Origin of the sequence: Streptomyces coeruleofuscus (genome assembly GCF_039532725.1) — a bacterium.
GTDB lineage: Bacteria > Actinomycetota > Actinomycetes > Streptomycetales > Streptomycetaceae > Streptomyces > Streptomyces coeruleofuscus.
Map to the genome: position 1 here is coordinate 57672 of NZ_BAAASE010000010.1, position 230686 is coordinate 288357.

Annotated in this window: 200 protein-coding genes and 5 pseudogenes (1 of these 205 running past the window's edge); 141 read left to right on the plus strand and 64 right to left on the minus strand. The window is 69.9% G+C overall.

From position 1 onward, the window contains the following. The first annotated feature begins 130 nt into the window (after positions 1-130). The 4 genes from ABFX81_RS32585 to ABFX81_RS32600 are packed head-to-tail and all read left to right on the plus strand — an operon-like array spanning position 131 to position 4953. Positions 131-673, plus strand: coding sequence for a 2Fe-2S iron-sulfur cluster-binding protein (locus tag ABFX81_RS32585; protein WP_086855369.1), 543 nt, complete (start codon positions 131-133; stop codon positions 671-673). Continuing rightward, a complete protein-coding gene (locus ABFX81_RS32590; RefSeq protein WP_086855370.1) occupies positions 670-1662 on the plus strand; it encodes an FAD binding domain-containing protein in 993 nt (330 codons plus the stop codon). The genes ABFX81_RS32585 and ABFX81_RS32590 overlap by 4 nt, the downstream gene beginning before the upstream one ends. Then, positions 1659-3773 (plus strand): xanthine dehydrogenase family protein molybdopterin-binding subunit, encoded by a 2115-nt coding sequence (locus ABFX81_RS32595; RefSeq protein ID WP_346139073.1) that lies wholly within the window; start codon positions 1659-1661, stop codon positions 3771-3773. The genes ABFX81_RS32590 and ABFX81_RS32595 overlap by 4 nt, the downstream gene beginning before the upstream one ends. Further along, entirely contained in the window at positions 3766-4953 is a 1188-nt protein-coding gene (locus tag ABFX81_RS32600) for an XdhC family protein (protein ID WP_086854796.1), read from the plus strand. Before ABFX81_RS32595 ends, ABFX81_RS32600 begins: the two co-directional genes overlap by 8 nt. Before the next feature lie 82 nt (positions 4954-5035). Here the strand turns inward: ABFX81_RS32600 and ABFX81_RS32605 are convergent, their stop codons facing one another. Continuing rightward, entirely contained in the window at positions 5036-5599 is a 564-nt protein-coding gene (locus ABFX81_RS32605) for an NAD(P)H-dependent oxidoreductase (RefSeq protein ID WP_086854797.1), read from the minus strand. A gap of 129 nt (positions 5600-5728) precedes the next feature. Here ABFX81_RS32605 and ABFX81_RS32610 point away from each other — a divergent pair, with 129 nt between their 5' ends. The 3 genes from ABFX81_RS32610 to ABFX81_RS32620 all read left to right on the plus strand — a co-directional run bounded on the left by ABFX81_RS32610 (position 5729) and on the right by ABFX81_RS32620 (position 9293). Continuing rightward, on the plus strand, positions 5729-6397 hold the full coding sequence (locus ABFX81_RS32610) for a TetR family transcriptional regulator (RefSeq protein ID WP_086854801.1): 669 nt from the start codon (positions 5729-5731) through the stop codon (positions 6395-6397). Between the two features lie 82 nt (positions 6398-6479). Further along, entirely contained in the window at positions 6480-7529 is a 1050-nt protein-coding gene (locus ABFX81_RS32615) for a LacI family DNA-binding transcriptional regulator (protein ID WP_428837240.1), read from the plus strand. A gap of 327 nt (positions 7530-7856) precedes the next feature. Continuing rightward, entirely contained in the window at positions 7857-9293 is a 1437-nt protein-coding gene (locus tag ABFX81_RS32620) for an aldehyde dehydrogenase family protein (protein WP_086854798.1), read from the plus strand. Here the strand turns inward: ABFX81_RS32620 and trxA are convergent. Continuing rightward, on the minus strand, positions 9290-9676 hold the full coding sequence (trxA, locus tag ABFX81_RS32625; RefSeq protein ID WP_086854799.1) for a thioredoxin: 387 nt from the start codon (positions 9674-9676) through the stop codon (positions 9290-9292). The genes ABFX81_RS32620 and trxA overlap by 4 nt on opposite strands. A 118-nt stretch (positions 9677-9794) precedes the next feature. Between trxA and ABFX81_RS32630 the strand changes: the two genes are divergently transcribed. After that, on the plus strand, positions 9795-11225 hold the full coding sequence (locus tag ABFX81_RS32630; RefSeq protein ID WP_346139074.1) for a dihydrolipoyl dehydrogenase family protein: 1431 nt from the start codon (positions 9795-9797) through the stop codon (positions 11223-11225). 87 nt (positions 11226-11312) lie between these two features. Here the strand turns inward: ABFX81_RS32630 and ABFX81_RS32635 are convergent, their stop codons facing one another. Together ABFX81_RS32635 and ABFX81_RS32640 are read right to left on the minus strand one after the other, a co-directional pair. Further along, positions 11313-12905, minus strand: a complete 1593-nt coding sequence (locus ABFX81_RS32635) for an ABC-F family ATP-binding cassette domain-containing protein (RefSeq protein ID WP_346139075.1) — start codon at positions 12903-12905, stop codon at positions 11313-11315. Positions 12906-13046: 141 nt separating this feature from the next. Then, on the minus strand, positions 13047-13691 hold the full coding sequence (locus tag ABFX81_RS32640) for a peptide deformylase (protein ID WP_346139076.1): 645 nt from the start codon (positions 13689-13691) through the stop codon (positions 13047-13049). Between the two features lie 154 nt (positions 13692-13845). On the opposite strand from ABFX81_RS32640, the gene ABFX81_RS32645 reads away from it, so the two are divergent. Continuing rightward, entirely contained in the window at positions 13846-15255 is a 1410-nt protein-coding gene (locus tag ABFX81_RS32645; protein ID WP_086854557.1) for a PepSY domain-containing protein, read from the plus strand. 72 nt (positions 15256-15327) lie between these two features. On the opposite strand, the gene ABFX81_RS32650 is transcribed toward ABFX81_RS32645, so the two are convergent. Beyond that, entirely contained in the window at positions 15328-15618 is a 291-nt protein-coding gene (locus ABFX81_RS32650) for a tetratricopeptide repeat protein (RefSeq protein WP_086854569.1), read from the minus strand. Between the two features lie 226 nt (positions 15619-15844). Between ABFX81_RS32650 and ABFX81_RS32655 the strand changes: the two genes are divergently transcribed. Next, a complete protein-coding gene (locus ABFX81_RS32655; RefSeq protein WP_086854558.1) occupies positions 15845-16810 on the plus strand; it encodes a pirin family protein in 966 nt (321 codons plus the stop codon). Between the two features lie 714 nt (positions 16811-17524). On the opposite strand, the gene ABFX81_RS32660 is transcribed toward ABFX81_RS32655, so the two are convergent. Continuing rightward, on the minus strand, positions 17525-18124 hold the full coding sequence (locus ABFX81_RS32660) for a TetR/AcrR family transcriptional regulator (protein ID WP_346139077.1): 600 nt from the start codon (positions 18122-18124) through the stop codon (positions 17525-17527). 430 nt (positions 18125-18554) lie between these two features. Here ABFX81_RS32660 and ABFX81_RS32665 point away from each other — a divergent pair, with 430 nt between their 5' ends. From ABFX81_RS32665 to ABFX81_RS32685, 5 genes are all read left to right on the plus strand, one after another. Continuing rightward, positions 18555-19424 (plus strand): ABC transporter substrate-binding protein, encoded by an 870-nt coding sequence (locus ABFX81_RS32665; RefSeq protein ID WP_086854560.1) that lies wholly within the window; start codon positions 18555-18557, stop codon positions 19422-19424. Between the two features lie 281 nt (positions 19425-19705). Further along, the gene (locus ABFX81_RS32670) at positions 19706-21238 is read left to right on the plus strand and encodes a bifunctional 3-(3-hydroxy-phenyl)propionate/3-hydroxycinnamic acid hydroxylase (RefSeq protein WP_346139128.1); all 1533 of its coding nucleotides are present in this window, start codon (positions 19706-19708) and stop codon (positions 21236-21238) included. Between the two features lie 45 nt (positions 21239-21283). Beyond that, complete coding sequence (locus ABFX81_RS32675; RefSeq protein ID WP_086854562.1) at positions 21284-22222, plus strand: VOC family protein; 939 nt, start codon at positions 21284-21286, stop codon at positions 22220-22222. A gap of 281 nt (positions 22223-22503) precedes the next feature. Further along, complete coding sequence (locus ABFX81_RS32680) at positions 22504-23457, plus strand: fumarylacetoacetate hydrolase family protein (RefSeq protein ID WP_086854563.1); 954 nt, start codon at positions 22504-22506, stop codon at positions 23455-23457. A 272-nt stretch (positions 23458-23729) separates the two neighbouring features. After that, on the plus strand, positions 23730-24956 hold the full coding sequence (locus ABFX81_RS32685; protein WP_086854564.1) for an MFS transporter: 1227 nt from the start codon (positions 23730-23732) through the stop codon (positions 24954-24956). Positions 24957-25091: 135 nt separating this feature from the next. On the opposite strand, the gene ABFX81_RS32690 is transcribed toward ABFX81_RS32685, so the two are convergent. Beyond that, on the minus strand, positions 25092-25889 hold the full coding sequence (locus ABFX81_RS32690) for a TetR/AcrR family transcriptional regulator (RefSeq protein WP_346139078.1): 798 nt from the start codon (positions 25887-25889) through the stop codon (positions 25092-25094). A 161-nt stretch (positions 25890-26050) separates the two neighbouring features. Beyond that, on the minus strand, positions 26051-27274 hold the full coding sequence (locus ABFX81_RS32695) for an acetyl-CoA C-acetyltransferase (protein WP_086854566.1): 1224 nt from the start codon (positions 27272-27274) through the stop codon (positions 26051-26053). Between the two features lie 315 nt (positions 27275-27589). On the opposite strand from ABFX81_RS32695, the gene ABFX81_RS32700 reads away from it, so the two are divergent. The 4 genes from ABFX81_RS32700 to ABFX81_RS32715 all read left to right on the plus strand — a co-directional run bounded on the left by ABFX81_RS32700 (position 27590) and on the right by ABFX81_RS32715 (position 31619). After that, positions 27590-28408, plus strand: coding sequence for an ABC transporter substrate-binding protein (locus tag ABFX81_RS32700; protein ID WP_346139079.1), 819 nt, complete (start codon positions 27590-27592; stop codon positions 28406-28408). Beyond that, a complete protein-coding gene (locus ABFX81_RS32705; protein ID WP_086854568.1) occupies positions 28405-29007 on the plus strand; it encodes a hotdog fold thioesterase in 603 nt (200 codons plus the stop codon). Before ABFX81_RS32700 ends, ABFX81_RS32705 begins: the two co-directional genes overlap by 4 nt. A 95-nt stretch (positions 29008-29102) precedes the next feature. Beyond that, positions 29103-30638: a bifunctional 3-(3-hydroxy-phenyl)propionate/3-hydroxycinnamic acid hydroxylase gene (locus tag ABFX81_RS32710; RefSeq protein ID WP_346139080.1), complete on the plus strand. Its 1536-nt coding sequence runs from the start codon at positions 29103-29105 to the stop codon at positions 30636-30638. 42 nt (positions 30639-30680) lie between these two features. Continuing rightward, positions 30681-31619, plus strand: a complete 939-nt coding sequence (locus tag ABFX81_RS32715) for a VOC family protein (protein ID WP_086847035.1) — start codon at positions 30681-30683, stop codon at positions 31617-31619. 49 nt (positions 31620-31668) lie between these two features. Here ABFX81_RS32715 and ABFX81_RS32720 read toward each other — a convergent pair whose 3' ends face one another. Continuing rightward, the gene (locus ABFX81_RS32720; protein WP_326672452.1) at positions 31669-32268 is read right to left on the minus strand and encodes a TetR/AcrR family transcriptional regulator; all 600 of its coding nucleotides are present in this window, start codon (positions 32266-32268) and stop codon (positions 31669-31671) included. A 114-nt stretch (positions 32269-32382) separates the two neighbouring features. Here ABFX81_RS32720 and ABFX81_RS32725 point away from each other — a divergent pair, with 114 nt between their 5' ends. The 4 genes from ABFX81_RS32725 to ABFX81_RS32740 are packed head-to-tail and all read left to right on the plus strand — an operon-like array spanning position 32383 to position 36899. Continuing rightward, positions 32383-33402, plus strand: coding sequence for a fumarylacetoacetate hydrolase family protein (locus ABFX81_RS32725; RefSeq protein WP_086847031.1), 1020 nt, complete (start codon positions 32383-32385; stop codon positions 33400-33402). A gap of 17 nt (positions 33403-33419) precedes the next feature. Beyond that, complete coding sequence (locus ABFX81_RS32730; protein ID WP_346139081.1) at positions 33420-33998, plus strand: cupin domain-containing protein; 579 nt, start codon at positions 33420-33422, stop codon at positions 33996-33998. Beyond that, positions 33995-35938, plus strand: coding sequence for an acetoacetate--CoA ligase (locus ABFX81_RS32735; protein ID WP_086844704.1), 1944 nt, complete (start codon positions 33995-33997; stop codon positions 35936-35938). Before ABFX81_RS32730 ends, ABFX81_RS32735 begins: the two co-directional genes overlap by 4 nt. Positions 35939-35945: 7 nt before the next feature. After that, complete coding sequence (locus tag ABFX81_RS32740; RefSeq protein ID WP_086844706.1) at positions 35946-36899, plus strand: fumarylacetoacetate hydrolase family protein; 954 nt, start codon at positions 35946-35948, stop codon at positions 36897-36899. Positions 36900-36905: 6 nt separating this feature from the next. On the opposite strand, the gene ABFX81_RS32745 is transcribed toward ABFX81_RS32740, so the two are convergent. Then, on the minus strand, positions 36906-37445 hold the full coding sequence (locus ABFX81_RS32745) for a MarR family winged helix-turn-helix transcriptional regulator (RefSeq protein WP_346139082.1): 540 nt from the start codon (positions 37443-37445) through the stop codon (positions 36906-36908). A gap of 120 nt (positions 37446-37565) precedes the next feature. Here ABFX81_RS32745 and ABFX81_RS32750 point away from each other — a divergent pair, with 120 nt between their 5' ends. Next, positions 37566-39050 carry a succinate-semialdehyde dehydrogenase gene (locus ABFX81_RS32750; RefSeq protein ID WP_086844708.1) on the plus strand — a complete coding sequence of 495 codons (1485 nt, stop codon included), beginning with the start codon at positions 37566-37568 and terminating at the stop codon, positions 39048-39050. A 43-nt stretch (positions 39051-39093) separates the two neighbouring features. Next, positions 39094-40113 carry a dihydrodipicolinate synthase family protein gene (locus ABFX81_RS32755; protein WP_086844710.1) on the plus strand — a complete coding sequence of 340 codons (1020 nt, stop codon included), beginning with the start codon at positions 39094-39096 and terminating at the stop codon, positions 40111-40113. Between the two features lie 56 nt (positions 40114-40169). On the opposite strand, the gene ABFX81_RS32760 is transcribed toward ABFX81_RS32755, so the two are convergent. The 4 genes from ABFX81_RS32760 to ABFX81_RS32775 form a co-directional block, all read right to left on the minus strand. Continuing rightward, positions 40170-41396, minus strand: a complete 1227-nt coding sequence (locus ABFX81_RS32760) for an MFS transporter (RefSeq protein ID WP_086844712.1) — start codon at positions 41394-41396, stop codon at positions 40170-40172. Between the two features lie 102 nt (positions 41397-41498). After that, positions 41499-42485, minus strand: coding sequence for an ornithine cyclodeaminase family protein (locus tag ABFX81_RS32765; RefSeq protein ID WP_086844714.1), 987 nt, complete (start codon positions 42483-42485; stop codon positions 41499-41501). Positions 42486-43039: 554 nt separating this feature from the next. Further along, positions 43040-43912: a DoxX family membrane protein gene (locus ABFX81_RS32770; protein WP_086844716.1), complete on the minus strand. Its 873-nt coding sequence runs from the start codon at positions 43910-43912 to the stop codon at positions 43040-43042. A 234-nt stretch (positions 43913-44146) separates the two neighbouring features. Continuing rightward, positions 44147-45076, minus strand: a complete 930-nt coding sequence (locus ABFX81_RS32775) for a LysR substrate-binding domain-containing protein (protein ID WP_086844718.1) — start codon at positions 45074-45076, stop codon at positions 44147-44149. Between the two features lie 148 nt (positions 45077-45224). Here ABFX81_RS32775 and ABFX81_RS32780 point away from each other — a divergent pair, with 148 nt between their 5' ends. The 13 genes and pseudogenes from ABFX81_RS32780 to ABFX81_RS32840 form a co-directional block, all read left to right on the plus strand. After that, positions 45225-46418 (plus strand): cytochrome P450, encoded by a 1194-nt coding sequence (locus ABFX81_RS32780; RefSeq protein ID WP_086844720.1) that lies wholly within the window; start codon positions 45225-45227, stop codon positions 46416-46418. Continuing rightward, positions 46415-46753, plus strand: a complete 339-nt coding sequence (locus tag ABFX81_RS32785; protein WP_086844721.1) for a bifunctional 3-phenylpropionate/cinnamic acid dioxygenase ferredoxin subunit — start codon at positions 46415-46417, stop codon at positions 46751-46753. Before ABFX81_RS32780 ends, ABFX81_RS32785 begins: the two co-directional genes overlap by 4 nt. Then, positions 46750-47931 (plus strand): FAD-dependent oxidoreductase, encoded by a 1182-nt coding sequence (locus ABFX81_RS32790; RefSeq protein ID WP_086844722.1) that lies wholly within the window; start codon positions 46750-46752, stop codon positions 47929-47931. Before ABFX81_RS32785 ends, ABFX81_RS32790 begins: the two co-directional genes overlap by 4 nt. 49 nt (positions 47932-47980) lie before the next feature. Further along, positions 47981-49063, plus strand: coding sequence for an S-(hydroxymethyl)mycothiol dehydrogenase (locus ABFX81_RS32795; RefSeq protein WP_086844723.1), 1083 nt, complete (start codon positions 47981-47983; stop codon positions 49061-49063). Then, complete coding sequence (locus ABFX81_RS32800) at positions 49064-49693, plus strand: MBL fold metallo-hydrolase (RefSeq protein ID WP_086844725.1); 630 nt, start codon at positions 49064-49066, stop codon at positions 49691-49693. Positions 49694-49875: 182 nt separating this feature from the next. Continuing rightward, positions 49876-50379, plus strand: a complete 504-nt coding sequence (locus ABFX81_RS32805; protein ID WP_086844727.1) for a flavin reductase — start codon at positions 49876-49878, stop codon at positions 50377-50379. Positions 50380-50422: 43 nt separating this feature from the next. Further along, positions 50423-51874 carry a 4-hydroxyphenylacetate 3-monooxygenase, oxygenase component gene (gene hpaB, locus ABFX81_RS32810; protein WP_086844729.1) on the plus strand — a complete coding sequence of 484 codons (1452 nt, stop codon included), beginning with the start codon at positions 50423-50425 and terminating at the stop codon, positions 51872-51874. A 15-nt stretch (positions 51875-51889) separates the two neighbouring features. Then, on the plus strand, positions 51890-53347 hold the full coding sequence (locus ABFX81_RS32815) for a fumarylacetoacetate hydrolase family protein (protein ID WP_086844731.1): 1458 nt from the start codon (positions 51890-51892) through the stop codon (positions 53345-53347). Beyond that, a complete protein-coding gene (gene dapA, locus ABFX81_RS32820; RefSeq protein ID WP_086844733.1) occupies positions 53344-54291 on the plus strand; it encodes a 4-hydroxy-tetrahydrodipicolinate synthase in 948 nt (315 codons plus the stop codon). The genes ABFX81_RS32815 and dapA overlap by 4 nt, the downstream gene beginning before the upstream one ends. Beyond that, positions 54288-55772, plus strand: a complete 1485-nt coding sequence (gene hpaE / locus ABFX81_RS32825) for a 5-carboxymethyl-2-hydroxymuconate semialdehyde dehydrogenase (protein ID WP_086844735.1) — start codon at positions 54288-54290, stop codon at positions 55770-55772. Before dapA ends, hpaE begins: the two co-directional genes overlap by 4 nt. Beyond that, positions 55772-56776 carry a 3,4-dihydroxyphenylacetate 2,3-dioxygenase gene (gene hpaD / locus ABFX81_RS32830; protein WP_086844737.1) on the plus strand — a complete coding sequence of 335 codons (1005 nt, stop codon included), beginning with the start codon at positions 55772-55774 and terminating at the stop codon, positions 56774-56776. The genes hpaE and hpaD overlap by 1 nt, the downstream gene beginning before the upstream one ends. Positions 56777-57066: 290 nt before the next feature. Next, on the plus strand, positions 57067-57675 hold the full coding sequence (locus ABFX81_RS32835) for a TetR/AcrR family transcriptional regulator (RefSeq protein WP_346139083.1): 609 nt from the start codon (positions 57067-57069) through the stop codon (positions 57673-57675). A 424-nt stretch (positions 57676-58099) separates the two neighbouring features. Then, positions 58100-58632, plus strand: a pseudogene (locus ABFX81_RS32840) (IS5 family transposase); the annotation flags it as partial. 261 nt (positions 58633-58893) lie between these two features. Here the strand turns inward: ABFX81_RS32840 and ABFX81_RS32845 are convergent. The 7 genes from ABFX81_RS32845 to ABFX81_RS32875 are packed head-to-tail and all read right to left on the minus strand — an operon-like array spanning position 58894 to position 66718. After that, positions 58894-59928, minus strand: a complete 1035-nt coding sequence (locus ABFX81_RS32845) for an NAD(P)-dependent oxidoreductase (RefSeq protein ID WP_086844741.1) — start codon at positions 59926-59928, stop codon at positions 58894-58896. Then, complete coding sequence (locus ABFX81_RS32850; RefSeq protein WP_086844743.1) at positions 59925-60548, minus strand: histidine phosphatase family protein; 624 nt, start codon at positions 60546-60548, stop codon at positions 59925-59927. The genes ABFX81_RS32845 and ABFX81_RS32850 overlap by 4 nt, the downstream gene beginning before the upstream one ends. Continuing rightward, positions 60545-62032, minus strand: a complete 1488-nt coding sequence (locus ABFX81_RS32855; protein WP_086844745.1) for an FGGY family carbohydrate kinase — start codon at positions 62030-62032, stop codon at positions 60545-60547. The genes ABFX81_RS32850 and ABFX81_RS32855 overlap by 4 nt, the downstream gene beginning before the upstream one ends. Beyond that, a complete protein-coding gene (locus tag ABFX81_RS32860) occupies positions 62029-63537 on the minus strand; it encodes an FGGY family carbohydrate kinase (protein WP_086844747.1) in 1509 nt (502 codons plus the stop codon). The genes ABFX81_RS32855 and ABFX81_RS32860 overlap by 4 nt, the downstream gene beginning before the upstream one ends. 5 nt (positions 63538-63542) lie before the next feature. Then, positions 63543-64793, minus strand: coding sequence for a sugar ABC transporter permease (locus tag ABFX81_RS32865; protein WP_086844750.1), 1251 nt, complete (start codon positions 64791-64793; stop codon positions 63543-63545). Then, on the minus strand, positions 64790-65608 hold the full coding sequence (locus ABFX81_RS32870; RefSeq protein WP_086844752.1) for an ATP-binding cassette domain-containing protein: 819 nt from the start codon (positions 65606-65608) through the stop codon (positions 64790-64792). Before ABFX81_RS32870 ends, ABFX81_RS32865 begins: the two co-directional genes overlap by 4 nt. Before the next feature lie 33 nt (positions 65609-65641). After that, positions 65642-66718 (minus strand): substrate-binding domain-containing protein, encoded by a 1077-nt coding sequence (locus tag ABFX81_RS32875; RefSeq protein WP_086844755.1) that lies wholly within the window; start codon positions 66716-66718, stop codon positions 65642-65644. A 307-nt stretch (positions 66719-67025) separates the two neighbouring features. On the opposite strand from ABFX81_RS32875, the gene ABFX81_RS32880 reads away from it, so the two are divergent. Beyond that, positions 67026-67832, plus strand: a complete 807-nt coding sequence (locus tag ABFX81_RS32880) for a DeoR family transcriptional regulator (protein WP_086844757.1) — start codon at positions 67026-67028, stop codon at positions 67830-67832. 500 nt (positions 67833-68332) lie between these two features. Here ABFX81_RS32880 and ABFX81_RS32885 read toward each other — a convergent pair whose 3' ends face one another. Continuing rightward, positions 68333-69760, minus strand: a complete 1428-nt coding sequence (locus ABFX81_RS32885) for a coniferyl aldehyde dehydrogenase (protein WP_346139084.1) — start codon at positions 69758-69760, stop codon at positions 68333-68335. A gap of 85 nt (positions 69761-69845) precedes the next feature. Next, on the minus strand, positions 69846-70634 hold the full coding sequence (locus tag ABFX81_RS32890; protein ID WP_086844759.1) for an SDR family NAD(P)-dependent oxidoreductase: 789 nt from the start codon (positions 70632-70634) through the stop codon (positions 69846-69848). A 72-nt stretch (positions 70635-70706) separates the two neighbouring features. Between ABFX81_RS32890 and ABFX81_RS32895 the strand changes: the two genes are divergently transcribed. Continuing rightward, a complete protein-coding gene (locus ABFX81_RS32895) occupies positions 70707-71321 on the plus strand; it encodes a TetR/AcrR family transcriptional regulator (RefSeq protein WP_346139085.1) in 615 nt (204 codons plus the stop codon). Beyond that, complete coding sequence (locus ABFX81_RS32900; protein WP_086844763.1) at positions 71318-72121, plus strand: maleylpyruvate isomerase family mycothiol-dependent enzyme; 804 nt, start codon at positions 71318-71320, stop codon at positions 72119-72121. The genes ABFX81_RS32895 and ABFX81_RS32900 overlap by 4 nt, the downstream gene beginning before the upstream one ends. Positions 72122-72516: 395 nt before the next feature. Here ABFX81_RS32900 and ABFX81_RS32905 read toward each other — a convergent pair. Together ABFX81_RS32905 and ABFX81_RS32910 are read right to left on the minus strand one after the other, a co-directional pair. Next, positions 72517-72711, minus strand: a pseudogene (locus ABFX81_RS32905) (transposase); the annotation flags it as partial. 431 nt (positions 72712-73142) lie between these two features. Beyond that, positions 73143-73586, minus strand: coding sequence for a hypothetical protein (locus ABFX81_RS32910; protein WP_346139086.1), 444 nt, complete (start codon positions 73584-73586; stop codon positions 73143-73145). Positions 73587-74083: 497 nt separating this feature from the next. On the opposite strand from ABFX81_RS32910, the gene ABFX81_RS32915 reads away from it, so the two are divergent. The 11 genes from ABFX81_RS32915 (at position 74084) to ABFX81_RS32965 (ending at position 89473) form a co-directional block, all read left to right on the plus strand. Next, a complete protein-coding gene (locus ABFX81_RS32915) occupies positions 74084-74647 on the plus strand; it encodes a hypothetical protein (RefSeq protein WP_346139087.1) in 564 nt (187 codons plus the stop codon). Positions 74648-74740: 93 nt separating this feature from the next. Continuing rightward, positions 74741-76258, plus strand: a complete 1518-nt coding sequence (locus tag ABFX81_RS32920; RefSeq protein ID WP_346139088.1) for an ABC1 kinase family protein — start codon at positions 74741-74743, stop codon at positions 76256-76258. A 92-nt stretch (positions 76259-76350) separates the two neighbouring features. Continuing rightward, positions 76351-77424, plus strand: coding sequence for a polyprenyl synthetase family protein (locus ABFX81_RS32925; RefSeq protein WP_086853260.1), 1074 nt, complete (start codon positions 76351-76353; stop codon positions 77422-77424). 52 nt (positions 77425-77476) lie between these two features. Next, the gene (locus ABFX81_RS32930; protein ID WP_346139089.1) at positions 77477-78562 is read left to right on the plus strand and encodes a terpene synthase family protein; all 1086 of its coding nucleotides are present in this window, start codon (positions 77477-77479) and stop codon (positions 78560-78562) included. 189 nt (positions 78563-78751) lie between these two features. After that, positions 78752-85246 carry a type I polyketide synthase gene (locus ABFX81_RS32935; protein WP_346139090.1) on the plus strand — a complete coding sequence of 2165 codons (6495 nt, stop codon included), beginning with the start codon at positions 78752-78754 and terminating at the stop codon, positions 85244-85246. A 48-nt stretch (positions 85247-85294) separates the two neighbouring features. Beyond that, a complete protein-coding gene (locus tag ABFX81_RS32940) occupies positions 85295-86494 on the plus strand; it encodes a geranylgeranyl reductase family protein (RefSeq protein WP_346139091.1) in 1200 nt (399 codons plus the stop codon). 61 nt (positions 86495-86555) lie between these two features. After that, positions 86556-87557, plus strand: coding sequence for a barstar family protein (locus tag ABFX81_RS32945; protein WP_346139092.1), 1002 nt, complete (start codon positions 86556-86558; stop codon positions 87555-87557). Between the two features lie 191 nt (positions 87558-87748). Beyond that, positions 87749-88474 (plus strand): dienelactone hydrolase family protein, encoded by a 726-nt coding sequence (locus ABFX81_RS32950; RefSeq protein WP_086852147.1) that lies wholly within the window; start codon positions 87749-87751, stop codon positions 88472-88474. Positions 88475-88585: 111 nt separating this feature from the next. Next, complete coding sequence (locus tag ABFX81_RS32955; RefSeq protein WP_346139093.1) at positions 88586-89047, plus strand: hypothetical protein; 462 nt, start codon at positions 88586-88588, stop codon at positions 89045-89047. Positions 89048-89055: 8 nt separating this feature from the next. Further along, positions 89056-89340 (plus strand): hypothetical protein, encoded by a 285-nt coding sequence (locus ABFX81_RS32960; protein ID WP_346139134.1) that lies wholly within the window; start codon positions 89056-89058, stop codon positions 89338-89340. Next, a complete protein-coding gene (locus ABFX81_RS32965; protein WP_346139094.1) occupies positions 89270-89473 on the plus strand; it encodes a hypothetical protein in 204 nt (67 codons plus the stop codon). Before ABFX81_RS32960 ends, ABFX81_RS32965 begins: the two co-directional genes overlap by 71 nt. Positions 89474-89755: 282 nt before the next feature. On the opposite strand, the gene ABFX81_RS32970 is transcribed toward ABFX81_RS32965, so the two are convergent. Continuing rightward, positions 89756-90577, minus strand: coding sequence for an SCO6745 family protein (locus ABFX81_RS32970; RefSeq protein WP_086852143.1), 822 nt, complete (start codon positions 90575-90577; stop codon positions 89756-89758). A gap of 5 nt (positions 90578-90582) precedes the next feature. Then, the gene (locus tag ABFX81_RS32975; RefSeq protein WP_428837242.1) at positions 90583-91467 is read right to left on the minus strand and encodes an alpha/beta fold hydrolase; all 885 of its coding nucleotides are present in this window, start codon (positions 91465-91467) and stop codon (positions 90583-90585) included. A gap of 295 nt (positions 91468-91762) precedes the next feature. On the opposite strand from ABFX81_RS32975, the gene ABFX81_RS32980 reads away from it, so the two are divergent. The 9 genes from ABFX81_RS32980 to ABFX81_RS33020 all read left to right on the plus strand — a co-directional run bounded on the left by ABFX81_RS32980 (position 91763) and on the right by ABFX81_RS33020 (position 100329). Beyond that, positions 91763-92962, plus strand: a complete 1200-nt coding sequence (locus ABFX81_RS32980; protein ID WP_086852141.1) for an acetyl-CoA C-acyltransferase — start codon at positions 91763-91765, stop codon at positions 92960-92962. Positions 92963-92964: 2 nt separating this feature from the next. After that, positions 92965-93612, plus strand: a complete 648-nt coding sequence (locus tag ABFX81_RS32985; protein ID WP_086852139.1) for an HAD-IA family hydrolase — start codon at positions 92965-92967, stop codon at positions 93610-93612. A 152-nt stretch (positions 93613-93764) separates the two neighbouring features. Continuing rightward, positions 93765-95288, plus strand: a complete 1524-nt coding sequence (locus ABFX81_RS32990; protein WP_086852136.1) for an AMP-binding protein — start codon at positions 93765-93767, stop codon at positions 95286-95288. 84 nt (positions 95289-95372) lie between these two features. Next, positions 95373-96065: a TetR family transcriptional regulator gene (locus ABFX81_RS32995; protein ID WP_086852134.1), complete on the plus strand. Its 693-nt coding sequence runs from the start codon at positions 95373-95375 to the stop codon at positions 96063-96065. Between the two features lie 140 nt (positions 96066-96205). After that, the gene (locus ABFX81_RS33000) at positions 96206-97024 is read left to right on the plus strand and encodes an SDR family NAD(P)-dependent oxidoreductase (RefSeq protein WP_086852132.1); all 819 of its coding nucleotides are present in this window, start codon (positions 96206-96208) and stop codon (positions 97022-97024) included. Next, the gene (locus tag ABFX81_RS33005; RefSeq protein ID WP_086852130.1) at positions 97021-97833 is read left to right on the plus strand and encodes an enoyl-CoA hydratase-related protein; all 813 of its coding nucleotides are present in this window, start codon (positions 97021-97023) and stop codon (positions 97831-97833) included. The genes ABFX81_RS33000 and ABFX81_RS33005 overlap by 4 nt, the downstream gene beginning before the upstream one ends. Next, positions 97820-99049 (plus strand): acyl-CoA dehydrogenase family protein, encoded by a 1230-nt coding sequence (locus tag ABFX81_RS33010; RefSeq protein ID WP_086852128.1) that lies wholly within the window; start codon positions 97820-97822, stop codon positions 99047-99049. Before ABFX81_RS33005 ends, ABFX81_RS33010 begins: the two co-directional genes overlap by 14 nt. Before the next feature lies 1 nt (position 99050). Next, positions 99051-99833, plus strand: coding sequence for a glucose 1-dehydrogenase (locus ABFX81_RS33015; protein WP_086852125.1), 783 nt, complete (start codon positions 99051-99053; stop codon positions 99831-99833). Next, positions 99826-100329, plus strand: coding sequence for a phosphotransferase (locus tag ABFX81_RS33020; protein ID WP_086852123.1), 504 nt, complete (start codon positions 99826-99828; stop codon positions 100327-100329). Before ABFX81_RS33015 ends, ABFX81_RS33020 begins: the two co-directional genes overlap by 8 nt. 101 nt (positions 100330-100430) lie before the next feature. On the opposite strand, the gene ABFX81_RS33025 is transcribed toward ABFX81_RS33020, so the two are convergent. Further along, positions 100431-101471 carry an LLM class F420-dependent oxidoreductase gene (locus ABFX81_RS33025; RefSeq protein WP_086852121.1) on the minus strand — a complete coding sequence of 347 codons (1041 nt, stop codon included), beginning with the start codon at positions 101469-101471 and terminating at the stop codon, positions 100431-100433. Between the two features lie 194 nt (positions 101472-101665). Here ABFX81_RS33025 and ABFX81_RS33030 point away from each other — a divergent pair, with 194 nt between their 5' ends. The 16 genes and pseudogenes from ABFX81_RS33030 to ABFX81_RS33095 all read left to right on the plus strand — a co-directional run bounded on the left by ABFX81_RS33030 (position 101666) and on the right by ABFX81_RS33095 (position 117044). Next, positions 101666-102523, plus strand: a complete 858-nt coding sequence (locus ABFX81_RS33030; RefSeq protein ID WP_428837241.1) for an ABC transporter ATP-binding protein — start codon at positions 101666-101668, stop codon at positions 102521-102523. Then, positions 102520-103338, plus strand: a complete 819-nt coding sequence (locus ABFX81_RS33035) for an ABC transporter ATP-binding protein (protein ID WP_346139098.1) — start codon at positions 102520-102522, stop codon at positions 103336-103338. Before ABFX81_RS33030 ends, ABFX81_RS33035 begins: the two co-directional genes overlap by 4 nt. After that, positions 103338-104228 (plus strand): branched-chain amino acid ABC transporter permease, encoded by an 891-nt coding sequence (locus ABFX81_RS33040; protein ID WP_346139099.1) that lies wholly within the window; start codon positions 103338-103340, stop codon positions 104226-104228. Before ABFX81_RS33035 ends, ABFX81_RS33040 begins: the two co-directional genes overlap by 1 nt. After that, complete coding sequence (locus ABFX81_RS33045) at positions 104221-105318, plus strand: branched-chain amino acid ABC transporter permease (RefSeq protein ID WP_346139100.1); 1098 nt, start codon at positions 104221-104223, stop codon at positions 105316-105318. Before ABFX81_RS33040 ends, ABFX81_RS33045 begins: the two co-directional genes overlap by 8 nt. A 109-nt stretch (positions 105319-105427) precedes the next feature. After that, the gene (locus tag ABFX81_RS33050; protein WP_086846079.1) at positions 105428-106669 is read left to right on the plus strand and encodes an ABC transporter substrate-binding protein; all 1242 of its coding nucleotides are present in this window, start codon (positions 105428-105430) and stop codon (positions 106667-106669) included. 110 nt (positions 106670-106779) lie between these two features. Then, positions 106780-107478: a TetR-type transcription factor C-terminal domain-containing protein gene (locus ABFX81_RS33055; protein WP_086846081.1), complete on the plus strand. Its 699-nt coding sequence runs from the start codon at positions 106780-106782 to the stop codon at positions 107476-107478. Positions 107479-107689: 211 nt separating this feature from the next. Continuing rightward, positions 107690-108454 carry an SDR family NAD(P)-dependent oxidoreductase gene (locus ABFX81_RS33060; protein WP_086846083.1) on the plus strand — a complete coding sequence of 255 codons (765 nt, stop codon included), beginning with the start codon at positions 107690-107692 and terminating at the stop codon, positions 108452-108454. A gap of 64 nt (positions 108455-108518) precedes the next feature. Beyond that, positions 108519-109283, plus strand: coding sequence for a crotonase/enoyl-CoA hydratase family protein (locus ABFX81_RS33065; protein ID WP_086846085.1), 765 nt, complete (start codon positions 108519-108521; stop codon positions 109281-109283). A 7-nt stretch (positions 109284-109290) separates the two neighbouring features. After that, positions 109291-110481, plus strand: a complete 1191-nt coding sequence (locus ABFX81_RS33070) for a CaiB/BaiF CoA transferase family protein (protein ID WP_346139101.1) — start codon at positions 109291-109293, stop codon at positions 110479-110481. 64 nt (positions 110482-110545) lie between these two features. Continuing rightward, a complete protein-coding gene (locus tag ABFX81_RS33075) occupies positions 110546-112309 on the plus strand; it encodes an AMP-binding protein (RefSeq protein ID WP_086853068.1) in 1764 nt (587 codons plus the stop codon). Between the two features lies 1 nt (position 112310). After that, a complete protein-coding gene (locus ABFX81_RS33080) occupies positions 112311-113480 on the plus strand; it encodes an acetyl-CoA C-acyltransferase (RefSeq protein ID WP_086853066.1) in 1170 nt (389 codons plus the stop codon). A gap of 82 nt (positions 113481-113562) precedes the next feature. Beyond that, positions 113563-114708 (plus strand): acyl-CoA dehydrogenase family protein, encoded by a 1146-nt coding sequence (locus ABFX81_RS33085; RefSeq protein WP_086853064.1) that lies wholly within the window; start codon positions 113563-113565, stop codon positions 114706-114708. A gap of 106 nt (positions 114709-114814) precedes the next feature. Continuing rightward, positions 114815-115027: pseudogene (locus tag ABFX81_RS42275) on the plus strand (enoyl-CoA hydratase-related protein); the annotation flags it as partial. Positions 115028-115116: 89 nt separating this feature from the next. Next, positions 115117-115314 (plus strand): annotated as a pseudogene (locus tag ABFX81_RS42280) (enoyl-CoA hydratase-related protein); the annotation flags it as partial. Between the two features lie 20 nt (positions 115315-115334). Then, positions 115335-115646 (plus strand): hypothetical protein, encoded by a 312-nt coding sequence (locus tag ABFX81_RS33090; protein ID WP_346139102.1) that lies wholly within the window; start codon positions 115335-115337, stop codon positions 115644-115646. Positions 115647-115739: 93 nt separating this feature from the next. Beyond that, positions 115740-117044, plus strand: a complete 1305-nt coding sequence (locus tag ABFX81_RS33095; protein WP_346139130.1) for a CaiB/BaiF CoA transferase family protein — start codon at positions 115740-115742, stop codon at positions 117042-117044. A 283-nt stretch (positions 117045-117327) separates the two neighbouring features. On the opposite strand, the gene ABFX81_RS33100 is transcribed toward ABFX81_RS33095, so the two are convergent. Beyond that, the gene (locus ABFX81_RS33100) at positions 117328-117498 is read right to left on the minus strand and encodes a DUF5670 family protein (protein ID WP_030933194.1); all 171 of its coding nucleotides are present in this window, start codon (positions 117496-117498) and stop codon (positions 117328-117330) included. 294 nt (positions 117499-117792) lie between these two features. Between ABFX81_RS33100 and ABFX81_RS33105 the strand changes: the two genes are divergently transcribed. Further along, positions 117793-118023 carry an ANTAR domain-containing protein gene (locus tag ABFX81_RS33105; RefSeq protein ID WP_086853058.1) on the plus strand — a complete coding sequence of 77 codons (231 nt, stop codon included), beginning with the start codon at positions 117793-117795 and terminating at the stop codon, positions 118021-118023. Between the two features lie 27 nt (positions 118024-118050). Here the strand turns inward: ABFX81_RS33105 and ABFX81_RS33110 are convergent, their stop codons facing one another. Then, entirely contained in the window at positions 118051-118413 is a 363-nt protein-coding gene (locus ABFX81_RS33110) for an STAS domain-containing protein (RefSeq protein WP_346139103.1), read from the minus strand. A 215-nt stretch (positions 118414-118628) separates the two neighbouring features. Between ABFX81_RS33110 and ABFX81_RS33115 the strand changes: the two genes are divergently transcribed. The 4 genes from ABFX81_RS33115 to ABFX81_RS33130 all read left to right on the plus strand — a co-directional run bounded on the left by ABFX81_RS33115 (position 118629) and on the right by ABFX81_RS33130 (position 127558). Then, the gene (locus ABFX81_RS33115) at positions 118629-119075 is read left to right on the plus strand and encodes an ATP-binding protein (protein WP_086853054.1); all 447 of its coding nucleotides are present in this window, start codon (positions 118629-118631) and stop codon (positions 119073-119075) included. A gap of 319 nt (positions 119076-119394) precedes the next feature. Further along, positions 119395-120231 (plus strand): RNA polymerase sigma factor SigF, encoded by an 837-nt coding sequence (locus tag ABFX81_RS33120; RefSeq protein WP_428837243.1) that lies wholly within the window; start codon positions 119395-119397, stop codon positions 120229-120231. A gap of 489 nt (positions 120232-120720) precedes the next feature. After that, positions 120721-124995, plus strand: a complete 4275-nt coding sequence (locus ABFX81_RS33125) for a HAMP domain-containing protein (RefSeq protein WP_086853049.1) — start codon at positions 120721-120723, stop codon at positions 124993-124995. 187 nt (positions 124996-125182) lie between these two features. Continuing rightward, positions 125183-127558, plus strand: a complete 2376-nt coding sequence (locus ABFX81_RS33130) for a SpoIIE family protein phosphatase (RefSeq protein WP_086853073.1) — start codon at positions 125183-125185, stop codon at positions 127556-127558. A gap of 85 nt (positions 127559-127643) precedes the next feature. On the opposite strand, the gene ABFX81_RS33135 is transcribed toward ABFX81_RS33130, so the two are convergent. Beyond that, the gene (locus ABFX81_RS33135) at positions 127644-128336 is read right to left on the minus strand and encodes an FCD domain-containing protein (RefSeq protein WP_086853047.1); all 693 of its coding nucleotides are present in this window, start codon (positions 128334-128336) and stop codon (positions 127644-127646) included. 108 nt (positions 128337-128444) lie between these two features. Here ABFX81_RS33135 and ABFX81_RS33140 point away from each other — a divergent pair, with 108 nt between their 5' ends. From ABFX81_RS33140 to ABFX81_RS33175, 8 genes are all read left to right on the plus strand, one after another. Then, on the plus strand, positions 128445-129611 hold the full coding sequence (locus ABFX81_RS33140; protein WP_086853045.1) for an enolase C-terminal domain-like protein: 1167 nt from the start codon (positions 128445-128447) through the stop codon (positions 129609-129611). A gap of 169 nt (positions 129612-129780) precedes the next feature. Beyond that, entirely contained in the window at positions 129781-131121 is a 1341-nt protein-coding gene (locus tag ABFX81_RS33145) for a cation:dicarboxylate symporter family transporter (RefSeq protein WP_086853043.1), read from the plus strand. Positions 131122-131343: 222 nt separating this feature from the next. After that, positions 131344-132093, plus strand: a complete 750-nt coding sequence (locus tag ABFX81_RS33150; RefSeq protein WP_086853042.1) for an SDR family NAD(P)-dependent oxidoreductase — start codon at positions 131344-131346, stop codon at positions 132091-132093. 156 nt (positions 132094-132249) lie between these two features. Beyond that, positions 132250-133089: an MmyB family transcriptional regulator gene (locus tag ABFX81_RS33155; protein WP_086853040.1), complete on the plus strand. Its 840-nt coding sequence runs from the start codon at positions 132250-132252 to the stop codon at positions 133087-133089. Positions 133090-133331: 242 nt separating this feature from the next. Continuing rightward, entirely contained in the window at positions 133332-133925 is a 594-nt protein-coding gene (locus ABFX81_RS33160) for an SbtR family transcriptional regulator (RefSeq protein ID WP_086853038.1), read from the plus strand. A gap of 111 nt (positions 133926-134036) precedes the next feature. After that, positions 134037-134771, plus strand: coding sequence for an NAD(P)-binding domain-containing protein (locus ABFX81_RS33165; RefSeq protein ID WP_086853036.1), 735 nt, complete (start codon positions 134037-134039; stop codon positions 134769-134771). A 276-nt stretch (positions 134772-135047) separates the two neighbouring features. Further along, complete coding sequence (locus ABFX81_RS33170; protein WP_086853034.1) at positions 135048-135746, plus strand: nitroreductase family protein; 699 nt, start codon at positions 135048-135050, stop codon at positions 135744-135746. Positions 135747-136075: 329 nt separating this feature from the next. Then, positions 136076-137194 (plus strand): ABC transporter substrate-binding protein, encoded by a 1119-nt coding sequence (locus tag ABFX81_RS33175; protein WP_086853032.1) that lies wholly within the window; start codon positions 136076-136078, stop codon positions 137192-137194. Here ABFX81_RS33175 and ABFX81_RS33180 read toward each other — a convergent pair. After that, entirely contained in the window at positions 137151-137627 is a 477-nt protein-coding gene (locus ABFX81_RS33180) for a MarR family transcriptional regulator (protein ID WP_086853030.1), read from the minus strand. The genes ABFX81_RS33175 and ABFX81_RS33180 overlap by 44 nt on opposite strands. 421 nt (positions 137628-138048) lie before the next feature. On the opposite strand from ABFX81_RS33180, the gene urtA reads away from it, so the two are divergent. The 6 genes from urtA (at position 138049) to ABFX81_RS33210 (ending at position 148383) form a co-directional block, all read left to right on the plus strand. Next, positions 138049-139302: an urea ABC transporter substrate-binding protein gene (urtA, locus tag ABFX81_RS33185; protein WP_086853028.1), complete on the plus strand. Its 1254-nt coding sequence runs from the start codon at positions 138049-138051 to the stop codon at positions 139300-139302. A 113-nt stretch (positions 139303-139415) separates the two neighbouring features. Beyond that, positions 139416-140300 (plus strand): urea ABC transporter permease subunit UrtB, encoded by an 885-nt coding sequence (urtB, locus tag ABFX81_RS33190; RefSeq protein ID WP_086853025.1) that lies wholly within the window; start codon positions 139416-139418, stop codon positions 140298-140300. Continuing rightward, on the plus strand, positions 140297-141418 hold the full coding sequence (gene urtC, locus ABFX81_RS33195; RefSeq protein ID WP_086853023.1) for an urea ABC transporter permease subunit UrtC: 1122 nt from the start codon (positions 140297-140299) through the stop codon (positions 141416-141418). The genes urtB and urtC overlap by 4 nt, the downstream gene beginning before the upstream one ends. After that, positions 141415-142188 carry an urea ABC transporter ATP-binding protein UrtD gene (gene urtD / locus ABFX81_RS33200; protein WP_086853021.1) on the plus strand — a complete coding sequence of 258 codons (774 nt, stop codon included), beginning with the start codon at positions 141415-141417 and terminating at the stop codon, positions 142186-142188. The genes urtC and urtD overlap by 4 nt, the downstream gene beginning before the upstream one ends. 5 nt (positions 142189-142193) lie before the next feature. Further along, the gene (gene urtE, locus ABFX81_RS33205) at positions 142194-142886 is read left to right on the plus strand and encodes an urea ABC transporter ATP-binding subunit UrtE (protein ID WP_086853019.1); all 693 of its coding nucleotides are present in this window, start codon (positions 142194-142196) and stop codon (positions 142884-142886) included. 280 nt (positions 142887-143166) lie between these two features. Further along, a complete protein-coding gene (locus ABFX81_RS33210) occupies positions 143167-148383 on the plus strand; it encodes a family 43 glycosylhydrolase (RefSeq protein WP_086853017.1) in 5217 nt (1738 codons plus the stop codon). Between the two features lie 165 nt (positions 148384-148548). Here the strand turns inward: ABFX81_RS33210 and ABFX81_RS33215 are convergent, their stop codons facing one another. The 5 genes and pseudogenes from ABFX81_RS33215 to ABFX81_RS33235 form a co-directional block, all read right to left on the minus strand. After that, complete coding sequence (locus ABFX81_RS33215) at positions 148549-148968, minus strand: hypothetical protein (protein ID WP_086853015.1); 420 nt, start codon at positions 148966-148968, stop codon at positions 148549-148551. A 290-nt stretch (positions 148969-149258) separates the two neighbouring features. Continuing rightward, a complete protein-coding gene (locus ABFX81_RS33220; RefSeq protein WP_086853070.1) occupies positions 149259-150056 on the minus strand; it encodes an SMI1/KNR4 family protein in 798 nt (265 codons plus the stop codon). An 85-nt stretch (positions 150057-150141) separates the two neighbouring features. Continuing rightward, positions 150142-150338: pseudogene (locus ABFX81_RS33225) on the minus strand (transposase); the annotation flags it as partial. A gap of 68 nt (positions 150339-150406) precedes the next feature. Beyond that, a complete protein-coding gene (locus tag ABFX81_RS33230) occupies positions 150407-151024 on the minus strand; it encodes a mycothiol transferase (RefSeq protein ID WP_086853013.1) in 618 nt (205 codons plus the stop codon). A 105-nt stretch (positions 151025-151129) separates the two neighbouring features. Beyond that, on the minus strand, positions 151130-151867 hold the full coding sequence (locus ABFX81_RS33235) for an SDR family NAD(P)-dependent oxidoreductase (RefSeq protein ID WP_086853011.1): 738 nt from the start codon (positions 151865-151867) through the stop codon (positions 151130-151132). Between the two features lie 146 nt (positions 151868-152013). Here ABFX81_RS33235 and ABFX81_RS33240 point away from each other — a divergent pair, with 146 nt between their 5' ends. Beyond that, the gene (locus tag ABFX81_RS33240) at positions 152014-152814 is read left to right on the plus strand and encodes an MmyB family transcriptional regulator (protein WP_086853009.1); all 801 of its coding nucleotides are present in this window, start codon (positions 152014-152016) and stop codon (positions 152812-152814) included. 119 nt (positions 152815-152933) lie between these two features. Continuing rightward, the gene (locus ABFX81_RS33245) at positions 152934-156065 is read left to right on the plus strand and encodes an ATP-binding protein (protein WP_346139105.1); all 3132 of its coding nucleotides are present in this window, start codon (positions 152934-152936) and stop codon (positions 156063-156065) included. On the opposite strand, the gene ABFX81_RS33250 is transcribed toward ABFX81_RS33245, so the two are convergent. Continuing rightward, positions 156046-156837: an ABC transporter permease gene (locus ABFX81_RS33250; RefSeq protein WP_086854823.1), complete on the minus strand. Its 792-nt coding sequence runs from the start codon at positions 156835-156837 to the stop codon at positions 156046-156048. The two genes, ABFX81_RS33245 and ABFX81_RS33250, sit on opposite strands and share 20 nt — an antisense overlap. Next, complete coding sequence (locus ABFX81_RS33255; RefSeq protein ID WP_346139106.1) at positions 156834-157805, minus strand: ATP-binding cassette domain-containing protein; 972 nt, start codon at positions 157803-157805, stop codon at positions 156834-156836. The genes ABFX81_RS33250 and ABFX81_RS33255 overlap by 4 nt, the downstream gene beginning before the upstream one ends. A 190-nt stretch (positions 157806-157995) precedes the next feature. Here ABFX81_RS33255 and ABFX81_RS33260 point away from each other — a divergent pair, with 190 nt between their 5' ends. Further along, positions 157996-158949, plus strand: a complete 954-nt coding sequence (locus tag ABFX81_RS33260; protein WP_346139107.1) for a sugar-binding transcriptional regulator — start codon at positions 157996-157998, stop codon at positions 158947-158949. A gap of 86 nt (positions 158950-159035) precedes the next feature. Here ABFX81_RS33260 and ABFX81_RS33265 read toward each other — a convergent pair whose 3' ends face one another. The 14 genes from ABFX81_RS33265 to ABFX81_RS33330 all read right to left on the minus strand — a co-directional run bounded on the left by ABFX81_RS33265 (position 159036) and on the right by ABFX81_RS33330 (position 173764). Then, entirely contained in the window at positions 159036-159809 is a 774-nt protein-coding gene (locus ABFX81_RS33265; RefSeq protein ID WP_086850775.1) for an SDR family oxidoreductase, read from the minus strand. A gap of 115 nt (positions 159810-159924) precedes the next feature. After that, complete coding sequence (locus ABFX81_RS33270; RefSeq protein ID WP_086850773.1) at positions 159925-161433, minus strand: FGGY family carbohydrate kinase; 1509 nt, start codon at positions 161431-161433, stop codon at positions 159925-159927. Further along, complete coding sequence (locus ABFX81_RS33275) at positions 161430-162425, minus strand: transketolase C-terminal domain-containing protein (RefSeq protein WP_086850771.1); 996 nt, start codon at positions 162423-162425, stop codon at positions 161430-161432. The genes ABFX81_RS33270 and ABFX81_RS33275 overlap by 4 nt, the downstream gene beginning before the upstream one ends. Beyond that, entirely contained in the window at positions 162422-163315 is an 894-nt protein-coding gene (locus ABFX81_RS33280; RefSeq protein ID WP_346139109.1) for a transketolase, read from the minus strand. The genes ABFX81_RS33275 and ABFX81_RS33280 overlap by 4 nt, the downstream gene beginning before the upstream one ends. A gap of 183 nt (positions 163316-163498) precedes the next feature. After that, positions 163499-165004 (minus strand): ATP-binding cassette domain-containing protein, encoded by a 1506-nt coding sequence (locus ABFX81_RS33285; protein ID WP_086849663.1) that lies wholly within the window; start codon positions 165002-165004, stop codon positions 163499-163501. A 20-nt stretch (positions 165005-165024) separates the two neighbouring features. Continuing rightward, positions 165025-165990, minus strand: coding sequence for a substrate-binding domain-containing protein (locus ABFX81_RS33290; protein WP_086849661.1), 966 nt, complete (start codon positions 165988-165990; stop codon positions 165025-165027). Between the two features lie 83 nt (positions 165991-166073). Further along, positions 166074-167087: an ABC transporter permease subunit gene (locus tag ABFX81_RS33295; RefSeq protein WP_086849659.1), complete on the minus strand. Its 1014-nt coding sequence runs from the start codon at positions 167085-167087 to the stop codon at positions 166074-166076. Between the two features lie 93 nt (positions 167088-167180). Next, positions 167181-167990 (minus strand): SDR family oxidoreductase, encoded by an 810-nt coding sequence (locus tag ABFX81_RS33300; protein ID WP_086849671.1) that lies wholly within the window; start codon positions 167988-167990, stop codon positions 167181-167183. Next, the gene (locus ABFX81_RS33305) at positions 167977-168966 is read right to left on the minus strand and encodes a transketolase C-terminal domain-containing protein (protein ID WP_086849658.1); all 990 of its coding nucleotides are present in this window, start codon (positions 168964-168966) and stop codon (positions 167977-167979) included. The genes ABFX81_RS33300 and ABFX81_RS33305 overlap by 14 nt, the downstream gene beginning before the upstream one ends. After that, complete coding sequence (locus ABFX81_RS33310) at positions 168963-169844, minus strand: 1-deoxy-D-xylulose-5-phosphate synthase N-terminal domain-containing protein (protein WP_086849656.1); 882 nt, start codon at positions 169842-169844, stop codon at positions 168963-168965. Before ABFX81_RS33310 ends, ABFX81_RS33305 begins: the two co-directional genes overlap by 4 nt. A gap of 644 nt (positions 169845-170488) precedes the next feature. Next, positions 170489-171418 carry a glycine betaine ABC transporter substrate-binding protein gene (locus ABFX81_RS33315; RefSeq protein ID WP_086849653.1) on the minus strand — a complete coding sequence of 310 codons (930 nt, stop codon included), beginning with the start codon at positions 171416-171418 and terminating at the stop codon, positions 170489-170491. A gap of 9 nt (positions 171419-171427) precedes the next feature. Continuing rightward, positions 171428-172090, minus strand: coding sequence for an ABC transporter permease subunit (locus ABFX81_RS33320; protein WP_086849651.1), 663 nt, complete (start codon positions 172088-172090; stop codon positions 171428-171430). A gap of 1 nt (position 172091) precedes the next feature. Then, complete coding sequence (locus ABFX81_RS33325) at positions 172092-172733, minus strand: ABC transporter permease subunit (protein ID WP_086849649.1); 642 nt, start codon at positions 172731-172733, stop codon at positions 172092-172094. Beyond that, positions 172730-173764 (minus strand): ATP-binding cassette domain-containing protein, encoded by a 1035-nt coding sequence (locus ABFX81_RS33330; protein ID WP_086849647.1) that lies wholly within the window; start codon positions 173762-173764, stop codon positions 172730-172732. Before ABFX81_RS33330 ends, ABFX81_RS33325 begins: the two co-directional genes overlap by 4 nt. A 142-nt stretch (positions 173765-173906) precedes the next feature. Here ABFX81_RS33330 and ABFX81_RS33335 point away from each other — a divergent pair, with 142 nt between their 5' ends. Continuing rightward, entirely contained in the window at positions 173907-175469 is a 1563-nt protein-coding gene (locus tag ABFX81_RS33335) for an aromatic amino acid lyase (RefSeq protein WP_086849644.1), read from the plus strand. A 26-nt stretch (positions 175470-175495) separates the two neighbouring features. On the opposite strand, the gene ABFX81_RS33340 is transcribed toward ABFX81_RS33335, so the two are convergent. Next, the gene (locus ABFX81_RS33340; RefSeq protein WP_086849641.1) at positions 175496-176104 is read right to left on the minus strand and encodes a GPP34 family phosphoprotein; all 609 of its coding nucleotides are present in this window, start codon (positions 176102-176104) and stop codon (positions 175496-175498) included. Positions 176105-176266: 162 nt separating this feature from the next. On the opposite strand from ABFX81_RS33340, the gene ABFX81_RS33345 reads away from it, so the two are divergent. The 10 genes from ABFX81_RS33345 (at position 176267) to ABFX81_RS33390 (ending at position 188932) form a co-directional block, all read left to right on the plus strand. Continuing rightward, positions 176267-176881, plus strand: coding sequence for a dihydrofolate reductase family protein (locus ABFX81_RS33345; RefSeq protein WP_086849639.1), 615 nt, complete (start codon positions 176267-176269; stop codon positions 176879-176881). A 102-nt stretch (positions 176882-176983) separates the two neighbouring features. Continuing rightward, entirely contained in the window at positions 176984-178357 is a 1374-nt protein-coding gene (locus ABFX81_RS33350) for an amidohydrolase family protein (protein ID WP_086849637.1), read from the plus strand. After that, positions 178347-179387 carry a substrate-binding domain-containing protein gene (locus ABFX81_RS33355; RefSeq protein WP_086849635.1) on the plus strand — a complete coding sequence of 347 codons (1041 nt, stop codon included), beginning with the start codon at positions 178347-178349 and terminating at the stop codon, positions 179385-179387. Before ABFX81_RS33350 ends, ABFX81_RS33355 begins: the two co-directional genes overlap by 11 nt. A gap of 83 nt (positions 179388-179470) precedes the next feature. After that, positions 179471-180220 carry a glutamine amidotransferase gene (locus ABFX81_RS33360; RefSeq protein WP_086849633.1) on the plus strand — a complete coding sequence of 250 codons (750 nt, stop codon included), beginning with the start codon at positions 179471-179473 and terminating at the stop codon, positions 180218-180220. Next, positions 180220-180969, plus strand: coding sequence for a purine-nucleoside phosphorylase (deoD, locus tag ABFX81_RS33365; RefSeq protein WP_086849630.1), 750 nt, complete (start codon positions 180220-180222; stop codon positions 180967-180969). Before ABFX81_RS33360 ends, deoD begins: the two co-directional genes overlap by 1 nt. A 111-nt stretch (positions 180970-181080) precedes the next feature. After that, the gene (locus ABFX81_RS33370; RefSeq protein ID WP_086849628.1) at positions 181081-182178 is read left to right on the plus strand and encodes a BMP family ABC transporter substrate-binding protein; all 1098 of its coding nucleotides are present in this window, start codon (positions 181081-181083) and stop codon (positions 182176-182178) included. A 16-nt stretch (positions 182179-182194) separates the two neighbouring features. Beyond that, positions 182195-183781, plus strand: a complete 1587-nt coding sequence (locus tag ABFX81_RS33375; RefSeq protein WP_086849626.1) for an ATP-binding cassette domain-containing protein — start codon at positions 182195-182197, stop codon at positions 183779-183781. After that, positions 183778-184899 carry an ABC transporter permease gene (locus ABFX81_RS33380; RefSeq protein ID WP_346139110.1) on the plus strand — a complete coding sequence of 374 codons (1122 nt, stop codon included), beginning with the start codon at positions 183778-183780 and terminating at the stop codon, positions 184897-184899. Before ABFX81_RS33375 ends, ABFX81_RS33380 begins: the two co-directional genes overlap by 4 nt. Then, positions 184896-185831 (plus strand): ABC transporter permease subunit, encoded by a 936-nt coding sequence (locus ABFX81_RS33385; protein ID WP_086849624.1) that lies wholly within the window; start codon positions 184896-184898, stop codon positions 185829-185831. The genes ABFX81_RS33380 and ABFX81_RS33385 overlap by 4 nt, the downstream gene beginning before the upstream one ends. A 113-nt stretch (positions 185832-185944) precedes the next feature. Next, positions 185945-188932, plus strand: coding sequence for an esterase-like activity of phytase family protein (locus ABFX81_RS33390; protein WP_086849622.1), 2988 nt, complete (start codon positions 185945-185947; stop codon positions 188930-188932). Positions 188933-189039: 107 nt separating this feature from the next. Here the strand turns inward: ABFX81_RS33390 and ABFX81_RS42285 are convergent, their stop codons facing one another. The 4 genes from ABFX81_RS42285 to ABFX81_RS33415 form a co-directional block, all read right to left on the minus strand. Further along, entirely contained in the window at positions 189040-191472 is a 2433-nt protein-coding gene (locus ABFX81_RS42285; RefSeq protein ID WP_086849620.1) for an MFS transporter, read from the minus strand. Between the two features lie 141 nt (positions 191473-191613). Continuing rightward, positions 191614-192069 (minus strand): MarR family winged helix-turn-helix transcriptional regulator, encoded by a 456-nt coding sequence (locus ABFX81_RS33405; protein WP_346139132.1) that lies wholly within the window; start codon positions 192067-192069, stop codon positions 191614-191616. A gap of 166 nt (positions 192070-192235) precedes the next feature. Continuing rightward, the gene (locus ABFX81_RS33410; RefSeq protein WP_086849618.1) at positions 192236-193267 is read right to left on the minus strand and encodes a zinc metalloprotease; all 1032 of its coding nucleotides are present in this window, start codon (positions 193265-193267) and stop codon (positions 192236-192238) included. A 699-nt stretch (positions 193268-193966) separates the two neighbouring features. Then, positions 193967-194677, minus strand: a complete 711-nt coding sequence (locus tag ABFX81_RS33415; RefSeq protein ID WP_086849616.1) for an SDR family NAD(P)-dependent oxidoreductase — start codon at positions 194675-194677, stop codon at positions 193967-193969. A gap of 336 nt (positions 194678-195013) precedes the next feature. Between ABFX81_RS33415 and ABFX81_RS33420 the strand changes: the two genes are divergently transcribed. Both ABFX81_RS33420 and ABFX81_RS33425 read left to right on the plus strand, forming a co-directional pair. Further along, positions 195014-195568: a TetR/AcrR family transcriptional regulator gene (locus ABFX81_RS33420; RefSeq protein ID WP_346139111.1), complete on the plus strand. Its 555-nt coding sequence runs from the start codon at positions 195014-195016 to the stop codon at positions 195566-195568. A 297-nt stretch (positions 195569-195865) separates the two neighbouring features. Next, positions 195866-197182: an MFS transporter gene (locus ABFX81_RS33425; RefSeq protein WP_086849613.1), complete on the plus strand. Its 1317-nt coding sequence runs from the start codon at positions 195866-195868 to the stop codon at positions 197180-197182. Positions 197183-197235: 53 nt separating this feature from the next. Here ABFX81_RS33425 and ABFX81_RS33430 read toward each other — a convergent pair whose 3' ends face one another. Next, positions 197236-197988, minus strand: coding sequence for an SDR family oxidoreductase (locus ABFX81_RS33430; protein WP_086849609.1), 753 nt, complete (start codon positions 197986-197988; stop codon positions 197236-197238). A gap of 103 nt (positions 197989-198091) precedes the next feature. After that, positions 198092-199132, minus strand: a complete 1041-nt coding sequence (locus ABFX81_RS33435; RefSeq protein WP_346139112.1) for an NAD(P)-dependent alcohol dehydrogenase — start codon at positions 199130-199132, stop codon at positions 198092-198094. Positions 199133-199227: 95 nt separating this feature from the next. On the opposite strand from ABFX81_RS33435, the gene ABFX81_RS33440 reads away from it, so the two are divergent. From ABFX81_RS33440 to ABFX81_RS33540, 21 genes are all read left to right on the plus strand, one after another. Further along, positions 199228-200043: an SDR family NAD(P)-dependent oxidoreductase gene (locus tag ABFX81_RS33440; protein WP_346139113.1), complete on the plus strand. Its 816-nt coding sequence runs from the start codon at positions 199228-199230 to the stop codon at positions 200041-200043. A gap of 108 nt (positions 200044-200151) precedes the next feature. Further along, positions 200152-201306 (plus strand): acyl-CoA dehydrogenase family protein, encoded by a 1155-nt coding sequence (locus tag ABFX81_RS33445; protein ID WP_086854775.1) that lies wholly within the window; start codon positions 200152-200154, stop codon positions 201304-201306. An 88-nt stretch (positions 201307-201394) separates the two neighbouring features. Continuing rightward, positions 201395-203356 (plus strand): oxidoreductase, encoded by a 1962-nt coding sequence (locus tag ABFX81_RS33450; RefSeq protein ID WP_346139114.1) that lies wholly within the window; start codon positions 201395-201397, stop codon positions 203354-203356. A gap of 94 nt (positions 203357-203450) precedes the next feature. After that, positions 203451-204905 carry an aldehyde dehydrogenase gene (locus tag ABFX81_RS33455; protein ID WP_346139115.1) on the plus strand — a complete coding sequence of 485 codons (1455 nt, stop codon included), beginning with the start codon at positions 203451-203453 and terminating at the stop codon, positions 204903-204905. A 77-nt stretch (positions 204906-204982) separates the two neighbouring features. Further along, complete coding sequence (locus ABFX81_RS33460; protein WP_086846727.1) at positions 204983-206512, plus strand: GMC family oxidoreductase N-terminal domain-containing protein; 1530 nt, start codon at positions 204983-204985, stop codon at positions 206510-206512. A 260-nt stretch (positions 206513-206772) separates the two neighbouring features. After that, entirely contained in the window at positions 206773-207561 is a 789-nt protein-coding gene (locus ABFX81_RS33465) for an enoyl-CoA hydratase-related protein (protein WP_086846725.1), read from the plus strand. 5 nt (positions 207562-207566) lie between these two features. Continuing rightward, positions 207567-207953, plus strand: a complete 387-nt coding sequence (locus ABFX81_RS33470; protein WP_086846730.1) for an OB-fold domain-containing protein — start codon at positions 207567-207569, stop codon at positions 207951-207953. Continuing rightward, on the plus strand, positions 207950-209095 hold the full coding sequence (locus tag ABFX81_RS33475) for a thiolase C-terminal domain-containing protein (RefSeq protein WP_086846723.1): 1146 nt from the start codon (positions 207950-207952) through the stop codon (positions 209093-209095). The genes ABFX81_RS33470 and ABFX81_RS33475 overlap by 4 nt, the downstream gene beginning before the upstream one ends. An 18-nt stretch (positions 209096-209113) precedes the next feature. Then, on the plus strand, positions 209114-210316 hold the full coding sequence (locus ABFX81_RS33480) for an acyl-CoA dehydrogenase family protein (RefSeq protein ID WP_086846721.1): 1203 nt from the start codon (positions 209114-209116) through the stop codon (positions 210314-210316). After that, complete coding sequence (locus ABFX81_RS33485) at positions 210313-211287, plus strand: phosphotransferase (RefSeq protein WP_086846719.1); 975 nt, start codon at positions 210313-210315, stop codon at positions 211285-211287. The genes ABFX81_RS33480 and ABFX81_RS33485 overlap by 4 nt, the downstream gene beginning before the upstream one ends. A 40-nt stretch (positions 211288-211327) precedes the next feature. Further along, positions 211328-212557 carry an acyl-CoA dehydrogenase family protein gene (locus tag ABFX81_RS33490; RefSeq protein ID WP_346139116.1) on the plus strand — a complete coding sequence of 410 codons (1230 nt, stop codon included), beginning with the start codon at positions 211328-211330 and terminating at the stop codon, positions 212555-212557. Further along, entirely contained in the window at positions 212554-213330 is a 777-nt protein-coding gene (locus tag ABFX81_RS33495; protein ID WP_086855539.1) for a glucose 1-dehydrogenase, read from the plus strand. The genes ABFX81_RS33490 and ABFX81_RS33495 overlap by 4 nt, the downstream gene beginning before the upstream one ends. Then, entirely contained in the window at positions 213327-214100 is a 774-nt protein-coding gene (locus tag ABFX81_RS33500; RefSeq protein WP_346139117.1) for an SDR family NAD(P)-dependent oxidoreductase, read from the plus strand. Before ABFX81_RS33495 ends, ABFX81_RS33500 begins: the two co-directional genes overlap by 4 nt. After that, the gene (locus tag ABFX81_RS33505; RefSeq protein ID WP_346139118.1) at positions 214097-214906 is read left to right on the plus strand and encodes an enoyl-CoA hydratase/isomerase family protein; all 810 of its coding nucleotides are present in this window, start codon (positions 214097-214099) and stop codon (positions 214904-214906) included. The genes ABFX81_RS33500 and ABFX81_RS33505 overlap by 4 nt, the downstream gene beginning before the upstream one ends. 25 nt (positions 214907-214931) lie before the next feature. Then, complete coding sequence (locus tag ABFX81_RS33510) at positions 214932-216080, plus strand: acetyl-CoA C-acetyltransferase (protein WP_086846389.1); 1149 nt, start codon at positions 214932-214934, stop codon at positions 216078-216080. An 85-nt stretch (positions 216081-216165) separates the two neighbouring features. Next, a complete protein-coding gene (locus ABFX81_RS33515; RefSeq protein WP_086846387.1) occupies positions 216166-216789 on the plus strand; it encodes a TetR-type transcription factor C-terminal domain-containing protein in 624 nt (207 codons plus the stop codon). Between the two features lie 156 nt (positions 216790-216945). Then, the gene (locus tag ABFX81_RS33520) at positions 216946-217326 is read left to right on the plus strand and encodes a nuclear transport factor 2 family protein (protein WP_086846385.1); all 381 of its coding nucleotides are present in this window, start codon (positions 216946-216948) and stop codon (positions 217324-217326) included. Beyond that, positions 217323-217700 (plus strand): hypothetical protein, encoded by a 378-nt coding sequence (locus tag ABFX81_RS33525; RefSeq protein WP_086846383.1) that lies wholly within the window; start codon positions 217323-217325, stop codon positions 217698-217700. Before ABFX81_RS33520 ends, ABFX81_RS33525 begins: the two co-directional genes overlap by 4 nt. A 43-nt stretch (positions 217701-217743) precedes the next feature. Beyond that, entirely contained in the window at positions 217744-218064 is a 321-nt protein-coding gene (locus ABFX81_RS33530) for an EthD family reductase (protein WP_086846381.1), read from the plus strand. Between the two features lie 29 nt (positions 218065-218093). Further along, entirely contained in the window at positions 218094-219605 is a 1512-nt protein-coding gene (locus ABFX81_RS33535; protein ID WP_086846379.1) for an AMP-binding protein, read from the plus strand. Positions 219606-219682: 77 nt separating this feature from the next. Then, positions 219683-220723: an MBL fold metallo-hydrolase gene (locus ABFX81_RS33540; protein ID WP_086846377.1), complete on the plus strand. Its 1041-nt coding sequence runs from the start codon at positions 219683-219685 to the stop codon at positions 220721-220723. A gap of 48 nt (positions 220724-220771) precedes the next feature. Here the strand turns inward: ABFX81_RS33540 and ABFX81_RS33545 are convergent, their stop codons facing one another. From ABFX81_RS33545 to ABFX81_RS33555, 3 genes are read right to left on the minus strand one after another with little or no spacing between them, the layout of a single operon-like run. After that, positions 220772-221530 carry a glucose 1-dehydrogenase gene (locus ABFX81_RS33545; RefSeq protein WP_086846375.1) on the minus strand — a complete coding sequence of 253 codons (759 nt, stop codon included), beginning with the start codon at positions 221528-221530 and terminating at the stop codon, positions 220772-220774. Between the two features lie 53 nt (positions 221531-221583). After that, complete coding sequence (locus tag ABFX81_RS33550; RefSeq protein WP_086846373.1) at positions 221584-222603, minus strand: phosphotransferase; 1020 nt, start codon at positions 222601-222603, stop codon at positions 221584-221586. Then, complete coding sequence (locus ABFX81_RS33555; RefSeq protein WP_086846371.1) at positions 222600-223817, minus strand: acyl-CoA dehydrogenase family protein; 1218 nt, start codon at positions 223815-223817, stop codon at positions 222600-222602. The genes ABFX81_RS33550 and ABFX81_RS33555 overlap by 4 nt, the downstream gene beginning before the upstream one ends. A gap of 273 nt (positions 223818-224090) precedes the next feature. Between ABFX81_RS33555 and ABFX81_RS33560 the strand changes: the two genes are divergently transcribed. Together ABFX81_RS33560 and ABFX81_RS33565 are read left to right on the plus strand one after the other, a co-directional pair. Continuing rightward, positions 224091-224363, plus strand: coding sequence for a LapA family protein (locus tag ABFX81_RS33560; protein ID WP_086846392.1), 273 nt, complete (start codon positions 224091-224093; stop codon positions 224361-224363). A gap of 33 nt (positions 224364-224396) precedes the next feature. Next, positions 224397-224750 carry an amphi-Trp domain-containing protein gene (locus tag ABFX81_RS33565; RefSeq protein WP_086846369.1) on the plus strand — a complete coding sequence of 118 codons (354 nt, stop codon included), beginning with the start codon at positions 224397-224399 and terminating at the stop codon, positions 224748-224750. Between the two features lie 25 nt (positions 224751-224775). On the opposite strand, the gene ABFX81_RS33570 is transcribed toward ABFX81_RS33565, so the two are convergent. After that, a complete protein-coding gene (locus ABFX81_RS33570) occupies positions 224776-225612 on the minus strand; it encodes a class II glutamine amidotransferase (RefSeq protein ID WP_086846367.1) in 837 nt (278 codons plus the stop codon). 123 nt (positions 225613-225735) lie between these two features. On the opposite strand from ABFX81_RS33570, the gene ABFX81_RS33575 reads away from it, so the two are divergent. The 6 genes from ABFX81_RS33575 to ABFX81_RS33600 all read left to right on the plus strand — a co-directional run. Next, positions 225736-226575, plus strand: coding sequence for a LysR family transcriptional regulator substrate-binding protein (locus ABFX81_RS33575; RefSeq protein WP_346139120.1), 840 nt, complete (start codon positions 225736-225738; stop codon positions 226573-226575). A gap of 58 nt (positions 226576-226633) precedes the next feature. Next, positions 226634-227719 carry an S-(hydroxymethyl)mycothiol dehydrogenase gene (locus ABFX81_RS33580; RefSeq protein ID WP_086846363.1) on the plus strand — a complete coding sequence of 362 codons (1086 nt, stop codon included), beginning with the start codon at positions 226634-226636 and terminating at the stop codon, positions 227717-227719. After that, complete coding sequence (locus ABFX81_RS33585) at positions 227719-228351, plus strand: MBL fold metallo-hydrolase (RefSeq protein WP_346139121.1); 633 nt, start codon at positions 227719-227721, stop codon at positions 228349-228351. The genes ABFX81_RS33580 and ABFX81_RS33585 overlap by 1 nt, the downstream gene beginning before the upstream one ends. A 306-nt stretch (positions 228352-228657) precedes the next feature. Further along, entirely contained in the window at positions 228658-229020 is a 363-nt protein-coding gene (locus ABFX81_RS33590) for a bifunctional 3-phenylpropionate/cinnamic acid dioxygenase ferredoxin subunit (protein WP_086853443.1), read from the plus strand. Continuing rightward, positions 229017-230180, plus strand: coding sequence for an NAD(P)/FAD-dependent oxidoreductase (locus tag ABFX81_RS33595; RefSeq protein WP_346139122.1), 1164 nt, complete (start codon positions 229017-229019; stop codon positions 230178-230180). The genes ABFX81_RS33590 and ABFX81_RS33595 overlap by 4 nt, the downstream gene beginning before the upstream one ends. Positions 230181-230311: 131 nt before the next feature. Further along, positions 230312-230686, plus strand: partial view of an SRPBCC family protein gene (locus ABFX81_RS33600; protein WP_086853439.1) — the 5' end (the start) only. The gene runs 759 nt beyond the window's last position; 375 of the gene's 1134 nt are visible here — the first part of the coding sequence; the start codon lies at positions 230312-230314; the stop codon falls past the right edge of the window.

Consider the following 230686-nt stretch of genomic DNA (forward strand, 5'->3'; position numbering starts at 1 on the left):
GGGACGCCCCTGCGGACAGCCCGAGACGGCCGTACCGCGGCAGGCCTGCCCGCATCCTGCACCGTTGCGAACCGGCCCCGCCACCACGACTCCCGCCTCCTGACCTTGCGACGTGAGAAAGAAGGCTTCCATGCCCCCATCGACGTCCAGCGACCTCACCCTGTCCGTCAACGGCGAGAAGTACACGCTGACCGTCGACCACCGCACCACCCTGCTCGACGCCCTACGCGAGCGCCTGGATCTGACCGGCACGAAGAAGGGCTGCGACCAGGGCCAGTGCGGTGCCTGCACGGTCCTGGTCGACGGCCGCCGGGCCGTGTCCTGTCTCCAGCTCGCGGTGGCGGCCGAGGGGCGTGAGATCACCACCATCGAGGGCGTGGCCGAAGGTGATCAACTGCATCCGGTGCAGCAGGCGTTCCTCGACCTCGACGGATTCCAGTGCGGTTACTGCACGCCGGGGCAGATCTGCTCGGCCATCGCCCTGATCGAGGAGCACGCGGCGGGCTGGCCCAGCGCCGCCACCGACGACATACGGCCCGACGCGGGACCACCACCGCTGACCCCTGAGGAGATCCGGGAGCGGATGAGCGGCAACCTGTGCCGCTGCGGCGCGTACGTGTCGATCGTCCAGGCCGTGGCCCGCGCCGCCGAGGCCAAGGGGGCGGCGGCATGAGGGAGTTCGGCTACCAGCGCGCCTACGACGTCTCCGGCGCCGTGGCGCTGCTCGACGGCGACGGCGAAGCCCGTTTCCTGGGCGGCGGCACCAACCTCGTCGACCTGATGAAGACCGGCGTCGAGCGGCCCGCCCTGCTGGTCGACGTCCGTGAACTGCCCCTGGACCGCATCGAGCCGACCGGCGACGGCGGCCTGCGCATCGGCGCGACCGTCACCAACAGCGACCTCGCCGCCCACCCCGAAGTCCGGCGCCGCTACCCGGCGTTGGCCCAGGCAGTGCTGGCCGGCGCCTCCGGGCAGCTGCGCAACATGGCCACCGTCGGCGGCAACCTGCTCCAGCGCACCCGCTGCGGCTACTTCGCCGACGTCACCTCCGCCTGCAACAAGCGCAACCCCGGCAGCGGTTGTCCCGCCATCACCGGTGAGCACCACAATCACGCCATCCTGGGTGCCTCCGGCCACTGCGTGGCCACGCACCCCTCCGACATGGGCGTGGCGCTCGCCGCGTTCGACGCCGTCGTGTCCTACGAAACGGCCGACGGGCCGGGGGAGTTGCCGCTCGCCGACTTCTACCTGCCGGTGGGGGAGACCCCGCACCTGGAGACGGCCCTGCCGCCGGGAGCGCTGATCACCGGCCTCACCCTGCCGCCCACCCCGGTCGCGGCCAACTCCCGCTACCGCAAGGTGCGCGAACGCGCCTCGTACGCCTTCGCCATCGGCTCGATCGCCGCCGCGCTCGACGTCGAGGACGGTGTCGTACGTGATGTCCGCCTGGCCTTCGGAGCGGTCGCGTCCCGCCCCTGGCGGGCCCGCACGGCCGAACGCGCCCTGCTCGGCGCAGCGGCCGACGCCGAGAACTTCGCGGCCGCCGCGGACGCCGAACTGGCCCACGCGAAACCGCTGTCCCACAACGGATACAAGGTGACCCTGATGCGAAACCTCGTCGTGGCCGGCTTGAGCGAACTCGCCGAGGAGGCCACCCGATGACCACCGCCGCCAAGGGCTCCGTCGGCACCGCGCACACCCGTGTGGAAGGCCGTGACAAGGTCACCGGAGCGGCCCGCTACGCCGCCGAGATCCCCTTCGCCGAACTCGCCCACGGCTGGCTGGTCCTGTCCACCGTCGCCCGCGGCCGCATCCGCGCCCTGGACACCGAGGCCGTGCTCCGGATGCCCGGCGTGCTCACGGTGCTCCACCATCACAACGCCCCGCGCGTCGACAGCGACTACGTCGGCCTGCTGGGCGTCCCGCCGGACCCGAGCGTCGCCCTCTTCCAGCACGACCGGGTCATGCACATGGGCTGGCCGGTGGCGCTGGTCGTCGCCGAGACGTCCGAACAGGCAAGGGAGGCCGCCGAGGCCCTCGTCGTGACGTACGACGAGGAGCCGCACGACGTCGCGTTCTCCGCAGAGCGGCAGACCGAGGCGTACCCGGTCGACGGCCACGCGCCGGGCGTGACGGAGAAGGGCGACCTGGAGGCCCAACTCGCCTCCTCCGCCGTCGTGGTGGACGCGGAGTACACCACTCCGGAGGAGTACCACAACCCGATGGAGCCGCACGCCGCGACGGCCCTGTGGGAAGGCGGCCGGCTCGAGGTCGTCGACTCCAACCAGGGCACCACTTGGGTCGCCGGCGAACTAGCCAACCTGTTCTCCCTCGACCCCGCCTCCGTGCGGGTACGCTCCGAGCACGTCGGCGGCGGCTTCGGCAGCAAGGGTGTCCGATCGCACCAGGTGGCCGCCGTGATGGCCGCGACCGTCCTGCAACGCCCGGTCAGGGTCGTCATGACCCGCCGGCAGATGTTCTCGCTCGCCGGCTACCGCAGCCCCACGGCCCAGCGGGTCAGGCTCGGCGCCGACGCGGACGGACGGCTGCGCGCCCTGGAGCACCAGTCCCTGAACATGACCTCGTCCGTGCACGAGTTCGTGGAGCCGAGCGCCGCCGCGAGCCGCGCGATGTACGACGCCGACGCGCATCACACGGCCAGCCGGGTCGTACGGCTCGACGTACCGACCCCGACCTGGATGCGCGCCCCCGGGGAGGCGCCCGGCTCGTTCGCGCTGGAGTCGGCGTTCGACGAGCTCGCCGAGAGGTGCGGCATCGACCCGATCGAGCTGCGCCTGCGCAACGAGCCCGCGGTCGGCCCGGTGTCCGGGCTGCCGTTCAGCAGCCGGAACCTGATCGCCTGCTTCCAGGAAGGCGCCCGCAGGTTCGGCTGGGCCGACCGGGACCCGCGGCCCGGCGTGCGCCGCGACGGCCGCTGGCTGCTCGGCACCGGCACCGCCGCCGCCTCCTTCCCCGCGGGAGCCATGCCCTCCACGGCGGCCGTCACCGCGGAGGCGGACGGCACCTTCACGGTGGGGATCAACGCGGCGGACATCGGAACCGGCGCCCGGACCGCGCTCACCCTCGTCGCCGCCGACGCGCTGGGGGTGCCGACGGACCGCGTCCGGGTGCGCATCGGGGACAGCGACCTCGGTCCGGCGATGATCGCCGGCGGTTCGACGGGCACCCGCTCCTGGGCCTGGGCCGTCACGGCCGCCGCCGAGGAGCTGCGGCAGAGCCTCGCGCCGGGCGCCGACATCCCGCCGGAGGGCATCACCGTACGGTCGAACACGGCCGAGGCCATCGGTGCCCTCGCCCAGAAGGAACGGCACTCCTTCGGCGCGCAGTTCGCCGAGGTCGCCGTCGACCCGGCCACCGGCGAGGTCAGGGTGCGCCGCATGATGGGCATCTTCGCGGCCGGCCGGATCGTCAACCCGCTCACCGCCCGCAACCAGCTCGTCGGCGGCATGATCTGGGGCATCTCGATGGCCCTGCACGAGGAAGCAGTCCGGGACCGGGCCACAGGCGGTCTCTACGGCGCCGACCTCGCGGGCTACCACGTCGCCGCACACGCCGACATCCCGCACGTCGAGGCCGACTGGGTCGACGATCCCGACCCGGACGACCCGATCGGCATCAAGGGCATCGGCGAGATCGGCATCGTGGGCGCCGCCGCGGCGGTCGCCAACGCCGTGTGGCACGCCACCGGCGTCCGCCACCGCCACCTGCCCATACGGCCCGACCGTGTCCTGATGGCGGGCGGCGATGCTTGACCTCGCCGGGCACCTGCACGAGTGGATCGAGGAGGGCCGGGACTTCGCCGTCGCCACGGTCGTCGCCGTCGGCGGCAGCGCCCCGCGCCCTCCCGGCGCCGCCCTGGCCGTCTCCGCCGACGGCACGGCCATCGGCTCGGTCTCCGGCGGGTGCGTGGAGGGCGCGGTGTACGACCTGTGCCTCCAGGTCCTCCAGGACGGTCAGACGCGTGTCGAGCGGTTCGGCTACAGCGACGAGGACGCCTTCGCGGTCGGACTGACCTGCGGCGGAACCATCGACATCATGATCGCCCCGTACGGCGCCGACCGGACGGCCCGGGTCGCCGCACTGCCGGCCGCGCTGTCGGCCGCCGCCCACGGCGAAGCGGTGGCGCTCGCCCGAGTGGTCCACGGTCCGGCCGGCCTGCTCGGCCGGGCGGTGCTCGTACGCCCCGACGGTGCGCACGAGGGCGGTCTCGGCGGTCACCCGGACCTGGACCGCACGGCGATCGCCCAGGCCCGCGCGCTGCTGAAAGCCGGCCGCACCGGCACGGTCGAAATCTCCGCGAGCGGAGCGGGATGGGGGTCCCCCCGGACGGAGTCTGGGGGAGGCTCGCACTGCCCGGGCGGACTCACCCTGCTCGTCGAATCGGCCGTCCCGCCGCCCCGCATGATCGTCTTCGGCGCGATCGACTTCGCCGCAGCACTCGTGCGGGCGGGCAAGTTCCTCGGCTACCACGTCACCGTGTGCGACGCCCGCCCGGTCTTCGCCACCCGGGTCCGCTTCCCCGACGCCGACGAGATCGTCGTCGACTGGCCCCACCGCTACCTCGCGAGCACGGACACCGACGGGCGCACGGTGCTGTGCGTGCTCACCCACGACGCCAAGTTCGACATCCCCCTGCTGACCGAAGCCCTGCGGCTGCCGGTCGCCTACGTCGGAGCCATGGGCTCACGCCGCACCCACGAGGACCGCGACCGGCGGCTTCGGGAAGCGGGCGTGAGCGAGCGCGAGCTGGCCCGGCTCAGGTCACCCATCGGCCTCGACCTGGGCGCCCGTACGCCCGAGGAGACCGCCCTGTCGATCGCGGCGGAGATCGTCGCCGCGAGGCACGGCGGCACGGGCCGACCGCTCACCGGATCGGACACCCCGATCCACCGGGACGAGCGGACGGCCGGCCAGCTGCCGCAGCCGGTCTGAGCGGAGGCTTCCCGGACGACATGCCGGAGGGGCCGTGGCCGGTGACGGCCTCGGCCCCTCCGCGGCACCGCGCGTGAGCGGGTCAGGCAGCGGCCGGCTCCGAGGCGTGGCCGTGCAGACGGGCGATGACCTCGGTCAGCTGCGCGGCGACCTCGGCGTCGTCGGCCGGGTGCGTCTCGGCGAAGCGGGTCATCGAGCCGGGGATGGACAGCTTGACGTCCTCCAGCACCTTGCCGCCGGCCACGCCCACGGACTTGCGGGTCTCGTCGTGCGCCCAGACACCGCCGTACTGGCCGAACGCGGTGCCGACCACGGCGACCGGCTTGCCGCTGAGGGCACCGGCACCGAACGGGCGGGACAGCCAGTCGATGGCGTTCTTCAGGACGGCGGGGATGGTGCCGTTGTACTCGGGCGTGAACAGGATCAGGCCGTCGGCGGCGGAGGCGGCCTCACGCAGCCGCGCGGCGGCGGCCGGGACGCTGCCCTCCACGTCGATGTCCTCGTTGTAGAAGGGGATCTCGGCCAGCCCCTCGAACAGGTCCACCTCGGCGCCCTCGGGGGCGAGCTTGACGGTGGCCTCGGCGAGCTGGCGGTTGTGCGAACCGGCGCGAAGGCTGCCGACGAGCGCGAGGATACGAACAGACATGCTGACTCCCACGTAGTGAAGAACGGCCCCGAAACACTGCCGTTACGATCCGGACCGGGGTCCGTTTAATGTTCTAGCACCTAAGCGGACCGCGGTCCAGTTTTGTTCCCGATGCTTTACGCTGGCTTCATGTCCGCCGTCCCGCCACCCTTCCCGACGCCCCAGGAGTCCGTCGACCACCCCGAGCTGCTCCAGGTCGGCACCGCCCTGGAGCCGGATGAGCCGTGCCTGCGGGCCGACGCCGCGCGCAACCGTGCCCGGCTGCTGGAAGCCGCCGCGCGGCTGGTGGCGGAGCGGGGCGCGGACGCCGTCACGATGGAGGCGGTGGCCGCCGAGGCCTGTGTGGGCAAGGGCACGGTCTTCCGCAGGTTCGGCGACCGCACCGGTCTGCTGACGGCGCTGCTCGATCACTCGGAGAAGAAGTTCCAGGCCGCGTTCCTGTCCGGGCCGCCGCCGCTCGGCCCGGGAGCGCCCCCCGTGGAGCGGCTGCGGGCGTTCGGCTGTGCGTCGCTGCGCCGCTCCACGGACGAACTGGAGCTGCAACTGGCGGCCGAGCCGGGCGCCGGCCGCCGCTTCACCGTCCCGCCCCGCCGGGTGCGCCACCACCACGTGGCGATGCTGCTGCGGCAGGTCGTCCCGGAAGCGGACTGCGAACTGATCTCCCACACCCTGATGGGCCAGCTCGACCCTGCCCTGATCCACCACCTGACCAGGCAGTGCGGGATACCCCTGGCCCGCCTGGAGGACGCCTGGGTCGACCTCGTGAACCGGGTGACGGGCACGGCCCCGGCCCGCTGAGGTCCGCCCATGGATCTCCGTGACCGCTCACGGCTTCCTCACAACTCCCCCGCCTGACAAGCGCATTGGGGCTTCTGCCAAGATGCCGTACGTCATGGTGCAGATACCCAGAACGCCCGCGCCCCCGTCCCCCGTGCCGTCGCGCTCCGTGCCCACGAGCGCCGACGTCGCCCGCCTGGCCGGCGTCTCGCGCGCGACCGTCTCCTACGTCCTCAACAACACCAGCGCCGTACGGATCAGCGAGCCCACGCGCCGCCGGGTCCACCAGGCCGCGAAGGAACTCGGGTACGTCCCACACGCGGCGGCCCGCAGCCTGCGCGCCGGGCACAGCCGTATGGTCCTGATCCCCGCGCCGACCTTCCCCGTCGGCCCGCTCTACAGCCAGTTCCTCAGTGACCTCCAGGGTGCGCTCGGCAGCCTGGACTACACGGTCGTGCAGTACGGCACCGGTGGCCCGCACGGCGACGAAGCCGCCCGCGCCTGGGCCGAATTGCGGCCCGTGGCCGTGCTCGTACCCGGTTCCGGGCTCGGCCCGCGCGGAGTGGCGGTGCTCAAGCGCTCGGGAGCGCGGGCCGTGGTCACCCTCGGCCCCGAGACCATCGAGGGCGCACACGCCCTGCTCATGGACCACGACGTGGTCGGCCACAGCGCGGGCTCCCACCTCTACGACCGGGGCAGACGCCGCATCGGCGTCGTCGTCCCGCGGGAACCCGGCCTCGAGGCTTTCTCCGCGCCCCGGCTCGACGGGGTGCGTCAGTCCCTGCGGGGCACCGACGCCACCGTGACCGAACTGCCCCTCCCGTACGAGGAGGAGGCCGCCGCGCGCCTCGCCGCCCGCTGGCGTAGCCTCGGCCTGGATGCCGTGTTCACGTACAACGACGAGTACGCGATGCTGCTGATGCGGGCCCTCCAGGACGAGGGCATCCGCATCCCCGAGGAGACGGCCGTGATCGGCGCCGACGATCTGATGCTCGGACGGCTGCTGCGGCCGCGGCTCAGCACCGTCCGCCTGGAACTGCCCTCCGGCCGCGACCTCGCCGAACTGGTCGACCGCGCTGTGCGCAGGCCCGGGACCGAGCCCGAGACGCACAAGGTGCTGGGTGCCACGGTGCTGCACCGCGAGTCGAGCTGACCCGACTCGCTAGGGCGTGTCCGTAAAGTCCCGCCGGCCTCGCGACGCCCGCCCTCCGGGCGGACGACGGGATTTTACGGACACGCCCTAGCGGTTGATCCGGATGCCGCGGGCCGGAGCGGAGGGCGGTCGGCCGGGTCGTCGCCCCGCGGCATGACTAGGATGTTGCACGCTCAACAAAATGGGGACGCGTACGAACGCGGGCCACCGGCACGCACGGCTGCGTCCCGGTCGGCGCGTCCCGCCATATGACCGCCGAACCGGCCGCGCACTCACGGGAGTTCCGCCCACCCCGTCAGCCGGTGACCGATCGATCGGAGAGCCGTCATGCCGTTGCTCGACACCAGGACCTGGCAGCCCCAGACCCTGACGGGGCCCGGGTACACCGTCACCGAACCCGCCACCGGCCAAGCCCTCGGCACCCTCGCCCTCGCCACCCCCGAGGACGTCGGAACCGCCGCCGGGAGGGCCGCCGCCGCCCAGCCGGAGTGGGCCCGCACCCCGCACTTCGCCCGGGCCGCCGTGCTCCGCAGGGCCGGCGACCTGTTCACGGCACACGCCGCCGAACTGCGCGAATGGCTCGTCCGCGAATCCGGCTCCGTCCCCGGCAAGGCCGACTTCGAACTGCACGTCGCCGCCCAGGAGTGCTACGAGGCCGCCGCGCTCGCCTCCCGCCCGGCCGGCCAGGTCCTGCCCAGCGAGGCGCCGCGCCTGTCGTACACGCGCCGCGTCCCGGCCGGGGTGGTGGGCGTGATCTCCCCGTTCAACGCCCCGCTGATCCTGTCCATCCGCTCCGTCGCACCGGCCCTGGCCCTCGGCAACGCGGTCGTCCTCAAGCCGGATCCGCGCACCGCCGTCTGCGGAGGACTGTCCCTCGCCGCGGTCTTCGCCGCCGCGGGCCTGCCGCAGGACCTGCTGCACGTGCTCCCCGGCGGCCCGGACGCCGGACAGGCCCTGGTCGCCGACCCGCGCGTGCCGGTCATCTCCTTCACCGGCTCCACCCCCGCCGGGCGGGCCGTGGGCGAGGCCGCAGGCCGCCACCTCAAGCGGGCCCACCTGGAACTCGGCGGCAACTCGGCCATGATCGTGCTGCCGGACGCCGACCTCGACGCGGTGATCTCCACCGCCGCCTGGGGCTCGTTCTTCCACCAGGGCCAGATCTGCATGACGACCGGACGCCACCTGGTGCACGCGTCCCTGTACGACGAGTACGTGGAGCGGCTCGCCGCCAAGGCCGAGTCACTCGCCGTCGGCGACCCGTACCGCGAACAGGTCCACCTCGGCCCGATCATCGACTCGGGTCAGCTCGCCAAGATCAACGGCCTGGTCGAGTCCAGCACGGCGTCCGGCGCCAAGATCGCCGCGGGCGGCACCTACGACCGGCTCTACTACCGGCCCACGGTCCTCGCCCAGGTCGGCGACCACACCCCCGCGTACGCGGAGGAGGTCTTCGGCCCCGTCGCGCCCGTACGCTCCTTCGACACCGCCGACGAGGCGGCGGCCCTGGCCGCGCAGAGCCCCTACGGACTCTCCCTGGGCATCGTCACCCGCGACACGGCCCGCGGCCTGGACCTCGCCGAGCGCATCCCGACCGGCATCGTCCACATCAACGACCAGACGGTCAACGACGAGGCCGTGGCGCCCTTCGGCGGAGTGGCCGCCTCCGGCACCGGCGCCCGCTTCGGAGGCGAGGCCAACCTGGAGGCCTTCACCGAACTGCGCTGGACGACGGTACGCGGAGACGTGGCTCCGTACCCCTTCTAGCCCGCCTGCTGCCCCTCCTGGGCCTGCTGCTCGGCGACCGCCTTGCGGACCTCGTCCATGTCGAGGTTCCGGGCCTGCCCGATGACGTCCGTCAGGGCGGCCTCGGGCAGGGCGCCCGGCTGGGCGAACACGGCGACCTGGTCACGGACGATCATCAGCGTGGGAATCGACTGGATACCGAAGGCCGCGGCCAGCTCCGGCTGCGCCTCGGTGTCCACCTTGCCGAACACGAGGTCCGGGTTCTCCTCCGCCGCCTTCTCGTACACCGGGGCGAACTGCTTGCACGGCCCGCACCAGGACGCCCAGAAGTCGATCAGGACGAACTCGTTGTCCGTGACCGTCTGGTCGAAGTTCTCCTTGGTGAGCTCCACGGTGCTGCTCATGGCGTAAATCCCTCTTCCTGGTGTGGGTCAAGCCGTCGGCACAACACGGCCGACCTGGCACGTATTCCGCGCCCCTACCCGTGTGGCCGACGCGCACACCACCCACCAGACTGACCCCATGACGGAAACGGAAACCAACGCGTACGACGTCGTGGTGCTCGGGGCCGGGCCCGTGGGGGAGAACGTCGCCGACCGCACCCGCGCGGCCGGTCTGACCACCGCGGTCGTGGAGAGCGAACTGGTCGGAGGTGAGTGCTCGTACTGGGCGTGCATGCCCAGCAAGGCCCTGCTGCGGCCGGTCATCGCCCGCGCGGACGCCCGCCGCGTGCCGGGCCTGAGCCAGTCGGTGCAGGGCCCCCTCGACGCCTCCGCGGTCCTCGCCCACCGGGACTACTACACCTCCGACTGGAAGGACGACGGACAGGTCGGATGGCTCGACAGCATCGGCGCCGACCTGTACCGCGGCCACGGCCGCCTCACCGGCCCGCGCACAGTGACGGTCACCGGCCCGGACGGCGGTGAACGCGTCCTGACCGCCAGGCACGCCGTCGTCGTCTGCACCGGCAGCCGCGCCGCCCTGCCCGGGCTGCCCGGACTGGACGAGGTCCGGCCGTGGACCAGCCGGGAGGCCACCAGCGCCAAGGACGTGCCCGGCCGCCTGATCGTGGTCGGCGGCGGTGTCGTCGCCACGGAGATGGCCACCGTCTGGCAGGCCCTCGGCTCGAAGGTCACCATGCTGGTGCGCGGCAAGGGCCTGCTGCCCCGGATGGAACCCTTCGCCGGAGAACTCGTCGCCGAGGCCCTCACCGAGGCCGGCGCGGACGTCCGTACCGGCACGTCGGTGGAATCGGTGACCCGCGAGAACGGCAGCGTCGTCGCCGTCACGGACCACGGCGACCGCATCGAGGCCGGCGAGATCCTCTTCGCGACCGGCCGCGCGCCGCGCACCGACGACCTCGGCCTGGAGACGATCGGCCTGGAACCCGGCACCTGGCTCGACGTCGACGACAGCCTCCGCGTCACCGGCCACGACTGGCTCTACGCGGTCGGCGACGTCAACCAGCGCGCCCTCCTCACCCACCAGGGCAAGTACCAGGCCCGCATCGCGGGCGCCGCCATCGCCGCACGGGCCACCGGCGAGAACCTCCTCGCCGAGCCCTGGGGCGCCCATGCCGCGACCGCCGACCACGCCGCCGTCCCGCAGGTCGTCTTCACCGACCCGGAGGCGGCGGCCGTCGGCCTGTCACTCGCCGAGGCCGAACAGGCGGGGCACCGGGTGAAGGCCGTCGACGTGGACCTGTCCACCGTCGCGGGCGCGGGCCTGTACGCCGACGGCTACAAGGGCCGCGCCCGCATGGTCGTGGACCTCGAGGACGAGATCCTGCGCGGGGTGACCCTCGTCGGCCCCGGCGTCGGCGAGCTCATCCACTCCGCCACGATCGCCGTCGCCGGTCAGGTCCCCGTCGGCCGCCTGTGGCACGCCGTCCCCTCGTACCCGACGATCAGCGAGGTGTGGCTGCGGCTGCTGGAGGCCTACCGCGACGCCTGACCTCCGGCTCGTGCGGCCCCCGGGTCCGTCCCCGCTCGGCGCGGGACGGCCCCGGGCTTTCCCGCAGTCGACCCGGATCCGTCAGGATCAGGCGTGCGCGGGCACCACCAGCTCCCGGTAGTCGTCGCTCCACAGGTCCTCCTCCGCCTCCGGCAGCAGCAGCACCCGGTCCGGCCGCAGCGCGTCGACGGCGCCCTCGTCGTGCGTGACCATGACGATCGCGCCCGGGTACGTGCCCACCGCGGCCAGGACCTCGGCACGGGAGGCCGGGTCGAGGTTGTTGGTGGGCTCGTCGAGGAGCAGCACGTTCGCGCCCGAGTGCACCAGGCCCGCAAGGGCGAGCCGGGTCTTCTCGCCGCCGGAGAGGACGCCGACGCGCTTGCCGGTGTCGTCGCCGGAGAACAGGAACGCGCCCAGGACCTGGCGGACTTCGCCGTCGGCGAGGTGCGGGGCGGCACCCGCCAGATGCTCACGCACCGTCAGTTCGGGATCCAGCGTGTCCTGTTCCTGGGCGAAGTAGCCGAGGCGCAGCCCGTGCCCGTGGACCACCCGGCCGCCGTCCGGCTCGTCCTGCCCGGCGAGGATCCGCAACAGGGTCGTCTTTCCGGCGCCGTTGGGCCCGAGCACCACCAGACGGCTGCCCCGGTCGACGGCGAGGTCGACGCCCCGCAGGACGTGCTGACCGCCGTACGACCTGGTCAGGCTGACGGCGCCGAGCGGGATCCGGCCACAGGGTGCCGGCTCGGGCAGTCGGATCCTGGCCGTCTTCTCGGCGCGCCGGGCCGGTTCGAGGTCCGCGAGCATCCGGTCGGCGCGGCGGGCCATGTTCCGCGCGGCCACCGCGGTAGCCACCCGGGCCCGCATCTTGTCGGCCTGGGCGTGCAGCGCCGCCGCCTTGCGCTCGGCGTTCGCCCGCTCGCGGGTCCGACGCCGCTCGTCGGCCTCCCGCTGGGCCAGATACTCGTCCCAGCCGGTGTTGTGGACGTCGAGCGCGGCACGCCCCGGGTCCAGGTGGAAGACCCGGTTCACGGTGCCGGCCAGCAGGGACGTGTCGTGGCTGATCATCACGAGCCCGCCCTGGTGGCTGGTGAGGAACCCGCGCAGCCAGGCGACCGAGTCCGCGTCCAGATGGTTCGTCGGCTCGTCCAGCAGCAGCGTGCCGTGCCCGGCGAACAGGATGCGGGCCAGCTCGACGCGCCGTCGCTGACCACCCGACAGAGCGCTCAGCGGCCGGTCCATCAGCCCCGAAGCCAGTCCCACTCCGGCGGCGACCCGGGCGGCCTCCGCCTCGGCCGCGTATCCGCCGCGCGCCTGGAACTCGGCCTCGGCCCGCACATAGGCGTTCATCGACCGCTCCGTCCCGTCGGCCATCGCGGCCTCGGCGCGACGCAGCGCCCGTACGGCGTGGTCCAGGCCGCGCGCGGACAGGATCCGGTCGATGACGGTGACCGACTGGTCGGCCGCGCGCGAGTCCTGCGGGAGATGGCCGACGTCACCGGTGCGGGCGACGGTCCCGGCGGCGGGCCGCAGGGCGCCCGCCAGGGTGTGCAGCAGGGTCGTCTTTCCCGCGCCGTTGCGGCCGACCAGGCCGATGCGGTCGCCGGGGGAGACGTGGAAGGAGATGCCGGACAGCAGCAGACGCGCGCCCACGCGCACGTCGACGTCACGAACGGTGATCATGAGAAAACGCTCCGAACAAGCAAGAGGACACACGGGTGGCGTGGAAGTGGGTCCTCAGCTAGGAAATTCGGGGCGTAGACATGGACGTCACGGTAACGGAGGCGCCCGCCGGGCGCCTCCGGATTTCCGCGGCGGCCGGCGTTACGGCAGCTCGAAGCCGAGTGCCCGCGCGGCCTCCTCCGGTGTCGGCTGAGCCCAGCGCTCCGTCACCGCCCGGTTGGACGACAGCGAACGCGACTCGGCCCGGTCCAGGTACAGGACCCCGTCGAGATGGTCCGTCTCGTGCTGCACGATCCGCGCGGGCCAGCCCGTGAACACCTCGTCCAGCGCGCGCCCGTGCTCGTCCTGCCCGGTCAGCCGCACCTCGGCGGGCCGCGCCACCACCGCCTGCCAGCCCGGCACGCTCAGACAGCCCTCGAAGAACGCCGCCCGCGCGCCGCCGACGGGCTCGTAGGCGGGATTCACCAGCACCCGGAACGGCTGCGGCACCCGCCCGCGCGCCAGCCGCACCTCCTCCGGCACCGGCGCCGGGTCCTCGATCACCGCGATCCTCAGCGCCACACCGACCTGCGGCGCCGCCAGGCCCACCCCCGGCGCCGCGCGCATGGTGACCCGCAGGGCCTCCACGAACCGGGCCAGCAGCGCGGGCCCCAGCTGACCGTCGTACGGCTCGGCGCCGCGCCGCAGCACCGGATCGCCGGCCGTGACGATGGCCAACGGGCCGCCGCCCGCGAGGAGTTCCTCGACCCGCTCGGCCAGGGGTGCGCGATCGCCAGGAGTTCCCATCGCGTCAGGATGGCACGACACCCCCCACCCTCGTGTGTCGCACGTCACACGTGCTCGCCGGGAACTGGACGCCCCGCCGGACCGACTACTGCACCGCAACGGCCGCCGACCGCACCGCGACGGCCAAGACGACGTCCCCCGGAGAAGCCCGCCGATGACCACCGCTCCCTCGACCACCACGGACGAGGCCCCGCAACCCGCCACCCCCGCACCGTCGAAGAACGGCTGGACCCCACTGCGTCCGCTGATCCTCCGCCTGCACTTCTACGCCGGGGTGCTGGTGGCGCCGTTCCTCCTCGTCGCCGCCGTCACCGGCCTGCTGTACGCCGCCTCCTTCCAGGCCGAGAAAATCGTGTACGACCACGAGATGACCGTCCCCGCGGGCGAGCGGAAGCTGCCGGTCAGCGAGCAGGTGGCCGCCGCCCGCAAGGCCCACCCCGAGGGCACGATCTCGGCCGTACGCCCCTCGCCCGAGGCGGACGCCACGACCAGGGTGCTGCTGTCCGGTGTCCCGGGCGTCGACGAGGGACACACGCTCGCCGTGTTCGTCGACCCGTACACCGCCAAGGTGCGCGGCTCCCTCGAACAGTACGGCTCGACCGGCGCGCTGCCGCTGCGCACCTGGATCGACGAGTTCCACCGGGACCTGCACCTCGGCGAGTCCGGCCGGCTGTACAGCGAACTGGCGGCCAGCTGGCTGTGGGTGATCTCGGCGGGCGGACTCGTGCTGTGGTTCTCCCGCCGCCGCGCGCTGCGCAAGGTGCGCGGGACGAGCGGGCGGCGCCGCACCCTCGGACTGCACGGCAGCATCGGCGCGTGGGCGGCGGCCGGGTTCTTCTTCCTCTCGGCGACCGGTCTGACCTGGTCGGCCTACGCCGGGGCCAACATCGACGAGCTGCGGACCTCGCTGGATCAGGCCACCCCGTCGGTGTCGGCCTCGGCGGGCGGTGACCACGCCGGCCACGGCTCCGCCGCCGGGCAGGCGGGAGACGCCGCGCACGGGGTGGGCCTGGACAAGGTCCTGGCCGCGGCCCGGTCCGAGGGCCTGGGCGACCCGGTGGAGATCGTGCCGCCGGCGGACGCGAAGTCGGCGTACGTCGTCAAGCAGGTGCAGCGCAGCTGGCCCGAGAAGCAGGACTCCGTCGCGATCGACCCGGCCAGTGGCGAGGTCATGGACGTGGTGCGGTTCGCCGACTACCCGGTGCTCGCCAAGCTCACCCGGTGGGGCATCGACCTGCACACCGGCACCCTGTTCGGCCTGGCCAACCAGATCGCCCTGATGCTGCTCGCGCTCTGCCTGATCCTGCTGATCGTGTGGGGCTACCGCATGTGGTGGCAGCGCGGCCGCGGCACCGCCTTCGGCCGCCCGATCCCGCGCGGAGCCTGGCAGCAGGTGCCGCCACAGATCCTGGTCCCGCTGCTGGCGGGGATCGCCGTACTCGGGTATTTCCTGCCCCTGTTCGGCATCCCGCTGGCCGCCTTCCTTGCCGTCGACATCCTGCTGGGCGAGATCGCGTACCGGCGGGGACGGCGGACGTACGGAGCGGGCACGCCGGCGCAGTAGCGGCCCCCCCGCCCCCCTCGCGCGCAGGTGCCCGGCTCCACACGGAGCCGGGCACCGTCAGGTACGGACCGGTCAGCGCTCCTCGAAGTCACCCGCGAGTGCGGAGGCGATCCGCAGGTGCGACTCGGCCTCCTCGTGCCGGTTCTGCCGCTGGAGCGTGCGGCCGAGCATCAGCCGGGCGTAGTGCTCGACGGGGTCCCGCTCGACGATCGTCCGCAACTCGGCTTCCGCGCGCCCCAGTTGGGCCGAGTGGTAGTAGGAGCGCGCCAGCAGCAGCCGCGGCCCGGTCTGCTCGGGCACCTCCTCGACCAGCCCACCCAGGACCCGCGCGGCGGCGGCGTAGTCCTTGGCCTCGAAGAACATCCGCGCGCGCTCCCAGCGCTCCGCCGGTGTCCCGTGGGCGTAGTACGTGGTGTCGTAGGTCGTGTTCACTCGTGCCTCCTTCGAGGCCGACAACCGAACGGATTGGTTTAATATTCCACTACAGAGCGGACCGCTACTCGGCAAGGGCGGCCGGTCGACACGGGCGCCCGGGCGCGGCCCGAACGACGCGCGACGCGGGCCCTTCCACCGGACTAGGTTGTGAGCCATGAGCAATCTTGAGCGCGAGGCGGCTCCCTCCCTGTGCGGCGGCCGCGGCTTCGTCGTTGCCGAGCCGGTTCGCGAACTCCTCAGTCCTCGCCACGTCAAGCTGGGCGAGTCCAGCGAGGTCCGCAGGCTGCTGCCCAACCTCGGCCGCCGTATGGTCGGGGCCTGGTGCTTCGTCGACCACTACGGCCCCGACGACATCGCCGACGAACCCGGCATGCAGGTGCCGCCGCATCCCCACATGGGCCTCCAGACGGTGAGCTGGCTGCACGAGGGGGAGGTACTGCACCGCGACTCCACCGGCAGCCTCCAGACGATCCGGCCGCGTGAACTGGGCCTGATGACCTCCGGCCGGGCGATCAGCCACTCCGAGGAGAGCCCTCGCTCGCACGCCCGTTTCCTGCACGGCGCGCAGCTGTGGGTCGCCCTCCCGGACGGCCACCGCCACACCGACCCGCGCTTCGAACACCACGCCGACCTGCCGGTCGTCACGGCACCCGGCGTCAAGGCGACGCTGATCCTCGGCAACCTCGACGGCGCGACCTCGCCCGGCACGACGTACACCCCGATCGTCGGCGCCGACCTGTCCCTCACCCGAGGCGCGGACGTCCGCCTGCCCCTCGAACCGGACTTCGAGTACGCCGTCCTGTCCATGTCCGGCGAGGCCCATGTCGACGGCGTCCCGGTCCTGCCCGGCACGATGCTCTACCTCGGCTGCGGCCGCACCGAACTGCCGCTGCGGGCCGAGTCGGACGCGGGCCTGATGCTGCTGGGAGGTGAGCCGTTCGAGGAGGAACTGATCATGTTCTGGAACTGGATCGGGCGGACGCAGGAGGAGATCGAACAGGCGCGGCGGGACTGGATGGAAGGGTCGCGGTTCGGTGAGGTGAAGGGGTACGACGGTGATCCGCTAGCTGCTCCGGAGCTGCCGCCGGTGCCGTTGAAGCCGCGGGGAAGGGTGCGCTGACCTGCGGGACGCTTCTGCGTTGGTGGCCGCCGGACGGAAGGCGGTTGGGCAATTCCTGCCGCCTCCCAGCTGCCTGCCGGAAGACGCCGAACAGCCCGGCTGGCCCAGCCGGTGCGTTTGGCGGTTCCATAGTGTGGCTGTCTGTGGGCAGCTGTGGCAGGACTCTTGCTAACCCTTTGCTAACTCTACTGACGCGTCATCAGGCCGTCGGCGGCTCGTGTTCTACCTCTGCGGGGGTGGGGTAGTCATCGCCGGCTGAGTGGTCGCCGGATGGAATCCGACCTGGTGGGCGGCCGAGTCGCACCCTGGTTCAGGACCTGGCGCTCGGCCTGTCGTCTTGTAGCAGTTCGACAAGGCGTGAGTGCCGTAGTAGTGAGCGCTCTCGGTCCGGCTGCCGGTAGGGGGATGCCGTGTCGCATAGTTCCTGGCAGGTTCCTCGTCTGCTGGTGGTACGGCTCCTGCGAGCTCATGAGCTGCTGCGATGATGTCACGGTTAAGAACGAGCCGAAGATCGGCAAGTCGAAGGTGGCAGCTGGTCCGGTCTGCAGAAGGCCGTATGGCACACGCGCACACAGCTCGACTGGCTCGCGAGGGTGCCACCTCTAGAGTCTGCGTCAGCGCTCCGGTGACCCACCCATGTGCGGAAACCTGAGATCAGTCGGGAGCGCACAACGACCGACTGCGCTCGCGGCGTGGGGCGGGCGTGCGGAGAACTCAGGCCCTTCCATCCTGGACCGGGTGGGCTGCCAGGTCTCGGATCCCCAAGTCGACGAGTTGTTCGGCGAGCGCGTTGTCGAGCGGGCTGATCCCGAAGAGCAGATGCAGGTAGACCGGAGCGTAGAACAACTGGGCTGCCGCGCTCGGGTCCAGGTCCGGACGGAAGACGCCTTCCTCGATGCCCCGGCGCATCAGTTTCTCAACAGCTGCGGCACGTTCGTTCCAGAACCTGACGCGGAAGCTGGCCATGGTCTCGGAGTCGTACTGTCCTTCGGCGACAAGCTGGGCGACGAGTCTGCCCTGCGGGCCGGCGTAGTGAGTGATCAGCGACTTGAGGTGCGTCAGGAGGGCGTCGCGCACCGGTACCCCTTCGGGGATGCGGGTGTGCGCCAGGTGGTTCTCCATGAAGGCGTCGATGACGACCGCGGCCTTGCTGGGCCACCACCGGTAGATCGTCGCCTTGCTGACCTTGGCCCGCTTGGCGATCGCCTCCATGGTCAGTTTCTGCACCGTGATGGCACGCCGTCCATCACGGACGAGAAGGTCCATGGTCGCGTCGAGGATTGCACGACGGCTCGATTCGCTTCGTACAGCCACAGTAGAAATTCACCTCAGGCGCGACCGCAATCCCCATGCCAGCGCGACTGGCATGCTTGTACCAAAGGATACGACACGTATCGAATCGTTGGCGCCTATCAGGCGGTTGCTGCCGGGGGCGTCCGTGCCGACCGTCGTGGTTCGAGCGAGCCATGCAGGCGTGACCCTTCGTGCTCCTGAGCATTTCGCGCTCCACTGTTTTTCAGCCCGAACGGTTCGTATCGCCCGAGCGGAGAGTCCTGCGGCTGGTGTCACTCCGTCAGGGGTGAAGGCGTGAGTGATGAGCCGTAAGTCCAGTTCATGGGGTTTTTGTGGGTGGTGCGACTGGATCTTCGTTCCGCGAGGGGGGCCGGGTGAAAGCGCATGAGATGCGAAACGTATCGTTTCGCATGTAGTGTTGCGTTGCCTTTCGTAGGAAGGAGGGCGCCCGATGACGGTGTGCCTTCGACAGGCGGTGTTCGTTCCGCCTTCTGTCTGTGTCGTAGCTGACGAGCTGGGGATCTACGCCGATATGGGTGTGGACGTCGAGACGGTGCTCGTCGAGTCGTCGACGGATCAGAGAGACCGGTTGCTGAGCGGGAACGTCGACGTCGGCGTCACAGCCATGGACAACCTCTTGGTCTGGAACGCCGACGGCGGGGATCTTCGGATCGTCGCCCAGGTGGAGTCGACAACGCCTCTTGAGCTGGTTGCCCGGCCCTCGGTGACCGGGGTGCAGGGGCTGCGGGGTGCGGTGCTGGGCGTCGATGCCGTGAACAACGGGTTCGCTGTGGTGCTGCGTCATCTGCTCGCTCGGCGTGGTCTGTCGGCCGCCGACTACACGTTGCTGCCGGTGGGCGGGGTGCGTGAGCGGTGGGAGGCGCTGCGCGCGGGGTCGATCGATGCGACGTTGCTCGGACCGCCCCTGGATGAGCAGGCGACGGGGGAGGGCTTCGTGTCGCTGGCCTCTGTGCAGGCGGAGGTGCCGGACTTTCCCGGGCAGGGCGTGGTAGCCGGCTCAGAGGTGTTGAACGCGCACGACGACCGGCTTGTGCGGTATTTGGCGGCGTTGGAAGCCGCGCGGCAGTGGCTCCGCGAGGCGTCGCACGAGCAGGTGCTGGACCTGATGGTGCGGGGTGGTCACGGGCCGTCTTCGGCGCGGGCGGCGTTGCGGACGTGCCCGGAGTCGCTGGTTCCCGCGCGTGCGGGTCTGGAGCGGATCCTGTCGATGCGCGACGGGCTCGGCCTGCTGCCGCAACCCGTACCGGGTGCCGGGGATCTGTACGCCGATGGGCCTCTTGGCGCGGAGTTGCGGCCGTGACATCGGCCCGCACTGCCCACCTCCAACGTCTGCTGCCCCGCACAGCACACGACCGCGCGCAGAGCGGAAGGCCGGGCGGTGACGCGGGTTTCGTCACAGAGTTCTGCGGACTCGGCACCCACCACTCAAGCGCGAGATCGGAGCTCCGCTCGCGCCGGGGCGGACTCCGGGCCATCAGGAGGGCACAGCCGGGGCGGCCGGCAGGTCCGCCACAGGCCGGCGGAGTGCACAAGTAAGAGCGGTACTTCGAACAAGTACCAGAGAGAATCAGGGGAAATTTGGTGTCCCAAGACTGCGAAGTCCTGGTCGTCGGCGGTGGCCCCATCGGGGTGAAGATGCTGGCCGAGCTGGGCCATGCCGGCGTGCAGGCCGTGGGTATCGAGATGTGGCCCGAGATGTGGAAGCAGGCCCGGGCCGTGCACTTCGATGCCGAGGCGATGCGCTCCTTCCAGCCCATCGGTCTTGCGTCTCAGGTGTCCGCTGTGACAAGTCCGATGCGCCGTTACCGGATGGAGAACGAAGCCGGGGACACCCTCTTGTCCTTCGTTACCGGACAGTGGGGGCCGCAGGCGTGGCACGGCGAGAACCTGTTCCATCAGCCGGAGATCGACGCGCTGCTGCGCGCCGAGGTCGACCGGCTCCCTGGTGTGGAGCTCCGCCTCGGAACCACGCTCCTGGAGCTCGAGGAGGACGAGGAAGGCGTCCACTGCCATGTCGAGACGACCGAGGGAACGCGGCAGACGATCACGGCACGCTGGGTGGTCGCCTGCGACGGTGCCAACTCCACGGTCAGGGAGGCGCTCGGCATCCCCCTCGAGAACCTCGGCGTCGACGACCCGTGGCTCGTGGCCGATGGACACCTGCACGGGACCGCGGACATCGAGGGCGACATGGTGCTTCTGGGCCGGCACACGCGGCCCGCGCTCTGGCTCAGGTTGCCCGGCGACCGTGCGCGCATCGAGCTCAAAGTACTGCCGGGCGACGATCCGGACGAGATCATCACGCCCGAGGGGATCGCCCGGCTGAGCAAGGGCCTTCTCACACCTGAGAACTTCACCCCGGATCGTCGCTCGATCTACACCTTCCGCGCCCGCGTTGCCGAGAGGTGGCGGGTTGGCAACGTGTTCCTCGCGGGCGATGCCGCCCACCAGGCACCGCCCCTGTTCGGTCAGGGTTTGTGCGCCGGTATGCGGGACGTGACCAATCTGGTGTGGAAACTGCGGCTCGTCTCCAGCGGCAGGGCACCCGAATCCCTGCTCGACACCTACGAGTCCGAGCGCCGGCCCCACGCTTGGTACTGGGTCAACGAGGCGGCGACGATGGCCAACCTCGTGCAGACCACCGACGCTCATGTCGCTGCCAAGCGGGATGCTTATTTCCTCGCCGAGCCCGAGAAGGGCTTCCCGGAAGCCCCAGCGCTGGGGCCCGGGTTGCACACGGGGGACGTCGACGTGCACGCCGGGCGCCTGTCGATTCAGCCGCTGCTGCACGACGGGACACGTCTCGACGACGTAGTGGGGAATCGCTTCCTGCTCGCCGCCGAGCCCGATCTGCTGGCCGGGCTTCCCGTCTCCGTCCGTGCGGCCCTGGAGGACGAGCCCGAAATCACCGTGCTCACTTCGACGGAGCAGATCGGTGAGCTGCTCCATTCCGTGACCTCCCCAGCCGTTGTGGTCCGTCCCGACCGCTACGTGGTCGGGACTGCTCGGACGGCCCCAAGCCTCGAAGAGCTGCTCCGCATGCTGCCTCTCGGACTCGAGCGGGAGGCTCACCGCGAAATCACTCGGACCGAAGAGACGGCGGCCTTGAGCTGATCGTCGCGACCCCGTAATCACCCATCAACATCAATGGAGTTCGTCATGCCTGATCGTCCGATCACTCATCTGCGGCACGTGGACATCGCGGTGCAGGATTACGAGAAGCAGGTCGCTTTCTACGAGGAAAAGTGGGGGCTGACCAAGGTTGGCACCGACGGTGACGTCACGTACTTCGCTGCTGAAGGTTCGCCGGAGCAGTACGTGATCCGTGTCCGCCGCTCCCAGGACAAGCGTCTGGACCTGGTGGCCTACGGCGCCGCCGACCGTGAGACGGTGGACGCTCTGGCCGCGCGACTGGCCAGGGACGGCGTGAAGCTGGTGGGGGAGCCGGACACGCTGCAGACTCCGGGCGGCGGCTACGGCTTCCGGTTCTTCGACGTCGAGGGGCGCACCATCGAGATCTCCACGGAGGTCGCCGCCCGCACCCACCGCAAGGTCGAGGAGCGCGAGGACATTCCCGTGCGGTTGTCACACGTGGTCCTCAACTCGCCTGAACCGGAGCGACTGCAGGCCTTCTACGAGAAGTACCTGGACTTCCGGCTCACCGACACCAATGTGCATCCGAAGCTGGGCGGGATCATGTGGTTCATGCGGTGCAACCCGCAGCACCACAGCATGGCGATCGCCCGGTGTCCCCATGTGTCGCTGCACCACGCGTCGTTCGAGATGCGTGGGCTGGACGAGTACATGCGGGGCAGTGGCCGACTGATGCGCGATGGCGTCCACAAGGTGTGGGGCCCGGGCCGGCACCGCGCGGGGGACAACACGTTCACGTACTTCCACGACCCCAACGGCAACACCATGGAGTACACCACGGAGCTGGAGACGCTGGACGAGGACACCTGGCATCCCCACCTCTACAGCACCGAGGACCCGGAGACCTCGGACCAGTGGGGAACCTCCAACCCCATGAACGACTTCGTGTCCAGGGAGATGTTCAACGACCCCGACCGGGGACTGTTCATCGCACCCCCCGTATGAGACGAGGGCGGGCTGCCCATGCGTCGGCAGCCCGCCCCGCCATGACGAGTCGCCGGTCTTCCACGGCCGGTGACTCTCGACGGGATCCCCGCGCGTGCCTGGTGAGTCGGGCTGACACACGGGATCCCGCACATGAGTACCCAGACATGACCGAGCTCCCGGTCAGGCGCTCGCTCAAGCCAGCCTTCTGAGCGACGCCGCAGGCTTGGGGCCTCGGAGGACACCGAGGCCATTCCCGCCCGGCTGGTCCGCCCGCCATCACCAGAAACATGAGGACACCCATGCGCAGTACGCCCTTCTCCCTGGGAACGTTCGCCGAAGCGTCCGGCAGTCCGTTCCCCGGCATCGTCCTGGATGACAAGGTGTACGACACCCGGGCCGTTCTGCCCGAGGCCGCCACCACACGGGACCTGCTCGCTGATTGGGAGGCGGCCCTCGCAGCGCTCCAGGGTCTCGCCGACGCGCCCGTAGGCCCCGGGCTGCCGCTCGGTGACCTGCGGGTGCTGGCCCCGGTCCAGCGGCCCGGGCAGATCATCGCCGCAGGAGCCAACTATCGCGAGCACGTCATTCAGATCACGGTGGCGCACCGCCTGGGGAAGGCGGACGCCACCGAGGAGGAGCTGCGCGAGCAGGCAGCCCGGGAGATCGCCGAGCGCCGGGCGAACGGTGAGCCGTATGTCTGGATCGGCGTTCCCTCAGCCATCAGCGGCCCTTATGACGACATCGTCCTGCCCTCCATCGGTGAGAACCACGACTGGGAACTCGAGCTGGGCGTGATCATCGGCCGCGAGGCGCGAGAGGTGAGCCCTGCCGAGGCACTGGAATACGTCGCGGGCTACACCATCTGCAACGACCTCACCACGCGCAGTCTGGTGCCCCGCCCGGAGATCCCCATGATGGGCACGGACTGGATGCGGTCGAAGAACCAGCCCGGCTTCTACCCCACGGGGCCGTACGTCGTCCCGGCGCGGTTCGTGGCCGACCCGCACGATCTCGACATCACGCTGCGGCTCAACGGCAAGGTCATGCAGAAGGGCAACACGGGTGACATGGTCTTCGACATCCCCGCCCTCATCTCGTACGTCTCCCACCGGTTGGTCCTGCAGCCGGGCGACATGCTCATCACCGGCTCGCCGGAGGGCAACGGTTCCCACTACGGGCGGTTCCTGCGTGCCGGGGACGTGATGGAGAGTGAGATCTCCGGTCTCGGGTCGCAGCGCAACGTCTGCAGGTAGGCACGTTCGATTCGTCACTGCGGGACCGTCACATGGTTGAGGGGACCGCAGGGACGGTCCTGCCTACGGAGGCCCGTCGCCGGACACCCCGGCGAGGAGGCGGACTGTAGCGATTGCCGTGGGTGCCGCCGCGGTTGTCTGTCGACCGCGGCGGCACCCACGGACCACCTGATTCGGCCGGCGTCGTCCGAAGACCTGCTTCCCCCTTCGCGCCGGAACGGTGGCATGCCGGCCGCCGGGACTGCCCGGCGGTCTCAACTCCAAGGAGAATCATGTCTGTCGGTGTCAAGGCCGACTCGCTTCAACAGCACACGTCGCACAGGAGGAGAGGGGTCACCGGGCTCCTGGCCACGGCCACGGGGCTGTGCGTGGCCAATCTCTACTACGGGCAACCGCTACTCGACGCCATCGCGCGCGGGCTGCATACGTCCTCGTCCACGGCCGCACTCCTCATTACGCTGACGCAGGCGGGCTACGCGGCAGGACTGCTCCTTCTGCTGCCACTGGGTGACCTCGTCGATCGAGCGAAGTTCGTGCCGTTGATGTCGCTGACGACGGCGGTCGCCTTGGCGGTGATGGCGATCGCTCCTTCCGCCCCGCTCTTTCTGGCTGCCGCCGCCGTCGCCGGAACAGGTGCCTCGACCGCGCAGGTGCTGGTCCCGTTCGCCACCGAACTTGCGCCGGCGCATCATCGCGGCCGGGTCGTCGGCACGATGGCGATGGGGCTGCTGCTCGGCTCTGTGCTGGCCCGCACCGTGGCCGGTTACCTTGCCGATCTCGCCGGCTGGCGCACGGTCTACGGCGCTGCCGCTGTGGCCATGGGGGTGCTCGCCCTGGTCCTGCGGCTACGGATGCCGGTGGTGACGTCCTCCACGCGGATCGGCTACGGGGCGCTGCTGGCCTCCACGTTCCGAATCATCAGGCGAGAGCCGGTGCTTCGCGTGCGGATGGCGCTCGGCGGTCTCAGCTTCGCCGGGTTCTCGGTGCTGTGGACTGCCCTGACCATGCTGCTGAGCGGATCGCCTTACCACTACTCCATGGGAACCATCGGATTGTTCGGGCTGCTTGGAGTTGTAGGCAGTCTGGTGGCCCGACCGGTCGGATCACTCACCGACCGGGGACGTGGGGGTTTGCTGACCACCCTCAGTTGCCTGTTGCTCGCCCTGTCCTGGGTGGTCCTGTTCTTCGGGAACCACCACATCGCGCCGGTCATCATCGGAGCCGCGCTGTTCACTCTGGCAGTGCAAGGACTCCAGGTCGCCAACCAGAGCCGCATCTACCAGTTGGACAGCGGTGCGCTGAGCCGTGTCAACTCGGCCTACATGACCGCATACTTCATCGGCGGAGCAATGGGCTCCGGGCTCACGGGCGCGGTATATGGGCGGGGAGCCTGGACGGGGGTGTGTGTGCTCGGTCTGATCCTCGGCGTGCTGACTGTGGTGGCTTGGGCGTTCGGCAGCCGCGCCGACCGGCGGCGTCCTACGCCGGCGCACACCTGAGAGGCTCCGTACTTTCGGAGTCCAGAAACGCTCGTCGCCCGCATGTCGCGTCTCTGACCTCGCACCCGGCGAGCGAAACGCACCGAACGCGGAGCGTCTGCCCGTCGAGGTGCCGGTCTCGGCCGAGGCCGGCACTCACGAGCTCTCGGCGACGGTCACTTCGGCGAGTGCGGAGATGATCCGGCTCATCTGCTTCGCGTAGTGGCCAATGAACTCCGGTGAGCCGGGGTCCTGCTGGATGAGTTCACGGGCGAGCCGCGGGAAGGCAACCGGAGCGATCGAGGCGGCGAAGAAGACGAGGGCCACGGCTCCGACGTCGAGATCACTGCGGAATTCACCGCGCGTCTGTCGTTGACGCATGTCCTCGACGCTCTTGAACAACTCGGCGACCCGCGCGTCCTCGACGGGCGGGCGCCTGCCGGGCTCCTGGCGGGTCAGCGCGTGCACCCGCGCAGGGTTCTCACATGCCCAGTGCACGTAGCCTCGCACGGCCTCCGTGAAGCTGCGGGTCTGACCGACCCGGACGGACTCCTCGAGCCATCGCTCAGTGAGTGCCTCGTACAGCCCGAGTTTGCCTCCGAAGTAGTAGGTGATCAGGCTGTGGCTGACACCGGCCGCCTCGGCGATGCGGACGACCCGGGCCCCGTCGAATCCGTGGGCGCCGAACTCGGCGTCGGCCGCTGCGAGGATGGCGCGTCGGGTTCCTGCGCAATCGCGTTGGCGGTGCTGAGGGCGTCTCCGGCACTGTCGCTTCCCGGAAGATGCTGCGGGCTTCGGTGAACTGTTCTCGTGCGCTGCCTCAGGGGCGACCCCGCCGGCCGTCTCCTCGGCCGAGGCGAATACCCTGCCCTCCACTCCATTCACCTCCTCGTAGCTGCCGCGGCCTTGGGAGTGACCTTGCGACGCAGCAGCCGCGGACTGCACGCGGATCACGCTTCAGTCCGCTTTCGGAGCCCCCTCGGCTGCCCCCGGGGGTCGGGAGTCGACCGGCATCCGGGAGGGAGGCCACTGGGCCTGACCACTGGGCCCCTCTGCGTCGGCGTCTGCCATAGGCCTTCCGGCTGGTAGGTGACCCCAGGTCCGCGACGGGGTATTCAGCTGAGGCGTTCCAGCACCATGGCCATGCCCTGCCCGCCTCCGACGCACATGGTCTCCACGCCCCACTGTGCGTCGCGCGTACGCAGACCGTTGATCAACGTGGTCATGATGCGGGCGCCGGTCGCACCGAACGGATGGCCCAGCGCGATGGCCCCACCGTGCACGTTGAGCCTTTCCAGCGGGATGCGGAGTTCGCGCTGAGAGGCGATGACCTGAACGGCGAACGCCTCGTTCATCTCGAACAGGTCGATGTCCCCGATCGACAGGCCGGCGTGCGCGAGGGCCCGTCGTGTGGCCTCGACCGGTCCCAGGCCCATGATCTCCGGGGACAGGCCGGACACGCCGGTGGCCACGATCCTGGCCAGGGGCGTGATGCCGAGCTCTCGCGCCCTGACGTCGCTCATGATGACCACGGCGGCGGCTCCGTCGTTCAGCGGGCAGGAGTTTCCGGCGGTGACCGAGCCGTCTGGCCGGAAGGCCGGCTGGAGACCTTCCAGGGCCTCGTACGTCGTGCCGGGGCGCGGGCTGTCGTCGGTCGCGATCACCGTGCCGTCGGGCCTTCGGACAGGGATGATCTCCCGGGCGTGGAATCCGGACTCGGCGGCCTTGGCGTACAGCTGCTGGCTGCGCAGGGCGTAGTGATCCTGCTCCTGGCGGCTGATCTTGAAAAGGCCCGCGACGTTCTCCGCGGTCTGCCCCATGCCGATGTAGACGTCGGGCAGCAGGCCGTCGGAGCGGGGATCGGTCCACAGGCCGTTCGTTCGTGCGTCCTCCGCGGTACGGTCCCTGGCCTGATCGAATGCCGGGTTCAAGACGTCGTCGGCATCCGCTCCGGTGGGTCCGAAGTGCTGATACCGGGAGACGCACTCGACACCCGCGCTGACGAAGACGTGGCCTTCTCCTGCCTTGATGGCGTGGAAGGCCATCCGGGCGGTCTGCAAGGAGGACGAGCAGAAACGGTTGACCGTGGTGCCGGGCACCTCGTCCAGCCCCAGCTGTACGGCCACTCGCCGGGCGATGTTGGCACCGTGCTCGCCGCTCGGCTCGGCGCAGCCGAGATGCAGGTCATCGATCTCTGTCGGGTCCAGTCCGGGTAGCTGGTCGAGGGCCGCGCGGACCGCCGTCACCGCGAGGTCGTCGGGGCGGACATCTTTCAAGGAACCCTTGAAGGCGCGCCCGATGGGCGTGCGGGCGGCAGCGACTACGACGGCTTCAGGCATGTCATGCACCTCTCAGAATGGCGAACGGGTGCGTGGGGGCAGGCCGGTATGAAGGCGGCTCTCCAGCGAAGAAGATACTATACGTACCGTTTCGAATAGGAGCGTAGGAGTCTCAATTTCACCAGGTCATCGAAGCTGGTGCCCGCTGTCCTGAGTTCGCTCCCTAGTGCGCTATGCACAAGAAAAGATTACCGGCGGCGATCCTAGACGTTCCGTTTCGATTGACCTAGTGTGAGGCCACCTCGTGCAGAGAGGAGCACTCCAATGACGGCGTGCTTTCGACAGGCGGTGTTCGTTCCGCCACCCGTGTGTGTCGTGGCCCATGAGCTGGGTTTCTTCGCCTACGTCGGCCTTGAGGTCGAGACCGTGCTGATCGAGTCGTCGACGGACCAGCGTGACCGACTCCTGACCGACGACGTCGATGCGGGCGTCACGGCCATCGACAACCTGATCGTGTGGAACTCCGGCGGAGGCGACCTGCGGGTCGTCGCCCAGATCGAGTCGACGACACCGCTCCGTCTGGTCGCGCAGCCCTCGGTGAGAGGGCTGGAAGACCTGCGGGGCGCAACGCTCGGCGTCGATGCGCCGGACAACGGCTTCGCCGTCTTGCTCCGTCATCTTCTCGGTCACCATGGCCTCCCGTCCGACGCGTACGGGTTCGAGCCGGTGGGCGGAGTGCGCGAGCGCTTCGAGGCCCTGCGCTCACGGTCGATCGACGCGGCGTGGCTGGGGCCGCCGCTGGACGAGCTGGCGCAGCAGGAGGGGTTCGTCTCGCTGCTCGCGGTCGAGGACGAGGTGCCGGACTTCCCTGGGCAAGGTGTCGTGGCCGGCCCCACGACGCGGCAGGCGGGGCGGGAAAAGCTCTCGCTCTACCTCACGGCCCTCGATGCGGCGCGGATGTGGCTGCACGCCACTGAGGACGAACAGATCCTGGACGTGCTGACGAGAGGCGGCTACGGACCGGCCTCGGCGCGGGCCGCGCTGCGCACCCGCCCCGTTTCACTGGCTCCTGCTCGTGCCGGTCTGGAGTGTGTCCTGACGATGCGCGACAAGCTCGGCATGATGCCCGACCGGGCGCCTGGTGCCGATGACCTGTACGACGGCCGCCCGCTCGGTCTGGAGCTGCGTCCATGACGCCCGACCCGTTCACGTCCGACGGCCGTCGCGGTGACGCGGAGCGCGTTACGGACGGGCAGGTGGCGAAGAGCGTGCGTCATCTGCTCAGCGAGGACCGTACCTGCGAACTCCTGGGGATACAGGTCGAGTCGGCGGCCGACGGTCGGGCGCGCGCACGGATGCGGGTCCGGCCGGACATGGTCAACGGGCACGCGATCGTGCATGGCGGGCTCGTGTTCGCTTTGGCCGACACCACCTTCGCCTGCGCCGTCAACAGCTTCGGCCCGCCGGTCGTCACGGCGAGCGCGGACATCACCTTTTGGCGCCCAGGCCACCTCGGTGACGACCTGATCGCCGAAGCGGTGACCCGCTCCTGGGAGGGCCGCTCAGTGATCTGTGAGGTCACGGTGCGGCGCGGTGACGAGGTCATCGTCGAGTTCAGCGGGCGGGGGGCGCAGATCGTCCTGGCGGACCGTGTGCCGTCGGCGGGCAGCAATCCGGTCCCGAGCAGCCTGTCCGGACGAGCCGGCCATGAGGAGCACCGCGCCCGTCCGGCGGGCGCGGACACCGACGCGGTGGACGGACCCGCCGTGCCAGGACACACGACGGGCCGCTAGAGCCGCGGACGCCGAGCGCCCAGGTCGTCCGGCGGACGCGCGGGTGCAGAGATCAAACGGTACTTCCAAGTACCCGAGCCGCAAATGGAGTTCACGTGTCACAGGACTGCGAAGTCATCGTTGTGGGTGGTGGACCCGTCGGGGTGATGGCCCTTGCTTTGCTGGGCCATGCCGGTGTACGGGCTGTGGGGATCGAACGCGAGCCCGAGCTGTGGGGACAGGCGCGGGCCGTGCACTTCGACGGTGAGACCGTGCGTTCCTTCCAGTCCATGGGGCTGGGGGAGGAACTCTCCGCCCGGATCAAGCCGATGTGCGACTACCGCATGGAGAACGAGGCCGGCGAGACTCTGGTGGCCCATGCCACGGGGCAGATGGGACCCCAGGCATGGCACTCGGAGGTCCTGTTCCACCAGCCTGAGGTCGACGCGCTGCTGCGCGCCGAAGTCGAGCGGCTCGCCGATGTGGAACTCCGGCTCGGCACCACGCTGCTGGACATCCAGCAAGGTGACGGCTCAGTCCGCTGCACCGTCCGTACACCGGACGGAACGACACAGACGCTCACCGCGCGATGGGTCATCGCCTGTGACGGCGCCACCTCGACCGTCAGGCGCACGCTCGGAATATCCGGCGAGAACCTCGGCACCGACGATCCGTGGCTCGTCGTCGACGGACACCTGCGCGGGACGGCGGGCATCAAGGGTGACATGGTCTTCCTCGGCCGGCACACCCGTCCCGCGCTTTGGATCAGGCTCCCCGGTGACCGGGTGCGCATGGAGTTCAAGGTCCTCCCCGAGGACGACCGGGAGGAGATCGCCACACCGGCGGGCATCGCCCGGTTGAGCCGAGGGGTTCTCACACCGCAGAACTTCGAGCCCGACCGCATCGCCGTGTACACCTTCCGCGCGCGGTTGGCCATGTCGTGGCGGGTCGGCAATGTGTTCCTCGCGGGCGATGCCGCTCACCTGGCACCTCCGCTGTTCGGCCAGGGACTGTGCGCCGGCCTGCGGGATGTGGCCAACCTGGTGTGGAAGATCCGGCTCGTCTCACGTGGCAGAGCCCCCGAGTCCCTGCTCGACACCTACGAGTCCGAACGCAAGGACCACGCCAGATACTGGGTTCAGCAGGCGGCGACGATGGCCGGACTCGTCCAGACCACTGACCCCGTGATGGCCGCCCAGCGGGATGCGCACATCCGTGCCAACCCGGCCGATGGCTACCCGTCGGCACCCGCCCTGGGCCCGGGTGTGCACACAGGCCCGGCCGACCCGCACGCCGGACGTATTTCGATGCAGCCGATGCTGCCCGACGGGACACGGCTCGACGACCTCGTGGGACGCCGGTTCCTGCTCGCGGCCACGCCCGAACTGACGGCCGGGCTGCCCGATCCCGTACGCAAGGCGCTGGAGGAGGAGCCCGAGGTCGCCGTACTGACCTCCCCGCAGCACGTCGGCCAACTGCTCGCCTCGGTCGACGCCCCCGCGGTCCTGGTCCGTCCCGACCGCTATGTGCTCGGGACGGCACACACCCCCGAAGAGCTCGAAGCACTGCTCCGACTCCTGCCTCTCGCAGGCGCCCCGGAACCCCGGCGCGAGATGAGCCCGCCGCAGCAAGAGAACACCCTGCAGGCCTGACCCGCGCGCGTGCAAACACTTTTTCACCCCCAGGAGTTCACCATGCACGACCAACCCATCACCCACCTTCGGCACGTCGACATCGCCGTTCAGGACTACGACAAGCAGGTCGCCTTCTACGAGCAGCAATGGGGGCTGACCAAGGCCGGCACCGACGGCGATGTCACGTACTTCGCCGCCGAGGGCTCGCCCGAGCAGTACGTCGTCCGTGTCCGCCGCTCCCAGGACAAGCGCCTCGACCTGGTCTCCTTCGGCGCCGCCGACCGCGCCGCGGTGGACGGCCTCGCCACCCGCCTCGCCACCGACGGTGTGAAGCTGGTCAGCGAGCCGGACACGCTCCAGACGCCCGGCGGCGGCTACGGCTTCCGGTTCTTCGACGTCGAAGGGCGCACCATCGAGATCTCCACCGAGGTCGCCGCCCGCACCCACCGCAAGGTCGAGGAGCGCGAGGACATCCCGGTGCGGCTGTCCCACGTCGTCCTCAATTCCCCCGAGCCCGAGCGCATGATGGCCTTCTACGAGAAGTACCTGGACTTCCGGCTCACCGACACCAACGTGCACCCCCAGCTCGGCGGGATCATGTGGTTCCTGCGCTGCAACCCGCAGCACCACAGCATCGCGATCGCCCGCTGTCCCCATGTATCGCTGCACCACGCGTCCTTCGAGATGCGCGGCCTGGAGGAGTACATGCGCGGGAGTGGCCGCCTGATGCGCGATGGCGTCCACAAGGTCTGGGGCCCGGGTCGGCACCGCGCCGGCGACAACACCTTCACGTACTTCCACGACCCCAACGGCAACACCATGGAATACACCACAGAGCTGGAGATCCTCGACGAGGACACCTGGCACCCCCACCTGTACAGCACCGATGACCCGGAGACCTCGGACGTGTGGGGGACGTCCAACCCGATGAACGAGTTCGTGTCCAAGGAGATGTTCAACGACCCGGACCGGGGACTGTTCATCGCACCGCCGGTGTGACCCCGCTAGCGCCTGAGGCGCACTCGGGACGCCACCACGGGGGGAGGGCTCAGGATTCCCCGTCCGGTGACGGATGGGCTTCCAGGCCGCGGATCCCCAGCTCCACGAGCTGTTCCGCGAGCGCGTCGTCGAGCGGGCTGACGCCGAAGAGGAGATGGAAGTAGACCGGTGCGTAGAACAACTGGGCTGCCGACTTCGGATCGAGGTCGGACCGGAAGACGCCTTCGTCGATTCCCCTGCGCATCAGCTTCTCGACGGCCGCGGCGCGCTCCTGCCAGAACCGCTCGCGGAAGTTGGCCATCGTCTCGGGGTCGTACTGCCCCTCGGCGATGATCTGTGCGACCAGCTTGCCCTGCGGGCCGGCGTAGCGGGAGATCAGCGACTTGAGGTGTGCCAGGAGGGCGTCGCGCACCGGCACCCCTTCGGGGATGCGGGTGTGCGCCAGGTGGTTCTCCATGAAGGCGTCGATGACGACCGCGGCCTTGTTCGGCCACCACCGGTAGATCGTCGCCTTGCTGACCTTGGCCCGCTTGGCGATCGCCTCCATGGTCAGCTTCTGCACCGTGGTGGCGCGCCGGCCGTCGCGCACAAGGAGGTCCATGGTCGCGTCGAGGATCGCGCGACGACTCAATTCGCTTCGTACAGCCACGGAGCCAAGTTAACCCACGCACGGCCTCATTCCCCAATGTCAGCGCAGGATCGACAAGGGGACGAGCCTGCCATACGATACGAAACGTTTCGAATAGATGAAGGAGTTGTACACATGAAGCTCGGTCGGATCTCAGTACCTTCCCCCGACGGCGACCAGATCAGGATCGTCGCCGTGCGGCCCGACGAGGGCAGGGTCATCGACCTGGCCAGGGCCTACGCCCTGGGCAGGCAGGCGCAATACGCGACGCCGGACGCGGCCCGCCGACTGGCCGCGGCCCACTTCCCGTCGAGCATGGCCGCCGCCATCGCCGCCGGGTCGGCGTTCCTCGACGCCGCCCACTGGGCCGTGGACCAGGCCGCCGACGACGCCTCACTGCCGATCGACGGGCTGTCCTGGGTGGCGGCCGTCGACCCGCCGGTCATCCGCGACGGACTGACCTTCCCGGCACACATGAAGGGATTCCACGACAGGGTGGGCGGCGGACTGCCCAACCCCCAGCTGTTCAAGACGCCCGGCTACTTCAAGGGATCCACCGGAGTGGTCTACGGCCACGACGAGGAGATCCCCTACCCGAGCTACTCCGAATACGTCGACTATGAACTGGAGATGGGCCTCATCGTCGGAGCCGCGGGCAGCAATCTGACTCCCGACGGAGCCCGCGCCCACCTGTTCGGCGTCACGATCTTCAACGACTTCAGCGCGCGCGACGTCCAGGGCTACGAGATGGCCATGAGCATGGGCCCGCAGAAGTGCAAGGACTACGCGTACGGCATCGGTCCGTGGATCACGACCGTCGACGAGCTGCCCTCCACCGACGGGCTCAGGGGCGTTGTCCGCGTCAACGGTGAGGTCTGGAGTGAGACCACCGCCGAGGGAATGATCTACACGCCGGAAGAGATGCTCGCCTACGTCTCCATCAACGACAGGCTTCAGCCCGGCGACCTGATCGGCTCCGGCACCCTGCCCAACGGCTCCGGCCTGGAGCTCGACCGGCGGCTGTCGCTCGGAGACGTCATCGAACTCGAACTGGAAGGCGTCGGTGTCCTGCGCAACCGACTGAGCGCCGAGCCGGACAAGGCCCCCTGGTGGCCCGAGCCCCGCCCGTACCCCTTCGGTACGCCGGCGAACTGACGACGGGATCGACAAAGATGACCAACCCGCACGCCATCAAGCCGATACGGCGCATCGTCACCGGCCACACCGCCGACGGCCGCTCCACCGTCATCAGCGACGGCCCGGCTCCCAACGTCTTCGTGTCCGACTCCGTCAAAGGGTTCGGCGCGATCGTCCCCTGGCAGACCGAACCGGGCGATGTCAGCAACGACGGCAACCAGGACGCGGCATCCGCCGACGTCCAGGTGCCGATGCACCCCAAGCCCGGAGGAACGGTCTTCCGGATCGCCAGCTTCCCGCCCGACAGCGCCTACACCGACGCCGCCGCCGACTCCCTCTTCGACGACATCGACGGCGAACACGCCCGCGACGCCGCCCAACACACCGTCGGCGGCCGCCACTTCTGGTTCCACCGCACCGACAGCCTGGACTACGCCCTTGTCCTCGAGGGCGAGATATGGCTGCTGACGGACGAGGGAGAGACCCTCGCCAGGGCCGGTGACGTGATCATCCAGAGAGGCACCAGCCACGCCTGGTCCAACCGCAGTGACACGACCTGTCGCGTGGCCTTCATCCTCATCGGTGCCCTGCCCGTCGACACCGCTGTCTCATGAGCACCGCGCAGGACATTCTGTGGATGCCCAGCAGTGCCCGGCAGGAGGGCAGCGAACTGGCTCGCTACCGCCGTGGGCTGAAGGACTACGACGGCGGTGCCGACTACCTTGATCTCTGGCGCTGGTCGACGCGAGACCTGGGCCGGTTCTGGGAGTCCGTCGCCGAGTTCGAGGACGTACGACTCGGTGGTACCCCGACCGGTCCGGTGGCTCCGCAGGAGATGCCCGGAGGTACGTGGTTTCCCGGCCGTACCGTGAACTATGCCGAGCATGTGCTGCGCCGCTGCCCGGGCGAGGCGCTCGTCGTCGTGGACGACGACGGCATGTCCCACAAGTTCTCGCGAGCCGAACTCCGCGGCCAGGTCGCCGCCGTCTCCGCCGCGCTGCGCCGGATGGGTGTGGCCCACGGCGACCGAGTGGCCGCCGTCCTGCCCAACCGCGCGGAGGCCGTCGTAGGGCTCCTCGCCTGCGCGGCGGTGGGGGCCGTCTGGTCGGTCTGCTCACCGGAGTTCGGTGCGGACGGGGTGACCTCCCGGTTCGCCCAGCTGGAGCCCAAGGTGCTGCTGCTCACGGACGGCTACCACTATGGCGGACGGACGCACGAGCGCACGGACGAGATGCGCACCCTGCTCGACCGGCTGCCGTCGGTGGAGCACGTGCTCTGGGTCGATCACCTCCACCCCGGAAGCCTGCCCACGGCGGACCGTCCCGTGTCGCTCTGGGGCACGGTCGCCGGAGTAGGAGGCGAGCCGGAGTTCGACGAGCTGCCCTTCGACCACCCGCTGTGGGTGTTGTTCTCATCCGGTACCACCGGGGCACCCAAGGGCATCGTGCACGGCCACGGAGGTGTCCTCCTGGAGCACCTCAAGGTCCTGCGGCTGCACTCGGACCTTCGGGCCGGTGACCGCTATCTCACCGTCGCCAGCACCAGCTGGGTGGTGTGGAACATGCTGGTCTCCGGGCTCGCGGTCGGAGCCACGATCGTTCTGCTGGACGGGAACCCGGTCCGCCCCGACCTGGGGCGCGTCTTCCGCGTCGCGGACGAACACGACGTCGACACGCTCGGTGTCAGCGCCGGCTACCTGCACGCCTGCCTGAAGGCCGGCCTCGCCCCTGGAACCAGGGCGCTGCGGACGGTGCAGGTGACCGGGTCACCGCTTTCCACCGACGGTTTCCGCTGGGTCTACGACCGGCTCGGCGACGTGTGGCTGACGTCCATGAGCGGCGGCACCGACGTGTGCTCGATCTTCGTCGGCGGAGCCCCCACGCTGCCCGTCCGCGTGGGCCGCATACAGGCACCCGCCCTGGGCGTTTCCGTCGAAGCGTGGGACGAGGACGGCAACCCCGTGGTCGGCAAGCGGGGCGAGCTGGTGATCACGCAACCGATGCCCTCGATGCCGCTCCGCTTCTGGAACGACTCAGACGGCCGGCGCTATCGGCAGAGCTACTTCTCGGTGTATGCCGGAGCCTGGCGGCACGGGGACTTCATCGAGTTCGAGTCCGACGGCAGCAGTGTGATCCATGGCCGCTCGGACTCCACCCTGAACCGGCAGGGCGTACGCATGGGGCCCGCGGACATCTACCGGGTCGTCGAGGCGCTGCCCGAGGTGCGCGAAGCCCTCGTCGTGGGCGCCGAACTGGGCGAGGACGCCTACTACATGCCGCTGTTCGTCGCCCTCCAGGAGAACGCCGATCCCGAAGCGGTGGCCCAGCGCATCACCCAGGTGATCCGGGAGGAGCTGTCACCGCGGCACGTGCCCGACGAGGTCGTGCCCATGCGCGGGATCCCGCACACCCGCACGGGAAAGAAGATCGAGGTGCCGGTCAAGCGCTTGCTGCAGGGAGCTTCCCTGAACGACGTCGTGGACCTGGGCGCGGTGGACGACAGCGCACTGCTCCAGGAGTACGCGGAGTTCGCCCACGCCCGCCGGAAAGCATGAGGAAACCATGAGCCAGACCCCCTTCTCGCTGGGAACGTTCGCCGACGGACAGTCCGGTCCGTTCCCCGGCATCGTCGTGAACGACAGGGTGTACGACACCCGGACCGCCCTGCCCGCGGCCACGACCACATCCCTCCTGCTGGCCGACTGGGACGCATCGCTGGATGCGCTCCAGTCCCTGGCCGACGCACCCGAGGGCGAAGGGCGGCCGGTCGGGGAGCTCACGGTGCTCGCCCCCGTCCAGCCACCGGGCCAGATCTTCGGCGCCGGAGCCAACTATCGCGAGCACGTCATCCAGATCACGGTGGCGCACCGCCTGGGAAAGGCAGACGCCACGGAGGAGGAGCTGCGCGAGCAGGCCGCCCGGGAGATGGACGAGCGTGCCGCGCACGGCGAGCCGTACGTGTGGGTGGGCGTCCCGTCCGCGATCAGCGGCCCGTACGACGACGTGATCCTGCCTTCCCTCGGTGAGAACCATGACTGGGAACTCGAGCTGGGCGTGATCATCGGGCGCGAGACACGCGAGGTGAGCCGTGACGAGGCACTGGACCACGTCGCCGGGTACACCATCTGCAACGACCTGACGACGCGCAGCCTGGTGCCCCGCCCGGAGATCCCGATGATGGGCACCGACTGGATGCGGGCGAAGAACCAGCCCACGTTCTACCCCACGGGTCCCTACCTCGTGCCGGCGCGCTTCGTGCCCGACCCGCAGAACCTGGACATCACGCTCCGGCTCAATGGCAAGGTCATGCAGAAGGGCAACACCAACGACATGATCTTCGGAATCGCGGCCCTCATCTCGTACATCTCGCATCGGGTGACGCTGCAGCCGGGCGACATGATCATCACTGGTTCTCCGCAGGGCAACGGCTCGCATTACGGCCGCTTCCTGCAGGCGGGCGACGTGATGGAGAGCGGGATCACCGGACTCGGCGCGCAGCGGAACCTCTGCAGGTAGCAGCCGTCACGTCCGTTGCTTGACCTCGGAGTGCAGCGAGTGGGTGGTCAGCTTCTCCAGCAGTGCGATCAGCGTCCGCCGCTCGTCCGCGCTGAGCGAGCCCGCCCATTCCTGCTCACGTTCGTTGTGCGCCTGGAAAGCCGTGGTGATCGCGTGCAGACCACTCTCGGTGAGGCTGAGGTTGACCGCGCGTCCGTCGTGCGGGGCACGCGCCTTGGTGACGAGACCGTCCCGCTCCAGCGTGTTCACCAGCGCCGACACGGCCGCACGACTCATGCCGGACAGCTCCGCGACCTTCTTCGCCTCGACGGGGCTCGACAGCCAGATCGCGAACAGCACGCGGAAGCCGGGCCACGACCATCCGCGGGGCCGGTGGACGGTTGATTCCAGGTCGTAGACCAGCATGTTCGCGGCCCGGTGGAGGGTGAGCACCAACCGCATCGCCAGCGGATCGACGCCGGGGAGCTCACGGCTCGCGCGGCTGATCGCATGATCGATGAACGACCAGAAATGCAGGTCCTCGTTGTCCGGGTGCTCGTGGTCCACACCAGGAGTGTAGGCCGGACGGCCGCTCGGCCTCCGGCCCGCCTTCACGGCCGGAGTGTGCCGAGTACCGCGCCCCGATTCCGAAACGTATCGAATGTCCAGGGACAAGAGGAAAGCCTTATGAGCACCAAGACCGCACCCGCAGAAGCCCTCAGCGAGAAGTCGCTCTTCCAGGAGTCGGCCTACGTCGACGGACGCTGGGTCAGTCACGGGGAGTCCGGGCGGTTCTCCGTCGACAACCCTTCCACGGGCGCGACGATCGCGGATCTGCCGTCCATGAGCCGGGCCCAGGTGGCCGATGCCATCACGGCGGCCGAGCGCGCGCTCCCGGACTGGCGCGCCCGGTCCGGCAAGCAGCGGGCCCAGGTCCTGCGCCGTTGGTTCGAGCTCGTGACGGAGCACACGGAGGATCTCGCCCGCCTGATCACCCTGGAGGAAGGCAAGCCCCTCGCCGAAGCACGTGGCGAGGTGGCGTACGCGGCCTCGTTCATCGAGTGGTTCGCCGAGGAAGCCAAGCGCGTGCGCGGCGACATCTTCCCGGCCCCCGACCCGTCACGCCGTGTCCTCGTGCTCAAGGAGCCGGTCGGCGTGTGCGTCGCCATCACACCCTGGAACTTCCCGGCGGCCATGATCACTCGCAAGGCCGCGCCGGCCCTCGCCGCCGGATGCACGATGGTCGTCAAGCCGGCCGCCCAGACACCGCTGACCGCGCTCGCGCTCGCTGAGCTCGCCGAACGCGCCGGCGTCCCGGCGGGCGTCCTCAACGTCGTCCTGGGCAAGGCCCGTGAGATCGGCCCGGAGCTGACCGGCAACCCAGCTGTGCGCAAGGTGAGTTTCACCGGCTCGACCGAGGTGGGACGCGTCCTGCTCACGGAGTGCGCGCAGACGGTGAAGAAGGTCTCGATGGAGCTCGGGGGCAACGCGCCGGTCCTGGTCTTCGACGACGCCGACCTTGAGACGGCTGTCGAGGGAGTCCTCGCGAGCAAGTACCGCAACACCGGCCAGGCCTGCATCAGCGCGAACCGGGTCTACGTCCAGTCCCGCATCTACGACCGCTTCGCCGAGGAACTCGCCAAGCGGGTCAGCAAGTTGGCTGTCGGCGACGGTTTCGAACCCGGCGCCGAGCAGGGGCCGCTCATCGATGCCGCCGCCGTCGACAAGGTCCAGGAACACATCACCGATGCCACCGGTCACGGCGCACGCGTCCTGTGCGGCGGGTCGGGCCACGAACGTGGCGGGTTCTTCTTCCAGCCGACCGTGCTCGCCGATGTGGCTCCCGGAATGAAGATCACGCGGGAGGAGACGTTCGGGCCGGTCACCCCGCTCATCCGGTTCGTCGACGAGGCGGAGGCGATCCGCATGGCCAATGACACCGAGTTCGGTCTCGCGGCCTACGTCTACAGCCGCGACGCCGAGCGGATCTGGCGGGTCTCCGCTGCGATCGAGGCGGGCATGGTCGGCATCAACTCGGGGCTGATCTCCAACGAGGTCGCACCGTTCGGCGGCATTAAGCAGTCGGGCCTCGGGCGTGAGGGCTCGGTCCACGGCATCGACGAGTACCTGGAGATGAAGTACCTCTCCTGGGAAGGCGCGGGTGCCCGGTAGACCTCCACGGACTCAACGCACACGACGAACGAAAGGGACAGGCATGTCCGCATACACCCGTGCTGAGGCACGTGACTGGGCCCGCGAGAAGCTTGTCGGCGCGGTCAACTGCACCATCCCCTCGTTCACCGGCGACCTGCGGGCCGTCAATGAGCGAGCCGTCCGCCACGACATCCGCCTCGCCAAAGAACATGGCTTCATCGGTACCCTCGGTGTCTCCGAGATCAGCATCACCCTCGACGAGTACCTGGAGTTCCTCCGCATCTCCAAGGACGAGGCCGGCGACGGCTTCTACGTTGTCCACCACGCGAGCTGGAACGACCTCGAGCAGAACCTCGAAGCGGTCCGTGGTGCCGAAGCGGCGGGAGCGGACCTGGTGCTGCTGGCCTACCCGCCCAACTTCTACCCGGAGTCCGAGCAGGAGATCTACGACTACACCAAGGCGGTCTGTGAGGCCACGAACCTCGGGATCATCCTGTTCCCGATGACCATCTGGAACTTCGGTGCTCGCATCCACCCCTCCGATCTCCCGACCCGGCTGATCCGCCGTCTGATCGACGACATCCCCAACATCGCGGTCATCAAGGCCGAAGGCGGATACCCCAACATCCAGAGCGCCGTCGAGTGCAACCGGCTTTTCGGTGGCGAGGTGGTCATATCAGTGCCGATCGAGGGCGATCTGATCCCCCTGTCGCAGGTGATGCCTATTCAGTTGTCGGCGACCAGCGACCACGAGTACTACGGCCCGATGATCCCGCGCGTCATGCAACTGCTGCGCGACGAGAAGTACGACGAGGCAACGGCGATCTACTGGCAGCTGCACCCGGCCCGTCAGACGAAGGCGGGACTCTTCGGCGCCCTTCACGGCGGTTCCGTCCTCAACCGGCAGGCCTGGAAGTTCCAGGGGTGGCTTCAGGGCTACAACGGCGGCCCGCTCCGCCAGCCGACGATGCGTCTGCAGGACGGTCAGATGACCGCGCTGCGCAAGGGACTCCTGGACGCCGGCCTCGAGCCCAGCATGGATCCCTTCCGTGAGTTCTTCACCGGACGCAATCCGGCCTGAGCCGAGGGAACAACGAGGGGGCGGCCTTGACGGCCGCCCCCGAGGCATGAGCTCACTCAGGCGCGCGTGGGTGAAGATCCTAGCCGCGTCCTCACACCGGAGTCGGAGCTGGTCCGCGGCAGCCCGGCAAGGGTGGCCGCAGCCAGCACGAAGAACCCCGCGCACACCAGAAGCCCCGTACCGAGACCACCGGCGGACGCCAGGGACCCGAGCAGGAAGGGCGCACACGCCGACACACCCCGGCCCACGTTGAAGCAGAACCCGGCCCCGGTGGCCCTGACCTCGGTGGGGAAGAGGCCGGCGAGGAAGCCGCCGAAGAGACCGAAGAAGGAGGTGAAGATCCCGAAGACGGCGCCGGCCAGGAACAGCGGCGCCGTCGAGAACTGCGTCGCGCTCACGGCCAGGAGCACGCCGCTGCCGACGAGGGAGACCACGAGGACGCGACGGTACCCGTGCCGGTCCGCCAGGAAGCCGAAAACGTGGCAGCCGACGAAGTTGCCCAGGTTCAGGACGATCATGAATGTGGAGACGGCGGAGACGCTCAGGCCGCGTTCCTCTCCCAGGAAGGTGGGCAGCCAGGTCGAGGCACCCCACCAGCCGATCAGAGCGCAGGTCGCCAGCAGCGTTCCGACCGCGATGGGGCGGATCAGCCCGCGGGAGAACACCTGGCCGAGCCGGATCCTCTCTTCCCGCCGACCGGCCCCTCGGCGGCCGGCGAGCCACTCCTCGGACTCGCGGAAGAAGACACCGACGACCACGAGCGGCAGCACGGTTCCCAGGCCGCTGACGAGGAACAACAGCCGCCAGTCGGGCAGAAGCGCGGCGGCCAGGGCTGCCGCGGTCAGTCCGCCCACCGGGGAGGAGCTCAGTGCGAAGCACACGGCCCGGCCGCGCGACCCCGATGGCCACGACTCGACGACATAGGTGGACACGGCGCTCCAGACGCCGCCCAGCCCGAGGCCGGACAGGAACCTGAGCAGCAGGAACGTCCAGAGATCCGGAGCGGCTGCCAAGGCGGCCGTGAACACCCCGAATATCGCCAGCGAGAGCAGGAGCGCTCGCTTGCGGCCGTACGCGTCGGCGATCCACCCCAGCGTCACGCTGCTGATTCCGATGCCCACCAGGGTGGCGGTGGCCAGCAGCCCGCCTTGAGCCAGTGACAGACCGAGGTCCTCCCGGATGGAGGGCAGGGCGAGCGCCAGGATCGCCAGTTCGAGTGCGTCGAACATGTAGGCGAGGAAGGAACCGCCGAGCACGGTCCACCTGGTGGTCATGGGCGACATGTCGATCTCCTGAGGCAGGAACGGACAGGCACGTGCACAAACGGTCGAGCGGGCCGCCCCGGCATCACTCCTTGGGGCGGCCGTGGTGATCGGTCCGGCTGATCAGGCTCCGTGGAAGGCGCGGCTGATGTGGGCGTCCAGGGGAACTCCGACGCCACGTTCACCGGCGAGGCGGGCGCACAGCGCCGCGACGGTCAGATCCTGCAGAGCAGAACCAACCGACTTGTAGAGCACGATGTCATCGGTTCCGGTCCGGCCTGGTGTGCGACCGGAGACCACGTCGGCGAGGGGCACGAGCTTGTCGGTGAACTCCAGGCCCTCAGCCCGTGCGGCGATGAAGTCGCCGGTCTCGTGCGCGACTTCCTCGACAAGGTCGCACACCACGACGTCCGCGCGGTCGATGGCGAGAGGGTCGAGTTCACGCTGCTCGGGCAGCGTCGACCCGATGGACACGACTGTCGTACCCGCCTTGAGCCACGTGCCGCGAACGGTGGGCGTCTCGTCCCGGGACCGGGCGGCGCACAGCACGAGATCCGCGCCGTCGACCGCGTTCTCGGGTGTCTCGGCAGGGACCACTTCGGTCGCCAGGTCGCTGAACGACCCGGCGAACCGGACTCGGCTCGCCGGGCTCGGGCTGTAGACCCGTACGGACGTGAGCTCCCGCGTCGCGGCCAAGGCCCGAAGGTGATTCGTCGCCTCGAACCCCGAGCCGATGACGGCGACCGAGAGTGCCCTATGCGGTGCCAGGAACCGGACGGCGAGGGCCGAAGTCGCCGCGGTACGGAAGCCCGTGATCGACCGGCCGTCCAGTAGGGCGACGAGCTCCGTGGTCTCGAGGTCGAACAGCGCTACGAGGTAGGCGCCCCTGCGCTTGCCGTTCGACACGGCGATGAGCTTGGCTCCCATCACACCGCTGCTCGGCAGTATCCCGCTGAGGGTGCGCATCCACTCCTCCTCGCCCCTGGCCATCGTCCGCGGGGGAAAGTGCGCTTCGGACACCGGAGCGGCGTAGGCCCCGTGCAGAGCCTTCAGCGCGGACTCCCAGTCCAGTAGGGAACGGACGTCGTCGTCGGTGAGATACACGGCCATGGGCATGCTCCTTGCGGGTTTTGGGATGGTTCATCGGCGGGCCGCCCGTCTGCACTCTTCGGCCCGGCTCAACTCCGGATCCGCCGCCTGTGTGCCGGTCGACCGGAGGAGGAGGGGTGCCCGCGACAGGCCGGAGGCGCCGACGGCGAAGGTCGCGGCGAGTGCGGGCCGAGAGATGCCGGGGCACGCCAACTCATCGTGCCAATCGGCTCGTTGGCGAAGAGCCGCGCCGATCGCTCAGGATCTGCTGGAGATGAGCCGGACAGCCGACCCTCTCCATTACTATACGGTGCGTATCGTTTCCATTCGTGCCTCACCGTAAGCGGCGTGCGTACCGCCCGCACTTCCGCGCGCACCTTCGGCCTTACGCGATGGCGACCCCTCGCGCACACCGGGCGGGACGCCCTGACCCCACCTGGCGGACGAAGCGATGGTCCTGCGGACTCCTCGCCCGGCAAACACCGCGCCATGAGGCGCGCACAGAGTGCCCCCCTGTCGCAAGCGACTGGGGGAGACCGCTCCGGGTTCGATGGGGCGCGGCGGAGCCGCTCCGCTCAGCTTTGGGGTGCCTCGGGCGCGGTGGTGTTTGCCGGAGGCGCGGACGACTTGCGCTGATGCATCAGGATCCCTATGAAGCCTGCGAGGAATCCGCTGATCAGTCCCGAGGTCGCGTGATGGGCCGCGTTGGTGCCGGCGTCGCTGGGCATGCCGACGACTGCGTAGTTGACGAGAGCGCTCATCGCGGCGCCGACAGCTCCGCCGATGGTGCCGCCGACGGCTGCGGCACGGACGGCAGAGGGCTGGGCGATGGCTGGCCGTGACGTCTCGGTGTCGCCTGTCGGCTCAGGACCGGTGTGGCCATCGCCGTGTTCCAAGCCGATGGCACGGTCGGCCGCGAGCGGCCCCGGACCGGCGAGCACGACCACCAGCAGTGCCGCGATGACCATGAGGGGAAACTCCGCTCCGGAGCCGGAGGCCGGGCCTGACACCGGGGTGAGGAAGCCGACGTCCACGTTCACCATGGCGATGGCGGCACTGAGATGCACGGTGAGCACGGCTGCCGTGAGCCGCGAGACCAGGCCGATCAGGAGGAGGGCTCCCCCCACTGCCTCCAGCAGCGCCACGGCCCAGGCCATCAGCGCGGGAGCGGGCACATCGAGTTGGTACTGCAGGAACGTGGCGAAGCCGTCGGGCCCTTCGATGATCTTCTGCAGACCATGGACGAGCAGAACGAGCCCGCTCAGCGTACGGGCCACGAGCGGGGCTATGCCGTAGTGGCGCTTGATGCGGGCGAGCCCGAGAGTCGAGCGGAGCGGTCGGCCGAGGTGGGACAAGGTGTCTCGATGGTGCGATGCGGTCATGAGCGGCGCCTTCCGGGGCGGGATGGGGTGATGAGAGCGCTCAAAAGGCGCGGATACCGTGCCCATGGCTCAGTGATCGCCCCCGGTCAGTACGTGATGCGTCCGTGATGCGATGCGTCGGGCGTTTCGAGTTCAGGCGTTGTTCGGAGAGAGGGTTCTGCGGATCCCTCGATGCGGCCCGCGGGCAAAGTGACCGCCGAGCGATGTGGGTCACAGCGAGCAGGAAAGCATGACCGAAACGACACGTCTAGTATCGCGGCACGCCGAAAACTGACGATGCCGAGATGTCCCCGAAGCGGATCACGTGCGATCCTCGACCGCCGGCCGTACCGGTCCGTCCGCAAGGGCCCAGCGGCAGAAGTCGGCGAACGCCTTGGCTCGTCTGGTGAGGTTGGCGCGGGCGGGCCAGGCGAGCAGCACGGGCATGTCCGGCACCTCCTCCCGGATCTCGCATTCGGCCAGCGGTACGCCCTCGTGGCTGATGCCGGAGGCTGGCCGCTGGATCAGAAGCGAGTAGCCGAGGCCCCGCGCCACCAATGACCGCACCGTCTCGAAGCTGCTCGTCGTATGCCGGATCGCAGGCCGTATGCCGAGTGAAGCGAGCAGCTCCGTGAAGTAGTGCCGACTCGGCGGGTTGTCGAGCATGACCATCGGTTCGTCCGCGAGGTCGTGCAGGCTCACCGGCGCCTGTCCGGCCAGGGGGTGCGCGCGGGGCAGGAGCAGATGCGGCCGGGTGATGTACAGCGTCTCCTGCTGAATGCCCGGCTGCAGGTCGAGATCGTACAGCAGGGCCATCTCGCAGCTGCCGTCGAGAAGTTTCTCCTGCAGTTCCACCTGAGTGCCCTCCGTGAAACTCAGCCGCACCGTCGGATGCTCGGCGGCGAAACCCTCCAGGACGCCGGGCATCAGGAACGGGGCCAGGGTCGTGTAGCAGCCGACCGTCAGGTTCCCGGAGAGCTCCCCGCCCAGGTTGCGTGCGCTGGAGACCAGTTCGTCCGCGTGGGCGAGCAGTGGGCGCGCGTCGGCGAGCACGGCCAGGCCGGCCTGAGTGATCGTCAGCCCTTTGGCCTGGCGGCGCAGGAACAGCTGGACCCCGAGGGTGCGCTCGAGCTCGCTGACGGCCAGGGCGATCGTCGACTGGGAGATGTGCTCGCGTGCCGCGGCACCCGCGATGGTTCCGGCCTCGGCCGCCGCCACGAAGAACCGGAGCTGGCGCAGTGAGAGCGTCATGGTCCATACCTCAGGATTCCTGTGGTTGTTCTCGGCGCATTACTGGATTCCAGAGTATTCCGTGCTCAGGCGGCGTACCGCACAGTCGTTGCAGCCCGATGCGGCCGACATCCCCTGTCCGGATGTCGCCGACACGTGAGGAGCCGCCATGTCCATCGCACGCAATCTCACCAGCAAGGACCTTTATGCCGACCCGTATCCCGTCTACCGCGAACTCAGGGACGACGAGCCCTGGGCCTGGTCGGACGGACTCGGTCTGTGGCTCGTCAGCCGCTACGAGGACGTCGTCTTCGTCGACGAGCACCCCGAGATCTTCACCGCGCACCAGGAGAACTCCCTCGCCGAACGCACCATGGGTCTGGTCATGATCCGAACCGACGGCGACGCTCACCGCAGGCTGCGCTCGGCGGTGGACGGCCCGCTGAAGCGCCGCAACGTGCGTCAGCAGTGGTCGGCGGGGCTCACCTCGCACGCCACGGAACTCGCCGGGCGGTTGGCCGAGAAGCCGGAGTTCGATCTGGTGACGCACTTCGCGGCGCCGTTCGCCGCTCAGGCGCTGATGCGGACGGCGGGGCTCCCTGACGTGACCACCGAGCAGGTGGTCGAGTGGTCGCGTGCCTTCATCGCGGGTCTGGCCAACCATGACGACGACCCTGCGGTCTGGGAGCGGGCCGGACGCGCCAGGACCGAGGTGGGGGAGCTGGTCCGCGAGGCCGTCGCCCGCGTGACGGCCGCACCGGACCACACCGTGATCTCCGCGATGGTGCACGCCGAACTCGCCGAACCGCTGACGACCGAGGAGATTGCCACTCAGGTGCGTCTGATGATCTCCGGCGGCTTCAACGAGCCCTGGCACGCGCTGGCCACCCTGGTCTGGCAGCTGTGTGAACAGCCTCAGCTGCGCGACCGCGTGCTGGCCGACTCCGAGGCCCTCGACGCGGCCATCGAGGAGACGATGCGCTGGCTCACCCCCGTCGGAGCCTTTCCGCGTCAGCTCGCCGTCGACCACACAGTGGGGGACGTGACCTTGCGGGCCGGGGACAAGCTGCTCGCGCTCGCCGCGTCGGCCAACCGGGACGACCGGAAGTTCCCCGCCCCCGACGCCTTCGACATCGACCGCCCCGGACTGTCGGACCACCTCGCCTTCTCGCTCGGCGCTCACTACTGCCTCGGCACCTATCTGGCGCGGGAGCAACTCCGTACCGCGGTGCCCGCACTGTTCAACTCGCTCACCGGGCTGCGCGTCACCAGCACTCCGAACCTCGTCGGCTGGATGTTCCGCGGACCGGATTCGGTCCTGATGCGTCACGACGCCCAGGGCGTGAAGGGAGCGGCACAGTGATCGAGCTCTGTCCGATCGCGGATCTCACCCCCGGTGTGGTCACCCGGATCGCCAGGCCCGACGTGCCGGTTCCCCTGGCACTCGTCAGGGTCGGCGAGCGTGTCTTCTGCGTCGACGACACCTGCTCCCACGAGACCGCCTCGCTGTCCGACGGCTGGCTCGACGGCCATGAGATCGAATGCCCGCTGCACGAGTCCCGTTTCGACCTGCGCACCGGCAAGCCCGACTGCCCGCCCGCGCGGCGGCCCATCCGTACCCACGTCGTGCAGGTCGTCGACGGCATGGTGTGCGTCGAGGAGGCGTCGTTGGCGTTGACCGCGGAGACCGCGCGATGACCACGATCGCCGTCGTCGGCACCGGACTGGCCGGTGTCAGAGCCGCCGAAGCCCTCCGCGCCGACGGCTACGACGGGCGTCTCGTGCTGGTCGGCGAGGAAGCCGCGCAGCCCTATGACCGGCCTCCGTTGTCCAAGCAGGTGCTGCTGGGCAAGTGCGAGAGCCAGGACATCGCGCTGACGGACGAAGACCTGCGTGCCGTGCTCGACGCCGAATGGCTGCTCGGTAGCCGCGCCACCGCCCTCGATCCGGCCTCACGGGCGCTCACCCTCGCCGACGGGCGAAGCCTGAACGCGGACGGTGTGGTCATCGCTACGGGAGCCCGCGCTCGCACACTCCCCGGAATGCCGCGGCTGCCTGGGGTGCACACCCTCCGCACGCTCGAGGACGCACACCGATTGCGCGAGGACCTGTCCCGTCCCGGTCGGGTCGTCGTGGTGGGAGGCGGGTTCATCGGCGCGGAGGTCGCCTCCTCGGCGCGTGCACTTGGACACGAAGTGACCATCGTCGAGTACGAACAGAAGCCGCTGATGCGTCAGTTGGGGCCCGACGCCGCCGGCATCCTGGGTCGCCTGCACACGGACCACGGGGTCGTTCTGGTGACCGGCGTGGGTGTCACGGGCCTCGTCGGCGAGGACGGGGTGCGAGCGGTGGAGTTGTCCGACGGCCGCTTCCTTCCCGCGGACGTGGTGGTCGTCGGCGTGGGAGCCGTGCCCAACACCGAGTGGCTGACGGGTTCCGGTGTGGCCTGCGACAACGGCGTTCTCACGGACGAGCGGTGCCGGACCACCGTGCTCGGGGTCGTCGCGGCGGGCGACGTGGCCGCGTACCGCTGCCGCGGGGGGCGGCTGCGCATCGAGCACTGGACCAACGCGCGGGACATGCCGGTCATCGCAGCCGGATCGCTGCTGGCCACCTTGCGAGGGCAGGACCCCATGGCACAACCGGTCCACGACCCGCTGCCCTATGTGTGGTCGGACCAGTACGGCGTCCATCTCCAGATCGCCGGCCGACCCGGCGTCGACGACGTGCTCGAACTCGTCTCGGGCTCGTTCGACGACAGCTTCGCAGCCGTGTACCGGCGCGACGGCGAGATCTCCGGCGTCCTCGCGGTCGACAGCCCAAGGGAGTTCGGAAGGCTGCGGCGGGATCTCCGCAGCGCCTGGCGCATCCGGTAGCCCAGTCGACGCATCGCCGACCCACTCAACTTTCCAGAGGAACACAGACATGTCTCATGAAGTCCGCGCTGTCGTGGCCCGCAGCAAAGGTGCCCCTGTCTCGGTGGAGACCATCCTGGTGCCCGATCCCGGACCGGGGGAGGCCCTGGTGCGGGTGCAGGCCTGCGGGGTGTGCCACACCGACCTGCACTACCGGGAGGGCGCCATCGGGGACGACTTCCCCTTCCTGCTCGGCCACGAGGCCGCGGGAGTCGTCGAAGCGGTCGGTGAAGGCGTCACCGACGTCGTCCCCGGTGATTTCGTCATCCTCAACTGGCGGGCGGTGTGCGGGCGGTGCCGCGCCTGCCGGCGTGGGCAGCCCTGGTACTGCTTCGACACGCACAACGCACGGCAGAAGATGACGCTGAAGGACGGCACGGAGCTGGCGCCCGCCCTCGGTATCGGGGCCTTCGCGGAGAAGACCCTCGTGGCCGCCGGCCAGTGCACGAAAGTCCCCCAGGTCCGGCCCGAAGCGGCCGGCCTCCTCGGCTGCGGGCTCATGGCCGGGCTGGGAGCCGCGCTCAACACCGCACCGGTCACCAGGGGGCAGAGCGTCGCGGTGATCGGCTGCGGCGGCGTCGGCGACGCGGCGATCGCCGGTGCGCGCCTCGCCGGAGCGGCCAGGATCATCGCGGTGGACATCGACGACCGGAAGCTGGCCCTGGCCGAGACCTTCGGAGCCACACACACCGTCAACTCCCGCGATACCGACCCCGTGACGGCGATCCGCGAGCTCACCGGCGGGCACGGAGCGGACGTGGTGATCGATGCCGTCGGTCGTCCGGAGACGTACCAGCAGGCCTTCCACGCCCGTGACCTGGCCGGGACCGTCGTGCTGGTGGGGGTCCCGACGCCGGACATGAAGCTGGAGCTGCCGCTGCTGGACGTCTTCGGCCGCGGTGGGGCGCTGAAGTCCTCCTGGTACGGCGACTGCCTGCCCTCGAGGGACTTTCCGCTGCTGGTCGACCTGTACCGGCAAGGGCGACTGGACCTGGACGCCTTCGTCACCGAAACGATCGCCCTCGGCGAGGTGGAGAAGGCTTTCGAGAAGATGCACTCAGGTGAGGTGCTGCGGTCCGTGGTGGTGTTCTGAGTGGCCGCACGAGTCGAACACGTCGTCACCACGGGAGAGTTCACCCTTGACGGCGGTACGTGGGAAGTGGACAACAACGTCTGGATCGTCGGTGACGACGAGGAGGCCCTTGTCATCGACGCCTCCCACGACGCGGACGCGATCGCCGCAGCCGTCGGCGAGCGTCGACTGACCGCGATCGTGTGCACGCATGCGCACAACGACCACATCAACGCCGCCCCGGCGCTCGCCGCCCGCACGGGTGCACCGATCCTTCTCCACCTGGACGACCGCATCCTGTGGCGGAACGTCCACCCGGACCGATCCCCGGACGGTTACCTTTCCGACCGGCGTCGGTTCACAGTCGCCGGTACGGAACTCATCGTGCTGCACACGCCTGGCCATAGCCCCGGGGCCATCTGTCTGTACGCGCCGGACCTTGGCACCGTCTTCACCGGCGACACGCTCTTCGCCGGCGGCCCGGGTGCCACCGGGCGGTCGTTCTCGGACTTCCCCACCATCATCCGTTCGATCCGCAGCGAACTCCTGCCCCTGCCGCCGGACACCCGGGTGCTCACCGGGCACGGAGCGACCACGACCATCGGGGCCGAGGCTCCGCATCTGGAGGAGTGGATCGTCCGCGGGCACTGAATTCTCCGCTCCGGTCTTCCCAGGAGCGGTCGGCACAGGTACCGTCCAAATAATCAAAGATTTGATTACATGGTCTGATCAGGATTTCGTCCGCTTCGCCCCGGCCCTGTTGGGCTGGCGCCGCCCCTCTCCGGCCTCTCGCCAGTGGACACAGCCGACGATCGACTCAAGGAGTCCTCCTCATGTCCCGCTCCCTTGCCCCTCCCAGTCCTGGCGCCCTGCGCGCCTGCATGTCCCGGTTCGCCACCGGCGTCACCGTCGTGACGTACGCGGGCGAGGACGGTCCCCGGGGCGCGACCATGAACTCCTTCACGTCCGTCTCCGCCGATCCCGCGCTGGTCCTCGTCAGCGTCGCCCGACGCGCCCGCTGCCACGACCAGCTGATCGACAGCTCCTTTTGCGTCAACATCCTCGGCGCCGAACAGGAGCCGCTGGCCCGGCTGTTCGCCGGGGCACAGGGCGCCGCCGAGCCCCGCTGGGCGACCGCGGCCCGGGTGCCTCGCCTCACGAACCCCCTGGCCTGGGTGGAGTGCGAGCCGTGGCAGGCGTACGACGGCGGAGACCACACCCTCCTCGTCGGCCGCGTCACCGACCTCGGCCACCGCGACGGCGACGCCCTCACCTACGCCTGGAGCCGCTTCGGTACCGCGGCCGAGTCCACCGACGGCATCGAACACCTCATCTAAACCCGTCCCCCCCCCCGCTGATCACCTCCACAGGAGAACCACCATGGCCGCACGCACCGGCAAGGAATACCTGGAGCGCCTCGCCGCCTCCCGCCCCACCGTCCACATCCAGGGCGAGACCGTCACCGGCGGCATCCAGGACCACCCCGCGTTCCGCAACGTCGTCCAGACCTACGCCGAACTGTTCGACCTCCAGCACTCGGACGAGCACAAGGACGTCCTCACCTACACCTCGCCCACGTCCGGCGAGCCGGTCGGCACGTCCTTCCTCACCCCGCAGACCCAGGACGACCTGGTCAAGCGCCGCAAGGCGTTCAAGGTGTGGGCCGACCACAGCAACGGCATGCTCGGCCGCACCGGCGACTACATGAACAGCTCCCTGATGGCGCTCGCCTCGGCCGCCGACTGGTTCGCCCAGGCCAACCCCGCCTTCGGCGAGAACATCCGCCGCTACTACGAGAAGGTTCGCGAAGAGGACCTGCTGTGCACGCACACGCTGATCCCGCCGCAGGTCAACCGGTCCGTGGCCGGTACCCAGCAGGCCGGCGGCAAGCTGGCCGCGCGGATCGTGGGGGAGGACGACAACGGCGTCGTCATCAGCGGTGCGCGCATGCTCGCCACGATCGCCCCGTTCGCCGACGAGATGCTGGTGTTCCCCTCGACGGTGCTGCGCGGCACCCCCGAGGACAAGCCGTACTCGTACGCCTTCGCCATCCCGAACGACACCCCCGGCCTGCGCTACATCGCCCGCGAACCGCTGGACTACGACCGCCCCCGGCACGACCACCCCCTCGCCTCCCGCTTCGAGGAGTCCGACTGCGTGGTCGTCTTCGACGACGTGCACGTGCCCTACGAGCGCTGCTTCGCCCTCGGCGACGCGGAACTGTGCAACGGCTTCTACTCACAGACGTCGTCCGTGGTGCACATGACCCACCAGGTCGTCACCCGCACCACCGCCAAGACCGAGTACGTCCTCGGCCTGGTGTCCCTGCTCACCGAGGCCATCGGCATCGAGCAGTTCCAGCACGTCCAGGAGGACGTCGCCGAGATCATCACCACGCTGGAGATGCTCCGGGCCTTCCTGCGCGCCGCCGAGGCGGACGCCGAGGTCAACGAGTACGGGGTCCTCACCCCGGCGTTCGCCCCGTTGAACGCCGCCCGCAACCTCTACCCCAAGCTCTACCAGCGCTTCCCGCAGATCCTGCGCAAGCTCGGCGCCTCCGGCCTGATGGCCACCCCGACCGAACTCGACATCCAGGGGCCCGCCGCCGCCGACATCGAGGCGTACCTGCAGTCGGCCACCCTGTCGGGCCCCGAGCGCGTGAAGCTCTTCCGTTTGGTGTGGGACACCTGCATCTCGGCGTTCTCCAGCCGCCAGGCGCTGTACGAGTACTACTTCTTCGGCGACCCGGTGCGGATGGCCGGCGCGTACGTGAAGAGCTACGACCGCGAGCCGTACAAGGCCAGGGTCCAGGCCTTCCTCGACCGCGCCTGATCCCGGACGGACGACATGACGCACCCGCTCGGGAACTCCCCGTCGAAGATCATCGCTCTGCATCTCAACTACCCCAGCCGTGCCAAGGAGCGCGGCCGGATCCCCGCCCATCCGTCGTACTTCCTCAAGCCACCCTCGTCGCTGGCGGGCACCAAGGAGGCACTCGTCCGCCCCGAGGGATGCGAACTCCTCGGCTTCGAAGGCGAGATCGCCCTCGTCATCGGCTCGCGCGCGCAGCGGGTGAGGCCCGAGGACGGCTGGCAGTACGTGCGATGGGTGACCGCAGCCAACGACGCCGGTGTGTACGACCTGCGCTACGCCGATCGCGGCTCCAACCTCCGTTCCAAGGGCGGAGACGGCTTCACGCCGATCGGGCCGCGACTGCTGGACGCACGCCAACTCGACCCGAATGCCCTGCGGTTGCAGACCTGGATCAACGGCGAACTGGTCCAGGACGACACCACGGACACCCTGCTGTTCCCGTTCGGCGAGCTGATCGCGGACCTGTCGAGGCAGATCACCCTGGAGCCGGGGGACGTCATCCTCACCGGCACGCCGGCCGGCGCCTCCGTGGTCGCCCCCGGTGACGTGGTCGAGGTCGAGGTGACCGGAAACGGGCTGTCCACCGGCCGCCTCCGCAATCCCGTCGCCGCCGGGCCCGCCCTCGACCCGTACGGGGCGATGCCCAAGGCCGATCCGGCGGAGCAGGAGGCCGCGTACGGGACGGCGTACACTCCCGCGCCCCTGCTGGACAAGCGGTTGGAGGAGGGACTGCGCTCGGTCGCCGTCGCCACCCTCAGTGCACAGCTCCGTGCCCGCGGTCTGCCGCACATGTCCATCGACGGCGTCCGCCCCACGCTGCCGGACCGGAGCATGGTCGGCGTCGCGCACACCCTGCGCTACCTGCCGCTGCGCGAGGACCTCTTCAAGAAGTACGGCAACGGCATGAACGCCCAGAAGCGGGCGATCGAGGAGCTGAGGCCGGGCCACGTGCTCGTCATGGACGCACGCCGCGACACCTCGGCCGGGACACTCGGCGACATCCTCGCGCTGCGTGCGCAGACGCGTGGTGCGGCCGGGGTCGTCACCGACGGCGGCCTGCGCGACAGCGCCGCGGTCACCGAACTCGGCCTGCCGGTCTATCACGGCGGGGAGCACCCCTCCGTCCTGGGCCGCCGCCATGTCCCGTGGGACTCGGGCGTGCCCATCGCCTGCGGTGGCGCCCTGGTGCAGCCGGGCGACCTGATCGTCGGTGACGCGGACGGTGTCGTGGTCGTACCACCTGACCTGGCCGAGGAGCTGATCGCCGACTGCCGGGAGCAGGAGCTGCGAGAGCGCTACATCACCGAGCAGGTGCGTGCCGGGCACAGCGTCGACGGGCTGTACCCCCTCGGTCCCGACTGGCGCGAACCGTTCGAGCAGTGGCGCCGCAGCCACGTCCCTTCGCAAGATTCGCAAGGAGAAACCGCATGAAGTTCCGCAGTGATCCCTCCGCCATCCGCGGATCCATCGCCCCGGTCGTCACCCCGTTCACCGACGAGGGCGCCGTCGACCACGACAGCCTGCGCTCCCTGATCCGCTTCCAGCTGGAGTCCGGTTCGCACGGCATCTCGCTCGGCGGCTCCACCGGCGAGCCCAGCGCACAAACCGTCGCCGAGCGGATCGCCGCCATGCGTACGGCCGTCGAGGAGACCGGCGACCGGGTGCCCTTCCTGCCCGGAACCGGCTCGCACAAGCTGAACGAGACCCTGGAGCTGACGGCCGCCGCCCAGGACCTGGGAGCGGACGCGGCCCTGGTGATCACCCCCTACTACGCGCGCCCCACCCAGGAGGCGCTGTACCAGTGGTACGCCAGGGTGGCCCGCGAGTTCCCGGACCTGCCGATCGTCGCGTACAACGTGCCCTCCCGCACAGCGGTCGACATCGCTCCCGAGACGGTGAAGCGGCTGTTCACCGACTTCGACAACTTCGTCGGAGTCAAGGAGACGACCAAGGACTTCGAGCACTTCTCCCGCGTGCTGCACGCCTGCGGCCGCTCGCTGCTGGTGTGGTCCGGCATCGAGCTCCTCTGCCTGCCGCTGCTCGCCCTGGGTGGCGCCGGCTTCGTCAGCGCCGTGGCCAACCTGGCGCCGGGCGCCGTGGCAAGGATGTACGAGCTGTGGGAGTCGGGGGACTTCGACGGCGCACGGGACCTGCACTACCGCCTGCACCCGCTGGTGGACCTGCTGTTCGTGGAGACCAACCCGGCCCCGGCGAAGTGGGTCCTCGCCCAGCAGGGACGGATCGCCTCGCCTCACGTACGGCCGCCGCTCATCACGCCCACCGCCCCTGGCCTGGCCCGCATCCGCACACTCCTCGCCGAGGGCGGGGACCTGACACAGCAGCTCGCAACGCAAGCGAACGGAGCCGACAAGTGAGCACCGCCCCCGAGGGCCTGCCCTCGACCATCCGGCACTGGATCGGTGGCGAACTCGTCGACGCGGCCGACGGTCGCACCTTCGACGTCACCGACCCGGTGTCCAACACCGCCTACACACAGGCCGCACGGGGTGCGCGGGACGACGTCCAGCGGGCCGTCGAGGCAGCGCGGGCCGCCTTCCCCGGCTGGTCGTCCATATCCAACCGCGAACGCGCTCGCGTCCTGTACCGCATCGCCGACTCCGTCGAGGCCCGCCACGACCGCCTCGCCCAATTCGAGTCATACGACTCGGGCCTGCCGATCACCCAGGCCAAGGGCCAGGCCCGGCGCGCCGCGGAGAACTTCCGCTACTTCGCCGACGTCATCGTCGCGCTCGGCGAGGAGGCCTTCCGGCAGGGAGGTGAGCAGTTCAGCTACGTGGTCCGCACCGCGGTCGGGGTTGCCGGCCTGATCACCCCGTGGAACACCCCGTTCATGCTGGAGAGCTGGAAGCTCGCGCCGGCCCTCGCCTCCGGCTGCACGCTCATCCTCAAGCCCGCCGAGTGGACGCCCCTGTCGGCTTCGCTCTGGCCGGAGATCTTCGCCGAGGCGGGCGTGCCGGCCGGAGTCGTGAACATCGTCCACGGCATCGGCGAGGAGGCAGGGCAGGCCCTCGTCGACCACCCCGACGTGCCGCTGATCTCCTTCACGGGCTCGACCGACACGGGCCGCCACATCATCCGTTCCTCGGCCGAGCACCTCAAGACCACGTCGATGGAGCTGGGCGGCAAGTCCCCGGTCGTCGTCTTCGCCGACGCCGACATCGAGGCGGCCCTGGACTCCGTGGTCTTCGGCGTTTTCTCGCTCAACGGCGAACGCTGCACGGCGGGTTCCCGGGTGCTCGTCGAGCGCCCGCTGTACGAGGAGTTCACCCGCCGCCTCGCCGAACGAGCCGAGCGGGTCAGGGTCGGCCTGCCCTCCGACCCCGCCACCGAGGTGGGCGCGCTGGTCCACACGGAGCACTACGAGCGCGTCCTGAACTACGTCGAGATCGGCAAGAAGGAGGCCCGGCTGGTGGCGGGCGGCGCCCGCCCGGACCACCTCACCGAGGGCAACTACCTCCAGCCGACCGTGTTCGCCGACGTGCCCCGTGACGCCCGCATCTTCCAGGAGGAGATCTTCGGCCCCGTCGTGGCCGTCGCGCCCTTCGACGAGGAGACCGAGGCGATCGAGTTGGCCAACGCCACCCAGTTCGGCCTGGCCGCGTACATCTGGACCTCGGACCTCAAGCGCGGCCACCGCATCGCACACGCCGTCGAGTCCGGCATGGTCTGGATCAATTCGCACAACGTCCGTGACCTCCGCACCCCCTTCGGTGGTGTGAAGGCTTCCGGCGTCGGCCGGGAGGGCGGCGCCCACAGTATCGACTTCTACACCGAGTCCAAGATCGTCCACGTCGCGCTCGGTGACGTCCACACCCCACGATTCGGAGCCGTTTGATGACTGAAACAGCCGCACCGGACGTCGTGCGCTCCGCCTACGCCCAACTCGCCGTCACCGACCTGGCCAAGGCCCGCTGGTTCTGGGTGGACATGCTCGGATTCCACGTCCAGTACGAGGACGCCGACTCCCTCTACCTGCGCGGGACCGATGAGCTCACCCATCACTCGCTCGTACTGCGCAAGGGCGAGCTCGCCGCTCTCGACCACATCTCCTACCGCGTCCGCACCCCCGACGACGTCGACAAGGCGGAGAAGTTCTTCACCGAACTCGGCGGCCCCGTCAAGCGGTTGAAGAAGGGCGAGGGCACGGTCGGAGTCGGAGACGCCGTACGCGTCGTCGACCCGCTCGGCTTCCCGGTCGAGTTCTTCCACGAGATCGAGCGTGGCGAGCGCCTCATCCAGCGTTACGACCTCCACCGCGGCGCCCAGATCGCCCGCCTGGACCACTTCAACATCTGCACCCCCGACATTCCCGCCGCGTACGCCCACTACAGGTCCCTCGGCTTCGGCTGCTCGGAGACCATCGAGGGCGACGAGCACGAGCTGTACGCGGCCTGGATGTACCGCAAGCAGACCGTCCACGACGTGGCCTTCACCGGTGGCGCGGGCCCCCGCCTGCACCACCTCGGGGTGGCCACCCACGAGTCCCACCAGGTGCTGCGCACCGCCGACATCTTCGGCGCGCTGCACGAGGAGAAGCACATCGAGCGCGGGCCCGGCCGGCACGGTGTCTCCAACGCCTTCTACGTCTACCTGCGCGATCCCGACGGGCACCGGGTGGAGATCTACACCTCCGACTACTACACCGGCGACCCGGACCACGAGACGTACCGGTGGAGCGTCCACGACGACCGCCGCCGCGACTTCTGGGGCAACGCGGTGATCGAGTCCTGGTACAAGGAGGCGACCCCGGTTCTCGACCTCGACGGGCGGCAGCAGCCGGTGAGCAGCTCCCTGCTGGACGAGTCTGCCGTCCAGGTCGGGGCCGACGGACTCGGTTGACCGCGCGGAACAGCTCCGGTGCCGGATGTGGCACCGGAGTGTTCAGCAAGGCGGGGTCACAGCGTAAATCCGGCCCCCGCGGCCGTTAGAACCGGCATCCTCCCTGGTCAGCGCAGGTGACTAGACCTCGGAAACCGTTCGGTGGCTGCGTCGATTGCCGCGTATTCTGAAAAGGATCAAGGAGCCGTCCAAGGCTTCGACTCGTTGAGACAACTGCCCGACTCAACCGTTGCAGGATGAGTGTTCGGGCACGCAGCGAGATTGTCCACGTTGTAGAACGATGGGGTGCCATGTCCGAGCCGGCGGCACGGACCACGGCGGTCGCCCGCCCTGCCAAGAGGCTCTCGGCAAGCCGTGAGCGAACCATCCTACGAGTCGTCTACGAGATACTCGCTGAGTCCGGTTACCAGGGACTGCACTACGAGGCAGTGGCGACCCGCGCCAGGACGAGCAAGGCCACGCTGTACCGGCACTGGCCCACCAAGGCGGAACTGGTGACCACGGCTGTCAGCTTCCGCCCGGCCGAGGACCTGCAGGTGCCGGACACCGGCACGCTGCGCGGCGACCTCCTGGCATACCTCCAGTTGCTCGCCGAGTGGATGAGTGGCGAGCCAGGGGCCGTGATCAGCGGTCTTTTCGTCACCATGCGCAATGATGCTGAGCTCGCGGCGCTGCTGCGCCCCTTGTTGATCCCCGCTGTACCGCCCGTCCGTGCCGTCTGCGAGCGGGCAGAACGGCGCGGAGAAATCGCCCTGGACCAGGACGTGCGACTTATCGATGAGCTCTGTGCGCCTGCCCTGTTCATGCGCCACGCTCTGCTGGGCCTGCCGCTGGATGCGGAGTTCGTCGAGTATCTGGTCGACGGCGTTGTCATGCCGCTGCTGATCCGCGCCACGTGACGCCGACTGTCGTCCCGGTCTGCTCCGGCGGCCCTGAGCCCGGCCTCGTTCGGGTCACGTGATGAGCCTGAGGTTGTGAGAGGGCGGCATGTGTGGACAGCCTGTTCGGAACCGGCCGCGCCGAGGGCGGCCCCATGGTGCGGCTGATCGAGTGCGAGCGCCTACGGCGCCGGCCAGGCTCGGCTCCCTGACGCTCAATGGCATCGATCGATCTCCGTGACCGGCCATTGAGACCTCTCAAGAACATATGAGAGTGAGCGGAATTGATACCAAGGGAGTCGGCCGGACTCCGACATAGCCGTTGCCGGTTGGGTGATCCCTAGCGCGTACGAGAGAGCAGGCCACCCGGACTACGACCCGCTCGCTGAGCCGGGCAACTTCAGAGATCGTCTCAACTGGCTTGATCACTATGCTGGCGGCCGTGATGGCGATGGCGGGGCATCTGGTACCGGACGGATTGTGGGAGTTGTTGCAGAGAGTGGTCCCTGCTGCGCCGGTGCGTCCGCAGGGCGGTGGCCGACGCCGGTACGGTCATCGCGAAGTGCTGGCGGCGATCGTGTTCGTGGCCACGACCGGCTGCACTTGGCGGCAGCTGCCGCCAGGCTTCGGCCCGTCCGGGCCGACCGCGCACCGTCGCTTCACCGAATGGAGCCGGGCCCGGGTATGGGGCAAGCTCCACCGGCCGGTCCTGGACGAACTCGGCGCACGTGGAGAGTTGGACTGGTCCCGGTGCGCGATCGACTCGGTGAACATGCGGGCCCTCACAGGGAAGATCTGACGGGTTCGAATCCCGTAGATCGCGGCAAGAAGGGATCAAAGATCCACTTGATCACCGAACAGTCCGGCCTGCCGCTCTCGATCGGGATCTCCGCCGCGAACACCCACGACAGCCAGGGACTCGAACCCCCCGTGCGCGGCATCCCGCCCATCCGCTCCCGCCGCGGACCGCGTCGACGATACGCGAGCATCGGGTCGTTGGGGTTGCGCCGCCATCGCGGGTGACGGAGCAGCGCCAGCTGTGGTCGGTGTCCGCGGGCGGGTCGATCTGGTAGTGCAGGTCGCGCCAAGAGGCCGGCGTCGCGGTTCAGTTGGTGCAGTGCCGTGGTGAATGTCGAGGGCTCCGGCTACGCGTTGGGTGATGACTTCCTGAGTGTGTCGGAGCTCCTCGGCAGGCCGAGGACTTCAGCACTTCGCTGCCAGCCTCAGGTTCCAGGCAGCTCAGTGAAGTCGGGCGAGAACGTCTGAATTTGCGCAGTGCGCGAGTGGCTGGCCCTGCAGGAATCTTGCTACTTCCGAGGCCACGATGGAGGCGGCGTTGAAGGCGGTCTGTTTGCTGGCGCCGGCCAAATGAGGCGTCATGACGATGTTGGGGGTCGTCAGCAGGCGTGAGCCCGCGGGGATCGGCTCGCGGGGGAAGACGTCGAAGGCCGCGCCGAAGAGTTTTCCGGCGTCCAGGGCGTCGCAGATGGCGTCGTAGTCGACGAGGGACCCGCGGGCACAGTTGACCAGCACGCCGCCGGCGGGCATCAGGTCGATCAGCTGCCGGGAGATCAGGCCCTCGGTCTGCGGAGTCGCGCGGGCGTGGACGGTGACGAACGTGGAGCGCCGCATGAGGTCCGCCAGGTCGGTGACCTCGGCCGGTGACACGTCGTCCGGACGGACAAAGGGGTCGGCGACGAGTACGTGTGCGCCGAATCCGCGGAGGATCCGGGCGACCCGGGAGCCGATGGCGCCATATCCCACGATGCCGACGGTGCTGCCTTCGAGCTCCGGCCCGACCTTGTCGAACATGTAGTAGTCACCTCGCCAGGTGCCTGCGGCGAGGTCCGCGTGGGTGGCGGGGACCCGTCGGGCCGCGGCCATCATGAGGGCGACCGTGTGCTCGGCGGTGGCGGTGGCGTTGCGCCCGGGAGCGAAGGAGACCGCGACGCCGTGCCGGGTGGCTGCTTCGAGGTTGGCGTTGACGGGGCCGCCGCGGCTGACGCAGAACAGACGCAGATCGGGGCTCGCTTTGAGGATCCGTTCGGTGAGCGGTGCCATCTGGGTGACGCAGATGTCGACTCCGCTGAGGGCCTCGATGAGCTGCTCCTCGGTGCCCGATGCCTCCCGTACCTCGGCCACCTCCCCGAAGGGCTCGACCGGCCAGGGCAGGGTGAGTTCGCGGAAGGTCGCGCCGGGTGCGGCCGGCCGGAGCCTTTCGATGAGCAGGGAGTTGAGGACGAAGTGGTCACCGGCGGCGAGGATGGTGGTCACTTGAGTGCTCCTGGGGTCACGGGGCGGTTCAGCGTCAGCAGCGACGGCACGCCGTCGCTCAGGACGAGTTCGTTCAGGGCGCAGTTGGCCAGGAACGGGAAGGTCTGGCGGTACTGGCGCAGAGGCAGGCCGAGTGTGCGGCAGAGCGCGAGCCGGATCGCGGTGGAGTGGCCCACGACGAGGACGCGGCCTTCGCGGTGATCGGCCTGGAGGTCGGTGAGGAACTCCAGATAGCGGTCGCTGGCGGCCAGGGGGTCCTCTCCCTTGGGGAAGTGGTTCGTCACCGGGTCGGTCTTGAAGGCTGCGAGGTGGTCGGGAAACCGCTGTTGCATCTCCGCGCGCGTGAGGCCCTCGGCGATACCGAAGTCGAGTTCGCGCAGCCGTTCGTCCACGCTCACCGGCAGCCCGGTGCTCACCGCGCTCTCGCGTGCGGTTTCTTGCGATCGCGTGAGTGGGGAGGCGAAGATCGCGGTCAGGTCCGCCTGTTCCGCCCAGTCCGCGAGCGCGCGTGATTGTGCGTGGCCGCGCTCGGTGAGCGCGATGTCGGTGCTGCCGGCATACCGGTTCTCGGCGTGCCACAGGGTCTCCCCGTGTCGGACGAAGATGACATGGAGGCTCAATGCGCCGTCCTTTCTCGTGCGTGGGTCGCGACGACGCCGGGGAGCCAGCCGCGTTGGACAAGCAGATCGAGCATCCGGAAGTAACCCTCGTCGTGAGGGTCTTTCTCTGAACGGCGTGGTTCGAGGGTCCGGTCGAGTCGCACCATCGCGGCGGCGACGCTGTCCAGAGCGTCACGGCTCGATGCGGCCAGTACCGCCATGCCGAGCGCGGGTTGCGCGTAGCGCGGAAGGCTCACCGGGCGTTGCAGGACGTCGGCGCGCAACTGGTTCCACAGGGGGTTGCGGGTGGCCCCGCCGGTGAGGACGATCGCGCCGTCGGTCGGGGCGCCGAGCAGGTCCACGTAGTCGAAGCAGAGCCGTTCGACGTAGGCGGCGCCCTGCAGCAGTGCGGCGAAGGACTCGGCCCGGGTGGCCGGCTCGCGGCTGCCGAACGCCCGGGCGTCGGGGGCGACGAAGGGGAACCGTTCTCCCGGGGAGACCAGTGGATAGCGCAACAGGTCGGTGGGCAGCAGTGCCGCGGCCTCGCGGGTGAGCATGTCAAGGTCGGCGTCCGCGAATTCGCGTGCGACCAGGCCGGCTCCGACGCTGGAGGCTCCGCCGGGCAGCCAGTGGCCGGAGGGCGATCGGTGGGAGTAGACGACCCCGTGCGGATCATGGACCAGGTCTTTGGTGACGCCTTTGAGGACCAGGGTGGTGCCCATGACCGAGTTCCAACTGCCGACGGCCGTCGCGCCGGAGCCCAGTTGTGCCGCGCAGCCGTCGGTCATCCCGGCCACGACGGCGGTGCCTTCGCTGAGCCCGGTCTCCGCGGCGGCCGCGGCGCAGACCTGACCGATGACCGTGCCGGGCAGCACCAGGTCGGGCAGCATCGAGCGGGGGATCTCCAACGCGGCGAGAACGGGCTCGGGCCATGTCACCTGTGCGGCGTCGGCGCCGGTCTTGAGCGCATTGCTGGTGTCAGTGGGTACCTCGTGCCCGACGAGCTTGCTGTTGATGACATCGTTCTGATGCGCCAGTCGCCAGCCGTTCTCAGCAGCGTGGGGATAGTGGTTGAGCAGCCATCGGAGCTTGGGCAGAGCCCAGGATCGCTGCATCCGTTGGTAGCCGGCCTTGGCCCACTGCCGCTCCCCGGCGGCGTTGACCTGGTCCGTCTCCGCCGCGGCGCGGCCGTCGTCGTACATCAGGGCTGGTGTCACACAGAGGCCACGGCGGTCCACCATGGTGATGGTGCCGGAGGTCGCGTCGACGGCCACCGCCTGGACCCGGCGCAGGTCGGCACCCGCGGCGCGTGCCAGGTCGATCGCCGTGAGGATCGCGCGCCACCACTGCTCGGGGTGCTGCTCATGGCGATCGCCCTCCCGGCGGCTGGTCAGCGGGCACGAGCCCTCGCCCAGCAGACTGCCGTCGGACGCGACGACGACCACGCGTACGCCCTGAGTTCCCAGGTCTATGCCCAGCCAGGCATCGCTTCCCCCGGCGGTCATGCGCCGACTCCACCGGTCGGGGTCGGACGTGTCTGTCCGCGGTCGCGTGTCCACAGCGGCTGATTCAGCTCCCGCAGCCGCAGGAAGTCGTTGTACCGGTCGCTGAAGTCGTCGAACGCCTTCAGATCGGGCTGGTACGTGGCGGCCACCTCCGCGTACCGGGCTGCGGCGATCGGGAAGTCCGGCTCACGGCCGGTGGCGACCAGGCCGGTCAGCCAGGCGCCGCGGGCCCCGACCTCCGCGGAGGCGGGAATCGTCACAGGAAGGCCGGTCACGTCGGCGATCAGCCGCATCCAGAAGTCGCTTCTGGTGCCGCCGCCGCAGAGCGCCAGTCTGTCCGGGGAGCCCGGGGCCGCGGCCAGGCAGTCGCGGATGGTCATCGTGACTCCCTCCACCAGCGCTCGGGCCACGTCTTCGCGGCCGGCTTCCAGAGACAGGCCGGACAGGGAGCCGCGCGCCGCGGTGTCGAAGAACGGGGCCCGTTCTCCGGCAGGTGAGAGGTAGGGGATGAACCGCACCCCGGCTGTATCGCGTCTGCCCTGCGCTGCCAGAGCCATCAGATCGGCGACAGAGGTCAGTCCGAGCAGCCCTGCACCCCAGTCCAGGACATCGCCGCCGCTCATGGTGGGGAAGGCGCGAAGATAGCGACCGGGCACCCCGAGCGTCACGGTGATGCCCACCGGCTCGTCGGTGACCACCGCGTCCGTGATGACCTCGGTGGCCAAGGTGGTGCCGAGGATGCAGCACGCCTGTCCTGCGGTCACCGCGCCGGCGCCGATGGCGGTGGCGCAGATGTCGTACGGCGCCAGCACCACCGGGATTCCTGCGGGCAGGCCGGTTTCCGCGGCTGCCGAGGTGCTGATCGTGGTGACCCGGTGGTCGTCGTCGCGAAGCTCAGGCAGGAGTCGCCGAACCCACTGAAGGCCGTAGAGCTCGAACAGTCGGTCGGACCAGTCGCGCCGCCTGATGTCCATGAACGGTGCCGATGCGTCCGACTCATCGACGGCGGGCTCACCCGTCAGCTTCAGGTGAAGCCAGCCACCGCAGGTCAGCAGGTGGCTCGATCGGGCCACCCGGTCGGGGTCGTTCTCGCGCAGCCAGGCCAGTACGGCGTTGGGCATGCCGGTGGACACACGCGACCCGCTGATCCGGAATGCCTCCCGCGCCACCCCGTCGCGCTCCCACGCCGTGACCTGGGCGGTGGCCCGTCCGTCGTTCCACAGCACGGCGGGCCCGGTGGGACGACCCTGACCGTCGACCAGCCAGGCGCCGTCGCCCTGTGCGGTGACGGCGACCATGTCGGGTGCGTCGGGGAGCGCGGCGACGACTTCCCGGACGGCGTCGGCAACCGCGACCCAGACCTCGGACATGTCCTGCTCGGCCCACCCGGGACGGGGCCGCATCACCTGGGTCGGCCGGCGGCTCACCGCCAACTCCTTACCGTTGTCGGCGTATCCGACCACCTTGATGGTGGTGGTGCCCGCGTCGATGGCGATCGCAGTCACTCGCTTCACCCCCGACCGTGGGCCTGGCGCGAGCGCCGGGCGACGGAGTCAAGGCCGACAGCGATGAGCAGGACCGCGCCGGTGATGATGAACCGGTAGGAGGAGTCGAGGTTCAGCAGAGTCAGACCACTGGAGATCGACTGGATGACCAGGACCCCGAGCAGGGCGGCAATGGCCGAGCCGCGGCCGCCGAACAGGCTGGTCCCGCCGATCACCGCGGCGGCGATGGCGTTGAGGTTGACGTCTCCGGTACCGGTGCTCTGGTTCGCCGCGGCCAGTCGCGAGGCGGCCAGGATGCCGCCGACCGCGGCCAGGCCTGAACACAGGACGAACGCCGAGGTGTAGACCCGCCGCACGTTGATGCCGGCCCTGCGGGACGCCTCGGCATTGCCGCCGACCGCGTAGATCGATCGTCCGAACTTGGTGTGGGACAGCACGTAGTTCATCACCAGCACCAGCGCGACGAAGAACACGAACATCCAGGCGACACCGCGGGTGCGGTTCAGGTAGAAGACCGCGACAAGCAGCCCGGCCAGCAGCAGAAGCGACTGCATGACAAGCCACTGCGGCGACGAGGAAGACAGCCCGGCGCCGCGTCGGGTTCGGGCACGCACCCACCCGGTGGCAAGGAATCCACCCGCGGCCGCCACCGCCAGTGCGTAAGCCATCCAGTGGGGGACGAACCACAGCTGTGCGAACTTCACCAGGGTGGAGTCGTAGGGCAGATTGATCGCGTTCTGGCCTCGCAGCAGCCACAACTGCACGCCGAGGAAAGCCAGCAGCCCTCCCAGGGTGACCACGAAGCTGGGCACGCCGAAGCGGTTGAGTACCTGGCCGTAGATCCATCCGATCAGGCAGCCGAGGGCCACGGCCGCGAGGATCGCCAGTCCCATCGGCTGCTCGTTCTTGACCATGACGACGGCCGTGACCGCGGCCGACGCGCCGCTCACCGATCCCACGGAGAGGTCGATCTGGCCGACCAGCAGGACGCACACGATCCCCAGCGCGAGGACGCCCACCGGGACCATGTCGAAGGACAGGTTCACCAGGTTGGTGCTGGAGAGGAATGTCGGATTGAGCAGCTGGAAGATCGTCCAGATCACTACGATGCCGGCGACGACCGGCAGCACACCCAGGTCCCCGCCCCTAACGCGGCGGATCGTGGCCCGGATGCTGTCGGTGATGCCTTGCGGCGACACGAGACGCTCATCCTGCAGGTCGGTGGCCGTGGCCTCCGAGGTGTCGAGGATTGTCACAGCTCTTCCTTCTCTTCCTGCGGGGAAGTCACCCGGCCTGCGGCTCGCCGCGAGACCACGTTGTCGGTCGCGCCGGTGATCGCGGCGACGATGTCTTGGGAGGAGACGTCCTTGGCGTTGTACACACCGTTGTTGCGGCCCAGCCTCAGCACCGCGACGCGGTCGGCGACCGCCCGGACGTCCTCCATGTTGTGGCTGATCATCACCACGCCGAGCCCGTTGTCCTTGAGCCGCTCGACCAGGTTGAGGACCTCGGCTGTCTGAGCGACGCCCAGGGCGGCCGTCGGCTCGTCGAGCAGGACGATCTTCGGGTTGCTCAGCAGGGACCGGGCGATCGCGACCGTCTGCCGCTGGCCGCCCGAGAGGGCGGCCACCGGGACGCCGAGTGTGGGGATTTTCGCCGACAGCTGTCGCAGCAACTCCCAGGAGCGCTTCTCCATGGCGACGTCGTCCAGCATCCAGGGCCGAAGTTCCTGGCCCAGGAACAGGTTCGCCTTGACGTCGAGGTTCTCGCACAGGGCGAGGTCCTGGAAAACCGTGGCTATGCCCATCGCATGGGCACGGGACGGTGAGCCGAGAGACACCTCCTTGCCATGAACGAAGATCCTTCCTGCGTCGGGTGTGTACACCCCGGACAGGATCTTCACCAGCGTGGACTTGCCGGCGCCGTTGTCCCCGACGACGGCGACCACCTCACCGGCCGCGACGTCGAGCTCGATATCGGTCAGCGCGGCGACCGCGCCGAAGTTCTTGCAGATTCCGCTCAGCGACAACACGGTGTCCGTGCCCGCACCGGTAACCGCGGTGCCTGTCATCGTGACCCTCTTTTCCTCAAAGGCTTCAGACGGCTACTGGATGCCCAGGCGTCCGCAGTCGGCGGCGTACTGCGCGGTGCACACGTCCTTCGCCTTGAGCACTGCATCGGAGCCGAAGATGACCTTCTTGAGGTTCTTCTGTGTCACGACGGTCGGCTTGAACAGCTGCGACGGGGTGTTGAACAGCTCGGTGCCCGCCTTGGGCTTCTTGCCCTGCAGCAGCTGGTGGGTCACGTCTGCGGCCGCCTCGGCGACGATCTTGATCGGCTTGGAGATGGTGTTGTACTGATCTCCCGCGATGATGCGCTGGATCGCTGCCAGCTCCGCGTCGTTGCCGGTGATCGGCGGGACCTTCACATCCGCGCCCTTGAAGGCCGCGATCGCTCCACCGCCGGTGCCGTCGTTGGCAGCCACCACACCGGCGATCTTGCCGCGGTACTGGGCGATCTGCCCGCTCGACCACTGCTGGGCTTTCTCCGGCGACCATCCCGGTGTGTCGTACTCGGCAAGCAGCTTGAACCCGCTGTCGTCGAGTCCGTTGTGGATGCCCTTCTTGATCAGTGCTGCGGCAGCGTCGGTGGGAGACCCGTTGATCTGGAGCACACCGCCCTGGGCCTTGGTCTCCTTCAGGTGATCGACCAGTGACTGGGCGATGGCCTCGCCGATCGCCTCGTTGTCGAACGACACGTAGAAGTCCGCGGGCTTGTCCGGGATGGGACGGTCGTAGGCGACCACCTTGACGCCCTGGGACTGCGCCGTCTGCACGATCGTGGCCGCCCCGGCCGAGTCCACCGGGTCGATCACGATCACCTTGGCGCCCTGGGCCATCGCGGAATTCGCCTGCTGCTGCTGAAGAGAGGCGTCACCGTTGGCGTTCTGGTAGATGACCCCGCAGTCCGGGCACAGCTTGGCCATACGCTTCTTGAACAGCGGAGCGTCGTACTGCTCGTAGCGGGTGGAGGCCAGGTCGGGCATGAGGAACGCGACCTTGCCCGACCCTCCGTCCGCCTTGGCGGTCCCGGAGTTCCCGCCACTCGGTTCCTGAGCGCATGCGGTGAGGGCGCCCAGGGCGAGGATCCCGGCGAGAGCACCAATGGCCAGTTTTCTCATGTTCGACTCCTTGGTCCAGGACCGTGTAGCTGCCGGTTGGCCGCTATGACGTAACGCACAAGAAACGCGTGACTCCTGCGGGTGTCAACACATCCTGAGAACTGAACACCGATGTCTGATCCTTTGATCAGCTTGGCTGTTCTTTCTCCTGGCATGGATGAACATCGGTGTGCCATGCTCCTTCGGGGAGCGCGCCACAAACCCTGCCGTAACACGCTCGTTGCAGGTGAGAGCGCACGGCGGACGAGATGGAAGCCCGACACAACGCGTATGTGTTCTGTTAACAGAAAAGGAACAGGGGGACTTCATGGAGGAAGGTAAAGATCCGGCCACCGGCGAGGGCGGGCGAGGGCCGCGCGAGAGGCGGGAGCGGATCAAGAGCCGTGTCGTCGACGAAGGCTTCGTCCGCATCGAGCGGCTCGCCGACGAGCTGGGCGTGACACCGATGACCATCCGCCGGGATCTCGACTACCTGCAGGGCAAGGGGTGGCTGAGGAAAGTCCGCGGCGGGGCGACCGCACAACCGTCGACGGCGTTCCATGGCGACATCCGGCACCGCACCCAGTCCATGGCGTCGGCGAAGAGCGCACTCGCCCGTGCGGCACTTGGCCTCGTCAAGCCCGGGCAGTCCCTCATCGTCGACGACAGCACCACCGCCCTCGCCCTCGCCGGACTGCTCTCGCAGCGCGCACCGCTGACGATCATCACCAACTTCGTACCCGTGATCCAGGTTCTCGCCGGCAGTCCGGGAATCGAGCTCATCTCACTTGGCGGCGCGTACTACCCCGCCTACGACGCATTCCTCGGCATACGGACCATCGACGCGGCGAACACCCTGCGTGCCGACACGCTGTTCGCCTCGACGACCGCCATCACCCGCGGCCACTGCTACCACCAGTCCCAGGAGACGGTGGGAGTGAAACGAGCCCTGATGGAAGCCTGCGACCGCAAAATCCTTCTGGTCGACCACACCAAGTTCCAACGCCGCGGCCTCTATCAGCTCGCTCCCGTCACCGCGTTCGACCTCGTCATCGTCGACGCCGGCATCTCGGCGTCAGAGCTCGACACACTGCAGGCCAGCGGCGTGGAAGTCCTCGTTGTCGACACGGGGTGAAACCCGGTTCGCGTGCGGCGGGGAGCGGCCCGCGACCGCCACCGGCGTCGTGCGCGGGGTGCCGTCACGATGCCGTCTGTGCATGGTCATGGCTGCGATCTCGTCAGATCGGCTGGAGAGACCCATCGTGCCTGTGGTCCGGGCATCAGCACGGCGAATGTAAGGCCCGTTCCAACGCCAACCGATCAAGCTCATGGCTCGAGGAACGAAAGCGCCCTTGCGACGAAGTCCTCGTGGTGCTGGAAGATTCCTCCGTGTCCGGCGTCCGGGTAGAGGGGGACCAGTTCGCTCGAGATGTCCTTGTCGCGGTTGTCCGTGAACAACTCACCAACCGCTCCGACGTCGTGGTCCCACTGCCTCTCGCCCGCCGAGAGTGAGCCGATGAAGAGACGGGAAAGGCAGGCCCACGGACGTCCTGGGACGCCGGCACCGCCTGGCTGCGGATTACGTGCGGGCCCGTGCTTCGACGCGGGTGAGGCTTTGGCGGCGGAAGCCGCCGGTTATCGAAGGAAGAAGTTGAGGAGAGCGTCGGTGCGCTTGCTGAAGGGGGCATAGAGGAGGCGGACGGCGTTGAAGCGGCCTTGCACGTAGACGCCCTTGGGGTGGCTGAGCGTCCGGAAGCCCTCGATCCCGTGGTACTGGCCCATGCCGCTCGCGCCGACGCCGCCGAAGGGGAGGTCGTCCTGCCCGACGTGCATGACAGTGCCGTTGACGGTGACGTTGCCGGAGGTTGTGCGGTCGAGGACCCTGCGTCGGTCCGCGTCGTTGCTGCCGAAGTAGTAGAGCGCGAGCGGTCGTGGTCGTGCGTTGACGTAGTCGATGGCGTCGTCGATGTCGCGGTAGGGGAAGATCGGGAGGATGGGGCCGAAGATCTCCTCGTGGGCGATCCGCATCTCGTCGGTGACGCCGAGCACGACGGTCGGTGCGAGGGTGTGCGGGCGGTGGACGGCCTCGCCGGGCCGGTGACCGACCTCCATGATCCGTGCCCCCCGGCTACGGGCGTCTTCGATCAGATCGGTGAGGATCGCGTACTGCTTGTCGTTGATGATCGAGGTGTAGTCCTTGCTGGTCGGACCGTCGGGATAGGCGGCCTTCACCAGTCGGTCGTAGCTGTCGATGAAGGTGTCGATCTCGGATTCGTGCACCAGGGCGTAGTCGGGAGCTATGCAGGTCTGTCCGCCGCTGAGGAGTTTGCCGAAGACGATGTCGGCCACGGTCCGGTCGGTTACGTGTCCCTTGGCGACGATGGTCGGGGACTTGCCGCCCAGTTCCAGCGTGACGGGGACGAGGTTCTCGCTCGCCGCTTTCATCACGGCTCGTCCGACTTCGGTGCTGCCGGTGAAGACGAGATGGTCGAAGGGCAGGGAGGAGAACGCGGCACCGTCGCCGCTGACGATCGTGACCTGTTCTTGCGGGAAGAGCTCGCTCAGTATCGACGCGAGCACGGCGTTCGTCGCCGGGGTGAACTTCGACGGTTTGAGCATCACGCGGTTGCCGGCGGCGATCGCGGTGACGACCGGCATCAGCGACAGGTTGACGGGATAGTTCCAGGGTGAGATGACCCCGACCACTCCGAGCGGCTGGTATTCGATGCGGTTGGTGCCGGAACGCATGTGCCAGGCGGTGTGGCGGCCGGTCGGGCGCATGAATCTTCGGAGATTGCGCTCCAGGTAGTCGATGCCCTGGACGACGCCCCCGAGCTCCATCATCGCGGTCTCGTGTCGCGAGCGATTTCCGAAGTCGGCGTTGATCGCCTCCTCGATGGCGCTGCGCCGGGCGATCAGCGCTGCCTTGAACCTGCGCAGATCGCTGCGCCGCGCCGCCAGCGAGGGCGCTCCGTCGCGGAGATAGGCAGCGCGCTGAACGGCGAGGATGTGACCGAAGCGCTCGGCGTCGGTGGGCTGTGGGGTGACTTCTGTGATGGTCACGATGGTGGTCCTTTGCTGCTGGTGGGGACGACAAAGTCGTGCCGCCTGGGACGTGGAACTGGTCGCCGAGAGCGGCGGCCTCCGGTTAGCGGCGGGCCATGCGGCCCATGAACCGGACGATCAGGCGTCGCGGCAGGAACTTGCCGGCGAGTGCGATCGGGCGGCCGTTGGTGATCACCGACGGGGGCGCGGAGCGGCGGTCGAGCGTGTCGAGGGCGGTCCTGACGACGTGCTCGGGGGTGACTCGCTTCGCCCCGTAGTCGGCCGTCTCGCTGCCGGCGGCGTCGTAGAACTCGGTCTTCGTGGCGCCGGGGCACACGGCGAGGACGCGCAGGCCGGTGTCGTGGGTCTCCTCCCAGAGCGATTCGGTGAAGCTGAGGACGAAGGCCTTGGTGGCGCCGTACACGCTCAGGTACGGGGTCGGCTGGAAGCCCAGGAGGCTGGCGACGTTGATCAGGATGCCGGTGTCGGCGGAAGTCAGCGGGTCGATGTAGGCGCGGCTGAGGTCGACCAGCGCGCTGACGTTCAGCGCGATCATGCTCTGCAGGCGGTCCGGGTCCTCGTCGGCGAGGGCGTTGTGGCTGCCGAAGCCGGCGTTGTTGACCAGTCCGGTGGCGTGGATGCCGCGGGATTCGAGTTCGGCGCGCAGCGTGCGGCCGGCGTCGGGCTGGCCGAGGTCGCGGGCGACGACGTGCACCGTGACGCCGTGGGCGCGGGTGAGTTCGTCGGCCAGGTCCTTGAGCCGGTCCGCCCGGCGGGCGACGAGTACGAGATCCGCGCCGCGGCGGGCCAGCTGGTGGGCGAATTCCGCGCCGAGCCCGGAGCTGGCTCCGGTGACGATGACGGTCTGGCGGCGATAGTCGATTTTGTTCATGCCTTCACTCTACGCACATGCTTGCACTGAGTGCAAGTATTTGCATCTAGCGAAGAGATGTACCATCGGTGCATGGCTCAGAAACCGGCACCCCTCCGGGAACAGACCCGCTCGGTGGTTCGCGCGCTCCTCACCAAAACCGCCCTCGAACTGTTCGCGACCAAGGGGTACGACGACACGACACTCGAGGAGATCGCCGCCGCAGCGGGCGTCTCCAAACGGACCCTGTTCAACTACTTCCGCAACAAGGAAGACCTCGCGCTCAACGGCCTGTCCGAGCAGGGGGAATTGATCGCCGCGCGGCTCGCCGAGCGCCCGGCCGACGAGGACCCGTGGACGTCACTGCGCGCGGCGTTCCAGGTGCTCGAGGAGATGGACCTCACCGCCGAGCGCCGGCTCGAGATGACCACGCTGCTGTTCGGCAATGAAACCCTGCGCGCCGGCCACGCCGAGAAGCAGGCCCGCTGGCAGGACCTGTTCGCACCGCTGATCGAGCCGCGACTGCCCGACTCCGACCGCCGCACCCTGCAGGCACGCGCGATCGCGGCCGCGGCGATCACCTGCCTCCAGGCAGCAACAGAAGAGTGGATGGGCCTGGGCGGGCAGGCCGACATCTTCGACCTCTACGACACGGCCGTACAGGCCATCCGCCGCCCCGCCTCACAACCAGAGAAGACAACGACATGAGCAAGCGCCTGCCCCCCGCCGACCTGCACAACATGGCCGCCGCCCTGCGCGCCGAACGCGCCGAGATGCTGAACTTCACCAGCGGCCTCACCGACGACGAATGGACCGCGCCCAGCGCCGCAGCCGGCTGGCGCATCGCCGACGTCGTCGCCCACATCGGTGCGACGGCGCGGGGCGTCTACACACCCGCCGGCCTGCGCACGAGCTTCGCCGCCAGCCTTGAACAGGCGAACGAAGACCCCGTCGACCGACGGCGAGACTGGAGCCGCGCCAAGGTAATGGCCGAGTATCAGCGCGCCAGCCGGCGAGCCTCCACGCTCCTCGACGTCGTCAGACGCACGCCCGCAGCCCGAGTGCGGGTACGGCTGGCCGATCTCGGCCGCCACCCCATGGGACTGATGATCGGCGGCGCACTCGTCTTCGACCACCACACGCACCTGCGCCACGACATGGCCCCAGCGCTCGGCCGGCCCGTGCCGTCCACCGATGCGGACAGGATGCGCGCGGTCCTGACGTGGATGATCGCCGTACTGAGCAATCAGGTCGCGCAGGCACCGGTCGCCGGGCTCGACGCCCGCGTCGCACTGACTCTCACCGGACCTGGCGGCGGGACCTGGTGGTTCGACGAGGCGGGCGGCCTGGCTCCATCCAACGGCGCGGTCGCCGCGCACGTCACCGCTCCCACGCTGACCTTCCCCGACTGGGGCACGCAGCGGTCGTCCTGGCGCGACAGCGACGTGGCGGTCACCGGCGACACCGAGCTCGCCGACCGCTTCCTCGACGCCGTCAACATCATCTGACCGGGGCACGGAAGCCCGCCTCCCAGGCAGCCCCGGACCCCTTGTCCGCTCCTTCTGGTGGCGGCGAGTTCCGGCCGGGGCGCCACGGTTTCGAGGGCCGCGACGGCTTGTGATCGCCGGCCGACACCTCGCGCCGCCGTCTCACCTGAGCAAAGTGAGTCTCCGTAGGCTTGTCCGATTGCTCTGCTCTGGCGGCTGCCACATTGTCAGCCCAATCACCCCGGCCCTGCGGCAGGTTGGAAGGATCTTATGTGCTTCCCCGCCCCTCCCGACCAACACCCGTTCGCTCCCGGTAAAGGTCAACAACCGGTGAATGCTTCAGACCCGCACGTCGACGCCTTCGCCGAGATCTTCGGCGATCCGCCAGCCGACTACGCCGTACCTGTCGACTGGGGTCGCCAGCACGTCATGCCCGAGCCGAAACCGAGTTGCTTCGGCAGGTACTCCCACTGGATCCCGGTGTGCAGTACGTAGAGGATCCCGCACAGCACATCCCGGTCCGGCAGAGGCTTGCGGCCCGGGTACCCGAAGCGCCGCTCGCGCTGCGGCGGCAGCGGCTCCAAGCAGTCCCACAGCTCATCCGACACCATCCACGGCGAACTCTCCACACCCGACCGAACGCTCAACTCCCGTGTCGGCAGCGGCCGTCACGGTCGATCCGCCTCATTGTGTCAGCCGTTGTAAGGCGTAGATCGCGAGCGTCGTCGACACTGGCCGGGCTTGATCACGGCGAAGACCTCCGGGACTGCGCCGCACGAAGGTCTTCGTGTCCCACCGTGATGCCCGGTTCACCGTTCACTGCGGGCGGCTGCTGGTCGAACGTGTCCACGCGGGCCGCCCCATCGCCCATGCTGCTGTCCCCGACGTGTCGTGGGGACATGGCAGAACTGGTGCGCGCAACCCTGATTCCGGGTCGTGCACTCCCGTGCACAGGAAGAGGGCGGGCAGCTGACTGGCCCCGGGAGAGAGCGGGGCAGCAGGACACGGTTCGCCTGAAGGCGAGCGGCAGGCGCCCTGGTGGTCAGTCGTCGTACCGCTTGAGGTACAGCTGCTTGCCGTATTCCTGGCCCAGCCACAGACGCCGGTCTTCCCCGAAGTCGGCGAGGTTCGGATTGTCGAAGCTGTGTGGATGGTCGGTGTCGGCGTTGACGTTGACGACGACGCGTTCGAGGCACCACGCGGGGTCGGGGCCCACGGGCTCGAACCTCACGTAGACGGGGTAGCGGTCGAGGTCGTCGGTGTCCAGCTGCGGCCTTCTCGGATCGTTGTAGGCGGGGTTCTCGACGTTGGCGTCCTCACCGAGCACGAAGGTCCAGTTGTCACCGGTCCGGGTGCCGCTGGCGGTTCCGGAGGCGTTGAGCACGAACTCGCGGCCGGCGATGCCCAGGTAGACCCACCCCTGGGTTCCCCCGTGCGGTACGTCGGCGGTGCGGACATGCGCCTCGATCCTCGTGATCCTTGCCATTGGAAGTGCCCTCCTTTCTCCCGCCGAATTTCCCCGGCGGCTCTCTGAGTCTTTCTGCATTAATCCCCCCGGGGCGGGCCGCTGAATCCCCTTGGGCTGCAATGACTTTTTGATCGTGTTTGAGTCGAGAGTGAGGGCGGGGCTGCGTCCGCTAAGCCTTTCCGGCGGTATGTAGATAGCAATTACAGAACCAGGATGCCGGGTCTCCAGGTAGCGGGCACAGGTGCATCGGCGGCTCTCCCCGCCCGGCGGTCGTTTGCGCCCCCACCCGTATCCCGGCGCGCGACGGCGCACGGAGCCTGCGGGGAGAGCGCTTCGCTCAATTGAATGAACCGTTGAGGGGGGCATGTTTCCATGTGGCGCCACAGGTCAGAATGAAGAAAGTCGGCAGGAAACAACCTGCGCTTTCGTGCAGGCGAGTGCGGGCCCGAATCAGCGCATTCACTGGGCCTGCGAGGGTAATTCCTCGTCTCTCTTTTCCGGAAAGGGTGCATAACATGTCCCGTCGCCGTTCCCGTACGTCGTTCAGTCATGCGCTGCGAAATATCGTGCGTGCCACGGAGGATCTGGTGGACGACGCCCTGGACAGGGCGGGTGATTTTGAATGCGGTCTGCGGAGATCGGTCAGCCGGGCGTTGGATGACGACGACTACGACGACCATCGCGACCGCCGCGGCCACGACTACTACGACTGCGACTACGACGATGATGACTGGGGCGGACCCCGCGACCGTCAGCACCGCCGCGGTCGCCGCCCAGGTGACGGGCCCCGCCGTCGGCTCGGACCGGACGAGGGTGAGCCCTACGCGTCCGCTCCCCGGCCGGGTTCGCGTCTCCGCTCGGACGACGACCACTCCGACGGGGACCCGGACGAGCTCACGGCGCTCAAGGATCAGCTGGAGCTGCTGCGGGGGCGGATGGGCAGGCGGTTGGGCGAGGGGGACCACCCGGGGGGCAGGGGGAGGGTGCCGCGGGCCCGGGGGGCGGAGGACGCGGAAGCCCTGAAAGACGAGCTGGCGCGATTGGCCGATCGCATCGACCGTTTCCGCGATGCGCGCTGACCCTGTGCCGGGCCGCTGTGTGCCGTCCCAGGCCCGTCCGTCCCCCGGGCGGGCCGGGGGCGGACGGGGCGGCCCGGTCCGGGAGCACGAGCGATGAGCGCGGGCCGGGGGCGTGTGCTGATGCGGGTGCTCACTCACCTGGTCCGCCAGGAGGCGGCGCTCGCGGCCACGCCCGTGCCCGGAGCGGCAGAGGGAGGGGGCGCCCGGGCCGTACGCCGGGCCCGCAACGTCCGCCGTGCGTTGGAGAGTCTCGGGCCCTTCTACGTGAAGGTCGGCCAGATGCTGGCCACCCGGCCCGACATCGTGACCCCCGAGATGATCGGCGAGTTCGAAAAGCTGCAGGACGAGGTATCGCCCGCTCCCTTCGGTGACTTCGAGCCAGTCCTCCGGCAGGAGCTCGGAGCCGGCTGGGCAGCGCGGTTCCGTGACATCGACACCCAGCACCCCCTGGGCACGGCCTCGCTGTCCCAGGTGTACCGGGCGGAACTGCCGGACGGCCGGCCGGTTGCGGTGAAAGTCCAGCGTCCCGGTGTGCGCGAGACGGTCGAGGCGGACATGCAGCTCATGGGCTCCCTGTCCCGCTTTGTCTCCCGGCGGGCATGGCGTTTCAACGAGGTCATCGACGTCGAGGCCATGCTCAACGTGGTCTTCGACGCGATGCGGCCCGAACTCGACTTCGTGATGGAAGCCCGGAACATGACCGAGGCGTCCAAGGCCGCGGAGGACTTCGACTACGTCCAGGTCCCCGAGGTGGTCGAAGCCACCGGGCGGGTCCTGGTGCAGGGACTCGCTCCGGGGACGCCGATCCGGGAGGCGGACAAGGACCGGTTCGACGCCGAGGAACGCAAGGCCATCGGGCAGGACCTGCTGGCCTTCATGTACCGGGGCTACTTCGTGGACCGCATCTTCCACGCGGACCCGCACCCGGGCAACATCTTCGTCGCCCCCGGCCACCCGGCCACCCTGATCGACTGGGGCATGGTCGGACGCATCGACCGGCCCATGAGCACCAGCATCCTGCTGCTGCTTCTCAACCTGGCGATGAACGACGGAGCCGGTACCGCCCGGGCCTGGATCGACATGGGGAGCGCCACCTCGTGGGCGAACACCCCAGCGTTCGCCGGGGACATGGCTTCGCTGGTGCCGCAGATCGCCACGGCCTCCCTGGAGGAGCTCAACTTCGGAGTGACCCTCACTGCCGTGCTGCAGCACTCCACCCGTCGTGGCATCCGCACCAGTCCCATGGTCTCCATCCTGGGCAAGTCCTTCGCCAACATCGAGGGGTCCATCCGGCACTTGTGCCCGGAGCTCTCGCTCATCGACGTCTTCTCCGAGGAACTGGTCGGCATCGTCACCGACCTGGTCAAGGAGTCGCTCTCTCCCCAGCAGGCCGTCAGGACAGCCCTGGAGGTGATCACGGCAGGAGCCGCGGCGCCACAGCAGCTGCGCGGAATCACCAAGGACCTGTCCAACCGGGACCTGACCATGCGCATGAACCTCAACAACTCCCGCTCGGCCCGACGTTCCACCGGCCTGCGCAGAGGAGCGGCGGACGTGTCGTTCGCGCTCGCCACCGCGATGCTCTGGAACCACTACACCAAGGACCGGTAACCGGTGCGTCATCCGCCCCGACCCCACCCCCACACCCGACCTCACCCCCACGCCCGCTCCCGTCCACCGGCCTGCCCGCAGGGAGAAATCCCATGAGCACCGACCTCGCCGCCACGCTCGACCTCGACACCGTCCAGGACCGCATCGAGACCGTCCTGGCCGATTTCCTGCGCCGCTCACCAGCCGGCATTCCCTCCCAGAAGGGCGGAGTCGGCGAACTGACCCATGCCCTGGCCGATTTCGTCCTCGCGCCCGGCAAGCGCATCCGGCCCCTGCTGTGCGTCCTGGGCTGGCACGCGGCCGGCGGTGGCGACGGGGAGGAAAGCCTGTGGCGGGTGGCAGCGAGCCTGGAGGTCTTCCACGCCTTCGCTCTGATCCACGACGACATCATCGACAGCAGTCCCACCCGCCGCGGCCGCCCCAGCATGCACCGGGCCTTCGCGGCCCGGCACCGGACCAGGCCGGACGCCGACGCCTTCGGCGTCCACGCCGCGATCCTCCTCGGTGACCTCGCCCTCGTCTGCTCCGACGCCCTCATGAACTCGGCCGGACTGAGCAAGCGCCAGCGGCGGACGGTGCTGCCGCTGGTCGACGCCATGCGCGGCGAGGTACTGCTGGGCCAGCACCTGGACCTGCTGGCCACCGGACGACCCACCGGCGACGTCGACGAGGCGATGGCCATCACCCGCCTGAAGACTGCCAAGTACACCATTGAACGGCCCCTGCACCTGGGGGCCGCCCTCGCCGGCGCCGACCGAGACCTGCTCGCCATGTGCTCCGCCTACGCGCTTCCCCTGGGAGAGGCCTTCCAGCTGCGAGACGACCTCCTCGGTGTCTTCGGCGACCCGGCCCTGACCGGCAAGCCGGTCCTCGAGGACCTCCGCTCGGGCAAGGCCACCGTCCTCATGGCTCTTGCCATCCGGCGGGTCACGCCCGAACAGCGCAGAACACTCGACGCGCTGGTCGGCCGGGCGGACCTCGGCGAAGAGGACGCCGTGCGCATCCGGCGCATCCTCCAGCACACCGGCGCCCGGGACACCGTCGAGTCCATGATCATCGAGCGGTACGAGAGGGCCCTGGCCGCCCTCGACACCGACCTGCTCGCGCCGCCGATCGCCGCCGCGCTCCGGAAGATCGCGGCCCGCGCCGTCATCCGGACCGCCTGACCACGTCCGCTGCACGCCACTGAACTCCCTGTGCCGCGTGAGAGGAGACCCCGTGGCCGGTATTGCCCTCGACGCCCCGCCTTTCTACTGCCCCATCGAATCCGCCATCCATCCCGAGGCCGAGGAGACCGAGCGACGGGCTCTGGCGTGGATCGACCGCAGCGGTCTGTGCCGCACCGAGACCGATCGCGCCCTGTACGCCGCCACCCGCAGCGCCGACTTCTATGCACGCTTCGCCCCGCACGCCGATCCCGACCGGCTGTGGATCGCGGCCTGCTGGGTCTACTGGGGTTTCGCCTTCGACGACGCCCGCTGCGACGAGGGGCCGCTCGCTGCCGACCCCGCCGCCTTCGCCACTACGGCCTTCTCGGTGCAGCGCGCCCTGGAGGTACCTGGCCACCTGCACTGCGCCGACCCGTACGCGGCCGCCGTGCACGAGATCGGGGAACTCTTCCGCGCGGCAGCCGGCCCCGTACAGAACCGCCGCTTCCAGCAGGCCCACCGTGCCTGGCTCACCGGCGTCCAGTGGCAGATCGGCAACCGGGCCACCGGCCGCATGCCCGACCTCGACGACTACCTCAGTATGCGGCTGCACTCAGCCGGCGGAGGGCCCACCTACGCCATGCTCGAAATCGCCAACGGCTTCGACGTGCCGGACCGGGAGATGGACTCACCCGCGGTCCGCGCCCTGACCGAGATGGCCATGATGGTCGCGTCACTCGACAACGACCATCACTCACGGCTCCGCGAGACCAGCCGCCGGCAGACCGAACAGAACATCTTCAACGTCCTCATGACCCGCCACGGCTACTCCCCGCGCCATGCCGTCGACGAGGCCGTCGCTGTGCGTGACGCCGTGCTGGAGCGATTCCTCAGCCTGCGCGACCGGGTCCATCCACGCGCCAGCGGCCCTCTGCGCCACTACCTCACCGACCTCGGGCACGGCATCCGCGGCAACATCGAATGGGGACTGCGGGTCCCCCGCTACCTCAGCCCGGACGGCGTCGCCCCCGCCCAGCGGGCCCGCATTCCCACCCAATCGGCCACCATTCACTGGACCGACACTCCCCGCACCAGCCGGCAGGACCCGCGGCGACTGCCGTCCATCGCCTGGTGGTGGAACGACCTCGCCTTTTGAGGAATCACCCGGACGGTGACGCGGCCGGTCGCGTCGGCGTGCTCCTGCCCGCAGACCGAGCGCCCTTGGGATACGCCCAGTCGGGTGCCGAAGCAAACCAATGTCTCAAGTTCGATGCGAGGCGCGGCCGAGCGCGTTCCGGAGTCCGGCCGCGTCCCCGACATCTTCGTGGTGAAGGACGGAGAGCCCATGCATGCGCGACCTGGCGTCGAAGAGCCCGCAGCGAGTCAGGACGAACCCATCGCTGTCGTCGGAGCCGCCTGCCGATTCCCTGGTGAGGTCCGCTCCCTCACCTCACTGTGGCGGTTGCTGATGGCACGTCGGGAGACCGTGCGGGAGGTGCCCCCTGAACGGTGGGAGCAGGCGGAGCTGACCGGTCTTCCCGCCCAGGTGGCGGCCCGGCTGCGCTACGGCTGCTTCCTGGACGACGATGTCTACGCCTATGAGCCGGAGTTCTTCGGGATCAACGCACAGGAAGCACCCTGGGTGGATCCGGAGCACCGGCTGCTCGCCGAAGTGGTCTGGGAGGCCATCGAGCACGCCGGAATCCCGGCCCAACGGCTGTCGGGCACGCCGACGGGCATGTTCTTCGGTATCTACCAGAAGGACTACATGCTGCGTGTGCAACGGTCTCTGGAAGAGGTCAACGCCTACGCGATGTACACCGGATTCGACAGCATCGGTCCCGGACGCGTGGGGTTCATGCTGAACCTCAGGGGGCCGCAGGTCGTCGTGGAGAGCGCCTGCGCGTCCGGACTGGTCGCCGTGCACTCTGCCTGCCAGAGTTTGCGGACCGGTGAGTCGGACGTGGCGCTGGCCGGAGCCGCCATGCTGGCTCTCGGGCCGGAGGGAGTCATCGCCCCGGCGCTGTGGGGTGTTTTCTCCCCCACCGGCCGCTGCCACGCCTTCGACGCCGCCGCCGACGGCTACGTACGGGGTGAGGGCTGCGGCGTGGTCGTACTCAAACGGCTGGAGGATGCGGTACGGGCGGGGGACCGGGTTCTGGCAGTTCTCCGTGGCACGGCGGTCAATCAGAACGGCCGGGGCACGCGGCTGAGCGCGCCCTCGGAGCCCGCGCAGATCGATCTCTACCGTCTGGCGCTGGAGCGCGCGGGCGTCGACGCCGGGGACGTCGGCATGGTGGAGGCGCACGGCCCTGGCACGGCGGTGGGCGACCCCATCGAGTTCGCGGCAGTGGCCACCGTGTACGGCAAGGGACGGGACCGGTGCGCGCTGGGTTCGGTGAAGACGAACATCGGCCACACCGAACCGGTGTCGGGCGTGGCGGGCCTGCTGAAGGCCATCGCGTCCCTGCGCCACGGCATGGTGCCGGCCAGCCTGCACTTCCGGGACTGGAACCCGCAGATCGACCCCAGCGGCACCCGGCTGTTCGTGCCCACCGACACGGTGGAGTGGCCGGTGCGGAACGGCACCCGGCTGGCCGCGGTGTCCTCCTTCGGTATCAGCGGCACCAATGTGCACGTCGTGCTGGAGCAGCCTCCCGCTGCCGGCCCCGTACGGCGCGACGTCCGTCCCCTTCCGTCCGGCGAATCCGGCCCGCCCCGGCCCGACGAGGCGCTGCGCGTGTTCCCGCTGTCCGCCGGCACTCCCGTGGCCCTGCGGTCCGCGGCCGGACGACTGGCGCAGTGGCTGCGGGGAGAGGGGGCGCGGGTCCCCCTGGGAGACGTGGCGCACACGCTGGCCGTGCGCCGTTCGCCCGCCCGGGAACGAGCCGCCGTCGTCGCCGCCGACCGGTCGGAGCTGGTGGCACGGCTGGAGGAACTGGCAGCCGGGACCCCGCCCACCGCCGGGATGGCGACCGGCAGTGCGGTGCCGGATGCCGGGCAGCGGGTCGTGTGGGTCTTCTCGGGACACGGCTCGCAGTGGGCGGGAATGTGTCGGCAACTGCTGGATCACGACCCGGAGTTCACCCGGGTCATCGACGAACTCGAACCGCTCGTGGCCGAGGAGTCCGGCTTCTCCCTGCGTCAGACCCTGTGCCGCCCAGAGGTGGTGACCGGGTTCGATCGGGTGCAGCCGGTGGTTTTCGCCATCCAGTTGGGTCTGGCGGCCATGTGGCGGTCCCACGGCGTCGAGCCGGCGGCCGTGATCGGCCACTCCATGGGTGAGGTGGCCGCCGCGGTGGCCGCGGGAGCGTTGAGCGTCCGGGACGGAGTGCGGGTCATCTGCCGGCGGTCGCGCCTGATCCTGCGGACCGCCGGGCAGGGCCTGATGGCCTCGGTCGCGCTGGGTCGTGCCGAGGTCGAACGGCTGCTGGCGGAACAGGCCGTGCGAGGGGTCGGTGTCGCGGTCGTCGCATCGCCGGAGAACACCGTGATCGGTGGGGACGCCGACTGCATCCGCCGGCTCGCCGAGGAGTGGGACGCGCGCGGCGTGGGCATTCGGGTGATCGACGTGGACGTCGCCTCGCACACCGCCCACATGGACCCTGTCCTGCCCGACCTCGCCGATGCGCTCGCCGACATCACCGGCCGCACGCCGGTGACGGCTTTCTACAGCACCGTCACCGACGACCCGCGTGAACACGCCGCCTTCGACGCCGCCTACTGGTCGGACAATCTGCGCCGGGTGGTGCGCTTCGCGGACGCGGTGCACGCCGCGGCCGAGGACGGGCACCGGCTGTTCGTGGAGATCGGCCCCCACCCGGTGCTGGCCCAACCGGTACAGGCCACGCTCGCCGCGCACGGCCACAGTGACAGTGCGGTGGTGCCCTCCCTGCTGCGCGACACCGACGACGCGCTGGCGTTCCACACCCACGTGGCGGCGCTGCACTGCGCCGACCACCCACTGGACTGGGCCGACCGGTACGGCGACGGCGCCCTGGCCGACGTACCGCCGACCACCTGGGAGCGCACGCGGTACGTCGTCGCCCCCTCCCCGCTGAGTCAGTCGGCCGGGGTTCGCTCCCTGCATTCCGCACATCCGCTCACCGGACCGCACACCACGGATCCCGACGGCGAGGGACGGCATCTGTGGCAGACCCGCATCAGCCCCGCGACGCTGGCCTGGCTTGACGCGCACCGCGTCAACGATGTCGTCGTGGTGCCCGGTGCCGCTCTGTGCGAGATGGCCGTCGCCGCCGCCGCCGACCTCTACAGCACGGGGCCGGAGCGCCTGCGCATCACCGACGTCGACCTGGAACGACTGCTGCTGCCGGCCTCCGACGGCACGTCCGTCACCGCCACCGCCGAGGCAACCGGACCGGACACCGCCCGCTGGCGTGTGATCAGCACGGCTGCCGACGGAACGTGCGTCCAGCACGCGCAGGCGGGTCTGCAGGCGGCGCCCCGAGAGGAACCCGTTCCGGAAGGCTGCGATCCACAGCATCTGCTGGCGCGGTTCCCGCACGCCGTGGACGCGTCGGACGTCTACCGGCAGATGCGCGAGGAGCGCGGCGTGCACCACGGCTCGCCGTTCCTCGGTCTTCAGGCCCTGTACACGGACGAGGCACCTGAGCGGTCCTCGGCGTGCTTCGGAAGCACCCGCCTCCTGGCCCGCGTCCACGTTCCCGATGAGGGCCGGGCCGGCGCCCAAGCGCTCCACTGCCACCCCGTCGTCCTGGACACGTGCCTCCAAGCCGTCGCGGGCGCCGTCCTGCGCACCGGCACGGTGCCCGCCGGCGGCATCCTGCCACGGCGCATCGAGGCGCTACGGCTGTACGGACGGGTCCCGCTGAGTGGGTACTGCCTGGTCACGCTCGGGCGGATGGACGGCGACCGGTACACGGCAAACTTCCGGCTGTGGGCCGACGACGGGGCCGTGGTGGCGGACGCCACCGGAGTGGAGTTCCGTCACGTACCCGCCGAGAGCGCGGAAGAGCGCTTCGCCGGCCGTCTGCTCCGGGCGTCCTGGGAGCCCTGCGAGCGCGCCGCGCCGCAACCGGCGACCGGAACGTGGACCCTGTTGGGGGAACCCGGGCGCGAGTCGTTCACGACCGCGCTGGGCGCTGCCTTGCAGGAGCGGGGCGCCGCGGTGGACATCCGGACGCTCACTCCGGAAGACATCTCAGGGGACAACCCCGCACCACTGTTGTCGGCAGAGCCCGGCGGACAGGCGCCGCAGGCGGTGGTGTACCTGCCGGCACCCGGCACCGCGTCTCTGCCCCCCGACCGCCTGGCACGGGAGCAGGTCGCCCGCCTCGTGGGAACCGCCCGTGCGCTGGCGGGCACCGCGAGGGACGGAGCGGCGCCGCGGCTGTGGACCGTCACCGGCACAGCGCAGCACGTCGCGTCCGGCGACCTGCCGGACCTGGGGCAGGCAGGTCTGCGCGGGCTGGTACGGGTCCTGAGCTACGAGCACCCCGAACTGCGCCCCGGCATCCTGGACATCGACCCGCAGACACCGGTCGAGGAAGTGGCCGCCGAACTGCTGTCCTGTCCCGACGAGCAGGACGAGATCGCCTACCGGTGCGGGACGCGGCACGTGGCCCGGCTGCGCAACGCCCCACTGGACGAGCACGAACGCCGCCGGGCCACCGTCGACAGAGCGCACGACCGGGTGGCCCTGTACCTGGCACGCTCCGGTGACCTGGACTCCTTCGAGTTCGTCGCACAATCCCGCTGCCGCCCCGGACCGGGCGAGGTCGAGGTCCGCCTCGACGCCACCAGCGTCAACTTCATCAACGTGCTCCAGGCCATGGGCGTGTACCAGCGCTTCAGCGCGGGCGAGGAGCGCCCGGACGTCTGCGCGTTCGACGGCGCGGGCGTCGTCACCGCCGTCGGCGACGGCGTCCGGGACGTACGGGTGGGGGACCGCGTGGCCGCGATGTTCGTGGACGCGGAGCAGACCGCCGTCATGTCCTCCTTCACGACCGTCCGCGCCGACTGCCTCCTGCCTGTGCCGGACGGGATGAGCGCGCAGGACGCCGCCGGCCTGCCGTGCGCCTATCTGACCGCCTGGTACGCCCTGCGGCACCTGGCCCGGCTCCGGCCCGGCGAGAAGGTGCTCATCCACTCGGCGAGCGGCGGCACGGGTCTCGCCGCGCTGAACCTCGCGCGAGCATGTGGCGCGGAAGTACTGGCCACCGCGGGCAGCGAGGCCAAGCGGGCCTACCTGCGTGGCCTGGGCGTCCCGCACGTCATGGACTCCCGGACCCTGGACTTCGCCGACCAGGTGCGCGACCTCACCATGGGCCGCGGCGTCGACGTCGTACTCAACTCCCTGACCGGCCCAGCGCAGTCCGCCGGCCTGGAGCTACTGGCGCATCGGGGCCGGTTCATCGAACTCGGCAAGCGGGACATCTACGCCAACGCCCGTCTCGGGCTGCTGCCCTTCCGCCGCAACGTCACTTTCGCCGGTGTCGATGTGCTGATGATGATGCAGCAAGACCCGGACCTGCTCGCCGAGGGCTACCGCGAACTGGCCGGCATGCTCGTGGACGGCACCCTGCCGCTGCTGCCCGTCACAGAACACCCCGTCACCGAGGCGCCGTCGGCCTTCCACACCATGGCTTCCGCCCGGCACACCGGCAAACTCGTCCTCACCTGGCCCGCCGAGGGCACGGACACCCTGCCCGTGCGGCCCGAGGACGTCCCCGTCGTACGGCCCGACGCGAGCTATCTGGTCACGGGCGGGCTCGGCGGCCTGGGGCTCCTGGTCGCCCGGTGGCTGGCTGAACGAGGTGCCGCGGCCGTCGTACTCACCTCCCGCAGCGCCCCCGCCGCGGCCACCCGTTCCGCCCTCGACGCCGTCACCGCCGACTTCGGCACCCGCATCGAGGTCGTGTGCGGGGACCTCGCCGAGCCGGGCGTCGCCGACACCCTCGTCCGGGCCTCCCTGGACACGGGCAACCCGCTGCGCGGGGTCGTCCACGCCGCAGCCGCCGTCGAGGACGCCACCGTCGCCAATCTCTCACCCGCCCTCCTGGAGAAGGTCTGGCGTCCCAAGGCGACCGGAGCCTGGCTGCTCCACCACGCCACGGCCGGCCAGGAGCTGGACTGGTGGGTCACCTTCTCCTCCGCCGCCTCCCTGCTGGGCAACCCCGGCCAGGGCGCCTATGCGGCCGCCAACGCCTGGCTGGACGAGTTCACCTCCTGGCGCCGGGCCCAGGGGCTGCCGGCCACCTGCGTCAACTGGGGGCCGTGGGCGGAGGTCGGCCGCGGCGCCGGAATGGCGGAACGCGGCTACGCCATGATCGCGCCCGCGGAGGGCATCGCCGCCCTGGAGCGCATCCTCGCCCACGACCGCGACCGCACCGCCTACACTCCCGTCGACCTGTCGCGGTGGCTGGAGTCCTATCCCGCCACCGCCCGCACCGCCTTCTTCGCCGAACTGGCCGCTCCAGCAGCGGGTGGGGATTCCTCAGACGCCCGCAACGCCCTGCTGCAATCCCTGCGGGAAACGGACAGCCCCCAGCAGCGTCAGCAGCTGCTGCAGTCCCGGGTCGTCGAACACATTGCCGCGGTGCTGCGGCTGGGAACCGACCGGTTCGACGCCAACACATCCCTGGTCACCCTCGGCTTGGACTCGCTCATGGCCATCGCCCTGCGCAACCGCCTGCAACGCGAACTGGCCCTGGACATCCCCACCACGGTGATGTGGACCCACCCGACGGCCTCCGCACTCACCGGCTACCTCCTGGCCCGCCTCCACCCCGAGCAGGGACCGGACGACGCCTCCTGCGCGACGGACCCGGCCGTCACCCCGTCAGCCGTTCCCGGCTGACGGTCCCTACCCGCCCGCCCGTCCGCCCGATCGCTAGGTGGCTACCGCATGCACCCTCCTTCCGCCCCCACTCGCACCCCCCGCACGTGGGACGTGATCGTCGTCGGCGCCGGCCCGGCCGGCGCCACCGCCGCCCGAGTCGCCGCCGAGAACGGTTGTCGGACGCTGCTGCTGGAGCGCGCCGCCATCCCCCGCTACAAGACCTGCGGCGGCGGCCTCATCGGAGCATCCCTCGCCGCCCTGCCCCCCGATCTGCCCCTGAACATCTACGACACGGCCCGGCAGTTCACCTTCAGCCTCAACGGCCGCAGAGAACGCACCCTGGTCTCCGGTTCCCCGACCATCGCCATGGTCTACCGCAGCGAACTCGACGCCGCGCTGACCGAAGCCGCCGCCGCGGCAGGCGCGGAGGTCCGGGACAGCACCGCGCTGGCCACCCTGGAGCAACAGGGCGACACCGTCACCGTGAAGACCAACCGCGGCGACACGCTCCGCGCCCGAACCGTCGTCGGCGCCGACGGCAGCGCCAGCAGAGTCGCCCGGTACGTAGGAGTGCGGTGCGCACAGGTCGACCTCGCCCTGGAGGCCGAAGTACCGGTCGACACGCGGACGGCCGACCGCTGGCGAGGCCGTCTCCTGATGGAATGGGGGCCGCTGCCGGGCTCCTTCGGCTGGGTCTTCCCCAAAGGGGACGTCTGCACCGCCGGAGTGGTGGCCGCCCGCGGCGAGCCCGCCGCACTGCGCGCCTACAAGGACGACTTCCTCGAACGCCACGGACTTCGCGGCCCCCGTCCCCTCCACGACACCGGCCACCTGACGCGGTGCCGCCACCCCGGCTCCCCACTGGCCCGCGGGCGCGTGCTCGTCGCCGGCGACGCCGCGGCTCTGGTCGACCACTGGTCCCGCGAAGGCATCTCCTACGCGCTGCGCTCGGGAGAGCTCGCGGGCAACGCCGCTGCCCGCCTCGTCACCGCCGCCGACGAGGCGGAGGCGCACACCACCGCCGTCCGCTACGGACAGCAGGTCGACGACGTCCTCGGCGTCGAAATGCGCGCCAGTGGCACGCTGATGGACCTCTTCACCCGCAACCCCGGCCTCGTCCACACAGCCCTGACCCGCCTGCCGCCGGCGTGGCGTCGTCTCGATGCCTACGTCGCCGGCCGCACCAGCGTCGCAGGAATCATGACCACACCGTTCGCACGCACCGCCACTGCTCTCGCCATCCGCCTCCCACGCAGGCCTGCCTGAACCCGCCCCCGATTCGCACCCGACATCGCTTGGCCGCAGGTGCGTAGCGGCAGAGCCAGGGTTGGGCGACCGGCGGACCGTCCGGGCAGGACGGACCCATCTCCTCAGCTCCGGAGGCAGGCTGTCGACGCATCTGCGTCCAGGCGAGACCGAGACCGAGACCGAGACCGAGACCGAGGCCGTTGGCTGGCGGGTGGTGACCGTGCGGGCGTCGGTAAGATCAGCGCTCTCATGGGGGGGTGCGATGCGAACGTCGGGGCTGGGCGGCGAGGGGCAGAAGTACGCTCTGACCTCGGATGAGGACGACAGCGATTTCTGGGGCTTCGCTCACGAGGCCGAGGGGCTGTTCACGCCCCTGCCGGATGAGGAAGGAGCGCGCCGAGTGCACCTCGCGGGTTGCCTCCCGCAGGGCGGCCTACTGAGGTGCGTTGACCACGTCGGCAGTCGTCGTGCCGTGGCGGGGAACGCCTGGTTCGAGCTCCTCGACGGTGACGGTGCCACCATGGGGTCCTACTTCGTCAACGAGGTCACCGTCATCGACGTCAAGCCCTCCGCCAGCGGTGCCGGCCTCGTCGACCTGACGGTGACGCTCTGGTGCGAGAACGCCCTGCCCGGAGCGGAACGACCGTGGGAGCTGATTCGCACCGGTCACCTGAACAACACCGGAATGTGGCACGAACTCGCGCCCAAGGACCGACACGCGTGGCTGTCGGTGGCCCTGTGGTCCCGGGAGTACCACCGCCAGGGGAAGCCCGATGCGCCTGCAGGCCAGGTGTTCACCTTGGACGGCCGACATGTCGTTGACCGGGACACCTTCTACTGCGCGATCGGTGAGGCCATCAACGGACCCGGTGGATACTTCGGCTGGAACATGGACGCTCTGGACGACTGTCTGAGAGGCGGCTGGGGCGCGACCACTCCGTTCACCTTGCACTGGGACTCCTCGGCCGAGGCTCGGACGCGGTTGGCAGAGCGCGTGCCCGTCGGCGATCGCGAGCTTGTGCTGTTCGACCTCCTACTGGAGATCTTCGAGGAACGAGGTGTGAGCGTCATCCTTCGGTGAGAGCCTGTGAACCAACCCCGTCTGCGCGCAGCGGCGTCCGGTGCGCCCGCCCTTCGGGCGGACGGCGGTTTGTTCACAGGCTCTGAGCTGAACCGCTGACGGGGTGGTTCCGGAATACGCCAGAGACCTGCCTTCTGCCAGCGGCAGAACACCGGCCCGACCGGGCTCGACGATCACTACAGTCCAGGCTCATGACGACAGTTACCACGCGCACGATCGAATACGCGGCCGACGGCCTGACGATGATCGGGCACCTCGCGCTCCCGGCCGGTGTCGACCGCCGGCCCGCGGTTCTGGTCGGGCCCGAGGGGGTGGGGCTCAGCGACGTCGAGCGCCGCCGGGCCGATGCGCTCGCCGAGCTGGGATACGTGGCGCTGGCCTTCGACCTCCACGGCGGGCGCTATTTGGGCGACCCTGAGGAGATGTTGGCCCGTTGCATGCCGCTGCTCGCCGACCCGGACCGGATGCGAGGCATCGGCCACGCGGCGCTCGACGTGCTCCGCGCCGAGCCGCGGACCGACCCGGACCGGATCGCCGCCGTCGGCTACGGCACCGGGGGCGCAATCGCGCTGGAACTCGGGCGCGACGGCGTCGACCTGCGCGCGATCGCGACAGTCAACGGACTGACCACGGGCCGACCAGGCGAGACTGCGCGCATTCACTGCCCGGTGTGGGCCGGGGTCGGATCAGAAGACCCGATCATGCCGCCCGCGCAACGGGACGCATTCACCGCCGAGATGCAGGCTGCGGGCGTCGACTGGCGCCTCGTGGTCTACGGCGGCGCCTTGCACGCCTTCCATCACCCGCCGGTCGACCACAGCGTGCTTCCCGGGGTCGGTCATCACCCTCAGCACGCGCAGCGAGCTTGGCGGGACGTCGTCGACCTGCTCGCCGAGTGCCTGCCCACAGCGGAGTGATCTGGGCAGACTGGGGTTTGTTCACAGGCTCTGACAGCTCGTTGCTTCGAGGCATCGCTCTGGGGAGCGTCAATCGGACTCCTGCGGACGGCGGCGTGCTGGGATGCCGAGGTGGACGGCTGGTCGCTGAGCTCGGCGTTGGGTCTCGTGCAGGAGGTCGGCTTCGAGCTCGGAGAGCCCGGCGAGCATCCTGGGATTGACGTGGAGCAGCGGGCAGCGGATGCAGGCGTGTTCGTGCTGGCAGGGGATGCCGTAGGGGCGTCCGCAGGATCCGAGTCCGACCTTGCGGCGGTCGAAGTGCTCCTCGAATTCGGTCCACTCGTCAGCGGTGGTGTCTCGGTACTCGTCGGTGGGACGGATCTGGCGCCGGTGCTCCAGGTGCTCCTGGTAGTGGCGGATGACGTCTTCGTCGAACACCGCGACGTAGCCGCGAGTGGTCTGGACATTCAGGTGTCCGAGCAGGGCCGCGCCGAGGTGGATCGGCAGGCCGCTGTTGACGAGTACGACGGCGCCCCGCTGCCTGCTCCTGAGCTGCCGCCGGTGCCGCTGAAACCGCGCGGAAGGGTGCGCTGACCTGCGGAATGCATGAGATTTGGCGGCGGCAGAGTGGGAAGCTGCACCGGGCCGACGCCGAGCTCGCACTCGGCTGCCGGCCCGCCATCGACCGTCCGCTCGCAGTCGACGGGATCGACGAGTTACTCGTCAACCTGCCCTTCGCCACCTCCTTCGCCCCGAAGGTGGCCAACCTGCGCGGCCCCGACAAGACCATCCGCTTCCGCACGATCGACAGAGACGATGCCTGGCTCGTCCGCCTGCGGCCTGACGGCTTCGGACTGGACACGTCCCCGGCCGCGGCACACCGCTGACGCGACGGTCCGGGGAACCGCGGCCGACCTGCTCCTTCTCGTCTACGGCCGCCTGTCCTACGAAGCAGAGGCCCTCGCGCACGAGGGGGACGAGCACCTGCTGGGCCACTGGTTCGCCAACTCCGCCATCTGAGGCCCGGCGGGTGTTCTACGCCTCGACCGCCTCGCAGGTGCGCCGGTGCGGTCGGCAGGTGGACCGAAGGGTGGAAGGAGCGAGTGCGATGAGCCGAGCGAAGCACCGCGCCCGGAGCGACATGGAGAGCCCGCAGGCTGAGGAGCTGTTCGGCGGTGCCGTCGTCCGGCGGCGGCACTGAGCACATGACATCCCCCCTCCGCGGCCGTGCACGCAGCCTCTCTCAGGGCATGGCCGGCAGTTCCAGCAGATGAAGCACGAGGCGGAGGGGCGAGGTGACGGTCAGTCGACCTTGAGAAGGCCGGCTTCGACGACGGCGCGGCCGAAGGGGCTCGCGAGATCGGCGAGCCGCTCACAGTCGGCTTCACCCAGTGCGGCGTAGGCGGGAAGGGCCAGGTGGTCGGTGCGGTCCTCGATGTGTCGGCGCAGGGTCGCGCCTTCCGGGCTGAGGGAGTCGCCGTCCAGGAGACCTCGCTCGCGCAGGCGCTCCTCGGCGGCGGTCCACTCCTCCTCGGGCCATGCGCGGCTGGCTTTGAGGAAGTCGACGGGTACGTCACCGGTGGCGGCGTGCAGGATCAGGGCTTCCAAGCCGCCGACGCCCTCGCTCAGCAGACAGGCCACGTGGCCGTCTCCGCGGAACTCCCGGAGCAGTGTCTGGGCGTGCCACAGCTGCAGCACCGGCTCCTGCGGCCAAGGCAGTGCGGCATGCGCGGCGAACAGCGGGCGGCCCTGCGCGTGTTCGCGGGCCGCCTCGGCCGCCCGGCGGGTCAGCGCCAGTACCTCGCTCAGGGAGGGCAGTTCGTGGACTTTCGCCCGCCGCAGAGCCTCGTCCGCCGCGGCGTACCGCGCGTCCAGCACCTGCTGCGGCGTCGCCGTCTCCCAGACCCCGTCGACCGCCTGCCGTACGACATCGGGGTTGAAGTTGTAGAAGGTGGAGATGACCAGCTCGGCGGAGGCTCGGCCGAAGGCGGCGCTGCGGAAGGCGAAGTAGCCGGCGCGTCCGCTCAGGCCGAGCTCCGCGTACCGTCGCCTTGCCTCGGGGGCGAAGTAGATCATGGCGTGTACGGGCTCGAGGCGGCGCCAGGCCGCACGCGCAGTCTCCATGGGGGTCACCTTTTCTGAGGGTCGACGACAGCGTTCTCGCTGCGGGTTGAGTACTCGCCGTGCGCTCGGAGATGGTCGAGCAGCAGGTGGCTCAGCGGCTCGGGCGCTTCCTCGGGGATCCAGTGGCTGACGCCTTGGAGGGTCTCGAATCGGTACGGCCCGTTGACCCATCGCTCGGTCTCCTGCGCGGCTGCCGGGCCGAACGCGCTGTCGTCCGTGCTCCAGACGTACAGCGTGGGAACGTCGATGACGCCGATCGCGCCGTCGGGGCGACCGGCGCGGTACCAGTTCAGCGCAGCGGTGAGAGCGCCAGGCTGGGACAGGTGACGCACATAGGTGTCCGCACTGTCTTGCGGGACCTTTCCGGCGTAGAAATCGCGAAGCTCTTGGGCGTCGTGGGCCAGCATGCGCTCTTCGGTCGTGGGCGTTTCGCGCCAGTCGATCATGTAGTGCGAGCGACTGCGCTGGTCCTCATCCGTGCGCAGGGTGGTGGCCAGGGCGCCGGGGTGCGGGGTCGAGACGACCGTGAGGGTGCGCACGCGGCCGGGGTGGGCGTCAGCCGTCCACCAGGCCACCGCACCGCCCCAGTCGTGGCCGACCAGGTCGAACGTCGCCCAGCCCAGTTCCTCCGTGATCGCGACGACGTCGTCGACGAGATGGCTGATCCGATAGTCCTCGGGCCGCTGGGGGCGGGCTCCGGGGGAGTACCCACGCTGGTCGGGTGCCACCACCCGGTAGCCGTGCGCGGCCAACGCCTCGATCTGCCGCCGCCACACCACCCCCGTCTGCGGGAATCCGTGCAGCAACAGCACCGGGCGGCCCCCGGCGGGACCGGCCGCGATCGCGTCGAACACGCCCGCATGCGTGGAGATGCTCAGCTGAGTCACGATCCGCCCCTTCGTACCGACTGGTCGGTACCCTTGCGGTAAGGGGATGGGCTGTCAAGAGCTGGCGACGGTTGAACCTGACGTCGAATTCAAATATAACCGGTCGGAAGGCCGATACCTGTCACCCCTGCGGCCATGACATGTCCTCGGATCACCTGAGGAGACGGTCATGAGCCATATCCGCAGGGCAGTTGGCGTTCGGCACCGTCCATCGGCAATCGGGCCCGGCTCACGGAGCTCGGAGTTCCGGCCCCGGAGTCCCCGGGCGAACCGGACCGACAGGAAACAGCGAGGCGACATGAGGGAAGCAGTCATCGTTTCGACGGCGCGGACGCCGATCGGAAAGGCCTACCGCGGCGCGTTCAACGACACCCAGGCGCAGGAACTCGCCGCCCACGCCCTTTCGCACGCGGTGCGGCGCGCCGGGCTCGAGGGAGGCGAGGTCGAGGACGTCATCTTCGGCTGCGCCGTGCAGCAAGGGTCCTCCGGTTTCAACGTGGCGCGTCAGGCCGCTCTGCGTGCCGGACTTCCGGACACCGTGTCGGGGATGTCGATCGACCGGCAGTGCTCGTCGGGCCTGATGGCCATAGCGACGGCCGCCAAGCAGATCGTCACGGACGGCATGCAGGTCGCCGTCGGCGGCGGTGTCGAGTCGATCTCCTTGGTCCAGAACGACCACATGAACACCCACCGGATGACGGATCCCTGGCTGGTCGAGCACAAGCCGGGCATCTACCTGCCGATGCTGCAGACGGCGGAGATCGTCGCTGAACGCTACGGCGTGAGCCGCGAACGTCAGGACGAGTTCGCGCTGGTCTCGCAGCAGCGCACCGCGGCGGCGCAGGAGGCCGGCCGGTTCGACCAGGAGATCGTCGCGCTCGGCAGCGTCAAGAAGGTCCTGGACAAGCAGTCCGGGGAAGTACGGGACGAGGAGGTCACCCTGACCCGGGACGAGGGCAACCGCGCGTCGACCACGCTCGAGGGACTGGCCGGGTTGGCGCCGGTACTGCCCGACGGCCAGGTGAGCGCGCATTCCAGCGTGACGGCGGGCAACTCCTCGCAGCTGTCGGACGGTGCTTCGGCGTCGGTTCTGATGGAGGCGAAGGAGGCCGAGCGCCGCGGACTCGAACCGCTGGGCGTCTACCGGGGTATGACCGTTGCCGGATGCGCGCCGGACGAGATGGGCATCGGCCCGGTGTTCGCCATTCCGAAACTGCTGAAGCAGCACGACCTCACCATCGACGACATCGGCCTGTGGGAACTCAACGAGGCGTTCGCCTCCCAGGCGCTGTACTGCCGGGACGAACTGCACATCGACCCGGACCGGTTCAACGTCAATGGCGGCGCCATCTCGGTCGGTCATCCCTACGGAATGACCGGTGCCCGCCTGGTGGGACATGCCCTCGTCGAGGGCAGGCGCCGGGGGGTCCGGTATGTAGTGATCTCCATGTGCATCGGCGGCGGAATGGGCGCGGCCGGACTGTTCGAGGTCGCCTGAGCATGGACACGTTGTCGAACGCGGTGGAAAAGACCCGAACCGCGATCCTGGTGGACTTCGGCGGTGTCATCACCTCCAGTGTGCTGCGGGCCTTCACCGACTTCGGCGCCTCGCTCGGCGGCGACCCGCGCCTTCCGCTGGACCTCCTGAGCCGGGACCAGCCCTCACGCACCCTGCTGGCCGACCACGAGTGCGGACGCATCGACGCCGCAGCCTTCGAGCGGGGATTCGCCGAACGTCTCCGTGTCCATGGCGCGGAGGTATCGGCCGAGGGACTGGCAGCCCGGATGCAAGCGGGAATGTCGATCGACCAGGACATGCTCGGGCTGCTCGGTGAACTCCGGGCCGCCGGCCATCCCGTTGCGCTCGTCTCCAATTCATTCGGCACCGGAACCTACGACGGCGTCGAACTCGCCGCTGTCGCCGACGTGGTCGTCATCTCCTCCGAGGTCGGGATCCGCAAGCCGTCCCGGCGGATCTACGCGATCGCATGTGAACGCCTCGGCATCGACCCCGAGGAGGCAGTCATGATCGACGATCTGCGGCAGAACCTCGACGGAGCGGCACGGATCGGAATCGGGGGCGTGCTGCACACCAGCGCGACCGACACCCGCCGCCAACTCGCCGAACGCTTCGGGATCACCGCCTGACCGATACCCATCGACTGACCGACCGGACGCACTGAGGTCGGTCATCCGGCCACACCGCCCGAGGACTCGATGTCGAAGCCGGGCCAAGTCAACTCGTCGGCGAGGGTGCGACCCGCACCACTACCTGCTCACATCCCGGAAGGCACCGCCCCATGACCAGCGTTTTCGATCCTGTGTGCCGCCATGCGGCCGCCACTCCCGACAACATCGCACTGCGCGGCGCCACGGACCAGTGGACCTACCTTCAGCTGCGGGACGCGAGCATGCGGTACGCGGGCGCCTTGGCTGCCGCCGGCCTGTCCCCGGGGGACCGGGTGCTGCTCGCGGCGCCGTCGGTGCCCGAGTTCGTGGTGGCCTACCTGGGGATCCAGGCCGCGGGCTGTGTCGTGGTGCCGGTCAACACCATGTCCACCCGGGCCGAGGTCGAGTACGTACTCGGCGACGCCGGATGCTCATTGGCGATCGCATGGCACGCCCTGGGCCCCGCCGTCGCGGAGGCGGCCGCGGCGCTCTCGGTGCCCTCCTGGGCGTTGTCCCCGGGCACGCCGGTCACCGCTGCCCCTGCCGACGTCGTCGACCGTGACCGCGACGAGACCGCAGCCATCCTGTACACCTCGGGAACCACGGGGCGGCCGAAGGGTGCCCAACTCAGCGTCGGAAACCTGCTGTCGGCCGGGGACATCGGCGCCGAGTGCAGCCGGGCATCGAGTGCCGACCGTACCGGCACCGGACTCCCGCTGTTCCACGTGTTCGGCCAGGCCTCGGTCATGATGGCGACCTTGACCGTGGGTGGCTCGATGTCGTTGCTGGCCCGATTCGACCCGGCATCGATGCTGGAGATGCTGCGCCGCGACCGGCTCACCATCATGGCCGGCGTACCGACCATGTGGAACGCGATGCTGCACGCGGCGGGTGATGCGAACCCGGAGGACTTCGCCGGCCTCCGTGTCGCCGTCTCCGGCGGCGCGTCGCTGCCGGGGGAGATCGCCCGGGCCTTCGAGGCCCGCTTCGGCTGCACGATCCTCGAGGGTTATGGGCTCACCGAGACCACCGCGTTCGGTACCTTCAACGACCTCGACCGCGGCGGCAAGACCGGATACACCGGCAGAGCAGTGCCGCGGATGCAGGTTCAGGTGCGTGACGACGACGGCAACGAGTGCCCGCCGGGTACCGTCGGTGAGGTCCACATCAAGGGGCCCACGGTGATGCGCGGCTACTGGAACCGCCCCGCGGACACCGCCGCGGCCATCTCGTCCGATGGCTGGTTCCGCACCGGCGACCTCGGTGAAACCGACACGGACGGCGACCTGCGCATCGTTGACCGTGTCAAGGACCTGATCATCCGCGGTGGCTACAACGTCTACCCCGGCGAGGTCGAGGAAGTTCTCTACGAGCACCCCGACATCGTCGAGGCAGCCGTGATCGGCGTTCCCGACGACCACTACGGCGAGGAGGTCGCCGCGCTCGTCGCCGCCCGGCCCGGTGCGGAGCTCGGTGCCGCCGAGGTGTCGAACTGGGCACGAAAGCGGCTGTCCGCCTACAAGATCCCGCGCATCGTCCGGTTCGTCGACGCGCTGCCCAAGGGGCCGACGGGGAAGATCCTCAAGCGGTCCATCGACCGTAGTGTGCTGACCCGCGACACAGCCCTCGGTGACGTTGGCGCCCGCCGCCCCTGAGCCCCGGAAACCAGGACATCATCCTGCCCCGCCTGCCCTTTGGGATTCATGACTATGGCGTCGGATTCAAGTAAAGTCCCGGGGATGGACACTACTGCGCGCGAGGAGACCGACAGCGAGCAGGTGCCGCCCGTGGCGCCCTTCTCGCAACTGCGCGAGCCACCCACGACCAAGCGCGGAGCGCGGACCCGGGCCGCACTGGTGAAGGCCGCTCGGAAGGTGTTCGAACGGGACGGCTACCTCGACACCCGCCTGACCGACATCACCAAAGAAGCTCAGTGCGCGGCGGGATCCTTCTACACCTACTTCACCAACAAGGAAGAGGTGCTCGCCGCCGTCCTCCTGGAGGCGCAGGAGGACATGATGCACCCCGGCATGGGCCGGGTGCAGGGCACCGACGATCCCTATGCGGTACTCGAGGCGAGCAACCGCGCCTACCTCGCGGCATACAAGCGGAACGCGAAGCTGATGGCGCTGCTGGAGCAGGTCGCCCAAGTGGAACCGGAGTTCCGTGAGTTCCGAAGGCGGCGCGGGGACGCGTTCATCCGCCGCAACGCCCGCGGCATCGCCGACCTGCAGGCGCGGGGCGTCGCAGACCGTGAGGTCGACCCGATGATGGCGTCCCGTGCGCTGTCCGGCATGGTCAGCGTCATGGCCTACAACGCCTTCGTGCGCAGCGAAGAGCAAGAAGAAGAAACGCCGGTGGACTTCGAGGAACTCGTGTCCACGGTCACCCGCCTCTGGGCGAACGCACTGCGGTTCCCCGGCCATCGCTGAACCGCCCGCCTCACAGCCGCTCATCCCCTGGGGTTGGGCGGCTTTCTTCATGTGGTTCCGTGCGGCAGCTATTGAACTTGACGTCGGATTCAATTATACAGGTCGGAGCATCGCACGCCCCGCCAACGGAGAGGGTTGCCGTGAACCTTGCAGAAAGAGTCGCCATCGTCACCGGTGGGGGCGGCGGCATCGGCAGCGCGCTGGTCGCACGGCTCGCCGGCGAGGGTGCCCGGGTCGTCGTCGCCGACCTCGACGCGGAGGCCGCGCGGGCGGTGTCGGAGACAGTCAACGCCGACCATCCGGGCAGCACCGTCAGCGCCGGCGCGGACGTGTCGGACACCGAGCAGATCGAGCAGTTGATCGACCTGGCGGAGAGCGCCTTCGGCCCGGTCGACTTCTACTTCGCGAACGCGGGCATCGGCGGCGCGCTCGGCCTCGACGTGAGCGAGCAGGACTGGGACCGCTCGATCGACGTCAATCTGCGAGCCCACATTCGTGCGGCAAGGCTGCTGGTACCGCGATGGCTCGAGCAGGGTGAGGGCTACTTCGTCAGCACGGCCTCGGCGGCCGGACTGCTCACCCAGATCGGCTCCGCCACGTACGCCGTCACCAAGCACGCCGCCGTCGGTTTCGCCGAATGGCTGAGTGTCACGTACGGCGATCGCGGCATCCGTGTCAGCTGTCTGTGCCCGATGGGCGTGAACACCAGGATGCTGACCGCCGGGGAGGACTCCGGGGACGCGCTGGGAAGAGCCGCGACGCGGGCCGTCACCTCCGCTGGTGACGTCCTGGAGCCGGCCGAAGTCGCCGACGCCGTCCTGGCCGCGATGGAGGACGAGCGCTTCCTGATCCTGCCGCACGAAGACGTTCTCGAGATGTACCGACACAAGGGCTCGGACTACGACCGCTGGGTGCGCGGGATGCGCCGCTACCAGAACTCCCTGCTGGCGCAGGCATGACCGGCGGGCCGGGCGAGCTCGTCCTCGCCGAACACCGAGGGCCGGTGCTGGTGCTCACGTTCAACCGGCCCGCCAAGCTGAACGCCTGGACCGACGAACTCGAGGACCGCTATTTCGCGCTGCTCGACTCCGCCGAGGACGATCCGGACGTGCGTGCCGTCGTGGTCACCGGCGCGGGACGCGGATTCTGCGCCGGAGCCGACCTGCAACAGCTGCAGGCGGTCGGCGAGGTCTCCGAGGCGGACCGGGCACGGCGCCCTCCCCGGGACCTTCCGCGGACCCTGCGCAAGCCGCTGATCGGAGCGGTCAACGGAGTGGCCGCCGGCCTCGGCATGGTGGAGGCGCTCTACTGCGACCTTCGCTTCGGCTCGCCCTCGGCCCGGTTCACCACGGCATTCGCGCAACGTGGGCTGATCGCCGAGTACGGGATCTCCTGGCTGTTGCCCCGGCTGGTGGGGCACAGCCGGGCAGCGGACCTGTTGCTGTCGAGTCGCATGGTGGATGCCGAGGAGGCCTGCCGCATCGGACTCCTCGACCACCTGGTCCCCACCGGCAGCGTGGTGGATGCCGCTGTCGCGTACGCCACCGATCTGGCGTGGCGCTGCTCCCCGGCGTCCATGGCCACCATCAAGAGCCAGCTGAGCAACGACGCGGACGGCACCTACGCCGATTCCGTGACCCGGGCGGAAGACCTCATGCTCCAGGCCTTCCGCGGGTCCGACGTCGTCGAGGGCGTGGCCAGTCACCTGGACAAGCGCCCGCCCGACTTTCCCTCCCTACCCGTAAGGAGTTCGGATGTCCCTGTTTGAGATGTCGGACCGCGCCAAGAAGTACCGGGCGGATCTGCTCGAGTTCATGGATGAGCACATCTACCCCGCCGAGGCGGTGTACGACGAGCAGATGCGCGCGTCCGGCGACCCGCACTTCCACCCGCCGATCCTCGAGGAGCTCAAGGCGGAGGCTCGCAGGCGTGGACTGTGGAACCTCTTCCACCCGCACCCCGAGTGGGGCCCCGGTCTGACGAACCTCGAGTACGCGCCGCTGGCGGAGATCATGGGCCGCAGCCACATCGCCTCCGAGGCGTGCAACTGCAACGCGCCCGACACCGGCAACATGGAGGTGCTCACGCTCTTCGGCACCGACGAGCACAAGGAGAAGTACCTCAAGCCCCTGCTCGACGGGACGATGGCCTCGGCCTTCGCGATGACCGAGCCGCGTGTCGCCAGCTCCGACGCCACCAACATCGAGCTGCGGATGGAGCGCGACGGCGACGAGTACGTGCTCAACGGCCGCAAGTGGTTCGCCTCGAACGCGATGCACAAGAACTGCGAGGTGCTCATCGTGATGGGCAAGACCGACCCTACGGCGGCCCCTCATCGCCAGCAGTCGATGATGGTCGTACCCGTAGACGCCCCCGGGGTCACCGTGGTCCGCAACCTCCCGGTGTTCGGGTACGCGGATCGCGAGGGCCATGCGGAGATCGTCTTCGAGAATGTCCGGGTGCCGGCCAAGGACGTGCTCAAGGGCGAGGGTGAGGGTTTCGCGATCAGCCAGGCCCGGCTCGGGCCCGGTCGTATCCACCACTGCATGCGGGCCATCGGCGCGGCCGAGCGGGCACTGGAACTGATGTGCCGGCGCGCACAGTCGCGGGTGACCTTCGGCAGCCCGGTCGCCGAACGGTCCAACATCCAGGACTGGATCGCGGAAGCGCGGATCGACATCGAGATGATCCGCCTGCTCACGCTCAAGGCCGCGTATCTGATGGACACGGTCGGGAACAAGGAAGCGCGCACCGAGATCGCGGCCATCAAGGTGGCCGCCCCCGAGATCGCGTTGAAGATCGTCGACCGCGCGATCCAGGTGCACGGGGGAGCGGGAGTGACCGACGACTTCCCCTTGGCGCTGATGTACGCCCATCTGCGGACGCTGCGGCTGGCGGACGGTCCCGACGAGGTCCACAAGCGGGCCATCGCCAAGCAGGAACTGCGGCGGTACCGCGACGCGGCGACCGCTGCGGTGAGCTGACATGGCAGGACTTGATCTCACCGGTCGCACCGCCGTCGTCACCGGGGCCTCGCGCGGCATCGGGCTGGCGATCGCCCAGGCCATCGCGGAGGCCGGCGGAAACGTCGTCCTCACCTCCCGCTCCCAGGAGGCGGCGGACGCCGCCGCGGCCCAGGTCAAGGGCACAGCGGTCGGCGTCGGTGCGCACGCGGTCGACGAAGAGGCGGCCCGGCGCTGTGTGGACCTGACGCTCGAACACTTCGGCAGCCTGGACATCCTCGTCAACAACGCGGGGACCAACCCGGCCTTCGGGCCGGTCATCGACCAGGACCACGGCCGGTTCGCGAAGACCTTCGACGTGAACCTGTGGGCGCCCGTCCTGTGGACGGGTCTGGCCACGCGAGCCTGGATGGGGGAGCACGGCGGGGCGGTCGTCAACACCGCGTCGGTGGGCGGCATGGCCTCCGAGGCGAACATCGGGCTGTACAACGCCTCGAAGGCCGCGCTGATCCATCTCACCAAGCAACTGGCCCTGGAACTCTCGCCGAAGGTCCGCGTCAACGCCGTGGCACCGGGGGTGGTGCGCACAAAGCTGGCCGAGGCTCTGTGGAAGGAACACGAGGAGGAGGTGTCCGCCTCGGTGGCGCTGGGCCGCATCGGGGAGCCCGTCGACATCGCCTCGGCGGTCGCCTTCCTCGTCTCGGACGCCGCGAGCTGGATCACCGGCGAGACCATGGTGATCGACGGCGGTCAACTGCTCGGCGACGCGCTCCCGTTCAGGCAAGGAGCCGGCACCGGTGTCTAGCGCGGACATCGTCGGAATCGACGCCGGGGCGGTGGGCCGCTGGTTCGCCTCCCTCGGCGTCGACTTCGCCGGGCCCTTGGCCTTCGGGCGGATCGGACTGGGCCAGTCGAATCTGACGTATCTCGTACAGGATCAGGACGTTCGCAGATGGGTGCTGCGGCGCCCACCGCTGGGTCACCTGCTGGCGTCGGCGCACGACGTGGCCCGCGAGGCGCGGATTCTGACCGCCCTGGACAGCACCGCCGTCCCGACCCCGCGGGTGCTCGGGCTGACCGGCGATCCCGCCGTGACCGACGTCCCGCTGCTGCTCATGGAGTTCGTGGACGGCCAGGTCGTCGACACGATGTCGATCGCGCGGTCGTTGACGCCCGAGCGTCGCCAGGCGATCGCCGAGGACACACCCTCGAGCGGAGGCTGCTCCAGAACTGACCGATCCCGCATCCGAACCACCTGCGCCCACTCCCACGGGTGGGCGTTGGGGGGAGGAGGCTCATGAGACCGGTCACGTCGGCTCGACGGTGAGAAAGCCCCGGAAAGTGAACTACCAGACCCTCCCAGTTGAGGGCTCCCCGCCCGCATCGTGCCACGCGCGTGGCGTCAGCTCAGCATGTCGCGCAGTCGCTCGACGGCGTCGAGGCGTTCCCCGTGCGTGTCGGCCAGCGGCTTCACGCACAGGGTAGTCACACCAGCGGCAGCGAAGGCATCGAGCTGCCCGGCGATCTGTTCCTTCGTGCCCACGAGGGATATGGCCCTCAACAGTCCTTCGGGAACGGCGGCTTCGGCCTCCCGCTTCTTTCCTGCCAGGTACAGGTCCTGGATGTGCGCCGCCTCCCGTTCGTAGCCGTACCGACCGGCGAGCCGAGCGTAGAAGTTCTTGTTCCTCGCGCCCATCCCCCCGATGTAGAGGGCCAGTTGCGGCCGGGCCCGGTCCAGCAGGTGTTCCACGTCGTCGCCGACGGCCAGAGGCGCCGTCACCGTGATGTCGAGCGTGCCCAGTGCCGCATCGCGCCGGGCCAGCCCCGCGGTCAAGGCCGCTCCCCACACCTCCGCGGCCTTTCCGGGATGGAAGAACACGGGCAACCAGCCCTCGGCGAGTTCGGCCGTCAGCTCGACGTTCTTCGGTCCGATCGCCGCCAGGGTGATGGGGATGCGGGAGCGGACCAGCTTGTTGACGAGTTTCAGGGGCTTGCCGAGCCCGGTACCCCGCTCGGCGGGAAGCGGAAGCGGGTACTTCGGGCCCGGGTGCACCACCGGTTCGCCCCGCCACACCTGGCGGCAGATCTCCACCACCTCGCGAGTGCGGCTGAGTGGCGCGTCGTACGGCACCCCGTGGAAGCCCTCGATCACCTGCGGTCCCGACGCTCCGAGGCCCAGCGTGAACCGACCGCCGGAGAGCTCGTCAAGACCAGCGGCGGTCATCGCCAGCAGCGACGGCGTACGGGTGAAGATCGGGAGGATTCCGGAGGCGATCTCCAGGCGTTCGGTACGAGCCGCGAGGTAGCCCAACCGACTGACGGCGTCGAAGGAGTAGGCCTCCGGCACGAAGGCGATCTCGACCCCTGCCGCCTCGAAATCCTTTGCGGCACGGACCGATCCGATGAAGTCGCCGCTGTAGTCCAGTGTCATACCGATACGCATGCGAAGGCCCCTCGTCTTCCGATCGACTCTGATTTATCGAACGATCGTTTAACAGCGTACCGGCCCCGCTGTCCAGGCGGAACCGTGCAATCTCGTAGCGCTTCACTCGGTGCCGCTACAAGGGATCATGTGCAGGGACCTTGACCGAGTGACGTGGCTCACCCTACGTTCGCGCTGGCCTTAACGAACGATCGATGAGTGACGCGGGACGTCGCTTCAGGGTGGCAAGGGAGGCCGAAGTGCTCGAAATCGATGGACTCGTCGTCCGGTACGGCGCTCGCGCACCCGTTCTGCGGGGGGTGTCCCTGGACGTCGGCGGCAGCGGCGTCGTCGCGCTCCTCGGCAGCAACGGCGCCGGCAAGACGACGCTCATGCGCGCCGTCTCCGGCACGCTCGGCCTGTACGGCGGCGGGGTCACCGAAGGCTCCGTCCGGTTCCGTGGCGAACGGATCACCGGCGCGGACACCGCCCGTACCGTGGCGCACGGGCTCGTGCAGGTACCGGAAGGACGGCATATCTTCACCGGCCTGACGGTGGAGGAGAACCTGAACGCCGGTGCGCTCACCGTGCGGTCGTCGGCGGTGCGTGAGCGCACACGCCGTCGGATGTACGAACTCTTCCCGCGGCTCGCCGAGCGGCGACGCGCCCGTGGCGGGACCCTGTCCGGCGGCGAGCAGCAAATGCTCGCCATCGCCCGGGCGTTGATGGCGCAACCAAGACTCCTGCTTCTCGACGAGCCGTCCCTCGGCCTCGCGCCGCGGCTGGTGCATCTCGTGGGCGAGACCATCCGCGAGATCAGCCGGGAAGGGGTCCCCGTCCTGCTGGTGGAGCAGAACGCGGCGATGGCGCTGTCGGTCGCCGACTCGGCCTGTGTGCTCGACCTCGGCCGGGTCGTGCTGAGCGGACCGACGGACGAACTGGCGCAGAGCGACGACGTGCGCCGCCTCTACCTGGGCGCGGACGCGTACGCCGGCCAGAGCGCCGGCGGATCCGCACCGCGGCCCGTGCCCGGAACCGGAAAGACGCCGACGCTGAGCAGGTGGCCCGGATGACGACGACTCAGACGCAAACGGCAGCGGAACTGCGTGTCGAGGACGTGAGCGTGGTGTTCAGCGGACTGCGCGCCCTTGACGGTGTGTCATTCACCGTGCGGCCCGGAACGATCCACGCCGTCATCGGTCCCAACGGTGCCGGGAAGACAACGCTGCTCAATGCCCTGTCGGGGATCTACCGTGTCGCCTCCGGCCGCATCATGGTGGACGGTCGGGAGGTGACGGGCCTGCGTCCGGACCGGGTGGCACGCAGGGGAGTCGCCCGCACCTTCCAGAACATCGTCGTGTCACCGGTCGAGTCCACACTCGACAACCTCATGGTCGGCCGGCATCGGCTGACCCGGTCCGGCATCGCCGCGACCGCTCTGGGACTGGGCCGCGGTGAACAGCGTGTCCACGAAGCGCGGGTGCGCGACATAGCGGAGTTCGCCGGCTTGTCCGGTGTTCTTCACCGCCCGGCGGCGAGCCTCGCCTACGGGGATCTCAAGCGCCTGGAGTTCGCGCGGGCGCTGTGCCTGGAGCCGCGGTTGCTCATCCTTGACGAACCGGTCGCCGGGATGAACACCGCGGAGAGCGCGGAACTCGCCCAGTTGGTCTCCGCGGCACGTGACGCGCTCGGTCTGACCGTGGTGTTCGTCGAGCACGACATGGGAGTGGTCATGTCGATCGCCGACCGCATCACCGTCCTCGACTTCGGCAAGGTCGTCACGGACGGCACGCCGGAACACGTAAGGCAGCATCCGGAAGTGATCAGCGCCTATCTGGGAGCGCCCATGGAATCCGGAAACGACCAGGTGGCGGAGAGGTTGTCGTGATGACCCGCGGAGTCGAAATCCTGCTGAGCGGTGTGTCTTTGGGGTTGTTGTACGCCCTGATCGCGCTGGGCTTCGTCATCGTCTTCAAGGCGACCCGCACGGTGAACTTCGCGCACGCCTCGTTTGTGCTCTTCGGCGTGTGGGTGGTGGCGCAGACCAGCCCGCACATCGGCTTCGCGGCCGCCGTGGCGCTCGGCCTGGTCGCGGCCGGGACGCTGGGGCTGGCGGTGGAGCGACTGCTGCTGTCCCGGGTCGACGGCCGCAAGCATGACGCGCTGGCGATCCTCACCATCGGGGTCAACGTGGTGCTCACCGCGGAACTGAGCTGGCGCATCGGGGAGAGCGTGCTGCCACTCGGCGCCCCCTGGGACGGACACGTGGTCCACTTCGGCTCAGTGGTACTGCCCTTGTCCGTGATCATCACGATCGTCACCGTGCCGCTGCTGATCGCCGGTCTCGCCGCGGTCCTCCGCCACACCGGCTGGGGCCTGGCCATGCGCGCCTCGATCGAGGACCGGGAGGGCGCTGCGCTCGCCGGTGTCCGGCTGAAGCGGGTCTCGGCAGGTGCCTGGATCACGGCCGGCATCCTCGCCGTAGCGGCCGGCATCGGTCTCGCGTCGTTCCCCAGCCCCGGCGTGGCCGTGAGTACCGGGACCGCGGCCGTCAAGGCGCTCCCCGCCGCGATCATCGGCGGCCTCGACTCGCTCGGCGGGGCGATCGTGGGCGGCCTGGTCATCGGCATCGCCGAGGTGACCGTCGCCGAGTACCAGGACGCCCTGTCCTTCCTCGGGCGAGGGCTTGGGGACGTCGTGGCCTACGTGATCATGATCTGCATTCTGCTGTGGCGGCCCTCGGGCCTGTTCGGCGCGAAGGAGGTCAGCCGTGCCTGAGACGTCCCGGCTCCCTGGGGCAGGGCGTGTGCCGGCCCTGTGCGCGCTGATTGCCGCCCTGGTGGTTCTCCTGGCACTGCCCCTGTATGTCTCCGCTTTCTGGCTGAACATGGGCCTTTTCGCGATGGCGGCCGCGGTCGGCGCGATCGGCCTCACCATCCTGCTCGGCGCGGCGGGACAGTTGTCCCTGGGACACGCCTTCTTCGTCGCCGTCGGCACATACGGCTATGCCTTCCTGGCCGGAGAAAGCGGCGGCGGGGTGTCCGGTCTCGGCCTCCCCCCGCTTCTCGCCGCAGTCCTGGCCGTCCTGCTGGCGGGCGTCTGCGGCCTGCTGTTCAGCCCGGTCTCCAGCCGCCTGCGCGGCATCTACCTGGGCATCGCCTCCCTGGGCCTGGTGTTCCTCGGCCACCATCTGTTGCAGAACATGAAGCCGGTGACCGGCGGCTTCGAGGGCCGGACCGTCGTGCCGATGTCGATCGGCGGGTTCTCCTTCTCCGACCAGGCGGACGTCACCGTCCTGGGCGTTCCGTTCGGTGCCGCCGAGAGCCAGTGGTATCTGTTCCTCGTCGTCACCGTCGGGGCGGCGCTACTGGGCCGCAACGTCCTGCGCGGCCGGCCCGGCAGGGCGCTGAGGCTCATGAAAGACAGCGAGATCGGGGCGAGCGCCATGGGCGTCGACATACGACGCACCAAGGCGGCCGTCTTCGTACTGTCGTCGATGTATGCCGGCGCTGCGGGTGTGCTCACGGCACTGGCCTTCCAGCGCACCGTCCCCGACTACTTCAGCCTCCACCTGTCGGTGAGCTATCTGGTGATGGTCATCCTGGGCGGCCTCGGATCCGTGGGTGGCGCGATCGCCGGTGCGGTCTTCGTCGTGACGCTGCCCCTGCTGTTCTCCCGCTACGCGGATTCCCTGCCGTTCGTCACCGGAGCCGGCGGGCAGGGACTGGACGCGTCGACAGCGGCACAGTTCGTGTACGGCGCGGTCGTCATCGTGGCCGTGATCGTCCAGCCGGGCGGTCTGGCGGCGCTGGCCGGCGCCGTTCGACCGCTACGCAGCCGCCGCCCGGCCGCGGCCGCCACTCCCTGAACCCCCGATCCCCAGCCGTCCGTCGCCTCAGACATCCAGACCCGCCCCCCACCTTGCCGGACGTGTGCTGTCAACCACCTCATCCGCTTCTCAGCGAGGAGACACACCGATGCACAAATCGCGCGCACTCGGCCTGGCGGCCACGGCCCTGGCCCTCACGCTGGCGGTTGCCGGCTGCTCCACCAAGGCCGAAACGGCCGGGACCGCCGCCGCACCCGGGGTCAGCGACTCCACCATCAAGCTCGGGGTGCTGATGGACCTGTCGGGCCCGTTCGCGGGCACCGGCAAGACGATCCTCGACGCGAGCAACGTCGCCGTGAAGGAGATCAACGCGGCAGGCGGTGTCTGCGACCGGAAGCTGGCACTCGTCACCCGCGACCACGGCTACGACCCGCAGAAGGCCGTCGCCGCGTACGACGAGATGGATCCGCAGGTCCTCGGCTATCTGAACATCCTCGGCTCACCGGTCGTCACGGCGCTGCGGGACAAGATCGAGGCGAAGGACGAACTCGCCGGCCTGACCACGTTCGCGTCGACCCTGCTCGGGGACGAGCACCTGATCGTCCTGGGCGCCACGTACGACATCCAGACGATCAACGGCCTGGACTGGCTCATGAGGAAGGGCGAACTGCGCGGCGGCGATTCCGTCGGGCACATCTACCTCCAGGGAGAAATCGGCGAGAACAGCCTGCGGGGCAGCAAGTTCGCTGCGGGGAAGCTGGGGTTGAAGATCGTCGGCCAGCAGATCGACCCCACCGCGACCGACCTCACCAGCCAGGTCAACGCGCTCAAGTCGGCGAAGGTCAAGGCGATCGTGGTCGACTCGACGCCCAAGCAGGCGGCCTCGGTGGCGGCAGTGGCGCAGGCGGCCGGCATGGAGGTGCCGATCATGGGCGGGGTGTCGACCTTCGCCACCAGCCTGCTCAGGACGTCTGCGGCGCCCGCGCTCACCGAGCACTACACCAGGCTCTCCGGGCTGGGCGCCCTCGGCGCGGACACCGCCTCCGCTCGCAAGCTGGCCGCTGCCTGGAAGGACCAGTACGGTAAGGCACCGGAGGCCAGCAGCGGAGTCGTCCACGCCTACGCCATGACCAAGCTGTACGCAGAGATCCTCGGCAAGAGCTGCGATGACCTCACCCGCCCGGGCGTGCTCAAGGCCCGCAGCGCTGTCACCGACTTCACGCTGCCCGGCCTGCTCCCGCCTCAGGACTTCTCCGATCCCGCTGAGCCCAGTTCGCGCGAGGCCCAGGTGCTGGGTGTGGACAAGGGTGTCTTCGCCGGAGTCGAACCACTCGGTGACTTCTTCGCATCGGACCTGGCGAAGGAGTACAAGGTCCCGTCGGCCGGATGACACCGTGGACTGTGCCCGGCGGGCCGGCGGCGGCAGTGCGCCGGCCCTCGGCTCCGTATGGCAGGGGGCCGGCTTTGCCGATCGTTCGTTCGTTCTGGGAGGCTGGGGCCATGGATGCGACGAGCGGCAAAGCGGCGGGCAAGAGCGGTAAAGCGGCGGGCAAGAGCGGTAAAGCGGCGGGCAAGAGCGGCAAGGCGACGGACAACGGCCCCTCCGGCCCCCGGGGAAACGGCCGGGACGCCATCATGGACGCCGCACGAGACGTCTTCGCGGAGCGCGGCTACTTCGGCGCCTCCATCCGTGACATCGCCAAGAGAGCCGACATGAGTCTGTCCGCCCTCTATTACTACTACTCCGGCAAGGCGGAGCTCTTCCACGCCCTGATCGAGGACTCGCTCGACGACTACTTCCGTCACTGTGAGAAGGAACTGGCCCAGGCCGGTGACGACCCCGCCGCGCGGCTGGCCGCCCTGGTCAGAGTGACGGTCGCCTACCGGGTACGGCGGCAGGTCGAGAGTCTGCTGACCCTCCAGGAACTCCGTTACCTCGAACCCGAGTACCGCAACCCCATCATCGAAAGACGGCACGCCGTATCGGGGCTCTTCCAGAAGGCCATGGACGACGGCATGGCCGCCGGAGTCTTCCGGACCCCGCACCCGGACGACGCCCGCCGGGCGATCATGGCGATGTGCAACGCCGTCGCCCAGTGGTACGACCCGTCCGGCGACCTCGGGACCGCGGAGCTGTGCGACCGCTACGTGCGGCTGGCGTTCGCCATGGTCGGGCACGGCGAGGCGCCGGCCCGGTAGGTCGCTCACTTTTCGTCGCGGTCATTGACAGTGGGTCAGGTGGCGGCCAAACTTAACGATCGTTCGACAAGTAGCTTCTACCTTCTCTCCATCGGCTGCGGTCCCGACCGCAACGGCCGTGGCCCATGGCCCGGCGCACGACGGCAGTCGCCGAGCCTTCGCGGCGCCGGCGGCGGCAGATCCGACACCGACTCGACCGACTGGAGTGTCCATGCAGACCAGCGGAATATCCGCAGTGGTGACCGGCGGCGCGTCGGGGCTCGGCCTGGCGACGGCACGGCGGCTCCTCAAGGCCGGCGCCCGCGTCACCATCGCGGACCTGCCCTCCTCGGACGGCGAACGCGCCGTCCGCGACCTCGGCCCCGAGGCCGTCTTCGTCCCCGCCGACGTGACGAGCACCGAGGACATGACCGCCGTCCTCGACACCGCCGAGCGGACAGGAGCGCTGCGCGCGGTCGTCCACTGCGCGGGCCGCGGCGGTCCGCTCCGCGTGGTCAACAAGGACGGCACCGCCGGTGATCTCGACCATTTCCGCGCCGTGGTCGACGTCAACCTGATCGGCACCTTCAACGTGCTCCGGCTCGCCGCCGCCCGCATGGCCCGCAACGAACCACTCGACGGCGACCGCGGAGTGGTTGTCATGACGGCGTCGGTCGCGGCATTCGAGGGGCAGATCGGACAGGCCCCGTACGCGGCGTCGAAAGCCGGAGTGGCCGGCCTCACCGTGTGTGTTGCCCGGGATCTGGCGAGCAAGAGCATCCGGGTCGTCACCATCGCGCCCGGCCTGTTCGACACACCGATGCTCGGCAGGAGGCCGAAGGAGAAGCTCGACGCGCTCGCCGCCGCGGTGCCGCACCCCCCGCGCCTCGGCGCGGCGGACGAGTACGCACAACTCGCCCTGCACATCATCGACAACCCGATGCTCAACGGAGAGACCATCCGCCTCGACGGCGCGATCCGCCTGGCCCCACGCTGACGGCCGGCGCCCAACCGCTACTCCCCAACCGCGACCCCCGCTTGGCCACCGTGAAGGAGCTGCCGTGGCAGACGAAGTACTGGTCGAGTACGGCGACGGCATCGCCGTCATCACCATCAACCGGCCCGAATCCCGCAACGCGGTCACCCGAGCCGTCGCGGAGGCGATCGCATCCGCGCTGGACGAGCTCGACGAGCGTGACGACCTCGCGGTCGGCATCATCACCGGCGCAGGCGGCACCTTCTGCGCGGGCATGGACCTCAAGGCGTTCCTGCGGGGCGAGCGCCCCCACGTGCAGGGGCGTGGTTTCGCCGGCCTCACCGAGACCCCGCCGCGCAAGCCGCTGATCGCCGCCGTCGAGGGCTACGCCGTGGCGGGCGGATGCGAGATCGCCCTCGCGAGTGATCTCGTCGTCGCCGCCGAGGATGCCAAGTTCGGGCTGCCCGAGGTCAAGCGCGGTCTGGTGGCGGTGGCCGGGGGACTGCTGCGGCTGCCGGGCCGAGTCCCGTACCAGATCGCGATGGAACTCGCCCTCACCGGCGATGTCCTCACCGCAGAACGGGCTCACCACTTCGGGCTGGTCAACCGGCTCACTCCACCCGGCGGCGCGCTGAAGGAGGCGAGGCTGCTGGCCTCCGCCATCGCCGCCAACGGTCCGCTCGCCGTACGGGTCACCAAACGTATCCTCGTGGAGTCTCCCGACTGGCCACGCGACGAGATGTTCGGCCGTCAGAAGCCGATCACCGAGCTGGTGTTCAACTCGGAAGACGCTCGGGAAGGCGCGTCGGCCTTCACCGAGAAGCGTGCTCCCGTCTGGCGAGGCCGGTGAGCGGCCGGTGAACGGAGAACAAGACCAGAAACGTGCCAACGGCGCCGTACCCGATGAGGCCCCGGGGCCGCTCACCGGAGTGCGGGTCATCGAGCTGGGAGGCATCGGGCCGGGGCCGTTCTGTGCCATGCTCCTCGCCGACGCCGGTGCGGACGTGATCCGTGTCGAGCGCCCGTCGGACGTGGCCGGCAGGCCCGATCCCGTCCTGCACCGGGGCCGGCGCTCGGCCGCCATCGACCTCAAGCACCCGGAGGGCGTCGGCGCTGTCCTCGACCTGGTGGCGGATGCCGATGTCCTTCTGGAGGGCTTCCGGCCGGGGGTGGCCGAACGGCTCGGCGTGGGCCCCGGCCCGTGCCTGGACCGCAACCCGCGCCTGGTCTACGGACGGATGACGGGATTCGGGCAGGACGGGCCGCTCGCGCCGCGGGCCGGGCACGACATCAACTACATCGCCCTGTCGGGGGCCCTGGGGGCCATCGGAGAGGCCGACGGTCCGCCGGTCCTGCCGCTCAACCTGCTCGGCGACTTCGGCGGCGGTGGCGCATTACTCGCCTTCGGTGTGCTGTGCGCGGTCGTGCAGGCACGCGCCACCGGGAAGGGCCAGGTCGTGGACGCCGCCATGGTGGACGGGTCGGCTCAGCTGCTGGCCATGATCTACGGCCGTCTGCACCAGGGGCGGTGGACCGACGGCCGGGGCGTCAACTACCTGGACGGCACCGCGCCGTTCTACGGCGTCTACCGCTGCCGCGACGACGAGTACGTCGCGGTCGGCGCGATCGAGGCGCCCTTCTTCGCCACCCTCCTGGAACGGCTCGAGCTGGTCGCGGATGCCGACTTCGCCCAACAGTGGGACCGTTCCCGCTGGCCGGTCATGCGGCGGCGCTTGGCGGAGGTCTTCGCCGCCCGGACCCGCGACGACTGGGCCGCCGTGTTCGCCGACGCCGACGCGTGTGTCACCCCCGTGCTGTCGCTGGCGGAGGCACCGCGCCATCCTCACAACGCCGCACGCGGCACCTTCCTCACCGACGGCACGGGAGTCCTCCAGCCCGCCCCGGCCCCCCGGTTCGGCTCCTCCACCCCTCGCCGCCACACCCGGCCGGCCCCCCTTCCGGGCGAGCACACAGCGCAGGTCCTCGCCGAGACGGGCCGGAGCCCCGAGCAGATCAAGAAGCTTTTCGACGCGGAGGTCGTGCGATGAACCGGCGTACCGCGCAAAAGCCCTGCATGGCCGGCCGCAGGCCGACGCGTGAAGGGAGTGGCACATGACCGACTACTGGCCCGCGGGACTGCCTCGCCGCCTCGACTACCCCGATGTCCCCCTCGGCGCGGTGCTCGCCGGCTCGGCCCGCCGCTACCGCGACCGGGCGGCCGTACGCGACGGCGACCAGGTTCTCACCTTCACCGGCCTGTACGAACAGGCTGCCGCGTTCGCACGCGGCCTCAGGGCGCGCGGCATACGGCAGGGTGACGTGGTCGCCCTGCACCTGCCGAACACCCTGTGGTTCGCCGTCGCCTACTACGGCATCACACTCGCCGGAGCGACAGTCTGCCCGGCCAACCCCGCCCAGCCGGCCGGGGCCCTGCGCGCTCAGCTCGCCGACTGCTCCGCGGCGGCCGTGGTGACCCATCCGGAGCCGGCACCGGTGCTGGCCGAGGCGATCGACGGGCTGCCGGTCCGGCTGGTCGTCATCGTGCCGCCCAGCGCATCGGCCCCGGCCGACAGGCCGGACGACTGCGCAAAGCTGTTCGGGAAAGCGGGCACCGCCCTGGCGGACCTCGTCGCGGGCCAGAGCACCCACCCGCCAGAGGTGCTGATCCCCACCGACTCCGTCGCCCAGTACGGGTACACCGGCGGAACCACCGGCGCACCCAAGGGAGTGCGCATACTGCACCGCAACATCGTCGCCAACACCATCCAGGTCGCCTGCTGGCGCTCCGGGGCGCTCCCCGGGCTCGACAGCGAAGGCGGTGTGGTGCTGAACCCCTTGGAGACCTCCGGCGACTACGCCCTGGCACCGGGTACCTACGCCACGCTGTGCATCTCGCCGTTGTTCCACGCCCTTGGCCTGATCAGCCTCAACTTCTTCCTCCTGTGCGGCGCCACCACCATCCTGAGCGGCCGCTTCCATGCGGAGTCGTACCTGGAGCAGGTGGAACGGCACCGGGTCGCGTACATCCCGGGCGCCCCGGCGCTCTATCACGCCCTGCTGGCGGCACCGGGCATCCGCACGCGGGACCTCAGCTCGGTCAAGGCCGTGGTGTCGGGTGGCGCCCCCATAGACACGCACTCGTTGGAGCAGCTGACAGAGGTCTTCCCCAACGCCGCCGTCATCGAGGGTTACGGCCTGACGGAGGCGACAGCAACCGTGTCCAGCGGCCCGATCGCGAAGGCCGGGCTGCGCAAGCCGGGCAGCCAGGGGGTTCCCCTGTTCGACACCGAGCTGGAGATCCGGGACCCGTTGGATCCCGGACGGAAGGTGCCGCGGGGCGAGCGCGGCGAGATCTGGATGCGGGGCCCTCAGGTGGCCTCGGGCTACCTCGGCCGCCCGGAGGAGACCGCCGCGCAGTTCGTCGACGGCTGGCTGTGCACCGGCGACACCGGCCACCTCGACGCCGACGGCTTCCTGTACGTCTCCGGCAGATCAAAGGACATGCTCATCTACAAGGGCTACAACGTGTACCCGCGCGAGCTGGAGGACATCCTCGGCGGACACCCGGCAGTGCTCCAGGCGTCGGTCGTGGGGAAGGCGGTGCCTGCCGTCGGCGAGGTCCCCGTCGCCTTCGTGGTCCCCGCCGCTGAGCCGGGCGCGATGGCCGAGGAGCTGATGGAGTACGTCGCGGAGCGCGTGACGCCGTACAAGCGGATCAGAGAGGTCCGTTTCGTCGACGAACTTCCCCTGTCCGCGGCCGGAAAGGTGCTGAAAACCGAGCTCCGCCGCCTGGCCCGGACGACTCGGGGCCCGGGCGAACCCCCCTCGGACACACAGGAAACCGGCGCGCCGGACACGGCGGAAAGGCAGGTCTGACATGCGTGACGCGGTCATCGTGGACGCCGTCCGTACCCCCATGGGCAAGCGGAACGGCTCGCTCAGCGATGTGCACCCGGTAGACCTGTCCGCCGTGGTGCTGCGGGCCCTGGCCGAACGCAACGACCTGGACCCGGCGATGGTCGAGGACGTGATCTGGGGCTGCGTCTCGCAGACCGGTGAGCAGGCCGGCTGCGTCGGCCGTTTCGCCGTCCTGGCCGCCGGATGGCCGGAGGAGGTGCCGGGCGTCACCATCGACCGGCAGTGCGGGTCCTCCCAGCAGGCGGCGCAGTTCGCGGCCGCGGGAGTGATGAGCGGCCAGTACGACATCGTGGTGGCGGGCGGCGTGGAGTCGATGAGCCGCGTTCCGCTGGGCTCCGGCCGCGAGCGGGGCCCCGGCGAACCCTTCGGCCCGGCCGTACGGGCACGGTACGGCGTCTCACGGTTCAACCAGGGGCTGGGCGCGGAGGAACTCGCGCGGCGCTGGCGGCTGAGCCGGGAGCAACTCGACGCGTACAGTCTGCGGTCCCACGCCAACGCGGCGGCCGCGATCGACGAGGGGCGGTTCAAGTCCCAGATCGTGCCGGTGGACGTGACGGACGAGAACGGCTCCGTACGCACCGTCGACACGGACGAGGGAGTACGGCGGGGCGGCACGGCCGCCACGATGGCGGGTCTGAAGCCCGCGTTCACCGAGGACGGCGTGGTCACGGCCGGCAACTCCTCGCAGATATCGGACGGTGCCTCGGCGCTGCTGGTCATGAGCGGCGAGAAGGCGCGTGAACTCGGTCTGCGCCCGATCGCCCGCTTCCACTCCTTCGCCGTTGTCGGAGTCGACCCCGTGACGATGCTGACCGGCCCCATCCCGGCCACCGAGAAGGTCCTCAGGCGCGCCGGTCTGGGCATCGAGGACATCGGAGCCTTCGAGATCAACGAGGCGTTCGCCAGCGTGACCTGCGCCTGGCTGGCCGAGACCGGCGCCGATCCGGACCGGCTCAATCCCGACGGCGGCGCCATCGCCCTCGGCCATCCCCTGGGAGCCTCCGGCGCCCGGCTGACCACGACCCTGCTCCACCACATGCGAGCCGCCGGCGTCCGCTACGGCCTGCAGTCGATGTGCGAGGGCGGCGGCATGGCGAACGCCACCGTCCTGGAACTCCTTCTCCACTGAGCCGGAGCCCGGAGCGGCCAAGCAGCCCGAGCCCTGGGGCCCGCTCGACAAGGCGCCCACAATCGAGGAGTGCGAAAAGCCAATGGAACCAGACGAGTTCGACGCCGTTCTGGCGGCCGTGCGGGCCTTCGTGCGCGAGAAGGTGGTCCCGCGCGAGAACGAGATCGAGGAGAAGGACGAGATCCCGGCGGACCTCCGTGAGAAGGCCGCGGCCATGGGCCTGTTCGGCTACGCGCTGCCCCAGGAGTACGGCGGGCTGGGCTTCTCCATGACGGAGGACGTACGCCTCTCCCTGGAGATCGGCTACACCACGCCCGCGTTCCGTTCGATGTTCAGCATCAACAACGGGGTCGCCGGCCAGCTCCTGGCGAGTACCGGCACCGAGGAGCAGAAGCGGCGCTATCTGCCGCGGATGGCCGCCGGGGAGCTGATCGCGGCGTTCACGCTCACGGAGGCGGAGGCGGGCTCGGACCCCAGCGGTATCAGGACCCGTGCCGTACGCGACGAAGACGGCTACGTCCTGAACGGCAGCAAGCGGTTCATCACCAATGCTCCGCTCGCCGGTGTCTTCATGGTGTTCGCCCGCACCGGGCCGCAGAGCACGGGCGCCGAGGGGATCTCCGTCTTCGCCGTCGATGCGGACATCCCCGGCGTCACCGTGGGACCGAGGGACCACAAGATGGGCCAGTCCGGGGCCTTGAGCGCGGAGGTCTTCTTCGACGACGTACGCCTTCCGGCGAGTGCCCTCGTCGGAGAACGCGAGGAAGAGGGGTTCCGCACCGCCATGCGGTCGCTGGCGAGGGGACGCCTGAGCGTCGCGGCGATGTGTGTGGGGCTGGCCGGGCGCATCCTGGACGAAAGCGTCGCGCACGCCTCGGTCACCCGGCAGGGCGGACGGCCCATCGGCGACTTCCAGCTCGTCCAGGCCATGCTCGCCGAGTCGCACGCCGAGATGTACGCGGCCCGCGCCATGGTGCTGGAGGCGGCCCGCGCGTACGACTCGGGCGAGGACCGCAGGCTGGCGCCGTCCTCCACGAAACTGTTCTGCAGCGAGATGGTGGGCCGGGTGGCCGACCGTGCCGTCCAGATACACGGGGGCACGGGATACATGCGCCACGTTCCCGTCGAGCGCTTCTACCGGGACGTGCGACTGTTCCGCATCTACGAGGGGACGAGCGAGATCCAGAAGCTCATCGTGGGCAGGCAGTTGCTGCGGGAGCACGCGTGACGGGCGGCCCGGGCGGCCCGATGAGCGAGGCGCGCGAGGGCACCGGGCCGCACGGGGAAGGCGACCGGCCGTTGCAGTGCGGTCGTGGGCCAGCAAAGGGGCCGCCATGAGCGACCGGACGCCAGGCGCGGCCGTGCTCGTGGAGGACGACGGGCCGGTACGGGCACTGACGATCCATCAGCCCGGTCGCCACAACGCCCTCGACCCGACCGGCCGCCAGGAACCTCTCACCGCACTGCGGGACGCGTCGCGCGACGAGCGGTGCCGGGCAGTGGTGCCGACCGGCGCGGGAGGCAGCTTCTGCGCGGGCGGCGGCATCCGCTCCATGCCACCGGTCCCGGAGGAGTCGGCCGCGCGGACGGAGGTGGTCGCCGGCATCGTACGGGCGGTCGTCCGGGGCCCGAGCCCGTGCTCGTGGCGGTCGAGGGTGTCGCGTTCGGGCTCGGCATGTCGCTCGCGGCGGCTTGCGACCACCTGGCGGCCACCCGTGACGCCCGGTTCGGCTGCGCCTTCGGCAGGATCGGGATGATCGCGGACGCCGGACCGCTCTGGTCGCTGCCGACGCGGGTCGGGCCGGGCACGACGAAGCGCCTGCTGCTGTTCGGCGACGTGCTGGACTCGGGGGAGTGCGGCCGCGATCGGTCTGGCCGACGTCCTCTGCGAGCCCGGATCCGCATGGCAGGAAGCGGTACGGCTGGGCGCGGCGGCTCGCCGAAGGCGCTCCGTTCTCCATCGCGGCGACCAAGCGGATCCTGGCGTCCCGGCCCGCGGAACTCGGCACCGTACTCGCCGAGGAGGTACGGGCACAGCCGCAACTGCCGGCCGGCGCGGACTTCGCCGAGGGCAGCCGCGCGTTCTCGGCCGGACGCGCTCCGCGGTTCACCGGACCAACCACGACGGAGCGGGCATGCGGCGGGCGGCGCGGGCCCCAGAACTGACACGCCCGGCACAGCAGATACGACAAGGTCGAGGAGAAACCTATGGCGAGGGCCGGCTTTCCTCCCCGGAACCCGAAGGGTGATCGGGTGAACGTGGCAGACACCGAGCGGGCAGAACGCTCCGGCCCGGGACGAACCGCTAGTGACGCGGCCAAGCCGGCCGGGCCACTGGCGGGCATCACGGTGGTGTCCCTGGAACAGGCGGTGGCGGCTCCCATCTGCACCCGCACCCTCGGTGACTTCGGGGCTCGGGTGATCAAGGTGGAGAACCCGGAAGGCGGTGACTTCGCCCGGCACTACGACGACGTGGTGGGCGGCATGGCGGCGCACTTCGTATGGGTCAACCGGGGCAAGGAGTCGGTCACGCTGAACCTGAAGGATCCGTCCGGGATGGCGGTACTCCACCGGTTGCTCGACCGCGCCGATGTGATGGTCTCCAATCTTGCTCCCGGTGCCACGGCGAGGCTCGGTATCGCACCCGCCGACCTGGCCGTCAGCCACCCCGAACTCATCGCCGTGGAGATCGACGGCTACGGGCCGGGAGGCCCGCTGTCCCACAAGCGTGCTTACGATCTGCTGGCCCAGGCGGAGTCGGGCGCATGCGCGACGACGGGCATCCCCGGTGCGCCGGCCAAGCCCGGTCCGCCGATGGCCGACGTGTGCTCCGGCCTGTATGCCGCGTTGTCGGTGCTGGCGCTGCTCTGCGGCAAGGAGCGTGGCCATGGCCGAGACCTCTCCGCGGTCGCGGTGAGCCTGTTCGACACGATGACGGAGTTGATGGGGTATCAGCTCACCTACACGCTGCACACGGGTGTGGACCAGCAGCCGGTCGGCATGGGCTCGCCCGCGGTCGCGCCGTACGGTGCCTACCGCACAGCGGATGGCCAGACCGTCGTCCTGGGCACGACGAACGACCGCGAATGGCAGCGATTCGCGCGTGACCTTCTAGGCCGGCCCGACCTGGCCGACGACGAACGCTTTCGTACCACCTCCGGACGGGCGGAGCACCGTGAGTTCCTGGACGCGGAGATCGCCGACTGGTGCGCGCGCCATGACCTGACGCAGGTGCAGAGCGACGCGGATGCCGCCGGGATCGGGAATGCCCGGTTCAACACACCGAGCGAGGTCATAGCCCATCCGCATCTGATGGCCCGCGACCGGTGGCGCCGGATCGACACACCTCACGGTCAGGTGCCCGCTTTGCTTCCGCCTCCGGTCATCACCGGCTACGAGCCACCGATGGGTGGGATCCCCGCGCTCGGTCAGCACACCGATGCCTTGCTCACCGAACTCGGCGTCACCGAGGGCGACATCGCCGTGCTGCGCGCACAAGGTGCGGTGGGCCCCGACCCCTCGCTGAGGTGCCGGATCCATGACTCGACGGCGGCATCGGCATGACCCTCGGCCGCCACAGCGCGTACGAAGACCGTGGACGATGCTGACGGCGTACGACATGCACGGACGGCGGGCGTTCGCACGACGATCGCTCGGCGGAAATCCGAAGCAACCGCTGGTTCAGATGGGCAATCACAGGCTGCCGGAGGAGACCTACCGGCAGATCCTGGAGCAGCTCGCGGAGCTCTCCCCGGTGGTGCAGATCCTGCGCACAGTTACCGATCCGAGACATGCCTGTGGGCTCCGGATGCATCCGGAGCCCACAGGCATGCTGCTGCTTGGCGGGTTACCAGCGATACCAGCGGCCCTTGCGGCCGCCCGTGTCCGCGGAGCGCATGACGAAGCCCAGCAGCCAGACGACCAGCACGATGACGGCGATCCACCACAGTGCCTTCAGCGCGAAACCCGCGCCGAAGAGGATCAGAGCCAGCAGAAGAACGAGAAGCAGGGGAACCATAGTTATCAACCTCCGTCGCTCCTCGTGCCCGGCGAATGCAAGAACACACGGTCGATTTCCCTGGTTTCTCCACTGCCGTTGCGGGCATTGAACCCAGTTTCTTCACGTGTTCACCTCACCGCCGGGCCCGTGGGGCTGCTGTCGGTTCAGTCGAGTTCCAGGCAGCGAGGCCGCCGGTACCGGCAGTACGTGGAACGACCGACGCCTTCCGCCGGCCCACGATCGCCCCCTCAGGGGCGAGTTCTTCGTGCGGCGCAGCAGTCCTCCGGGCGTGATCTTCACGCCGTAGCAAGGGTGTCTTGCTGTCGCGGTAAGGGGCAGGCGTACAGGGAAGCCTTGCAACGGGAGAACGCACAGCTGCGGCATGCGGTCGACTCCCATGCGACGGTGGACCAGGCCATCGGGGTGCTCACCGCGATCCACCAGCTGGTACCGGTGGCCGGGTTCGGGGTGCTGCGTGAGGTGTCCCAGCACACCAACGGGAGCTGGACGCGGCCGTGCAGCGGCGTCCACGCCAGCAGGTAGGGCGTCGTGGGCCGGACACGGCGTGAGTCAGGGGGTCAAGGCCTGTTCGACGGTGGAATGGCAGTCGATGACCTGGTCCAGGCCGACGAGCTCAAGGACCCGCAGCACCGATGCCTGGGCGCCGGCAATGCGTAGCCATCCCTGGGCGTCACTCATGCTCTGTTGGGCGGCGATGAGGACGTTGATTCCGCTGGAGTCCATGAAGGTCACCCCGCTGAGGTCCACCACGGTCCGCGGCCGCGTCACGCTGCCGTAGGACAGCAGGGCCTCGGTGAGCTCGTTCGCGACGGCGTGGTCGATCTCGCCGTGCAGAGTGACCACCCGGATGTCGTCGGCGGCGGTGTGGTCGACTGACAGGCCGGGCCGGGGTGCTCCGTGGGCGTCTGCCACCGTTTCCTCGCCTGCGCTCGCTGATGGGGGCTTGAGGCCCCGACACGATGTGCGTTGGCAGCCTGCCCTGATATTACGGTGAACAACGCCCGTTCGGTCCTCTGTGTAACAGAGCTCAAGGGGCATGCGAGGCAGAATCCGGGGTAAGCGCACGCGGATGAACGGGGGAAAGGGTGGAGCCGGCGGAATCAGTCCCCGATGGTGAGGGCAGCGTGATGCCTGGTGCCCATCCGATGCGTGACACGGTTGCCCTGGACGGTGACGGATCCTGTATCGCCGAGGCACGTCACCGGGCGGTGAACTTCCTTGCCCGCGTCCAGGCTGAGCACGGCCTGCCAGTGTCCGCACGTGCGATGGACCTGACTCAGCTGGTGGTCAGCGAGCTGGTCACCAACGCCCGCAAGTACGCGCCCGGGCCGGTGCTGATGGAACTGCGCGTTTCCGGCGCTGTGGTGGAAGTGGTCGTGTGGGACAGCGATCCGGTCCTGCCGGTGGCGCGGGCCGCCGATGCGGGCAGGGTCGGGCAGCACGGCCTGGAGATCGTCATGGCCGTCGCCCAGGGTTTCGAGGTCCAGCGGGAGCCGGTCGGCAAACGCATCACCGCCCGCATCGCCCTGCCCGACGACCCGGGCGGTGACATCACCGGACGCCGCCCTCAGTAGCAGCGGCGCGGGCTGGGGGACGACGACGGCAGGCGAGACGGGCGCGGTGCCGGCGTGCAGTGTCGCGGGCGACGTCGATGCCGACGGCGATCGGCAGGGAATCCTCGACGATCTCGGATCTCGGCAACTCGTGGATGAGCAGCTCGCAGTCGGGCTCCGCAAATCCGCAGCTTGCCCCTACGATGACCAAATCCGGCCCTGTCGATTCCTGCTCGAACGGCTTGTCGAGACGGATGAGGGGGTAGACGCTGCGTCGTCGGCCGCTTCGGCCGGCCGCGGCGGTGGGATCGGACTGGGAGAGGGGAACGGCATGGTGCCCATGAGCATGGCGGCAGCACAGGCGCGGACGGTCGAGCTGCCGGAAGTTGCTGACCCGTCCCGGGTGACGCCCAAGGACGCCCGCGAACTTTCGAAGCTGTTCTTCCAGCAGCTGGCCGTGCTGGAGGAAGGCACCCAGGAGTACCAGTACGCGCGGAACACGCTGATCGAGATGAACATGTCCCTGGTCCGCTTCGCGGCCGGCCGGTTCCGCAGCCGCGGGCCGGAGGAGATGGAGGACATCGTCCAGGTCGGCATGATCGGGCTGATCAAGGCGATCGACCGCTTCGAGCTGTCCCGGGAGGCGGAGTTCACCTCCTTCGCCATCCCCTACATCGTCGGCGAGATCAAGCGGTTCTTCCGCGACACCACCTGGGCCGTGCACGTCCCGCGACGGCTGCAGGAAGCCCGCGTCCAGCTGGCCCGCGCCACCGAGGAACTGCGCAGCCGACTGGGCCGCACCCCGACGGTCAAGGAGCTGTCGGAGCTGATGAGCCTGCCCGAGGACGAGGTCCGCGAGGCCCGCCTGGCCGCCAACGGCTACAACTCCGCCTCCCTGGACGCCACGATCAGCGGCAGCGCGGACGGCGAAGCCGCGTTGCAAGACTTCATCGGCACCCTGGACACGGACCTGGAGCTGGTGGAGGACTTCCACGCCCTCGCCCCGCTGATCGCGGAACTCGACGAGCGCGACCGGCAGATCATCCACATGCGGTTCGTCGAGGAACTCACCCAGGCCCAGATCGGCGAACGCCTGGGCGTCTCCCAGATGCACGTCTCCCGGCTCCTGTCCCGCACCCTTGCCCGACTGCGTGAAGGCATGCTCACCACCCGCTGACGCCTGACGCCTGACGCCTGACGCCTAGAAGAAAGACGGGCGGGCGGCGCGGACGCTACCGGGAATCGAGGCGCGTTCGCCGTTTTCGCGCGTCGGCCGGGGCCGCTCTGCGCCGACGGGCACGGTGCAGGCGCGCGTGCTTGCGCCACCGGCCGGAGGCACCGGTGCGAGATCGGCGGCTTCATCACGTCGGTGAGCGCCCGCCACCGCACCACTGCGGGGAGGCGCATCCCCGGCTGCGAAACGGTTTCCAGTACCCCCGTTCCGCACGGGCATGCGCGTTCCGGGCTGTCCGTATTCCCACGGTTCCCGGCTGGGTCCGACGCTTTGTTCCGTGCCTGGAACGTGGGTTAACCTGCGGCGTATTTTTCACCTTGCGTACGTCCGTGAACTGCGGAACTGCACGCACGACGGCCGGGCCGCCGATCGGTTCGGGGGGTTCGGAGTTCTCGGTGACGAGGACTCCTGGGGAGCGGAACGAGGTTGCGCATGACCAGCAACAGCGCCGGGGTCGACGAGGTCTCCCCGGGTGATCAGGAGCTGCGGCGGCTCCTGGCGGGCCTGACGGCCGTCCGTGACGGGGACTTCGGGACCCGCCTGCCGGTCGACGCCGACGGCCTCATGGGCGACATCGCCAAGGTCTTCAACGGCATGGTGGACCAACTGTCCGTGTTCACCTCCGAAGTCACCCGCGTGGCCCGCGAGGTCGGCACCGAGGGGACGCTCGGCGGACAGGCGGAGGTGCCTGGCGTCTCGGGCACCTGGGCCGACCTGACGGACTCGGTCAACGCCATGGCGGGCAACCTGACCACCCAGGTCCGCGACATCGCACAGGTGGCCACGGCGGTGGCCAAGGGCGACCTCTCCCAGAAGATCGACGTGCCCGCCCGCGGCGAGATCCTGCAGCTGAAGGAGACCGTCAACACGATGGTCGACCAGCTCTCCGCGTTCGCCGACGAGGTCACGCGCGTGGCCCGGGAGGTCGGAAGCGAGGGGCGGCTCGGCGGACAGGCCCAGGTGCCGGGTGTGGCCGGTGTCTGGCGCGACCTGACGGACTCCGTCAACCACATGGCGGGCAACCTCACCGGCCAGGTCCGTTCCATCGCCCAGGTGACCACGGCGGTGGCCCAGGGTGACCTCTCCCAGAAGATCACCGTGGACGCGCGTGGTGAGATCCTCGAGCTGAAGAGCACGATCAACACGATGGTCGACCAGCTCTCGGCGTTCGCCGACGAGGTCACCCGTGTCGCCCGCGAGGTCGGCACCGAGGGTCGCCTCGGCGGACAGGCGGACGTCCAGGGCGTCAAGGGCACTTGGCGCGACCTCACCGACTCCGTGAACTTCATGGCGGGCAACCTCACCGGCCAGGTCCGCAACATCGCGCTGGTGGCGACCGCGGTGGCCCAGGGTGACCTCTCACAGAAGATCACCGTCGACGCGCGTGGTGAGATCCTCGAGCTGAAGAGCACGATCAACACGATGGTCGATCAGCTCTCCGCGTTCGCCGACGAGGTCACGCGCGTGGCCCGCGAGGTCGGCACCGAGGGACGCCTCGGCGGGCAGGCGCAGGTGCGGGGCGTGTCGGGCACCTGGAAGGACCTCACCGACAACGTCAACGTCATGGCCTCCAACCTGACCGGCCAGGTCCGCTCCATCGCCCAGGTCGCCACCGCCGTGGCGCGCGGCGACCTGTCGCAGCGGATCACGGTCGAGGTCAAGGGCGAGGTCGCGGCGCTGGCGGACGTCATCAACACGATGGTCGACACGCTGTCGGCCTTCGCCGACGAGGTCACCCGCGTGGCCCGCGAGGTCGGCACCGAGGGACGCCTCGGCGGGCAGGCGCACGTGCCGAACGTCGCGGGCACCTGGAAGGACCTCACCGACAACGTCAACTCGATGGCCAACAACCTCACCGGCCAGGTGCGCAACATCGCGCTCGTGACGACCGCGGTGGCCAGGGGTGACCTGTCGAAGAAGATCGACGTGGACGCCCGCGGCGAGATCCTCGAACTCAAGACGACGATCAACACGATGGTCGACCAGCTCTCCGCGTTCGCCGACGAGGTCACCCGCGTCGCCCGCGAGGTCGGCACCGAGGGACGGCTCGGCGGACAGGCCGAAGTGGAAGGCGTCTCCGGCACCTGGAAGCGCCTGACGGAGAACGTCAACGAGCTGGCGGGCAACCTGACCCGGCAGGTGCGCGCCATCGCGGAGGTCGCGAGCGCCGTCGCCGAGGGCGATCTGACGCGTTCGATCACCGTGGAGGCCTCCGGCGAGGTCGCCGAGCTCAAGGACAACATCAACTCGATGGTGGAGTCCCTGCGCGAGACCACCCGGGCCAATCAGGAGCAGGACTGGCTCAAGACGAACCTCGCCCGGATCTCGGGCCTGATGCAGGGCCACCGCGACCTGCCCGTGGTCGCCGAACTGATCATGGACGAGCTGGTCCCCCTGGTGGCTGCCCAGTACGGGGCCTTCTACCTGGCCGAGGACGGCGACGACGGCCCCCGGCTGCGGCTCGTCGGTTCCTACGGCTACCCGGAGGACGACACCCGGCCCACGCGCATCGCCTTCGGCCGCACCCTGGTCGGTCAGGCCGCCCGCAGCCGGCGCACCATCACGGTGGACGACCTGCCGCCGGACTACGTGACCATCTCCTCGGGGCTCGGCCACGTGGTGCCGACCGCGCTCGTGCTGCTGCCCATCGTGGTCGAGGACCAGGTCCTCGGCGTCATCGAGCTGGCGTCGGTCACCTCCTTCACCCAGATTCAGCACGACTTCCTGGCCCAGCTGATGGAGACCATCGGCGTCAACGTCAACACCATCGTGGCCAACGCCCGTACCGACGAGCTCCTGGCCGAGTCGCAGCGCCTGACTGCCGAACTCCAGGACCGGTCGGCGGAGTTGCAGGTACAGCAGGAGGAACTCCAGCGTTCCAACGCCGACCTGGAGGAGAAGGCCTCGCTGCTGGCGGCACAGAACCGGGACATCGAGGCGAAGAACCTGCAGATCGAACAGGCCCGGCAGGAACTGGAGACACGTGCCCAGCAGCTGTCGCTGGCGTCGAAGTACAAGTCGGAGTTCCTGGCGAACATGAGCCACGAGCTGCGCACCCCGCTCAACAGCCTGCTCATCCTCGCCCAGTTGCTGGCCCAGAACCCGTCCCGCAACCTCACTCCGAAGCAGGTCGAGTACGCGCAGATCATCCACTCCGCCGGCTCGGACCTGCTCCAGCTGATCAGCGACATCCTCGACCTGTCGAAGGTAGAGGCCGGGAAGATGGACGTCACGCCCGAGCGGGTGGCGCTGCGCCAGCTCATCGAGTACGTCGAGGCCACCTTCCGGCCCATGACGACGCAGAAAAGCCTGGACTTCAAGGTGACGACCGCCCCTGGCGCGCCCGCCGACCTGCTCACGGACGACTCGCGGCTGCGCCAAGTGCTGCGCAACCTCCTTTCGAACGCCGTGAAGTTCACCGAGCGGGGCGGCGTGCAGCTGAGCATCGAACCGGCGGTGGACGAGGAGGTGCCCGAGGGAGTGGTCCGGGGCGGTGCCGTGGTGGCCTTCCGCGTGAAGGACACCGGCATCGGCATCCCGGAGCAGCAGCTGGAGACGATCTTCGGCGCCTTTCAGCAGGCGGACGGCACGACGAGCCGCAAGTACGGCGGCACCGGTCTCGGCCTGTCCATCACCCGGGAGATCGCCCATCTGCTCGGGGGTGCCGTCACGGTGGACAGCACGCCCGGCCAGGGCAGTACGTTCACGCTCTTCCTGCCCGTGGCCCGCCCCGACTTCGAGGAGCTGCTCGGCGACGGCAGCACCGCGGAGCGGGTCCCGGCCGAGCCCCTTCCCGAGGGAGTGTCACGCCGGGTGCCGGTGCCCCGGATCGGGCCCGGACCGCGGCCCCGGCGCCTGCTCGTCGTCGAGGAGAGACCGCGCGGCCTGCTGACCCTCGTCGCGGAGAGCGTGATCGCGGATCTCACGCACGGCCGTGAAGACGGTGGACAGCGGCCCGCGGTCGACATCATCACCGCCGTCGGGGCTCAGGAGGCGGCGGGCGCCCTCGCGGCCGAACCGTGCCACTGCGTCGTCCTGGAGCTGGGCACGCGGGAAGGCGAGGCCTCCCGGTTCCTGGAGGCCCTGGAGGGTGACTCGGCGCTGGCGAGTGTTCCCGTCCTGGTGCACAGCGGCCATCGCACCGACCTGCTCCTGGAAGAGACCCTGCGGTCCCGCTCGGCGGGCGGGGCGCTGGAGTTCCTGTCGAGTCTCGACGAACTGCGCGAGCGCATCGCCCTGCACCTGTCCGCCGAGGAGCCCGGGGACGTACTGTCCCTGGTCCGGCCCGAGGAACCGCGGCTTGTGACGCCGCACCCCGTCGACGACTCGCCGGCGGCGGGCCGTACCGTCCTCGTCGTCGACGACGACGCGCGCAACCTCTTCGCGCTCAGCGGGATCCTGGAGCTCCACGGCTTCCGGGTCCTGCACGCCGAGAACGGGCGCCAGGGCATCGAGACGCTGGTGAACAACCCTGACGTCGCGCTCGTGCTCATGGACGTGATGATGCCGGAGATGGACGGCTACACCGCGACGGCCGAGATCCGCAGGATGCCGCAGTACACCGAGCTGCCCATCATCGCCGTCACGGCCAAGGCGATGCCCGGCGACCGGGAGAAGAGCCTCGCCTCGGGCGCCAGCGACTACGTCACCAAGCCCGTCGACACACACGATCTCATCGCCTGCGTCCGGCGCTGGCTGCCCGTATGAGCACGCCGGTGCCCGTCCCGCACCCCGGTGGGCCGGACGCCCCGCAGCGCCTGCCGTTCCGCGCCCCAGGGCGCTTCAGCCGAGGAGCCTTCACACCGTGAGCAAGTCCGAGCATCCGGGCGAACCGGGTCAGGGCGGTGAGCCGAAGCTCGAATCCGGCACTTCCCCGGCATCCTCCTCCCCGTCGGTGACCTCCGCCGACGGACCGCCCGCGGATCCCGTGGGCGTCCCGCCCGCCTCGCCGGTGGGCAGACTGGCGGCCACGGTGGAACGGCTGAGCCGTGAAGTGCGGGCCGCCCAGGCGGATGCCGAGGGGCGCGCCCTGATCGAACTCGCCAAGGGCATCCTGGTCGAACGGCTGACGTGCGGGCCGGCCCAAGCCGCCCGGCAGCTCGCCGAGCTGGCCGAGCAGGCCCAGGTCACGCCCCTCGAACTCGCGGTCGACATCATCAACCAGGCCGCCCGGGACCGGATGTCCGAGGTAACGGACGCGTTCCTCGCCGCCACCAGGGCCGCGGACGAGGCGAAGACCGAGTCGGCCGCCGTACGCCTGCGCGCGGCGGAGAGCGGCGCGCTGGCCGCGGACGACACCCAGGCAGTGGCCGAAGCCCTGCTGGAGCAGGCGCTGCGCCCGCTCGGCGCGGTGGCCGTGGCCGTCTGGGCCGCGGGTTCCGACGGTTCGCTCACCCTGGCGGGCAGCGCCGGGTTCTCCCCGGCCGAGGCCGCTCGCTGGCGGTACGTCCCTCCGGACGTGGTGACGGTGGCGCGGCGCGGCCTCACCGAGCGCATGGGGCAGTGGATCACGTCCCTCGCGGAGACCGGACTGCCCAGCATCGGCCTGCACCATCATCCGCACGGAGGCAGGGCCGCCCTGCCCGCCGGCACCGGGGGCCGCATCCACGGCGTGCTGGAGATCGCCTGGCCGACGCCCCTGGCGCCGCAGCCCCCGCAGATCGTCCGCCAGGTGGAGGCCCTGGCGGAGTTGTGCGGCCACACGCTGGAGACGTACACGCTGCAGCACGGTCCCGCCCAGGAACCGCGCGTCCTGCCGGACGCCGCGGAGTTGATGGACCTGGCCGACGGGCTGCACGACCCCGCGCTGGTCCTGGTGCCGCACCTCGACGACGCCGGGCACCTGGTGGACTTCCGCATCCAGCACGTCAACAACCGCTTCCTGGATCCGGCCGGACGGCCGCGCGCGGTCGTGAACGGCGCACTGCTGCTGGAGGCATACCCGATGGCCGCGGGGGACAGCGAGCTGTTCCAGCGCATCGAGCGCGTGTACGCCACCGGTGAACCCTTCAGGGCCCGCCGGATGAACCTCACCGCCCTCGTCGACCAGGTCCCCCTCTCGGCGATCGCGGACATCAGTATCAGCCGGCACGGCACCACCGTCCTCCTCATCTGGCGCATCGAGGACGAGACGGCGCGACTGGCGAGCCTGCTCCAGCACGCTCAGCGCCTCGGCCGCATCGGCGGCTTCGAGGAGAACCTGCTGACCGGGGAGATCACCTGGAACGGACAGCTGTTCGACCTCTACGGGCGCCCGCAGTCGAGCACCCCGGTGCCCCTGGAGAATCTGCCGGCCCACGCGCATCCGGACGACGGCGTCTCCATCCGCCGCTTCCTGCGCACGCTGCTGCACCACCGACGGCCGGCCGCCGCGGCCTTCCGGCTCCAGCGGCCGGACGGGGTGACCCGCCACATCCGCGTCGTCGCCGAGCCGGTACTCGACACCGACGGCCGGCTGCTCCTGATCCGCGGCGCCTGCCAGGACATCTCCGCCCAGCACTGGACCGAGGTGGCGCTCGCCGCCACCCGCGACCAACTGGCGCACACCGAGCAGCAGGCCAGCGAACGCAACCGGCTCACCCTCCAGTTGCAGCACGCCATCATGCCGCCCGCACAGGCACCGTTGCAGGTCCCCGGCCTCCAGGTGGCCGTCCGCTACCGGCCCGCGGAGACCGAGCAACTGGTGGGCGGTGACTGGTACGACACCGTCGTGCTGCCCTCCCGGCAGGTGCTGCTGTGTGTGGGAGACGTGGCCGGCCACGGCATCGAGGCCGCGACCAGCATGGTCGTCCTGCGCAACGCGCTGCGTGGCCTGGCGGTGACCGGCGCCGGGCCGGGCCAGCTGCTGTCGTGGCTCAACATCGTGGCGCACCATCTGACGGGCGCCGTCACCGCGACGGCGGTGTGCGGTCTGTACGACCCGGCCCTGCGGACGCTGCGCTGGGCCAGGGCGGGCCACCTGCCGCCCGTGCTCGTCCAGGGCAGTGAGGCGGCTGCCCTGCCCCTGGTCAAGGGGATGCTGCTCGGAGCGCTGCCCGAGGTCGTGTACGAGGAGGCCGAGATTCAACTGGCCGAGGGGGACACCCTGTTGATGTTCACGGACGGCCTGATCGAACGCCGCGACCGGTCCGTGGAGGAGTCCCTGATCCACCTGCTGACCACCGCCCGCACCGCGCCCAGCACACTCGACCAGCAGCTCGACCGCCTGCTGACCTACAGCAACTCGGACACCGACGACGACACGTGCATCGTGGGCATCCGGGTGGGGTGACGGGCTTGGACAGGTGTCCCCGGCCCAGCGTGCCGTTCACCTCGAAATGCCCGGTTGAGTCTCCCCTGGGGTTGCCAGGCATGCATCACGACTGCGCCGGTCGCCGAATGCCCTCGCGGTCTTCGAGGGCGCTGATGGCGGTTGCGGTGAGGCTGTGGGTGATGTGGCCTCGCATCAGCTGAGCGGCTTCGGCGGCGCGGCCGTCCACGATCAGGGAGACGAGTTGGTGGTGCTCCTGCAGGTCCCGGGTGCGGGGTTCGTCACCGGGCGGGAGTTCGAGGCCGAGGCGACGGTAGCGGTCGGACTTGTCCCACAGGTCGTCCAGCAGACGGATGAGGACGTCGTTGTGCGAGGCCCGGTACAGCGCCTGATGGAAGGCGCGGTGGGCCGTGAGTGCCTCTTCCCCCCATTGGCGGGTGACGGGGAGGAGCCTGTCGACGGCGGCCTGCATCGTGGCGATGTCGTCGTCGGTCCGTCGCTGGGCGGCGAGTTCGGCGGCGGTCGGGTCCAAGGACAGCCGGACCTCGAAAAGCTGGCGGGCCTCGTTCGAGTTCATGACGGAGACCCGGACATCGCGGTGGGTTTCGACGGTGACGAGTCCCTCGCTGCTGAGGCGGCGGATGGCCTCACGCAGGGGCGTGATGCTCATGTTGAGGGACTCGGCGAGCTCGTACTGGGCGAGCCGTGACCCGGCAGGAAGAGTGCCGAAGAGGATCCGATCGCGCAGTTCCGCGTAGGCGAGGTCACTTTTGCTGAAGAACAGGTTCGGTCCTGCCATGGCCCCCTGACCGTTCCTTTCCGGAGGTTCCGCACCCTTGACATCCCGCATCGGACCGGCCCAGTCTAACAGCCGTCGCATCTTATAAGATATGAGAAAGGCTCCGCAGTGAAGATCACCAACGTCTACGAGGGTGTCGTTCCGATCAGCTCCTCGATCCGCAACGCCTGGATCGACTTCAGCTCCATGGACTGTTCGATCGTGGCGATCGAGAGCGACGTCATCCGGGACGGCAAGCCCGTGGTGGGCTACGGCTTCAACTCCAACGGCCGCTACAGCGCCGGAGAGATCCTGCGCCGCCGGGTCCTGCCCCGCCTCCTCGAGGCCGAGCCCGGCAGCCTGCTCGACGAGCGGGGCGGCCTGGACCACGCCAAGGCGTGGGACGTGATGATGCGTAACGAGAAGCCCGGCGGGCACGGCGAGCGCTCGGTCGCGGTCGGTGTGGTGGACATGGCCCTGTTCGACCTGGCCTCCAAGATCGAGGGCAAGCCGCTGTACCGGTACCTGTCCGAGCGCTACGGCGACGGGCAGCCCGACGACTCCGTCTTCGTCTACGCCGCCGGCGGCTACTACGCCCCGGGCAAGACCCTCACCGACCTTCAGGACGAGATGCGCGGCTTCCTCGACCTGGGCTACGACGTCGTCAAGATGAAGATCGGCGGCGCCGACCTGGCGGAGGACCTGCGCCGTATCGAGGCCGTCATCGACGTCCTGGACGGCGACGGCTCCCGGCTGGCCGTCGACGTCAACGGCCGCTTCGACCTCGACACGGCCCTGGAGTACGGGCGGGCCATCGAGCCCTACGGGCTGTTCTGGTACGAGGAGATCGGCGACCCGCTCGACTACCACCTCAACGCCACCGTCGCCGAGCACTACACCGGCTCGATCGCCACGGGCGAGAACCTCTTCTCCCTCCAGGACGCCCGCAACCTGATCCGCTACGGCGGCCTGCGCCCCGACCGCGACACCATCCAGGTCGACCCCGCGCTCTCCTACGGTCTGGTGGAGTACCTGCGCATCCAGGACATGCTCCGTCAGCACGGCTGGTCATCGAGGCGCTGCATCCCGCACGGCGGGCACCAGTTCTCCCTGCACATCGCAGCCGCCCTCAAGCTCGGCGGCAACGAGTCCTACCCGGGCGAGTTCCAGCCCACCGGCGGCTTCGCCGACGACGCCGTCGTCGAGAAGAGCCGCGTCGGCCTGACCGACACCCCCGGCATCGGTTTCGAGAGCAAGGCCGCCTTCTACAAGGTGCTGCGCGCCCTGCACAACTGACCGCCACTCCACCGCGGACGCGCCCGCCACCGGGCGGGCGCCGTCGGCCGGCGCCGTCGGATACGGGCGCCACATCCGGGATCGGGGACGCGCGAGCCGCGTCGCGTTCCCCGCACCACCCCCCACGGGACAGGGCTACACACGATCGTCGTGCAAGGGAGCACCAACGATGACAAGCACCACCACCGGCGGCCGCCCGCAGCGGTCACGGCTGAGCCGTCTCATACGGGAGCTGTGGTTCCAGGTCGTACTGGCCGCCGTCCTCGGCATCGCCGTCGGCATCCTCGCGCCCGGCCTGGGTGAGGACCTGAAGCCGCTCAACGACTGGTTCATCGCGCTGGTCAAGATGATCGTGATCCCGGTCGTCTTCTGCGTGGTCACCACCGGCATCGCCTCCATGGACAACTTGCGCAAGGCCGGCCGGATCGGTGTGAAGGCGATCGGCTACTTCCTGGTGCTGTCCCTGGCGTCCATGCTGATCGGGCTGGTCGTCGCCAACATCTTCCAGCCCGGCTCCGGCCTGCACGTCGACCCCTCGTCACTGAACGCCGACGACGTGCCCGAGACCGCCACCGAGCACGCCACCTTCACCGGCTTCATCTCCTCCCTCATCCCCGCCTCCCTGCTGGGCGCGATCACCGGGGACGCGATCCTGTCCGCGCTGATGGTCTCGATCGTCTTCGGTGTGGCCCTGAACATGGCCGGCGAGGAAGGGGCACCGCTGACCCGCGGCATCAAAGCGCTGTCGGACGTCGTCTTCCGCATCGTGGGCTGGGTGATGCGGCTCGCGCCCTTGGGCACCTTCGGCGCCCTGGCCACCGTGGTCGCCACCTACGGCGCCGAGAGCCTCAAACAGCTCGGCTACCTCATCATCCTGTTCACCGCGACCTGCGTCGTCTACGTCCTGGTCGTCCTCGGCGCCATCATGCGGGCCTGCCGCCTGAGCCTCTTCGGCCTCATCCGCTTCCTCAAGGCCGAACTGCTCGTCGCCCTCAGCACCTGTTCCAGCGAGGCCGTCCTGCCCCAGCTGGTACGCAAACTGGAGATCCTCGGCATCGGCCGGCCCGTGGTGGGCATCGTCATCCCCTCCGGGTTCTCCTTCAACCTGGACGGCTCCGCGGTCTACCTGACGATGGCCTCCCTCTTCCTGGCCCAGGCCATGGGCATCGACCTGTCCTGGCAGCAGCAGTTGGTCATGGTCGGCGTCATGATGCTCACCAGCAAGGGCACCGCCGGGATCGCGGGCGGCGCGTTCATCGTCCTCGCCAGCACCGTCACCGCGGTCGGCCACATCCCGCTCGCCGCCCTCTCCCTGATCGTCGGCATCGACCGCATCCTCAACGAGGGCCGCGTCTTCATCAACGTCCTCGGCAACGCCGTCGCCACCATCGTGATCGGCAAGTGGGAGAACGACTTCGACACCGAACAGGCCCGCAAGGTCCTGAACTCCCGCACCACCGCGCCGCCGCAGGCCGAGCTGGACACCGCCGAGGTCGGCGCCGACAAGTAGCCGGGCCCGTCGAGTGCGGTCACCCCTCGACGGCATCCCTTGCCGTCGTCAGCCGACGCCGACGTCTCGAAGGTGAATGAAATGGCCGTTGATGCAGCAGGTAGTCAGGCGGAGACCGCCGATCCATGGATAAACCTTCCTCTCCCGCCCTTGGGCGGGCGCCCCTACGGTCGGGGGCTGCGGGCGCTCAACGGCCCGCCGTAACGAAGGAGCGAGACCCCCATGAAGATGACCGGCAACACGGTCCTGATCACCGGCGGAACCTCGGGCATCGGGCTCGGCCTGGCTCTGCGCCTGCACGAATCCGGCAACAAGGTGGTCGTCGCGGGCCGGCGCAAGGAACTCCTCGACGAGATCACGGCCGAGCACCCGGGCATCGACGCGCTCGTCCTCGATGTCGCGGACCCCGGCTCGATCGCCCGGGCCCGTGAGACCGTGGCGGCGAGCCACCCGGGGCTGAACGTCCTGGTCAACAATGCCGGCATCATGCTGCGGGAGAACCTCCTCGACCCTGCCGAACTTTCGGTGGCCGAGGATCATGTCGCGACCAATCTGCTCGGCACGATCCGGATGACGTACGCCTTCCTGCCGCTACTGGTGGGCAAGGACGACGCGGTCGTCATGAACGTCACCTCGGCGCTGGCGTTCGTCCCGTATCAGAGCACCCCGACCTACAGCGCGACCAAGGCCGCGCTGCACTCCTTCTCCGAAAGCCTGCGCATCCAACTCGCCGGTGCTGACGCCGGCGTACAGGTGATCGAGGTGGTCCCGCCGGGCGTGCGTACGACCCTGCTGGGCCAGGAGGACAACGACCAATCCATGCCGTTGGACGACTTCCTCACCGAGACCTTCGATCTGCTGCGCGAGAAGCCTGACGCGAAGGAGTTGGTCGTCGAGCGCGCCAGGTTCATTCGCGACGCGGTGGCCACCGGCTCCTACGACGACGTCCTCGCCATGATCGCCAGCAGCTGACCGACCTGACCGGCGCCGCAGCCCGTCTTCCGGTCGTCTCCCTGCGAGTGGCCCGGCGTCGGCCGTGCGGGGCGGCTTCTCGGGGCGGGAGAGGAGGGCTCAGCCATGGATCGGCGGTCTCTGGATAGCCGGCCGGGATGCGGCGAGGATGGGGGCATGGACAAGAAGGAACTGGCGGAATTCCTGCGCCGCCGGCGTGGGATGTTGCGCCCCCGCGACGTCGGACTGGTCGAGGGGCCGCGCAGGCGTACGCAGGGGCTGCGCCGAGAGGAGGTCGCGCAGCTCGCCGGCATGTCTACCGACTACTACGCCCGGCTGGAACAGCAGCGTGCCCCGCAACCCTCCGTCCAGATCACCACCGCTCTCGCCCGGGCACTGCGGCTGACCCTGGACGAACGCGACCATCTCTTCGTCCTCATCGGCCACAACGCCCCGGCCCGCTTCCACCGCTCCGAACATGTCAGCCCGACGCTGATGCGGGTCCTGGACCGCCTGGACGACTCCCCGGCCCTGGTACAGACCGACCTGGTCGACACCCTCGCGATGAACCCGTTGGCCGTCGCGCTGCTCGGCGACCAGACCCGCCACACCGGTCTGGCCAGCAGCGGCTACTACCGCTGGTTCATGGACCCGGACGAACGTCTGATGGTTCCCGAGGAGGCCCGTGAACGCCACGGCCGCGCCCAGGCAGCACGCCTGCGGGCCGCGCTGACAGCCGGCAGCGACACCCCCCGGGCCGCCCGGATCCTCGCCGAACTCCAGGAACACAGCTCCGAGTTCGTCCGCATGTGGGAACGTCAGGAGGTCGCCCGACGCTACGACGACTGCAAGACCATCCTCCATCCCGAACTCGGCCGCATCGACGTCGACGCCCAGCTCCTGTTCACCGAGAACCGCGCCCAGACCCTGGTGGTGCTGACCACTCGCCCCGGCACGGAGAGCCACAGCAAGCTCGAACTGCTCTCCGTCATAGGGCACCAGCAGCTCAACCCCTGACGTCCTGGACCGGGGGACGGGTCAAGGCTCGGCACGGGAGGGCCCGGACAAGTGCACCCTGGAGGGGTGCAGGCTGAACCGGATGACGCTGCTGACCCTGTTGCACAATCCTGCCCAAGCGCTTCATCTCCGTGATCGGGCCTCCGGTTTGACCGGAGGCCCCCTCCGTTTTACTCTCGAATGCATACGGAGGCAGCATCCGTTTTGATGCGGCCGCAGGATCACGGCAGGCAGGAGGGCGCATGAGCGCCGCTGAACAGCGGGGACGCAAGCCCCGCGCGGACGTCCAGCGCAACCGCGCTGCCCTCCTGGAGACCGCGCAGCGTCACTTCCTGCAGCACGGGGTCGGCACCTCCCTCGAGGCGGTGGCCAAGGAGACAGGCGTCGGGCCCGGCACCCTGTACCGGCACTTCCCCACCCGGGAGGCGCTGCTGGCGGGTGTGCTGCAAACACGCTCCGAAGAGCTGGTGGCCCGCCAGGCGGACATCGATCAGCTCGGCGACCCGGCCGAGGCGCTGGAGCAGTGGCTGCGGGCGATGGAGGAGTACTTCAGCGCCTTCAGCGGACTGCCGGAACCGCTCATGGCCGCGGCCCGGGCTCAGGAGCCGGACAACCCGCTCACGATTCCCTGCGACATCCTCATCTGCGCCACCGATCAGTACGTGCGAGCCGCGCAGCTCGCGGGGCGCGTGCGCGCGTCGGTACGGGGGCAAGACCTGTTCCTCGCGGCCTGTTCCATTGCCTGGATCAAGGGCAACGGCACCGAGGAGGAGTCGCTCGACCGGCTCCGCATGCTCATCGCGAGCGGCTACCGCCAGCGGGACACCCAGGCGTAAAACCTCAGGCGCCCAGCCCCGCCCCGACCTCCACAACGCCAGGTGGCACCACCACCCGGCCATCACATTGCGCTGCCCTCAGGGGTGGCACAACCTCTCAAGGGACAAATCATGAAAATTACTGTCATAGGCGCCGGTGCCATCGGCGGGAACCTCGCTGCCAAGCTCAGCACAGCCGGTCACGACGTCCAGGTGGCCGACGCCCGCGGCCCCGAGGCCGTCCGGGCGGATGTGCTGGAGTCCGGGGCCCGCGCGGCGGAGCTCGCCGACGCCGTCCAGGGCCGGGACGTCATCGTCCTGGCCATCCCCTTCGGGGTGGCGGGGAAGCTGGCCGGCCTGTTCGCCTCGGTCCCTGCCGAGACGGTGGTCATCGACACCTCCAACTACTATCCGCACCTCAGCGGGCAGATCGAGGCCGTGGACAACGGCGAGATCGAGAGCGTGTGGAACGCCGAGCAGCTGGGGCGCCCCGTGGTCAAGGCGTGGAACGCCGCCCTGGCAGAGACCCAGCGGACCAAGGGTGTTCCGGCCGGAACGCCCGGCCGCCTCGCCATCCCCGTCGCCGGCGACTCCGAGGAGGCGCGGCGTGTGGCCATGCGGCTCGTGGACGACACCGGCTTCGACCCCTACGACGCCGGCACGCTGGCCGACTCCTGGCGCCAGCAGCCGAACAGCCCCGCCTACTGCACCGAGTTGACCCTCGAAGAGCTGCCGGCGGCACTGGCCGCGGCCGACCGCGACAAGGACGCCCGCATCCGCGACAGCGTGCCGGAACGCCTCGCCGCCCTCCCGGCCACGGCCACCCTGGAGGACGTCGTCGAGATGAACCGCGCCGCCCACCGCTGAGCCACCCGACGCGGCTCTCGTGCACGCAACGGCACGAAGGCGGCCGCGTCGGCACGCCACGAACACACAAGACGAACACGAAGAGCGCACAGCCCCCGGCGCTGCAGCCAGAAGTCTCGGCGTGCCGCTGCCTGCGAGCAGCCGCGAGCCTGCCGGCACCCGCAAGGCGCATCCTGCACCCGGCCCCTACGCCGGCTGCCTCCTCGCGTGGCCTGCCGTACTGCGCTGAGCTGCTGCCGCCGTGGCGGTGGCTGCGCGCCATGGAGAGGAACCGCCTTGCCCGGCACCGCATCACCCTTCACCGACATCGCACGCTCCCGACGCTCCCCCCGGCAGTTCCTGCCCACCGCCCTGTCCCCTTCGGACATCCGCGGCGTGCTGGAAGACGCACAGACGGCCCCCTCGAACAGCAACACTCAGCCGTGGACGGTGCACGTCGTCTCGGGTGCGGCGCGGGACGCCCTGGCCGAAGACCTGCTTCGGGCCGAGGAGGAGGGACGGACCTCCCCGGATTTCACCGATGGCTACGGCGATGGGCTCTACCTCGAGCGGTCGCAGGCCCTGGGCGCAAGTGTCTACCGGGCCCGGGGTGTCGAACGCTCGGACCGGGACGGCAGGAGGGCGGCGGTCCGCGAGAACCTGGAGTTCTACGGCGCTCCCCATGCCGCCTTCCTGTTCATGCCGGCCCTCGGCGACGGGGTACGGACGGCCGGCGACATCGGCATGTACGCGCAGAACTTCCTGCTCTCGCTGGCGGCCCGGGGGCTGGCCGGCATCCCGCAGACCGTACTCGGCGTCTACGCCGACACCGTCCGCGAGTTCCTGGGTGTTCCCGCGGAGCTCAAGCTGCTGTTCGGCATCTCCTTCGGCGTGGCCGACCCGGCGGCACCGGTGAACACGCTCCGCACGGAGCGGGTTCCGCTGCGGCGGAGCGTGGTCCTGCATGACACCCCGGGAGTGCTCGACAGGCAGTAGTTCCTCCGCCCGCCGGAACCATCCTGCGCCGGGCCCGGGCCGCCACTCGGCCGGCCCGGGCCAGCGTGGCGCACGGTGGCGCCAGTGGCGTACGAGAGGTATCAGCCCGATGACCTCGACCGTCACCGCGGCGCCGCCCGTCCCGGGTGCTGACCGACGGCTGCGGCACCGACGACTTCCACCGCGTGGCACGGACGGCGACCGCACACGCCTGCTGGTCCGCGAGGACGGCGCCGTCCTCGCGGACAGCGTCCTGCCCCATGTCTACGAATCGGTCTCGATCCGGGCGACCGCTTGGGTGCTGAGGGCGGTGCGGCAATCATGGGCGCATGCACCGGCCGCGGCTCCGCCTCCACGCCTCCGAGTGGTTCACGGCCGACGAGTCGACCCTGAGCGTCGCGTTCGTGTACCCGATGCAGGGACCTGCCGGGATCTTCGGCCCCACCTGCGAGGCGTGCGCGCGGCTGGCCGTCGAGGAGATCAACGAGGCGGGCGGCGTGCTCGGCAAGGAGCTACGGCTGCTCGAGGTCGACGGCGGCGCGGATCCCCAGCAGGTCGCGGACGAGGTCGGGGCCCTGGTCGCGACCGGGGCGGTGCAGGGCGTCACCGGCTGGCACATCTCCTCGGTGCGGCAGGCGGTGGCGCCGCGGGTCGCGCACCGGGTGCCGTACGTCTACACGGCCCTGTACGAGGGCGGCGAGCGCACCGAGGGCGTCTACATGACCAGCGAGACGCCCGCCTGGCAACTGCTGCCCGCGATGCGGCTGCTCGCCGAGGCGCGGGGCGTGCGCCGCTGGTTCGTCGTCGGCAACAACTACGTCTGGCCCCGGCGCACCGCCCGGGCCGCGCGCCGCTATGCCCGCGACTGCCGGGGCCGGGTCTGCGGCGAGGCGTACCTGCCGCTGGGTACCGACGACTTCACCGGCATCCTGCGGCGCATCGAGCGGGCGGACGCCGACGCCGTGCTCATGCTCCTGGTCGGCAGCGACGCGGTCCGGTTCAACCGGGCCTTCGCCGCCGCCGGCCTCGACCAGCGCTGCCTCAGGCTGAGCACGCTCATGGACGAGAGCATGCTGCTGGCAAGCGGCCCCGAGGCAACCGCCGATCTGTACAGCACGGCCGGATTCTTCGCCTCACTGGCCGACCAGAACACGATGGACTTCCACGGGCGGTACGCCGGCCGCTTCGGGATGAACGCACCGGTGCCCGGCAGCTTCGGCGAGTCCTGCTACGAGGGCGTGCGGCTGCTCGCGGCGCTCGTCGAACGGGCCCGCACCCTGAACATGGCCGCCATCGGAGCGGCCGCCGACAACGTCGCGTACGAAGGTCCGCGCGGCCTGCTGAGCCTGGACGGACGGCATGTGCGCCAGCGCATCTACCTGGCGCAGGCGGACGGGCTCGACTTCAACGTGCTCGCCCAACTGCGCGCTCCCCACGAGCTGTTGTGACTTTGCCGCTGCCCCCCAGTGCCCCGGCCAGCAGATTGAGCAGGGTCTCCAGCTGCTCTTCTTCGTCCTCCGCGAGCAGGGGCTCCGGCTCGCCCCAGTCGGCCAGGACCGCGCGGGACAGCCGCTGCCGGCGCCCCATGCCCCGTGGCGTGAGCTGGACCAGGACCCGGCGCCGGTCGGCGGGGTCGACGCGGCGGAAGACCAGGTTCTGGTCGACGAGTTGGTCGATCAGCTTCGTCAGGCTCGGTGCCGGCAGGAAGGCGTGGTCGGCGACGGCCGTCATATGGTGACCCTCGCCGTCGGAGAGCAGGTCGAGTACCCGCCATGCCTCCACGGAGCAGTCGAACTCGTCGAGCACGGACTGGACTCGGCGCACCGAGAGGCGCTCGGCCCGTGTCAGCAGGTGGAGCAGTTCATGGGGCCGCCTCGCCATCGCACTCCTCAGCTCGCGTCCGCAACGCCCCACGGCGGGGGATGCCGTGACCCTACCGCCGGTCACCGCACACTTGACAGAGAAATCCCGGAATCTGGTCCTTTCCGGTGGAAGCAATAAATGCCGTCACTGAGACGCCGTCAACCATGCGGCGCCAGCGGCGGCTTTTCTCTTTTTCTGACCTGCCGAGATATTTCCGCCGGAAACTGTTCTTCAATTGCGCAGAAACGCGGTTGAAACAGTTCCGCCGCAGGCTGTGGACGCACTTCAGCGACCAGCCCGGAGGTCACCCCGGAACGGCTGGGGGACTCGCGCGCCAACGCCGCTGCCTTCTCTGAAGCGCGTCCCGCCCACTCCCTCCATTCCTTCCCGAGGGTCTTCCGCTCATTTCGCACCGCCCTTCGGGGCAAGGAGGTATTGAATGTCCGGGTTCAGCATCAGCAGACGCGGTCTCCTGGCGGGCGCATCCGCCCTCGGCGCATCGGCCGCCCTCAGCGCGTGCGGCGCCAAGACCGGCAGTGACACGTCGTCCAGCTCCGGCGCGAAGGCGGACACCTCCGGCGACACCGTGAAGGTGGGTCTGCTGAACTCGCTCTCGGGCACCATGGCCATCAGCGAGGTGACGGTCCACAACGCGCTGCTGCTCGCGGTCAAGGAGATCAACGCCGCCGGCGGCGTGCTCGGCAAGAAGCTCAAGCCGATCAGCCAGGACGGCGCCTCCGACTGGCCCACCTTCGCCGAGAAGGCGCAGACCCTGATCACGGACGACAAGGTCGTCGCCACCTTCGGCTGCTGGACCTCCGCCAGCCGCAAGGCCGTCAAGCCCGTCTTCGAGCGCAACAAGTCGCTGCTGTTCTACCCCGTGCAGTACGAGGGTCTGGAGCAGTCCCCGTACATCTTCTACATCGGCGCGACCACCAACCAGCAGATCATCCCCGCGCTGGACTACCTCAAGAAGCAGGGCCTGACCAAGCTCTACCTGGTCGGCAGCGACTACGTCTTCCCGCGCACGGCCAACAAGGAGATCAGGGCGTACGCGAAGGCCAACGGCATGGAGATCATGGGCGAGGACTACGCGCCGCTCGGCTCCACGGAGTTCAGCACCATCGTCAACAAGGTCAAGGGCGCCGGCGCGGACGCCGTGTTCAACACCCTCAACGGCGACAGCAACGTGGCCTTCTTCAAGGAGTACAAGTCCGCGGGCCTGAGCGCGAAGAGCCTGCCGGTGCTGTCGGTGTCCATCGCCGAGGAAGAGGTCAAGAGCATCGGCACCCAGTACCTGGAAGGCCAGTTGACCGCCTGGAACTACTACCAGACCACTCCGGGCGCGGCGAACGAGAAGTTCGTGAAGGCGTACCAGGCCGCGTACGGCAAGGACAAGCCGACCAGTGACCCGATGGAGGCCGCCTACATCTCGGTCTACCTGTGGAAGGAGATGGTCGAGAAGGCCGGCTCCTTCGACGTGGCGAAGGTGAAGGCCGCCTCGGACGGCATCGAACTCGACGCACCCGAGGGCAAGGTCACCGTCGACGGCGCCACCCAGCACGTCTACAAGACGGCCCGCATCGGCAAGGTCGGCTCGGACGGCCTCATCACCGAGGTGTGGAACTCGGGCAAGCCGATCAAGCCGGACCCGTACCTGAAGGGCTACGACTGGGCCTCCGGTCTCTCCTGACCCGCTCGGCCCGTCTTCCCGGGCAGACCCGGCCTTCCCCCAGGCCGGGTCTGCCCCGCGCCCGCGCACCCCCGCACGCACCCGGTACACCCGTCCTTCTCCGGAGCCGCTTCATGACGGTCATCCTCAACCAGTCCTTCACCGGCATCAGCATCGGTGCCGTCCTCCTGCTCATCGCGCTCGGCCTGACCCTGACCTTCGGTCAGATGGGCGTGATCAACATGGCGCACGGCGAGTTCATCATGGCCGGCGCCTACACCACGTACGTCCTGCAGAAGTCCGTCAGCAGCGCCGGTGTCTCCCTGCTCGTCGCCCTGCCGCTGGCCTTCCTGGTCGCCGGGGCCATGGGTGCCCTGCTGGAGTGGCTGCTCATCCGGCGCCTGTACACCCGGCCGCTGGACACCCTGCTGGTCACCTGGGGCGTCTCCCTGATGCTCCAGCAGCTCGCCCGTGACATCTTCGGCGCCCCGAACGTCCAGACCGCCGCCCCGGACCTGCTGACCGGCAACATCTCGGTCGCGGGCATCACCCTCGCCAACAACCGGCTGTTCATCCTCGGCCTCGCCCTGCTGTGCGTCCTCTGCCTCACGCTGATCCTGCGGCTCACGCCGCTCGGACGCCGTATCCGGGCCGTCGTCCAGAACCGCGACCTCGCCGAGGTGTCGGGCATCGCCACCGAGCGGGTCGACCGCACCACGTTCTTCATCGGTTCGGGCCTTGCGGGTGTGGCAGGTGTCGCGCTCACGCTGGTCGGCCCGATCGGCCCGACGATGGGCACCAACTACATCGTCGACGCCTTCCTGGTCGTGGTCGTCGGCGGCATCGCCCAGCTCAAGGGCAGCGTCATCACGGCCTTCGCGCTCGGCGTGCTCCAGTCCGTACTGGAGTACTCCACGACCGTCAGCGTCGCCAAGGTCATCGTGCTCGTGGCGATCGTCGCCTTCCTCCAGTGGCGACCCCAGGGCCTGTACACACTGCGCACCCGGAGCCTGGCATGACGACAACGACCTCCCCGACCGAGACGACATCCGTCGCCCAGCCGTCGGCGTCCCTCCCGGAACGCTTCCGCGTCCCCAGCGCCTTCCTCCTCGGCGCAGTCCTGCTCCTCGGCGTGGCCCCGCTCGTCCTCTCCGACTTCCGGCTCAACCTCCTGGCCAAGTACCTGTGCTACGCGATCGTGGCAGTCGGTGTGAGCCTCGCCTGGGGCCGGGGCGGGCTGATGGTGCTCGGCCAGGGCGTCTTCTTCGGCCTCGGCGGTTACGCCATGGCCATGCACCTCAAACTCGCCGACGCCGCCGCCACCGGCCAGACGCTGCCCGACTTCATGCAGCTCTACGGCACCAGTGACGCGCTGCCCTGGTGGTGGAAGCCCTTCGCCAACCCGGCCTTCGCTCTCGCCATGACCGTGCTGCTGCCCATGGCGGTCGCCGCACTGCTCGGCTTCCTCGTCTTCCGCCGCCGGGTCAAGGGCGCCTACTTCGCGATCCTCAGCCAGGCGCTCGCCGCCGCCCTGGCCATCTGGCTCGTCGGCCAGCAGGCCACCACGGGCGGCACCAACGGCCTGACCGACATCCAGGGCTTCTTCGGCTACGACCTCAACGACCCCGCCAACCAGCGGACGGTGTACATCATCATCGCCGCAGTGCTGCTGTTGCTGATGGCCGCCGCCCGCCAGCTGTTCGTCAGCCGCTACGGAGAACTCCTCATCGCCGTACGGGACTCCGAGGAGCGGGTGCGCTTCCTCGGCTACAACCCGGCCAACGTCAAGCTGGTGGCGTACGTCGTCGCGGCCGGCATGGCGGGTCTGGCCGGTGCCCTCTTCGTGCCCGCGGTCGGGATCATCTCCCCGGCCCTGATCGGGATCGTGCCCTCCATCGGCTTCGTCATCGGCGCGGCGGTCGGCGGCCGGGCCAGCCTGGTGGGCGCGGTGCTGGGCGCGATCGCGGTGGCCTGGACTCAGAGCACGCTCTCGGACGCCTACCCCGCCGCGTGGACGTACCTCCAGGGTCTGCTGTTCGTTGTGGCGGTCGGCTTCCTGCCCGGTGGTCTGGCCTCGCTGGTCACCGTCCTGCGCAAGCGCCGTATCCCTACCCGTACGACTGGAGAGACAGCATGAGCGGCGAGGGACTGACCGTCCGCGACCTGCGGGTCACGTTCGACGGGTTCAAGGCCGTCGACGGCGTGAACCTGGACATCCGCCCCGGCGACCTGCGTTTCCTCATCGGCCCCAACGGCGCCGGCAAGACCACCCTCGTCGACGCGGTCACCGGCCTGGTGAAGGCCACCGGGTCCATGCGCTTCGGCGGCGAGGAACTGCTGGCCAAGCCCGTGCACCGCATCGCCCGCCTCGGGATCGGCCGCACCTTCCAGACGGCCACGGTCTTCGAAGAGCTGACGGTCCTGCAGAACCTCGACATCGCCGCCGGAGCCCGGCGCGGCCCGATGACGATGCTGCGGCGCCGCAAGGGCATCCCCGAGGCAGTGACGAAGGCACTGGAGACCACCGGCCTCACCGACCTCCGTGACCGCCCGGCGGGCATGCTCGCCCACGGTCAGAAGCAATGGCTGGAGATCGGCATGCTGCTGGTCCAGGACGTGAGGCTGCTACTGCTCGACGAGCCCGTCGCCGGCATGAGCCACGATGAACGCGAGGCCACCGGCGAACTGCTGCGACGGGTCAGCGAGGACCACACGGTCGTCGTCATCGAGCACGACATGGACTTCATGCGCTCCTTCGCCCGCAGCGTCAGCGTCCTGCACGCCGGCAAGGTGCTCAGCGAGGGCTCGGTCACCGAGGTCCAGGCCGACGCCAAGGTCCAGGAGGTCTACCTCGGCCGCGCCTCCGAACCCGAGCCCGCAGCCATTGCTGTCCCTGAGGAGGCGTGACGCCCATGCTGGAGATCAACACCGTCCGGGCGGGCTACGACCGTACGACCGTGCTGCACGGAGTGACCGTCGCGGTACCGAAGGACGGCGTCGCGGCCGTCCTCGGCCACAACGGCGCCGGCAAGAGCACGCTCCTGCGGGCGGCCATGGGGCTGATCAAGCCGACGAGCGGCACGATCCTGCTGGACGGCGAGGACATCACCCGACTCGCTCCGCACCAGCGGGTCGCCCGCGGTATGGCGTACGTCCCGCAGGGCCAGCAGTCCTTCCCGCACCTGACCACCGCCGAGAACCTCCAACTCGTCGCCGACGGACGCCCCGACGGCAAGGCGGCGATCGCCGAGGCACTGGACCTCTTCCCGGTCCTGCGCGAGCTGTCCGGCCGCCGCGCGGGGCTGCTCTCCGGCGGCCAGCGCCAGCAACTCGCCCTCGCCCGCGCCCTGATCACCCGCCCCAGGCTCCTCCTCCTCGACGAACCGACCGAGGGCATCCAGCCTTCCGTCGTCGCCGAGATCGAGGAGACGATCCTCGCCCTCACCCGGCGCGGCGGCCTGTCCGTCCTCCTCGTCGAGCAGCACGTGGGCTTCGCCATGCGGGCCGCCCGGCAGTACTACGTGCTGGAGGCGGGCCGGGTGACCTCCTCCGGCGAGGGCGGAGTGGAGTCCGAGCAGACCGTCAGGGCGGCGCTCAGCGTATGACGGAAGGGGCAGGCGCCACGGAGGGTGGCGTTCTGCCCACACGAAGGGCACTTGGCTCACCCCCCGGTAGACCACCACGAGCCGGTCGAGCTTGTTCGACGTGTCGGACATTGTTCGGAACCTATTGACGCTGCCCGGGACGTCGAATGAGACTCTCGCAACACACGTCACCTGCGTGTAACGGCAGGCCCCCGGCAGAGACTTGCCGTCGCCTCGTCGACCCCTCGTCCTTCCGTTCCGCCTTGTCCGCCAACAGCCTGCCTCCACAGGGAACCCCGACATGACGCACGTCGCACGATTCGCACGACCTCGCTGCCGCGCGAGACGTTGGGCGGGTTATCTCGCCGGACTGACCGCCGCGTCGATGCTGTTCACCCTCGCCGGACCCGCCGCTTCAGGGCAGGCGGCACCGGCGGTCGTAGCCTCGGAGATCACCGACGGCCTGGCCCTGTGGTACAAGCTCGACGCCGATTCCGGCAGCACCGTGACCGACGCCTCCGGCAACGGCCGGAACGGCACCGTCAGCGGTACCGCCGACTGGTCGGCATCCGGTCAGGGGCTCGCCTTCAACGGATCCAACACCTACATCAAGGTGCCGGACGACGTCATGAAGGGCATGGAATCGATCACCGTCTCCATGGACGTACTCATCGATTCCGCCCAGAGCACGCCCTACTTCGTCTACGGCTTCGGCAACACCAGCGCGGGCGTCGGCAACGGCTACCTGTTCACCACCGGCAACTCCTTCCGCACCTCCGTCGCGACAGGCAACTGGTCGACCGAACAGACCACCAAGCCGTCCGACTCGCACAACCTGACCCGCGGGGTGTGGAAGCACATCACCTACGCCCAGACCGGCTCCACGGGCGTGCTCTACGAGGACGGCGTCGAGGTCGGCCGCAACACGTCGGTCACGACCACGCCCGGCGCCATCGGCTCCGGCACCACCACGGCCAACTACATCGGCAAGTCCGTCTACGACGGCGACAAGCTCTTCAAGGGCCGTATACGCGACTTCCGCGTATACGACCGGGCACTGGCCGGCTCGGAGGTCGAGCAGCTCTCCCTCCCCGTCGCCACGCAGGGCGTCGCCGACGACAAGGACGCCCTCAGCCTCGGTGACACCAGCGGCGTCACCGCCGACTTGGACCTGCCCAGGACCGGCACGGCCGGTGGCTCCTCCATCAGCTGGGACAGCGACAACCCGTCCGTGGTCTCGGACACCGGGAAGGTGACCCGCCCCGAGGCCGGCTCACTGGACGGCCACGCCACGCTCACGGCGACCCTGAAGAAGGGAACCGTGACCGGCACCAAGACCTTCGACGTCACGGTCCGGCCCGCGCTCGGCGACGACGCCGCCACCCGGCAGGCCGCCGAGGCGCTCACGGTGCACAACCTCGACGACGCACGCGGCAACCTCACCCTGCCCAGGAGCGGCGCCTTCGGCACGACCGTGACCTGGTCCTCCGCGAAGCCGGACGTCGTCTCCGCCGAGGGCGAGGTCCACCGCCCCGCGCACGGCGACGGCGCCACCACCGTCGAGCTGACCGCCACCGTCACCAAGGGCGAGGCCGAGACCACGCGCGTCATGACGGCCAAGGTGCCCGAGCTGCCCGCCAAGGCTGACCTCAAGGGCTACATGTTCAGCTACTTCACCGGCGAGGGCACCTCGGACGGCGAACAGCTCTACGCCGCCCTCAGCAAGGGCAACGACCCGCTGCACTGGCGCGAGCTGAACGACGGCAAGCCGGTTCTCACCTCCACGCTCGGCGAGAAGGGTCTGCGCGACCCGTTCATCATCCGCTCCCCGGAGGGCGACAAGTTCTACCAGATCGCCACCGACCTCAGGATCTACGGCAACGGCGACTGGGACGCCTCCCAGCGCACCGGCAGCAAGTCCATCATGGTCTGGGAGTCCACCGACCTGGTGCACTGGACGAACCAGCGTCTGGTCAAGGTCTCACCCGACAGCGCGGGCAACACCTGGGCACCGGAGGCGTTCTACGACGCCGAGCGCGGCGAGTACGTGGTCTTCTGGGCGTCGAAGCTGTACGACAACGCCGACCACTCCGGCGACACGTACAACCGCATGATGTACGCCACCACCCGCGACTTCCACACCTTCAGCGAGCCCAAGGTCTGGATAGACCGCGGCTACTCGGTCATCGACTCCACGATGATCCGGCACGACGGGACGTACTACCGCCTGTCCAAGGACGAGCGGAACAACACCTCCTCCACCCCCAACAGCAAGTTCATCTTCCAGGAGAAGAGCGACTCGATCCTGGACCCCTCCTGGACCGCGGTCGCCGAGGGCATCGGCAAGGGCGCGATGAACGCCGCCGAGGGACCGCTGGTGTTCAAGTCCAACACCGGGGAGAAGTGGTACGCGTTCCTCGACGAGTTCGGTGGCCGCGGCTACATCCCGTTCGAGACGACCGACCTCGACTCCGGCACCTGGACCCCGTCCACCGGCTACGACCTCCCCTCCAAGCCCCGCCACGGCACCGTGCTGCCGGTCACCCAGGCCGAGTACGACCGGCTGCTGCGCGCCTACCAGCCCGACCAGCTCGTGAAGAGCGTCGAGGACGTGTCGGTGAAGACGCGGGTCGGCGTGGCCCCGGTCCTGCCGGCCACGGTCGTCGCCGAGTACGCCGACGGCGTCAAGCGGCCCGTCTCCGTCGACTGGGCGGACGTACCGGCGGCGTCGTACGCACAGCCCGGCACCTTCACCGTGACCGGCAGCCTGTCGAACGGCGCCGCGATTCCGGTCCGGGCCGACGTCACCGTGTCGGAGGAGGGGCCGGACACCCCGGCCGACCTGCTGCTGCACTACGACTTCGACGAGACGAGCGGCAGCATCGCCCGTGACTCCAGCGGGCACGGCAACCACGGCACCTATGTCCGTACCCCCGACTTCGGCAGCGGCGTGCACGGCGGCTCGTTCAGGATGTCCGGCGACTCCGGCTCGCCGTACGTGAAGGTCCCGAACGGCGTGCTGAAGAACGCCGACAGCGTGACGGTGTCGACGTACGCCAAGTGGAAGGGCGGCAGCAGCTTCCAGTGGCTGTTCGGGCTCGGACCCGACAGCGACAAGTATCTGTTCGCCACTCCGTCCAACGGCGGCTCCAGCCTCTACTCGGCCATCACGAAGGCGAGTTGGTCGGCGGAGTCCAAGCTCACGGCCGGCTCGCAGCTCACGCCCGGCCAGTGGCGGCACGTCACCGTGACGTTGGACGGGGCCACCGGCACCATGGTCCTCTACGCCGACGGCGTCGAGGCGGCCCGCACGACGACCACCGTCAAGCCGTCGGAACTGTACGACGCCGCCAAGGACTACAGCGGCTACATCGGCCGGTCCCTGTACGCGGCCGACCCGTACTTCGGCGGCGAGGTCGACGACTTCCGCGTCTACGACCGTGCCCTCACGGGCGCCGAGGTCATGGAACTCAGCGGCAACACCGCGGGCATCGCCAAGGCGACGCACCCGGCGCTCAAGGTCGACGCCCTCATCGACAACGAGGGCGGCACGATCACCCTGCCGATGAAGGAGGGCACCGATCTCACCGCGCTCGCCCCGGAGTTCGCGCTCGCCGAGGGCGCGACGATCAGCCCCGCCTCCGGCAGCGTGCGCGACTTCACCCAACCGGTGACGTACGAGGTGACCGGGTCGGACGGCAAGAAGCGCACCTGGAAGGTCTCGGCGCTGATCATGAAGACACCGGTCCTGCCGGGGCTGAACGCCGACCCGAACATCGTGCGCTTCGGCGACACCTTCTACATCTACCCGACGACCGACGGCTTCGAGGGCTGGAGCGGCACGCAGTTCAAGGCCTACTCCTCCACGGACCTGGTCCACTGGAAGGACCACGGCGTCATCCTCGACCTCGGGCCGGACGTCAGTTGGGCGGACAGCAGGGCCTGGGCTCCGGCGATGACCGAGAAGGACGGGAAGTACTACTTCTACTTCTGCGCCGACGCGAACATCGGCGTCGCGGTGTCCGACTCGCCCACCGGGCCGTTCAAGGACGCCCTGGGCAAGCCGCTGCTGAAGGCCGGTGACTTCCGCGGCCAGATGATCGACCCGGCGGTCTTCACCGACGACGACGGCACGAAGTACCTCTACTGGGGCAACGGCCGCGCCTACGTCGTCCCGCTGGGCGACGACATGACCTCCATCGACACCTCGAAGGTCCAGGACATGACCCCGAGCGGCTACAACGAGGGCACCTTCGTCATCAAGCGCAAGGGCACCTACTACTTCATGTGGTCGGAGAACGACACCCGGGACGAGAACTACCGCGTCGCCTACGCGACCGGTCCCTCGCCCACCGGCCCGTGGACCAAGCAGGGTGTGATCCTGGAGAAGGACCTGTCCCTGGGCATCAAGGGACCGGGCCACCACTCCGTCGTCCACGTCCCGAACACCGACGACTGGTACATCGCCTACCACCGCTTCGCCATCCCCGGTGGTGACGGTACCCATCGCGAAACCACCATCGACAAGCTGGAGTTCGACTCCGACGGCCTGATCAAGAAGGTCGTCCCGACCCTCGGCGGCATCGACCCGGTCACCGTCGTCCACGCCGGGCCGGACGCCACCGGTGCCGAGGGAGAGGCGATCACGCTCGCCGGCACCGTCTCCGGGGCCGGTACCCCCAAGTGGACCGTCCAGGACGGCGCCCCGTGCGCCGTCAAGGATCCGGCGTCGGCCCGGACGACCCTCACCTGCACCGACGACGGCACCTTCCAGGTCAGCCTGACCGGCGGACGCGGCACCGACACGGCGTCGGTCAAGGTCTCCAACGCCGTCCCGTCGATCACGTCCGCCAAGGGCCCCGGCTCGCCCGTCCGGGCGGGCAAGGCCGCGGTCGTCACGGCGTCCTTCGCCGATCCGGGCTCGGCCGACAGCCACACCTGCGAGGTCGACTGGAAGGACGGCAGCCGGCCGACGGCCGGCACGGTCACCGACTCCGGCTGCCGCGCCGCACACGTCTACGAGGACGCGGGCATCCACCGCCCGGTCGTCACGGTCACCGACGATGACGACGGCACGGACTCCACCACGCTCGCCGAACTGATCGTCTACGACCCTGCCGCGGGATCCGCTGCCGGCGTCGGCACGATCACCTCGCCGGCCGGTGCCTACCCGGCCAAGCCGGGGCTGACCGGAAAGGCGGCGTTCACCCTGGGCGCCCAGTACCGGAAGGCAGCCACTGTCCCCACCGGCAAGGCCACGTTCGTCTTCGGCTCCGCCCGGCTCACCTTCCGCTCGACGGGCTCCGACTGGCTCGTGGTGAACGGCTCCCAGGCCACCTATCAGGGCACCGGGACGGTGGGCGGCAAGCGTGGCTACGCCTTCAGAGTCACCGCCACCGACGGCCCGGACACCTTCCGCATCAGGATCTGGAAGAAGTCCACCGGTGATGTCCTCTACGACAACAGGACCGGCGCCCGGACGAAGGGAGTCGTCACCATCGGAAACCACCGACGCTAGGGTTGCCCTTCGGAGATCACCGGTTGGTGAGTCCATGGTGGCTCGATGCCGCGCCGTGAACTGACTGGCGGAGTACCGGCCTTGGCCGGCACGTGTCCCGCGTGCCGGCCAAGGCCGGTACGCGGCTCGCGCCCTGGCCTGACCCTGCCACGTGGAGGTCTCGCGTCAGCCCTCCACCTGTCCCCGCACCCGCCGGGACGGTGTGAAGCCGTACAGGTCGAGGATGCCGGGCGGGTCGACGAGGCCAGGCCCGCCCTGTTCGATCCAGGTGGTGATGTCGGCGGTGGCGTCAGGGTCGTTGACCAGGCCGAGCCACACCGGCCGGCCGCCTGCCGCGCGGCCGGCGGGTGAGGGCTGCACGACGATGACGTTGGCGTGCTCGCAGGCGTCCAGGCAGTCGGTGACCCGAACGGTGGCGGTGCCGTCGAGCGCCTGGCGCAGGCCGCGCAGCTGAGCCGCGTGGTCGAAGCCGGGGATCTTCGGCGTGCCGCAGCAGCACCCCCGGCACACGGTGACCGTGCACCGTGCCGTCCGGGCCGACGTGGGGGAGACGGCAGCGGCAGTACGGCGGGAGCGCTTGCTCACGCGGTGTCCTTTCCCATGACGGTGGAGTCCTCGTGCCCGGCGACGCCGAGCGACAACAGCAGCGTACCGATCATGTCCGAGACGACCAGCACGGCGATGAACTCACCAGGCGTCGGGCGGTGCGGGACGGCCGAACGACGGTCGTGCGTCTACCAGGTGACCTACGACGGGCGCACTTAGCGGGATGTCGGCAACGTGGAGTTCACGGTTGGAGCCGAACTCGGTGTTTCTTCCCTGCTCTCGAAGGCGCCGCCAACCGGGCTGCGGATGCCGTTGGCGGCGCGGTTCGGTCAGTCGCTCTCCGCGTAGTTCATGAACCAGTGGGTGTCGAAATAGTGGGCCATCGTGAACGGGTGGTGTGGGTCGATGAGGATGCGGCAGACGAACTCCGAGGCCTGGCAGTCAAAGGGGACATCCTCGCCGTCGAAAGACCGGACCACGACGGGCCAACGGTCAGGGTCGTCGGCGCCGGTCCTCCAGCAGTACAGGTTCTTGTGCTCCGTGCCCGCCCAGATGAGCAGTCCGTCCTCTCTGAGGACTGTCCACGGCTCCTGATTCAGGCCCAGCCACCCGTCGAAGGCGCCCTCCCCAAACGTTTCGACCATGCGCTTGTAGTCGCTCGGCAGCGCGGTGCCCAGGCGCGACTCCACCTCGGCCCAGTCCACATCTGGTCGCTGTGCGGGCTGCGTCCAGCCGGTGATCCGTGTGAGCCGCTCCATCCAGTCGACGTCCTCGTCCGGAGCGACCGCCATGGGTTCTGGCGCCTCCCTGTGAGCGACCACCAGCACCGGCCGCTCGGTCCCCTCGGCGTCCCGCGCCGTACCCGTGCCGACCCACTGATCCCCGTACGCCCACGCCCGTATCTTCACGGCCCGGTCCTGGAAAGGGACGAGGAGAGCCGCGCCTCCGGACTCGTCGACCGTCGGATCGGTGAAGCCGTCGAGGACGAGGGTGCGCGGGGCGCCATACCTGCCGGCGAGCAGGTCGGTCAGGCCCTGCGGGTCCAGGTCGCTGGGCAGGTACATGTAGCCGTCCCCCGGTCCGAGACGGGCCAGCAGGTCGTTGACGTTCGCTTGTGTGAGCTCCATGGCGGACAGTGAAACGCACCGCACTGACAATGGGCCTGCTCCCGCCGTATCTGGCGTTCAATCCGGGAGGTGTGGGGACCCCATTTCATTCAGCGAGTCTGCGGTGGCATGTGAGGGTCGCCGCGATGCGGTGAAGGCGAGGGAGTGTTCGGGTTTGCGCTCGTGGTGGCGATGGAGACGCCGACAGCCGGCCAGCCAGGAAATCGTGCTCTCCACGACCCACCGGTGCCGACCCAGTCGCTGGGAGGACTCGCTTCGTTTGCGGGCGATGCGATGACGGATGGGAGGAGGGCCTGGCTGTCATGGAGGTTGGCGGCAGAGATACCGATCGACGAACCGGCGGAACGCAGTTACCCCCGACAGACCGAACCCGGCGGCGTCTGGTCCCAGTTGATCGGTGCGGCCGACCTGGCGGCCTGCTCGATCTTCGCGCAGTAGGCTGCGCGGGCTTCCTCGTCGATCTGCTTCTCGTGTTCGGCGCGCACTCCGGTCCGGCCGTCGAGGCCCTCGCGCAGGATATCGGCGTGCCCGGCATGCCGGATGGACTCGCCGAGGACATGGACCATGACGGCGAACAGGTTCGTGTTGGTATGAGGCTCCGGCCACCACGGGACGTGGCCGGGGGTGTCCAGGGGAAGCTCGTTGATCGTCGCGTCCGAGTGTTCCCACGTGCGCCGGTAGAACCCGATGATCTGATCGCGGGTCTCGTCCTCGGTCGCCCACAGATCGCTGCCGTTGTAGTCCTGCCACCGGGGCAGCGGTTCCGGGGAAGGGCGGTCGAAGACCTCGCCGAAGTACCTGGCCTCGACGGTGGCCACGTGTTTGACCAGGCCGAGGAGGTTGGTCCCGGTCGCTGTCAAAGGTCGGCGGGCGTCGTATTCGGACAAGCCGTCGAGTTTCCAGAGCAGCGCCTTGCGGTCCCGCCGCAGTCTCCCGTGCAGGTTGTCTTTCGCGAATTCATCGATCATGCGGCATGAGCCTGCCATGGGCTGCTCGTGGTCTCAAGATCCCGTACGTGGTCCGCAATGACTGGCAGAGCCGAGGAATGGCCATGGCCTCGAACTGGAGCGGGCTCAATTCTGGGCCGTCGGACGGACGACAATCTCGTTCACATCGACGTTTGCAGGCCGCTCGATTGCGAACGCGATGGCTTGGGCGATTGCCTCAGGCGGGATCGCGATCCGGTCCCGCATTTCCGCAATCTGCTCTCTGACTTGCGGATTCGTTGATGCGTCAGCGAAGTCGGTTCCGACTACGCCGGGCGAGACGGTGGTCACCCGCAGGGAATCACCGGCTTCCTGGCGCAGACCTTCGCAAATGGCACGGACCGCGAACTTGGTGCCGGCGTAGACCGCCATTGCCGGCACGATGCGAAACGCGGCCGTGGAGGCAGTGGTGATGAAGTGGCCCGTGCCCTGCGCCCGGAAGACCGGGAGCGCGGCGCCGATTCCGTGCAACACACCCTTGACGTTGACGTCGACCATCTCGTCCCACTCGTCGACGCGCAGATCGTCGAGAGGCGAGATCGTACCGGCCCCGGCGTTGCTGACCAGTACGTCGAGTCGACCGAATCGCTCACCGGCCAAAGCGACCAGGGCGTCCAAGTCGTCCCGCCGGGTCACATCCGTGCGGGTCTGCACTGCCGCGCCACCCGACTTCTCGATCCGCGCCACCAGATCCGCGAGACGCTCGGATCGGCGCGCACCCAGAACGAGCCGCGCGCCTCGTGCGGCAAGCAGCAGCGCGGTCGCCTCGCCGATGCCGCTGCTGGCTCCCGTGATCGCCACGACCTTGCCGTCGATTCCAGACATGGTGTCTTCCTCTTCTTTCTCGGTACCGGTTCCGGTGGATCGCCGTCCACAGGCCGTCAGTGAAAGCGGTGCCCCCGCTCGGACTTCAGTCTGGGACGGCTTTAGCCTGGTATCCAGAGCGTGTTTATTCTGGAACTGGGGCTGCTATGCAGAGACAACCGGATCAACGCCGTGAGCTGAGTGCTTTTCTACGCAGCCGCAGAGAGCGGATCACCCCCGACCAGGTCGGACTGCCCCACACTGGCCGACGCCGGACCCCGGGTCTACGCCGGGAGGAACTCGCGCTACTCGCCGGCATCAGCGCAACCTGGTACACGTACCTCGAGCAGGGCCGGGACATCCGCGCCTCGGACCAGGTGCTCGACGCCCTCGCCTCGGTTCTGCGACTCGACCGGCACGAGCGCGGTCATCTCTTCCAGCTCGCCGGTCACGCGCCTGCAGCCGAAACAGAAGAACCTGAGCCGCTCGCTGCCGAGGTGGCGGCCGTCCCACTCCTGCTCCAACCGCACCCGGCGTACATCATCGGCGGCAACTACGACGTGCTCAGCCACAACCAGGCCGCCGACGAACTCTTCCCGAACCTCACCGCGGCGGCGGACCGGCCGGCGAACTTCGCGCGCTGGGTGTTCCTCGAACCCGCGGCCCGGGAGGTTCTCGTCGACTGGGAGCTCGAGGCACGCGGCCTGCTCGCCCGGCTGCGGACGCTGGCCGGACGCCACCCAGGCGACCCCCGATACACCCGGCTGATCGACGAGCTGAACGCGGGCAGCCCGGAGGTGCGTGCGTGGTGGCCGCAGTACGACGTGCAGGCCCGGCACGGCGGACGGAAACGGCTGTGGCGCCAGGGACGCGGGGTGGTCGATTTCGCTTACACCGCATTCCACCTGGCCGAACAGCCGGAACAGACGCTGGTGATCTACTCCGACGACCGGGAATCGGCCGATTAGGCTCTGCCCTCGTGTCGTGTTGCCCCGGCTCGGCGAAAATGATCAGCACCGCACTCGCGCTCCCGGGGGCGATTTCTCGGCCCCCTCGGAGTCGCGGGCGACTTGGCTAATCTGCACGCGTGACCACCGACCTCACCTTCCTGCCGCGTGTCGCCCATCGGGGACAGGAGATCACCGCGCCCCGGCTCCGCGGCCTTCTCGCGCTGCTCGCCGGCGACTTACGCACGGGCTGCAGCACCGAGCGCCTGGTGGCGGGGCTGTGGCCGGACGAGTTGCCGGAGCGGCCGGCGAAGGCGGTGCAGGTCCTCGTGTCCAGGGCGCGGGCGCAGCTGGGCGCGGACGTCATCGTCGGCACGCCGACCGGATACCGGCTCACCCTCGCCGAGGACCAGGTCGACAGCTCCGCCCTGCTGCTGCACGCCGCCGCGAGCGCGGACCGGGCCAGGGCCGGGGACCATGCGGGATCGCTCGCCGAGGCCGACGCCGGGCTCGCGCTGTGGGAGGGCACCCCTGACGCGGCGTACGACCCGGGCGACCCTGTAGCCGCGCTGCGCACCGAGCGCGCTCCCGTCCGCGGCGCTCTCATGCGCGCGCGGGCGCTAGCGCTCGCCCGCCTCGGACGGCACGCGGAGGCGGCCGGGCCGCTGGCCGCGGCCGCCTCGGAGCATCCGCTCGACGAGGAGGTGCTCGCTGAGCTGCTGCGCTGCGAGGCAGCGACGGCGGGCCCGTCCGCCGCGCTGACGCGGTACGAGGCGTACCGCCGTGAGCTGCGCGAGAGGCTCGGCACGGATCCGGGCGCCACGCTCAAGTCCGTACAGCGGGAACTGTTGCGCGGCGAGGCACCTGTCGTCCGGCACGGTGTGCCGCACGAGCCGAACCCACTCCTGGGGCGGGACGAGGACATCGCGGCGGTGCGGCGGCTGCTGAGCGCCTCCCGCGCCGTCACTGTCGTAGGCCCCGGTGGCCTCGGCAAGACCCGGCTCGCGCATGCCGTCAGCCGCCGGGCCGAGCAGCGCCTGGTGCATTTCGTGCCGCTCGCCGGCGTCACAGCGGACGAGGACGTGGGCGCCGAGGTGGCTTCCGCGCTCGGCGCGGGCGAGGGGCGGCCCGCTGCCATGAGCGGCCACGCCTCGGCCGCTCCGGTGTCCGGCATCCTCGGCGTGCTCGGCTCCGGGCCCGCGCTGCTGGTCCTCGACAACTGCGAGCAGGTCATCCGGGGCGCCGCCGACCTCGTCAAGGCCCTGGTCTCGTCCTCCAAGGACCTGCGGGTGCTCGCCACCAGCCGGGCCCCGCTCGGCCTCACGTCGGAAGCGGTGTACGCGCTGCCGGAGCTCGGTCTCGACACCTCGGTCGAACTGTTCACCCAGCGTGCCCGGGCCGCCCGTCCCGGGGTCGAGCTGCCGCCGGACGCGGTGGCCGGGCTGTGCCGCCACCTCGACGGGCTGCCGCTCGCCGTGGAGCTGGCCGCGGCACGGGTGCGGGCCCTTTCTGTGCCGGAGATCGCCCGCCGCCTCGGCGACCGGTTCGCGCTGCTGCGCGGCGGGGCACGGGACGTACCGGAGCGCCACCGCACGCTGCACGCGGTCGTGGAGTGGAGCTGGAACCTCCTCGACGAGGACGCCAGGGCGCTGCTGCGCACGCTGTCCGTCTTTCCCGGCGGCTTCTCCGCCGGGGCGGCGGAGCATGTGCTTGGCGAGGACGCCGTGTTCCTGCTTGAGCAGGTGGCCGATCAGTCGCTGCTCACCGTCGCCGACACCCCGGCCGGCGTGCGGTTCCGGATGCTGGAGACCGTACGGGAGTTCAGCGCGGCCCGGCGTGCGGAGGCGGGAGAGGACGAGGAGGCCATCGGCCGGTTCCTCGCCTGGGCGCGGGACTTCGGGGTCACGTACCACGACTGGATCTTCGGCGCGAAACCGCTGACCGCCCGGGAGCGGATCAGGGCCGAGCAGGACAACCTCGTGCTGGCCCTGCGACACGCCCTGGCCCGTACGGACGGCCCCACCATCGCCGCCCTCACCGCCGTCCTCGCCGCCCTGTGGTCCACCGGCTCCGACTACCCCCGCCTCACCGCCCTCGCCGCGGACACCGGCCCGCCGCTGTCGCACTACCACCCCGAGCCCGAAGGTGTCGAAGTCGCCCGCGCCGCCGCGGTGTTGTGCACGGCGAGCCTGTTCATGGGATACGGCCCGCACGTCGTACGCCACCTCGTCACCCTCAGGCGGCTGCCCCCGGCCCCGCCGGACACGCTGGTGCGCGCCACGGCAATCGTGCTGAGCGCGGTTCCCGAGATGCTGCCTCCCGACTACGACGTGCTGCGGAAGCTCTGCGACAGCGAGCAGCCGCTGCTCGCCGGCGTCGCCGAGTGCGTCGCCACCTACGTCTGGGAGTACGAGCACGACCTCGACGGCGCGCTCGCCTCGGCGCGCCGGATCATCACCGTACTGGCGCCGGTCGACAACCCGTTCCTGCACATCATGGGCTACGCCCGGCTGGGCGAGCTGTGCTTGAAGACGGAGCAGGGCGAGGCCGCGTACGGGTACCTCAAGGCGGTGCTCGAGGCGCTGCCGCGGCTCGGCGGCGAGCAGGACTTCATCGGCGTCCGCTGGGGCCTCGCCCTCGCCTGCCTACAGCGTGGCGACCCCGATGAGGCCGAGTACTGGCTGCGGCAGGCGGAGGGCGACAACACCCCGCAGGACGACTCCTTCTCCGACCTCGGCGGCCGTGCCGAGATCGCGCTCGCCCGCGGACTGACCGAGGTCGGGCTCGGCTTGTGGCGCAGCGCCGCGGAGTTGGTGGCCGAGTTCGGCTCGATGCACAGCGGCGACCCCTTCCTCGACCGGTGGGCCCTGCAGATCCAGTCGGTGGCGGTGACGGCGCACGCGCATGCCGGCCGCCTCGAGCTGGTCGCCGAGCCGGTCCACCGGCTGCGGCAGGGGCTGCGGACTCTGCTCTGCGGTCCGTCCGGCTCGCCCATGGATCTCCATCTGTCAGGGACGGCGCTCCACGCGCTCGGCATGACGGGGCTCGCCTCCGGCGACGCCCGTGCCGTGCGGATGATCGCGCTGGCGGAACGGCTGCGGGTGCTGCGCGAGTTCCAGCCGACGATGTCGGCGGACCGCGCCCGGAAGGCGGCCCAGGACGCCGACAGGGCGGCCTACGCCGACGCGGTGTCGGAGTACGCCGCCCTGGAGCGGGACGAGCTGCGGGAGGCGGCCCGCGCAGTCATGGCAGCTACTTGGGGTCGCGGTTGAACAACGCCGTCGACCAGCGGTAGCCGAGCGCGGTCAGGCCGACGCACCAGGCGATCGCGATCCACCCGTTGTTGCCGATCTCGGTGCCGAGCAGCAGCCCGCGCAGGGTCTCGATGGCGGGCGTGAACGGCTGGTACTCGGCGATCGGCTGGAACCAGCCCGGGATCGCGTCGATGGGGACGAAGGCGCTCGAGATGAGGGGGAGGAGGATCAGCGGCGTTGCCATGTTGCCGGCCGCCTCGGGGTTCGGGCTGGCCATGCCCATCCCGACCGCGATCCAGGTGAGCGCCAGGGTGAACAGCGCGACCAGTCCGAATGCCGCCAGCCATTCCAGGGCCGTGGCGTCCGTGGACCGGAAGCCGATGGCCACGGCGATGGCACCGACGAGGACCAGGCTGGCGAGCACCTGCAACACGCTGCCCACGACGTGCCCGACGAGCACGGACCCGCGGTAGACCGCCATCGTGCGGAAGCGGGCGATGAGGCCCTGGGTCATGTCCATGGAGACGGCGATCGCGGCTCCGATCACGGTGCTGCCGATGGTCATCATCAACAGGCCCGGGACGAGATAGGCGATGTAGTCGGCGCGGTCCGCGCCGCCGCCGCCGATGCCCGCGCTCATCACGCCTCCGAAGACGTAGACGAAGAGCAGCAGCAGCATGATCGGCGTGAGCAGCAGGTTCAGGGTCATGGACGGGTAGCGCCGCACATGCAACAGGTTGCGGCGCAACATCGTGGTCGAGTCGCGGACGGCGAGGGAGAAGGCGCTCATCGGACGGTCTCCTTGGACTGGTCGGGGACGCCGGCACCGCCGGTGAGGGCGAAGAACACATCGTCGAGGTCGGGGGTGTGCACGGTCAGCTCGTCCGCCTCGACGCCGGCCGAGTCCAGCCAGTCGAGGACGGAACGCAGCTCGCGCTGACTGCCGTCGCTGGGGATCTGCAGCGCCAGAGCCTCGTCGTCCCTGGTTGCGTCACGCAGGGCGACGGCGGCGGACTGGTACGCGGACGGGTCGGTGAAGCGCAGCCGGACATGTCCGCCGGGGATGAGCCGCTTCAGCTCGTCGGCGGTGCCCTCGGCGGCGATCTTGCCGTCGTTGAGCACCGCGATGCGGTCGGCGAGTTCGTCGGCCTCCTCCAGGTACTGGGTGGTGAGGAAGACGGTCACCCCGTCGGAGACGAGTTCGCGGATGATCTGCCACATGTTGTGGCGGCTGCGCGGGTCGAGGCCGGTGGTCGGCTCGTCGAGGAAGATGATCCGCGGGTTGCCCACCAGAGTCATGGCGATGTCGAGGCGGCGCTTCATCCCGCCGGAGTAGGTGGAGACGGGCTTCTTCGCGGCCTCCACCAAGTCGAAGCGCTCAAGGAGTTCAGCGGAGCTACGGCGGCCCTCGCTGCGGGAGAGGCGGTGCAGGTCTGCCATGAGGAGCATGTTCTCCTCTCCGGTGATCAGGCCGTCGACGGCGGAGAACTGCCCCGTGACGCCGATCGCGGCCCGCACGGCCTGCGGGTCGTCGGCCAGGTCGTGGCCGCCGACGTGCAGCTCGCCGGCGTCGGCGGTGATGAGGGTGGAGACGATCTTGACGGCGGTGGTCTTGCCGGCGCCGTTCGGGCCGAGCAGGGAGAACACGGTGCCGGCGGGCACAGCGAGATCGATACCGTCGAGGACCGTCTTGTCCCCGTAGACCTTGCGCAGCCCCTTGGCCGCGATGGCGAGTGAGCGGGATGTCGTTGTCGTCATGCCGCAGAGGCTGCGGCAGGGCGCATTCAGCGCGGTTTCAGGGCGCTTTCAGCGCCTCGAAACCGGGGGTTGCCTCGGAGCCGACCCTCCGGCCTGTGCGAATATCTATGCAGGGCCGTCGAGGCAAGCGTGGGGGGAGCGCGTGTGCTCCGGCGGCTCGGACGGCAGGAGACGACAGGAGAGGTGTCCCGTGGCGATCGTCGGCGAGGAACTGCGGATGATGACGCACGTGGCCCGGCTGTATCACCTTCAGGGCATACGACAGCCGGAGATCGCGGCACGGCTGGATCTGTCGCAGGCGAAGGTGTCGCGGCTGCTGAAGAAGGCGCAGGACCGGGGCATCGTGCGGATCACCGTGACACCGCCGTCCGGCACCCACCCCGACCTGGAGGACGGCCTCCAGGAGCGGTACGGGCTGAAGCTCGCCCTGGTCGTCGAAACCGCTCCGGACAACGAGCGCACGATGCTCGGCGATCTCGGCGCGGCTGCCGCCTACTACCTCCAGACGACGTTGCGCTCGAGCGACACCGTGGGCATTTCGTCGTGGAGCGCCAGTCTGCTCGCCACGGTGCAGGCGATGCAGCCGGTCCCCGGACTGAAGAACGTGCGCATCGTGCAGGCGGTGGGCGGCATCGGCGATCCCGCCGCGGCGGGCCACGCCTCGCGCATGACCGGTCAGCTGGCGCAGTTGGTGAACGGTGAGGCCGTCTATCTTCAGGCGCCCGGTGTGGCCGGGTCGGCGGAGAGCGCGCAGGCGCTGCGCGCGGACCCGTTCGTGTCGGCGGCCCTGGGCGAGCTCGGCGACCTGGACGTGGCGCTGGTGGGCATCGGCGAGATCACACCGTCCAGCACGCTCGCCCGCAGCGGCAACGCCTTCTCCGACGAGGAGCGCGCCGGGCTGGAGAAGCTGGGCGCGGTGGGTGACGTGTGCCTGCGGTTCTACGACGCCGAGGGCCGGCCGGTCGAGTCGGAGCTGGACTCCCGGGTCGTCGGCATCAGCCGTGAGCAGCTTGCCGCCGCCCGCCGGAAGATAGGAGTGGCGGGCGGCAGTCGTAAGCACAAGGCGATCCGGTCGGCCGTGGCGGGCGGCCTGGTGGATGTGCTGGTGACCGATCAGGAGACGGCCGCGGCCTTGATGGCCTGATCCCCGGGCACGGCTTCGGCCGGATCGGGGTCGTCCCGCGTATTGCCGACAGCGGTCCCGGGAGCGCTACGGGGACCGGGCACCGCTCACCAGCAGACGTACCCGCCGTCGACGATCAGGTCGGAGCCGGTGACGAAGGACGCGGCGTCGGAGGCGAGGAAGACCGCGGGGCCCACCATCTCCTCGACCTCGGCGATACGGCCCAGCGGGGTGTCGGCGGCGTACGCCTTCAGACGCTCGGCCACCTCGGGCCGCTTGTTCATCGGCGTGAGGGTGTAGCCCGGGCTGATCGAGTTGACCCGGATGCCGCGGTCGGCCCACTCCGTGGCCAGGCTCCTGGTGAGGTGCATGACGCCGGCCTTGGAGGCGTTGTAGTGGGCCTGAAGCAGTCCGCGGTTGGCGATGGTCCCGGACATGGAGGCGATGTTGATGATCGAGCCGCCGCCGTGGGCGAGCATCACGCGGGCCTCGGCCTGGGCGCTGAGGAACACGCCCGTGAGGTTGATGTCGACGACACGGCGGAAGTCCTCGGCGGGCATGTCCTCGGCGGCGGTGGCGCCGGCCACGCCCGCGCAGTTGACCGCGGTACGGATCGGGCCGATCGACGCGGCGGCGGTGCGGACGGCCTCGGCCAGGGACTCGGGGGAGGTGACGTCTCCGCCGACCCCCACCGCCCGGCCGTGCGCCGCGACGATCTGGTCGGCGGTGGCCTGGGCGGCGTCGGCGTCGCGGTCGAAGCAGGCGACGTCGGCGCCGCAGGCGGCGAAGCCCAGGGCGATGGCCCGGCCGATGCCGCTGCCCGCGCCGGTGATGAACGCGGGCTTGTCTTCGAGGGAGAACGCCTCGGGGGTGAAGGTCATGGTGCGGCTCTTTCGACAGTGGTGGAGCGGCGGAGGAGTGCCTGGGGGCGTTGGCCCGCGATGCGCGGGCGGCGGGGAAGCGACTCGTGGGCGGGCCTACCGGTCCCGGTCGGTGTCAGGTCCGCTTTCCGCGAGCGCAGGCGACCGCGTCGTGCCAGCCGGCCATACGGCGGTTGCGCCAGGCGTCGTCCTCGTGCGAAGCGAAGCGGGTGCCCTGCGGTGTGAGGCCGGGCAGGTCGGCGTCGTCCCAGACGCCGAGCGCGGTGCCGGCCAGGTAGGCGACGCCCAGGGCGGACACCTCCGGTCGGCCGGCCCGGAGCACGGGCCGCCCTATCAGCTCGGCTTGGAGCGCCATGAGGCGGTCGTTGCCCGTCGGACCGCCGTCCGCGCGCAGCTCGGCGACCGGGCCACCGAGGACGGTGTCGAAACGGGAGAGCGTGTCGGCCACCTGGAAGGCCATCGACTCGACCGCGGCACGCGCCACTTCGGCGGGGCCGGTGTCGAAGTCCATGCCGACCAGGAGGGCGCGGGCGCCGCGGTCCCAGTACGGGGCGCCCAGTCCGGAGAACGCCGGGACCAGGTACACCTCGGAGGCCTCCCGCGCGTCGACCGCCAGGGCGGCGATGCCGGCGGAGTCGGTGCCGAGCAGCTGGGCGGCCCAGCGGATCGCCGTGCCCGCGGAGGCTATGTTCGCCTCGAGGGCGTGCGCGGCACCGCCGTCCCGGGTACGCCGCCACGCCAGGGTGGCGGCGATGCCCCCGGCGGGCCGGTGGCCCTCGGGGTTGAGGACCATGAGCGAGGCGCCGGTGCCGTACGTGGCCTTCACCACGCCCGGCCGGCCGTGGCTCTGCGCGAAGAGCGCGGCGTGCGAGTCCCCGAGCACCGCCGCGATGGGCAGCCCGTCCGCGAGGCCCGGTACGTTCCGGGTGTGGCCCAGCTCCTCGCCCGTACCGTCCGAGGCCGCGATGCGGGGGAGTGCCGTACGGGGGATGCGGAACAGGTCGAGCAGGTCGGGATCCCATGCGGCGTCGTCCACGCGCACGAGCTGTGTACGGGATGCGCAGCCGGTCTCGGTGGCATCGGTGGCGCCGCCGGTGAGCCGGTGCAGCAGCCAGGCGTCGACCGTGCCGACGCGCAGCCGGCCGGCGGTGGCCGCCTCGCGGCTCGGGTCGAGCCGGTCCAGCAGCCACTCGGCCTTGGTCGCGGAGAACATCGGGTCGACCGGCAGACCGGTGCGGCCGCTGATGAGTTCACCCTCGGGCGAGGCGGTCAGCTTGGCGCACCGCTCGGCGGTCCGCCGGTCCTGCCAGCTGACGAGCGGCGACAGCGCGGCCCCGGTGTCCGGGTCCCAGACCAGGACTGCCTCACGCTGGACACTCAGCCCGAGGCCGACGACGCGCGTGCCCGCGGTGGCGGCCCGGGCGGCCAGTTCCTCGGCCACGCCGGTGACGCTGCGCCACAGGACGGCCGGGTCCTGCTCGACCCAGCCGGGCTCCGGGTACTGCTGGGTCAGCGGCCGGTGCGCGGTGGCGACGACCCGTCCGTCCTCTTCGACGAGCAGTCCCTTCGTGCCGCTGGTGCCCTGGTCGAGGGCGAGGACGGCGCCTCTGCTGACGGCACTCATGCCGCCGCTCCCTGCCCGGCGCCTGTCAGCCCGCGCGCGGCACGGGCGATGGCCTCGGCGTCGATGCCGAAGTACTCGGCCAGGAAGGCCGGACTGCCGGTCGGGGTGAACTCGTCGCGCACGCCGAGCAGCTTCATCGGCACGGGCTCGCGGGCGGCGAGGAACTCCGCGACGGCGCTGCCGAGCCCGCCGTGGACGTTGGCCTCCTCGACGGTGATGATGCGGCCGGTCTCGGCGGCTGCCGCGAGCAGCGCCTCCTCGTCCAGCGGCTTGACGGTGGAGAAGTTGAGGACGCGCGCGTCGACCCCCTCGGCGGCCAGCTTCGCGGAGGCGGACAACACTGCGGAGACCGTCGTGCCCACACCGATCAGCGTAATGTCACGGCCGTCGCGCAGACATGCGGCGCGTCCGGCCTGGAAGGGAACGTGGGGGGCCAGGTCCGGCACCTTGGTGCGGCCGATGCGCAGGTAGACGGGGCCGTCGTACCGGTGGGCCCAGAGCAGCGCCTCACGCGTCTCGGCCGGGTCGGCCGGTGCCAGGACGACCATCTCGGGCAGGGTGCGCAGCCAGGCGAAGTCCTCGACACCGTGGTGGGTCGGGCCGAGCTGACCGTAGGCGAAGCCGGGGCTCATGGCGCACAGCTTGACGTTGGTGCGCGAGTAGGCGACGTCCGCCTTGATCTGTTCCAGGGCGCGGCCGGTGAGGAAGGGAGCCGCGGCGCAGACGAACGGGACGCGGCCGCCGTTCGCGAGGCCGGCGCCCGCGCCGACCATCAGCTGCTCGGCGATGCCGACGTTGACCAGCCGGTTCGGGAAACGCTGCTGGAACTCCTTGAGGCTGGAGGAGCCGACGGAGTCGTTGCACACGGCCACGGTGCGCGGGTCCGTCTCCGCGAGCTCGATCAGCGTCTCGGCGAACGTCTTGCGGCAGTCGTGCAGCTCGGCGGCTGCGGCGGTGGTGGTGGCGGTGCTCGCGGCGGCGGTGGTGCTCATCGGGCGGTCAGCTCCTCGAGGGCGGCGGCGGTCTGTTCGGCGGTGGGCACCTTGTGGTGCCACTCGACGCGGTCCTCGATGAAGGACACGCCCTTGCCCTTGATCGTGTCGGCGATCAGGCACAGGGGGCGGTCGTCGAGGGAGCGCTCTTCGCTCAGGGCCTGGTAGAGAGCCCCGTAGTCGTGGCCGTCGACGGCGCGGACGTCGAAGCCGAAGGAGGCCCACTTGGCGTCGAGCGGGTCCAGGCCCGAGGTCTCCTCCGTGGCGGCGCCCTGCTGGAAGCGGTTGCGGTCGACGATCACGGTCAGCCGGCCGAGACGCTGCTGGGACGCGCTCATCGCGGCTTCCCAGTTGCTTCCTTCCTGGAGTTCGCCGTCACCGGTGAGTACGTAGGTGCGGCGGCTGGAGCCGTCCAGCTTGGCGGCGACCGCCATCCCCACGGCCACCGGGAATCCGTGCCCCAGCGGACCGGTGTTGGTCTCCACCCCGGGCACCTTCCGGCGGTTGGGGTGGCCGTTGAGCGGCGACAGCGGCTCCAGGAACGTCGTCAGCTCGGCCTCGGGGAAGAAGCCGGCGTGCGCCAGGGCCGAGTACAGGATGCCCGCGGCGTGGCCCTTGCTGAGCACGAACCGGTCCCGCTCGGCCCACTCCGGCTCCTCGGGTCGGACGTCGAGCACCGCGAAGTACAGCACGGTGACGATGTCGGCGGCGGAGAAGTCACCGCCGATGTGGCCCTGACCGGCCCGGCTGATCATCTCCAGGTCGCTGCGGCGGATCGAGTAGGCCAGCTCCCTCAGGCGCGCGGCGCGCTCTGCCGGGGGCGCCGCGCGCAGCTCGCGCCGGATGCCGGCGAGCCGCGCCGTGGCGCTGGGGACTGGTGCGAGAACCATGTGTGCATATCCATTCAGGTCTGCGTTGCGATTCACTCGAAGTGAAGCCCGCGAAACCGGATGAGTCAAGGGGGCGGCCTCAACGGCCCGAGCAAGAGACGGAAGGAGCCCTGCCGGCACACCGAGGGCGCGGAGAGACCGCTGCCCGGGCCGTCGGCCCGGGCAGCGGGACAGGCCAGTGGCTCATGCCGTAGCGAGGTGCATGACCGCGGAGTTCGTCGCCTCCTCCGCCGGCAGAATGCCCTGTTGCCGCCCTCGGCTGAGGACCAGTACGCGGTGGGACAGTCCCAGGACCTCGTCGAGGTCGGAGCTGACGACCACGACCGCCATGCCCGATCGGGCCAGGTCCGCGATCACCTCGTAGATGGCCGCCCGGGCACCGACGTCGATGCCACGGGTGGGCTCGTCCAGGATGATGACCTTGGGCTTGCGCTCCAGCCACTTGGCGATGACGACCTTCTGCTGGTTGCCCCCGGACAGCGTCCGCACCGGCTGCGCGGCCCGTCCCTTGACCGTCATCGTCTTGATCGCGTCGGTGGCGACCTCGGTGACGCGCTGCGGGGTCAGCCAGCCCTGCCGGGCGACCCGGCCGAGGCTGGGCAGCACCACGTTGTCGCCGATCGAGAGGTCGAGCACGGCGCCCTGGCCCTTGCGGTCCTCGGGTACGAGCGCCACCCCGGCCTCGATGGCGTCCCGGGGCCCGCGCAGCCGCAGCACCCGGCCGTCGACGGACACCTTTCCGCCGGTCACCGGGTCGACTCCCGCGATCGCCCGCACGACCTCGGTGCGTCCGGCGCCGACGATCCCGGCGATGCCGAACACCTCGCCGGCGCGCACGCTGAAGGAGACATCCCTGAAGGAGGGGTTGGACAGGCCCTCCACGCGCAGCACCTCACGCTCCGCCGGTTCTCCCGTGTCCGGGAAGATCCGTTCGACGCTGCGTCCCACCATCTCCTCGACCAGCTGTGACACGGGCACCTGCGCGGTCGCATGCGTGGCGACCCGCTGCCCGTCCCGCATCACCACGATGCGGTCGCAGATACGGGCGATCTCCTCCAGGCGGTGGCTGACGTAGACGAAGGACACGCCTTCCTTCCGCAGCGCGTCGATCCGCTCGAAGAGGTGATCGGTCTCGTCACCGCCGAGAGCGGCTGTCGGCTCGTCGAGGATCAGCAGCCCGGCGTTCAGTGTCAGGGCTTTGGCGATCTCGACCTGTTGCTGCGCGGCCACACGGAGCGTGCCGACCAGCCGGGTGGGGGAGATGTCCAGCCCGAGACGGTGCAGTTGTTCCTCGGCGCGGCGGTTCATCTCCGTACGGTCGATGCGTCCGCCGCGGGTGAGGAGCCGGCCCAGGAAGACGTTCTCCGCGATCGACAGGTCCGGCAGCAGGCGCGTCTCCTGATGGATGAGCCCGATGCCGTGAGTGATGGCGTCCCCTGGCGACTTCGGCTCGTAAGGCCGTCCCCGCCAGGTCATCCGACCGGTGTCGGAAGGGAACGTGCCGGCGATGATGTTGCCGATGGTGGACTTCCCGGCGCCGTTCTCGCCGAGCAGCGCCACTACCTCGCCGGGGCGCACGTCGAAGTCGATCCGGTCCAGGGCCTGTGTCGCGCCGAAGCGCTTGGACACGCCCCGCACGACCAGGCCCTCGTGTGTCTGGTCCCTCGTGACTTGGCTGACGTTCGTCATGATGACGTCGCTTCCCGGGCTCAGGGGTGGGTCTTGATGTACTCGTCGGCCTTCGCCTTGTCGTCCTTGGTCAGGAGGAAGGCGGGCTGCAACTGCGTCGCCGGGACGTCCTTGCCGTCGAGGACGTCCAGCGCGGTGCTCACCGACATCCGCCCCATCTTCTGGGTCTGCTGGACCATGGTGGCGTCGATGGTGCCGTTGCGGACGGCCTTCAGACCCGCGACGTCGCCGTCGAAGCCGACGATCAGACGCTTCTTGCCGTCGGCGCTCTTCACCGCCTGCGCGGCACCGAGGGCCATCGCGTCGGCCTGACCCCACATGATGTCGATGCTCGGGCGGGCCTGGAGCATGTCCTGGGCCACGGAGTACGCCTTGTCCTGCGCCCAGTCGGCGGTCTGCTGTGAGACCACCTTGATCCCGGGCGCCTCGGCGAGCGCCTGGCCGAAGCCCTTCTGCCGGTCGACCTGTGGGGTGGTGCCGATCTGGCCTTGGAGGATGGCCAGTTGGCCCTTGCCGCCCTTCTGCTTGATCACCCACTCGCCGAGCGTCTTGGCGGCCGCGACGCTGTCGGTGGCGATGAACGACCTGCCCGGGGCGTCCCCGGGGTTGCGGTCGACCGTGATGACGGGGATCTTCGCGCGTTCCGCCGCCTTCACCGGCACACCGGCGGCCGTGGCGCCGGCCGGGATGTAGATGATGGCGCTGACCTGACGGCTGATGAAGTCCTGGATCTGGTTGACCTGGGTCGCCGCGTCACCGCGGGCGTCCGCCACCACGACCTTGATGCCCTTCTTCTTCGCTTCGGCTTCGACGGACTGCTTGATCTGGTTGAAGAAGTCGGCCTGGAGATTGGCGACGGCGAGACCGATCGTCACCGGCTTGCCGTCGGCGGTGGCCGTGCCGGCGCTTTCTCTGTTGCATGCGGTGACACTGACGGCGAGGGCGGCGACGATTCCGGTGGCGATCCAGCGGTAGTGCGACTTCATGGCGATGGTGCTCCTTCGGGAAGCGGACCCGGCGACTCGGGGAGAGCGGCGGCTCCAAGTGGGGTGGGGACGGGCTGAGACGGTCAGCGCGTCTCGCGTCGGCGCAGGACGTCGACCATGACGGCCAGGGCGATCACCACGCCGATGACGATCTGCTGGACGAACGGGGAGACTCCGAGGAGGTTGAGCCCGTTGTGCAGGACGCCGATGATCAGGACGCCGAAAAGGGTTCCGGTGACGGAGCCGACGCCGCCGCTCAGGCTCGCGCCGCCGATCACCACGGCAGCGATCGCGTCGAGTTCGTAGCCCGTTCCGGCGCTCGGCTGCGAGGAGTCCAGACGCATCGAGAGGAAGACACCGGCCAGGCCGACCAGGACGCCGGTCACGGTGTAGACGAGCACCGTCCTCTTCCGCACGCTGATGCCGGCGAGCCGGGCGACCTCCGAGCTGCCGCCGATGGCGTACAGCTCACGCCCGCCGGTCCGGTAGCGCATGTAGGCCCACCCCGCCACGTACAGCACGACAAGCACGAAGGTGACGAGGGTGAAGACGCCGAGGTACCGCACGGTGGAGAGGTCGCCGAACCACTCCGGGTACCCGACGATCTGCTGTCCGTCGGTGATGACGTTGGCCAGGCCACGGGCGATCGACATCATCGCCAGGGTGGCGATGAAGGGCGGGAGTTTCGTGAAAGTGACGCCCAGCCCGTTGGCCAGGCCGCACGCTCCCGCGACGCCGATCGCCACGAGCGCGCTCAGCCACAGCGGCCAGCCCAGGTCGTGGGAGGTCCACCCGAGCACCATGGTCGCCAGCGCCAGCACGGCGCCGACCGAGAGGTCGATGCCGCCGGTGATGATCACGGCCGTCATGCCGAGGGCGAGAAGTCCCAGGATCACCGCCTGGTCGACGATGTTCAGCAGGTTGTTCTGGGTCAGGAAATACGGCGTCGCTATGTAGAAGACGACGCACATGACGATCAGACCCACTGCCGGACCGCGGGATCCTGTGAGCAGTCCGGTCACCCACGACGGCGCCTTCAGCCGTCGTTCGGCCGGCGGTGCGTCCAGGGGCTTCGCCGCGTTGCTGGTCGTACTCATGAAGGTCTCCGGATAGTGAAAAGTGCATCCAGGTCGGGAGGGGTGGCATGGACCGGTTTCGGTCACCGGCGCTGTCGTCACGGGCGTGACGTGCTAGTTCATGAACATCCCCCCGTCGACGTTGACCGTCTGGCCCGTGATGTACGCCGCTTCCTCCGAGGCGAGAAAGAGCACGAGGTTGGCCACGTCGTCGTCGGTGCCGGCCCGTCCCAGCGGGATGTTCGCGACCCACTCGGCCATGAGCTCGCCCGGTTCGTAGTCGCCGAGCAGCCGGCCCCAGGCGCGGTCGTTGTAGTCCCACATGTCGCTGCCGACGATGCCCGGGCAATAGGCGTTCACGGTGATCCGGTCCTTGGCGAGTTCCTTCGCCAGGCTCTGCGTGAGACCCACGACACCGAACTTGCTGGCCGCGTAGTGCGGCGTGTAGACGAAGCCCTGACGTGCCTGGCCCGAGGCGGCGTTGAGGATGCGCCCGCCGCGTCCGTGCCGCCGCATGCTCGCGGCGGCGGCCTGGGAGCAGAGGAACGTACCGGTGGTGTTGACGGCGAGGACCTTCTGCCAGTCGGCGAGGCTCAGGTCCTCCAGCGGGCTGATGGTGATGACGCCGGCGTTGTTGACCAGGACGTCCACACCGCCCCGAGTGCGGTCGGCGAGGTCGAAGGCGCGGGTCACGTCGTCCGCCGAGGTCACATCCGCACGGACGCCGAGCGCGCTGCCGTCGGGGTGCTGGGCGGCGACCTGCGCGGCCGTCTCCTCGACGGCCGCGGACAGGTCGAGCATCAGGACGTCGGCTCCTTCGCCCGCGAACCGGGCGGCTATCCCGCGCCCGATGCCCTGTGCCGCCCCGGTGACGACGACGCTCTTGCCCGCGAACCGGCGTGAACCCCTTTCATCCGTGCTCATGCGCACCCCCGTGGCGGTCGTCGGCCACGAGATCCCGCACGGCGGAGACGATGCCGTCGGCCGTGAGCCCGAAGTACTCCAGCAGGAAGGCGGCACTCCCGGTCGGGGCGAATTCGCGCTTTACGCCGAGAATCCGCATGGGCACGGGATGCTTCTGCGCCACGATGCCCGCCACCGCCGCGCCGAGGCCGCCCGTGGTGGTCGCCTCCTCGACGGTGACGATGCCTCGCGTCTCCCGAGCGGCCCGCAGGACGGCTTCCACATCCAGCGGCTCGACGAAGGTCATGTTCAGCACCCGTACGCCGACACCCTCGGCGCGCAGCGTCTCGGCGGCGGCCAGGGCGCGGGAGACCATGGTTCCGACGGCCATGACGGTGACGTCGCCGCCGCTGGTGAGCTGGATGCTGCGGCCGGGTTCGAACGGTGCGTCCCGCGGTGTGACCGACGGGACCTTGAACCGCGGGATCCGCAGGTAGGTGGGGCCGTCGTGCGCGGCGGCCCAGCGTACGGCGGCGCGGGTCTGCTCCGGGTCCGCGGGGACGGCGACGGCCAGGTCGGCGATCGCTCGCATCCAGGACAGGTCCTCGATCGAATGGTGGGTGGGACCCAGCTCCCCGTAGGCCAGACCAGGGCTCTGGCCGCAGAGCACCACCGGAAGCCCGTTATAGGCGGCGTCGGTCTTGATCTGCTCCGTGGCGCGGCCGGTCAGGAAGGGACCCGCCGCGCTGACGAACGGGACGAACCCGCCGATCGCGAGCCCGGCGCCGACGCCGACGAGATCCTGCTCGGCGATGCCGACGTTGATGAGGCGGTCGGGGAAGAGCTCCCTGAACCGGACGAGGTTGCTCGACCCGACGGAGTCGTTGCAGACGGCGACGATCCGCTCGTCCTGGGTGGCCAGCGCGATCAGTTCGTCCGCGAACGCCTGGCGGCAGTCGTAGGTCTGCGCGGTCTCGGGTACGACATCGGCAGTCATCGGCTGAGCTCCTCCAAGGCGGCTTGAACCTGCGCGGCGTTGGGCACCTTGTGGTGCCACTCCACGCGGTCCTCGATGAACGACACGCCCTTCCCCTTGACGGTGTCGGCCACGACGGCGACCGGCCTGCCGGTGGTGGAAGGGCGCAGTGCGGACAGCAGTTGTCCGTGGTCGTGTCCGTCGGCCCCCCGGACCTCCCAGCCGAAGCTCGCCCACTTGTCCGCGAGCGGCTCGAGCCGCTTGGTCTCCTCGGTACGGGCACCCTGCTGGAGACGGTTCCGGTCGACGACCGCCGTGAGCGAGGCGAGGTCGTAGTGCGCGGCGGTCATCGCCGCCTCCCAGTTGCTCCCCTCCTGGAGTTCGCCGTCGCCCAGGACCACGAAGGTGCGGTACGAGCGGCCGGCCACCTTGGCCGCGAGAGCACAGCCGACCGCGACGGGGAAGCCGTGTCCGAGGGGCCCGGTGTTCGTCTCGACGCCCGGCACCTTCCGGCGGTTCGGGTGGCCGTTGAGCGGGGACAGCGGCGCCATGAACGTGGACAACTCGGACAGCGGGAAGAAGCCGCTGTGGGCGAGCGTCGCGTACAGGGCGGCCGCGCAGTGCCCCTTGCTGAGGATGAAGCGGTCACGATCGGGATCGCGCGGCTTCTCGGGATCCACGGCCAGCACCCCGCCGAACAGGGTGACGAGGATGTCCGTCACCGACAGATCGCCGCCGATGTGACCGAGCTGGGCGCCGTCGATCATCCGCACGACGCTGCGCCGCACATCGGTGGACAGCTGCCCCAACTCGCGGAGCCGGCCGGCCAGATCTTCATCGGCGACACGCCGACGCCGGTCCCGGAACCGCGCGGTCCCGGCTGGGTCTGTGGTGAGCATCTGGATCGTCCTTGATCGCTGGATCTTGGGGCCCGACGGGACTCGCGGCGTCGGCCGGAGGTGCTCGGCGAACGGGGCGAGGTGAGGGTGCGGGGTGGGGCTGAGGCCGGCCGCCAGAGCGGGCTGAATAGCTATTCAGAGGTGAATCGCGAACGCCCTCATGCTGGGCGCGTTTCGGCCACGTGTCAATAGGGTGAATCGATGCCTTTGAAGGCCGCCGAAGGGCGAGATCGACCGGCAGGGCGGAACGCGTGGCTGTCGTGTCATGGCGCCGGGGGCGGCGAGGGCCCGTCCGGCCTCACCGGCGCGGTTTTGAGCGCGTGACCGAAGTGGCAGGAAAGCGCGACGGGGGCGCACACCGTCGCCGACCGGGGCCGCCATCGGCTGTCGGCCGACTTCTGCCGTGGGTCATGCCCTTGTCGCCGGAAGGGGCGCAGTTCTGCGCCGCCGGCGCCGGGGTACCGGCCGGGGTCATGGCGGCCTCACCGGCTGGGCGAGGGTGACGCAGGCCGACGCCGTTACGTTCCAGGGGCCGGATGAAGTCCTCGACGACCTCGTGGTCGGAGGTGAGCCGCCGGCATCCCCTGGAGCTGCCGATTCAGTGTCTCGGTGTGTCTCCAGGGGTCAGTCGGATTCCGACGTCCTCAAGCCAGCCCGTGCTGCTTCGCGTACGTGTTCGCCACGTCCTCCGGGTCCTTCTTGTCCTTGTCCACCTGGCGGTTGAGCTCGGTCAGCTGGGCCGTGGTGAGGACGTTGCCGAGGCGGGCCAGGGCCTTGCGGACCGTGGAGTCGGCCTTGCGGTCGGCGATGAGCGGGACGACGTGCTGGCCGGGGATGAGGTTCTCAGGGTCGGTCAGCACCACCCAGTCGTTGGCCTGGATGTCGGTGTCCGTGGTGAAGAGGTTCGCCACGTCCACGTCGCCCTTCTTCAGGGCGCCCTTGACCAGGGGACCGGAGGAGTCGAGGGACTTGAACTCCTTGAACTCCACCCCGTAGACGTCCTTGAGGCCGACCACACCCACCTGGCGCTTCTTCACCTCCGGCGCCGCGCCGATGACCAGCCTGCCGTTCTGCTTCTTCAGGTCGGCCAGGGAGGTCAGGCCGTATTTCTTCGCCGTCTCCCGGGTGACCACGAAGGCGTCAGAGTCCTCGGCCATGCCGTACGGCAGTACCTGGAGGCCGGCGGGGAGCGCGACGGCGAGGGCGTTCTGCATCTCGCCCTCCTCGGTCTCCGTCGCCTTCGGGTCGAGGTAGTGCAGGAGGGCGCCCTGGTACTCGGGCAGGAGGTCGATGTCGCCGCCCTTGATCGCGGGGATGAGGATCTCGCGGGTGCCGAGGTTGGGGCGGACGCTCGTCTTCACGCCGGCTGCCGTGAGCACAGCCGCGTACAGGTACCCCAGCACCTGGTTCTCGGTGAAGTTGGCGGTGCCGATGGTGACTCCGCCCTTGCTGGAGCCGCCGCCGGAGGTCGTGCCCCCCTGGTTGTCGAGGGAGGTGATGCCGCTCGCGCAGGCGGAGAGGGCGGGGACGGAGGCCGCTGCGAAGAGGCCGCCGAGGAGAGTGCGTCGGTTCATCGAGGGTCCCTAGGCAGTGCGGTGTCGGAAGAGGAAGCGCTGGAGGCTGCTCAGCAGCAGATCGAGTACGACGGCCACGACGGCGACCAGCACCGCGCCGCCGAGCACCTGCACGAGGTCGCGCTGGGCCAGGCCGTCGAAGACGTAACGGCCGAGGCCGCCGAAGGAGACGTACGCGGCGATAGTGGCCGTGGCGACGACCTGGATGAGCGCCAGGCGCAGGCCCGTCATGATCAGGGGGAGGGCGAGCGGCAACTCGACCTGGAACAGGACCTGGTGGCCGCGCATGCCCTGCCCGCGCGCCGCGTCCTTCACGTCAGGGTCAACGGCGGTCATCCCGGCGTAGGTGTTGGTGACGATCGCCGGGACCGCCAGGGCGACCAGGGCGACGTAGACGGGGAGCATGGACAGTCCGCCGGCCAGGAAGACCAGGACGACGAGGCCGACGGTGGGGAGCGCGCGGCCGAACGACGCCAGGTTGATGGCGAGGAACGCGCCCTTGCCGGTGTGGCCGATCAGCAGGCCCAGCGGGAGGCCGATGGCGGCCGCGATGAGCGTGGCGAGGAGGGAGTACTGGAGGTGCTCGGCGAGGCGGTGGGTGATGCCGTCCGAGCCGGACCACTGGGCGCCGCTGGTCAGCCAGCCGCCGAGGTTCTTGAAGAGTTCGTACATGTCAGGCTCGCCGCCTCCGCCACGGGGTCAGGACGTACTGGACGGCGACCAGGGCCGCGTCCGCGACCACGGCCAGGAGGATCGTGAGGACCACTCCCGCGATCACCGGCGTCGGGAAGTTGCGCTGGAAGCCGTCGGTGAAGAGCTGGCCGAGGCCGCCGTCGCCGATGTAGGTCGCGACCGAGACGAGGGAGATCGACATGACCGTAGCGATGCGGACGCCCGCCATGATCACGGGAAGCGCCAGCGGGAACTCGACCGTCAGGAGCGTGCGCAGGGGGCGCGTGCCCATCGCCTTCGCCGCCTCCTTCGTCTTCGTGGGGACCGAGTCGAGGCCCTCCACGGTGTTCCGGAGCAGCACGACCAGCGTGTAGACGGTCAGGCCGATCACGGTGGTGGTGCGGGTGAGGCCGCTGACCGGCAGCAGGAGCACGAAGATCGCGATCGACGGGATCGTGAACAGGACGTTCGAGATGCCGAGCAGGAAGCCGCGCAGGGGGCGGATCCGGTGGGCGACCACTGCCAGGGGGAGTGAGATCAGGACGCCGAAGAGGACGGCGGACAGGGCGGCCTGGAGGTGGGAGACCGTGAGGGTGGTGAGGTCGTCGGTATGGTCGCCGATCCACGACCAGTCGATCGTCATGCGGCCACCCGTGCTTCCGTGTGGGCCTGCCCCGCGTGCTGGTGGATGTCGTCACGGGACGAGACGCCGGTGAGGACGCCGTCGGTGTCGACGCGGGCGATCAGGCCGGTGGGGGAGGCGACGGACTCGTTGAGGGCCGACAGCAGGGAGTCGTCGTCCCTGAGCGGTCGTACGGGGAGTTCGGCATCGCCCGAGGCCCAGTGCAGGGGCTTGTTCGCCGCGTCGAGCACGAGGGCCCAGGGGCCGCCCTCGGGGGCCGGGCCCTGCGGGACGGCCGCCAGGGTCTTCAGCGAGAGCAGCTTCAGGCCGCGCTCGGCGCCGAGGAAGTCGGCCACGAAGTCGTCGGCGGGGCGGGCCAGGAGCTCGGTGGGTGAGGCGCACTGGACCAGGTGGCCACCGGTACGGAAGATCGCGATCCGGTCGCCCAGTCGTACGGCCTCGTCGATGTCGTGGGTGACGAAGACGATGGTCTTGCTCAACTCCTGCTGGAGCCGCAGCAGTTCGTCCTGGAGCTGGGCGCGCACGACCGGGTCGACCGCACCGAACGGCTCGTCCATGAGGAGCACCGGCGGGTCGGCGGCGAGCGCACGGGCCACGCCGACGCGCTGCTGCTGGCCGCCGGAGAGCTGGTGCGGGTAGCGCTTGCCGGCCTCGGCCGACAGGCCCACGGTCTCCAGCAGCTCGGCCGCGCGGGCCCGGGCCTTCCTGCGGCCGTGGCCCAGGAGCAGCGGCACGGTGGCGATGTTGTCGAGCACGGTGCGGTGCGGGAAGAGGCCGGCCTGCTGGATGACGTATCCGATGGAGCGGCGCAGTTCGGCGGCGTCCTGCCGGGTGACGTCCTTGCCGCCGACGCGGATGGTGCCGGAGGTCGGCTCGACCATCCGGTTGATCATGCGCAGGGTGGTCGTCTTGCCGCAACCGGAAGATCCGACGAGGACGGTCACGCCGCCTTCCGTCATGTCGAGGGTGAGGTCGTGCACTGCTGTCGTGCCGTTGGGGAAGCGCTTGTGGACCGCGTCGAACTGGATCATGAGATGTCCCTTGCCCGGGCTGTATAACGTCATGCAGAGTTCTCGGTACGTGAATAGCTTGTCAACGCTTTGGCGTTAATCCGACGTAACGGCTGACCGCCAGGCAAGATCGAATGTCCATCTTGAGGGGAGTTTGGGCGTGATGTCGTCTCAGATCGTGGACGCGGCTGGTGCTGTGTCTTCCGGGCATACCGGCCCAGTGGTCCTCGACGGGATCGGACTCCGGGTCGAGGACGTCGTACGCCTCGCCGACGGGACGGCGCGTCCGGAACCCGGGACCGACGCGATGAAGCGGGTGGCGGAGTCCTGGGACGCCGCCCGGCAGATCGCCGCGACCGGACGCGTCTACGGCCGCTCCACCGGTGTCGGCGCCAACCGGAACGAGGACGTGCCCACCGAGGCGGCCGCCGAGCACGGCCTCCGGCTACTGCGCAGCCACGCCGGCGCCATCGGGGAGGAGCTGCCCGCCCGTGAGGTCCGCGCGATGCTCGCCGTCCGCGCCAACCAGCTGCTGGCCGGGGGCGCGGGGCTGCGGCCGACCGTGGTCACCGCGCTGTGCGAGGCGCTGGAGAGCGGGGCGTATCCGGTCGTCAACGAGTTCGGATCGGTGGGCACCGGGGACATCGCGGCGCTGGCCCAGGCGGGACTGGCGTTGGCGGGAGAGTATCCGTGGCGGGAAGCGGGCTTCTCGGGCGCGGGCGGCGCTTCCCGGGAGCCGCGAGGTGGGGTTGGCGCCCCCGAACCCCAGCACCTCGACAACAACGACGCCCTCGCCTTCATCAGCAGCAACGCCCTCACACTCGGTCAGGCCGCCCTCGCCCTGCACGAACTGCGGGGGCTGCTGGAGGCCACGCAGGTCGTCGGCGCGCTGTCGGTGCTGGCGGTCGACGGGGCGCACGAGGCGTACGCCGCGCCCGTGCACGCCGCCCGGCCGCACCGCGGCTCCGTCGAAGTCGCCCGGCGAATGCGGGAGTTGCTCGGTGCCGCCGACCGGCCCAACCCGCCGCTCGGGCGGCTCCAGGACCCGTACGGCTTCCGCTGTCTCCCCCAGGTGCACGGTCCCGCCCATGACGCGGCCGACGCCCTGGAAGAGGTCGTCGCGATCGAGATCAACGCGGCCGCCGAGAACCCGCTGATCGCCCCCGAGGACATGGCGGCCTACCATCACGGCGGCTTCTACCAGGCCCAACTAGCCCTCGCCCTGGACCACTTCAGGCTGTCCCTCACCCAGGTGGCCCGGCTGTCGACGTCACGGCTCTCCACCCTCAACGAACCCGTCTTCACCCGTCTGCGCCCCTTCCTCGCTGACCACCAACCCGCCTCCTCCGGCGTCATGATCCTGGAGTACGCCGCCGGCGCCGCCCTCGGCGATCTGCGGGCCTTCTCGGCACCCGCGTCGCTCGGCCACGCCGTACTCTCCCGAGGCGTCGAGGAACAGGCCAGCTTCGCCTCGCTCGCCGCACGTCAGACGCTGCGCGCGTGCGGTGCGTACCGTCTGGTCGTCGGCTGCGAACTCGTCGCCGCCGTACGGGCGTTGCGCCAGCGCGAGATCTCGCCCGATCCGGACCTTCCCGTGGGCCGCGCGCTGGAGCTCGCTCTGTCGGTACTCGACGAGGACCAGGCCGACCGGCCGCTCACGGATGACGTGACGGCGGCGGCCGCGCTGCTGGACCGTTTCACGGACATCTGGCGGAGGAGCGAGTGAGAGCGTGACCGCCGAGCGTGCGGCTCCTAATCGCCCCGCCAGATGTTGTCGAAGGCCGCCTCGTCGATGGCTCGCCGCTGCCGTTCGGCCTCCAGACCCCTCACCGCGTCCTGGACGGCGGCGAGCACTGTCGCCACGGCCTCGTCGGCCACGCTCGGTGACTCTTCGGTCAGCTCGTCGCCGATCCCGGCGGCTGCCGCGAGGGCGGCGAGGACGGGCTCATCCGCCGCGTAGCGGTTCGCCGCGTGGCGGCGTTCGGGCGAATCCACCAGCACCGTGTGAGTGGGCTGGAAGATCATCCAGCGGTGGTGGCGTCGCCGGCTGAGCTGCCCTTCTGCTTCAAGGGCGGCCAGATAGGCCTCGGACAGGTCGCGGCCCCTGCGCCACAGCCAGGCGTCGACCGAGTCGTACGGCGCCTGCCGCGCGAGCGACGACGCGGCCTCGTCCAGCATCCGATCAGCCACAGCGCGCCGGTCACTCGGCACGATGTGATCACCGGCCAGTGTGACGGCCCGGGCATCCAGGAGGTCGATCAGCTCGGCTCCCGCGAGCGCGAGTGACAGGTTGCCTCGTTCGAGCGCGCGACTGTCCGCCAGGTCCATGGTGGTGATCAAAAGGTCCCGTGGCGTGGTCATGAGCGGCTCCCCCTCACCTCACGAAGCTGGAGGCGAGCGACGCGGTGCGCCGGATGTACCTCGGCCCGCCGGCAGCACTCCCGTACGAGCCTACGGAGCGAGCACGACGGCCGCACCCCAGGCGTGCGATGAGTCTGGTCGGCGGATCGGGTCTGCCCTCGTATGACTCGCATCATCGCTGACATCTCGGTCTCTCTCGACGGCTTCGTCACCGGGCCCGACCCCGGCCCGGACAACGGTCTGGGCACCGGCGGTGAGGCCCTCCACACCTGGGCGTTCTCCGACGACCCCGACGACCGCCGGTACCTGCGCGAGGGGACAGCCCGTTCGGGCGCCGTAGTCCTCGGCCGCCACCTCTTCGACGTGGTCGACGGGCCGAACGGCTGGGACGAGAAGACCGGTTACGGCGCCGGCGAGGTCGGCAAGCCCGCGTTCGTCGTCGTGACGAGCTCGCCGCCGGAGTCGGTGCGGCTCACCGACCTGGACTGGACGTTCGTCACCACCGGTCTGTCCGACGCCGTCACCGCCGCGCGCGAGCGCGCCGAGGCGGCGTCGTCGCGCAGCGGCAAGGACCTCGACGTCGTCCTCATGGGCGGCGGCGCCACGATCGGCTCCGCGTTCGGCGCCGGGCTGGTCGACGCATTGACGCTGCACCTCGCCCCCGTCGTGCTGGGATCAGGGACGCCACTGTTCACCGGCGGAGCGCCACGCACGCTCGTGCAGCGGAGCGTGACCTCGACATCGACCGCGACGCATCTGACCTACGACGTCCTCTGACGACGTCGTTCTGGTCTCCTGACCGCTCGGCCGGGCGCTGGTTCGGGAGCGGACCGAACCTCTTGGTTGTGCAAAACGTTTTGGATACCTAGCTTGTGCGCCATGAGCGACAGAACGCCTCCAGCGACCGGCCGCCTCCTGGTGAGCGGCTGCGATGTGCTGCGGGTCCCGCCGGAGGGCGAGTGCGAGATTCTGCGGGCGCGGGACATCGTCGTGACGAACGGCGTCATCGAGGCGGTACGGCCGACCGGAACCACCGCCGCCATCGGTCCGGGCCATGCGGCGGACGTGATCGACGGGCGCGGACTGCTGGCCGTTCCCGGCCTGGTCAACGCGCACACGCACAGCCCCATGGTGCTGATGCGCGGCGCGGCCGAGGACGTGTCCGTCGAGAGCTGGTTCAACGACCGTGTCTGGCCGATGGAGTCCAACCTCACCCCCGAAGACGTACGGGCCGGGGCCAGGCTCGCCTGCGCGGAGATGATCCGCTCCGGTGTCACCACCTTCGCCGACCACTACTTCTTCCCCGAGCAGATCGCCGAGGCGGTCGCCGAGACCGGCCTGCGGGCCGACATCGCGCCCACGTACTTCAGCAGCCGGGGCGAGGCGGCCCTGGAGGACACGGTGACGTTCGCGGAGGCCTGGCACGGCCGTGCCGACGGCCGGGTCACCGTCTCGCTCGGGCCGCACGCCCCGTACACGGTCGACGACGGCGACCTGAAGACCCTCGGCGGGCACGCCCGGCGGCTCGGACTGCGCATGCACATCCACGCCGCCGAGCACCTGGAGCAGACCCGGTCCAGCCTGGAGCGACGTGGCATCACCCCGATCCGGGTGCTGCACGAGACCGGGGTGCTGGACGCCGGCGCGCTGATCGCGCACGGCTGCGGGATCGTCCAGGACGACCTGCCGCTGCTGGCCGAGTACGCCGGCACGACCGCCGTGGCCTGCTGCCCCAAGGTGTATCTCAAGCACGCCCTGTCCCCGCTCACCCCGGTCCGCGACCTGCTCGACTCCGGAGTCGCGGTCGCCGTCGGCACGGACGGCGCCGCCGGCCACAACACGCTGGACGTGTGGGAAGCACTGCGGCTGGTCGCCCTCACCCAGAAGCAGGCCGTGCGGGACGCCACGTGGATGACCGTCTCCGACACCCTGCGCCTGGCCATGCGCGGCGGGGCCCGAGCCCTCGGCCGGCAGGACGAGATCGGCGCGCTGGAGCCGGGCATGCGCGCCGACATCGTGCTCACCGACCTGACCGGACTGCACTGCCGTCCGCTGCACGATCCGCGCGCCGCGCTGGTCTACAGCGCCCGCGCCAGTGACGTACGGACGGTCGTCGTCGACGGCCGGGTGCTGATGCGCGACGGCCGGCTGCTCACCGTGGACGAGCCCGCGCTGCTGGCCGAGGCCGACGCCCGGGTGGCCCGGATCCTCGACACCTCCCACGGCAGGGCGGTGCAGCACTATGACCCCTGAGCCGTTCCAGAGGGAGGCGGTCCGGCGCCCGGCGTCCATCAAGGACGTGGCCGCCGCGGCAGGCGTCAGCGCCACCACCGTCTCCCACGTCCTCAGCGGCAACCGGCCGGTCAACGAGCACACCGCCGCCCGGGTCCGCAGCGTCGTCAACCGGCTCGGCTACGTCCCGGCGTCCCTGGCCCGCAGCCTCCAGGCCGGTTCCACCTCGGTGATCGGTCTGCTGATCCCCGACATCAGCAACACCTTCTTCGCCGAACTCGCCAAGGGCGCCGAGGACGCCGCCCACGACCTCGGCTACGGCCTGATCCTCTGCAACACGGAGTTCGACGCCGACCGCGAGGACCGCTACCTGGGCATGATCCGCAGCCGGTTCATCGACGGCATGGTGTACGCCTCGGGGTCCCCGCCGTCCCGGCGGAGACTGGAGGCACTGATGGGCAAGTTCCCCATCGCGCTCGCCGACGAGGAGGTCGAGGGCCTCGAAGGAGCCCTCATCGCCACCGCCGACCACGAGGCGGGCGGGCGGCTGGTGGGGGAGCACCTCCGGACGCTCGGTCACCGCCGGGCCCTGATGCTGACCGGTCCGCGCGCCCTGAGGAGCAGCAACGCCCGTGCGAACGGTTTTGTACGGGCCTTCCGGGGCGAGGTCCTCGAACTCGTCGGCGACTTCAAGGAGAGCTCCGGGTACGGCCTCGTCGCCAAGCTCCTCCAGGAAGGCGGTCTCCCCGAGGACTGCACGGCCGTCTTCGCTGCCAACGACCTGATGGCCTTCGGCGCCCTCCTGGCTCTCAGGGAGGCGGGACTGTCGGTGCCGGAGGACGTCTCGGTGGTCGGCTTCGACGACATCCGGGCGGCCTCGCTGGCCCATCCGCCCCTGACCACCGTCCACCAGCCGGCCTACGACGTGGGCCGCACGGCCACCGCCCAGCTCCTCCAGTACGTCACCCGGGGCGAGGTCCCGCCCGCCTCCCGGCACACCCTCCCCGTCGAACTCAAGGTCCGCGGCAGCACGGCACCCGCCGCCCGCTGACCCTCACCCGACCAAACTGCCCACGCACCGCACGGAGTTGCCGTGCCGCGCGGCACTACCCCCTGCTCGAAAGGCGGTTCGCCATGCCCAGAGTGCTCGTTGTCGGCGAGTCCTGGTTCACCTACACGGTCCACCAGAAAGGCTTCGACGCCTTCCACACCAGCCAGTACACCGAGGGCGGAGGTGCCTTCCTCGACGCGCTCCGCTCACGCGGCCACGACGTGACCTACGTGCCCTCGCACGAGATCCCGACCCGGGTCCCTGCCACCGCCGACGGTTTCGACGCGTACGACGTCGTCGTCATCAGCGATGTGGGCGCCAACAGCTTCCAGCTCCCGCCCGAGACCTTCGACCACTCCGTGCCCGCGCCCGACCGGTCCGAGCTGGTGCGCGGCTTCGTGGAGCGGGGCGGCGGGGTACTGATGATCGGCGGCTATCTGACCTTCAGCGGCATCGACGCCCGGGCGCGCTGGGGGCGGTCCCCGCTCGCCGCCGCCCTGCCGGTGACGATGCTGGACCGCGACGACCGGGTGGAACTCCCGGCCGGGGCAGCCCCCCAAGTGGTGGGCGAGCACGCGGTCGTACGAGGGCTGGAGCGTTCCTGGCCCGCGCTGCTCGGCCTCAACGAGGTCGCCGCGCGGCCGGAGGCGTCACTGCTGGCCGAGTGCGCCGGGCACCCCCTGCTCGTCGTCGGTGGCCACGGAACGGGCAGATCGGCGGCGTTCACCTCCGACGTGGCACCGCACTGGGCACCGCCGCCGTTCCTGGCCTGGGACGGGTACGCCGAACTGTGGGACCGGCTGGTGCGCTGGCTCGCGAGAGCGGAGCTGTGATGGACGGACAGGTGGGCACGTCCGTCACCGGTACTCCCCACATCGCCGCCGCCCCCGGCGATTTCGCGCCCCTCGTCCTGATGCCGGGGGATCCGCGCCGCGCCCGGCGGATCGCCGAGACCTTCTTGGAGGACGCGCGGCAGGTCACCGACGTACGCGGCATCCTCGGCTACACCGGCAGCCATCAGGGCGTGCCGATGTCGGTACTCGCCTCCGGCATGGGCATCCCGTCCGTGACGATCTACGCGACGGAGCTGTTCCGCCACTACGGCGTGCGCAGGATCGTCCGGGTCGGCACAGCCGGCGCGATCCCGGCCTCGGTGTCCGTACGGGACGTGGTGATCGTCTCCGCCGCGCACACCGACTCCAGTCTCAGCCGCGTCCTCGTGGACGGCGTGACCCTCTCCCTGGCCCCCTCCTACAGGCTGCTCCGCGCCGCCGCGGACGCCGCCGAGCGGGAGCTCTCCGGGGGCGAGGCCGTGCACATCGGGCCGGTCTTCAGCAGCGACCACTTCTACCTGGATCGCCCCGCCCTCTTCGACGCCCTGGAACGCCGGGGCACGGTCGCGGTCGAGATGGAGGCGGCGGGACTGTACGCCGTGGCCTGCGCGGAGGGCGGTGAGGCCCTCGCGGTGCTGACCGTGTCCGACCACCTCCGCACCGGTGACGCCCTCACGGCCGAGGAACGCGAGACGGATTTCGACCGGACGCTGCGCATCGCCGCCACCGCGCTGCTCACCGACGACTGAAGTTCCCACACCCGAAATGAAACAGAAACCGGGCAACGTAGCCAAAACGTTTTGCACTTCCTACTGTCAACGCAGCCGCTCATTCGGCGAGAAATGATCAGGAGATCGAAGATGAGATACGGAAGAAGCGCCGCCGTCGTCGTCGTGACAGGGATGCTCGCGCTGACCGCGTGCGGAGGATCGGGCGACGCGGACGATTCCGGAGCGGCCTCGTCCGGCAAGCCGCGGATCAAATTGGTGATCAATGGCGGGCTGGGCGACAAGTCGTTCTTCGACTCCGCCTACGCGGGCCTGCAGCGGACCACGAAGGACCTCGGCTACCAGCTCAAGGTGGTGGAGCTCGGCTCCGACCGCACCAAGTGGGAGCCCGGCTTCGAGGACGCCGCCTCGGCCGACGACTACGACATCCTCGCCGCCGGCACCTTCGACGTCACCGACTACATCGGCAAACTCGCCCCGGAATTCCCCGACAAGAAGTTCTGGGTCTTCGACGCCCCGGTCGACTACAGCGGCAAGAACGGCTCCTGTTCCAACAAGTGCGAGAACGTCTACTCCGTCACCTTCAAGCAGAACGAGGGCGGTTATCTCGCGGGATTCCTGGCCGAGAAGCTGGTGGCCGCGAAAGCCCTCAAGGGCACCGGATCGCTGAAGAAGGTCGGCGTCATGGGAGGCGTGAAGATCCCGCTGATCGAGGACTTCGTCGTCGGCTTCACATCGGGCTTCCGGGCCGCCGGCGGAAAGAAGTCCGACGTGCTCGTCCAGTACGTGGGCGGCGACAAGCCGTTCGGCGACCCGGCCAGGGGCAAGGAGATCAGCACGGCCATGTACGGCCGGGGAGCGGCGCTGGTGTGGCCGGTCGCCGGGCTCTCCGGGCTCGGCACCTTCGAGTCGGCCGTCACCGCCAAGCGGTACGCGTTCGGTGTCGACTCCGACCAGTACCAGACCCTCAGCGACCCGGCGCAGAAGAACACCGTCGTCACCTCCATCCTCAAGAACGTCGGCAACGCCCTGTACCAGGCCGCGCAGGACGACCAGAAGGGCTCCCTGAAGTACGGCGCCGTCTCCAGCGTCGGTCTCGCCGAGGACGCCGTCGGCTACGTGAACGACGACCACTTCAAGGAGTTGGTGCCCGAGACGATCCGCACCGAGGTCCAGGAAGCCGCCGACAAGGTCAAGTCCGGCTCCGTCACGGTGCCCAGCGCCCTCTAACCGAACGGCCTTGACGATGAACGAGCCATGGGGCGAGGGCGGTCCGGCCGTCGCCGCCCGCCAGGTCACCAAGACCTACGCCAACGGGGTGCGCGCGGTGCGTGCCGTGGACCTGGAGGTCCCGCCGGGCGAGATCCGGGCGGTCGTCGGCGAGAACGGCGCGGGCAAGTCCACGCTGATGAAGATGTTCTACGGCCTGGAACAGCCCAGCGCGGGCGAGATCCTGGTCGGCGGACGGCCACGCGTCCTGCGCGGCCCGGCCTCGGCGATCGCCCTGGGCGTGGGCATGGTGCACCAGAACCTCATGCTGGTGCCGTCCTTCACCGTCGCCCAGAACGTCGTACTCGGCGTCGAGCCCGGCCGCCACGGTCTGGTCGACCCCAAGGCGGCCGTGGAGACGACCGCCCGGCTCGCGGAGGAGTCCGGACTCACCGTCGACCCCAGGGCACGCGTCGACGAGGTGTCGGTCGGGATGCGGCAGCGCACCGAGATCCTCAAGGCGCTGCACCGGCAGGCCCGCGTACTGATCCTCGACGAGCCGACCGCCGTGCTCACCCCGCAGGAGAGCGAGGACCTGTTCGCCGCCGTGCGCCGGCTGCGCGACGGCGGGATGACCGTGCTGTTCATCTCGCACAAGCTGCGCGAAGTACGGGAGATCAGCGACCAGGTGAGCGTGATGCGCGCCGGCGCCCTGGTCGGCACGATCGCCACCGCCGACGCCACCGAGCGGTCACTCGCCTCCATGATGGTCGGGCGGGACATGTCCCTGGACGTGGACCGCACCCCTGCCCGTCCCCCGGACACCACCCTGAGGGTGCGGAGCCTGCGCTACGAGGCCCCGACCGGCCAGTCCCTGCACGGCCTCGACTTCGACGTGGCCGCCGGGGAGATCGTCGGCGTGGCCGGCATCGAGGGCAACGGCCAGACCGAACTCGCCGAGATCCTCGCCGGGTTGCGCCGCCCCACCACGGGCACGGTCCACATCGACGGCACCGACACGGCCGGTCTCGACGTGGCGGGACACCGCAGGGCCGGCATCGGCTACGTACCCGAGGACCGGCTGCACAACGGCGCCGCCCTCGACGCGTCCATCGCCGACAACCTCGTCGTCGACCGCCACGACCGACCGCCCCTCGCCCGCCGAGGCATCCTGCACCCGGGTACCGTGCGCGCCCACGCCGAGCGGCTGATCGACCAGTACGCGATCCGCACCCCCGACCCGTCGGTCCCGGTGCGCGCGCTGTCCGGCGGCAACATGCAGAAGGTCATCGTCGCCCGCGAACTCTCCGCAGGACCAAGCCTGTTGATCGCCTCGCAGGTCACCCGCGGGGTGGACATCGGCGCAATGCGCTTCATGTACGAGCGTCTCGTCGACGCGCGCGACACGGGCGCCGCCGTCCTGCTGATCTCCGCCGACCTCACCGAACTCCTCGCCCTCTCCGACCGGTTGCTCGTCCTCAAGGACGGCCGCCTGGTCGCCCGGTTCGACGACACGACCGGCCTCACCGAGAAGCGGGTCGGGCTCTACATGCTCGGCGTCGAGGAGCACGACAGCGACCAACTCACGTCCGGTCTGGAGACCGTGGGGGAGGAGGCCCCGTGACCACCACCCCCACGACGCTGATCGAGACCGAGGACCGCCGCCAGTACCGAACCACCCGGCGCCGCGACTTCGCCGTCGACCTCAGCATGGCCCTGGCCACCATCGTGGCCGCCCTGGCCATCGGCTTCCTCGTCATGCTCGCCACCGGCAACGACCCGGTACGGGCCTACGAAGTGATGCTCACCGGCCCGCTGGACCGCTCCTTCCGCGTCGGCCGCTGGCTGGAGGACGCCACCACGCTCACCCTGCTCGGACTGTCGGTGGCGATCCCCTTCCGCGCCCGGCAGATCAGCCTCGGTGCCGAGAGCCAGGTCTACGCCGGTGCGCTGGCGGCCGCGACCGTCGCGATCTTCCTGCCGCTGCCGCCCGTCGTCGCCGTGATCGTGCCCATGGCCGTGGCAGCCGCCGCGGGCGCCGGGATGGGCCTGGTGCCCGGCGCGATGAAGGCACGCCTCGGCGCCAACGAGATCGTGGCCACCCTGATGCTCAACGCCATCGTCGTCCGCGTCTACGACTATCTGGTCAACGGCCCGCTGAAGGAGTCCGGCAGCAGCGCCGTGCACTCGAAGTCCGTTCAGCAGGACTCCGTGCTCACGCCACTGAGCGACTGGTTCGGCATCCCGCTGGGCCGGGCCAACATCGGTTTCGGGGTGATGCTGCTGACCGCCGTCGCCCTGTGGCTGCTCATCACCCGCACCCCGCTCGGCTACCGCATCCGCATGACCGGCGCCAACCCCGACTTCGCGGCGTACGGCGGCATCCGCGTACCCCGCGTCATCGAGTGGAGCTTCGTCATCGGCGGCGCCGTCGCGGGCCTGGCCGGAGCCCATCTCGTCCAGGGCGTGTACGGACGGCTCGAACCCGGGCTCGCCGGAAGCCTCGCCTTCGAAGGAATCGTGGTCGCCCTGCTGGCCAGGAACAACCCGCTGGTCGTCGTGGTCGCCGGACTCTTCTACTCCTACCTGCGCGCCGGGGGCGACATCATGGAACAGCAGACCGACGTCGGCACCGAGATCGTGGTGGTCATCCAGGCGGTCATCGTGCTGCTGGTCACCGCCCAGGCCCTGCCCGACCTGCTCAAGCGGCGGATCGCGCGGAGGCAGGTGGGCGTCCGATGAGTTCCGTCCTCGACGTCGTCCTCAGCAGCGCCTTCCTGGCGGCCGCGCTGCGGATCGCCACGCCGTACCTGCTCGCCGCGTTCGGCGGGCTGGTCGCCGAACGCGCCGGCATCAGCAACATCGCCCTGGAAGGCCAGATGCTGAGCGCGGCCTGCACCGGGGCGCTCGTCGCCGGATACAGCGGATCCGTCGCTCTCGGCGCGCTGTGCGGGGTCGCGGTGGCGACGCTGCTCGGCGTGCTGCTCGCCGTCCTACGCCTGGAACTGGGAGCCGACGCGATCATCGCGGGCATCGGCCTGAACCTCCTCGCCTCCGGCGGCACCGCCTACGCCGTCTACAGCCTCCTCGACGACAAGGGCGGCACCTCCGGCCTGAAGAGCGGCAGCCTGCCCACCATCACCCTGCCGGGCGTCGAGAACGTGCCGGTGCTCGGCGATGTGGTGAGCGGCCAGAACATGGTCACCTGGCTGGCCTTCCTGGCCGCGCCGTTCGTCGCCTGGCTGTTCTACCGCACCCGCTTCGGCTTCCACCTGCGGGCGGTCGGCGAGATGCCGGACGCGGCGGCCTCGGTCGGCATCGCCGTACGGCGTGTCCAGTACACCGGACTCGCCCTCAGCGGTGCCCTCGCAGGACTCGCCGGGGTCTTCCTCAGCATGGGCTACGTCTCCTTCTTCGTACGGGACATGACCGCCGGACGCGGTTTCATCGCCCTCGCGGCCGTCTTCCTCGGCGGCTTGCGGCCGTGGGGTGTCTTCATCGCCGCGCTCGGATTCGGAGCGGCGGAGGCACTGGCCGTGCAGCTCGGTTCGCTCGACGTACCGCCGCAGCTGGTGTCGACGATCCCGTACGCGATGACGCTGGTCGCCCTCGCCCTGTACGCGTGGCGCCGCAAGCGCCGGGGCCGTGCCGTGCCGACCGCCGCCTCACTCTGACACCTCGTCCCACCTCTGCTCACTGGGCTCTCCCACCCGTCCGCACCTTGCCGGGCGTGCGGGTCGACGAGCCATGCCCGCACGCCCGTGCGCCTCCCCTCGGAAGGACACTCATGCGCCACAGATCCCCAGCGCGCCGCAGACGCGCGCTCCTCGCCTCCCTCGCCGCGGCCGGCCTCCTCGGCAGCCTGGCCCTGACGGACGGCTTCGCGGCGGAACCGGAGGCGGAGACCTCCGGGGAGCCGCAGGACGTCCGGCTCCTCGACACCCTCACGGTGCCCGCCGGGACGACGGAGTTCGGCATGCCGTTCGGCGGCTTGTCCGGCATCGACTACCACCCGCGGTCCGGCGAGTACGTCGCCGTCAGCGACGACCGCTCGGAGAACGGCAAGGCCCGCTTCTACACCCTCCGCCTGCCGCTCGACGGCGCGGCCTTCGCCGGCGACGAACCCGCCCTCGACGGCCTGACCGTACTCGCCGACACCACCGGCGAACCCTTCGCACCCAAGGCGGTCGACCCCGAGGCGATCCGCTGGACCACGGACGGCGAGAGCCTGCTGTGGACCAGCGAGGGCGCCTCGTCCGCCGGGCAGCCCGCCTTCGTCCGGGAGGCGACGACCTCCGGCGGGTACGTACGCGAACTGCCATTGCCCAAGGCGTACGACCCCGTCCGCTCGACCTCGGGCACCCTCACCGCCGGGGTGCGCAACAACCAGGCCCTGGAAGGGCTCACCCTCTCCCCGGACGGGCGCAAGGTGGTCACCATCACCGAGAACGCCCTCGTCCAGGACGGCCCCGCGGCCGGGCTGTCGGCCAAGAGCCCGTCCCGGCTGCTGGTGATGAACCGTCAGACGGGCAAGCCGGAGGCCGAGCACGTCTACGAGGTCGACCCGATCTCCGACGCGCCCACCGCGCCCCTGCCCGCCCCGGTCACCACGTACTCGGCGGACCGCGGAGTCTCCGAGATCCTCGCGATCAACGAGACCGACTACCTCACCGTCGAACGGTCCTTCGCCTCCGGTGTCGGCTTCTCCATCCGCCTCTACTGGACCAGCACCATCGGCGCGACGGACGTCAGCGGCAAGGACGCCCTGTCCGGCACCGAGAAGCCCATGCCGAAGAAGCTGCTGTACGACTTCACCACCTCCGGCACCGACGCCGACAACGTCGAGGGCATCACCTGGGGGCCGCGGCTGCCCGACGGCTCCCGCTCACTCGTCCTCGTCGCCGACGACAACTTCGGCTTCAACGGCAGCGTCACGAAGTTCCATCTGCTGTCGGTCCGGCCGGATCTCCTCACCACCCGCACCCCGGACGTCAACGGCGACGGTGCCGTGAACGCCAAGGACCTGGCGGCCGTCCCGACCGCCGGTGCGTCCGGAGACCTCGACGGCAACGGCCGTACGGACGCCGCCGACGTGAAGCTCTGGATCTCGTACACCCGCGCCTTCCCCACGGCGCAGAAGCCGCCGTCCACCGTCGACGTCCAGCTTCTGTCCTTCAACGACTTCCACGGCAACCTGGAGCCGCCCACCGGACGCGACGCCAACCTCGGCTCCAAACTCGACCCCAAGTCCACGCCCGTCGGCGGCGCGGAGCACCTCGCGGCCAGGCTGGGCCAGCTCCGGCAGGGCACCGACACCTCGCTGACCGTCGCCGCGGGCGACATCATCGGCGCCAGCCCCTTCCTGTCCGGCCTCTTCCACGACGAACCCACCGTCGAATCCATGGAGAAGCTGCACCTGGATGTCACCAGCGTCGGCAACCACGAGTTCGACGAGGGCACCGACGAGCTGCTGCGCATGCAGAACGGGGGCTGCCACCCCGAGGACGGCTGCTTCATCAAGGACGAGCCGTACGACGGCGCCGAGTTCCCCTGGCTGGCGGCCAATGTCATCGACCGCGACTCCGGGAAGCCTCTCCTGGCGCCCACCTGGGTGAAGAAGGTGGACGGGGTGAAGGTCGGCTTCATCGGCATGACGCTGGAGGGCACACCCGAGGTCACCGGCCAGTCCGGCATCACGTCCGTACGCTTCCTCGACGAGGTCGAGACCGCCAACGCCTCCGCCCGCGAACTGCGCCGCCAGGGAGTTGAGGCGATCGTCGTCCTGCTGCACGAGGGCGGCGTCCAGGCCGGGTCGTACGGCCAGTGCGACGGCATCTCCGGCCCGATCGTGGGCATCGCCGAGAACCTCGACCCGGCGATCGACACCGTGGTGACCGGCCACACCCACCAGCCGTACATCTGCTCCCTGCCCGACCCGGCCGGCAACCCCCGCCTGGTCACCTCGGCGTCGTCGTTCGGCCGGGTGGTCACCGAGACCCGGCTGCCGGTGGACCGCCGTACCGGCGATGTCGTACGGGACCGGGTCGCCGCGATGAACCACCTCGTCACCCGCACCGGCGCCAAGGACGCCGACCAGAGTGCCGTCATCGACAAGTGGAAGGCCCTGTCGGCGCCGCTGGCCAACCGGGTCGTGGGCAGCGTCACCGCCGACATCACCCGCTCCGAGACCCGCGACGCCGAGTCCGACCTGGCGAACCTCGTCGCCGACGCCCAACTCGCGGCGACCTCGGCGCCGGAGCGCGGCGGAGCCCAGATCGCCCTGATGAACCCGGGAGGGGTGCGGGCGGACCTGGTCCACGGGTCGTCGACGGGCGGGGAGGCGCCCGGCGAGATCACATACGCCGAGGCATTCGCCGTACAGCCCTTCGCCGGCTCCCTGGTCTCCGTGAACCTGACGGGAGCGCAGATCGAGAAGGTCCTGGAGGAGCAGTTCAACGACTCCGGCACCCGGGCACCGACCCTCATGCTCGGCGTCTCCAAGGGCCTGACGTACTCCTTCTCGCGCGGTGCCCCGGTCGGCGACCGCATCGACCCGGCGTCGATCACGCTCAACGGCGAACCCCTCAAGCCCGATGCCACCTACCGGGTCACCGCGAACACCTTCCTCGCCGCGGGCGGCGACGGATTCACCACCTTCGCCGAGGGCACCGGCACCGTCGGCGGCGGGGACGACATCGCGGCCCTCACCGACCACCTCACCGCCCACAGCCCGGTCGCCCCGCCGGGCACCGACCGCGTGACCGAGCTGCCCTGACGACAGCGGGCCCGGCACGTCCCCTGACGCCACCGATCACCGGGCCCGGGGCCCTCACCGCCGGGCCGGGCGCGCTTCCGCTCTCGGCGCGTCCGGCCCGGCGACTGTCACTCGCCCGGGTGGGAGAGCTCGATGTCGTGGCTCTGCACACCCGAGCCGTGCACGGTCAGGTTGGTGGCCTTCGGCGGGTAGCCGGCCGCCATGACCGTGTACTCGCCGCCGTCCAGGTCGGTGAAGGCATAGCCACCGTCCTCGCCGGTGGTCGCGCTCGCCACCACGTTGCCGGCCGCGTCGACGAGCGTGACCCGCGCGTCGTTCAGCGGCCCGCCCGCGGCCTGGACCACGCCCTGCACCTGAAGGCCGGAGGACAGTTCCACCTCGGTCCTGGTGACGCCCTGCGCGGCGATCTCGACGGGCAGCGCGACCGGCCGGTACCCGGCCGCGGTCACCGCGAGGGTCAGCTGGCCGGGCACCAGCTCGGCGAAGCCGAAGGCTCCGTCCGTGTCGGTCAGTCCGGCGGCGAGCACGTCGCCGCGCACGTCGGTCGCGACCACCATGGCGCCGACGACCGGCTCCTTGCGGTCCGCCGACCTGACCGTGCCGACCAGGCCGCTGGTGCCGGCGAGCAGGATGTCGTACGAGACGGGCTCGTCGCCGACCACCACCGTGGAAGCCTGCGGCTGGTAGCCCCCGGCAGAGGCGATCAGCACGTAGCTTCCCGCGCCCGGCGCGTCCACCGTGTACGAACCGTCCGGGTGGGCCACCACACGGCCCACCTGCCGCCCGCCCAGCGAGATCAGGGTGACGGCTGCCCGCGGCACCGGTGCCGACTCGGCGCCGATGACGTGGCCGCTGACCGGGATGCCGCCGGAGGGCCGGACCGCGGCAGCGGCGGCTCCTGAGGTCGCCGCCGGGACCGGCGAAGTGTCTGTGGCGGGTGCGGCCGGGCTCGCCACGTTCTCGTCGTCCTCGTCCTTCCGGCCGCGAAGGCCGAACGCCGCTAGGGCGGCGCCCAACAGGGCGAGGACACCGGTGACCAGGACGGCGGTGTGGACGCCGTTCATGAAGGCGGTGTGGCTGCCCTCCACCACGGCCGTCCTGAGCTGTGCGGGCATCGCGTCGGAGACCGGGGCGACGCCCATCGCGACCGCATCCTTCGCCTCCTCGAAGCGAGCGGCCGCCGAGTGGGGCACGCCCGCGTCGGTCAGTGAGTCGGTGAGTGTGGAGCCGACGCGGCTGCTGATGAGGGAGACGAGCACCGAAGTGCCGAGCGCTCCGCCGACCTGGAGCGAGGTGGCCTGGAGGCCACCCGCGATGCCACCGTCCTTGACGGGGGCGTTGCCGACGATCGCGTCGGAGGACGCGGACATCACGATGCCGACGCCGAGACCGAGCGCGACGAACGGCGGCCACATGGTGGCGTACGAGGAGTCGGCGCTCCACGCGAGCATCGTGAACGCGGCGCCGGCCTGGAGCACCATCCCGAGCGGCATGGTCAGGCGCGGGCCGAACTTCTCGGTGAGCTTCGCGCCGAGCGGCGAGGCCAGCATGGAGGCGAGGCTGAGCGGCAGGGTGCGCACACCGGACTCGACGGGCGTGAAGCCGCGTACGTTCTGCAGGTACAGCATCACGAAGAAGATCACACCGAGCAGGACGAAGAAGTTCAGCGCGGTGACGAACACACCGATGGTCAGGGCCGGGTTGCGGAACAGCCGCATGGGCAGGAGCGGGTGCGCGACGCGGGTCTCGTACCAGCCGAAGAGGACCAGGACGACGACACCGCCGACGATCGCGCCGAGCGTGCCGGCCGAAGTCCAGCCCCACGTCTCGCCCTTGACGACGCCGAAGACGACGGCGAGCAGTCCGAGCGCGAGCAGCACGACGCCGGGCACGTCGAACTTCTCGCCCGCGGCCGCCTCGTTCCTGGACTGCGGCAGCACCACCAGGCCGAAGACGAGGGCGATGACGCCGATGGGGGCGTTGATGTAGAAGACAGATTCCCAGTTGACGTGCTCGACGAGCAGTCCGCCGACGATCGGGCCGAGAGCGGTGGAGACGGATGAGATCATCGCCCAGATGCCGACCGCCATGCCGAACTTCTTCGGCGGGAACACGGCGCGCAGCAACGCGAGGGTGTTGGGCATCAACATCGCACCGAAGAGGCCCTGCACGGCACGGAAGGCGATCACGCCCTCGATCGAGCCGACAAGGCCGATCGCGACGGACGCGGCGGTGAACCCGACGACGCCGACGAGGTAGACCGTACGGCGCCCGAGGCGGTCGCCGAGCTTGCCACCGAGGATGAGGGCGGCGGCGAGGGCGAGCAGGTAGGAGTTGGTGACCCACTGCAGTTCGGCGGTGGTGGCGTTCAGGTCGCGGGCGATCTCCGCGTTGGCGATCGAGACGACGGAGCCGTCGAGGCCGACCATGAACAGGCCGAACGCGACGGCGACCAGCGTCAGCCAGGGGTTGGCGCGAAGACCGCGGGGGTGGGGGTCGGAGACGGGAGTGGGCGCTGTGGAGACAGCGGTGACAGACATGTGTGAGCTGTCCTCGGGACGTGCGGCGCGCGGCTGGGGCGCGTGGACATGTGTAGAGGGGGGAGATGTGTATGCGAGCAGCACACCCAGCCCCCGCCGCGGCAGCGGCAAGGGCAGTAGGCGTACGAGGAGTCGGACCGGTCAGGCGGAGTGGTCGCGCAGGCGCCGGGTGAGAGCCTCGAGGGCGCCGAGCGCCGAGCCGAGGGCGTCGCGGTCGCCGTCGGTGAGGGTACGCAGCGCGGACGCGAGCTGCGCCGCCGCGATGTTCTGCACCTCGCCGATGCGCTGACGCGCCTTGGCGGTGACGCACAGGTGCGCCACACGCTTGTCGGTGTCGTCCTGATGCCGGTCCAGCAGGCCCGCTTCGGTGAGGCGGGTGACCAGGGCGCTGACGTTGTTCGGCATCATCCGCAGGGCCGCGGCCGCCTCGTGGACGGTCGCGCCGTCGTGCTCGGCGACGTACTGAAGCAGGGTCAACTGCCGGTCGGGGAGCTTGGGATAGGGCAACTGCCGGTCGATGCTCTGCTTGACGTACCGGTTCAGCACGGGCAGGCACGCCACGAGGCCTGCGGCCACATGGTCGACGCCCTGGCTCATGGGAGCCCCACTGATTCCGGTCACGACGCCAAGTTACCTATGACAAGAAACCTATGTCAAAATACTGATGCGGACGGCGAAGAAGGTGCCGCTCCCATCGGGCGCGGCGGCGGCCCACTTCGCACCACACGGCTGCCGGCACCCGAAACCAATGCGAGGAAGTGCGTCAGTCGGCGCCTGCGGTCTGTGCGGCGGCCAGTGCCTCCACCCGGCTGCGGTATGCCTCGGCCAGGTTGCCGCCGTTCGAATCGTGAAGGCTCTCCGTGCCGACCCCGACCCCGATCGACTGCAGGACCGCGTCGGCCCGTGCCTGAAGGCCCGCCAACTCGTCCGCGGTATGCGGGTACAGCAGGCTGAGCCCGCGCTTGTCGCCGTTCGACAAACTCTGCCCGTTACCGGTCGGCGCGCAACTGCTCGGGTTGGACTTGTAGAAGAATGGCGGGAACCGGTACAGCATCACGGATTGTGGGTCGAAAGGCCCGGCGACGACATCCGGGTCGTCCTCGGTGCGAAGGTTGTGATCCACCTTTGCGCGCGGCCATCGGTTCGGCTCACCCGCGAGGTACGTGTAAATGCCGGGGTGCCGGCCTTGAGAGTCCGCCACGAAGACGCCGTCCGTATCCCGCGTGGGAACATACCCGGCTTCGTCATCCCAGCGGAATTCGTTCTCGCATGTGCCGCGCATGTTCTGGTGGGAGTGGTGGAATCCGAGTGCGTGCAGGAACTCGTGACGCACGGTGCCCTCCCACTGGGCGGGCCTGTTCACCGCGTAGCGCCCGAGGTTCAGGCTGCGCTGTCCGGGATTCCCCCCGACGGGGCCGCTTCCCGCTCCGATGGTGCGATCCGTGCTGTCGGTGCCGACCAGGGAGAAATAACCTTGCATGTCGAAGCTGACTCGGATTTCGGCGGCGAAGGCGGTATCGGCTGTGGTCCATCGCCGGAACGTTCCGGTCGCCGCGTCGTGACCGAAGTCGAGTTTCAGGTTGCAGGAGTCGGTGATCTGCTTCGTCGCTCCTGCGATGTCCGCGTGCAGCTGTTCGTCCCCGTCGAGAAAGGCGACCCGCACGGTGGAACCGGGGGTCCACCGCGCGATGTCGGTGACCAGGAACTCCAGGCCACCGGCAGCCGATGCGCGCCTCCAACGATCTCGCACTTCGATCGCCGCGACGACGTCATCCGGGAGGGATTCGAGTTCCATGGCGCATCCTTTCGCATCACATTCGGAACAGTCCCCCCGACCGCTCTCACCATGAATGGGCTGCTCGGCTCGACGCGCGAGCGTGCCGACATTGGAAACTCACGATCCAGTATGGTCCGAGTGAAGGTATGGTGCGACTTCATTGCCGCTTCGAGTAGTTCGGAATTCATCGGATCCACTCACGCATACGGGATGGGGCCTTCGAGCCGTCGTGGGTGATCCGGTCAGGCCTCTGAGGTGAACGCGGTACTGAGGCGTTTGATCGTGCTCTCGGACTCCCGACGGCGAGCAGGTGCAGGGCGGCCGCGGACGGCGAGGACCAAGCCGCGGCAACCACGTCGCCGGGGGCGAAGAGCAGTTGCTCGCACAAGCGGGCGCGTCGTTGCCGACGGATCGTCAGGTGCGGATGGTGGCACCCGCATGTCGCCGGTGTCGATCACGTGCAGGCCCCTCCATCACGCTTTCGTCCGGCCTTGCCTCGGCACCGAGCTGCCACATCCACGTTACGGAGAGCTCCTCCAGCTCGGGTGAAGCCGGTGCTCAAGCCCCTCATCAGCGGTCCGTCGATGCCTCCGGACCCGGTGACACCACCCCCCCGGATCATCAACAACAAGGGGGGGAAGTCATGCCGGACCCGAAGGCCGGAGACCCCATTGCGGAGCCACGAAAAGGTAACGGGGGGCACGGCTCGGTGCGCTGTCAGCCGCGAGGGAAGCCGTCGCCGAGCTTGAAGACGAGTTCGGCCTCGTCACGCTTGGTGGTGTGCAGCTCCCAGTAGAGGGGGGAGATCTGCTCGGGCGTGGCCACCGGTATGCCGGGGACGACGGAGTCGGAGTCACCGATCGCCACGTCGATGCCGACGTGGGCGGCCTGGATGCCGGTGCCGGCATCGGCCAGCTCCTTGTGCAGGTTCATCACCCAGTTGCGCAGCGCCGCGGCGGCGGCGTTGACGTTCGCGACCCGCGGGTCGGGCCAGATGGACCCGGCGCCGGTGGTGTAGAGCAGGGTGCCCGCGCCGGCCTCACGCATCGCGGGCAGTACCGACCTGGTGGCGGCGATGGCCCCGTACAGCTGGAAGTTCATCTCGAACTCGACATGGGACGGTTCGGTCTCGGCCGGAGCGGTCAGTGCGGTGACGCCGAGCTGTCCCACCGGGGAGTACTCCAGGACGTCGATGCCGCCGAAGTGGGCGGCGGCGTCCTTGAGAGCCTGGGTGAGTGCGTCGCGGTCGAGTACGTCCGCGGGGAACGCGGCGGCGGTGATGCCCTCGGCGGTGAGCTTGTCGGCGAGGTCGTCGAGCTTGTCGCGGTTGCGGGAGATCAGGGCGACGTCGAGCCCTTGCGATCCGAAGGTGCGGGCGATGGCCAGGCCCAACTGGGGGCCGGCTCCGACAATGGCAATGCTGGTCACGGCAGGGGCCTTTCGGGGATGAGGTGGCACTGGAAGTGCAAAATGTGGATAGCGGTATCCAATTCTTCTCCATGCGGATAGGTGTTTCCGTTTAACGCCACCACCGTACCACGGAACTGGATAGGGCAATCCGATTACCGTCGATGTGCGGCGCTCCCGGGGTGGTGCCGGCCTCGGATGGCTTACGGTGAGCTGGGCGGAGTGGATCGGGGCGTGCGGCTGCGCGTCGCCAGCCAATGGACAAGGCAGGGAAGCGTGACGTCACAGCGCGGCGATCAGTCGGCGGTAGCCGCCCGGGGGCGTACGGCGGCCGGTCGGGCTCCGGGACCGCGTGCGGTGGAGATCCGGAACGCCGCCCTCGTCCTGTTCGCCGAGCGAGGCTACGCCGCCACCACGATGGCCGACATCGGCGAAGCGGTGGGGATGCGCGGGCCGAGCCTGTACAAGCATGTGGGGTCCAAGCAGGAACTGCTCACCCAGATCATGACCGGCACGATGGATGACCTGCTGCGGAACCACCGCGCTGCCGTCGCGGGATGCGAGGACGTGGTGGAGCGGCTGCGCCGGGCCGCCGAGGCTCATGTTCGCTACCACGCCCGGCACCGCCTCGAAGCGTTCGTGGGGACCCGTGAGATCCGCAGCCTGGAGGAGCCGCACCGTACGGAGGTCCTTCAACGGCGTGCCGCCTACGAGCAGGCTTTCCGGACGTTGCTCAGCGAAGGCGTGCAGGCCGGGCGCTTCAGCGTCACCACGGTGAAGTTGACCTCCTACGCGATCCTGGATCTCGGGATGGGCGTACCTGTCTGGTACCACGAGGACGGTGACCTGACGGAAGATCAGGTCGTCTACCAGTACGGCGACTTCGCCCTGCGGCTGGCCGGCGCGCGCTGACTCGATGGAGAGTGTCCGCCCGGGCGGACACTCTCGGTGTGAACCGAATCCGGTTCAAAAGAAAGAGTGGTCGCGCTGTGGCGTTGTGGTGACCGTGCCGCGCGGCACGTCGGTGACCCGAGCGGTCAGCTTGCTGTAGACACCGCAGGTCAAAGGGCTTGGGTGCTCGGCCTTTATTCCGGCGCTCCGTCCCTGTCTCAAGAAAATACCCGCACCAGACTAGCTGTACTGAGTTCAGTTCTGTAGCGTCCCCGGCGTCGGCAGGTACGGGACCGTGCCGGGAAGGAGAGTCGGAGCATGAGTGCTACTCAGCGTTCCGCCACATCAGGGGCGGAGTCGGCGGCGTATGAACCTCGTACGGTGCGCCGCGCGATGCTCGCCGGCAGCCTCGGCACCCTGATCGAGTACTACGATTTCAGCGTTTATGGCTATCTCGCCGTGGTGATCGCGCCGCAGTTCTTCCCGAGCGAGGAGCCGGCGGCCGCGCTGCTGGCGACGCTCGCGGTGTTCGCCACCGGACTGGTGGTGCGGCCGGTCGGTGGCGTCTTCTTCGGATGGCTCGGTGACCGGTGGGGGCGCCGTAAGGCGCTGGTCTCCTCGGTGCTCTGCATGGGAGTCGCCAGCAGCGCCACCGGGCTGTTGCCGACCTACAGCCAGATCGGCGTCACCGCCGCGGTGCTGCTCCTTCTGTGCCGGTTGATGCAGGGCATCTCCACGGGGGGCGAGTCGGTCGGCGCCTACACCTACATCTACGAGTCGGCCCCGCCCCGGCGCAGGGCCTTCCTCGGTGCCGTCACGCCCATCGGGTCCAACCTCGGGTTCATGTTCGCGGCCGCGACGGCCGGGGTGATCTCCGCTCTTGCCACGAAGGACCAGATGGCCGACTGGGGCTGGCGGCTGCCGTTCCTCATGGCCGTGCCGCTCACGCTGTTCTGCCTCTGGGCGCGGCTGCGGATCGAGGACACCCCCGAATTCGAGGAGGCCGCACGGCGTGCCGACATCCCCTCCGCTCCGATCCGGGAGGTCCTGTCCACCCACCGCGCGGCACTGCTTCAGTCCATCGGCCTGTCCATGGCACAGGGCGGCGCCATTTTCCTCGGCCTGACGTACATCGGCATCCACCTCACCAGCGACCTGGGGTACGACTCCACACAGGTGCTCTGGCTGAGCGCGGGCGTCGTGCTCGTCACCGTGCTGCTCATGGTGCCGGCCGGCTGGCTCGCCGCCCGGTTCGGATCCCGTCGCATCCTGATGTTCGGGTTGCTGGGATTCCTGGTGACCGCCTATCCCGCGATGATGCTGATGGACCGGCACAACCTGCCTCTGGCCGGCGCCGCCTACCTGCTGTTCATGCTGAGCAGCGCGTTCGTGCAGGTCCCGGCGGCCAGTCTGTGGCCGCACCTGTTCGAACGCCGGGTCCGGTTCACCGGCATGGCGATCGGCTACAACATCGGCACGGTCCTCGCGGGCGGTACCGCTCCCTACATCGCGGCCTTCCTGGTCCAGCGGACCGGGAACCAGCTCTCCCCGGCGTTCTTCGTCATGACGGTCTGCGTGATCGGCATCGGGGCCCTGCTCACCGTGCGCAAGGATGTCGGCGCGAAGATGGGCTGAGACGTCCGTCGCGGTGACCGCCGGCGCCAGAAGCCCGGCGGTCACTCCGCGCGCTAACCCGCTGCCTCGCCGCGGGCGTGACCGACGTGGCCGATGGTCTGGCCGCCGTCCACCAGGAACTCGCCGCCCGTGGTGTACGAGGCGTCGTCGCCGGCGAGGAAGAGCACCATGCGCGTGACCTCCTCGGGCTCCCCGATGCGCGGCACCGGCTGATCGGCGAAGAGTGCGGGTGCGGCGCCTTCACCCATGGACGTGCGGATGACGCCCGGGTGCACGGAGTTGACGCGCACCCCGGTGCCCGCCATGTCCAGTGCGGCGGCCTTGGTCATGCCCCGGATCCCCCACTTGCTCGTGACGTAGCCGATGCCGTCGGCGAAGCCCATGAGGCCGGCCGCCGAGGAGATGTTGACCACCGCCCCGCGGCCGCGGCCGCGCATGCCGGGCAGGACGGTGTGCATGCCCAGGAAGGTGCCGACCACGTTGACGTCGAGGATCCGGCGGAAGTGCTCGGGCGACTGCTCTTCCACGCCGCCGAAGTGAACGATCCCCGCGTTGTTGACCAGGACGTCGACGGGACCGAGGGTGTCCTCGACGGTGTGGACGACGGTCTGCCACGCCTCTTCGTCGGTGACGTCGAGGTGGTGGTACCGCGCGCCGGGAAGACTCTCGGCCAGGGCCTTTCCCTCGTCGTCGAGCAGGTCGCAGACGGCGACCCGGGCGCCTTCGGCGGCCAGCCCCCGTGCATGTGAGGCACCCATGCCCCGGGCCCCACCGGTGACGATCGCGACTCTTCCGTCGAAGCGCATCCTGAACTTCCCTTCCGCGTATGCGTATATGCCTGAAGCCGGCCAGTCGGGTCCGTGCCTTGATCCGTCGGGTTCGTGCCTGGTCAGTCGGGTCCGTGCCTGATCAGTCGGGGACGAGTACGGCCCGTCCCCGCACCCGGCCCCGGCGAAGCCGGTCGATCGCCTCCGGCGCGGCGGACAGCGGGAACCGCTCCGTCTCGACGTGGATCGCGCCCGAGCGTGCCAGCGCGACGACCTCGGCGAGTTCGGGGCGCGTACCCCAGAAGGGCAGGGAGAGCCTGAAGCCCGGCGGGAGGACGCCCGGCTTGGAGACGGTCAGACGGCCGCCTCCACTGCCGACGACGGCGAGTTCGCCGCCCGGCCGCAGGACGCCGGCCGCGAGTTCCAGCGTCTGTGTGGTGCCGACGAAGTCCAGTACGGCATCCACTCCCGCGCCGCCGGTCCGCGCCCTCAGGGCATGGGCGGTGTCCGCCCGCACCAGGGTGCCGAAGTCCGCGCCGGAGCGATCCGCCAGAGCCAGGGCGTCCTCCCGGACGTCGACCGCCAGCACGCGGCTCCCGGTGGTCGCGCGAAGGATCTGCACGGCCAGGTGGCCCAGCCCTCCGACGCCGATGACGGCGGCGCTCGTGCCCTCCCCGAGTGCGTGCCGGAGCCCGGCCACGGCGTGGTAGGAGGTCAGGCCCGCGTCCGAGAGCGGAGCCGCCTGATCGGCTGGCAGGTCGTCGATGGGCACCAGATGACGGGTGGACGGGACGAGTACGTACTCGGCCATTCCGCCGTCCCGGCCCAGTCCCACCCCGTGCCAGGCGAGGGTGTCGCGCCGGTCGCAGTAGTTGTCCCGGCCCGTCGCACACCGGTCGCAGGCGCCGCAGCCCCACGGTCCGTAGAGCACCACGCGGTCACCGGTCCGCAACCCCTCGGCGTCGGGCCCCAGGGCGGCGATCCGCCCGGCGACCTCGTGGCCGAGCGTGAACGGGAGCCGGTAGGGGAGGGCCCCCGGAACCGCTCCCATGACGTGCAGGTCGGAATGGCACAGGCCGGTGGCTTCGACCCGCACCAGTGCCTCGCCGCCGCGGGGGGCGGGTCGCTCGACCTCGGCCTGTGTCGGGGGCTCGCCCCACGCCGTGAGTCGCAGTGCCCTCATCTTCACCGTCCCGGGTCTTGTCAGTCCAGCAGCCGCCACGGTAACAGAGGTGAAGTCAGTTCAATACGACGAGTGCCGACGAAGGAGAGATTGTCTTGACCGGGACAGACAGGCGGACGGATGGGCGGACGGACAGGTTCGCGGGCAAGGTCGCGATGGTGACGGGCGCCGGCTCCGGGATGGGTGCGGCGGCCGCCCGGAAGCTCGCGGCGGAAGGGGCACGGGCCGTCGTCCTGGTGGACCTGAACGGCGACGGGGCCGAGGCCGTCGCGAAGGAGCTGCCGGCCGCTCGGGCGGTCGCACTCGACGTGGCGGATGCGGCTCAGGTCGACGGTGCGGTCCAGGACGTCCTGCGGCGGCACGGGCGGCTCGACGTGCTGGTGCACGCGGCCGGGGTCGACGACCCCGAGGCCAAGGCGCGCATAGCGGACGCCCTGGTCGAGGGGCGACCGGTCGAGGTGACGGGCTCTCTCGACGACGCCGCCTGGCGTCGCGTCATGCGGGCGAATTTGGACGGTACGTTCCACGTGCTGCGCGCCGCGGTGCGGGCCATGCGCCCCTTCGAGGCCGGGTCGATCGTCGTGATCGGCTCGTCGTCGGCCTTCGACACGCCCGTCGGCTATCCCCACTACGCCGCCTCCAAAGCCGCTGTGCACGCGCTGAGCCAGGCCGTGGCCAAAGAGGTCGTCGCGTCCGGGATCCGGGTGAACGTGGTGGCGCCGGGGCCGACCGAGACGGGGATGGCCGCACGCACGCCAGAGGTGCTGCGCGCCGGCTTCGCCGACCCGAGGGTGCGCCCGTACGCGACCGCCGAGGAGATCGCCGACATCGCGTTGTTCCTGGCGAGCGATGCCGCGGCGAACCTGGTCGGCGCGGTGCTGCTCGCCAACGGCGGCCGGTTCACCGTCTGAGCGCATCCGGCTCGCGCACAGGTCTTGCCCGGCCGAAGCCCCGCGACTACGGTAATGAATTGAGTTCAGTTTGTATGTGTGCCGCGTCCGAACGCGATGGAGACTTCCATGCACCGTCGTCACCCCGAGATCGACCCCCAGTCGCTGTCCGAAACAGACGAACAGCGGCAGCTGCGGGCCGTCCTGCGGGATTTCCACACCGAGACAAGTGGTCCCGAGGACGTCCGCAAGCATCTGGCCACCCCGCGTGGACACGACGAGCAGCTCTGGGCGCGGCTCGCGGGGGAGATCGGGGTCCACGGGCTGGCCGTACCCGAGGAGTACGGCGGGGCGGGCTTCACCTTCGCCGAACTGGCCGTGGCCCTGGAGGAATCCGGGCGCGCCCTGTACTGCGCGCCGCTGTTGCCCACAGTGGTCCTCGCCGCTCACGCCCTGCTGTACAGCGGCGACCGCACGGCGTGCGAGCGCTATCTGCCGCGGATCGCCGACGGCACGCTGACCGCGACCGTGGCCGGGTTCGACGCCGCTTCTTCCGACGAGCCCCACGTCACGGCCGAGCAGAGTGGTGCGCGCTGGGTGCTGCGCGGTCGGGCGGACTTCGTGCTCGACGGGGCCGGTGCGGACCTGATCCTCGTACGGGCGCGAACTCCGGCCGGGCCGAGGCTGTTCGCCTGTGAGCCCTCGCCCGACACCAGCCGGCGGACTCCGCGCCGGGTCCTGGACGAGACGCGGCGCCAGGCGCTGGTGGAGTTCCGGGGGGCACCGGCCACCGTGGTGGGCACGGCGGAGGGTACCGAAGACACCGTCGCGGCGACCCTCGACACCGGGCGGGCCGCGCTGGCGGCCGAACAGGTCGGCGGCAGCGGACACGCACTGGACGCCACCGTCGGATTCGCCGGACAGCGCCAGCAGTTCGGGCGGCCCATCGGTTCGTTCCAAGCCGTCAAACACCGCTTGGCCGACGTGCTGGTCGCGCTCGAAGCGGCACGCTCCGCGTCCTCGTACGCGACCGCCTGTGCCGCCGTCGCCTCGCCGCAGCTGCCGGTGGCCGCCTGCGCCGCCGCCGTGGTCTGCTCCGAGACCTTTCGTCTGGCGACGGCCGAGTACGTCCAACTGCACGGCGGCATCGGCTTCACCTGGGAGCATCCGGCCCATCTGTATGTGCGCCGCGCGCGCAGCGCCGAGGTCCTCTTCGGCACGACGGACCGGCATCGGGTCCTGCTCGCCCAGCTCATCGGTCTCACCACCGGCTCCGCCGCCTGACCAGACCGGAGGGCAGAGGCCAAGGACAGAGGACGAGGACAGGCGACGAGCACAGACGACGAGGACAGACAATGAGAGCCGCTGCCGTATGACGCCGACGCAACGCACCCCGCTCGCCCTCGCCGCACCGTTCACTTTCGGCGGGCTGACCCTCCGCAACCGTCTCGTCGCCACCGCCCACGCCACGGCCGCCGTCAGCGACGGCGCTCCCACCGCGGCCGACGCGTCCTACTGGCGGCGGCTGGCCCAGGGCGGCGCCGGCATGGTGATCACCGGAGGCACTGCCGTGGCCCCCGAGTCGACGCTGCCGCAGCGCTATCTGACAGAAGCATGGCGTCCCGAGGCCAGGGACGCCGTGCGCCGCCGCGCCGAGGCCATCACCGACCAGGGCGCCGTGGCCGTCGCGCAGCTCGTCCACCTCGGCCGGGAGACGCTGGGCGCCGGGACGTACTACGCACCGGTCTCCGCCGCGGCCGTGCGCTCGCCCCGCGAGGCGACCGCACCCCATCCGCTGAGCGCCGACGAAGTGCGCGGCGTCGTCGACGCGTTCCGGATCTCCGCGGCGAACAGCGTGCAGGCCGGTTTCCACGGCGTGGAACTGCACGCCGGCCACGGCTACCTGCTCGCCCAGTTCCTCTCCCGGGCCACCAACACCCGCGACGACGCGTACGGTGACCGTATCGCCCTCCTCGCCCAGGTGATCGACGCCATCCGTGCCGAGATCGGTGAACTCCCCATCGGCGTACGGGTGTCAGTGGAGCCCGGCGAGGACTCCGGACTCGGACTGCACGACCTGACCGAGCTGCTGCCACGGCTGTGCGCCGCCTCGCCCTTCGCGTACGTCAACGTCACCACAGGCGTCCGCAACACCTACGTCCCCGGTATGGCCACCACCCGCCCGCCACTGCTGGAGTCCGTGGCCCGGCTCCGCTCGGCGGTCGCGCTGCCGCTCCTGGTCAGCCAGGGCTTCCGGTCGGTGGCGGACATCGAGGGGGCGCTGAGCTCGGGGGCGGATCTGGTCGGGATGGCCCGGCCGTTCATGGCCGACCCCGACTTCGCCCGCAAGGTGATCGCGGGCGACGAGCGATCCGTACGCCCCTGCACGGGCTGCAACGAGGGCTGCCGGACCTTCGAGCCCACCGGGTCGTGCTCGGTGAACCCCGAGCTCGGCCCGCCGGGAGCCGCCACCCGCCCCGCCGTTCCGCTGCTGCTCACCAGACCGGGCGGCCTCAGCGGTCCTGTCGCCGTCCTGGGGGCGGGCCCCGCCGGCATGGAGTGCGCGCTGGCGCTCGCCCGTTCCGGCGCAGAGGTGACCGTCTTCGACACGGCTCGGCAAGCCGGTGGTCAGGCACGCCTCGCCTCCCTCGCCCCGCACCGTCCCGGTTGGCGGAAGTTCGTCGACTACCAGCGCGAGCAACTCGCCGACCTCGGCGTGCCAGTGCTGTTGGGCAGCTCGCCGGGGCCGGAGGCATTGGAGGCGTACGCGGAGATCGTGCTCGCCACCGGCGCGGAGGAAGGGTCCGTCGCCGTGCCCGGCGAGCTTCGGACACTCACGAGTTCCGATTTCCTGTGCCGGTACGCGGACGTCGTACCGGACGCGCCCGCCGTCGCCGTCCTCGACGACGGCTTCGGCTGGTGGCAGGGCATCAGTGCCGCGGAGAGCGCGCTGGCGGCCGGTGCCCGGGAGGTCACCGTCATCACCCCCGGCACCGGTTTCGCGGCAGGCCTGTCGCCGGAGAACCGCACCCAGCTGATGAACCGGCTCACCGGTGCGCCCCTGCGCGTCGTCGCGCTGAGCACCGTGACCTCGACGACCGCCGACGGCGTGCGCCTGCGCCATGTACTGGACGGTCGGGAGACGTCCCTCGCCGCCGATGTCCTGGTCACCGTCGGCGAACGTCGCTCCCGCCGTCCCGACTTCTCCCCGGCCGCCCACCAGACCGTCCGCGCGGTCGGCGACTGCGTCGTACCGCGCCGCATCGCGCACGCCGTCGCGGAGGGGCGCGCGGCCGCCGAGGCCCTGGCCGCGCGGGCCGCGAGGCCGCTGTGACGGTCCGGGGACGGCCGGCGACCCGCCTTCCTCCGCAGTGGTTCCGCGTTTCCGCAGCGAGGCAAGTCCGTTTCCGCAGAGAGGCAGTCCCCGCATGGCCCACCACTACGACCGCATCCTCATCGGAGGGCGGCTCACCGCCCCCTCCACCGATCGCGTCGCGCAGGTCGTCTCACCCAGCATCGAGGAGGTCATCGGCCACGTCCCCCTGGCCTCCACGGCGGACGTCGACGCCGCCGTGGCCGCGGCCCGGCAGGCGTTCGACGCCGGCCCCTGGCCGAGGTGGAGCGTTCGACAGCGCGCCGCGGCCCTGCGCGACCTCGCCGACCGCCTCGACACGCGTGCGGCCGAACTCGCCGGACTGGCCATGGCCGAGACCGGCTGCCCGCGCGGCTTCGCCGAGGGATACTTCGCCGTCGCCCCATCCAACTACCTGCGCTTCTACGCCACGCTGGCCGAGGGACACGTCTTCGAGGAGGAGCGGGTCAACGGACCGGTCCGCACCCTCGTCGTCCGCGAGCCCGTCGGCGTCGTCGTGGCCATCCCCGCCTGGAACGGGCCGCTCCCGCTGACCACCCAGAAGATCGCCGCCGCCCTCATGGCCGGCTGCACGGTCATCGTCAAGGTGCCGGTGCAGGATCCGCTCGCCTGCCATGTGTTCGCCGAGGCCGTCGCCGAATCGGCCGTTCCCGAGGGCGTCATCGGCCTGTTCGCCGCCGATGCCGAGGAGAGCGAGTACGTGGTCTCCCACCCGGGGGTGGACAAGGTCAGCTTCACCGGAAGCACCGCGGTCGGCGCCCGCATCGCCGAGGCCTGCGGCCGTGACATCCGCCGTGTGACCTTGGAACTCGGCGGTAAATCGGCGGCGATCGTGCTGGAGGACGCCGACATCGACACCGTCGTCCCGGCGCTCGTCGGCTGTGGCGCCGCCTTCATGCAGGGCGAGATCTGCACCGCCCAGACGCGCATCCTGCTGCCGCGCTCCCGCTACACCGAGTTCACCGAGGCTCTGGCCCGTCACATGAGCGCCCTGCCCATCGGCGACCCGGCCGACCCCACGACCGTGATCGGACCGATGATCACCGAGGCGCACCGGGCGCGCGTCGAGGAGTACATCACCCTCGGCAGGAAGGAAGGCGCCACCGTGGCCTGCGGCGGAGGCCGCCCCGCGGGCCTGGACACCGGCTGGTACCTCGAACCCACCCTCTTCACCGACGTCACCAACGACATGCGGATCGCGCAGGAGGAGATCTTCGGCCCCGTCGTCGTCGCCATCCCGCACGACGGTCCCGACCACGCCGTCGAACTCGCCAACGACTCGCCGTACGGACTCTCCGGAACCGTCTGGACCCAGGACGAGGAGACCGCCCTGCGGATCGCCCGCCGCGTGCGCACCGGAACCTTCAGCATCAACGCCTACACGCTCGACATCAACGCGCCCTTCGGCGGCAGCAAGAAGTCGGGCATCGGCCGCGAGAACGGACCCGAAGGTCTCGACGACTTCCTCGAACCCAAGTCGATCGCCTTGTCGGGCGCACCCCTCGGCTGAGGCGCGGCTTCGTCTCGAAGTAGAGCCTCATCTCAACGAAGAGCCTCATCTCAACGAAGAGAAGAAGAGAGGTAACCATGGCACGTCGCATAGTGGTGTGCGGCGGTGGTTCCGCCGGTGGTGTCCTGGCCGCCCGGCTCAGCGAGGACCCCGCGAACACCGTCACGCTGGTCGAGGCGGGTCAGGACTACCGCACCCCGGAGGAGACCGCCCCGGAGGTGCTCGACGCCGACCAGTTCGGGTTCACCACACATGACTGGGGCTACGAGTCGGCCGACCACGTCGTCGACGCCGACACCATCCCGATGTTCGGGATCGTCCAGCAGGGCATCGTGCCCGTCCTCCGCGGCAAGGTCATCGGCGGCTCGTCGTCCGTCAACGGCGCCAACGCCCTGCGGCCCACCCCCGAGGACTTCGCCCGCTGGACCGGACTGGGCAACGACCGCTGGTCCTGGGACCAGGTTCTTCCGTACCTGAAGAAGCTGGAGGACGACCCGGTCGGCGGGGAACTGCACGGCACCGGAGGCCCCGTACACATCGAGCGCTTCACCGAGGGCAACGGGCTGCGCCCGGTCATGTCCGCGTTCCTGGAGGCGTGTGCGCAGGCCGGTCACCCCATTCACCAGGACGTCAACGGCGTCGGCCGGCGCGGCGCGGGCCCGATCCCCTTCAACCGCAAGAACGGCATACGGCAGAGCTCGGCCATCGCCTACCTCGGCCCGGCCCGCCACCGCGAGAATCTGACCGTACTGGGCGGACGGACCGTCGACCGCGTGGAGTTCACCGAGGAGGGGACGGCCCGTGCGGTGATCCTCGCCGACGGCACCGCTCTCGAAGCCGACCTGATCGTCCTCTCCGCCGGAGCCATCGGCAGCCCCGCCATCCTGATGCGCTCGGGCATCGGCCCGCGGCGGTTGCTCGAAGAGCTGTCCATCCCCGAGGTCCAGCCCCTCGAAGGCGTCGGCAGGAACCTCCGTGACCACCCCATGGTGTACCTCACCTACGCCGTGGACGAGGAGGCGGTCGGGGAGCTCAGGCCGCCGCTTCAGACCGTCCTGGCGTTCTCCTCGGCGGGAGCGGGCAGCGGGGGCGAAGTCGACCTGCACGCTTTGCCGTTCACGATGGAGCCCGGGGTGATGCTCGTGCCCCTCGCTGTCGTCCGCCCGTACTCGTTGGGCAGGGTGGAGATCACCTCATGCGCTCCTGAGGCCGACCCGAGCATCCGGTTGGGGCTGTTGGACCACCCCGACGACGTACGGCGCATGGTGGCCGGCATCCGGCAGGTCCGGGAGATCATGAGCTCGGGCCCTCTGGAGAAGTACGTACGCGCCGAGACGTGGCCGGGCCCCGAGGCGACCACGGACGCCGACCTCACACGAGCCGTCCTCCAGGGCAAGAACACCTACTGCCACGCGGTGGGCACCTGCGCGATGGGCGGGGAGGGCACCCCGAACGCGGTGGTGGACCAAACCGGCAAGGTACACGGGGTCGACGCGTTGTACGTCGTCGACGCCTCCACCATGCCGGACATCCCGGCCGTGCCGACCAACACCACGGTCATGATGATGGCCGAGCGCTGGGCGGACCAACTGGGCGGCGACGCCTGACAGTCGGTGGCATCACACGCACGACCGCACAGTACGCCCGCACCGAACGAGGGAGCCGGCCGCCGCTCATCCGGCGGCCGGCTCACCGGCATGTCAAGGGGGGGCGGTCAGCTGTCGTGAATTTCTCGTACATCGACTCAGCGACGACCTGTGCGCGAGAGACTGAATCGGATTCGGTTTACTTCGATCCGAAGGCTTGACAGGTGGTCGGCACACTTACAGACTCGTAATGAATTCAGTTCAGTTCAGAGGGGTTGAAGATGGCAGTGGAAGACGAGATCCAGTTCGAGCGCGACGGCCACGTCGCCCGTGTGTGGCTCAACCGCCCGTGGAAGAAGAACTGTGTCACCGTGCCGATCCTGGACCGGCTCGACGAGATCATCACCGAGGTCGACGAGGATCCCGAGCTGCGGGTCCTGGTGGTGCGCGGCCGCGGCGGCACCTTCTGCTCGGGCTTCGACCTCGACAGCCTGAAGGCGGAGTACGTCGGCAAGTCGAACGCGATCGACGTCGCGGTGAAGTCCGCGAAGGTGTGCGACCGCCTCTACTCGATGAAGACCCCCTCGGTCGCGGTCCTGGAGGGCCACGTCACCGCCGGCGGCTTCGAGATCATGATCTCCTGCGACTTCGCCATCGCCGCGGACGACGCCAAGATCGGTGACTTCCACATCCGCCGCGCGCTGTTCGGCGGGGCCGGCCCGATCTACCGGGTGCCGCGCATGATCGGCATCCGCAAGACCAAGGAGCTGATGCTCACCGGCAAGCTCCTCTCCGGTATCGAGGCCGCCGAGTTCGGACTGATCAACAAGTCCGCCCCGGCCGACAAGCTGGACGCGACGGTCGATGACTTCATCGGGGACCTCGTCGACAAGAGCCCCTTCATGATGTGGCTCACGAAGATGACGATCGACCGCAGCCTGGACGCCGACACCCAGTCGCTGATGGTGATGGAGCACCTCGCCGTGGGCGTGGCCCTCAATTCCGAGGACGCGAACGAAGGCGTGTCGGCGTTCCTGGAGAAGCGCGAACCCAAGTGGACGGGGCGTTGATCCGAATGGCCACGGATCCGCGGAGCCCGACCGTCACCGTCGGGCTCCAGGGCTCACGCTGCTCCGGCTGCTCGGTGACGGCCTACCCCGCGGAGGACACGTGCCCGCGCTGCGGGGGACCGGCCGATCCGGCGGTCCTCCAGGGCACGGGCACGCTGTGGACCTGGACAGTGCAGCGGTACGCCCCGAAGTCGCCGCCCTATCAGCCCCCGCCCGGCGGATTCGAGCCGTTCGCGCTCGGCTACGTCGAGCTGGTGGACGGCGTGCGGGTGGCCGCCGTACTCGACGTCGACGACCTCGACGACATCCGCATCGGCATGCCCCTCACCGTGACCGCGGACCACGGCGTCCCGCGGGCCAGGCCCACGACCCCCGGCGAGGAGGGCTCATGAGTACCGACGTCCTGATCTGCGGCGCCGGGCGCACCCCGTTCGGCCGGTCGGAGGCCAGCGGCCGGCAACTGGCCGTCGGCGCGGTGAACGCCGCGCTGGCGGACGCCGGGATCGAGTGGTCGCGGGTGCGGGCCGCCTTCGGCGGCAGCGACAGGGCCGGCCTCGCCGACACGCTGGTGGCCCAACTCGGCCTGACCGGCCTGCCGTTCGTCAACGTCAAGAACGGCTGCGCCACCGGCGGCAGCGCGCTGGTCTCCGCCGTGAACGCGATCCGCTCCGGCATGGCGGACGTCGTCCTCGCCGTCGGCTTCGACAAACACCCGCGCGGCGCCTTCGACCCGAGGCCCGAGGACTGGGGGCTGGGAGCCGAGTACGGCAGCGACGGGCTGATGGTCACCACCCAGTTCTTCGGCATGAAGATCCAGCGCTACATGCACGACCACGGCATCACGCCGCGGACCCTCGCCCTGGTTGCCGAGAAGGCGTACCGCAACGGTGGCCTGACACCCGAGGCCTGGCGGCGCAAGCCCGTGTCCGCCGAGGAGATCCTCGACTCCGGCATGGTCAGCGATCCGCTGACCCGCTACATGTTCTGCTCCCCGGGTGCGGGCGCGGCCGCGCTGGTGCTGTGCTCACCCGAGGCCGCACGCAGCTTGGAGGGCACGCCGGTCACCCTGCGTTCGGCGGCGGTACGCACCCGGCGCTTCGGCTCGTTCGAGGTGTTCAGCCCCTGGATCCCCGGGGGCCGGCTCACCAGCGTCAGCCGTGATGCCTCGGCCGCCGCCTTCGCGGAGGCCGGGATCGGCCCCGGCGACGTCGACGTCTGCCAGTTGCAGGACACCGAGAGCGGCGCCGAGGTCATGCACATGGCCGAGTGCGGGTTCTGCGAGGACGGCGAGCAGGAGCGGCTGGTCGCCTCCGGCGCCACCGGGATCGGCGGGACCCTGCCGGTCAACACCGACGGCGGCTGCATCGCCAACGGCGAACCCATCGGCGCCTCCGGGCTGCGCCAGGTCTACGAGATCGTCCAGCAACTGCGCGGACGGGCCGGCGAACGCCAGGTCCCCGGAGAGCCCAGGGTGGGCTTCACCCATGTGTACGGCGCCCCGGGCGTGAGCGCCTGCACCGTGCTGTCCCGCTGAACGGAGGTGGAGGAAGAGATGAGCGCCATCCCGGAACCCGAGGAGTTCCGCGCCCAGGCCCGGAAGTGGCTCGCCACGGTAGCCCGGCCGCGCACCGCCGACGGGGAGTGGGGCAGCGGCTCCGACTCCGTCGCCGTCTTCGAGAACTGGACCGAGGAGCAGGAGCGCGAGCACACCGCCCGCACCCAGGAGTGGGAACGCACCCGCTACGACCAGGGGTGGGGCGCGCTCAACTGGCAGGAGACGTACGGGGGACGTGGCCTGCCCGCGTACTACGAGCAGCTCTACCGCACCGAAGAGGCGGCCTTCGACGTGCCGCACCGCACCGAGGTCTTCCCGGTGACGCAGCAGCTCGTCGCCCCCGCCATCGGCATCTGGGGCACCGAGGAGCAGAAGGAGCGCTGGCTGCGGCCCATGCTCCGCACCGACGAACTGGCCTGCCAGCTGTTCTCGGAGACCGAGGCAGGATCCGACCTCGCCGCGGTGCGGACCAAGGCCGTGCGCGACGGCGATCACTGGGTGCTGACCGGGCACAAGGTGTGGACCTCCGGTGCCCGCGTCGCGACCTGGGGCGTCGCGGTGTGCCGTACCGATCCGGACGTACGCAAGCACGCCGGCATCACCGTCTTCCTGGTGCGCATGGACGCGCCGGGCGTGACCGTACGGCCCATCCAGCAGATGACGGGCGGCACCAGCTTCAACGAGGTCTACCTCGACGGCGTGGTGGTGCCCGACACCGACCGGCTCGGACCGGTCGGCGAGGGCTGGCGGGTCACGCTCAGCGTGCTGGCCGCCGAACGGCTCGACTCCGGCAACCTCGGCCTGGACAACGCCGACCGGGCGCTGGAACTCGCCGCGAATCTGCCCCGCCCGCTCACGGGCAGCGAGCAGCAGCGGGCCGCCGACCTCCACATCCGCACCCTCGTCCAGCGGCTCATCGGACTGCGCGTGACCGCCGCCCTCGTCGCCGGACGCGAGCCCGGCGCGGAGGCCTCGGTCGGCAAGCTCTACGCCACCGAGACCATGCGGCGCACCAGCGATCTGGTCTCCGAGCTGCTGGGCCCGAGCCTCGCCGCGGACACCGGGGAGTGGGGCACCTACGCCTGGACGGAGCACCTGCTCGGCGCCCCCGGATACAGCATCGCGGGCGGCACCGACGAGATCCAGCACAACATCCTCGCCGAACGCGTACTCGGCCTGCCGAAGGAGCCCGTCCGATGAGCACGGCCACACAGGTGCCGGAGCTGGCCGACCGGGTGCGTGAGCGGCTCACCCGCCTCCATCCGGGCGCCCCGGTCGGCGAGTTGAAGGTGCTGCCGGGCGGACACTCGGGCTTGACGTACTCGGTCACCGCGGGGGACGCCAGGTACGTCGTCAAGGCGGTGCCTCCGGGGCAGCGGCCCGTCGGGCGCAACGACGTGCTGCGCCAGGCACGGGTGCTGGGCGCGCTGGCCGGGTCCGCGGTGCCGGTGCCGGGCGTCGCCGCCCTCGACGAGACCCAACCGGCCTGGTTCGCCATGGACTTCGCGGCCGGGGAGGCCGTCGAGCCGGTGCTCGACGAGCCCGAGGTGCCCGCCGCGACGGCCCGCGCCCGGATGCTGGAGATCGCCGCCGTGCTGCGGCGCCTGCACGCCACCGACGCCCATACGCCCGGACTCGACCCGCCCGAACCACTCGAACCGGCGGGGGAGTTGGAGCGGTGGAGCCGCACCCTGCACGCCGTACCCGACGAACTACGCCCCGGTGGAGAGGAGTTGCTCGCGCGCCTCGCCCGTGACGTGCCCGGCGGCCTCCCCCCGGTGCTGCTGCACGGAGACTTCCGGCTCGGCAACGTGCTGTGCGTCGACAAGCGCGCGGTGGCCGTCGTCGACTGGGAGATCTGGAGCGTCGGAGACCCACGCATCGACCTCGGCTGGTTCCTGCTCTTCGCCGACCACCGCAACTTCCCCCAGCTTGGGCGTCCCGTGCCCGGCCTGCCCAGCGAGGCCGAACTGCTGGACGCCTACCTCGACGGCCGGCCCGCGCTGCCCGCGATGGACTGGTTCCGGGCGCTCGGCCGCATGAAGATGGCCGCGATCATGGGCCACAACCTGCGCCGGCACCGCGAGGGCAAGCACCACGACCCGGACCAGGAGCGACTGCCGCCCACCATCGCCGCGATGATCCGCACGGCACGCGACATCCTCGGCTGATCCGGACCCGCCAGCCACACCACAGCATGAGGAGCAACTCGTGGATTTCGGATTCTCGCCCCGGGCGAGTGAACTCCAGGACCGGATGCGGTCGTTCTTGGAACAGCACGTCATCCCCGCGGAGGCGGTCTACGACCGGCAGCTGGCCGAGGCGGAGGACCCGCACGCGCTGCCGCCCGTGATGACCGAGCTGAAGCAGAAGGCGCGCGCCGAGGGCCTGTGGAACCTCTTCATGGCACACGGCGACTGGGGCGCGGGACTCACCAACGTCGAATACGCACCCCTCATGGAACTGGCGGGCCGCTCCATCATCGGCCCCGAGGTGTTCAACTGCTCGGCGCCCGACACCGGCAACATGGAACTGCTCGCGCTCTACGGCACCCCCGAGCAGCAGGAGCGGTGGCTGCGCCCCCTGCTGGACGCGGAGATCCGGTCCTGCTTCGCCATGACCGAGCCGGAGGTCGCCAGCTCCGACGCGCGCAACATCCGTACCCGCATCACGCGCGACGGCGACAGCTACGTCGTCAACGGCCGTAAGTGGTACACGTCCGGGATCCTCGACCCCGACTGCAAGCTGATCATCCTGATGGGCAAGACCGATCCGGACGCGCCCACCTACCGGCAGCAGAGCATGCTGCTCATCCCCCGTGACACCCCGGGCGTCACGGTCCTGCGCGACCTGCCGATGTTCGGCTACACCGACCGGCTCGGACACGGTGACGTGCTCTTCGAGGACGTCCGCGTGCCCGTGGAGAACATCCTCAGGGGCGAGGGAGAGGGCTTCGCGCTCGCCCAGGGACGGCTCGGTCCGGGGCGGATGCACTACGCGATGCGCGCCGTGGGCTTCGCCGAGCGCGCCCTCCAGCTGATGTGTGAGCGCGTCACCGAACGCACCGCCTTCGGCGGACCGCTCGCCGACCAGGGCGTGGTGCGCGAGTGGATCGCCCGCAGCCGCATCGAGATCGAGCAGCTGCGCCTCCTCGTCCTCAAGTCCGCCTGGCTGATGGACACCGTCGGCAACGCCGCCGCCCGCATGGAGGTCGCCGCGATCAAGGTCGCGGCGCTGGAGGTCGCCCACAAAGTGGTCGACCGAGCGGTGCAGGCGCACGGCGCGGCGGGGGTCAGCGACGACACCGTACTGGCGCGGCTGTACGCCATCACGCGGGCGCTGCGCATCGCCGACGGCCCCGACGAAGTACATCTGCGGACGGTGGCCCGCCAGGAACTCGCCAAGTACAAGAAGACCGACACGAAGGCAGGGGCAGCGTGAGCGCCAACACCCTCGACGGCAAGGTCGCCGTCATCACGGGCGGATCCCGCGGTATCGGGCTCGGCATCGCCACCGCCTACCGGGCGGCCGGCGCGCACGTGGTGATCGCGGCCCGCAAGGCGGCCGGACTCGCCGAGGCGCGCGAGGAGTTGCTGCGCGTCAAGGGCGACGGCGACCTGCACACGGTGGTGGCCAACGCCGGCGAACCCGAGCAGGCCGAAGCGTGCGTCGACGAGACCATGGCCCGCTTCGGCCGGGTCGACATCCTCGTCAACAACGCGGCCACGAACCCGTACCACGGCGATCTGCTCGACCTGGACCTGCCGCGCGCGGAGAAGACCGTACGCGTCAACCAGTACGGCATGATCGCCTGGACCCGGTCGGCCTGGCGGGCCTGGATGGCCGAGCACGGGGGAGCGGTGGTCAACATCGCCTCCGTAGGCGGGCTGATCGTCGACCCGCACATCGGCTACTACAACGCCACCAAGGCCGCCATGCTGCACATGACCCGGCAGCTCGCCTACGAACTCGGGCCGCGGGCACGGGTGAACGCCATCGCCCCCGGGCTGATCAAGACAGAGCTGGCGCGGGCGGTATGGGAGGTGCGTGAGCCGATCCTCACGGCCAAGCTGCCGCTGCGGCGCCTCGGCACGGTGGAGGACGTGGCGAACGCGGCGCTGTTCCTGGCCTCCGACGCCTCCTCCTGGATGACCGGCCAGACCCTCGTGCTCGACGGCGGAGCGACCGCCCTGCCGATCGGGGTGGACGAGTGAGCGCGCCGCAGTCGACCGCCGAGCTGTTCTCGCTCCAGGGCAGGACAGCCGTCGTCACCGGCGCCTCCGCCGGGCTCGGCGCACGCTTCGCCGCCGTCCTCGCGCAGGCCGGTGCCACCGTGTTCGCCGCGGCCCGCCGCATCGACCGGCTGAAGGAACTCGCCGACTCCGACGCGCGCATCCACCCCGTGGCCTGTGACGTCTCGCTCGCCGCCGACCGTACGCGGCTGGCCGAGACCGCGCTGGCCGCCACCGGCCGTCTCGACATCCTGGTCAACAACGCGGCCAGCTCCGGCGAGACCCGCGCCGAGGACGAATCGCCGGATGCCTTCGCCGACGTCCTCGGCGTCAACCTCACCGCGCCCTACCACCTGGCCCGCCTCACCGCCGAGGCACCCGGTGACACGGGCGGCAGGAGCATCATCAACGTCTCCTCCATCCTCGGCCTGGTGACCGCCGCCCCCCTCGGCGGCGCGAGTTACTCGGCGTCCAAGGCCGGACTGATCGGCTTGACCCGGGAGTTGGCCGGACAGTGGGGCCGCGGTGGCATACGCGTCAACGCGCTCGCCCCGGGCTGGTTCCGCACCGAGATGACCGCCGGCCTCTTCGGCGACGAGCGCTCCAGCCGCTGGGTCGAGCGCAACACCCTGCTGGGGCGGGGTGGCGACGGCCATGAACTCGACGGCGCGCTGCTGTTCCTCGCCTCGGACGCCTCCTCGTACTGCACCGGACAGGTGCTGACCGTCGACGGCGGCTGGACGGCCCGATGACGGCCGGGACGATGAGCGTCGGCGTCGAGATCGACGACAGCGGCCTGGCCCGCGTCACCCTGCGCCGGGGCGAGGCGGGCAACGCCATCGACCTGGACCTGGCGCGCGGACTGCTGGAGGCGGCGCGGGCCTGCGAGCGTGCGGCCGTGCGGGCGGTGCTGCTGACCGGCGAGGGGAAGTCCTTCTGCGTCGGCGGTGACCTCAGGGAGTTCTCACGGCTCTCCGGCGAGGCACTGGAGAAGCACCTGACCGCGGTGACCGACGCGTTGCACGACGCCCTGCGTACGTTCGCCGCGAGCGACGCGCCCGTGGTGGCCGCCGTGCAGGGTGCCGTGGCGGGGGCGGGCATCGGCCTGGCCGCTGCGGCCGATGTGACCCTCGCCGCCGACGACGCCTCGTTCACCGCCGCGTACACCGGCATCGGTTACTCACCGGACGCCGGAGTCAGCTGGTTCCTGCCCCGTCTCGTCGGCCCCAAGCGGGCCCTGGACCTGCTGCTGACCAACCGCCATGTACCGGCGGCGGAGGCCGAGGCGATCGGACTGGTGAGCCGTACCGTGGCCCCCGACCGGTTGGCCGCCGAGGCCGAGCGCACCGCTGAGGCGCTGCGCAGTGGACCCACCGCCGCCTTCGGCGTCACCCGGCGGCTCGTCGCCGCCGGACTGACCACCGACCTCGGGCCGCACCTGGACCGCGAGGCCCGTGCGCTCGCCGCCGCGGCCGCCTCCGACACGGGCCGTGAGGGCGTCGCCGCGTTCCTGGGCAAGAGAAGGCCCGACTTCACGCGCATCCCGCCCAGCCCCTGATCCGTACCGAACCCTGGAGCCCACCGTGCCGGAAGCATTCATCGTCGGAGCCGTTCGCACTCCTGTCGGCCGTCGCAAGGGCGCACTCAGCGACGTGCACCCCGCCGATCTCGGCGCTCATGTGCTGCGCGCGCTGCTGGAACGCACCGGCGCCGACCCCGAGGCCGTCGACGACGTGTACTTCGGGTGCGTCAGCCAGCTCGGTGCCCAGACCGGGAACATCGCCCGCACCGCCTGGCTGTCCGCGGGGCTGCCGCAGCATGTCCCCGGCACCACCATCGACCGTCAGTGCGGTTCCTCCCAGCAGGCCGTGCACTTCGCGGCGCAAGCGGTCGGCTCCGGCGCCGCCGACCTGGTGGTCGCCGGCGGGGTGGAGGTGATGAGCCTGGTGCCCATTGCCAGCCCGATGTTCGTAGGTGAACAGGCCGGCATGGGCAGCCCCTACGCGGGGGACGGCTGGCGCGAGCGCTTCGGGGACCAGGAGGTCTCGCAGTTCCGCGGGGCCGAGCTGATCGCCGAGAACTGGGGCGTCTCCCGCACCGACATGGAACGGTTCGCGCTCGCCAGCCACCAGCGGGCCCTCGCCGCCCAGGCCGACGGCGCCTTCGACGACGAGATCACCCCGGCCTTCGGGCTGACCGCCGACGAGGGCCCGCGTGCCGACACCACCCTGGAGAAGATGGCCGGCCTGAAGACCCTCACGGAGGGCGGCCGGCTCACCGCGGCCGTCTCCAGCCAGATCTCCGACGGGGCCGCCGCCCTGCTGATCGCCTCCGCGGAGGCGGTGCGCCGCCACGGTCTGACCCCGCTGGCCCGCGTGCACACCATGACCGTGGTCGGCTCCGACCCGATCCAGATGCTGACCGGCCCGATCCCCGCCACCGAGAAGGTCCTGAAGAAGGCCGGGCTGTCGATCGGCGAGATCGACCTGGTCGAGATCAACGAGGCGTTCGCCTCGGTCGTCCTCGCCTGGCAGAAGGAGATCGGCGCCGCCCCGGAGCGGGTCAACGCCTTCGGCGGCGCCATCGCGCTCGGGCATCCGCTCGGCGCCACCGGTGCCCGGCTCATGACCACGCTCGTCCACCAGCTGCGCAGGACCGGTGGACGCTATGGTCTGCAGACGATGTGCGAGGGCGGCGGCATGGCCAATGCCACCGTGCTGGAGCGCCTCTGACCGGAAGTCGATTGGCAACTGAGTTCAGCTTGGGGCTACTCTCGGGTACGCACGAGGTGGGCGGCAGCCAGGAGACGGGTCAGTCATGGCGACAAAGATCGTTGAACCGGAAGCGGGGCCGAGGTCCAAGCGCGCCGCCATTCTGGCGGCCGCCGTCGATCATTTCGGCGAGGCGGGCTTCGAGGCCACCAAGTGGTCCACCGTGGCGGAGCGGGTCGGCATCGGGCAGACCGCTCTGTACCACTACTTCGAGTCCAAGACCCACTGCCTGCTCACCATCATGCGGCTGGAGCTGCAGCGTTCCCACGACAAGTTCACGGAGGCGACGGCGGACGTCGCGGAGCCGGTGGAGGCGCTCCGGGCGGCCGTGCGCGCGGCGTACGACGTCTCCGACCAAGAAGTCCTGCAGATGCGCATCCTGCAGAACCACATGGACCTGCTCTCCGGCCCGCGCAAGTCCAAGCGGGAGGAGGCCGAGCGCGTCGCGGCCCGCCAGCTGGTCCAGCTCGTCGAGCGGGACTGGACGAACCTGCTGGTGAAGGGCATGTCCCAGGGCGCGTTCCCGCTGCGGGACGCGCAGCTGCTGGGCGCGAGCGTGCTGGGGCTGATCGTGAGCGTCTGGCGGTGGTACCGGCCGTCGGGGCCGACGCCGCTGTCGGAAGTCAGCGAACTGATCGAGGGTGCCTGCGTGCGGATGGTCGCCACGTGACGCCCTGAGCGTCCCGGCTTGTGGCCCCCGGCGGATTCCGCCGGGGGCTTCGTGCTATTGCCAGGCGTGTTTCCACGGGATTACCATCCTAACTGAATTGAACTTGGCTCAGGTTGATCACCCAAGGGAAGCGCCGCCGACCGAAAGGGCTCACTCATGGCGTTGCGCGCGTACATGGCCAGTATGGACAGCCGGCATCCGGAGCGGACGCTGGAGTTGCTCGAACCTGATTTCCGCTTCCTCCTCGCCCTGCCGGGCAAGGAGGTCGTAGGCAAGTCCAAAGAGGACTTCGCGGCGTACATCGCCGGCCGCGGTGCCGTCGACCGGTCGCACGAGATCCTGCGGTACAGCCGGGACGGCGACCTCGAGACGGTCTACGGAGTGGTGACGGAGGGCGGGCGGTACACCGGCTCCTTCCTCTCGGCCGCGGTGATCTCGCCCGGCGGACTCCTGGCCCGCTACCAGTCCTTCTTCACCACGTCCTTCGAGCTCGTCGACTGGACAGGGCAGGCCACGAACGACAGGAGCCGGGCATGACCGACGCCTCCGCCGCGGCCCCCTTCCTCACCGCGTGGTTCGAGATCCTCGACGGGGACGAGCCGTCCCGGATCCTCGACCTGATCAGCGACGACTTCTCGCTGTCCATCCTCTTCTCCACCGGCGACGGCAAGGCCACCGACTTCGCCGGCGACCGCGCCGCCCTCGTGGGCTACCTCGAACAGCGTGAGAAGGGCACCCGCACCCACCACCGGCTGTCCGCGACCACGCTCGGCCAGGACGAGCTCTTCCTGGGCGAGGTCCGCCGCGCGGGCGTCCCCGAGGCGAGCTTCGTCGCCGCCGGGCGGGTGAACGACGAGGGCCGGCTGCAGCGCCTGCTGATCGGCCGCTCGTCGGAGATCCGCTTCACCTGAGTGCACGACCGACCATGTACGCGACCATGTACGGAGGACCGTCATGTACAACCTCGTCCTGCTGGCAGCTCGGCCTCCGGAGTGGACGCACGAGCAGTTCATCGCGTGGTGGCGCGGCGACCACGCGGAGCTGACCTACCGGCTGCCAGGACTGCGCGCCTGGCGGCACACCGAGATAGACGCCGCCCTGGAGCCGCGCTCCGAAGGCTGGGACGGGATCTCCGTGCTCGGCTTCGACTCCCCGGAGGACCTGAGGAAGGCCCTCGCGAGCCCCGAGTGGGCCGAGGCCGTCGCACAGGTCGGCGACATGAAGGGCCGCCGCATCGCGGTCATGGGGCACGAGGCGGAGATGTTCGCCGCCTGACGTTCGGGACATCGCCAGCGAGGGACAAGATGCGACAGGTAGTGCGGGAGTTCCAACAGAAGGCGCACGAGAAGGACTTCGTCGCCGTCATCGACGACGAGGGCAGCCATACGGCACGGCAGCTGCTCGACGAGGCCACGCTGCTGGCCGCAGCGCTGTCCGACGGAAGGGCCGACGGAGCGGGCGGCACCGTCATGGTCCAGGCCGACAACTCATGGCGTACCGTGGCCGCCACCCTCGCCGTCGGGCTGAGCGGTGGTGTCATCGCGGTCGTCAACCGGCACACCACTCACGCCGAGTTCTCCGCGGCCTGGGAGGACATCCGCCCGGACGCCGTGGTCGCCGAGCCCTCCGCGATGGACGAATGGGCGGTGGCCGACCGGCTCCCGGGCGGGCCGCGGCAGGTGCTCGACGGCTGGACGTGCCTGGCCACGCCCCACACACGTGGGGTGTCGCGCTGGTCGGGCGGCGCCCTGATCGGCCTCACCTCCGGGTCGACCGGGCGGCCCAAAGGGGTCGTACAGTCCGAGTCGGCCCTGCGCTATGCCGCATCGTGCACGGTCACCGTCAACGGCCTGTCGCCCGGCGACGCCGTCGCCGCGATCGTGCCGCTGTCGTCGACGGCGGCGTACTGCTTCGGTGTCTACCTCTCCCTCCTGCTGCGCGGGCCGCTCGTCATGACGGGGAAGTGGCACAGGGCCGTCGCGCTGCGGCGGATGGCCGACGCCGATGTCCGCTGGACCATGTGCGTACCGACCATGGCGCTCCAGATGGGCGCCGAGGCGGCCGGCTCCGGCATCCTCGGCGGAGTCCGGTCGATCACCGTCGGCGGCGGTCCGATGGACCGTGGAGCACTGGCCCGGGCGGAGCAGTCCCTGGGCACCAGGATCCTGCGCGTCTTCGGCATGTCCGAGTGCCTCGGCCACACTTCGCCCAGCCCGGACGACCCCGAGGAGATCCGGCTCGGGAGAGACGGCCGCCCCTTCCCGGGTACGGACATCCGCGCGCTCACCCCCGACGGCCGGACCGCCGGACCAGGCGTGACCGGGCGGGCCCAGGTGCGCGGGCCTTCCCTCTTCCTCGGCTACGCCCGCGACGGCGAGGTCGCGCCGGCGGCACTGACGGAGGACGGCTACCTGCCCACCGGGGACCTGCTGATGACCCATGAAGACGGCACCATCAGCATCATGGGCCGCGAGAAGGACATCATCATCCGTGGCGGCCGCAACATCGACATCACCGAAATAGAGCGGGCGGTCGCCAGTTATCCCCGTGTGGCCAGGGTCTGTGTCGCGGCGGTTCCCGATGACGTGCTCGGTGAACGCGTGGCACTGCTCGTCGTCACCGAGGACGGCGGCGGCATCGGCCTGGCCGAGGTGACCGGGCACCTGGAGAGCGTAGGTCTGTCCAAGACCAAATGGCCCGAATTCGTCTACGGTATCCAGGAGTTGCCCCAGACCAAGGTCGGCAAGCTCGACCGCGGCGGGGCCCGGGACCTGGCCGTCAGACTGCATGCCAGGACGACCGACGACCACGCCTGACGAGGCGGCCATCCGCAAGACCGTGCCGCCGCGCGTGCCGAAGGCATGACGCCGGGGCGCACACGACAAGGAGGATCATGACAACGCGGTTCGACCAGGGCCCGTGGGCCGCAGCCGGAGTGCAGACCGTACAGCCCGGGGTGCACCGCGTTCCTCTGCCCCTCCCCAACGACGGCCTGCACGCGGTCAACGTCTACCTTCTGGAGGACCTCGCCGACGACGGTGGGATCGTCATGATCGACGGCGGCTGGGCGATCCCCGAGGCGCGCAAGGCGCTCGAGGAAGCCCTGTCCGCCATCGGCCGCGACCTAGGCGACATCAGCCACATCCTGGTCACCCACATCCACCGCGACCACTACACGCAGGCGGTGGAACTGCGCCGGCTGCTGGGCTCGCGCGTCTACCTCGGAGCCGGGGAACGTCCGGGTCTGGAGAAGCTCGGGCGGCTGCGCAGCGACGTACCCGTGAGCTCACTGGAGACCCTGCGCAGGGCAGGCGCCGGCGAACTGGCGGACCGTATCCGGGCGATGGACCACGGCGGCTTCGACCCGACCGTGTGGGAGGCGCCCGACCACTGGCTCGCTGCCGGGACCCTCCGCTTCGGCGACCGCGAGCTGTGCGTCGTACCGACTCCGGGACACACGAAGGGACATGTGGTCTTCCTGGACGAGCAGCGGAACCTGCTGTTCTCCGGGGACCACGTCCTGCCGCACATCACTCCGTCCATCGGCTTCGAACTGTCCGAGCCGGACGGCCGTCCGCTCGCCGACTACCTGGACTCGCTGCGGCTGATGAACCGGTACGCGGACGCCCGTCTGCTGCCCGCGCACGGCCCGGTCTCCGACAGCACGCACACCCGGGTCGCCGAGTTGCTCGCCCACCACGACGACCGGCTGGCCAGGAGCCTGACGGCGATGGGCGACGACACGCTCGACGCCCACGCGGTGGCGCGCAAGCTCGGGTGGACGCGCCGGGCCGTGGCGTTCGGCGACCTGAGTGCCTTCAACCAGATGCTCGCGGTCAACGAGACGGCGGCGCACCTGGATGTCCTCGTGCTCCAGGGGCGGGTGACCGTGGCAATCGTGGGCGGGGTGCATCAGTACACGCGCGTGCGGTGATCTCACGGTGCGGTGACCTCGTCGCCGCGGTGCCTTTCGGCTCCGGGGTCAGCGTGCCGTCCAACCCCCGTCCACGTACAGCTCGGAGCCGGTGACGAAGCTCGCGTCGGGTGAGGCGAGGAACGCCACCGCTCCCGCGACCTCGTCGGGTCGGCCCAGCCGCCCCAGCGGGGTGCCCTCGACCATCGCGGCATGCCGTTCCGTGCCCCGCCACAGGTCGCGGGAGCGGGGCGTTTCTATGAAGCCGGGGTGGATCGAGTTGACGCGCACCCCGCGCGTGGCCCAGTGCAGCGCGGCGTTCTTCGTCATCAGCCGGACCGCGCCCTTGGCCGCGTGGTACGAGAACTGGCTCCCGAAGCCGCCGACCGTACCGAAGATCGAGGCGATGTTGACGATCGAGCCACCACCGGAGCGGTCGATCGCGGGACCGCCGTACTTCATGCCGAGCCAGACACCGGTCTGCGTGACGCCGATGACCCTGTCCCAGGATTCCCGGGTCTCCGTCTCCACCGTTCGCATCTCGGCGATGCCCGCGTTGTTGACGAGCACGGACAGCCCGCCCAGTTCGGCGACGACCCGCTCGACCGTGCGGCGCCACGCCTCCTCGTCGCTGACGTCGAGGGCCAGGCCGATCGCTCGCGCCCCCTCGTCCGTCAGCTCCTTCGCGAGTGCCTCACAGCGGCCGGCGTCCACGTCGGTCACCGCCACCGCGGCACCCTCCGCGGCCAGTCGGCGTACGACGGCGTCTCCTATGCCACCGGTGGCGCCGGTCACCAGGGCGATCATTCCGGACAGCCGGTCTCGCACGGGTCCTCCTCGAGTACATCAGTGCCGGTGGCCAAGTGGGTCGACCGGCTCGGTCAGGACAGCAGTTCCAGCCCGGAGCGCAGCAGCGCCGGGACCGCGGAGCCGACCCGCTCGAAGCCTGTGCCGACGGTCTGCCCCGCCCGATAGCGGGCATGGATGCCTTCCGCGATGACCGCGAGCTTGAAGCAGCCCAGCGCCTGGTAGAAGGGCAGGGCCTCGATGTCCCGGCCGGAGCGCGTTGCGTACCGTTCGGCCAGCTCGTGGCCCGCGGGGAAGCCCGGGTTGGCCGTGGGAACATGGCGCGCCCCGAGCACCGGCTCGCAGACCGGGTCCCAGTACATGAGCAGCATCCCGAGGTCGGCGAGGGGATCACCGAGCGTGGCCATCTCCCAGTCGACGATCGCGGCGATCCGTCCGAAGTCGCCGGGCTCCAGGATGGTGTTGTCCAAGCGGTAGTCGCCGTGCACGATCGCTGCCGTGCCGCTCACGGGCAGGGCGCGGGCGAGCAGCCGGTGCAGGGCTTCGACGTCGGGCAGAGCACGGGTGGCGACCTTGTCCCACTGGCTGCGCCACCGCCGCACCTGGCGCTCCAGATAGCCGTCGGGACGGCCGAAGTCACCGAGCCCGACATCGGCGACGCCGACCGAGTGCAGTGCCACCAGAGCGTCCACCAGCGCATCGGCACTGCGGCGTGCGTCGGCCGGGGGCAGCGCGGCGACCTCGTCACCGTCGCGCAGTACGGCGCCCTCCACGAAGTCGACGACGCAGAACGGCGCCCCGATCACCGCCGGGTCCGTGCACGACAGCACGGCTCGGGCCACCGGTACCCCCGTGCCGCCGAGCGCGGCGACGACGCGGTACTCACGGTCCATGTCGTGCGCGGTCGGCGTGAGCGGGCCCAGCGGTGGCCGGCGCAGCACCCACCGGTGCGTCCCGTCGGTCACCTCGTAGGTGAGATTGGAGCGTCCGCCGTGCAGCAGCTCCACCCTCAACGGACCCGAGCACTCCGGCACATGCTGCTCGAAGTAGCGCTGCAGGGCGGGGCCGTCGATGCCGACCACGGCCATGGTCATCGTGCCGCCCTCCGCTCCCGCGCCGCCCGCACCGCGCGCTTGGCGATGGCCCAGCGGTGGGTCTCGGACGGGCCGTCGTAGATCCGGAACGGACGCACCTCCCGGTACAGCCGGGACAGCGGGGCGTCCCCGGAGATGCCGAGTGCGCCGCACACCTGCACGGCCCGGTCGACCACGCGGTTCACCGCCTCCGAGACGTACGTCTTCGCGATCGAGGTGTGCTGGGCGGCCGAGCGGCCCTGGTCCAGTTCCCAGCAGGCCCGCAGCAGCACCGCGCGACTGGTCTCGATGTCGATCTCGGAGTCGGCCAGCAGCTGCTGCACCATGCCCAGTTCGGCCAGCGGCTTACCGAAGGCCGAGCGATCCAGCGCGCGTTCCAGGGCGATGTCCTGCGCCCGGCGCGCCACTCCGAGCCAGCGCATGCAGTGCGTCATACGGGCCGGCCCGAGGCGCACCTGGGCGTACGCGAAGCCCTGGTCCACCTCGCCGAGCACGGCGCCGTCGCCGACCTCGCAGCCGTCGAAGACGACCTCGCTGTGCCCGCCGAACAGTCCCTGATCCAGAGTGTCGATGTTCCGGACGACCTTCATGCCCGGGTTGTCGGCGTCGACGAGGAACATCGTCGCGCCGCCCGAGTCGCCCGGGGCGCCGCTCGTGCGAGCCATGCAGATGGCGAAGCCTGCGCCGTCGGCGCCGCTGATGAACCACTTGCGGCCGTCGAGCCGCCAGCCGTCCCCGGTCCTCGTCGCCGTGGTGGCCAGCGCACGAGGGTCGGATCCCGCGCCCGGCGCCGGCTCGGTCATCGCGAAACAGGACCGCACCTCGCCGGCCGCCAGCGGACGCAGGTACCGCTCCTTCTGTTCCTCGGTGGCGACCACTTCGAGCAGGTGCGTATTGCCCTCGTCGGGCGCCGCGCAGTTCAGCGCGAGAGGGCCGAGCAACGAGTATCCCGCCGCCTCGAACACCACTGCCTGCCCGCAGAGATCAAGGCCGAGGCCGCCCCACTCCACACCCACATGAGGAGCGAACACCCCTGCGGTCCGGGCCGCCTCCTGCAACCGACGCCGCAGCGGCTCCGGCCCGTCATGGACGTTCCCGTCGCACGCCTGCTCCTCCGGCAGCACGACATCCCGGACGAACTCAGTGGTGCGCCACGCGATGTCGGCGACCCTCTCGTCGGCCTCGAACCCGATCGACACGTTGACCCCTGACATCGGCTACTGGTCATTAGCCATCACAGAGGTCTCGGGGCCGGATGTCAAGAGGCGTGCCTTCATGGGTAGGCGTCAAGGTGCCTCCGGGTGAGCTAACGGTCAATAGCCTCAGCGGGTCTGTCGAGTCCCGGGGTCGGCTGGCGGCGAGGTCACCGGCTGGTACTCCGCGTGAGAACCACCGAGGCGCGGGCTCGGTGCTGCGGCTCTCGGTAGCGAGCCGTGGGCTGGAAGAGGAGGCTGGATGAAGGGGGCAACGCGATGGAGAGACGTCTCATGGCTCGAACAAGCACCGACAGAACAGACCAAAAGCCGCACACACCGTTCCTTTCTCGCCCCGGTGTCCGCCGCCTCATGCCGTTCGTTCTGATCACTGCAATCGCTCTGGTCTTCATTTTCCAAAACAGCGCGAGTACCGAGATCCGCCTGCTCATCCCCGAGGTGACCATGCCGCTGTGGGGTGCCCTTCTGATCGCCTGGGGCCTCGGCATCCTCGCCTGTGCCTTTACGGTGCGCCGGCGCCGGCATACACGACGACCGGGTGCGTGATTCCCCGTCGAGCGATGAAGATCGGAGACACCCATGAAGGACCTCAAGTTCGAGCAGAGGCGCTCCCTGTCACGTCTCGAGGCGGCTGACCAGCTCACGGCGCTCGCGGCCGCGCTCAGGGGAGGCGGGGAGGCCGAACTGGAACTCAGCCCCGGAACGCTGAGCCTGCGGATCCCCGACGACCTCGGCAGCGAGATAGAGGTCGAGATCGGTGATGGGGAGATCGAGCTGGAGATCGAGTTCAAGTGGCCGACCGCACCGACCCGGACGGCGCCAGGCGCAAAGGAGGCCCAGACGCGGAAGAGCGTGCCCGCCAAGCCAGGGCGTAGCAGGACGGGCACCGACAAGGGCAGAAGCGCTAAGCGCTCCGCTACGAAAACGGCCTGAGCCACCTACTGGGACAGTCCACGCGTCATGCCGGCTCTGGTGCGAAGGGATGCAGCTCGTCGGCTCCGGCATGGACGACGCCGTAGGTGCTCTCGGGTACTTCGTTCCAGGCGCCAGGCAGGTCGCCGAGTGGTTCGGACACGATGAGGCGGGTCTCGTCGGACACTTCCTTCAGGAACGTCGCTTCGGGGTGCAGCCTGCGCAGTGCGTCCACCCGGGTGCTGTAGAACAACGACCGGGAAGCGCCCTGGCTCGAGTAGCGGAAGGCCCACACGCGTTCGCCGTCGGTCACGGCGATGGTCATCTGGAGCGGGAACTCGACCCCGTGGTCGTGACCGCTGCGCTCCACCACTCCCACCATCCGGGCCACAGCGCCCGGCGGATCCTGGTCCAGACCGAAGGTGATCGCCAGGTAGAACATCATCTCCGAGTCCGTCGTTCCTTCGATGTCGGAGTACAGCCCGGGCTCGACGAGCAGGGACAGCTCGCGGCGCATCAGGTGGAAACCGGTGATGGCACCGTTGTGCATCCACATCCAACGGCCGTGCCGGAAGGGGTGGCAATTCGTCTGCTGCACCGCTGTGCCGGTCGACGCCCGTATGTGGGCGAAGAACAACGGGGAGCGGACATGATCCGCGATCTCCCTCAGGTTGCGATTGTTCCAGGCAGGGCCGATGTCCCTGAGCAAGGCCGGGGTGCCGATGTCTTCCTGCGGATACCAGCCGATGCCGAAACCGTCGCCGTTCGTCGTCTCGACACCCAGTCTGGAGTGGAGGCTCTGATCGATCAGTGAGTGAGCCGGTTTGTAGAGGATGGTGTCGAGGAGCAGGGGTGTTCCCGAGTAAGCGAGCCATCGGCACATGAGCGATCACCCGTTCTGGCTCGTTGTATCCGGCCGATACCATTTTCGCCTCCCTCGCTGCGCATCGCCATGTGGGTGTCACGGAGTACCGCGGGTCACTGGCCGAGCCAGGCCTCGATAGTCATGCCGACTTCGGTCGGCGAGGCGTTCGTGGAGCCTGCCCGGCAGGTCAGGCGCGATCTGGAGACCGCTCGGTCGGTGGTGCGCACCCTCGCCGGACTGGCAGGCGGCACGCTGGAGATCGTCGCGCCGACGACGCGGGCGGTCGATCCGCTGGCGGACCTCGCCGGGGTGTTCCGCCGGCGCCGTCCCGTGATCGACATCGTCATAGTCGAGCCGCCGAACGCGGCCGCGGTCGCGGACGTGGTGCGTACCGGCGAGTGCGAGTTGGGGCTGGCCGGCGTGAGGGCGCACGGCAAGGCCGTCGAGACCCTGGAGCTGTGCCGGCAGGAGGTTCTGGCGGTGGTGCCACGATCCGACCGCTTTCCCCAGGCCGGACCGGTGGCGCTCGGTGAGGTGGCCCGGATGGACCTGGTGGCGACCGCGCGCGGTACCGCGACCCGGGCTCTGATGGATCAGGCGCTGGGCGGGGAGGGGCGGAGCCCACGCATCGCAGTGGAGACGGTTCACCAAGCGGCGGTCGTCCCCTTGGTGCTGGCGGGGGCGGGGGCGACGCTCCTCCCGCGCTCTCTCGCCGAGGAGGCGGCGCGGCGTGGTGCGGTCGCGCTGGTCACCCGTCCGCGCCTCGTCCGGCCGGTCTGGCGATGTGCCGGCGTGGGCCGCTCTCGCCTGCCGCACAGGCGTTCATCGAGGTGGCCCGCGAGGTCTTCGCGCGCCCGGTGGCAGCGTCGCCGGAGGACGACGAGCACTGACTCACTCAGACCTGAGCACTCCCGCCGACTGGGCAGTCGCCGAGCCTTGACCCGTGGTCCGCGCTCCAGGATGCTGTGTTGCGAAGCATGAGATGTGTGCCGTAATGAGCAACGTCTGATTCAGATCTCGTACCAGTCGAGGAGTGGCCATGGCTCACCAGGTCCGTGCTGTCGTCGCGCGGGGCAAGGGCGCCCCCGTGAGTCTGGAGACAATCGTCGTTCCCGACCCGGGCCCGGGCGAGGCGCTGGTGAAGGTCGAGGCCTGCGGGGTCTGCCACACCGATCTGCACTATCGCGAGGGCGGCATCAACGACGACTTCCCCTTTCTCCTGGGCCACGAGGCCGCGGGTGTCGTGGAGGCGGTGGGGGAGGGTGTCACCGACGTCGCCCCCGGCGACTTCGTCATCCTCAACTGGCGGGCGGTGTGCGGACAGTGCCGGGCCTGCCTGCGCGGACGGCCCTGGTACTGCTTCAGCACCCACAACGCCAAGCAGAAGATGACCCTGACCGACGGCACCGAGCTGTCGCCGGCCCTGGGCATCGGCGCGTTCGCGGAGAAGACGCTGGTGGCGGCAGGCCAGTGCACCAAGGTCGACCGGGCCGCGGCGGCGGCCGCCGCCGGACTGCTCGGCTGCGGAGTGATGGCGGGTATCGGCGCCGCCATCAACACGGGCGATGTCGGACGCGGCGACAGTGTGGCCGTCATCGGCTGCGGCGGCGTCGGGGCCGCGGCGGTCGCCGGGGCCGACCTGGCGGGCGCCGGGAAGATCATCGCGGTGGACATCGACGACGCCAAGCTGGCCACCGCGAGGAAGCTGGGGGCCACGCACACCGTCAACTCCAAGGAGGCGGACGCGGTCGAGGCGATCCGCGAGCTGACCGGCGGCTTCGGCGCCGACGTCGTCATCGAGGCCGTCGGCCGGCCGGAGACCTACAAGCAGGCCTTCTACGCCCGCGACCTCGCCGGCACGGTCGTCCTGGTCGGCGTGCCCACCCCCGAGATGAAGCTCGAACTGCCCCTGCTGGACGTGTTCGGGCGCGGCGGGGCGCTGAAGTCCTCCTGGTACGGCGACTGCCTGCCCTCCCGCGACTTCCCGATGCTCATCGACCTCTACCTCCAGGGCCGGCTGGATCTGGACACGTTCGTCACGGAGACCATCGCGCTGGACGAGGTCGAAAAGGCCTTCGAGCGGATGCACGGCGGCGATGTCCTGCGCTCGGTGGTGGTCTTCTGATGGCCGGCGCCCGCATCGAACATCTGGTGACCTCGGGGACGTTCTCCCTGGACGGCGGCACCTGGGACGTCGACAACAACGTCTGGATCGTCGGCGACGACCACGAGGCGATCGTCGTCGACGCCGCACACGACGCCGAGGCCATCGCCCTAGCGGTCGGCGGGCGCGCCCTGCGAGCCATCGTGTGCACACACGCCCACGACGACCACATCGATGCCGCGCCCCAACTGGCGGCCCGCACGGGCGCCCCGATCCTGCTCCACCCGGATGACCTCCCGCTGTGGAAGCAGACCCATCCGGACCGGCTGCCGGACGGGGAGCTGGCCGACGGCCGGGTGCTCGCTGTGGCGGGCATCGAGCTGACCGTGCTCCACACCCCGGGGCACGCCCCAGGTGCCGTCTGTCTGTACGCGCCCGCCCTCACCGCCCTCTTCAGCGGCGACACGCTCTTCGCGGGCGGGCCGGGGGCGACGGGGCGGTCGTACAGCCACTTCCCGACGATCGTCGACTCGATCCGGGACCGGCTGCTGACGCTGCCGGGCGACACCGTCGTGCATACCGGACACGGGGAGACGACCACGATCGCGGCCGAGGCGCCGCACCTCCAGGAGTGGCTCGACCGCGGGTTCTGACCGCCCGTCCGTCGAACAGCGCACGCCCGCTCTCGGCCATACCGGCCGATGAGCCGGGCGCGCGTGCGCATGCGCGACCCGGAGGGGGAAACGGGCGGTTGGCGCGCCCCTTCGACCAGGCAGAGAGGCCGATTCCGGCGTTGCTCCCTGTCCCGCCGCGTTCCTTTTAGTGCTTCGAGTTGTGTGATGTGCAACTCATGGAGCGTCTCAATCGGCCGTCTGAACGCCTTGACAAGGGTTTCGGGGCAACCTCAGACTGATGTTGCGCTAACCGCAATCCGTTTCGCTATACGCACCGAGGTGGTCATGATGATTCCCGCGTGCCCTCTGGCGGATCTCCCGCGAGGAGAGGCCTTCCGGCTCGAGATCGACCCGCCGGTCTCGGTGTTCCACACCGAAGACGGTGAGCTCTTCGCCATCGACGACACGTGCACCCACCAGGACGCCTCGCTCGCCGACGGCTGGGTGGAGGACTGCTGGGTGGAATGCCCGCTGCACGCCTCGAAGTTCAACCTGAAGACCGGTGCCGTCGACGCCCCGCCGGCCAAGCTCCCCGTCCGGACCCATGAGGTCGTGGTCGAGGACGGCATGATCTACGTACGGCTGTCCGAGGCCGCTCCCAACCTGCCGCACTGCGTCGCAGCCAGGCTCGCCGGGGCTCCCGCGTGAGGACGGTCGCGGTGGTGGGCGCGTCGCTGGCCGGTCTGTCGGCGGCGCGCTCCCTGCGCAAGCAGGGCTACGACGGGCGGCTGGTCGTCATCGGAGACGAGCTCCACCGTCCCTACGACAGGCCGCCGCTGTCCAAGGAGTTCCTGGCCGGCACCGTCGACGAGGCGGAGCTCGCGCTGGAGGTGGACGGCGAGGATCTGCAGGCGGAGTGGCTGCTCGGCGTCCGGGCCACGGGACTCGACCGTGCGGACCGTGCCGTCCGGCTCGCCGACGGCCGGGAGGTCCGCGTCGACGGCCTCGTCATCGCGACCGGCGCCGCCGCGCGCACTCTGCCCGGCTCCGAAGGACTGTCCGGGGTGCACGTCGTGCGCACGCTGGACGACGCCCGTGCCCTGCGGGCCGAACTCGTACAGGGCGGACGGCTGGTGGTGATCGGCGGTGGGTTCATCGGTGCCGAGGTCGCCTCCACCGCGCGCGCCCTCGGGCTCGACGTGACGGTGGTCGAGGCAGCCCCGACGGCGCTCTCCGGACCACTCGGCGAGTGCATGGGCGCCATCGTCTCCGCGCTCCACGCGGATCACGGGGTACGGCTGTTGTGCGGCGTCGGGGTGAAAGGGCTGAGCGGTGAGCGCCGGGTGGACGCCGTCCTCCTGGAGGACGGTCGCGGCATCCGGGCCGACATCGTCGTGGTCGGTGTGGGCGCCCGGCCGTGCGTCGAGTGGCTGGCGGGATCCGGAGTCGCACTCGACAACGGGGTGAAGTGCGGTGCGGACGGCCGTACCAGTGTGGCCGGCGTCGTCGCCGTCGGCGACTGCGCCAACTGGTACGACCCCCGTGCGGGGGCACATCGGCGCGTCGAGCACTGGACCGGCGCGCGGGAGCGCCCCGACGCGGCGGTCGCCACGCTGCTGGCGGGCGGCGCGACCGAACCGGGGGCGCCCCGGCCGCCGTACTTCTGGTCCGACCAGTACGGCGTGAAGATCCAGTTCGCGGGGCACGCGGCGGGCGCCGACAGCGTGACGGTCGAGGAAGGCGCCCCGGACGACCGCGACGTCCTCGCCGTCTACCGGCGCGCAGGTCAGCCGGTCGCCGTACTCGGGATGAACCAGCCGCGCCTGTTCACCCGGTGGCGCAAACAGCTCGGCCGCACGACATCTTGACACCGCCGCTGAGGCATCCGATGCTGCGGTTGCACATGGCACGCAGCGTTGCTTCATACACAACGCCGTCCGGAGTCGCTCTTCCCGGCGCGTGAGTGAACCGATCCACGACGTTTCCCGAGGAGTGCACCGTGACCTCGACCAGCCTGCCGGACAGCCTGATCGCCACCCTCCCCGGCACTTCGTACACCGATCCCGCGATCTTCGCGCAGGAGCAGGAGTTCATCTTCGAGTCCATGTGGTTCTGCGCCGTGCGCTCGTCCGAGCTGGCGAAGCCCGGCGCCTTCCGGACCGTTGACGTGGGCCGCGAAAGCATCCTGGTCACCCGCGCGAGGGACAACAGCATCCGTGCGTACTTCAACGTGTGCCGGCACCGCGGAGCGCGGCTCTGCACGGAGGAGGCCGGCGAGGTCAAGCGGGCCTTCCAGTGCCCGTACCACGCCTGGACGTACGGCCTGGACGGCAAGCTCGTCGCCGCGCCCAACCTCACCAAGATGCCCGACGTG

Bases quoted from the DNA above. Each gene is read 5' to 3' on its own strand.
- ABFX81_RS32585 (WP_086855369.1), top strand. From the start codon at position 131: ATGCCCCCATCGACGTCCAGCGACCTCACCCTGTCCGTCAACGGCGAG.
- ABFX81_RS32590 (WP_086855370.1), top strand. From the start codon at position 670: ATGAGGGAGTTCGGCTACCAGCGCGCCTACGACGTCTCCGGCGCCGTG.
- ABFX81_RS32595 (WP_346139073.1), top strand. From the start codon at position 1,659: ATGACCACCGCCGCCAAGGGCTCCGTCGGCACCGCGCACACCCGTGTG.
- ABFX81_RS32600 (WP_086854796.1), top strand. From the start codon at position 3,766: ATGCTTGACCTCGCCGGGCACCTGCACGAGTGGATCGAGGAGGGCCGG.
- ABFX81_RS32605 (WP_086854797.1), bottom strand. From the start codon at position 5,599: ATGTCTGTTCGTATCCTCGCGCTCGTCGGCAGCCTTCGCGCCGGTTCG.
- ABFX81_RS32610 (WP_086854801.1), top strand. From the start codon at position 5,729: ATGTCCGCCGTCCCGCCACCCTTCCCGACGCCCCAGGAGTCCGTCGAC.
- ABFX81_RS32615 (WP_428837240.1), top strand. From the start codon at position 6,480: ATGCCGTACGTCATGGTGCAGATACCCAGAACGCCCGCGCCCCCGTCC.
- ABFX81_RS32620 (WP_086854798.1), top strand. From the start codon at position 7,857: ATGCCGTTGCTCGACACCAGGACCTGGCAGCCCCAGACCCTGACGGGG.
- trxA (WP_086854799.1), bottom strand. From the start codon at position 9,676: ATGAGCAGCACCGTGGAGCTCACCAAGGAGAACTTCGACCAGACGGTC.
- ABFX81_RS32630 (WP_346139074.1), top strand. From the start codon at position 9,795: ATGACGGAAACGGAAACCAACGCGTACGACGTCGTGGTGCTCGGGGCC.
- ABFX81_RS32635 (WP_346139075.1), bottom strand. From the start codon at position 12,905: ATGATCACCGTTCGTGACGTCGACGTGCGCGTGGGCGCGCGTCTGCTG.
- ABFX81_RS32640 (WP_346139076.1), bottom strand. From the start codon at position 13,691: ATGGGAACTCCTGGCGATCGCGCACCCCTGGCCGAGCGGGTCGAGGAA.
- ABFX81_RS32645 (WP_086854557.1), top strand. From the start codon at position 13,846: ATGACCACCGCTCCCTCGACCACCACGGACGAGGCCCCGCAACCCGCC.
- ABFX81_RS32650 (WP_086854569.1), bottom strand. From the start codon at position 15,618: ATGTTCTTCGAGGCCAAGGACTACGCCGCCGCCGCGCGGGTCCTGGGT.
- ABFX81_RS32655 (WP_086854558.1), top strand. From the start codon at position 15,845: ATGAGCAATCTTGAGCGCGAGGCGGCTCCCTCCCTGTGCGGCGGCCGC.
- ABFX81_RS32665 (WP_086854560.1), top strand. From the start codon at position 18,555: ATGACGGTGTGCCTTCGACAGGCGGTGTTCGTTCCGCCTTCTGTCTGT.
- ABFX81_RS32675 (WP_086854562.1), top strand. From the start codon at position 21,284: ATGCCTGATCGTCCGATCACTCATCTGCGGCACGTGGACATCGCGGTG.
- ABFX81_RS32680 (WP_086854563.1), top strand. From the start codon at position 22,504: ATGCGCAGTACGCCCTTCTCCCTGGGAACGTTCGCCGAAGCGTCCGGC.
- ABFX81_RS32685 (WP_086854564.1), top strand. From the start codon at position 23,730: ATGTCTGTCGGTGTCAAGGCCGACTCGCTTCAACAGCACACGTCGCAC.
- ABFX81_RS32695 (WP_086854566.1), bottom strand. From the start codon at position 27,274: ATGCCTGAAGCCGTCGTAGTCGCTGCCGCCCGCACGCCCATCGGGCGC.
- ABFX81_RS32705 (WP_086854568.1), top strand. From the start codon at position 28,405: ATGACGCCCGACCCGTTCACGTCCGACGGCCGTCGCGGTGACGCGGAG.
- ABFX81_RS32715 (WP_086847035.1), top strand. From the start codon at position 30,681: ATGCACGACCAACCCATCACCCACCTTCGGCACGTCGACATCGCCGTT.
- ABFX81_RS32725 (WP_086847031.1), top strand. From the start codon at position 32,383: ATGAAGCTCGGTCGGATCTCAGTACCTTCCCCCGACGGCGACCAGATC.
- ABFX81_RS32730 (WP_346139081.1), top strand. From the start codon at position 33,420: ATGACCAACCCGCACGCCATCAAGCCGATACGGCGCATCGTCACCGGC.
- ABFX81_RS32735 (WP_086844704.1), top strand. From the start codon at position 33,995: ATGAGCACCGCGCAGGACATTCTGTGGATGCCCAGCAGTGCCCGGCAG.
- ABFX81_RS32740 (WP_086844706.1), top strand. From the start codon at position 35,946: ATGAGCCAGACCCCCTTCTCGCTGGGAACGTTCGCCGACGGACAGTCC.
- ABFX81_RS32750 (WP_086844708.1), top strand. From the start codon at position 37,566: ATGAGCACCAAGACCGCACCCGCAGAAGCCCTCAGCGAGAAGTCGCTC.
- ABFX81_RS32755 (WP_086844710.1), top strand. From the start codon at position 39,094: ATGTCCGCATACACCCGTGCTGAGGCACGTGACTGGGCCCGCGAGAAG.
- ABFX81_RS32760 (WP_086844712.1), bottom strand. From the start codon at position 41,396: ATGTCGCCCATGACCACCAGGTGGACCGTGCTCGGCGGTTCCTTCCTC.
- ABFX81_RS32765 (WP_086844714.1), bottom strand. From the start codon at position 42,485: ATGGCCGTGTATCTCACCGACGACGACGTCCGTTCCCTACTGGACTGG.
- ABFX81_RS32770 (WP_086844716.1), bottom strand. From the start codon at position 43,912: ATGGGCACGGTATCCGCGCCTTTTGAGCGCTCTCATCACCCCATCCCG.
- ABFX81_RS32775 (WP_086844718.1), bottom strand. From the start codon at position 45,076: ATGACGCTCTCACTGCGCCAGCTCCGGTTCTTCGTGGCGGCGGCCGAG.
- ABFX81_RS32780 (WP_086844720.1), top strand. From the start codon at position 45,225: ATGTCCATCGCACGCAATCTCACCAGCAAGGACCTTTATGCCGACCCG.
- ABFX81_RS32790 (WP_086844722.1), top strand. From the start codon at position 46,750: ATGACCACGATCGCCGTCGTCGGCACCGGACTGGCCGGTGTCAGAGCC.
- ABFX81_RS32795 (WP_086844723.1), top strand. From the start codon at position 47,981: ATGTCTCATGAAGTCCGCGCTGTCGTGGCCCGCAGCAAAGGTGCCCCT.
- ABFX81_RS32805 (WP_086844727.1), top strand. From the start codon at position 49,876: ATGTCCCGCTCCCTTGCCCCTCCCAGTCCTGGCGCCCTGCGCGCCTGC.
- hpaB (WP_086844729.1), top strand. From the start codon at position 50,423: ATGGCCGCACGCACCGGCAAGGAATACCTGGAGCGCCTCGCCGCCTCC.
- ABFX81_RS32815 (WP_086844731.1), top strand. From the start codon at position 51,890: ATGACGCACCCGCTCGGGAACTCCCCGTCGAAGATCATCGCTCTGCAT.
- dapA (WP_086844733.1), top strand. From the start codon at position 53,344: ATGAAGTTCCGCAGTGATCCCTCCGCCATCCGCGGATCCATCGCCCCG.
- hpaD (WP_086844737.1), top strand. From the start codon at position 55,772: ATGACTGAAACAGCCGCACCGGACGTCGTGCGCTCCGCCTACGCCCAA.
- ABFX81_RS32835 (WP_346139083.1), top strand. From the start codon at position 57,067: ATGTCCGAGCCGGCGGCACGGACCACGGCGGTCGCCCGCCCTGCCAAG.
- ABFX81_RS32855 (WP_086844745.1), bottom strand. From the start codon at position 62,032: ATGACCGCCGGGGGAAGCGATGCCTGGCTGGGCATAGACCTGGGAACT.
- ABFX81_RS32870 (WP_086844752.1), bottom strand. From the start codon at position 65,608: ATGACAGGCACCGCGGTTACCGGTGCGGGCACGGACACCGTGTTGTCG.
- ABFX81_RS32875 (WP_086844755.1), bottom strand. From the start codon at position 66,718: ATGAGAAAACTGGCCATTGGTGCTCTCGCCGGGATCCTCGCCCTGGGC.
- ABFX81_RS32880 (WP_086844757.1), top strand. From the start codon at position 67,026: ATGGAGGAAGGTAAAGATCCGGCCACCGGCGAGGGCGGGCGAGGGCCG.
- ABFX81_RS32890 (WP_086844759.1), bottom strand. From the start codon at position 70,634: ATGAACAAAATCGACTATCGCCGCCAGACCGTCATCGTCACCGGAGCC.
- ABFX81_RS32895 (WP_346139085.1), top strand. From the start codon at position 70,707: ATGGCTCAGAAACCGGCACCCCTCCGGGAACAGACCCGCTCGGTGGTT.
- ABFX81_RS32900 (WP_086844763.1), top strand. From the start codon at position 71,318: ATGAGCAAGCGCCTGCCCCCCGCCGACCTGCACAACATGGCCGCCGCC.
- ABFX81_RS32910 (WP_346139086.1), bottom strand. From the start codon at position 73,586: ATGGCAAGGATCACGAGGATCGAGGCGCATGTCCGCACCGCCGACGTA.
- ABFX81_RS32915 (WP_346139087.1), top strand. From the start codon at position 74,084: ATGTCCCGTCGCCGTTCCCGTACGTCGTTCAGTCATGCGCTGCGAAAT.
- ABFX81_RS32920 (WP_346139088.1), top strand. From the start codon at position 74,741: ATGAGCGCGGGCCGGGGGCGTGTGCTGATGCGGGTGCTCACTCACCTG.
- ABFX81_RS32925 (WP_086853260.1), top strand. From the start codon at position 76,351: ATGAGCACCGACCTCGCCGCCACGCTCGACCTCGACACCGTCCAGGAC.
- ABFX81_RS32935 (WP_346139090.1), top strand. From the start codon at position 78,752: ATGCATGCGCGACCTGGCGTCGAAGAGCCCGCAGCGAGTCAGGACGAA.
- ABFX81_RS32940 (WP_346139091.1), top strand. From the start codon at position 85,295: ATGCACCCTCCTTCCGCCCCCACTCGCACCCCCCGCACGTGGGACGTG.
- ABFX81_RS32950 (WP_086852147.1), top strand. From the start codon at position 87,749: ATGACGACAGTTACCACGCGCACGATCGAATACGCGGCCGACGGCCTG.
- ABFX81_RS32960 (WP_346139134.1), top strand. From the start codon at position 89,056: ATGCATGAGATTTGGCGGCGGCAGAGTGGGAAGCTGCACCGGGCCGAC.
- ABFX81_RS32965 (WP_346139094.1), top strand. From the start codon at position 89,270: ATGCCTGGCTCGTCCGCCTGCGGCCTGACGGCTTCGGACTGGACACGT.
- ABFX81_RS32970 (WP_086852143.1), bottom strand. From the start codon at position 90,577: ATGGAGACTGCGCGTGCGGCCTGGCGCCGCCTCGAGCCCGTACACGCC.
- ABFX81_RS32980 (WP_086852141.1), top strand. From the start codon at position 91,763: ATGAGGGAAGCAGTCATCGTTTCGACGGCGCGGACGCCGATCGGAAAG.
- ABFX81_RS32985 (WP_086852139.1), top strand. From the start codon at position 92,965: ATGGACACGTTGTCGAACGCGGTGGAAAAGACCCGAACCGCGATCCTG.
- ABFX81_RS32990 (WP_086852136.1), top strand. From the start codon at position 93,765: ATGACCAGCGTTTTCGATCCTGTGTGCCGCCATGCGGCCGCCACTCCC.
- ABFX81_RS32995 (WP_086852134.1), top strand. From the start codon at position 95,373: ATGGACACTACTGCGCGCGAGGAGACCGACAGCGAGCAGGTGCCGCCC.
- ABFX81_RS33005 (WP_086852130.1), top strand. From the start codon at position 97,021: ATGACCGGCGGGCCGGGCGAGCTCGTCCTCGCCGAACACCGAGGGCCG.
- ABFX81_RS33010 (WP_086852128.1), top strand. From the start codon at position 97,820: ATGTCCCTGTTTGAGATGTCGGACCGCGCCAAGAAGTACCGGGCGGAT.
- ABFX81_RS33015 (WP_086852125.1), top strand. From the start codon at position 99,051: ATGGCAGGACTTGATCTCACCGGTCGCACCGCCGTCGTCACCGGGGCC.
- ABFX81_RS33025 (WP_086852121.1), bottom strand. From the start codon at position 101,471: ATGCGTATCGGTATGACACTGGACTACAGCGGCGACTTCATCGGATCG.
- ABFX81_RS33030 (WP_428837241.1), top strand. From the start codon at position 101,666: ATGAGTGACGCGGGACGTCGCTTCAGGGTGGCAAGGGAGGCCGAAGTG.
- ABFX81_RS33035 (WP_346139098.1), top strand. From the start codon at position 102,520: ATGACGACGACTCAGACGCAAACGGCAGCGGAACTGCGTGTCGAGGAC.
- ABFX81_RS33040 (WP_346139099.1), top strand. From the start codon at position 103,338: ATGACCCGCGGAGTCGAAATCCTGCTGAGCGGTGTGTCTTTGGGGTTG.
- ABFX81_RS33050 (WP_086846079.1), top strand. From the start codon at position 105,428: ATGCACAAATCGCGCGCACTCGGCCTGGCGGCCACGGCCCTGGCCCTC.
- ABFX81_RS33055 (WP_086846081.1), top strand. From the start codon at position 106,780: ATGGATGCGACGAGCGGCAAAGCGGCGGGCAAGAGCGGTAAAGCGGCG.
- ABFX81_RS33060 (WP_086846083.1), top strand. From the start codon at position 107,690: ATGCAGACCAGCGGAATATCCGCAGTGGTGACCGGCGGCGCGTCGGGG.
- ABFX81_RS33075 (WP_086853068.1), top strand. From the start codon at position 110,546: ATGACCGACTACTGGCCCGCGGGACTGCCTCGCCGCCTCGACTACCCC.
- ABFX81_RS33080 (WP_086853066.1), top strand. From the start codon at position 112,311: ATGCGTGACGCGGTCATCGTGGACGCCGTCCGTACCCCCATGGGCAAG.
- ABFX81_RS33085 (WP_086853064.1), top strand. From the start codon at position 113,563: ATGGAACCAGACGAGTTCGACGCCGTTCTGGCGGCCGTGCGGGCCTTC.
- ABFX81_RS33100 (WP_030933194.1), bottom strand. From the start codon at position 117,498: ATGGTTCCCCTGCTTCTCGTTCTTCTGCTGGCTCTGATCCTCTTCGGC.
- ABFX81_RS33115 (WP_086853054.1), top strand. From the start codon at position 118,629: ATGCCTGGTGCCCATCCGATGCGTGACACGGTTGCCCTGGACGGTGAC.
- ABFX81_RS33120 (WP_428837243.1), top strand. From the start codon at position 119,395: ATGAGCATGGCGGCAGCACAGGCGCGGACGGTCGAGCTGCCGGAAGTT.
- ABFX81_RS33125 (WP_086853049.1), top strand. From the start codon at position 120,721: ATGACCAGCAACAGCGCCGGGGTCGACGAGGTCTCCCCGGGTGATCAG.
- ABFX81_RS33135 (WP_086853047.1), bottom strand. From the start codon at position 128,336: ATGGCAGGACCGAACCTGTTCTTCAGCAAAAGTGACCTCGCCTACGCG.
- ABFX81_RS33145 (WP_086853043.1), top strand. From the start codon at position 129,781: ATGACAAGCACCACCACCGGCGGCCGCCCGCAGCGGTCACGGCTGAGC.
- ABFX81_RS33150 (WP_086853042.1), top strand. From the start codon at position 131,344: ATGAAGATGACCGGCAACACGGTCCTGATCACCGGCGGAACCTCGGGC.
- ABFX81_RS33155 (WP_086853040.1), top strand. From the start codon at position 132,250: ATGGACAAGAAGGAACTGGCGGAATTCCTGCGCCGCCGGCGTGGGATG.
- ABFX81_RS33160 (WP_086853038.1), top strand. From the start codon at position 133,332: ATGAGCGCCGCTGAACAGCGGGGACGCAAGCCCCGCGCGGACGTCCAG.
- ABFX81_RS33165 (WP_086853036.1), top strand. From the start codon at position 134,037: ATGAAAATTACTGTCATAGGCGCCGGTGCCATCGGCGGGAACCTCGCT.
- ABFX81_RS33175 (WP_086853032.1), top strand. From the start codon at position 136,076: ATGCACCGGCCGCGGCTCCGCCTCCACGCCTCCGAGTGGTTCACGGCC.
- ABFX81_RS33180 (WP_086853030.1), bottom strand. From the start codon at position 137,627: ATGGCGAGGCGGCCCCATGAACTGCTCCACCTGCTGACACGGGCCGAG.
- urtA (WP_086853028.1), top strand. From the start codon at position 138,049: ATGTCCGGGTTCAGCATCAGCAGACGCGGTCTCCTGGCGGGCGCATCC.
- urtB (WP_086853025.1), top strand. From the start codon at position 139,416: ATGACGGTCATCCTCAACCAGTCCTTCACCGGCATCAGCATCGGTGCC.
- urtC (WP_086853023.1), top strand. From the start codon at position 140,297: ATGACGACAACGACCTCCCCGACCGAGACGACATCCGTCGCCCAGCCG.
- urtD (WP_086853021.1), top strand. From the start codon at position 141,415: ATGAGCGGCGAGGGACTGACCGTCCGCGACCTGCGGGTCACGTTCGAC.
- urtE (WP_086853019.1), top strand. From the start codon at position 142,194: ATGCTGGAGATCAACACCGTCCGGGCGGGCTACGACCGTACGACCGTG.
- ABFX81_RS33210 (WP_086853017.1), top strand. From the start codon at position 143,167: ATGACGCACGTCGCACGATTCGCACGACCTCGCTGCCGCGCGAGACGT.
- ABFX81_RS33220 (WP_086853070.1), bottom strand. From the start codon at position 150,056: ATGGAGCTCACACAAGCGAACGTCAACGACCTGCTGGCCCGTCTCGGA.
- ABFX81_RS33230 (WP_086853013.1), bottom strand. From the start codon at position 151,024: ATGATCGATGAATTCGCGAAAGACAACCTGCACGGGAGACTGCGGCGG.
- ABFX81_RS33235 (WP_086853011.1), bottom strand. From the start codon at position 151,867: ATGTCTGGAATCGACGGCAAGGTCGTGGCGATCACGGGAGCCAGCAGC.
- ABFX81_RS33240 (WP_086853009.1), top strand. From the start codon at position 152,014: ATGCAGAGACAACCGGATCAACGCCGTGAGCTGAGTGCTTTTCTACGC.
- ABFX81_RS33250 (WP_086854823.1), bottom strand. From the start codon at position 156,837: ATGAGCGCCTTCTCCCTCGCCGTCCGCGACTCGACCACGATGTTGCGC.
- ABFX81_RS33255 (WP_346139106.1), bottom strand. From the start codon at position 157,805: ATGACGACAACGACATCCCGCTCACTCGCCATCGCGGCCAAGGGGCTG.
- ABFX81_RS33265 (WP_086850775.1), bottom strand. From the start codon at position 159,809: ATGACCTTCACCCCCGAGGCGTTCTCCCTCGAAGACAAGCCCGCGTTC.
- ABFX81_RS33270 (WP_086850773.1), bottom strand. From the start codon at position 161,433: ATGAGTGCCGTCAGCAGAGGCGCCGTCCTCGCCCTCGACCAGGGCACC.
- ABFX81_RS33275 (WP_086850771.1), bottom strand. From the start codon at position 162,425: ATGAGCACCACCGCCGCCGCGAGCACCGCCACCACCACCGCCGCAGCC.
- ABFX81_RS33280 (WP_346139109.1), bottom strand. From the start codon at position 163,315: ATGGTTCTCGCACCAGTCCCCAGCGCCACGGCGCGGCTCGCCGGCATC.
- ABFX81_RS33285 (WP_086849663.1), bottom strand. From the start codon at position 165,004: ATGACGAACGTCAGCCAAGTCACGAGGGACCAGACACACGAGGGCCTG.
- ABFX81_RS33290 (WP_086849661.1), bottom strand. From the start codon at position 165,990: ATGAAGTCGCACTACCGCTGGATCGCCACCGGAATCGTCGCCGCCCTC.
- ABFX81_RS33295 (WP_086849659.1), bottom strand. From the start codon at position 167,087: ATGAGTACGACCAGCAACGCGGCGAAGCCCCTGGACGCACCGCCGGCC.
- ABFX81_RS33300 (WP_086849671.1), bottom strand. From the start codon at position 167,990: ATGAGCACGGATGAAAGGGGTTCACGCCGGTTCGCGGGCAAGAGCGTC.
- ABFX81_RS33305 (WP_086849658.1), bottom strand. From the start codon at position 168,966: ATGACTGCCGATGTCGTACCCGAGACCGCGCAGACCTACGACTGCCGC.
- ABFX81_RS33310 (WP_086849656.1), bottom strand. From the start codon at position 169,844: ATGCTCACCACAGACCCAGCCGGGACCGCGCGGTTCCGGGACCGGCGT.
- ABFX81_RS33315 (WP_086849653.1), bottom strand. From the start codon at position 171,418: ATGAACCGACGCACTCTCCTCGGCGGCCTCTTCGCAGCGGCCTCCGTC.
- ABFX81_RS33320 (WP_086849651.1), bottom strand. From the start codon at position 172,090: ATGTACGAACTCTTCAAGAACCTCGGCGGCTGGCTGACCAGCGGCGCC.
- ABFX81_RS33325 (WP_086849649.1), bottom strand. From the start codon at position 172,733: ATGACGATCGACTGGTCGTGGATCGGCGACCATACCGACGACCTCACC.
- ABFX81_RS33330 (WP_086849647.1), bottom strand. From the start codon at position 173,764: ATGATCCAGTTCGACGCGGTCCACAAGCGCTTCCCCAACGGCACGACA.
- ABFX81_RS33335 (WP_086849644.1), top strand. From the start codon at position 173,907: ATGTCGTCTCAGATCGTGGACGCGGCTGGTGCTGTGTCTTCCGGGCAT.
- ABFX81_RS33340 (WP_086849641.1), bottom strand. From the start codon at position 176,104: ATGACCACGCCACGGGACCTTTTGATCACCACCATGGACCTGGCGGAC.
- ABFX81_RS33345 (WP_086849639.1), top strand. From the start codon at position 176,267: ATGACTCGCATCATCGCTGACATCTCGGTCTCTCTCGACGGCTTCGTC.
- ABFX81_RS33350 (WP_086849637.1), top strand. From the start codon at position 176,984: ATGAGCGACAGAACGCCTCCAGCGACCGGCCGCCTCCTGGTGAGCGGC.
- ABFX81_RS33355 (WP_086849635.1), top strand. From the start codon at position 178,347: ATGACCCCTGAGCCGTTCCAGAGGGAGGCGGTCCGGCGCCCGGCGTCC.
- ABFX81_RS33360 (WP_086849633.1), top strand. From the start codon at position 179,471: ATGCCCAGAGTGCTCGTTGTCGGCGAGTCCTGGTTCACCTACACGGTC.
- deoD (WP_086849630.1), top strand. From the start codon at position 180,220: ATGGACGGACAGGTGGGCACGTCCGTCACCGGTACTCCCCACATCGCC.
- ABFX81_RS33370 (WP_086849628.1), top strand. From the start codon at position 181,081: ATGAGATACGGAAGAAGCGCCGCCGTCGTCGTCGTGACAGGGATGCTC.
- ABFX81_RS33375 (WP_086849626.1), top strand. From the start codon at position 182,195: ATGAACGAGCCATGGGGCGAGGGCGGTCCGGCCGTCGCCGCCCGCCAG.
- ABFX81_RS33385 (WP_086849624.1), top strand. From the start codon at position 184,896: ATGAGTTCCGTCCTCGACGTCGTCCTCAGCAGCGCCTTCCTGGCGGCC.
- ABFX81_RS33390 (WP_086849622.1), top strand. From the start codon at position 185,945: ATGCGCCACAGATCCCCAGCGCGCCGCAGACGCGCGCTCCTCGCCTCC.
- ABFX81_RS42285 (WP_086849620.1), bottom strand. From the start codon at position 191,472: ATGTCTGTCACCGCTGTCTCCACAGCGCCCACTCCCGTCTCCGACCCC.
- ABFX81_RS33405 (WP_346139132.1), bottom strand. From the start codon at position 192,069: ATGAGCCAGGGCGTCGACCATGTGGCCGCAGGCCTCGTGGCGTGCCTG.
- ABFX81_RS33410 (WP_086849618.1), bottom strand. From the start codon at position 193,267: ATGGAACTCGAATCCCTCCCGGATGACGTCGTCGCGGCGATCGAAGTG.
- ABFX81_RS33425 (WP_086849613.1), top strand. From the start codon at position 195,866: ATGAGTGCTACTCAGCGTTCCGCCACATCAGGGGCGGAGTCGGCGGCG.
- ABFX81_RS33430 (WP_086849609.1), bottom strand. From the start codon at position 197,988: ATGCGCTTCGACGGAAGAGTCGCGATCGTCACCGGTGGGGCCCGGGGC.
- ABFX81_RS33435 (WP_346139112.1), bottom strand. From the start codon at position 199,132: ATGAGGGCACTGCGACTCACGGCGTGGGGCGAGCCCCCGACACAGGCC.
- ABFX81_RS33445 (WP_086854775.1), top strand. From the start codon at position 200,152: ATGCACCGTCGTCACCCCGAGATCGACCCCCAGTCGCTGTCCGAAACA.
- ABFX81_RS33450 (WP_346139114.1), top strand. From the start codon at position 201,395: ATGACGCCGACGCAACGCACCCCGCTCGCCCTCGCCGCACCGTTCACT.
- ABFX81_RS33455 (WP_346139115.1), top strand. From the start codon at position 203,451: ATGGCCCACCACTACGACCGCATCCTCATCGGAGGGCGGCTCACCGCC.
- ABFX81_RS33460 (WP_086846727.1), top strand. From the start codon at position 204,983: ATGGCACGTCGCATAGTGGTGTGCGGCGGTGGTTCCGCCGGTGGTGTC.
- ABFX81_RS33465 (WP_086846725.1), top strand. From the start codon at position 206,773: ATGGCAGTGGAAGACGAGATCCAGTTCGAGCGCGACGGCCACGTCGCC.
- ABFX81_RS33470 (WP_086846730.1), top strand. From the start codon at position 207,567: ATGGCCACGGATCCGCGGAGCCCGACCGTCACCGTCGGGCTCCAGGGC.
- ABFX81_RS33475 (WP_086846723.1), top strand. From the start codon at position 207,950: ATGAGTACCGACGTCCTGATCTGCGGCGCCGGGCGCACCCCGTTCGGC.
- ABFX81_RS33480 (WP_086846721.1), top strand. From the start codon at position 209,114: ATGAGCGCCATCCCGGAACCCGAGGAGTTCCGCGCCCAGGCCCGGAAG.
- ABFX81_RS33485 (WP_086846719.1), top strand. From the start codon at position 210,313: ATGAGCACGGCCACACAGGTGCCGGAGCTGGCCGACCGGGTGCGTGAG.
- ABFX81_RS33505 (WP_346139118.1), top strand. From the start codon at position 214,097: ATGACGGCCGGGACGATGAGCGTCGGCGTCGAGATCGACGACAGCGGC.
- ABFX81_RS33515 (WP_086846387.1), top strand. From the start codon at position 216,166: ATGGCGACAAAGATCGTTGAACCGGAAGCGGGGCCGAGGTCCAAGCGC.
- ABFX81_RS33520 (WP_086846385.1), top strand. From the start codon at position 216,946: ATGGCGTTGCGCGCGTACATGGCCAGTATGGACAGCCGGCATCCGGAG.
- ABFX81_RS33525 (WP_086846383.1), top strand. From the start codon at position 217,323: ATGACCGACGCCTCCGCCGCGGCCCCCTTCCTCACCGCGTGGTTCGAG.
- ABFX81_RS33530 (WP_086846381.1), top strand. From the start codon at position 217,744: ATGTACAACCTCGTCCTGCTGGCAGCTCGGCCTCCGGAGTGGACGCAC.
- ABFX81_RS33535 (WP_086846379.1), top strand. From the start codon at position 218,094: ATGCGACAGGTAGTGCGGGAGTTCCAACAGAAGGCGCACGAGAAGGAC.
- ABFX81_RS33540 (WP_086846377.1), top strand. From the start codon at position 219,683: ATGACAACGCGGTTCGACCAGGGCCCGTGGGCCGCAGCCGGAGTGCAG.
- ABFX81_RS33550 (WP_086846373.1), bottom strand. From the start codon at position 222,603: ATGACCATGGCCGTGGTCGGCATCGACGGCCCCGCCCTGCAGCGCTAC.
- ABFX81_RS33555 (WP_086846371.1), bottom strand. From the start codon at position 223,817: ATGTCAGGGGTCAACGTGTCGATCGGGTTCGAGGCCGACGAGAGGGTC.
- ABFX81_RS33560 (WP_086846392.1), top strand. From the start codon at position 224,091: ATGGCTCGAACAAGCACCGACAGAACAGACCAAAAGCCGCACACACCG.
- ABFX81_RS33565 (WP_086846369.1), top strand. From the start codon at position 224,397: ATGAAGGACCTCAAGTTCGAGCAGAGGCGCTCCCTGTCACGTCTCGAG.
- ABFX81_RS33570 (WP_086846367.1), bottom strand. From the start codon at position 225,612: ATGTGCCGATGGCTCGCTTACTCGGGAACACCCCTGCTCCTCGACACC.
- ABFX81_RS33575 (WP_346139120.1), top strand. From the start codon at position 225,736: ATGCCGACTTCGGTCGGCGAGGCGTTCGTGGAGCCTGCCCGGCAGGTC.
- ABFX81_RS33580 (WP_086846363.1), top strand. From the start codon at position 226,634: ATGGCTCACCAGGTCCGTGCTGTCGTCGCGCGGGGCAAGGGCGCCCCC.
- ABFX81_RS33585 (WP_346139121.1), top strand. From the start codon at position 227,719: ATGGCCGGCGCCCGCATCGAACATCTGGTGACCTCGGGGACGTTCTCC.
- ABFX81_RS33590 (WP_086853443.1), top strand. From the start codon at position 228,658: ATGATGATTCCCGCGTGCCCTCTGGCGGATCTCCCGCGAGGAGAGGCC.